Consider the following 230,686-nt stretch of genomic DNA (forward strand, 5'->3'; position numbering starts at 1 on the left):
CGGGACGTGTTTCGGGTTGATGATTGAGAGATGGTTGGCCTGTCCGGGTTTTTGATGATGATACGGAATGTCTTTCATATTGTTTCATGGATGGATAAAGAGAGTGATGAACGTCACTGCATGGCTTTTATCGGTTTGTGGATATGAAGTGGCTGATATGAGTGTATGTGTGACAAGTAAGAGCGAAAAGAGCATTTGGTGGATGCCTTGGCATCAGGAGGCGAAGAAAGACGTAGCACGCTGCGAAAAGCCACGGGGAGTTGCGAGCAAACTTTGATCCGTGGGTATCTGAATGGGGCAACCCCCCTCGCATGAGGGATCATGCACTGAATACATAGGTGCATGAGGCGAACCCGGAGAACTGAAACATCTAAGTATCCGGAGGAAAAGACATCAACCGAGATTCTGCTAGTAGTGGCGAGCGAACGCGGAGCAGGCCAGTGGCTTTGAAAAGGTAAGTAGAATGGCATTGAAAGGCCAGTCAGAGAGGGTGATAACCCCGTATACGTAATATTTTTGAAGTCCTTGAGTAGGGCGGGACACGTGAAATCCTGTCTGAACATGGGGGGACCTCCCTCCAAGCCTAAATACTCCCTGGTGACCGATAGTGAACAAGTACCGTGAGGGAAAGGTGAAAAGCACCCCGACAAGGGGAGTGAAAGAGACCTGAAACCAAATGCTTACAAACAGCTGGAGCCTCTTATGGGGTGACAGCGTACCTTTTGTATAATGGGTCAGCGAGTTTCTGTTAGCAGCAAGCTTAAGCCGATAGGTGTAGGCGCAGCGAAAGCGAGTCTGAACAGGGCGTTAGTTGCTGGCAGAAGACCCGAAACCAAGTGATCTAGCCATGGCCAGGTTGAAGGTGCGGTAACACGCACTGGAGGACCGAACCCACGCCTGTTGAAAAAGTCGGGGATGAGCTGTGGCTAGGGGTGAAAGGCCAATCAAACTTGGAAATAGCTGGTTCTCCGCGAAATCTATTGAGGTAGAGCGTTATGTATTACCTTGGGGGGTAGAGCACTGGATGGGCTCGGGGGTCCCAAAGACCTACCAAACCTAACCAAACTCCGAATACCCAAGAGTATGAGCATAGCAGACAGACAGTGGGTGCTAAGGTCCATTGTCGAGAGGGAAACAGCCCAGACCACCAGCTAAGGCCCCCAAATGATAACTAAGTGGGAAAGGATGTGGGGATTCCAAAACAACCAGGAGGTTGGCTTAGAAGCAGCCATCCTTTAAAGAAAGCGTAATAGCTCACTGGTCTAAACAAGAAACCCTGCGCCGAAGATGTAACGGGGCTCAAGTTATCTGCCGAAGCTGTGGATGTATATCACATGATATATGTGGTAGCGGAGCGTTCTGTAGGTCTGTGAAGGAGACGGGGCGACCCTCTCTGGAGATATCAGAAGTGCGAATGCTGACATGAGTAGCGACAAACAGTGCGAGAAACACTGTCGCCGAAAGTCCAAGGGTTCCTGCGCCAGGTTAATCCACGCAGGGTTAGTCGGCCCCTAAGGCGAGGGCGAAAGCCGTAGTCGATGGAAATCAGGTTAATATTCCTGAACCTGCTAGAAGTGACGAATATGATATGTTGTCAGGTCTTATTGGATTGGCCTGGCTTTTGGAGTATTCCGGGAAATAGCTCTAGCGAATAGACCGTACCCGAAACCGACACAGGTGGACTGGTAGAGAATACCAAGGCGCTTGAGAGAACGATGCTGAAGGAACTAGGCAAAATGCTTGCGTAACTTCGGAAGAAGCAAGACCGGATTTTGGGCAACCATGATCAGGTGGCACAGAGCAGGGGGTAGCGACTGTTTAGTAAAAACACAGGGCTCTGCAAAGTCGAAAGACGACGTATAGGGTCTGACGCCTGCCCGGTGCCGGAAGGTTAAGAGGAGGTGTGCAAGCACTGAATTGAAGCCCCGGTAAACGGCGGCCGTAACTATAACGGTCCTAAGGTAGCGAAATTCCTTGTCGGGTAAGTTCCGACCTGCACGAATGGCGTAACGACTTCCCCGCTGTCTCCAGCATCGGCTCAGCGAAATTGAACTCCCCGTGAAGATGCGGGGTATCCGCGGTCAGACGGAAAGACCCTATGAACCTTTACTGCAACTTTGTAGTGGCATCAGGAAAACGCTGTGTAGGATAGGTGGGAGGCTTTGAAGCATGGGCGCCAGTCTGTGTGGAGCCATCCTTGAAATACCACCCTGAGTTTTTTTGATGTCTAACCAGATCCAGTTAGCCTGGATTGGGACCCTGCATGGTGGGCAGTTTGACTGGGGCGGTCGCCTCCCAAAAAGTAACGGAGGCGCGCGATGGTGGGCTCAAGCCGGTCGGACATCGGCTGTTGAGTGCAATGGCATAAGCCCGCCTGACTGCGAGAGTGACAGCTCGAGCAGAGACGAAAGTCGGCCATAGTGATCCGGTGGTTCCACGTGGAAGGGCCATCGCTCAACGGATAAAAGGTACTCTAGGGATAACAGGCTGATCTCCCCCAAGAGTCCACATCGACGGGGAGGTTTGGCACCTCGATGTCGGCTCATCACATCCTGGGGCTGGAGCAGGTCCCAAGGGTTCGGCTGTTCGCCGATTAAAGTGGTACGTGAGCTGGGTTTAGAACGTCGTGAGACAGTTCGGTCCCTATCTGCCGTGGATGTCGAGACTTGAGAGGATTTGCCCCTAGTACGAGAGGACCGGGGTGAACATACCTCTGGTGTACCAGTTGTTGCGCCAGCAGCACCGCTGGGTAGCTAAGTATGGACAGGATAATCGCTGAAAGCATCTAAGCGAGAAACCCCCCTCAAAACCAGGTCTCATTACGGGCCGTGATAGACCATCACGTCAATAGGTCGGGTGTGGAAGTGCAGAAATGCATGCAGCTAACCGATACTAATAGCCCTTGCACTTACTTGATATAACACACATACACTCATATCGGTCATGTTATGCGATACTGTATGAAACAGGCCGAAATATCCGCTCTTAACCAACCAATCACATACCAATACAACCCTGCAGGGTATATTGGATGACCTGGTGGCAATGGCGGGGTATGAACCACCCGATCCCATCCCGAACTCGGCCGTGAAAAACCCCAGCGCCCATGATACTATGTCTTAAGGCATGGGAAAGTCGGTCGCCGCCAGGTCTTCCAATATACCCCCATGCAATCCCTTGCAATATTCGACAAAAAACTTTCAGTTCCCGCTGAAACATGCACCGCGAGGGAGCGTAGCCTCCAAGTCTGGTCACCACTTGTCATCCTGACATAAGTCCTGGCAGATCACCATACGCCTTGAATACCGTCAGAAAAAGGCATCCTTGTTATACTAGTGCGGGGTGGAGCAGCCCGGTAGCTCGTCAGGCTCATAACCTGAAGGTCAGAGGTTCAAATCCTCTCCCCGCTCCCAATAACTTCCACTCAAAATCGCTATATCATCACTTAAACGAATTTTACTCGTTATATCAGTTTAAAATTTAATTTAATATTTATATATTGCTTGTTGATTGCTTTTAATTTGCAGGTCTGGTTCATTAAAAGAAATATTATTTTTCTGCAATGTCAATTCTATGAAAGGAGATTATGACACAAAAAAAAACTTACAATTCTATTAATCAGACTTGGTTTAAAATTCTTTTTTTGTTTCATTTTAGTTTTTTTTACAGTGTTTACTATTCTAAATGCGTTTTTTCACAGACTTATTCTGATCATGAAATTGATACATTAGACCAAAATGGTAAAAGTGTACCTTACGATTCAGATGGTGAATTATTTTTCCATAAATTAAATGAAAAGTTGGATCCTCATGGTGTGCAGTTTGCTTTAAGCTGGACAGGTGAAACAGCAGGTATTGTAAGGGGAGGACGTAGAAAGGGTGTCGATTATGCACATCAGATTGCTTTTTCAGTTGATATGGATTGGGAGAAAATTGCAGGTTTTAAAGGGTTTTCGACTCATGCGATGATTTTAAATCTAGCTGGGCGTAATGCCAGTTCCGATTATGTTGGGGATTCACAAATTCAGGCCCAGGAAATATATGGGGGTGGATATGACCGATTATTTCATATGAATTATATTTATATTGAACAACAGTTATGGAAAGATCAGGTTAATATTCGTGCAGGACGGTTAAGTGTTGGAAATGAATTTGCATCAAGTCCATTCGCATGTCAGTTTATGTTAATTGCAACTTGTGGTCAACCTAGGAGTATTCAGTCCCAACAAGGTTTCACACCCTGGCCTGGAACTGTTTGGGGGATTAGATTTTTATTTCATTTAACAAAACAAAGTTACTTTCAATTGGGTGCTTATGAAAGTTCTCCATGGGGAACCGGTAAAGGGGGTGTCGCAGGTTTTGACTGGAGTACAAATGCTGCAACAGGTGTTTTTATGCCAATTGAATACAGTTATAACCCTGAATTTGGTAAAGATAAGTTAACGGGATATTATCATATAGGTGCTGGTCTTGATACCAGTCGTTTTCAAACCTGGTCTGCACAGGCTGTAAATGGAAATAAAAAAGATCATCGCAGTCAATTTTGGGTTATGATGGATCAGATGATTTTTCGTAATGACCCCAAGAAAGATCATGGATTATATTTAATTTTGAATTATGGACATGATTCAACAACAACTTCTACATTTAAGGATCTTTATAATGTAGGTTTTATTAATAAGGGATTTTGGAAAAAAAGACCCTATGATCAAATAGGCTTCATGTTTACCTATTATACAGTGCCTAAGAGTTTAAAACATGCACAAAAATATCAAATGACGCAATTGTCTTCCCCTTTTAATGCAAAGGTTTTGTCATTATTGAATGGTGCACCCGCAGCACAGACAAATTCTGCTTTGTTTGAATTGAATTATGGTATTTCTGCTTATCGGGGTGTTATGGTCATGCCAGTTGTCGAATATTTTCATCATGTTGCTGCCACTAAAGCCTACAAAGATGCTTTTGTTATTGGATTAAAAACCAATATTAATTTTTAGAAAATTTATTCAGAGGTTTTTGTTCAATCTATACTTATAAGATGTGAAATCCTTGTATCGTTTCATTATATTGTAAATTAATGAATAAATAGGTAATAATTTGTAGTGCGTATTTTTATTTTCCCTTTTATATAATGTATAATTAATACAGTTTAAAATTTACTGAAAAAAGGTGGTTTTTCTTTAATGAAACAAAAAGGAAATAGATTGATTTTGGGGATAATTGGGGGATTGATGGTAAATTCAATGATTCCGTTCTTATCTTGTTTCGCACGTCACTACCATCATCACCATGTTCCCCCTCCAAAGACGGTTGAAAAAAAAGAAGATGAAAACACGCCGCAACAAACGATTAAAGACGCGGATTCCATTCCTTCAACCATCAGGCAAAAAATGCAGGAGAATCAAAGGGTTGAACATTATCAATCTTTAAAACAGGAAAACAAGCCCGCCTTGTTACTTCCCAATCATTATACAAGGGGTGATAAAGGCCATTTGAATGCTGAACAAGGTTGGGTGAACAGTAAACGTCAACGTGGTCATCATGATATTGGTATTAATGCACCGCTTCCTCAAACAGCGGATCCAACTCAAAATAAAACACGTAACGTTTTTCGTAGAGCAATGCCGATATATGAACCAAATTATTAAACGTTCATGAAACAATATTTAATTTTTCGGCAATTGCTTTTTTAGCCTGATTAATGGTTTCTTCAATGGGTTGTGTATTATTGTCAATATCAATAATGGGGGCACCATTATAGGTTAACTGTTGTAATGTTCCAATTTTTTTGATCATTGATTCAAGGCGATGATCAGGTTTTCTCTGTTGGGCTGTTTCAACGGTTACGTTTAGCCGTATAACCAGATCGGGTGTATGGTTGATCATCCAGTTATAAAGTGATCGTTCAAGCTTTGTGAGCAGGCGTGTTATGGACGACGCTGGGTTTTCTGTTGTCAGATCAGGTCCATCCAGTCCACCAATAACGGCAACTTGGGGAAATCGGTCAGTAAGAATGTAAAAGCCTTGCTTACGCAGTGAAAGCATCCTGTAAAAGCGATAAACGCGACGTAGAGACATTATGAATATTCCCAATGCCAATAATGCGTTCGGCCCTTCTTTTGATTTAGCCTGTTTATTGGTCTTGGTAATATTTTTATCAAGTTTTTTCCCTAGAAACGGAAGTTTAATCAGACGTCTTCTTATATTTCCCGTTTGTCTTCCCAAGTGGCATAATTTTGTAGGATGAATTGAATTCAACCAGCGTTCCAATTCCAGACAGACTGTTGTTTTGCCAGATCCGTCGCACCCAATAATAGCAATAATCGGTGGCGTAGAAGATTGTGTCATAAATTATATATCTCTTGGTTATTTAAATGGGATATCGTAATCTTTCTATATTTCAATAGATTACGGTCAAATTTGATTTGTTAGTCAATGAAAACTGTATTATAAGACAACCTTTCCTAGTCTGTTAGGTTGGAAATTCCTTGGAATTTTTCAGTATAGAATCAGTAACTTAAAGCAAATCAGACTTTGAGTTAAAACTTGTGTTCCAAAGATATCCATAATTATATACATAAATCTGTTATATTTTAGAAGATTATATATGCATAAAAAAAGATCAACTGAAAATCAGGGCCCATTAATTGCATTAGTCGGTTGTGATGGATCAGGAAAATCAACATTAAGTTTTGATCTTGCTGAAGCATTAAATCAAGAGCGATCTGCAAAGTGCTGTTATTTGGGCCAAGGATCAGGAAATATTGGTCGAAAGATCAGTCAATTCAGATTTGGGGGAAAAATACTTGGACGTATAATCGATAAGAAAGCGGGAACGGCCCGTACCAAGGGAAAAAAAATTCCTGGTGTTTTAACGGCCTTGGTTATTTTCTTTTTTTCCTGTGTTCGTTTTCTTAATTTTAAAAAAATGTTGAAATTAAGAAAACAGGGGGTTTTGATTATTGCGGATCGCTATCCTCAGACAGATGTTGTAGGATTTTATGACGGACCCGGTTTGTCAGCTGCACATACGCAAAACCGTTTTATCCAGTTTCTTGTTAAAACAGAATACAGGCTTTATGATTACATGGCTTCCATAAAACCGGACTTGATAATTCGGTTGAACATTGATGTTGATACCGCATATCAACGTAAACAGGATCACGATTACAATTTGTTAAAAATCAAAGTGGAAGCCACTCAAAAATTAAAATTCAGAGGGGCACCAATTGTTGATATTGATGCTTCTTTGCCTTATAAAGAAGTTTATGAAACAGCTATGCGGGCAATTAGGAAAGTAGAAATTGCATATAGCGAAGGGAAAATAAGGAATTAATTATTGTTCAATCATAAAATGCTATTTTTAATAGGTTTTATTTTTCTTTTATTTGCTGTTTTTTTATTCCTTTGCACAGATCTGGATCAGAAACTCAATGGTGTTTTGCTTTCTGATCATGACAGTAGCTTGATTTATTGGAATAGACTTGTATCTAAATCGGGTTCATTTGCGGTTGTTCTTCCCTTAAGCTTAATATTCATATTATGGGTCTGGATTCATCGTTCGCATCGAGACGCGGTTTGGCTGTTTGTAATCTTGATTTCAGCGCGTCTGGTTTTTCTTTTAATGAAAAATATAATTGTTAGAGCAAGGCCCGCTTTTCCATTTTCTCATATTCATGCGACAACCGCCAGTTTTCCAAGTGGACATGCAGTCAATGGACTGATGTTTGTGTTGATTATATTATACTGTTTAAGAAATTATAGTTTGGTTTGTTGGATATCATTGATATGGGTTTTTTTAGTTGGATGGTCGCGTTTGGCATTGGGAGCACATTGGATAAGTGATATACTGGCAGGATGGGGATGTGCGATCATGTGGTTTGCTTTTATGATGGGGATTAGAAATACTGTATTTGTTCAAAAATTGCTAGATTATATTTTATAATCAGGCAGGTTTTTACTGTATTAATTTTATAGCGGAAATATCGTGAATTTTAAATTTTTTACCAAGCCACAGAATATTATACAATTTGAGGGTTTCCATTTTTCTCGTTTTCAATGTGATCAGCTATATGAAATGATTTTGGTGGATGATGAAATTCACCTCAATGTTTCATTACCTGACAAACTTGTATTTGATTATACACAGGATCAACTGATTGACGGTTTTATGATTAGTCGTCAATTATGGGTGGAAGGGGTTATGGAACCCGCATTTATGAATATTTTGCATTCCTTGAGATACTCTTGCCATTTATCCAAGGAAAATAAAGCCGTTTACAAGAAGGTAAGGGCCAAATTCAAACATTTGTGCTATGCATATAGGGCTTTTGATGAACGCCATTGTAGACCGTACTGGCTTGGCAAGATGACGGGTTTATTAGGCAAATTACAGGATGGCTTCAAAAACAGGAAATCTCTCATTGTAAAACCAAGGGCGGTATTTCTGGATTATATTTGGCATGAAAAAGGGTTGTATTTATTAAAACGGGAAGTAAATTGCTTTTTTCCCTGCAACCTGAAAAGCTTTGTAAAATATTTTCGAAAGAGACTGGAAATCATTAAGAAAGAGCTTGAAACACATGTAACTATAACAGCTCATGAGTTTCATAACATGAGAAAAACAATCAGTATGATTGCAGCCACCTATGGTACTTTTGATGTTTTGTTTCCATCAGATTATCATCATCAGACTTTTCAATATTTATCAACAATTAATGGTATGATGGGCGATTACCATGATGAATTGGTGGAAAAAAAATTGAATAAAATTCAAAATTACTATTTTGATCGATTTATGATACCTGAAGAAATTAAGAACAGGTTAAAAACTTTTGCAGGTCGTTTTATAGACGATAGTAATGATTTTTGTTGATCTTGTTTCACTTTATTGAAAGAAAAACCCATTTTAAAATGAACCACCAAGCGTAAATGGATGCTGATGATGATGCTTTATTATCATCTAGTAGTCCATGAGCGGTATTATTACGAAGATTAAAGCCTATTGAATCAATAAATAAACTTTTAAATTCAAAAAGTAAATTTACATCTAAAATTTTTTCTATTTCAGGTGATTTTAAAAGAGTATTCAGGCTATTATATGTTTCAATATTATTTTTATCCAAATTGCTGGTACGAATTTTAATTTTTTTAAGTTGATCTTTTATAATATTTTCGACTTGCGGGCAAAGTAGATAAATAGCAGCTATAAAATCCTTTTGAAAACCTGACCACAGGGCGTTTGCCATGATTTTTTCCCGATTTTTAGGAACAATAGGAGATTTATGACAGATATTTTCAAAAATTTCTTTTGAAAATTTCTCTTCTTTATGAAGTTGGTTCAGTCCTTCATTAATCAATGATATGTTTGTATAAATAATTAATCTATATTTTTCTTGTTTTTTTTCATTTAATTTATTTTTTTCATCGTCAGGTGAGATTTTTGCGATTATACGCCCATCATCACTTCTATAATCTTTTGTAAATAAATTAGAGAAAAAAAATTGATCTGATTCTTTCACAGCATTTTGAACAAGATCTTGATAATTAATACTTAAACCGGTAAAATATTTGAGAGTTTCGATAGGATCTGTTTTGTTTGAAATGTGTTGTACAAATCCTTGAACTGAATTTGTAATATCAATGGGGCCTATATATATTTTACGCATATTTGCTAACACTATTTGGTTAGATTCTTTTAATTTAGCATGAAGGTTGTCTATTTTATTATCTACATCGTAATCGTTTCGATTTTTTTTAGGTATTTTATTATATGTCTGTAAAGCTTCCCCATAAATAGAATAAGCGCTACAATCATTATTTTTATATCTAAAATCTCCATGATATTCATGATATTCGGCTATGTTGAAAAGAGATTTTATTTCATTTTCTCTATCGTGAAACTGTTTATATTTACTATTTAGAAATGTTAAAATAATTATTGCTAAATGAAAATTATTTTCATTTTTAAGTTGAATTGCCCCTTGATATAATTTAGGCATTGCAATTTTTTGTAATACATCCTTATTTTTTGTTTTATCTATTAATTCTGCTAATATTAATATTAGTCCACTGTCATTTTCATTTTTAAAAACATATGTCAATTTAGATAGTATTTTATCTAATTGATTACTATCATTTATCTGTTGACACAAATAAATCGCACGTTCGTAGTATTTGTTCAAATCTTGGAACAGAAAACTTACATTTTTTTTGTTGTCAAAAGTGTAATAAGTGTATGAATCAATTGCGATTTGGGCATATTTATAATTTTTTGGTTCTTGAACAAGCCATAAAATATCGGCTATTCTTGCTTTTAACGATGGTTCAGGAATGTCATTTAATATAAGGCTTAAGAATTCAAGCTCTTCTTTTGTAAGATCTGAAGGTTCTTTAGTACGTCCTAGTATATTTGTAAAAAAAGCCCTAAAAGGTTTATCTTTATTATCAGCATCTAAATACATTAAAGAAATTTCCGCTAACAATTCAAAAATTTCATATTGTTCTTGCTGTCCAATATCTAGTTTTTCTTTTGCAATTTTTTTTAAACTGGAGTGAAGTTTATCGTAAAAAACAGGGTTTTGTTCTGGTTCATATTTCCAATTACATTCAAGAAATGCCTCTCGCGTTAGTTTTGGCGAACCTTTCATTTTTTTAAATTTCTTTCATGATTTTAAATCAAGGTTAAATTCGTTTCGAATAAAATATTACAAACGAAATGAAATTTAATGAAATTAAATTAAAATTGAAAAGAGATCAGTGTTTTGTGGCAAATCACTGCAAACTACTAAATAACATATTTATATATAATTAATTTTTATGGTGCCCAAGGGCGGAATCGAACCACCGACACAGCGATTTTCAGTCGCTTGCTCTACCGACTGAGCTACTTGGGCATCTTGATATTCGCTTTCGGTATTTGACGCGAATCAATGTATACAAAGCATTTACCCTACATTGGGATCAGGATCAAGTCTTTCTTTTATGGAATTTAGCAATTCTTTTTCTTCCTCTTCATTTTGTGGAAGGGATGCAATGCGATAATCCTCGTAAAACCAACGACCTAGATCAATATCGGCGCATCGTTTAGAACAAAATGGTTTGAATTTTTCTTGGGCCGGTTTTTTACAGATAGGACAATGTAACGCAGGTTTATTCATAAGAAAAATCCCATTCTTGAGGTTTAAATGTTAAATCCGCTTTTAGTTGTAGCGATATAGAACATCGTCGTTCAAAATCTTTAATGGCATATTCATCCTTTAGTAATGCCTGATATAAATGGGTGTGAAGTTTCAATTTTAAAAGATGATAACGGTAATGGTGATTGACTGAATTGAATTCCAGCATGACCTTCGCAAGGATCTTAACAGCTTTTCCGTGATCCGAGGTTAATAGTTCATGAAGGGGTGGGCGTTTTCTCATTCGAACGATTTCGGCCAATCCCAGGTGCGTAAATCCCAATAATCGGGGGGATAATGGATCATTGGCCAATGCGTCATTGATGTCCTGTTGTAATAAACGTCTTTTTTTGATTGGCAGACCTATTAGATCAATAAAAATTGCACCTGATAGATTACGCAATTTTATTTGATGCAATAATGGTGGCAAAGCGATACGGTTTGCGTCAAATTGCGCCTTTATTTTTGTTTGATTTTCTTGGCTATGGCTTACACTATCCATATCAATAGCGACGAGAGCCGGGGTCGGGGTAATTGATGCTTGAATTCCTTTTGGTAATTTAACGGATGATTCCATTAATGTCTCAATCTGTTCCGATATAGTGCTTGGACAGGAGGTCTGCGCAATTTGAACACGATTATGCAACGAACTTGGTATGATATGAATAAGGTGCGGATCATCAATTATGATTGGTAAATTTTCCCAAAATCTTGAAAGATCTTCTAAAGGAGACGGTCCTTGTTGGATCAGATGTATTTCAGTGCTTTTTTGGATATTGATGGATAGGTTTTTGGTATCCAAACGGACATTTTTTCCATTCTGGGCACTTCGTGAGACTTTGACAATTATTTTATCGCCATTGTGCAGATTTTTGGCACCTGCATTATCAGGCAAAAAACCGGATATGTTTTTACCCAGAAGAATAAAGGCTCCACCTAATGCAGGTAAATGGGCGGTAACCCGACCATAGTAAATGTCCCCGAAACCATCAGGAAATCCAGGATACCACAAGGCATAATCTAAGAGAGTGTCATGATGGGTAACGGCAATATGTATTAGACCAGGCGCTGAAATAACCCAGATTTGAGGCATCAGGGGATTAATCCTTGACCGCGTATAAGCTGGGCTGTCTCAAATAATGGAAGACCGACAACATTACTGTAGCTCCCATTTATGGATTTGATAAAACTGGCGGCATAACCCTGAATGGCATAGGATCCAGCCTTGTCTTTCCATTCATCGGTTTCTAAATAAGAAAAGAGTTGTTTATCAGTTAATCGTGAAAAATGCACGATAGTACAGACAAGACGTGAGGAGATCCGTTGTGTCTTTGCATTATACAATATAACAGCTGTATAAACTCTATGTCTTCGACCAGACAGTAAACGCAATTGTTTTTCCGCGATTTTTACATCTTTCGTTTTATTTAAAATACGTCGTCCTGCTGCCGCAACCGTATCAGCGGCTAAAATCATGGGTGATTCAAGAGAGAGTTCCCTGCCAGCCGATAGTTTTTCCTGTGCAAGGCGCTGAACATACTGTCTGGGCAATTCTTTTTTTTGGGGCGTTTCATTAATTCGAGGATGAACGATTTTTTCAGGATTAATGCCGATTTGTTCAAGCAGTTGTAAACGTCTTGGTGATGCGGAGGCCAGTGTAATTGGAAAATCAGAATTTTCCATCAAGAAAGAGGAATGATGCATTATTATTTAAAGCGGAACGTGATGCGACCTTTGGTTAAATCATAAGGGGTCATTTCAACGCTTACGCGATCACCCGCCAAAACACGAATACGGTTCTTGCGCATTTTACCGCTGGTGTGGGCCAAAATAACATGTTCATTATCCAATTTTACACGAAACATTGCGTTCGGCAAAAGTTCAGTAACAGTTCCGTTGAATTCGATCATATCTTCTTTAGACATTTTTAGTATATATATCCTTCAAGTTAAAACAATTAATTTTGTTCTTACCATAACGATGAATATTGAAAAATGTCCAGTTTTATTTATGTAAACTGTCCAAACGGGAGGAAATACTTAAGGCATGTGCGGTTAAACCCTCAGTTTTTGCTATCGCCACTGCAGCAGGTCCCACTTTTTCAATACCCTTTTCATCGCTTTTAAGGAAAGTCGTTCGTTTAAGAAAATTAAAAACCGATAATCCGGATGAAAAACGTGCAGTACGACTGGTTGGCAAAACATGATTGGGACCGCCAACATAATCTCCAATTGCCTCAGGACACCATTTTCCAATGAATATTGTGCCGGCATGTTTGATTTTGCTGAATAGGTCATCTGGATTTTCAAGCATGAGCTCCAGATGTTCAGGGGCAATCCGGTTGATAAGGGGAATGGCTTCTTCCCAGGATTTCACAACAAGAATAGCACCATGATTTTTCCAGCTTGTTTCCGCTATTTCTTTTCGTGAAAGACTTTTCAATTGTTCATTGACAGCTAGCGAAACTTGATGGGCAAATTCCTCATTATCAGTAATAAAGATTGATTGTGCCATGGTATCATGTTCCGCTTGTGCCAAAAGATCCAGGGCGATATGCGTTGGATTATTATGCCGGTCAGCAACAACCACAACCTCGGAGGGGCCTGCGACGCTATCAATTCCGACCAAACCGAAAACCTGTCTTTTTGCTTCGGCGACATAGGCGTTGCCAGGACCAACAATATAGTCAACGGACTCAATAGTTTGTGTCCCGAAGGTCAGGGCGGCAATGGCTTGTGCTCCACCAACACGGTAAATTTCGGTAACACCTGCCCTATAAGCCGCAGCCAAGACGAGGGGATTTAAATGGCCATCCGGGGTCGGGACACACATTGCCAACCGTTTGACTCCAGCAACCTTGGCCGGGATAGCATTCATTAAAACGGATGAAGGATAGGCAGCGGTACCTCCTGGAACATATAATCCGGCGGAATCCATGGCATTCCAGCGATACCCAAGATTAAATCCACAATCATCCCGGTAATCAAGATCGGGAGGCAATTGTTTTTCATGGAATTTTTGAATTCGTTGGGCGGCTAGATCAAGTGCATCAAGCAATTCTGGATCAATTTTCTTGCAGGCTTGCTTTATTTCCTGTTCTGTGATCCGTAATTCCGTAGGAGACAGTAACAAACGGTCAAAGCGTTTGGTATATTCACAAAGTGCATCATCGCCATCATTTTTTACAGCCTGTAGAATCTCTGTTACGGGTTTTGTTGCTTGTGAAGTGTCTGCTGTTCGCGCGGCAAGAAGATTACAGAAAAATGTTTTAAAATCCGGTTGATTTGTTGATATGATTTTCATGATATATCTTCATTGTTTGGAAGGGTGACAAGTTGGCGAAACCGTTCAATTAATGCATTAACGTGGGCAGATTGTGTTTTTAAAGCGGTGCGATTGATGATGAGACGGCTGGAGATTTGTGTAATCGTTTTAATTTCCTGTAGACCATTGGCCCTTAGGGTTGATCCTGTATCGACAAGATCCACAATCAAGCTGGATAATTTCAAGACAGGCGCAAGTTCCATGGCACCATGCAAATTAATGATATCTGCTTGCACGCCTTTACTGGCAAAATAACGTTGGGTGATATTCGGATATTTGGTTGCAACACTTATCTGTGACCAGCGCGCGGGGTCTTCCAGATTTTTATTTTTTGTATCCGCTAATTGCGCGATAGATAAACGACAGCGTCCTATATTGAGATCAAGAGGTGCATAAATATCCGAATAATCAAATTCCATCAGGACATCGGAACCACAAACACCCAGAGAAGCAGTGCCAAAAGCTACAAACGTTGCGACATCAAAAGAACGGACGCGGATAATGTCAAGTCCAGGGTCATTTGTCGTAAAGCGAAGAAGGCGGCTGTCTTTATCAAAGAAAGCGGGTTCTGGTATAATATTGGCTGTTTCAAGAAGAGGGAGACAATCCTTTAGTATCCTTCCTTTAGGAAGGGCTAAAATAAGAGGGTTTGATTTCACGCCAGGTACAGACATTTAAAGTGTAAGCAAAAGTGGATCTGATTATAATAAAATTGTTAAATAATTTAAGGTTTAACTATAATCAGATCATTGGTATAAAACAAGTTCTCTTCTATGAGGAATGAAAATATTATTTAGTCTTGATTCTTTCAATTTGAGCACCGCAGGCAGACAGTTTTTGATCAACTGCTTCATAACCGCGGTCTAGATGATAAATCCTGTTCAGGCTTGTTTCTCCGGCTGCGGCCAGACCGGCTAGGATTAACGAAAACGAAGCCCGTAGATCCGTTGCCATAACAGGCGCGCCGGATAGGGAATGAACACCACGAATAATTGCTGAAGAACCATGAACATTGATTCTTGCACCCATACGGTTCAGTTCTGGGACATGCATGAAACGGTTTTCAAAAATTGTTTCCGTAATCATGCTCGCTCCTTCAGAAATTGAAAGAAGGGCCATGAATTGGGCCTGCATATCCGTCGGAAAACCTGGATAGGGTTCTGTCATGATATCAATGCCTCTTAAATCACCCGTGCGCCGGACAAGAATGGCGTTTTTTTCCGGAAACACTTCTACCCCAGCCTCTTCCAACGCATGAATAACAGATCCCATGGCATGAATGTCGGCTCCGATCAGGCGCAGTTCTCCACCTGTAATACCGGCTGCACAGGCATAGGTACCGCATTCAATTCGATCAAACAGGATGGAATGTTCCGCGCCATGTAAATGATCCACGCCATCAATGATCAGATGACTTGTTCCTTTACCCTCTATTTTTGCACCCATCGCGATCAAGCAGTCGATAAGATCGCAGATTTCAGGTTCACGGGCTGCATTCAGCAGTTCCGTTCTGCCTTTGGCAAGGCAGGCAGCCATGATTGTATTTTCTGTAGCGCCAACAGAAACAAATGGAAATACAAAGCGACCACCACGTAATCCCTTGGGTGCAGTTGCAATAACATATCCCTGATCAATTTCGATTTCAGCGCCCAAGGCTTTGAGTGCATCCAGATGAAGATTAACAGGACGGGTTCCGATTGCACATCCTCCCGGCAGGGAGACCTTGGCCTTACCACAACGAGTTAGGATGGGTCCTAGAACAAGGATAGAGGCTCGCATTTTCGAAACGATATTGTAGGGAGCTTCGGTGTTTGCAATATCCCCGTGAAAAGTGATATGATGTGGATCCTTGTCATTATAAGTGATAGTAAGACCATGTTGTTGCAGAAGTGCGCACATGGTACGTATATCAACAATACTTGGAACATTTTGCAGTGATAAAGGTTCAGGGGTAAGCAAGGCGCATGCCATGATTGGCAAAGCTGCGTTTTTTGCGCCCCCAATGACGATATCACCATATAAGGGTCTGCCCCCACGGATTAAAAAGCGATCCATTCTTTTTTTTTCATTTATAAGCGAGGGGTAGCGACACCCATCTGTTTCATGTATTTGCCATTTTTATCGGCATAACTGACTTCACAAGGTTCACTGCCCTTGAGGAAAAGAAGCTGGCAGATTCCTTCATTCGCGTAAATTTTGGCAGGAAGGGGAGTGGTATTACTGATTTCAATCGTAACCTGTCCTTCCCATTCAGGTTCCAGCGGAGTGACATTTACAATTATGCCGCAGCGTGCATATGTTGATTTTCCCAGACAGATGACCAAGATATCTTTTGGAATACGAAAATATTCCACGGTTCTGGCCAGAGCAAAGCTGTTGGGCGGAATCACGCATACATCTGTTTTACGGGTTACAAAGCTGCTTGGCGTAAAATTTTTAGGATCTACAATGGCATTGTCGACATCTGTAAAGATTTTGAATTCATCTGCAACGCGGGCGTCATATCCGTAAGATGATACACCATAAGAAATTATTCCCTGACGATGCTGTTTATCAGCGAAAGGTTCAATCATTCCTTTTTCTTTAGCCATCTCTTTAATCCAGCGATCAGGCATAATTGGCATAAAGCTACTCCCTACCCTTTATATCTTTGCGTTTTAATTAAATAAATTTGAAATGATAAACAAGTATTTTGTAAACAAACCTTTACAAAAATTATTTTACGTCAGTGGTTCTCGCTCTTTTCTTTCACGCTGTTGCTGTTTTCTGCGTTTTAGATTCTCGCGTAACGCCGCGGCTTCCTTGTCGCGACGTTGAGTTATAGAATCTTTCAAAATTATTTTTTTTGGCTCACTATTCATAATGAATCAATTTACCTAATTTTTTGAAAGAATCAACAAAGCTTATTTTAAATGTTGGACTGCAAAAGCCGCAGCTGCTCCTAAAAGCCCTGGTTGTGGATAGGTAAGAATTTCAACAGGGATATCAGCCAGCATTCTTTCAAAGCGACCCTTATCAACAAACCGTTCTGCAAAACCCGAATGGGGAAGATAATCGGCTATAAGAAGACCGATGCCACCACTAATTACAACACGGTTGGCCAATTGTACCAGAGCCATGTCGGAGCAGAAAGTTCCCAAATTCAGACAAAACCGTTCCAGTGCAGCCGTGGCAAGATGGTCGGTACCCTTTAATGCGGCCTCCCATAGATTGCTATCGCTGTGATGGGTAACAGGCAGTCCGGCATTTGCGCCAAGCGCATCATAGATATTACCCAATCCGGGACCAGAAATGATTCGTTCTGCGGAAACCCTGCGATAATGTTGTTTCAGGTATCTTAAAATACTGATTTCGATATTGTCACAAGGGGCATAAGAGGAATGTCCGCCTTCACTTGGAATAACGGTATATTTGTCTGTATCGAATGCAAGAGAAGCAACTCCCAGTCCTGTTCCAGGACCGACAACTGTGGTTATTCCTTGAGGACTTTCTTTTCTTCTTGGTCCACAAACATGTTTAAGATGGTCCTCTTGACAGTTGGCGATCGCATGTCCGATTGCTTCAAAATCATTTATCAGAACAAGCTTTTCCAGATTTAGCTGTTGGGGAATAAGGGCGGGCCGAATGATCCATGGACTGTTTGAAAATTTGAGAATATCACCTCGAATCGGACAGGCAATTGCCATGGAGGCTTGTTTAGGCAAAGGACGGCCAACCTTTTGTCCAAAGGCATCCCATGCAAGTTGCAAAGTTGCATAATCTGCTGTTTTTAAAATGGTTTCGCTGTCAATGGTAACGACCTGTCCATTTTGTATCTTGGCAATTGCAAAACGTGCATTTGTCCCTCCGATATCTGCAACGACAATTTCAATGGGAGCATCAACAGGAGTGGAGTTATTCTTGGAGTTGGACATAATAAAAATCTCCATTTAAGAGGATTAAAACAAATAATATTAACAATATTTTTGTTCACATAAATTTGAATTTAATTTAAGGATTTTTAATATTTTTTTCAACTTTTTGTTAAATTCGTTAAGGCATTTTTTGGGTAAAGATTAAAAACAACCTCTTTAGACTATTGCGAAGCGGTTGTGCTCGGTAAGGTTAAGTTAATCTCTGGATGTGTTGTTATTATAAGCTGCATAGCTTGATTGACTTGTTTCAGGGATAAAGATTGCGATGAAATGGGTGTGATCAGACGAGCCTTACGTACAGTAACAAGATTATTCACAAATTTTTGTCGGTTTTCCAAATCTATTGTCGCGGAAAAATAGCAGTTTTCCTGATCTCTTTTCTGAAGAATGAGATTGATGCCCTGTTTTTCTGTTTTATCATTCAGGTAGAAAATAATTCCCGTATTTGGCCAAAGTGGCGTTACGGCATTGAGTGTGATTTTTTCAGCTGAAAAGGAAATATATAAGATTGGTGCAGCTCGGGACATTCTCTCATTCCACCAAGCAAGTGTCGGTGGATTAGATTGGGGATAATATAACCATTCCCCAAATTTTATGTTTTCGCTGGTTTGCCGGGTTATTTTTCGTGTTTTCAGAGTTTCAGAATATGTTGTCACAGAATAGAATGTTGTAAATAAACTCACACCCAGAACAAATAATTGACATGTTTTTGATAAAGAAATCATGGAATACGTTACCCTTCATAAATTAATTCTAGAGTAAAGGTTTAAAACCGAAGTTTAAAGCAAAAACTATGATTTGTTCTGGTTTACATAAATTAAATTTGATCTTTCATCATGGATTGAGCCTTTTGCAAATCCTCTTGGACCTTTTCTTTCAACTTGGGAACGCTTCCTTTAGGACTCATGATGCATAGTCGCCAATTTTTATTTTTATCATGTTGGTCAGGGTCACCGCTTCCCCAGCACCAGCCTTTATCTTTCATCTTTTTTAAATAATCGTTACGTGTTGTACACAATGATTTTCTGGTGGGACTATTTAATGGTTCTGAGGCATGATCAATACATTTTTTGACATAATAATCAGCCTGTTGAAAAAGAGGCACTAAATCTGGAGACATCCCGTCAGGAGGGGTAACAGGTTCAGGATTTGTTTTTCTTGTGACTAGGGGAGGGGGGGCTTTCAGATTTTTTTCCTTGATTACATTCATGAAAGAATTCAATGCAGATCGTTCACCATTCATGTCAATTGGAATTGAGGTTGAAATCGAAAGATTCAAAATCATTGGTGAACTGTGTTGCAAAGCATTAATGAATTTTGTGATGTTATCTGTGTAGATAGCGGTAGAATAGGTTACCCAGCCATTATGATCCCTTGTCTTGTTTAGGGTCACGGAAACTTCCCTGATGTTCCAGGTTATGTAAGAAAGCTTGAATTCCCGATAAGTATTTTTTTTGGCTGTTACATCAAGGGTTATTCTGTGTTCGGAAGGTGTAATATATAAATTTAAATTGGAAGTTGAATTTCTGTTCCAGTTAAGGGAGGCATGATTTTTACCGACAATCACATTCCAGTCATGAAAATCTTTTTCTTTAATGATGGAATGAATTTCCTCATTTTTTATTGTGGAAGGATAAGTTTTAGGATCAGGGGAGGATGAGGCCGTTGAAATATTGGCAAATGTTGAGAGTGGAAAAAAAGTTAAAAGGTAAAATAATTTACGCATTGGAATACCTGATTGCCTCGAAAAAGAATTAATTGCATTATAATATGAAAGTGGTAAAGCAAAGCAAAGAATATTTTTATTAAATAATGTTTTATAACTTCCATTATTTTATTACAAGTAAGGAACAGTAAGATATAATTCGTATTTTTTCTAAATTGTATTCTGTAAGGATGGTATTGTTAAAGTGAAAGCACAAAGTTTAAAAGATCTGGCGGCACGTTCCCCAGTGACTGAAAATTTATATAATCAGCATGGCTGTAATGATGTCATGACGGCATTTAATATCGCTAATCACTTACATTTATACGGTTTTTTAGAAGAGGCAGCAGCTTTTTATCAAGAGGCGATTAATTATCGTAAATTAGAAGCCGAAGCACATCCACGCGAAGCTATATTATTGCAGGTTAAACTGTTATGTTTGGTAAAGGCCGGTATAGCTCTGGATGAAAAAGATTGCCAAAGGTTGCATGAGCTTTCCCCATCCTTGATGAATTATATTAGGGGTGTTGAAGAATATAGATGCGGAAAAATTGATGCTTTACAGGCGATAAAGAAAATTGATCATACTTTTGAACAATTTCATACAGGTGAAGAAATTGATGCTATTAATGTTGGTTTAATTCATGATGCATTGAAATCTGATATTTTCCCTGAGAGAATGGTTAAGAATAAGATTCCTCAATCTATTTTTTTTTACTGGGATCAGAATTTACCGGAGGATGTTAAGGAAAACATTGAGCATCATCAGAAGTTCCAGCATTTTAAAGTAGAGGTTTTTGACAGGGATAGGGCTTGTGAATGGTTATATGGCTATTACGGGCGTGATGCCAGGGAACTTTTTCTAAAATCCAGACATCCTGCAGAGGCTGCGGATATTTTGCGCGTTCATGTCATTAATCTATTGGGTGGGTTTTGGGTAGATGCGGATTTGAAAATTGTTTCTGAAAATCAGTTTATTGAAATGATTCCGGCAAATTATGATGCGGTTTTTTTTCTGACTGAGGGAAATTTTGTTCATAATGATCTTTTTGGAGCCCAACCGCATAACGTTTTTTTAGAAGATTGTTTGTTGTCTATCTATCACAATTGTTATAAATATGATGGTTTATTTATTTCTTATAAAACAGGTCCGGGTGTTTTTATGAGAGCATTAAATAGAATTTATTCGCGTTGTATAAAAGAAAGAAAATTGAAATATCCTTCTTTGAAAATTATGGATTCTTCATTTTTTTCCAAATTAACTGAACAATATCCAGTTGCATACAAACAAAAAGGGACCTGGAGTTCAGTTTGATAGTCAATAGTGGTCTCATATTTGAAATATTAAGCAATTTTAGAATTGAATATATAATTAAGGTAAAGTTAAAATTATGACTGATGATATGAATTTGGATGTTGGTTATGAGGAGATTTTATCTGTTTGTCCCCAAGCTTTGGATGTTTTCAAACATCATGGGGCAAAAGATTTAAATCCCTTGTTTGATATTGCAAACATTCTCTCGACAAATCATTTTTATTCCGAGGCAGCTTTTTTCTATAAAATAGCGTTTGATACCCATTCCAAAAGTCCAACCCAATATCCATTGGCTCATGTTTTACTTATGGCCCGTCAGGTTGCTTTACTGAAAGCAAGTCTGCCGTTAAAGCAGGAAGAACTTGAACAGTTAAAAAATCTATGTATTCCTTTATATAATTTTGTGGTTGGATGGAAACAATATAGAGAAAACAATGATGCTTTTAATGCCATTCAAATTATGCAAAATTGTTATGAGGAATTTCATACCGGTGAGGAAGCCGATACAATCTATCTTACAATTATGATGAATATCTTTAATCCTGCATCATCGATAGGGATTAAAAATAGAGAAGTGGGTAGGGCCGATTTTAGTGTTATTCCCAATAATTTATTTTTATATTGGGATCAGAATCCTCCGGAGGAAATAAGTAATAATTTTCAATTTCTAAAAGAACTTGGTCATTTTAACCTAAAAATTTTTGATAAGGCGGAAGCAACAGAGTGGTTATATCAAAATTACGGTGTTGAAGCACGGCAAATCTTTCTTTCTGCTCGTCATCCAGCTGAAGCGGCGGATTTTTTAAGAGTTCACGTTATTAACTATTATGGTGGCTGGTGGCTGGATGCTGATATTCAGATTCAATCTGTTGAAAAATTTTACTCAATAACTCCTGCTATTTATGATCATGTATTCTTTTTAACGCATAATAATGTTGTTCATAATGACTTTTTTGGTTCTGTTGCGAAAAGTCCTATTCTAGAAGAATGTATGTTGAGTCTTTACCGGAATAGTTATTTGCATCAGGGTTTATTCATTGCCTACAAGACAGGCCCAGGAGTGTTCGCGCGTGCACTGAACCGTCATTTTTATCGTGCTTTGCGTGGAGAGGCAAAATATCCATCCTGTATATTATTGGATCATCAAAAATTTGCCGAGGTTATAAGGGAGTTTGATACACCTTATAAAGGAACAACTACAAGCTGGATGGCTGTTTGAAGAATAGTTGATTGTTTATTAAAATTCAATGACAATGGGGGCGTGGTCAGAAGGTTGGGTTTTGGCTCGTTCCTCTTTATCAATCCAGCAATTTTTTAATTGTTCAGTTATTTTTGCTGACAATAGAACGTGGTCAATTCGAAGACCTGCATTTCGTTGCCATGCAGCTTTGGTGTAATCCCAAAAACTATATTCGATTGTATCAGGATGGAGAATGCGAAATGCATCCGACAGACCCAACCATAAGAGCGTATAAAAACCTTTTCGGCTTTCCGGACGGATCAATGCGTCATCGGAAGAAAGTATATTGGTGGTTAAATCACTGTTGGTGGGGCAAATGTTGAAATCACCTGCAAAAATACAGTTTTGTTTGTCGTTCAATAAGGATTGGGCATGTTTGATTAATGCATTGATAAAATCCATTTTGAATTGAAATCCCTCTTCGCCGCCGGAATTACCATTTGGCAAATATAGATTGCAGAGATGAATGTCTCGACTCTCAATCTCGAGATATCGAGCATGGTCTTTTGTATTCTGTAGATCAGGTAAATCCGTATGAAGCAATTTATAGGGATGGCGGCTTAAGGTGGCAACCCCGTTATAGGCTTTTTGTCCATGTACGATAACATGATAGCCTAAGGCTTTAAAACTTTCCGATGGAAACTGTGCGTTCTGGCATTTGATTTCCTGTAAAAAGAGCCAGTCAGGTTGTTCTTTTTGAAGCCATTTTTGAACATGGGAAAGTCTTTGGCGAATAGAGTTAACATTCCAGCTAGCAAGCTTCATCAGGATAATCCTTGGTATGAAAAGATACAAATTGAATTCCAGTCAAATTAATCTCATTATATCTTGATGGCAAGAGTGGACAGATTATCCTTTTCGTCTTTAAGCTTTGATTTTTTGTGATTGGAAAAAAGTAAAATTCCGGATGATTGGATTATGTAAAATCGAGAGTGCTGTATTTTAATCTAACATATATATGATTGTAGTCATTGAATTTTGGTCGTATTTTAAAATAAATTGAGAGCTATATACTATTACAATTTTATAATGATATAATTAGAATAATAAATGATCAGGATAATTTAAATTGATTATGTTGGATAAATTTAGGCGTGGCAATCATGAATCTAGCACCTTATGCCGTTCAGGAAAAAACAGCTCGGGGACGATTTTATCCTGAAACGGAGGCACAAGGTCGTAACCCCTGGCAAAGAGATCGGGATCGTGTAATCCATTCTACAGCTTTTCGTGTATTGCAATATAAGACACAGGTTTTTATCAATCACGAGGGTGATTTTTTTCGAACTCGTTTGACGCATTCGTTAGAGGTTGCGCAAATTGCCTGTTCTGTTGCTCGCGCTTTGAAATTAAATGTGGATTTGACAGAATGTTTGGCGCTGGCACATGATTTGGGACATTCACCCTTTGGACATGCTGGAGAAAGGGCTCTGGCAAAGATGATGCAGGATTATAACGGTTTCAGTCATAATGACCAGTCATTAAGACAGGTAACGTTATTGGAGCAACAATATATTGCCTTTAATGGACTCAATTTGACTTGGGAAAGTTTAGAGGGATTAGCCAAACATAATGGGCCGGTTGACAATCCCGACCCTTATTTAGAACGGATTAATCGGTCATATCCCTTGGATTTGTTCAATTATGCATCAGCGGAAGCCCAAATAGCATCAATTTCCGATGATATTGCCTATCATAGCCATGATTTGGATGATGGTTTACGTGCGGGATTGATAGAATTTAAAGATTTGGAAGATCTTCCCGTTGTTGGAGAGGCTTTATATGAAGCAAGAAAACAAATGGAGCAATGTAAATTTAAGGATAGTCTTCAAAAGCGTTTGAGATATGAAGTAATAAGACGGGTTATCGATTGTCTGGTTCGTGATTTGAAAAAACAGACTGCTGATAACTTAAGCGGTTTGAACCCGAAGACGCCAGAGGATATCAGGAATTGTACATATGGGATCGTGCAATTTAGTCCTAAAATTATGGAAGGCAATCAAAAGATTCGTAAATTCTTGTATCAGAATTTATATTCGCATTGGCGTGTCAATCGTATGAGTCGAAAGGGGGAATTGTTGGTTCAGCATTTATTCGAGATTTTATCTGAAAATGTTGATTTGTTACCCAAAAAATGGCAAATACGTGCCTTGGAGGCAGGAAAAAGAAAACAGAAATCAGGTATTTTACGGGTTATTACGGATTATATTGCTGGTATGACAGATCGTTATGCAATAGAAGAGTATCAAAGACTGACCGATTTATCTATTTTGTCGTAAAAATCTAAATAATTTGTTGGATGGTCCAAAGTCTTGTTTAGGGTATGGTCAATTTTATTTTCAGGATTGCTGAATAATTGGGTATGGATAAGGTGTTTATAAAGAAAGATAATTTTTGTATGGCTGAGCAGAATTTATATGTTTCCTTTTATCATTGTGTTATAAAGGCCTTGCGACAAATTTTACCTGATTTGTCAGAAGATTTGATAAAAAGAATTGAATTGACACCTACACGTGATGTTTCACATGGGGATATGGCGACGAATGCAGCCTTGATTACGGCAAAAATTGCCAAGCGTCGGCCACAGGAAATTGCCAAGGAATTGGCTGAACGCCTGCAATCTGTTTCTGGTATTGAAAAGGCTGAACCTGCTGGGCCGGGATTTGTGAATTTGAAATTGGCCCCTTCTGTTTTTCAAAATCTTGTTTCAACGATTTTGCAGATACAGGAAGCGTATGGAAACAGTCAAATTGGAAATAATATCAAAACCAACATTGAATATGTATCTGCCAATCCGACAGGGCCAATGCATGTAGGTCACTGTCGTGGCGCGGTCGTTGGGGATGTGTTAGCCAATTTGATGGCTAAGGCTGGTTTTGACGTTACCAAAGAATATTATATCAATGATGCGGGTAATCAGGTTGTTGCATTAACATGGGCAGCCTATTGGCGTTATGTTCAGGTTCTTGAAGGAGATTGTTCCCCGACTGATTTTGAAGAGCGTTACAAGACGTACATGCCAACTGGTTTACAATACCAAGGAGATTATCTTATTCCAGTTGGACAGGATCTTGCTCAGCAATATGGTAAGACATTATTGAAGGGCATAGAACAAAAACCGTTTCCAGCATGGTTTGAAAAAGTTAAACAGTGCGTTTTGACTCACATGATGCATGATATCCGCCAAGATCTGAAAGCTTTAGGTGTTTTGCAGGAAGAATTCATCTCAGAACGTGCAATTCTTGAATCTGGTATAGCCGATCAGGCAATTCGGATGTTGGAAAAAAAGGGACTGGTGTATACAGGTATACTGGAGCCTCCCAAAGGGAAATTGCCAGATGACTGGGAGGCTCGTCCACAAACACTTTTTAAATCAACGGCTTATGGTGACGACGTGGATCGTCCCTTACGGAAATCTGATGGCAGTGCAACATATTTTGCTAATGATATAGGTTATCATTATGATAAAATAAAAAGAGGTTATCAGATTCTATTGGATGTATGGGGTGCAGATCACGGTGGATATGTTACCCGTATGAATGCGGCAGTAAAAGCTCTAAGTCCAGTGGATGTGTCAACTGATTTTGAAGTTATTTTATGTCAGATCGTTCGAGTTGTTCGTAATGGTGAGGTTGTAAGGATGTCCAAACGGGCAGGCACTTTTGTAACATTACGCGATCTGATCGATGAAGTTGGAAAAGATGCGGTGCGGTTTACCATGTTAACACGTAAATCTGATGCGCAAATGAATTTCGATCTTGAACAGGTTGTTGCTCAAACCCGTGACAATCCTGTTTTTTATGTTCAATATGCGCATGCAAGATGCCGTTCCGTTTTGCGTTCTGCTGAAGAGATTTTTGGTCAAGAGCGATTAACGGCCTCCGATCTGGCAAAAGCGGATCTGTCCAATATCAGAAATGAAGAGGAATTAGCGGTTATGCGGCGACTTGCACAATGGCCCCGTACAGTTGAAAGTGCCGCTTTGATGCGTGAACCACATCGTATTGCCTATTATTTGATGGAGCTTGCATCAGATTTTCATGCATTGTGGAATGCCGGACGGGATGATGCGACTTTACGCTTTATCCAAAAAGGTGATGTTCATGGCACGTTGGCCAGAATGGCGTTGATTGAAGCTATTGCAAGTGTAATTCGTTCTGCTATGCAGGTCTTGGGAATAGAACCAGTTGAGGAAATGAGATGATGGATCAAAATTCACCTGAACCCCCTAGAAAAAGATCATTTTTTGATGATGATTCCATGGACACCTCTCGTTCGGGTCAGGGTAGAGAGAATATGATACGTGGACAAGACCCGCGTATGAATCCTGCCCGTGAAGATGATGGACGATTGTCTCCACGTCAAAATCGTCCTGATCCAAATGGCAGGGAAAGAATGGCATCACGTTATCATGAAGAAGACGATGAAGAAGACGAATATGATGAGGATTATGATCGTCGCGGACAGCCACGTTTCGCATTTATGCAGAATTTATTTCATGGAGATTCCTCGACACGTCGATTAGCCTATGCCGCAGCGGGAATTGGCGGTATTTTATTGCTTTTCATTGGAGGGTGGATGATGTCTCATACGGGACATCAGGGTATTCCCGTTTTTGAACCGCCTCAAATTGCTGCCAAGGAAAAACCTTTACCGGAAAACAACACAGAAACTATTGGTATGGATAAGGCTGAAGGTCAAATGGAAGCGAATGGAAAACCTGTTCTTGCGCCTGGACCTGAACAGGCTGACCCATCAGCATTAGCTGCACAATATGGAACAGGCAATTCAACAGCCTCTAATAATCAGACTCCCGCAGTGACCAATGTGAATGGCAATGTTATGGATAATGGAGTATCGTCTCCCAATAATGTACCTTTGGTTGCAGCTCCATCGACGGCAACGTCATCAATGGGTAATGACTTGCCAGAGAATAAAAACAAAAAGCAGGCACAATCAAAGGAAGATGAGGGTAATGTCTCAGATGAACAATCGGATGAGGCGGAAAAATCTGTTGCGCCTGTTCCTTCAAAAAAACCTATTCGGCATCATCGTCAAGATAACGGTAAAAAAGTCCCTTCTGTAAAATTGGAAGAAAAACGCGTAGGAAATGGTCATTTTATTGTGCAGCTGGCTGCATTAGGGTCAAATGCTGCAGCACAAAAACAATGGCAGGTCATGCGCAAAAAAGCTCCAGAGTTATTGGGGCAATATTCTCCCACCATTCAAAAGGCTAATGTTAAGGGTAATACGATTTATCGAATAAGAATTAAGGGTTTTACCTCCAAGACTCAGGCAAATAGTTTTTGTAGCCAATTGAAAACGAAAAGTCTTTCTTGCACGTTGGCCAATTTTTAATCTGGTTTTCATAAATCTGGTATAATAATGCGGCAATCGGATCTTGTTCATGAGACGGAAATGGAAAATCATTCTTCTTCATGGAATGATGAGACTTTCATTGTTCGGCTTGATGGATTTGAAGGGCCGTTGGATATGTTGTTGCAATTGGCTAAAACCCAAAAAGTTGATTTAACTCAGATATCAATTTTGCCACTGGTTGAGCAATATCTACAAATTATTGAATCTGCAAAAAAAATAAGATTGGAGTTGGCAGCCGACTGGTTGGTTATGGCGAGTTGGTTGGCATGGTTGAAATCATGTCTGTTATTGCCGCAAAAAACTGATCATTTTGGCGATACTGAACAGGCGGTTGATTTACTTCAAGAACGTTTGCAAGGGCTGGAACAAATCAATAAAGCGGCATTGTGGATGCAGGAGCGACCTTTATTGGGGAGCGAGGTTTTTGCCAGGGGATATTATGAAGATCTTACTTCAGTGGATTCCTCTGGATTGATATTGGATAGTGCACGTTTTATTGACGCATATATTCGGATATTCCATCGTAAAAATAAAAAAAGGGAGTGGCGAATTCGATCGTTTCATTTTTGGACGGTCAAAGATGCTCTAAATCGTTTGAAACGTTTACTTAAATCTCATCATGTACCTGGATGGCATGCGTTGGATGCTTTTCTACCCCGTTGGGAGGCAGTTAATAAAAAGGAGCAATCACCTGTCCAACAACAGCAACAATGGAAAGCCGCCTGGTGCGGAATGTTACTGGCTGGATTGGAGCTGGCAAAGCTTGGTGAAATAAAGCTTGATCAGCAAGAGCAGTTTGGTCAAATTCGATTGCAATCACGAAATGAAAATCAATCCTATCATAAAAATTTGGAAGCGGAATGAAGACGGACTTGGAAGATTTAAAAGGGTTGATCGAAGCATATATATTTTCGCAAACGGAACCTGTTTCAGAACAATCAATTGAATCTTTGCTAGAAAAAAATTCAATAAATTTAAATCCTGAGGGAAAGGCAACTGTTAGCATCCTTGACATTATTCATTCACTTCAAGAGGATTATGCGTATCGTGGCATTCGTTTATGTAAAGTTGCCGGTGGATGGCAATTTCGGACAGCTCAGGAATGGACGGCATATCTGGTAAAAATCATTGCCAGGCCAAAGCGTTTATCTCGTGCAACGATGGAAACCTTGGCCGTCGTTGCTTATCATCAGCCTTGCACTCGGACAGATATCGAAAAAATTCGAGGGGTCGGTTTAAGCCAAACTGTTTTGGAAACTTTATTGGGATATGGTCTTATCAAACCTTGTGGACATAAATCTGTACCAGGACGACCAACTTTATGGAAAACATCCAAAGAATTTTTAACTTATTTGGGGTTAAATGATTTAAATGATTTGCCAAAAAAAGAGGAGTTATTTGGAGATATTCCGTACCATTCTTTAAATGACGAATAAATAAGTGGTAATATCTTTGCTAAACAAATCATGATGCATATTATGGAAATAGAGGGGACAATATAAAGCATGTTTGATTTTTCTTGGGCAGAACTGATATTGATAGGGATTGTCAGCATGATATTTATAGGACCAAAAGATTTTCCAAAAATTGTCCATTGGTTTGGTGACGTAGTGAAAAAATGTAGGGGCATGGCACGTGAATTTCATAGTCAGGTGGATGAGATGGTTAAGGATCCAGACCTTAAGGAAGCCAAAGATCAGTTGATGAAATTACGTCGTATGAATATTAAAAGTGCAATATTGGATGTAATCGATCGAGATAGAACACTTCAGGAGAATTTAAATTCCCCCCTAAATCAAACATCTATTCAATCTCCGAAACCTTATGAAATTCCTTTTTCAAATAAAGAGCCTGAGATTATTCCCGAATATTCAGCGTCAACCGATCATAAGGAACCTGATCTGGAAGCTTTGGCAAAAAAAGATCCAGCTCCAATTTTTTTTCCTCCTGCAATTGCTCAGCGTTTACAGGTTAAAAGATCGGCTCCACCTGTTCCAGCGATGATTCCACCACAAATTGTCAATTACAGGGAACAGGGATGATCATGAATATTCCCGAAGAAGAAGAGTTGATCAATGATAAATCAATGTCTCTGATGGAACATTTTATTGAGTTACGTCGCCGAATGATTGTCTGTCTGGCAACTTTTTTGATTGCTTTTGGGTTTTGTTATTACTATTCGGAACAAATCTATATGTTCTTGGCCCACCCCTTGGCGCAAGCCATGCGACAACAGGGAGAACAACCCCATCTTATTTATACGGCCTTATATGAGGCATTTTTCACTTATATCAAGTTGGCATTTTTCGGTGCAATTTTTTGTTCATTTCCTATGTTTGCCATTCAAGCATGGATATATATCGCCCCGGGATTATATCGAAATGAAAAAAGGATATTTGCGCCTTTTTTGGTTGCAACCCCGATTTTGTTTTTACTGGGTGCAGCGCTCGCTTATTTCTTTGTCTTTCCTTTTGCCTGGAAATTCTTTTTATCTTTTCAGGTTGGGGGGGATCATAATATGCATATTGAATTGCAAGCCAAGGTTTCCGAATATCTTTCGTTAGTTATGCGGTTAATCATGGCTTTTGGTATTGCATTTGAGCTTCCTGTCATGTTGACATTGATGGCAAAAATAGGTTTTGTGACTTCATTAAAGTTAAAGAAATTCAGAAGATATGCATATGTTATTGCTTTTGTAATTGCTGCAGTTCTTACACCTCCCGATGTAATTACACAAACTTCCTTGGCTATCCCTTTAATTATTTTATATGAGATTTCAATTTTATCTGCCCGAATGGTGGAACCCAAACCAGAAAAGGAATTATTATAATGCATGATTTTCGTGCTCTGCGTTCTGATCCTGTGGCTTTTGATAACGATTTGGCCCGTCGTGGATTATCTGCAGTTAGTCAGACATTATTATCGTATGATGAGGAACGGCGCTCATATTTGAATGAGCTGCATCAAAAACAAGCTGATCGAAATAACATTTCAAAACAAATTGGTCAGTTAAAACGGAATAAAGAAAACAGTTCCGTTTTGGAAGCTCAAGCCATAAGGTTACGTCAGGAAATAGATTCATTGCAGACGCGTGCGGATAAACTGGATCAACAAATTTTTGAGGTTCTGGCAAGTTTGCCTAATCGTTTGGCTGTGGAGGTTCCGACGGGAAAAGATGAAACTGAAAATGTTGTTGTACATTATTGGGGAAAAATACGTGAATTTGGTTTTACTCCATTGCAGCATTTCGAGTTGGGCGAAAAATCAGGGTTGATGGATTTTAATGCAGCTATCAAATTAGCGGGCGCACGGTTCAGCATTTTACGTGGAGCGTTGGCAAGACTTGATCGTGCCCTCGGACAATTTATGCTGGATTTTCATACAACTGAACATGATTACGAGGAATATGTCGTTCCATTACTAGTTAATGAACAGACCATGTTTAACACGGATAAATTGCCTAAATTCGGGGATCAGTCTTTTTGTACAAAAGATGATCGTTGGCTAATTCCAACAGCAGAGGTCCCTCTGACAGGAATACAGGCAGGTGAAATAATCAATTATGATCAATTACCTGTTCGCAGAACTGCTTTAACCGCCTGCTTCCGAAGTGAAGCAGGAGCTGCTGGTCGTGATACAAGGGGATTAATTCGACAGCATCAATTTTATAAGGTTGAAATGGTCAGTGTGACCGCACCTGAAGAAAGTGAAAAAGAGCATGAACGGATGACCCGTTGTGCCGAAAAGGTTCTTGAAAAATTGGAATTACCCTATCGTCGTGTCTTGTTATGTTCTGGTGATACTGGATTTGGGGCAGCAAAAACCTGGGATCTGGAAGTTTGGCTGCCAGGCCAACAAGCCTGGCGCGAAATCTCATCTTGTTCCAATACACGTGATTTTCAGGCGCGTCGCATGAACGCTCGCTATCGCCCACAACCTGAAGAAGGTAGAAAAACAACTCCGGTATTTCTGCATACTTTAAATGGATCTGGTGTTGCAGTTGGACGGGCTTTGGTTGCTGTTATGGAAAACTATCAAAATGAGGATGGTTCAATATCTATTCCTGAAGTGCTTCGATCTTATATGGGTGGTATTGAAAAAATCGGATAATGAAATATAACAAAAGGGGATAAAATTCACCCCCTTTTGTTTTCGGACTGTCAAACTGTAAAAAAAAAGTGTTATCCACTGGATAATTTGGCCGTTAAATCCTCTATAAATTGCCAGGCAACACGACCATTTCTGGCACCACGAGTAACTGACCATTCGTTGGCCTGTGCTATGAGATCCTCTTTTGAAATGGGTAATTTTCTTGCTTTTGCATATTCTGTTACAATCTGATCAAATAAATCTTTGGAACAATTATGAAATCCGATCCATAATCCAAAACGATCAGAAAGAGATACTTTTTCCTCAATGGCTTCAGAAGGATTAATGGCGGAAGAGGATTCATTTTCAATCATATTCTTTGGCATTAAATGTCTACGATTGCTTGTGGCGTAAAATAACACATTTTCTGGGCGTCCGGCAATTCCACCGTCTAATACAGATTTGAGCGCTTTATAATCACGGTCTTCTGATTCAAAGGAAAGATCATCTGAAAAAATGATGAATTTGTAAGACAGAGGTTTCAATAACCGTAAAAGAATGGGCAGGGAGTAGATATCATCCCTGGGAATTTCAATAATTTTCAAAAGAGGGCAAATGGTTGATAGTTTGCTGTTTACTTCATGATAAACCGATTTGATCAATGAAGATTTTCCTGTTCCCCTTGCCCCCCATAAAAGAACGTTATTGGCGGGAAGATTTTTGGCAAAATGATATGTATTCAGAAAAAGTGTTTCTTTTTGGTTTTCGATACCTTGTAACAGATGAAAGTCGATAAAAGACATGTTCTGAATGGGTGTCAATTCATTATTCTGGGCGGACCAGATAAAACAGTTATATTTATCAATATTTTCAATTTTTGGCTGAGGAGGGGCAAGTCTCTCTAGGGAAATCGCGATACGTTCCAGTAAGGGGATAAGGGATTGAGTCATCTTTTTTCCGGTTTTCATGATCTTGTAGTATGCGAGATACTTTATATAGTGTATGAAGGTGCCTATAATGATAGATGATCAATATACGTAATGTGAATAAGATAGGAAAGCAGTTTGATGATCAATTTTATGGATTTATTTATTACTCCTGCCTATGCGCAAAGTGCAGGCGGTGGTGGAGGTGGTACTGCCACAATCATGAGTTTACTGCCTTTTATTGGAATATTTCTGGTATTTTATTTTATTGTTATTATGCCGCAGCAAAAAAAAGCCAAGCAAGTTCGTGAAAAAATGAAAGCATTGCGACGGGGTGATAAAATTGTAACCGCGGGTGGAATTGTTGGTAAAATTGTACGCAACCAGGAAGATTCAGATCAAATGGAAGTGGAAATTGCGTCAAATGTTCGAGTAATGGTTGTTCGTAGTACTGTTACGACTGTTTTGGAAAGTAAGGCCCAAACAGAAAATACCCAATCCAAGATAAAAAACCAAGGTAAAAAAGAAGCCAAAGAAAATAAGGCTGTTACATTGGATAAAGCTGATGAAACGGTAAAAGCGGAATAAAAAACCGGCGAAATGCCGGTTTCCTTGATACAGTTTATTTTGCGTTTATTTGGGCTTCTGCAAAATCATAATTTGCGAGATTATTAAGGAAATTATCCACAAAATCAGGGCGGCGATTACGGAAATCAATATAATATGCATGTTCCCATACATCAATGGTTAATAAAGGTTTTCCCTGACCCTCGGAAATTGGGTTTTTTCCATTTGGTGTTTTGGTAACGATTAATTTATTGTCAGAAGTCAAAACCAGCCAAGCCCATCCCGAGCCAAATTGCGTGGTAGCGGCCTTTTTGAATTCAGCTTTGAAATTTTCAACTGAACCAAAATTTTTACGGATTAACTCTTCAAATGCAGGAGACATTGAACCACCATCAGGACTTAGGGAATTCCAGAATAAAGAATGGTTGTAATGTTGACCTGCATTATTCAAAACAGGTGTTAAGGATTTATCCTTTGCTGCCGTTACAATTAATTCTTCTAATGATTTCCCTTCAAGTGCAGGGTTTGCTTTGATAAGATCATTCAGGGTATTAACATAAGCTTGATGATGCTTGTCATGGTGAAATTGCATGGTTTCTTCGCTCATTCCTGAACGAGCCAGAGCATTATAGGGAAAGGGAAGTTGTGGTAATTCAAAAGACATTTGGTTCCTCGATATATTACAATAATTTTAAAAAATTATATAAGACCTTTTTGGTTCTTAATTCTCTTATATAGAGATTATGCGGAATTTTACAGAGATTAATTGATAAATTTTTTAGGCACATCTCCTTCATAAATTATATATATCTTTTGAAAATGATTAAAGAAAAATCTAAACCCCTTTCTTTTTGCGGCCAATATATAAGAAAGTCTGATCCAGATCACTTCTTTTGCGCGCTTTTTATGCCTTCTGATTTACGAGAACAATATTTTCGTTTATTGGCATTTTATACCGAGATTACTCGGGCCGTGACCCTATCCTCTTCATGGGATGTGGCAGGGCCAATGGCGGGTTATATCCGTTTGCAATGGTGGCGGGACTTGTTGGCAAACAAACCCGACCGGGATCATGAAATTGCGCCTTATATCAAGGATTCTCTGGATCGAAATTTGTTTTCTGCTGAAGATCTTTTAAAAATCATTTCCGCTCGCGAAGAAGAATTAGAGGGTATAAAAAATTGGAATCATTGGGATTCGATAATGGTGCGGTCTGTTGGACAAATTCAGCGGATTCTTGCAAATCTTTTTAAAATAAGAGAATTACCGTTGGTTGAAGCGGTGATTGCAGCGGGTATTGCCAGTGAAACCGTTCATATTTCAAAAAATTTACCGAATATATTTAGAAAAGGGCGTTGTCCTTTGCCAGCAGAGATAATTCATGATTTCTCGTTACAACGGTCAGAAAACGGAATTAGCGTAACACCATCAGAACTTAATGCAATCCGTGATATTTTAATAGAAAAGGCATATTTTTATTTGCGAAGAAGCGAGAAGGCTTGTTTGTTAGATCGTCAATACAGATCCGTTATTTTACCTCTTATTTTGGCCAAACGGGATCTACACAGGTTTGAACAATGGGATCATTTGTCCCGGAAACGTGGAATTGGAGACAAGTTGTCCGTTATAAAGGCAAATTATTGGGTTAAATTGAAAATAAGCGAGACTTAGAAAGATGATTTTTTATAAAAAAGGTTCATTATAAAATTAATGAACCTTGAAAATAATGGATATTAGAGATTATAAAGCAGAAAATAATAAGATTATCCAGGTTGTCCTGTTCCTCCCACAATTCCCCAGCTTTGCCCTGTTACATAAGATGATTCAGTAGAGGCAAGTGTAACATACAAGGGAGCGATTTCTGCAGGTTGCCCAGGTCGTTTAAACGGACTTTCACCACCAAAGTTGGGAATAGCTGATTGGGGCTGAGCCCCGCAAATTTGTAGGGGGGTCCAGAAAGGTCCTGGATCAACACAGTTGACACGTATTCCTTTGGGAAGAAGCTGTTTGGCCATTGATTTGGTAAAGTTGCTGATACCTGCTTTGGACATGCCATAATCCACCAGAATTTCTGGAGGCATATATGATACGAGTGAAGAGGTGGTGATGATGGAACTGCCAGGTGGCAAATGTGGAATGGCAGCTTTGGTGATCCAGAAAAGTGCATAAAGATTGGTTTTCATTGTCCAATCAAATTCTTCTGTTGTTATATCAGTCAGTTGTTCAGAATATTTTTGTCTTCCAGCCACATGGGCAAGAATATCTATTTGACCCAATTTGGCTACAGCATCTGCAACAAGTTTTTTACAGAAATCCTCATTCCGGATATCACCGGGTAATGCAACAGCCTTACGTCCGGCTTTTTGAATAAGATCAATGACCTCTTTTGCATCAGGTTCTTCTTGTGGTAGATAATTGATGGCAACATCCGCTCCTTCACGTGCAAAGGCTATAGCGGCAGCGCGTCCAATACCGGAATCACCTCCTGTAACTAGTGCGTGCCGTCCTTTTAAACGTCCGCTTCCCTGATATGTTTTTTCTCCGCAATCAGGAGCAGGTTGCATCTTGGACTGTAAACCAGGCCAAGGTTGTGGCTGTTTAGAAAAGGGAGGCGTTGGGTATAGGGACATTGGGTTTTTTAGAGGAGGAACAGATTTATTTTCAACATGTTCAGGCATGGCATGAATACTCCTGTTTGTCGCTAAAGCGGCAGCTCCAACAGCGACACCGGTAAGGACTTGGCGACGAGAGTTGGTATGAAATACGGAAGAATTCGCATTATTCTCAGACTTTTCTTTTTCAGACATATTTATCACCTAAAGAAATTTGAGAAATATAAAATAATAAATTAATAATTAAATTTTATTACTTGGATAAGTTTATTAATTATTATTGGCAAAATTATTTTATATTATATAACTCATTATAATTTCTATTCTATATTTTAAATATTTTAAATTCAATATATTTTAATTTATTACTTAATTATATAGCAAATAATGAAATGCTATGAGATATAGTTATTCTATGAATTTTAATGAAAAAAATTAACTGAAGAAAAGAGAGTTTCTCCAGTTATTAAATGTTATCTTTATTTGCTTAAAGATGCTGGTTTATTGGGTTGATCAGGCTGACTTTCGATTATATCTTTTATATGTTTCAGTTCCCGATATATATCGCTATTTTTGTCTTTGGCCTTTGTTTCTAATTCATTGAGTTTTTTATAAAGGTCACTGTTCTTATCATTAACTTGTGTTTTAAGATATTCAATTTCTTCATTTAAATCTTTCTTTTTATCGTGTGTATAGGTTTTAAGTTGTTCCAGATTTTTGTGTAAATTGCTGTTTTTGTCTTGGATTTGCTTTCCCAGCTTATCTAGATCTTTATCGAAATCTTGGTTTTTTTCATGAGCGTAGGATTTTAGAAAATCAAATTTTTGATGCATCATGTTATCTCCCGTTGGGGAGTGATTAATGGTCGTTTTTGATTCGTCTGTGACTTGGGTAGTTTCAGCCAAGGCTGGACAGGATAAAAGTAATCCCAGAAAAGCGCTATAGGACAGTAAAAGTCTTTTTTTTATAATCCTCATAATTACCATACCCATTTTGATATAAGTTTATCTTTTAATAATATTAATCCCGGTTGTGATGTTTTGGGTCAATCTTACCTAATAAAATGATTATTTTTAATTATATATCTTACCGGAAATATGATCAACCTTACCCAATAAATTGACAATACTTATCAGACCTTATCGAAATCAGAATTAAAGCCATCTATCGTGTTATAATCATTATCGTAAACCTAGCTGTCACCTGCATTGGCATAGGAAAAAGACAAATGGTTTAAAAAATTACTGAAATAAAAATTTAGTTAATTTATAAATGTATGTTGGATTTCCAAAATTTTTTAGGCTTAAATAAAATATTAAATGTTATTAATTGTTATTTGAATATAATTGTTCAAGAAAAGTTTTTTTGTCCGATCACTCGGATGCAAACCATAAAAAGATAATCAAAAAACATTCACCATTTGTCTAAAAAAATATTATAATCTAGGCGATTATTAAGGGATATGAGCGAATTATGAAAAAATACCAACTTTTCTTATTCATGATTGGGATAAGTCTATATGATTCATCAAGTCATTCAATTTATGCCAAGCCTTCTGTGACAACTAAGGAAACCCCGAATGAAGAATGGAATATCCATCAATCGGAGAATAAGTATAATACTGATACTGGCATTTTTCCATCCTATCATAAAAAAAGAGGTTTATACCCTTCCAAACATCAGATGCATAATCCGCTACGTAAAAAAGGTTGGCATACTCATCCAGATCCCTATATCGAGGAGGGGGGTGTCTATACCAATTCTGAACATCCTGCCTTGACAGATGATCAATCGACTATGCGTGAATATACAAGTGGAACACCTAATCATTATGTTTCACCCCCGTCTATTTTGTTAGGGTTAAAACATTCACGCCAGTCTCAGCAAAAGGTCAGGATCACTGACCCGTCAAATGGGTATGCACCACCCATTTCATTACCCCCTTCATAAAAAGAGTCTCTTTAGTTTTGAGGAACAATCAAAGCGTGTTCTTTGATTTTAAACTAATTCATGATACATAGAAAAATTTGATTTGCCGAGTTCAAGTCAACGTTAATTAAATTTTTGACCAAATCTGATTTTGAGATAATATTATGACCCCAAAAAGTTCGTTTATGCAGGAAGCACAGGCACGAGGATTTATTTTTCAGGCGACTGATCTGGAAAGTCTGGATGAGCGTATGGCAAAAGGTTCTATTTCTGGATATATCGGATTTGATCCAACAGCTGACAGTTTGCATGTCGGGTCTTTGGTACAGCTGATGCTGTTGCGTTTATTGCAAAAACATGGACATCAGCCCGTTGCTTTAGTTGGTGGTGGAACAGCCCAAATCGGAGACCCCTCTTTCCGGGAAGAAGCACGCAGCTTGATGAATCAGGGTACAATTGACCGGAATTTAGATGGAATTGTCCAGAATATTCATCAAATTTTACAACCTGGATCAGGGGAAAACAAAACAATTACGGTTGATAATGCAGAATGGCTGAAAAAGCTTTCCTACATTGACTTGCTAAGAGATGTTGGCATTCATTTTTCAGTTAACCGTATGTTATCCTTTGACAGTGTTAAAACACGTTTGGAAAGAGAACAAGGGTTATCATTTCTTGAATTTAACTATTCCATTTTGCAATCATATGATTTTCGCGAATTAAATCGTCGTTATGGAACTGTTTTACAGATGGGTGGTTCAGATCAATGGGGAAATATTGTATCTGGTGTAGAACTTGTACGTCGAATGGAGGGAAAACAGGTATTTGGATTAACAGCCCCCTTATTGACAACAAGTTCAGGGGCCAAGATGGGAAAAACAGCCAAAGGAGCCATTTGGCTTAACAAGGAGAAATGTTCGGTTTTTGATTTCTGGCAATTTTGGCGTAATACGGAAGATCAGGATGTTGGTCGTTTTCTTAAACTTTTCACAGATCTTTCCATTCAGGAATGTGAACGTTTAGCCGCTTTGCAAGGAGCGGAAATAAACGAGGCGAAAAAAATGCTGGCAACAGAAGTGACCGCAATTTGTCATGGTCGTAGCGCAGCAGAAGCCGCACAGAAGGCGGCTAGAGACATATTTGAGCAGGGTAAACTGGCTCAAGACGGATTACCCGAAATAGTCTTGCCCACCGAAATGCTACAACAGGGTGTTCCTGTTTTTCGTTTATTTGTTCTTGGAAAGTTAGTGAATAGTAATGCGGAAGCCAGAAGATTAATTCGAGGGGGTGGAGCAAGAATTAATGATGAAAAAATTAGTGATGAGGGACAAATTATTACTGATGATGCGTTATGTGATGGGGTTATTAAGCTGTCATCAGGTCGTAAAAATCATATATTGATACGTTGTCGATAGTATAAGGATGCTATTTTTAATATTACCGTTTAGAACAATCGTTTTTTGTCTTAACCTTTTAAAAACCAAATATCGGTTTTAAAAGATTTATTTTCATGATTTGGTTTTTATACAATTAAATGAATCATTTTCTATCAATGATTATAAAATAAATATACATCGCTGTATTATTATAGAATTAGATTAAAAAATTGATAATTTTATAGTGATTATCTTTTTTCGTTTACGGTTTTTATGAAATTACAGTTTGATTTTTTAAACTATCCTTACAATTTCGAAAATGTTTTGAGGATTATACAAACACGTCAGTTGGATAAGGTTTTATCCTGTATACAGGAAATAGAGGAATGGGTAGGAAAAGGATATTATGCAGCAGGATTTATAACGTATGAAGCCGCGTCTGCCTTTCGTTCTTATTTGATAACGCATCCTCCTGAAAAAATGCCATTGTTATGGTTTGGTATTTTTGAAAAACCGATAAAAAGAAAATTCAAACCACAATCTAAAAAAATTGATTTTGGATTAATGAATTGGCAACCTGATTGTTCATGGCATGAATATCAACAAGCTATTGCAGCTGTTAAAAATCATATTGCTGACGGTGATACCTATCAGGTGAATTATACACTGAGAATGGGAACGGATTTCCAGGAAGACCCGTATGAGTTCTATCTGCATATGTTGCAGGCCCAACAATCAAGTTATAGTGCATATCTGGATATTGGATTGTTTCAAATTCTTTCGGCATCTCCGGAATTGTTTTTTCAGGTAAAAGAAAGGAAAATTACTGCTAAACCGATGAAAGGAACAGCCCCAAGGGGATTAATCTTAACGGAAGACCTTGAAAACAGGAAAATATTGAATAATGAAAAAAATCGTGCTGAAAATTTGATGATTGTTGACTTGCTGCGTAACGATTTGGGACAAATTGCAGAGCAGGGAAGTGTGAAGGTTTCATCTTTGTTCGATAAAGAAAAATATCCTACAGTTTGGCAACTCACTTCAGAAATAACTGCACGATTAAAGGAAAAAACAACATTATTGGATATTTTTAGGGCGTTATTTCCATGTGGTTCTATAACTGGTGCACCGAAAGCAAATACAATGAAAATTATTCGAAAGCTTGAAAAACAGCCGCGTGAAGTTTATTGTGGTGCTATTGGGATAGTAACCCCTGATCAAGAAGCGATATTTTCCGTTCCTATTCGAACGTTGGTTGTCCAAAATAAAAAAGCTGTATATGGTGTTGGAGGAGGAATAACTTGGGATTCCACTTCCAAGGATGAATATCGTGAGGTTATTCATAAAATACAGGTTTTGTATGATCGCCGGATACCCGATCATTTACTTGAATCAGTCTTGCTAGAGAATGGATGTTATTTTCTTTTATCTTTACATCTGGACCGGCTGAAAAAATCGGCTGAATATTTTGATTTTTTCTTTAACCAGGCAGAATTGTTAAAAAGCCTGCAACATCTCTCTTGTCAATATGAACGAGGATGCTGGAAGGTAAGAATATTGTTAGATCAAAAAGGGTTAATTCAGATAGAAATTAATGCTATTCAGTCTTTACATCACGATTTGATCGCAAGATGGGCGAAAGAACCTGTTTTGTCAGATAATATGTTTCTATACCACAAAACGACAAAAAGGGATTTTTATCCTTCTGTTACATTGGATTGTGAACAATTACTTTTTAATGAGAGAGATGAAGTTACAGAATTTGTCAATGGAAATATTCTTTTGTGTAAAGGGGGGAAATGGGTTACGCCACCTGTCTCTTCTGGCCTCTTGAGAGGAACGATGTGTCAATATCTGTTGGATCAGGGCATGGCGACAGAACAGGTGATTTATAAACAGGATATACAGGTAGGAAGTCAGATCGCTTTTATAAACAGTGTTCGTAAATGGCGTAAAGTGATCTGGAAAAATTCGTTAAACGATTAAAATACTACAGATAAGATATTAAGATATCGAAGATATATTTGGGTTAAAATAACCAGAATTTTTAATGAGATTATTAATGAAAAATTATTTTATCGCACAATTAATCAAGAGGTTAATATGCAACAACATATTATAGATTTTTTACAGCAACATGGTTTTAAATTTAATCAGTTTACTTTGTTTTTAACAGCTGTATCTATTATCATCCTTACGGCGGCCATTGTTCATGTGATTTTACATCGGATTGTGTTGGTCCGATTGGTTCAATTTGCACAAAAAAGCACGCGACTATGGAGCAAGGTCGTTACAGAGAATCAGTTATTTAGCCGTATGGCTTTTACTGTGCAGGGGTTGATTGTCATACTGCAGACCACTTTTTGGGTGCATCAGGGTGTGAAAACGCTAGTTTTTCTTATGATTGCCGCAAAAGTTTGGGTATTGGTCTGTGCACTTCTGTCAATATTTTCATTTCTGGATATTGTTTTAAAATTTGCAAGTAAGCTGGATATAGCGGCACGGCTTCCGCTTGGAGGTATATTTCAGGGATTTAAATTATTGGCCGCACTGCTTTTTGGTATTTTTATTCTTTCCGTACTAATTGACAAATCGCCACTTATCCTGATCAGTGGACTGGGAGCCATGGCAGCTGTCATCATGTTGGTTTTTAAGGATTCCATTCTGGGCTTATCAGCGGGAGTTCAGTTATCTGCAAATAATATGATGCGTGTAAATGACTGGATACAAATGCCCAAATATGGTGCGGATGGAATTGTAATGGATATTGGTTTGACAACTGTCAAGGTTCGCAATTTTGATAATACAATTACGATGATTCCTACCTATGCGCTTGTTTCCGATTCTTTTACCAATTGGCGTGGAATGCAGGAATCTGGCGGTAGACGGATCAAACGTTCTGTGTATATTGATGTTACAACCGTTCATTATATAACACCTGAGGAAAAGGAAAAAATATTAGAAAGCAAGTTGCTTCAACCCTTTGCAAATTCAGAAAAAAATAAGGACAGGGTTGATCATAAAGAATTCATTATGGATTTAGGCAAATATTTATCCAAAGGCCAGTCAATCACAAATCTGGGTCTTTACCGTATCTATTTGGATTTATATTTGAAAAATCATCCTCGTATTCTTAATCAGATGACCTATATGGTGCGACAGATGGCCCCCGATGCAACAGGATTGTTACCGTTGGAGATTTATGGATTTAGCAATACAGTTGTCTGGAAGGATTATGAAGCCATTCAATCGGAAATTTTTGAACATGCCTATGCGGTTATTGAGGAGTTTTCATTAAGTGCATATCAAAATCCATCAGGAAACAGTTCATCTGTGACAGTTTATCAGGGAAATGCTGCATAATGATTGATGTGTAGTAAGACAAGAATTTGTTGAACAGATTAACATTTAGATATTGTTTAACAAATTTCTTTTTATTGTTTTATATGAAATTCTATAGGAATATCCAAATTAATTAGTAAACCTTGGATATCATCGGGTGGAGGAGGAAGTTTTTTAACTCGGTGGGATAAAGTAAGGACTTCTCGATCCAGGATCAAATATCCGGAACTTTTTGCAAGACTGCTTGTTAGGATGATTCCCTGGCGATTTATGGTAATATGCAAAATGGCGGTTCCCTCTAGGTCATCAGCTTGAGCTTCGGGCGGGTAATGTTTGAAACGTTCGAATTTATTTAAAACCATTCCCTGCCAGTTAGCGGATGTTGAAGAAGTGTGTGTGACTTGTGCGTTTTGATCCTTTTCTGGTGGATGATCGGTATTATTATTTTTTGATGTGGATGTTGAATTTGATCCAGATTGAGAAGTATGTTGTGGAATAATATGTTGGGAAGGTTGCTTTATTTTGAGTTTAGAGAATTTTTCTATTCTTGGTATATCAGGTAGAATATTTGAGACAGAAAATTTTGGCAATAATTTTTGAATGGGTGTCAAGGGTTCTGTTTTGGCAAGTGTTGTAGGTTTATTCAATAATGGTGAAGTCGGAGTTTCTGTTCGATTGGGGGATAAGTCAAGTACAAGAGTATTGCTTTCAGTAACAACGGGTTTGTTGGGAACTGAAGAATTATTGTAAAAAAGAAAAAAAGGAAAAATAAGAATTAATAAAGAGACGATAAAGGAAACAATTATTATATAACGGTTTTCTTTAGATCTGAGATCATTTCGATTGGCTTGCCATTCTGTAAAGGAAATTTTGTCAGTAATCGTGGAGGTTTTCATGCCATTATTGTTTGTTTTGTAAATTTACCAAAGAAATTTTATGATAACCCGCGGCACGGAGTTGATCCATTACCATAATGAAAGAGCCGTAATCAATTTTGGTATCCGCATAAAGAAAGATATGTTCTTCCTTATTGCCGTTTGTTGCAGTGTTAATACTGGGATTGATATCTTTTAATAAAATAGTTTTATCATTTAAGGTTAGAGTATGGTCTGTTTTCAGTGTTAGATAAACAGGGTGGTTGGGTTGTTCCATGTTTTTTGAGGAAGAGTAAGGCAAAGTGACCGGAATTTTTACTGTTGTCAAAGGTGCTGTAATCATAAAGATAATTAGGAGAACCAAAACCACGTCAATAAATGGTGTGACATTGATATCGCACATTTCTTTTGAATCGTTATCAGCATGACGCATACGGATCATGATATTTTTTCTCCCATCATTTTTGGTTGAAAGGGTATGATCTGTGTATTCTTGTCTTTTATTTGCAACTTGCTTATGTCACGAGAAACCAGACGCATGAAAATGGTACTTAAGTCTGCAATTTTTGATCTGCAATTAGCGTTTGAACGAAGAATCATATTATAGAATATTACGGCAGGAATAGCGGTAACCAGACCAACAGCCGTGGCAAGTAAGGCTTCTGCAATTCCCGGGGCAACAGCTGTTAGACTTGTTGTTTGGGTGGAAACGATCCCTGTGAACGATGTCATGATTCCCCATACTGTTCCAAATAAACCTATAAACGGTGAAATCGCACCAATGGTTGCCAAAAAACCGGTTCCTTTATTTAAATAATGACCTTCATTGCTTTCAATTCTTTCTAATAACAATACAATCCTTTCCTTCAGCCCTTCCGAATCATGTGTCAAAACATTGGAACACTGATATTCATCCGTGATAGCCAATAACATTGTCCTACCAATTCCTTTTTTGGAAAGATCAATGTCAGGCATCAATTCTTTGGCATTTTGTAAACGGAACTTATCAATCAAAAGGTTATGGTTGAGGCGGAAAATCTCTATATATTTCGCTATAAAAATTGTCCAGCTGATTAAACAGGCAAGTAAAAGCATGATCATGACAAACTGCACAACAGGATTTGCATTTTCAAATAGTTGCCAGGGTGAAAAAGATAAAGTGGTCATTAGTTATCTCCATATAGACGATGAGAGATAAAATATGATCCTATAAATGTATCTGACATGATGTTAATCCAATAAGATCCTGTATATTTAATAAATTTTTTAACAGGCAATTCAACTTAATGAATTTTATCTTATATTAAGTGATATTAATTATCAATATTAAGTGATATTAATTATCATTATCAAATTATAGAGCTGGTATTAAACTGGATGGGAAAGCCTAAGATTAAATATTTTTCTGTATCGTAAAAAATAGAAAATTTTTATGTAAAGATGGCAATAAGGATATTTGTATTTAAAACCGGGTTATTTAATAAATAACCGGTTTTATGTAATTTAAAGTTATGTGGTTACAAATTTAGCATAGGCAAGGATTTGGCTAAATGCGGTGGTGGCACTTTTAATGGTGGTATGAATATCCAATTTTGCCTGGTTAATTGAATTTTGAAATATTCTCCAGGATGCGCCTCTTCCATCTTGATCTGGTGCCATATGTCGTGCCCCATAATTTTCAGATAAACCAATTTTTTCCACACGTTTCAAAAGCGTATTTGCCCCAAGTTTAGATCCTTCGACAACATAAAGAAAACCTACCGCCTCAGAAGCATTCGTTGTGTTTGGTGAAGTCAAGGTAGTGGAAGGGATATCAATTTTTAAATCTTTCAAATCCTCTTTCACTTTTTCAAAGCGGTTGCGATTGATGAGATCGGGGATAATGACTGTTAACGTTTGGTCATGATAATAACTGTTGGCATCACGATGAATATAATATTGAAGTGAGAGAAATTTCTTGTAGAGTTCAATGTTGTTGAATAATCCAAGGCTGGTAAGATAATGATCCAATTTTTCGTGAGTTTCTCGTGTTTGTAGACGTAAAGCTTCTGTTAAAGTAAGGGTTCCTGAATCTGTCATGGTTGTGTTTCCATTATTGCATGAAAATTAATCAGTTAAGTTGGCTAAATTTATTTAACATTATAATTTTTAGACATATACCAATTAATAGTAATTATCAATATCAATTGATATTAAGAATCATTATCAATTTATTGACATTAAAATTCAGTTGTGTCATCAAAAGTTATTAATAATCATTCACAATAACGATTGATGAATTCCATGCAGACTATTCAAAAAAAACATTTTTTTTTTCCATTTTCATATAAATTTCCATGGTTTGTAATGTCCGGTTTTTTAGGTTTGACCAATATATCAGCCTGGGGGCAATCTTCTAATCCCATTAATCAGGATTTATTGCCGGACCTCAAAACGCAACAGAGAGATGAAGAAAAAAGATCGGATCAATTTAATCAGAAAAACAATATTAAAGGGACTTCGCTAAAGCTTTCTCCGATCCAAGTCAAGGGAAAATCAGACCCGATATTGTCTTATACAAAAATTGATCCCGATAAAGATTATAGCTCCCAAGGAAAATCAAGAGTTTTAACGACAACAACAACCTTTAAAACTTTCAGGGATAAACAGCTCGATAGTTTGGAGGATTATTCGCGTCGTGTGGATGCGGCAATTAACTATAATTCAAATAATTATAGTATTAATATGCGGGGTCTTGATCAAAGTCGTTTATTAACAACGATTGATGGTATTCGTATGATGTGGGCAAATGATGGTGCATTTGCAAGTGCATTTACGACTCAACAGGGTGGTTTATCAACCTTTGATTTTAATTCTTTGGGTGGAATGGATGTTATTAAAAGTGCAGATTCCAGCTTTTTTGGAACAGGTTCTTTGGGTGGAGTGGTTGCCTTACGAACTTTTAATCCAGAGGATATTCTAAAATCAGGACAAAAATTTGGCGGGATTACAAAAACTACCTATGATGGCGTCAGTGCAAGCGCGTTGTTAAACCAGATTTTTGCCGCACGTTACAAAAATACACTATTTTTACTGGAAGGAGGCTATTCCAATGGTAGTGAAACCGGAAATATGGGACATACTGGGGGGTATGGAAATACACGTACAAAACGTAATCCTGCCTCTTACGATCAGGGAAGTTTTGTAGGAAAGGTCATTCATTATTTTTCAGGCGGTCATCGGCTAGGAATTACAGGAGAATGGGTCGATCGCAATGTTGATGAACATACATTGACTTCCCAACGGGTAAAAGAGGAATTTTATCGTACACAAAGTGAAAATCAACGATCCCGTTTTTCTGTCCATTATGATTACAAGGCAAAGGACCCAGCCAAGGATTTATTTGGCGAAGGTCAGTTTATTGCGTATTGGCAGGATAATAATGTTATAACGAATATCTCGGATCGTTATGATTTGATGCCGAAGCGTGATTCGTGGCAGAAACTGGACATGGATGTTCAATCTTATGGAGTGGTTGGACATGCAACAATGAACGTGTTTACAGGCTCGATACATCATGCAATTACATATGGGGGTGAAGCTTATCTAACAGATACAAGTCAGTATCAATCAGGATGGAACGCTACCAAGAATCCATTCCTGCATAATAATTTTTCGGATATGCCAAATGTGCACGGGACTGATTTGGGGGCCATTTTACAAGATCGTATTGGCATTGGAAAAAATGAGTGGCTGCATATCACATCAGGTGTAAGGTTTGATTATTTTAAACGGGATCCGCATAACACTTCGAAATATCAAAACAATCCAATTTACAATGGATTGCCCAAAGGGGCCAGTGGCTCTCGTTACTCTCCAAAGATTTTGGTCGAAGCCCGGATTATTCATCAATTGGTTGCTTATGCACAATATTCACAATCCTATCGTGCACCCAGCGCAAATGAAGAGTATTTAAGTTATGGAACGCCTCCCATGTATCAGGTCACTGGTAATCCCGATTTAAAGGCTGAAACAGGTCGTGGTTGGGAAGTTGGACTTAAATATGGCAATTCAAGACGGGGCTTCAATATTGCCTTTTATGATAATTACTATCGCAATTATATTGATATGATTGGTATCAATCCTTGCACCGGAACACAAATGTGTTTTGGCTATGATAACCTGTCTCGTGTTCGTATTTATGGAACAGAGGCCAGTATGAACTGGGAATTCGATCCCAACTGGCATACGTGGGCCTCTTTTGCATATGCCCATGGACGTAATACAGATATAAATTATGCTTTAAGTTCAATAGCGCCTTTCCGGGGAATCATTGGGTTTGGATATAAAACAGATAATTGGGGAACGGATTTATCAAGTACTTTTGCAATAGCCAGGGATAATGCCAAATTTTTGAATAACACGGGTGTTCTTTCCAAACAGTGGAATACGCCAGGTTATGTTGTTTTTGATTTGACCGGATGGTACAGACCTTCTTTTTATCGTCCCTTGCGGTTTCAATTTGGTATGTATAATATGTTTGACAAAAAATATTATAATGCATCTTCTTTGCCGGTTGGACAATCCTCTCGCAGTCTACAGAAGGCATATTTCTCTCAACCAGGACGTTATTTCAAGGTGACTGCACGTATAGATTTCTGATTTGATTTTTTTAAAATTTTGAATTTTTGCATAGTATTCAGGTCTTTATATTTTTGTAAGAGCCTGATTTATTATGCATAAAAGAAAATTAAATAAAATTTTTGAAAATGAATTGACGAATTACACGGAATTATAGTAAAGACATTTCATCACACAATGGCGGATGTAGCTCAGTTGGTAGAGCGCCGGTTTGTGGTACCGGTTGTCGCGGGTTCGATCCCCGTCATTCGCCCCATCCGATAATTTATTGTGACAACAAAATTTTTCCGTAAAACATGGTTTAAATTTGGCATTTAACCCCTTTTATTTGCAGGCAATTAAATTAATTAGGACTGGTTGTACCAATTATTATAATACTTTGATTAATATTCATTATAACAAGAAGATTAAGATACAGAAAAATTTAGCGGAAATAATTTTCCATTATTGTATTGCTTGTCTAATTAATGCTGGATCATTGTAGTATTGTAGTATTGTAGTAAGTAATAAGAATTTATTTGGTTTTTTGTCAAAGAGAAGAGAAAATAATGTGGTATTATAATACCACATATTTAAAGTCGTTGAAAAACAAATAAAAATTAGTAAATATTAAAAAAAAACTTGACGAAAATCATACTTGAGTTAATAAACAAAAATCAAATTACAGTTTTGCTCAATTAACGGAATCTAGAGTTAATGAAAACAACCATTTCGCTTAAACCAGCGGAAGTAACCAAGAATTGGGTTCTGATCGATGCGAAAGACATCGTTTTGGGACGTTTGGCTGCTATCGTTGCTAATCGCCTTCGTGGCAAGCATAAACCACAATATACACCCCATGTCGATTGTGGTGACAATATTATTGTTATCAATGCTGATAAAGTCGCCTTAACAGGCAAAAAAGTAGAACAGAAGATGTTCTATTATCATACAGGTTATCCCGGTGGGATCAAAGAACGTACGATCAGACAACGTTTGACGGGTAAAAATCCGGAACATCTTGTCATTAAGGCAGTTGAACGTATGATTAGCCGTGGTCCATTGCAGCGTAAACAGATGAAACATTTATATGTTTACGCCAGTGATGCTCATCCACATGAAGCACAGCAACCGGTTAAGCTCGATATAGCTGCGTTGAACCGAAAAAATAGTGTTAATAAAACTACAAAAGTTGGAGCCTGAGGAATATGTCAGAGACTCAAGAACGTACAGGCAGTTTGGCTGATCTGAAAGAGGCAGTTGTTGATACTGTTTTGGCACAACAGGAAGTTATCGTTCGTGAACCAAAGCGTGACCAGTTTGGTCGTGCCTACGCAACCGGTCGTCGTAAGGATGCCATTGCACGTGTATGGGTAAAACCTGGTAAGGGCGAGATTATTGTTAACGGACGTCCGGTAACAAGTTATTTCGCTCGTCCAGTTTTGCAGATGTTGTTGAATCAACCTTTTCAGGTAACCAATCGTGAAGGTGAGTTTGATGTTTACTGCACTGTAACAGGGGGAGGTTTGTCAGGACAGGCTGGCGCGGTTCGTCACGGATTAAGTCGTGCTTTATGCAACTATGAACCTGAATTACGTGCCGCATTAAAAGCGGCAGGCTTCTTGACACGTGATGCGCGTGTTGTTGAACGTAAGAAGTATGGTAAGGCAAAAGCCCGCCGTTCCTTCCAGTTCAGTAAACGTTAAGCCTTACAGCTTTATGAAATCAGGGGCGAGGAAAGGCATTATGCTTTTCTTCGCCTTTTTTATTTAAGCATATGTTTAATTATTAAAAACCGATTTATTTGGAATGACAATCATGACAGAAATGCCTAAAATTTTTATTGATGGGGAATATGGAACTACGGGGTTGGGTATACGACAACGTTTGGCGGATTTGCCAATTGAATTATGTTCGGTCCCCATTGAGCATCGTCATGATATTGATAAACGTCTTCAAATGATGGCGGCAGTTGATTTGGCAGTTTTATGTCTTCCGGATGAGGCTTCACGTGAGGCTGTTGCTCTTGTTGAGATGATGGAAAGTAAAAGACCGCGTATTTTGGATGCCAGTACAGCATTTCGAACAGATCCGGAATGGGTTTATGGATTTGCTGAATTGGATCCGGGGCAAGAACGAAAAATTGCAAAAGCCGATAAGGTTGCCAATCCAGGATGTTATTCCAGTGGAGCAATTGCTTTGCTTCATCCTTTGGTAAAGGCGGGTATAATTCCCGTAGACTATCCATTAACCATTAATGCTGTAAGTGGTTATAGTGGAGGAGGGAAAAAGCTGATTGCAGTTTATGAACAGGAAAAGAATGCACCTCCTTTCGAATTATATGCTTTAGATTTGAATCATAAGCATTTACCGGAAATTTGTCATTATTGCGATCTGGTGCAGGAACCTGTATTTGTTCCATCCGTAGGAAATTTTGCACAGGGAATGATTGTTTCGATACCTTTGCATGTTAATTTGTTAAATGGTACGGTCAAACAGCTTAAAACATGTTTGAAGGAACATTATTTTCAACGAAAAAATATTGTTTTTGTTGAGGATGGTTTAACGCGTCTTCCCGCAAACCAGCTGGCCTTTACCGATCGTATGGAGCTGAGGGTTCATTCGAATAATAGAAATGATCAGGTAATATTGACTGCAAGTTTGGATAATCTTGGAAAAGGAGCATCAGGGGCGGCCATCCAGAATATCAGATTGATGTTCGGTATATGAGGTATTTATCAATCAATATCATTGGAACAATAACCATTTGTATATAAAATTTTAATTGAAATGTTGATAAATGCAGATAATGAGAATTTTTCGATGAAATCGAGGATAAGAATTATTCTAGAAAGATGTCTGGTAAATTTTATAGTAAGATCAGGTTATGAAATACAGTATTGAAACGTATTAGATAACCTGATCCTGTAATAATCTGAAGTATGCTGTTCAGTTTCTCAACTGATTTTTATGATCCAACTGGTTTTGTGAGATATACGGTCCAGCGGCGATGACCTTTACGGTAAGGATCTTCCGGCCCTTTTGCAGAACATGCTGGTCCAGGGGCAGGAGAGCATAGCCGTCCGTCCAGCGGCAGGGTATGTTTTCCTGATTATGCCACCCTTCAAGTTTCCTGGTTTCCAGGTGGGCTTTGACATAGTGGTTCTCCCTGTTGTCAAACAGGGTGATGGTTTCGATCAGTACGCCGAGATTGCGCCTGTCATCAACGAATGGACCGATGGCATCGCACGGGCGACTGCTATTTGAAACGATATGGACATGATGAACGGGACTGGGGAGAACAAAGACATAATTTCCATTTCCCGTTACCGGCCATTGTGGATGGATAACCTCGCCTCTGTCAGTAATGATATGAAGATTTGTGGAGTGGGTGATTGTTTCTGGCGCAACCATGTTCTTCATGCCCAGATGCAATGCCCTCTGTTTCAAATGGGCATGGACAGGTTCAACGGCCTCACGGCTTGTTTCCAGAGGGGCTGCGGCATCCTGTGCCCAGTCTTTTGTCTCCTGTCTTAACTGAACCACCTTTTCAGGATTGTGGAAATTTTTATGGTTGTCCGTATTGAGGTAGCTTTCGGACAATACGCCATCCGCCTTGATAACGCCATGTTTCTCCAGCTCGAGATGATAATAGGTATATTCGGTTTTTGAATAATCGTAACGGATGGAGTGATGATTGACCAGCATGCGGGCGGGGATGAACTTTTCATCAATATAGAGACAATGTTCCGGTGTGATGCGCATATCCTTGTATGGGATATTGTCAGCCAGGGCGTCTTTGACGATATGGATTGCATAACCCGCCACATCATCGGGTCTGTTCCTGCGGACACTGTGGTGACCCGATCCGACCCAGGTCACGGGTTTGAGAACCCTCGCGGAGCCTTCGTATGTATAAACCATGTCTCCGGCACGGATCTTTTCTATGGCCTTCAATCCGTCTCTTGTCTCTATCATCGTGCCACAAAGGTAACAGGGTTGGGGATTATCAGTGTTCAGTCCCGGCACATAATCTATGGAATAGTTGTGATTAGTGTTTATTGTTGGATTGATGAATTGTCCTGTAGTCCCGACAGTTACGCGAGTCAATCCGTTGGTTAACCAGATGGATTGATTGGGTGGAGGGTTGTTGTTAGTCTGATTATAGACAGGGGGGTTGTTTCCATTCAAGCAAATATTATTATTATTTGCGATATTTAATTTCCCACTTGCTGACCAGGATGTTTCATAAATCGTATCATTTTGAGACAAACCGTCGATATAATGGCCATTACTTGAAAATTCTGGCGAGAAATAAGTATTGTTTATTGACTTTCCACCTTGTTCAATCCCTATATAACCATCATAAAATTTTGAATTTTTTAGGGTGCCACCTTTTTGTATAAAAACGTTCTGCCAACTATTATTGGCAAAAATTTCAGCACCGTCTACAACCGCTCCATCTTGAATATAGATATTGTTAATGTTGAAAATATTTACTGGATCATTACCTCTGTAAATGATAATTCCGGCTCCATTTTTATAGACATTCTGTCTAATCATATTACCGGCAGGATCTGAAGCGATTTCAGAGCTGATATAAATTGAGGTGGTGCCACCCGTACCGATGATATTGATATGATCGTTGGAAATGTTATAGTTTTTTACATAGTTTTCAATATCATCCCCGGTAATCTGTTCTTGAGAAAATTGGGCGGTTCTGCTGACTGATACGGTCAGCCTGTTTGATGAAGGGTTGTATCTGTAAAGATCCGGTATATTGGGATTTGTTACTTTACTGTTGTTATTGAGGGTAAGATTGGCAGTATTATTATCACTTGATTGAAAATAAGAGTTGGGTTGATTCTTGTAACTATTGCCACTAAAACTTTGACCTCCCAGATTATAACCGCTTCTTGTAGTATTTGGGTTAAGGAATGAGTCATTATCCGAAGTGGAGGAACCGTTCATGATAACAGGGCTGGAAATAAAAGTGTTGTTGGTTGAACTGCCACCATTCATCGTAACATTTTGATTGAATATATTTGAATCCTGGAGCGTTCCACCAGTATTGATTGTAATGGCTGAATTGTTAGAGGGGCTGTTTTTGATCAAAAGGAAATTTGAACCTGAAACGGTTGCACCATTTGTAATGGTTACAGTGCTGTCAACAAAATTGATGGGTCCTGAATAGGCTTGTGATGGATCAGATGTAAGATGATTATTTGTTGATAGGCTGAAATACTGTCCGTTGGTTGAGTTTATTTTGTAGACAGTGCGGCCATCACTTAATTTAACGGCATACCAATTGCCACTATCAATGATCGGATTGTTATTTTGTAATATATAACTGTTCAGGTCTGTATTTTCGACATTTTTTAATTGATTGGAAGTCGCATTCTCTCTTGTAAGGCGATTATTTGAGAAGGTTTGAATAGAATCTTGACTGTTCTTTTCACCATAGGATGGAGGATATTGATATGAATGGACAAATGAATGATTTATTTTGAATGTATCATCATCTTTTTTATCTTTACGCAAGTAATCTTTTTTTTGGTTCGTCATCAGTGATTCTCATATAATTTTTATTATAAGCGTGTCAGAAAGTAAGTATTTGTGACATTTATTATTTAAGTAATACTTTCATGAGCATGCTATTTATTATTTAATCTATTTAATTATTATAATGTTATTAATATATTTAGTAAATTAAATTTGATAATTGAAATGTAATATCTTGAATACATTTATTATTTTTTAATAAATATTAGATTTCTATTAAAAATAGTTAGATAGGGATTCACCCAATTTTGTTTTTCAATAAATGTATGGAAAATGACATTATGAAGTGATGGCCTGGTCGGGATATGGATTAAGTAATAAAATTGCTAGAATCAAATGGGTTTTATAAAAAAGCTGGATCAATTTATCTGATCCAGCCTTATAAGTAATATAAAATGGTATTTGTAATTTTTATTATGATGACATTATTTTTTTATGATCCAACTGGTTTTGTGAGATATACGGTCCAGCGGCGATGACCTTTACGGTAAGGATCTTCCGGCCCTTTTGCAGAACATGCTGGTCCAGGGGCAGGAGAGCATAGCCGTCCGTCCAGCGGCAGGGTATGTTTTCCTGATTATGCCACCCTTCAAGTTTCCTGGTTTCCAGGTGGGCTTTGACATAGTGGTTCTCCCTGTTGTCAAACAGGGTGATGGTTTCGATCAGTACGCCGAGATTGCGCCTGTCATCAACGAATGGACCGATGGCATCGCACGGGCGACTGCTATTTGAAACGATATGGACATGATGAACGGGACTGGGGAGAACAAAGACATAATTTCCATTTCCCGTTACCGGCCATTGTGGATGGATAACCTCGCCTCTGTCAGTAATGATATGAAGATTTGTGGAGTGGGTGATTGTTTCTGGCGCAACCATGTTCTTCATGCCCAGATGCAATGCCCTCTGTTTCAAATGGGCATGGACAGGTTCAACGGCCTCACGGCTTGTTTCCAGAGGGGCTGCGGCATCCTGTGCCCAGTCTTTTGTCTCCTGTCTTAACTGAACCACCTTTTCAGGATTGTGGAAATTTTTATGGTTGTCCGTATTGAGGTAGCTTTCGGACAATACGCCATCCGCCTTGATAACGCCATGTTTCTCCAGCTCGAGATGATAATAGGTATATTCGGTTTTTGAATAATCGTAACGGATGGAGTGATGATTGACCAGCATGCGGGCGGGGATGAACTTTTCATCAATATAGAGACAATGTTCCGGTGTGATGCGCATATCCTTGTATGGGATATTGTCAGCCAGGGCGTCTTTGACGATATGGATTGCATAACCCGCCACATCATCGGGTCTGTTCCTGCGGACACTGTGGTGACCCGATCCGACCCAGGTCACGGGTTTGAGAACCCTCGCGGAGCCTTCGTATGTATAAACCATGTCTCCGGCACGGATCTTTTCTATGGCCTTCAATCCGTCTCTTGTCTCTATCATCGTGCCACAAAGGTAACAGGGTTCTTCCTGAGCATTATCCCTGTAATCCAAAATATATTTACTATTACTTGATATCGTCGGATTAATTAGTTTTCCGTTACCCGCGACATGGATTTGGGTTGTACCACTGGCTACGGTAAATTGTGTATTGTTTGGAGGGTTATAGCTTTTGTCATTATAAACAACATTATTATTGCCATCAATATATCGACATTCATTATTTGCGATATTTACGAGACCTTTTACGGTTCCAGAACTCTCAAAGAATTTGTCGTCCTGTGAAGTGCCTTCCATTCGATGGTCGCCCAGATTGTCCCATTCGGAATACCAGAATTCCGGTGAATAATAAGTATTGTTTATTGACTGTCCACCTTGTTCAATGCCTACATAACCATCATAAAATTTTGAATTTTTTATGGTTCCGCCATTTTGGACAAGGAGTCTCGGGATATTGTTTCCCAAAATTTGCGCGCCGTCAAGAACTGCACCTTTGGTGACAATAACCTTGTATACATTGTAAAAATTAATTTTTTTATTACCACGGTAGATTTCATGTCCGGCACTATCCCGATAGACATTTACTGTTTGGGGTACACCTGATGAATCCAAAACAGGTTTTCCATTTTGGTCCAGAACGTTTTCTGTGTATACATAGACACAATTGTTACTGCTACCGTTATTTGGGCCAATAATGTTCAGGCTGTCATTTTGAATAACGGTACTGGCGAGGTATTTATCAAGTTCTGGACCAGTAGGCACCCCCTTTGTTTCAAATTGTGCTGTATTTACCACATTTATAGTCATGGTATTATTTGAGTTGTTCAATGGAACATTCGGTATATGGGGATTTCTGACAATACTTCTGTCATTTACGTTTACATCAGCAGATCCATTATCACTGGATAGAAAGGTGTTGTCATGTTTGGTATCAAGATAGCTTCTATTTGTATAACTGATTCCCTTTAAATCATAATATCCTGTTTTAGAGGAAAAATTGACGAAAGAATCCCCATCGGATACGGTAGTTCCACTTATGTTGACGGGGCAGGAAATAAAAGTGTTGTTATTGGAATGACTATTGCCAGTAAAAATTACGTTTTGATTGAAAATATTGGAATCTTGCAGTGTTCCACCATTATTGTATAATGTTCTGGAATTGTCACTGGCAAGGAAATTCAATCCAGAGACAACAGCCCCATTTTCAATGTAAAAATCGGAATTTATGATATTAACAGGACCTGAATAGGCTTTATTGGGATCATTGGTTAGGTGATCCTTGTCGTGTAAACTGAAATAGGGGCCATTTGTGCCGGTTCCCCGTTGATAGACCGTTTTACCATTGTCAAGTTTAACGGCATGCCATGGAATGGTTCCATCCAGGATCGGGTTATTGTTACGGACGGTATAATTTGCAAAATCGACATTGTTATCGAATTTCAATGGATTTTTACTGGTATCAGCAGATAGGTCAGGATCCACACCCGGATAATTATAGTTTGGCGAACTGTTTGGATCATTATTTTCCCCCCCGCCAAAATAATCAAGATAATAACTATTGTAGCTTGATATACTTGGATCAATGAATTGCCCTCCATAACCGATATGCAGTTGCATAAATCCATTGACAACCGAAAAGCGTTGGCTTTTGGATGGATTTTTAGTGGGATCGTTTACAGTAAAACCATTTTGATCGAAATAAACGTTGGCATTATCACTAATGTCTAAAAGATTCTGGTAAGAGTGTGCAGATTCATAGAATTTATCATTTTTGGAGATCCCTTCCATGCGGCTGGTGACATTATTTCTGCTGTACCAGAATTCGGGTGAATAATAGGTGTTATTGAGTGATTGACCCCCATTCTGAATCCCGATGTAGCTATCGAAAATATTGGAATTTTGAAGAATGCCTCCGTTTTCAACCAGGATACTGGGAATTGCTCCGCCAAAAATTTGTGCATGATCCAGTACCGCGCCTTTTCTGACAATTATTCTTGAGACATTATAGATATTGACAGGACCGTTTCCCCGATAGAGTACATTATTTTTTGAATCCCGGTATGTTGTTGCTGTTTGTGTCACTCCATTGGCGTCTGTAAATGTCTCGTTGGTGACATATACAACGTTATAATCACTGAAGCTTCCATCACCGATAATGGATTTATAGTCATTTTTGATTATTATGTTGTTCAAATATTCATCAATGTTGTTTCTGGAATAAAAATCCTGTTTTCCGAATCTTGCTCCTTGATCAACATTGATCTGCGTACTTTTCGTGTCGGCTGGAACCTGCGTATCGGCGGTGACAGTGGGATTGGTGACGATAGTATAGTCTTTTATATTGATTGTTGTTGTTCCACCTTTACTAAAGAAAAAATTTCCTGATGAGGGGGTCTGTTGGGAGGCTATACCCGTTAAAGTCCAGCTACCCACTGATAGGATGTAGGCATTGGTAAATGAATCGTTGTCTGACTGAGTGTTGCCGGCCATTGTGGTGGGGCAGCTATAGTAATTGTTATTACTGGAAAAACCATTGTTGATGTAGACATTTTGATTGAAAATATTGGAATTTTGCAATTTACCATTTTGATCAACGGTAAGCGTATATTGATTCCCGTCAGTGGAAAAGTAATTGAGTTCTGATACTACGGCTCCATTCTCGATATGCAAATTGCTGTTGATAATGTTTACAGGGCCAGAATAGGCATAGTTTGGATCAGTGGTTGTGTGATCAGCCGTATACAGGCTAAAGTATGAATTTGTACCGTTCTGATTATATCCGCCCTTACTATATATAGTTTTTCCATTATAGTTAATGGCGTACCAATCACCGGTATTAAGGATGGGATTGTTATTGTGTATGGAATATCCTATCGAATCAAAAGTGCTTATTTGGTCTTCGGTGACGTTATTTTTATTTGCCAAATTAACAGGATAATAAATATAGTTTACAAAATGATTTGTTTTAAATTCATTTTCATCTGTTAAATCTTTGCGTTTGTCGTCTTTTACATGTTTAACCATAAGTAATCTCTTATTTTTACTTTATTTTTTCGTTCCTAAAATATTATTATTAGTATAATACAACATAATATACAAACATGTTATTTATTAATAAGTAATTTTTACTAATATAAAATGAAATTTATAGTAATAATTATTAAATTTATTTAATATCATTTAATGAACTATTGATTTTTATAATTTTTTAAATTTTGCTAAAGCAGTGAATATTTTTGGTTACTTTAAAAGTTTTGCAAGGTTTGTTTTTTATTGGAATTAATTTTTTTATTAAAAAAACTTTAAAAAAACTTAAATGAATATAAGTTAAATAAATGATGTATAAGTAACCAGTTTCATAATTATTTGTATAAAATTTAATTATAATGTGAATATTATGTATTTTAAATGAAAAAATCTTTGAAAAACACTTGCAATTTTTTTAATTTTTTTTAAAAACAAGATTGTCTTTTGGTGGTGTTATCTGCTAAGAGAAAATAAGCAAGCGAGAGTGACGGAACGGTAGACGTAGTCGACTCAAAATCGACCGCCGCAAGGCGTGGGGGTTCAAATCCCCCCTTTCGCACCAATTCACGTTATCTGTTAACGTGCAATGAATGGTTATTAACGCTTATGTCAAGATTGTCCATATCTCCCAAACCCCAAAAAAAACCTGAAAATCCATGTTTTTCATCTGGTCCTTGCGCAAAACGTCCCGGATGGAATATCAATGTTTTGCAAAATGCTCTGGTAGGGCGGTCACATCGTTCCATGGAAGGACGGGCCAGGTTACATGATGTCATTCACCGCTCTGCTGAAATACTTGATGTTCCTGAAGGATGGAAATTGGGTATTGTGCCCGCTTCAGATACCGGGGCTGTTGAAATGGTTTTGTGGGCTTTGCTAGGGTCTCGTCCTGTTGATGTGCTTTCTTATGACAGTTTTTCTGCGGAATGGGTTACCGATGTTGTTGAACAGTTAAAACTGTCCAATATTAATATTATTTATGCAGAGTATGGTGAATTGCCAAATCTGGATGAAATTCAGTGGGATAATGATGTTGTAATGGTGTGGAATGGAACGACTTCGGGTGTTAAAATTCCCAATGGAGATTTCATTCCTGACCATCATGATGGATTGGTTATTTGTGATGCGACCTCGGCTGTTTTTTCGATGGATCTACCATGGTCGAAACTTGATGTGGTAACGTGGTCCTGGCAAAAGGTTTTGGGTGGGGAAGCCGCGCATGGAATGCTTGCTCTATCACCACGTGCAGTGAAACGTCTTGAGGAAACGGAACAGTTAAGACCCTTGCCTAAAATCTTCCGTGTATTGAAACAGGGAAAATTGAACGAAAAAATTTTTGAGGGAGATACGATCAATACCCCGTCAATGCTTTGCGTTGAAGACGCGCTGGATGGTTTGAGATGGGCTCAATCTGTCGGGGGATTGGCAGGATTGAAACGTCTTAGTGAAAATAATCTGAGGATTGTCAGCCAATGGGTTGCTAAAACGGCATGGATTGAATTTCTTGCAAAAGATGAGAAGTATCGCTCACATACCTCTATTTGTTTAAAAATTGTGGACCCTTGGTTTGTTGCGTTGGATAATAAAAGTCAGAAAACGGTTTTATCGAAACTGACTGGTCTTTTGGCTGAGGAACAGGTCGCTTATGATATTGCCAGTTATCGTGATGCTCCTCTGGGATTGAGGTTATGGGGTGGGGCAACGGTGACTGCTGCATCTATGGAGGCCCTGTTACCTTGGCTTGATTGGGCGTTTGCGATGGTAAAGGCGGATGGTTGAATCATACGGGAAGATGATTAAAGGTAAAAAGCAACTATACATATGATTGATGATCTGGAAATAAGTAACGCATTGCTCCCCGTTGGTTTTTGCGATGTTTTGCCCTCTGATGCTGAGACAGAAGCGCGTGGTTTGCAAAAAATGATGAATATTTTTGCTAATTACGGTTATGATAGGGTCAATCCACCTTTATTGGAATTCGAACAGAGTCTTCTTGCGCATGCGGGCAAAGGAATTGCAGAGCAAACTTTTCGGATAATGGATCCAGAAACACGTTATATGATGGGCTTGCGCGCAGACATTACACCTCAGATTGCCAGAATTGCTGCGACACGATTGATCAATTCACCACGTCCTTTGCGGTTGTCGTATGCTGGTCTCTGTATTTGGGTTAAAGGGGCAAGACATTCAGCAGCCCGTCAAATTTTACAGACTGGCATTGAATTAATTGGCATCGATAATGCACAGGCTGATGCCGAGGTGATTCTTGTGACTGCACAGGCATTGCAGGCGCTTGGGATTCAGGCCTTCAGTTTTGATTTAATGATGCCGCAGCTGGTACAGGCAATTATTAGCCCGGAAAATTTTACCTCTGCACAATTGGGTGCGTTAATGCGTGCATTGGATCGTAAAGATGTTGCCGCCGTAAAATATTATGGCGGGGATTATTCGGATATTTTGACAGCTATGTTGCAGGCGGCAGGTCCTGCGGATCAGGCTATTGGCGCATTGCGAAAATTAGATTTCCCAGCAGAGGCCCAACGGTTGTTTGAACGGTTGTTGGCTTCTGTAAAAGCGGTACGAAATCAAGATCCGGATATTGAATTAACTATTGATCCTGTTGAATTTAGAGGCTGGGATTATCATACAGGATTATGTATTTCCGTTTATGCTGATGGTATTAGTGGTGAAGTTGGTCGGGGTGGAAGATATCTTTCCAATAATCAGGAACCTGCTTGTGGTTTAACCCTTCGTCCAGATATTTTGTTGCAAAGAGCGGAAAGACCTTTGAGCAAATCAAGAGTTTTTGTTCCCTATGGTTGTCATAGAATTGAGGAGTTGAGCAAACTGCATGAAGAGGGATATGTGACATTAATGAGTTGTGCGGTTGAAGACGATCCTGCAGAAGAGGCTCATCATTTAAATTGTCAATATATATACAAAAAAGGAAAGTTGTTTCCTTTGTAATTGGTGTAAGCGCTTTAATCATTTAATATTTGTGTAATTTTATAAATAAGGTTGTTTAGATAAGGAAGTCTATATGTCCAGTGTTACCATTGTCGGTTCCCAATGGGGAGATGAGGGAAAAGGAAAGATTGTTGATTGGCTGGCCAGTCAGGCAGATGTTGTAGTAAGATTTCAGGGCGGACATAACGCTGGACATACCTTGGTTATTGATGGAAAAAGTTATAAATTATCATTATTGCCTTCCGGTGTAGTCAGGCAAAAAATTAGTATTATTGGCAATGGGGTTGTTGTTGATCCACAGGCCCTGTTAAATGAGATTGCCAAGTTTAAAGATCAGAATATCGAAATTACTCCAGATATTTTAAAAGTAGCCGAGAATTGCCCTTTGATTTTGCCTTCTCATGTGGCCTTGGATCAGGCTCGTGAAAAAGCACGTGGAGAACATAAAATTGGAACAACCGGTCGAGGTATCGGACCCGCTTATGAAGATAAAGTGGCGCGTCGTGCCATTCGCTTGTGTGATTTGACAGAACCGGAAACGCTAGATTGGCGTTTGGATGAGTTATTGGCTCATCATAATGCCTTATTGGTATCATTGGGTGAAAAAACATTTTCAAAAGATGAAATTCTATCCTATCTCAATACTATTGCTGTAAAGGTTTTACCTTTTATGGCACCCGTTTCAGAATTAATGGCAAGTTATATTAAGGATAATAAATTTGTGCTATTTGAAGGGGCACAGGCCATAATGTTGGATGTAGATCATGGAACCTATCCTTTTGTAACCAGTTCAAATACTGTGCCTGCTCAAACGGGGATTGGTAGCGGTACAGGCCCACGGACAGGCGGATACATACTTGGAATTGCCAAGGCCTATACGACAAGAGTTGGTGCAGGGCCATTTCCAACCGAGCTATTTGATGAAACTGGAAAATATTTAGGTGAAAAAGGTCACGAGTTCGGTACGGTAACAGGACGGCCAAGACGCTGTGGATGGTTCGATGCTGTACTGGTACGTCGTGCAGTTCAAGTTGGTGGATTGGATGGTTTGGCCTTGATGAAACTAGATGTTCTGGACGGCTTAAAAGAGGTCAAAATTTGTGTCGGGTATCAATTGGACGGTCAGAATATAGAGCGTTTTCCATATACTTTGGAAGCGCAAAAAAGATTGAAACCTATTTATGAAACGATGTCAGGATGGAATGAAAAGACCTCTGGTATTCGGTCAAAGGAAGAATTGCCGGCAGCAGCAAGAAATTATATTGAACGTATTGAAGCATTGACAGGGGTTAAGGTTGCTGTCATTTCAACCAGTCCTGAACGTGAAGATACAATATTATCCGAGAATTTTTTGCCAAACTAATTTTAAGATAATTTATTGTCTTTTTGTGACCCCTGACAAGGGGTCTTTTATAATTCTCATTTTATGTTTCTTAATTCGTTCTATAAATATTTATTTGTGAATAAAAGATTCTTATTAAGAAAATTTTAATGAATTTTATTCAAAAAAAATTTGAAAATTAATATTTATATGAAAAAGAAACAAAAACCACCTTTTAATATATGTTCAAGAAATGATTTAAGGATATATTATAGATAATTTTATTTTATTGCTTAAATATAATGATCGAAAAGATAGATTGTAACTAAGAATCATTTGAAACAAATTTATCTGATCGTAAAATTAATAACAGTATGTTTTAAATTTTTTTGTCTTTTGAAATTTGTTGTAGATTTAATATATTCCAAAAGAAAAATTTTTAAAAAACTGTTTTATTAACAGCTTAATAGATAATTATCAAATATTATTTTGACCAATTCAATGTGATGCACATGGTTATCCAAATATTCAATAAAAAAAATAACGGGTTAACATCTGATTCCAATAAAGAAAAACGCGTAGGATCAAATATACGCAGGGAAATTCTGAGAGCTTTAAAGACAGCTTTTCCTTTAATGTTAAGTGTCATTCCTTTTGGTTTGTTATTGGGGGCGCAGGCAAAGATACATGGATTGTCAACGCTTGAGCTCTGGTTAATGTGCAGTTTAAATTTTGCTGGCGGATCTGAATTTGTCGCGATTAATTTATGGCAAAAAACACCGCCATTATTATTGATTGTTGCGATGACTTTACTGGTGAATTGCCGTCATATTTTAATGGGCGCCACCATGATACAGTTTTGCAAGCGTTTTTCATTAAAAAGGATTTTACCATCTTTTTTCTTTTTATGTGATGAATGTTGGGCATTGTCATTGCAGGACTGTTATCACAGGTTAAAAAAAGTCATTAGTCCATCTTTTAGCTATATATTTTATATGACTGTAGGAGTTTCTTTGTATCTTGTCTGGGTTACAAGTGCCGTGATAGGAATTTTATTGGGGCCTTTATTTGGTAATCTTTTGCATTATGGATTTGATATGGCGTTTGCAGCCATATTCATTGTTTTACTTCGTGGTATGTGGCTGGGATGGCGAAAAGGCATTATCTGGGCAAGTAGCCTTATAACAGCCTGTATAGTGTATATGTTTGTGCCTGGGGAATGGTATATTATTGCGGGTACTTTAACCGGAATAATATTTGTCTTTCTGGTTCCCAATCGCATGCTGCAGGCATCAAAAAATGTTTAGTACCTATATTAATGAACACGCTTTTCTGACGATTATATTCATGGGTATGGTAACATATCTGACACGAATTGGTGGATACCTTGTTTTTAGTAAATATGATCATCCCCGATTAAAGAACATATTGGAAATTGTTCCTGGATGCGTAATGATTTCCTTGATCGCACCTTATTTTGTTACAGGACGGATAGCAGATATGATTGCATTAATCTTTACGGTAACGGCGGCTATTCGATGCTCTTTTTTGGTTACACTGATTATCGCGATAGGATCAGCTGGATTATTACGATATCTTCTAGGTTAAATACGACATAATCCAGCTTGTTATGTTTTATATTTTTAGGCAATAGCTACTTGGTTTATTGAGTTTTTAAATCCAATATCTGAACCATGTGCTTTTTGAATAATTTCTTGCAATTTTTCAAAAGCACGGGTTTCAATCTGACGGATACGTTCTCTGGAAATTTTATAGACTTTTGAAAGTTCTTCCAAGGTTGCAGGTTTGTCTTTTAACCTACGCTCCGTTAATATTTCACGTTCTCTGGGTTTTAAGCCTTCCATCGCTTTTTGTAGAATATTATGACGTTGGGATAGTTCTTCACGTTCGGCATAGCTCTCTTCCTGGTTAATGGCGTCATCAACCAGCATATTCTGCCATTCGTTATAATCACTGTCGTTTCCCATAGGGGTATTTAGGCTGTGATCTTGAGCGCTTAGCCGTTGATTCATGCTTTGAATCTCGGATGTAGTTACTCCAAGTTTCTCCGAAATTGTTTCCAATTGTTCCGGGGTTAGGTCAGTGTCACTAAAGGCCTTAATCTGGCTTTTAACGCGACGTAAATTGAAAAAAAGCTTTTTTTGAGCAGCGGTTGTCCCGATTTTAACCAAAGACCAGTTGTGAAGAATATATTCCTGAATAGCCGCTTTAATCCACCAAATTGCATAGGTTGTAAATCGGAACCCACGATCTGGATTAAAACGTTGGATGGCTTGAAGCATACCTATATTTCCCTCACTTATCAATTCATTCAGGGGCAAGGCATAGCGTTTGTATGTTGTGGCTATTTTAACGACTAATCTTAAATGTGCGTTGATCAATTTATGTGCAGCCTGGATATTTCCCTCCTCTTTCCACTGTTTCGCATAGGTGAATTCCTCTTCAGCTGTTAAGAGGGGAAATTTGCGGATATTCTGGATATATTGTGTAATGTTGTTTTCTGGCGTGATATCTAACATTGAAGGAACCATTGATTTGTACCTTTATGATGTTATGGTCTGCGTAAAACAGAACACATGTCTTGTTGATCTTTATTGTATTTTTAATTAATGCAGTTGACCCACATTTATATTTTATGAAGTTTGTTTTGTTTACGAACATTGTTATATCAGACTAATTTAGTCCTGTCAAAAAAAATAACATAAAAATAAAGTATATTTTCATCGATAAATTCGATTATAGGTAATAAAAATTGAACTGGTTAATATTTATAGAGTTTAAAACATGTATTTTACAAAATTTTAACCTTTATAATTAATAATTTATTAATAAATTTTTAACAAGTTATTTTTTTCTTTACAAGAGTGTTTATTTCGAATCGAAAAATAAGGATTTATTATATCTTTATTTTTCCGTAGTTATTTTCTTTATTAAACGTTCCATATCCTGGGGCAATGATGTTTCAAACTCATGATATTTATTGCTTATGGGATGATTAAATCCTAAAAGTGTCGCATGCAGGGCCTGTCTGGGAAAATCAAGAAGTTCATTTCTTTGATCTATGGGTAAGATTTTTGCAATGGCGGGAATCCGCTTAAGATATACGGGATCACCTATTAAGGGGTGACCTTGTTTCGATAAATGCACACGAATCTGGTGAGTGCGTCCTGTATCAAGTTTACACTGAATAAAGCTTACAGCTGGATTTATTATTTTTTGAATTTTATAATTTGTTTTGGCATATTTTCCACCTTTTTTGACAATTGTCATTTTTTTACGATCATAGGGGTCACGACCGATATTTCCTTCAATAGACCCTGGACTTGGGTTTGGTATTCCCCAACAGATGGCATGATATAACCGGTTTATGGTTCGATCTGCAAAATCAGCGGATAGTTTGCTTAAGGCTTGTTCAGATTTTGCGATAACCATTACTCCAGAAGTGTCTTTGTCCAGCCGATGAATGATTCCGGGACGTTTTTCTCCTCCTATTCCTGACAGGCTGTCTCCACAATGCGCCAAAAGAGCATTGACCAAGGTGCCATTTTCATTTCCCGGGGCTGGATGTACAACTAATCCAGCCGGTTTATTGATTACGATAAGATGATTGTCTTCAAATAGAATTTCCAGGGGAATGTCCTGAGGTATCAATGAATACTCTTTTACTTCAGGGATTTGCAATTCAATTTTATCATTTGTTTTAATGGGAGTTGATGGATTTTTAACAGGGACATGATTGCGTTTACAATGTCCTTGTTCAATGAGTGCTTTAATTCTTGATCGTGAATAATTTTGATAGGTTTTGCTTAAAAATCGATCAAGTCTTAAATTATTGTATTTTTCTTGAACTGAAGTTACAAGCAAAGTTGAGTCGATCGTGTTTGAACCATTCATACAGAAAGTACCTTAATGTCAATGAATATATCCCTTGAAAACAAAAATTCTTTATCACGAAAAAATAAAGGATTGTTAGCTTTAGTTGTATTTTTGGGAATTCTGATAATAATAGCCACAACGATACTGGTTTTCGCAATTATCAGTCGTATAACTCATAAGAAAAACGATTCTGTCATGATTTATGAAAATTCACTAAAAATTACACGTCCAATCAGTATATTGCAAGAACCTAAAGGGACACGGATAGAAAAGGTCACACGTCAGTCTGACAGGATGGTATTGATAACATTGAGAGGTGGAGGGCCTGATCGTTTGATTTTCTGGGACATTGATCAACAAAAAAAGGTGGCGGAAGTTAAAATTATCGATTCGGGGATTGATGATAAATAGTTTGTTAATTGAAAAAGAATTTTTATGAAACACCTTGCATATATTCGGATTTATAATATGAATAGTTATTGCAATTATCAAATAAAAAAACAAGAAATAATATATGTATGGATTTTTATACTTTGTTTCACTTTATAAAAAAATGTAATATTTTGATATTTTAATGACAATTGAGAAAAATAGTATATAATTGAATTATAACAATCATTTAAAGGAGAATTGTTATGAGTAAACATGAAGTATCAAAAAAAGAAGCTCATAAAGCTGCCGAAACGCTAAGGGATCCTAAAGCTAGTAAATGTGATAAATCCGAAGCAGGTTCTGAATTATCAAAGAAAAAAAATCAAGGTAAAAAATAGATAACTAGATAATTAATCCAATTTATTTGATTTTTATATGCTAAACTCAAATAACGATTGTAGGTCTGTAAAATGGACTATTTAGCAGTCGTTATTTTTTTTGTGATTAATTTGGATTTTTTGGTGAGTTTTGGTTGCTTTTTAGAGCAGGATGACGTAGATAAAAGAAAAATATGGAAGGTTTCTGGTCCCGTTCGTCTAGAGGCCTAGGACACTGCCCTCTCACGGCAGCAACACGGGTTCAAATCCCGTACGGGACACCAAAAGAGAATATCAATCTAGCAATACGTTAAATAATTATTATCGTAAGATTATATAGATATTTAAAAAAGTACTAGAAGATTTGCTTCAAAAATAATTGAAAATATTTTCAATACGAAATTATCTGTTTTGTTTAAACAAAATCTTTTTTCGCATTATAATATAGACATAGTTTTTTCATATTGTGAAATGGAAAAATATTAGATTACTGAAAATAATTTTTGTAATAGATCCATATAATACTTTGGTAAAATTATGCAAAAAAAAATTATAAAGCCTAAAAGACCTTTTATAATCAAAATGGGGAAAAAACTTCGTCCTTATTTTAATAAAGTGCTTTCCCGTTATTCAGAAATTCCGGATCAACCTGTATATGATATTTCGGTTCTACCATGGATATCTGTAATTGAAGCTAATGCAGATATAATTCGTAAAGAATGGGAACAGCTTGTTCAGAAGTATCAAAATGAATCTGTTAACGCACCCTCACTGCGAGATATATCTCCTGACCATGCTAGAATTGCCGCGGATAAACGTTGGAAATCCTTTTTTTTGCAGGGTTACGGGTTACGGGTGATGGAAAACTGTAAGTTAATGCCTAAAACAGCAGCTTTGATAGATAAGATCCCGAATTTAAATTCAGCGTTTTTTTCTATTCTTGAACCGGGTGCCGTTATCCCCCCGCATTATGGTGTGACCAAAGGTTTGCTTACGTGTCATCTTGGGGTCGCTGTGCCGATAGATCAAAAAAAATGCTGGATTGATGTTGATACGCAACGTTTATACTGGGTCCAGGATAAATGCATTCTTTTCGATGATACCTATAGGCATAGTGTTGAAAATGATACGAATCAAACTCGGGTTGTTTTATTATTTCAGGTTTTAAGACCGGAAAGAGGATTTGGTAAGGTTGTTCAAGATCTGTTTATGATGGCGATCCGTCGTTCTGCCTTTGTTAAAGAAGCCTATGATAATTTTATGAAAATCAATAAACAACAAATATTACATTAGTTATTGATTGAGGTATTTGATTTTTTATTAATGTTCAATGTTTTAATCAATGAATTGGGGTTGCAGAAAGGATTATTGAATAATAAGTGAATTGTTATAATTTTTAATTAGGTTATAAATAATTACTGTAAATATTCTGGAGAAAGTGTAGATTTGTGAGAATCGGTTTTTTAGACTGTTTTGCTGGTATGAGTAGCAGCCGATTTATAGGGGCTTTGGCAAGTGCCGGTGTTCCTGAACAAATTTTACAAGATGCAGTTGACGCCCTTGATATAGGCGCACGCCTAGAATTAATGCATGTCAAGCGAAGCAATATTGCAACGATCAAAGCCTATATTAGTTTTGACATTTCAGAAAATGGCTTGAATTTTTCTCATGATTTCTTGCGTTCTTTTCAAGATGAAAAAGTCAATAATAAACAGTTGCTGGGAACAATTCAGGCCTTGATTTCCAATGCGTCCCTACCTGTAAAAGCGAAAAAGCTTATTTTGGAAACTTTTCAGAATTTGGCTGAAGCACAAGCCAAAATCTCAGGTCTGCCAATCGAAGAAATCAGTTTTCATGAGATTAAAGCGCTGAACACGATTGTTGGAGTAACAGTTTGTTGCGTTGCATGTGTCTGGCTGAAGATAGATCAATGGTATGTTTCTCCCTTGAATGTAGGATCGGGAATCAAAAAAGATTCCAAGGGATTTTTACCTATTCCAACCCCTGTAACGCTTGAGCTTTTGGGAAATGAGGTTCTTATTTATGCCTCGGGTCCACAAAAGGAATTGTTAACCCCAACCTGTGCCGCATTGTTGAAAGCGTTAAAGACCAGTTATCAGCCTTGCCCTCCAATCTTGATTTCTCGTATAGGGTATGGAGGGGGAAGAATGGAATATGATAATCTTCCAAATTTTTTAAGACTATGTGTGGGAACCACAACAAAAGGAAAAAATACACAATCAGTTATTGGGGAAATTGTTATTGTAGAGGCAGAATTTGCCAAATCATCGCAAGATGCATTAATTGAATTACAAACCCATCTTTATGCGAATGGGGCAAAATTTGTCTATACTGTGCCAATTTATTCAGTCTTTAATCAAATGACCGATAAGGTTGTTATTTTCTGTCTCCCGGAACATGCTGATGAGATGCGTCGTTTCTTATTTCAAAGATTAAAAACGGCCTATGTGCATTGGCGTATTGAGAAATATGAAAATTTGATTCATTATGATGAAAACGTTAATACCCCATGGGGAAAAATAAAAGTTATTGTGGGACAACTGTTAAACAATCAAATTGTTTCAGTTGTTCCTGATAAAACAACATGCCGCTCTATTGCCAAAGCACATGATTTATCAACAGTTGAAATTGAGGAAACGGTTAAACGGTTGTTTTTTTCCGGGAAAAGTTGATTGAAATTATGAATAAAGATTTAAAAAACGTATAAAAATCTGTATAAGAAAACCTATTATTATTGTAATATTTCCGTTTTATTGATGTACAAAAGGCAAAATGCGAATAGGAATAAATTCACAAGCTGCCTTAATAATCATTGGAGAGGCTACATGACGAAGAATTTAATTGCTTCATTCTCTTTTTCCCGTTCTTTGGTAATGGTCAGTGCTTTAAGTCTGGGGCTTGTAGCTTGTTCCAGTCATAAAAAAGAACGGGATCTGATTTTGCCCGAAAACCATCTTGTTGGTGTGGATCGTTCAGCCACAGGTGGGGATGATAGTCTGGCAGGTGGTGTTAACGCTTATTTATGGCGTGCGGCATTGGATACGTTGGCTTTTATGCCCATGCTTTCAGCTGATGCTGTGGGGGGAAGCATTATAACGGATTGGTATCAGCCTGTTCCATCTAATCCTGAAAGATTTCAAGTTGTTTGCACTGTACTTGACCGACGGTTGAGATCGGATTCGATCAGTGTTGTTGTTCATCGTCAGATAAAGGAAAACGGACAGTGGGTCGATGCGCCTGTAACCTCTCATACAGCTTCAGATCTTACCAGTAAAATTCAGGTGCGCGCACGTCAGTTGCGTGCTGATAAACTTAAGTAAATTTAATATATTTGATAGACTAACATGAATAATTCCATTCCATCATCGTATGATTTTCAACGTGTAGAATTTTATTGGCAACAGCAATGGGCAAAACGTCATTTGTTTGATGTACCCAATGTACCTAATTCTGAATTGCCAAAATATTATGTCTTGGAAATGTTTCCATATCCATCTGGACAGTTGCATATGGGGCATGTAAGAAATTATACTTTGGGGGATGTTGTCGCTCGATACAAGCGGGCAAGGGGCTATAGTGTATTACATCCTATGGGATGGGATGCTTTTGGTCTTCCAGCTGAAAATGCTGCCAAAAGCCATGGTGTTTCTCCTGTTAAATGGACTATGGAAAATATTGCCGCCATGCGGGAAGAACTCAAAAGATTGGGCTTCTCCCTAAACTGGGACAGAGAATTTGCTACGTGTCAGCCCGAATATTATGGTCAGCAACAAAAATTGTTTTTAAGCTTGCTGGAAGAAGGCTTGGTTGAGCGTCGCGAAAGTTGGGTGAATTGGGATCCTGTTGATCAAACTGTGTTGGCTAACGAACAGGTAATTGATGGCAAGGGATGGCGTTCTGGAGCTCCAATTGTAAAAAAACAGCTTTTCCAGTGGTTTTTGAAAATTACGGATTTTGCACAGCCTTTATTAGATGGATTGAATACACTTAATGACTGGCCTGATCGTGTGAAAGCGATGCAAGAGCGGTGGCTGGGAAGATCCGAAGGGGCAAAAGTGCGTTTTGAGGTTCTGAATTTGCCAGCAGATTTTGAATCTAGTTTGAACGTTTTAGAAATATTTACAACCCGTCCGGATACCCTGTTTGGTATGGCATTCGTTGCTATTTCACCTGATCACCCGATGGCGGCTAAATTGGCAAAGACAAATCGCGAAGTGGCTGATTTCATAGCTGAATGTCATCAGTTGGGCACTTCAGAAGAGGCGATTGAGAAAGCTGAAAAAAGAGGGGTCGATACTGGCCTGAAAATTCGGCACCCTTTTATGCCTGATCAGGAATTTCCAATCTGGATTGCCAATTTCGTATTGATGGACTATGGAACGGGTGCAATATTTGCCTGTCCCTGTGGTGATCAGCGGGATTTGGATTTTGCACGCAAATATAAAATTGATTTCAAGACAGTTGTTGTTCCGAAAGGAGAAACCTCTGAAACTTTTAAGGTTACCGAGACTGCATATACAGATCAGGGAATTGCTGTAAATTCTGAATTCTTGGATGGATTGCCAACAGTCAAAGCCAAGGATGTGGCAATAGCGGAATTGGAAAAATTGGGCATTGGTGAAAAAGTGGTGAACTGGCGTTTAAGGGATTGGGGCATTTCCCGTCAGCGTTATTGGGGCTGTCCAATACCTGTTATTCATTGTCCAAAATGCGGAATAGTCCCTGTTCCAGAAGGCCAGTTGCCGGTTCAGTTACCAGAGGATGTTGATTTCTCTTTATCCGGAAATCCGTTGGATAATCATCCAAGCTGGAAACATGTTGAATGTCCCCATTGTCATGGAGCTGCCCAGAGAGAAACCGATACATGCGATACATTTGTAGATAGTTCCTGGTATTTTGCACGATTTACAGCACCTCATGCCGAAACCCCGACAGAAAAGGAGGCTGTTCATCGTTGGATGCCGGTAGATCAGTATATTGGCGGAATTGAGCATGCGATATTACATTTGCTATATGCGCGTTTCTTTACACGAGCCATGAAACAAATGGGATATGTGAGTGTTGATGAGCCTTTTAAAGCTTTATTTACTCAGGGTATGGTGATGCATGAAAGTTATCAAGATGCACAAGGCGAGTGGATTTTTCCTGACCAAGTAAAAAAAACAGGGAATAAAGCTGTTTTACGTGATACCGGCGAAACTGTTAAGATTGGTCGTGTTGAAAAAATGTCAAAGTCCAAGAAAAACACGATTCCACCATCTGCAATTATTGAACGTTTTGGTGCTGATACGGCACGTTGGTTCATATTGTCAGATAATCCTCCCGAAAGGGACATGGAATGGACAGAGGAAGGGGTAATGGCCACTTCCCGTTACCTGCAACGTTTATACCGTTTGGTTTTAACAGTATCACAACAGGTTCCAGTGCTGGTTGTTTTACCTGATACATTTTCGGAAAATGCGGATCAATTGCGACGCTTGACCCACCGCACCATTGTTGCGGTAACAGAATCATTGGATAATTTTGCAATGAATGTTGCGATTGCAAGATTGCGCGAATTAACCAATGCTTTGGCTGATGCAGAAAAAAAATCGGGTGATCCGGGAATGGATTTTGCTCGTCGTGAAGCTGCCATGATGTTAAGTCGACTTTCCAGTCCGTTAATTCCGCATATGGCGGAAGAAATGATGTCTCATCTTTTTGAGGATCACAAATTGTTGGCTGAAAGTGAATGGCCTAAAGCGGATGAAGCTTTGTTAACCGCGACAAAAGTGGTTATTGCTGTGCAAATAAAGGGCAAGTTACGGGGAACGATTGAGGTTGCTCCGGATATGGAAAAAGAAAAGATAATCCAATTGTCACAGCGGGAGAAAACAGTTTCTAAATTTTTGGAAGGAAAAACGGTTTTAAAGACAATTTATGTGCCTAATAAAATCGTTAATTTTGTGGTAAACTGATGAAATCATTAACTATATTCCTTAAAAAATCCAGTGTTTCCTTGGGGTTTGCAATTTTATTGGCAGGATGTGGTTTTCATCCTGTCTATAAAAAAACGGCTACATTGGATACCAATAAGGAATTGAAAAAAGTTTATATTCCTGTTTTGAATGATCGTTTTGGTCAGCAAATTCGGCAGTTTTTACAACAGAATATGGCAGGGGATGGGCCTGAAGATCCAAAAACATATGAGTTGGATGTAACCCCGTCTTTAAGTGAAGAAGCGATTGATATTCATTATGACAATTCTTCGGGTCGGGCAAGAATGACCGGGAATGCGCATTGGATATTGAAAACCATATCTGTTAATCCAGTCATTTTGGCACAGGGTGATGCGCAGACAATGGATGGTTATAATATTACTTTTGAACAATATTTTGCTCAGACGTTGAATGATGAAACCGCGCAAACTCGTGTTGCTCAGAATTTGGCGAATGAAGTTACGCAACAAGTTGCTGTCTGGTTCAGGCATAATGATTCTTTTCAAGAAACAAGTAAAGTTCCAAATACACCCAAGGCGCAGTATATGTTACCAAGCATGATGCCTGGAACAAGCGGAGCACAGACTCAATCAGCGGGAAGTGATGGAATGCCAGCAATGGCTACCGGTCGAAATACCATGATTCCTGTTGGAATGGATAACATGACAGAAGATGAAATGCCTTCAGATAAGTAATGGATAAAAGATGAAATAAGGGTATCAATATTTCATGAAAATCGATGCACGAAAAATTACAAGTATTTTTCAAGATATCAATCAATTTCGTGTATATCTGATTTATGGAGAAAATACAGGATTGGTACGAGAACGTGCCAGCCGCTTGGTAAAAAAAATTGCCAATAGTTTGAACGATCCTTTTCTTGTTGCTGTTTTGGATAAGGAAAATCATGACCGTTTGGTTGAAGAGGCGACAGCCTTATCTTTGATGGGTGGGCAACGTGCTGTATGGGTAAGAGATGCATCGGATAATTTAGCTAAAAAACTTGAAATTTTTTGTGCTTCTTATTTGAACAAAGAAAATTTATCTCATTTTGATTCAGTGATTGTTATTGAAGCGGGCAGTCTTTCCACTCGTTCTCCCTTGCGGATCTTGGCTGAAAAACATCCATTAATGGCGGCAATTGCGTGTTATGCAGAGACTGGGCGCTCACTGGAAGAAACTGTTCATTCACTATTGGGGAAAAAGAGGATTTCCCCGGATGCATTCCGATATTTATTGGCAATGTTAGGTGGAGATCGAATTCTTATTCGTAATGAGATAGAAAAACTATTACTTTTTGTTGGAGATGAGGCAGAAATTACAATTGAAGCTGTTGAAAAGGTCTTGGGGGATAGTAATGAATATTCTGTAGAGGATATTTTATATGCGGTTATGACAGGGCAAACAATTGTTGCAGATCGTACGTTAAATCGGGGACTTAAGGAAGGGATTACCTTGATTGCGCTTATTCGTGGACTTTTATATTTAAATGATCGTATGATGCAGGTTAGGATCATGATGGAAGAAGATGGATTGCCCCTGAAATCTGCAATGGGAAAATTAAATCCACCAATTTTTTTCAAGCGTGTCAATGATTTTCAAAGGGCAATGACCTATTGGAATAAAGAACGATTATTGGATCTTGCCAGACAAGTTCAGTATCTGGAACTTTTAAGCAAACAAACTGCTGTGCCGGGTGAAACATTATGTCGACAGTTTATGTTGGTGATTGCCCAGATGGTTAAGGATAAAAAAATGGTAATGAATTTAAAGGAACTCTTTTCAAATTTATAAAGACAGGGTAAAAGAGGCATAGTGTCTGCGTAGCTCAGCAGGATAGAGCACAGGATTCCTAAATATTGGGCATCTTATTTGGAAACGGTAAGGTGAATCCACTCTAATTCGGGGAACGCTTCGATCAAGAAGGATCATGCCAATCCCGAGCCAAGTCTGTTTTGAATTTAACAGAAAGGTGTAGAGACTGTACGGGTGGTACCTACGGAAATATTTCTACGGTAAAGAGACAGTCCAGCTTACAAACATTGATTGTCAATTTCACAATCAATGGCGATGAAAATCGTGGTGAGATGAATCCTGGGGCCGTGGGTTCGAATCCCGCCGCGGACACCATTTGAATATGCCAGATGTTGCCAATTCCTGACAAATCCCTTGTTTTTCCCAAAAAAATACATATTTATCTATCATATTCTTGCCAGTTCATGACAGACTATGCGATAGAAAGTGGGTACAAAAGTGGGTACAAATTCAAGGAAAGTGGGTACAAATCGTGTTGACAGATTCAAGGGTTAATTCCGCCAGGAAAAAAGACAAACCATATCGCCTGAATGACGGGAATGGCCTTTATCTGAATGTATCAAGATCAGGGACAAAATCATGGCGGGTTCGTTATAAATTCAACAGTAAAGAATCCATGATCGTAATCGGGCATTATCCATCCATGTCCCTTGCCGATGCAAGATCAGCAGCACTTGATGTGAGGAACGGCATTCGTGAGGGACGAAATCCAAATACAGACAAACTGTTGAAAAAAGAGCTTTCCATATCAAATTATGAAAATACCCTGGAGGTTGTGGCAAGGAAATGGTGGGACACAAAAAAATCGCTTTGGTCAAAAAAACACGCGACGGGTGTCATCCGCAGTCTTGAAAGGGATGTTTTTCCCTATTTGGGTGGCATACCCATTACAGAATTGACTCCGCAAATTATTCTGAAAAATCTGCATGATATCGAGAAAAGGGGGGCTATAGAGACAGCCCACCGCATTCGCCAGAGACTGGACGGGATTTTCGTTCATGCCATTGCGAGCGGAATATGCAAGGACAATCCGGCTTCTATCATTGGGCCGGCCCTATTGCCGATAACCAGGGGGAAACAACCGGCCATTATCAATTTTGATGAAGCGGTGGGCATGATAAACCAGATTGACAAAATACCTGCCTATCCGGTTACGAAACTGGCGATGCGTTTTCTGATACTGACAGCGGTCAGGTCATCGGAATTGAGATTTACACGATGGTATGAATTTGAAAATCTTGAAGGTGAAAATCCTGTATGGCGTATTCCGAAAGAACGCATGAAAGGGGAAAAGTCTAAAAAGCGGGAACATCTTGTTCCATTGTCACGTCAGGCTGTGGAGGTAATCAAACTTGTCAGACAGTTCAGTTGCCATCTTGAATATGTATTCCCCAATTATCGGCATTCTTCAAAGGCAATGAGTGAAAACGCCCTGGGATATCTAATTAACAGGGCAGGCTATTATCAAAGGCATGTACCGCACGGTTTTCGCACCCTGTTTTCCACGATCATGAACGAACGGTTCCCACAGGACAGGTTTGTCATTGATCTCGCACTTGCACATGTCAATCCAAATCAGGTTGAGGGAGCTTATAACAGGACAACACATTTTGACCGTAGAAAAATATTGATGCAGGAATGGGCTGATATAATCACCAGGGATTTGAGGAATGCGGATGAGCTGGTTGCTGTACGGTAAAATTCCATCATATCTTATGGTTGTCTATCCATTGCTGCACGTCATGCAATTTGCAACCCTTGTTTTTATATGACATTTGATAGATTGGCGGGAAATCGCTGTCCTTCGCCCGTCTTCTCACCTCTCTTTCACTGAAGTTGGCCATGAGGGCGATAAGGTCGAAACCGATGATTGGATTGATTACATGACCAAGATTGTATTTTTTTAGAAGTTTGTCATACTCTTTTTGAAATCTGGTTATCTTGTTTTCTTCTCTATCGTTCATTGTATCGGCAGTATATTTTGTCTTGTTTGATCTTTTATGAATTAAAGAAATTTATTTATATGTCGCTCATTTTTTTATCAATTTTATTCATGATAAAATCTATCAGAGCGTCCCTATCATCCTGTATTTCCTTTAATTCTTCTTTTTCTTCAGGAAATTCCTCACAAAGTCCCAAATACAGTTCTTTATTAGAAAAATTTTCCAAAAATTTTGTCAAATTATCTTTGTTTGATTGTTTATCATCATAAAAATAATCAATACAAAAATAAAAATGTCTGTTACATATAGCAACGCAATATGATAAATCTACATTCATAACCATTTTATTAACTTTCCTGTCAAATCATGGGGTTAACCTGTTTTCTGTTTGTGATTTTGTTTGATCTTTTATATTAATGAATGGCACCAATATTTTTCATGTACTGGATACCGGTATCGGTTTTTGTAACCTTTATTTTTCTATCGTCGCATAAATGTTTTTCACGTTTTACAAGATGTATTTCTTCCAGGCGATTGAGTGCCTTGCAAACATCCGCTCTTGATAGATTGAGATCGTTTGCATAGTACCCCGTACTGTCCTCAATTCCATCCATATAGACCATTGTCATTATCGCGAATTGCCTGACAGTTAGACAAAATCTTTTTCTTGCTGATTTTTTCACGATAGATGATAAATTATTATTCATGATTTCATCTCATTTAATCACTGGTGTTTATTTATGTTATTCATAAATTTTGATAATGCGTATCCAAACCATGCGGAACTGGATATCAATATTGTCAGCAACACAATCATATCCATCTGGAAAATCCTTGTGTCAGCGGTTTATTTCCCTTAGTTTTTGCGGTCTCAATCTCCAGCAGCTGATTGATGATGTAAGTATCGCCTCTCTTAGGGAGATACTGTTTTGCAGTTCTTTAACCTGACGTTCATATTTCTCACGCTGGTCACGGTAATGTTTCGCCCTTTCCTGATTGAGACCGGCTATCCTTATTTCACAACGATCCATTTTTTTGATATTGTCTTTCAATGAACAAATCCTGTTTTTCATTTCCAGTATTTCTAATTCATAAAAATGAATGATATTCAAATGATGAATGTCATACCGTTTGTCGATTTCACTGGAAGAATTTTCTGGACAAAATAGTTTTTTTAATGTATTGATAAGATACATTGTATTTTACTCCACTAGGGGTTAGGGAAAAGATCGAGTTGCCGCTCGGTCTTTTTTTGTTTCTTTTATGACTCTATATTAGCTTTAAGTTAATTATAATTTATAATGTTTGTTCATCGAGCATGTGAATAAGATCAGGATGTGGCTTTTAGAGTCATTTCCTTTTTCTTGAGGGGAATCTATGGTGAATTGTGTTTCATTGTTTGTCTTCTTAATGTGTTCAAAGATGTATTAATTATCTTATATGCATAATGTGACATATTATCACTTTTTATGTCAATAAAAAAATGATAATATGTCACAAATTATTTTTAATAATATAAAATTGGTAATAATTAGTTTTATTGGTTTTAAACAATTACAGCAGATTAGAGTAAGATTTATAATAGATCTAATAAATGTTTTATCAAAAATGAGCTTTAAAATGAATATTGAAAATAAAGAAATAGAAGTAGGTGAGGTCCGTGATGATGGATTAAGGTTGTGGTGTGCAAAGCTAGCTTTGGAATATGCAAAGGATGAAGCCAATCGCTTGGATTTGGCTGTCCAAAGACTTAAAAATAGAGCAAATAATTTATTAGGATGGGTTATAACACTGATTATATTGGTAATATCTCTTTTATTTACCCATAGAGAATTTTTTCTTCCCTTAATTATTTTAGCTTTATTATTAATGGCGGTGGGGATTTTGTGTGTTGTAACTCTTTATTCGACACCATGGATTTATACTCATATTACTCCTTATGAAATGGATTTAATTCAAGAACGATTAACGACAGAACTGGAGATAACAGAACAACTTGCTGATTTGTATAAATTAGATAGTATGAAAAATACGATTGAATATAAAAATATTCAAATAGCTATGCAATATGCATGGGTATTTTTTATTAGTGCTCCATTGGTTGCCTTTTTAATTGCGTTATGGATTTTTCCTATCTTTTAGGAATGATATTTTTATCAACAGAGTCGTTAATTGTAATTCCCATCTGTGTTTTTTTAATCTGTAAAATCTTATTTTTTGATTGTTGGGTATTTAAAATAACAGACGTATTTTTAAGAGTATTATTTTGAATATAAATTGGTTTGGGAGGTGGAGGTTGTTTTGCCATTTGTATTAGTCTTTCTTAACATAAAGATTATATTTTATTTCGGTAATTAAAATAATCAGTTCATTTCTTAATATCATTTTCAACACGTTGTAACATTAATTGAAGATGCATTTTTGCTTCATCTTTTGGCATATTTCTGAATGCGTAAAGTAATAAAGCTTCATCATTATTTTTTGGAGTAGAGGTATCGTCGGTATCAGTTATCAACCAGTCCAAAGAAACATTAAATTCCTTTGCTATTTTAATTAATAAATCTCTTCCAGGTTTAATTCGATTTGATTCGATTTTAGATAAATAAGATCTATCAATATCTAATGCGGCTACAAACTCGACTTGTTTTAAGCCGCTTTCACGACGAATTTTTCTAATTTTATCGCCGATAGTTTTTTTCATTTAAAACCTTGTTATACAAATAAGTAATTATAAAAGTTATAGCTCTTTCTTGTGTGTTAAAAATTCACATAAATATTGTTGACAAGAGTGATAATTTATCACATAAATATAATCATGATGCACATAAAAGAAATCATTCATAAAGTTGGCGGTCCTGTAAAATTAGCTAAAGCAATTGGAATTAATCATGCGGCTGTCTGTAGGTGGAAAGTTTTACCTATTCATCGTTTATTAGAGGTTGAAAGAATTACAGGAATCCCTCGTGAAGAATTGCGTCCAGACATATTTTTAAAAGAAAGGATAGAAAGATAAAATGAGTTAGGACTTATTAACCAAATAGCTATATATGTCGTCAATTATTTCTCCAGAATCAGCATTATAAGCTTGCATAATACGTTTGATAATAAAATTGCGTGGCATTTTGCGTTCTAAACAATAAGCATCTAATTTTTGGGGAACTAACTTGTTATTTTTATCATTGCATTCGATAGAATTGACACGAATACGACGATTAGAAAGTTCCCCCTTGCTATTTTTATACTCAATAGCAATTTCAGTTGGTTCAATAGGAATATTAACAATGTATTTGTTAGAAGGAAAAGCTGGAAAAGTAGTGTATTCCTCATCAAAAAAAGAATTAATTGGTTCATTATCATTTTTTTGGATAATAGATAATATTTCCATTTTTTTTGAAAAATTTTTGGATGGTTTGGCATTAATAGCTATACCTGAATTACAATCTGAACAAAAACCTACTAACGAAAAAACTGTAGTTTTATTATTAAGTTTTACTTCTCGAATTCCAATCATTTCAGCAGAATTATTACGTTTGAAACAATGAGGACAATCAACGATCATTATAGACATAACATAACTCCATATCATTATAGTTTCAGAATAAAAACTATGAAGCAAATGCATATATGAGTCAATTTTGTCTATTCATACTTTTCCCTTTCTCCATAATTGTTTGATTTTCATAAGTATTTATGGAGGAAATTGTTGAAAATTTTTAGTCAAAAAAAGTGTAAAATTTTTACCATGGTTACCAATGAATTTTGTGTTGAGATGACACAACGACACATACAGAAAAGATATGGAAAAGTGCGTAACGCTCCTAAGCTTGTCGCTGTTAAGCGTGGTTGGTCAATGGTCACTTTTAAAAACTGGCTATATGGTAAAAACGCACCGAGAATGCAGGACTTAATTACTTTAATGGCTGATTGTCCTGAATTGGAAAAAGAGATCATCAAAACAGTAAAGGAAACCAGAAAGTGTTTACAGGAATTATAACAGCTGCTTGGCGTGGTTTTGGATTTGATCATGGTGATGGCTTTATCGAATTGCGATTGGGTTTTCTGTCTTTTGCATTATGTAAAGGGAAAATATGGTCTCAAGTCATTATCATGAATAATCAGGCCAGAAAATTGCTGGAGGTTAATCGTGATTTGCAGGAAAAGGTAAAACAGGATGGAAAATAGGAAGGGACTGAACAAGCGATATAAAGGAGTGGATAGACAATGGGAAATGAACAGGAATTCAGGAACATTCAATTGTGGGGGTCAAAGTTTCGACGCAGCGACACCCCACAATGCCCACTCTTTTGAAAGTAAGAGCGATGATAAAAGTAATTCATAATATCTCGTGTGTAAAGATTAAAAAATTTGATGGAAATGACCTTTTCGTTGATGGAGGTCATGAATGTCCAGACATGTAAACAAAAGAGAATACACATGGAGCCGGTTTTTCTGGAATGAATGGAGAAACGATGGGCTTCTCCAGTCCTGCTCTCTTGTCACAAAAGGATTCTGGATGGATATCCTGTGTCTCATGTTCAATAGCGAGCGTCGGGGATATCTGCAGGTAAACGGCAGACCGATGACCGTTCTTGAAATATCAAAGATGATCCATTGTGATACACGCACCGTTAAAAGGCAGATTGATATACTGAAAGAGAGAAACGTCTGTTCCGTTGATGAAAACGGTGTCATCTATTCACGAAGAATGGCTCATGAAAATAACGATGAAAATGCAGTCTTGCATCAAACATGTGGTAGGGAAACTGTGGATATACAGCATGCTTACTGTAGGGATACTGTAAGCTTACATAAAAAAAGTGAGGAAAACAGCCAAAAACAAGAACACTCATATAAGAATAGAATAGATAAGAATCATATAGAAGATTCATCCCCCCAAACCCCCCCTGAACCTGATGACCGGTCTGTTGATAAAAATGACAAGGTCGTTCCTATCAATGCTGATACGGAATTATTCACGAAAAGCGTGAGACTTCTCTGTGAAAAAACCAGATTGTCAGAAATCATTTGCTATCAGACAGTCGAGCGATGGTTCAGGCAGACCAACAGAAATGCAGGATTGGTGAACGGGGCAATCATGGATGGGATACATGGAAACAATCCGATCCCATACATCACGGCTATTATAAAAAACAGGATGAAAAACCCATCGCAGTCATATCCATGTCATGAAAAAACCTATGAGCATCAATGGTGCAATGAAGATGATGATGAAATGTTCAAAAGACTTTCATCCGATGACCAGGCAGTAATTCTCAATTTCAAGAAAGAGAAAAATAGGAGTGGTTGGTATATCAAGTTTTTGGAGCATCACAAGCCATCGGCTTACAGATATCTTGTTCAAAACGGTCTGATCAAAAATGATGAAGGCAAGGTGGCATGATGGAAAACAAACAGGTTGCGAAAAACTATAATATCAAAATATCCCCTGAAAACGAGAATAAAATCAGTGAGGTTGTTTTTGATATATACGCGATGTTAAAGAGCAATGAAAAGTTGTCCAGGGCTATTTCAGCCCATCTGACACTTGTTCTTTTACAAATACAGGAAAGATCAACAAATCCTGGCAAGTATTGCAATAATACAAAAGTATCGAAAGAAACATTGGAAAACAGGCTTTTTGCACTCAATAACTTTCTTGTTCCATTAATGAAGGAATATGGAATTCCGGTCATGGAGGATTTGGATGCTTATTTAAAGGATTATGGAAATGGACATAAACGCAATTAACCATGCAAAAACCATGTATGTTTCTTTACATGGATTATGTGATGTTATTTCTGTAGTTGGTGGTATTTTTGTAATATCATTATCAGCTACTATAATTATGATATCTATCATTAGTATAGATTCACCTGAGTATTTTAAAAAAAATTGTTTTAAATGTATTAAACGATTTTCTATAGCTGTCATAATTTTATCAATATTGGTTATTTCTTCATTAATCATCCCATCCTATTACAAAAGCCAGCTTGTCGTTTCAGGAATGAGCTACGAACAGATAAGCAAACTGGTGGGGAAATAAGATGTCCGGTAGCATAAACAAGGTAATCATTGTCGGTCGTCTTGGTCGTGATCCTGAAATGAAGTCAACACAGCAGGGAAACAGGATCGCCTTGTTGTCCGTTGCGACTGGTGAAAGATACAGGGACAAAAATACGGGTGAAACGAAAACGCTGACCGATTGGCACAGGATTGTTGTCTTTAGCGATAATATGGCTGGATATGCGGAAAAATACCTTAAAAAGGGTTACCAGGTCTACATAGAAGGCAGGCTCAAGAACCGCACATGGGACGACAATATGGGAAACAGACGGCATGTTACCGAGATCGTTGTCAGCGATTATAGGGGTAGTCTCATAAATATCGGAAATCATAGACATGACCAGAATTCATCGGTAAACAATGACGGTTTTCCTGATGATGAAATACCTTTCTAGGAATTTGACATGACAGAACGTGAGAAAAATGACTGGTACGTCGAGCCTGTGGAATGTACCAGAGCCCTGATCAGGGCGGAGGAGATATACGGTGGGTTGGGAAACAAAATTCTTGATCCATGCTGTGGTAAGGGAAACATACTCAATACCCTTTATGAACATGGTTACCATAATGTCGAGGGTGGCGATATCGAGGACAGGGGGTACAGAACAACCCGTTTCCAGCAACGTGATTTTCTTGAGTATGAAAATGAAGAGCGGTGGGATTGCATAATATCCAATCCACCATACAAGCATGCTGAAAAGATGGCATGGAAAGCGTTGAGACAGTCAAGACACCGTGTCTACCTGTTTCTCAACATAACATTCTATGCATCAATGGCACGCGAGGATCTGTTCAGTCTTGGCAAGCTTGCACGAGTTCATACATTCGTCGAGAGGATCACGATGTATCCAGGCGATTACCAGAATGTTTCAAGAAACAGTGGAACCCAGACCTATGCATGGTTCGTGTTCGACCATGGATGGAAAAGACCGACCGCAGAACTGGATCGTATATCCATTAAAAACTGATCAGAAAATGGAATATTTAGAGCATGACAAGAAAAAACAGGAATACAAGGTCAATTCCCCCGATTATAAAGTTGCATAATCTTGAAAAACGGTTTGCTTCACGTGAAATTGTCCTGGAAATCGGCGTCAATCCGACAAATCCAAAGCAGAAAGAGACAAGGATACGTCGTCAATGTTCGTATGATAGGCTTCTAAGTCGTTGCGTGATAACTCAGAAACAAAGGGATTGCCTGGACAGGTTCGCGATATTGTGTGAACAGTCTGTTGGAAAGACAAAGAACATATATGTGACAATCAGCGATCTTTTCCATAACAAGCAGATGTATGGACGTGATTTTGAACCAACATTCAGGCAAAGCCGTGCATTTGAAAAGATTTTCGAGATCAAGAATATGCTGGGCGTATTCAACAGCGATATCATTGTCATGCTTTCAATAGGGAATATGGATTGTCAGGAAATAGGGAAACGGTTGAATATCGAGAAAAATAAACTGTACGGGAATATTAATTCAGCCTGTATACGACTTGAGGAAATAATGGAAAATATGTAGAAAAATTTAATTATTTAAAAATAATACTTGCACGAGTTCAACTCGTATGATACATTTTTATCAAAATAGGACAAGTGTCTTTAGAAAAGACTAAAGTTTGTGATAAATAATTAATAAATGGATAAATTAACATTAAGACTGCCCGTCTCGTATTAATTAATTTATCCATTTTATATTTATGGGGACATGGGGTGCGTTGGGTCCTTCCATGGGCCCTCCGAAGCAGGGGTCATTCGCAAGCCCGATATATCTCCAGCTATCAGATTTTTTTTTGGTTCCAGTTACACCTTGTAAATATTTAAAAAACGTTGTTAAACAGTCATTTTTTATGGGTGTAACCTAAAAAAATTCAGGTTCCATTTATTTTTTATAAAATCACGGAAAACCGCAATATTTTATTTTCTGGGTTCCAAGATGGTTCCATATTGATTTCATTGGTTTCAGTCTTTGGTTCCAGGTAAAAACATGAATACCATCAGTATAAGTGAGGCATCAAGAAGAGCCGGAATAAGCAGGCCAGCTATTCGTAAACATCTGAAAGTTGGACGAATAGAATCTGTTGACGGAAAAGTTGTCCTTTCTTCATTTGAACGATGGTTAAAAGATAGAGAATCAGTCAGCGAAGAAAATAATGAAGAATCAGTTCAGGGACCTGTATTCGGGGATCTGAAAGATGCGGAACGACACAAAACAAGTTATGAAGCAAGACTGAAAGAGATTGAATATGATATCAAGTCCAAACAGGTAATTCTCATAGAGGAAGCTGTAGACCTTGTTTCAATGGAATATTCAAGGGTAAGAACCCGTTTATTGGCCATACCGGCAGAATCATCACCACAATTATTCAACTGTAAAACTGTCATGGAAATTCAGGATAAGCTTTCTCGTTTGATAAATCGGGTATTAGAAGAATTATCTGCAGATGTACAATTGCAACAGAAAATATCCGAAGGGGAAGAGCTATCTAGCGCAGGCACTGAATAAAGCCAAAAAGCTCAATCTGTCACCCCCACCAATTCTTACATTGAGTCAGTGGGCAGCAAAATACGCCATATTGTCAAAGGAGACAAGTGCACAGACAGGAAGGTTTGAAGCCTATCCATACCAGATCGGCATGATGGATGCCGTTACGGATCCAAGTGTTGAAAAAGTTTCAGTCATGAAATCAGCCCGTGTTGGATACACGAAAATACTTGATCATGTGGTTGGATATTACTTGCATCAGGATCCAAGTCCTATCCTTATCGTTCAGCCCCGCGTTGAGGATGCCGAGGATTATTCAAAATCGGAAATAGCACCCATGTTGCGTGATACACCGGTATTGGCAGAGATAGCACCCGATCCGAAAACACGCACGGGTGACAATACCCTGTTGAAAAAGACAATGAAAAATGGTGCGTCCATAGCGTTGGTCGGGGCAAATTCTCCAGGAGGATTCAGAAGGATAACGGTAAGGATTGTCCTTTTTGATGAAATAGACGGATATCCAGTAAGCGGCGCAGGATCGGAAGGAGATCAGATAGCACTTGGTACCAAACGATCCGAGACATTCTGGAACAGGAAAATTGTGACGGGATCAACCCCTACAATAAAGGGATTGTCAAGAATTGAAAAATTATATCTTGATGGTGACCAAAGACGCTATCATGTTCCATGTCCACATTGCGGTTCTTTCCAGATACTGGAATGGGGTGGAAAGGATACACCCCATGGAATAAAGTGGGACAAGGACGAAAACGGTGTTTCCTTGCCTGATACCGTTCATTATGTCTGTAAAGAAAATGGCTGTGTCATTGATGAGATAGAAAAATCGTCAATGATAGAAAAAGGTGAATGGAGGGCAACAGAACCATTCAAGGGTCATGCATCCTTTCATATAAATTCCCTGTATTCACTGATGCCAAATGCAAGATGGTCTTTACTTGTATCTGAATTCCTCAGGGTTAAACGTGATCCGATTGAATTGCAGACTTTTGTCAACACGACATTGGGTGAGACATTCGAGGATCGTGGTGATGACGCATTGTCAGAATTCACCCTAGCAAGACGTGCGGAAATATGGTCCGGAGAGGTTCCAGACCGTGTTGTCCTGCTAACAGCCGCTGGGGATGTCCAGGATGACCGTGTAGAACTCGAGATTGTGGGTTGGGGCCGTAATGAAGAGCGTTGGTCAATAGCCCATATTGTCATCAACGGTGATCCAGACAGTCCTGAATTATGGTCGGAAGTTGACGAGATACTGAAAAGACGCTGGTACAAAACCGACGGTACAGGTTTTGCAATAATGGCGGCCTGTATTGATTCCGGAGGGCATTTCACACAAAAGGTATATAATTTCTGCAAGGAAAGGATAGGGCGCAGAATATGGGCTATCAAGGGTGAATCCGCCCGTAACGGGCAACGATCTCCGGTATGGCCAATCAAACAGCCGACAAGAAAACGCAAGGGATATGCACCCTATGTTATCGGTGTCAACGCCGCAAAGGACATTATTCGCACAAGATTGAAACTTGATCAGCCACCGCCTGAAATGGCATGTCCAGGATATATGCATTATCCACAGGATCGTGACATAAATTTTTTTGCACAACTGGTTTCCGAACGGTCAATCCGGAAATATGTGGGTGGACGCTATGTCCGGATCTGGGAACAAACTCCAGGAAGGGCAAACGAGGCACTTGATCTGGCCGTGTATTCCTATGCGGCTTTATGCGGACTGATGAAGTGCGGTGTCAGGCTGAATGCCATGGCGGACAGAATAGAGAATAATCAGAAACCCGTTGATGTGGTCCAGCATCCCTACCAGGTTTCAGGTCTTCCAAAAGAGGAGAAGAAACCTGAACGTAGCAAGGAGGATATCGAGAAAGCAAGAGAAGAGGCGAGAAAGAAGCTATGGGGAAATTCATAGACAAGAGGATTATCGATAATGCGTATGACGATCAAGGTTGATATGGATAAAACATCCAGAATGCTTCAGAGAATTTCGTCAAGGGACATTCCCTATGCACTGGCAAGAGGCGTGAGTATGGCCGCGAGAGAGACAAGGGATAAACTGAAACAGGATATACCAGGGATTTTCAAGCATGCGGGACCATTTACCAGAAATGCCATATCCTTTACATACGCAACGAAACAAAACCAGACAGCAACCGTATTCGTCAAGGATCAACAGGCAAAATACCTTAAATTCGAGGAATATGGTGGAACAAGGACACCGCAGGACAACACGATGAATCCAGGAGCAAGGGCAATCGTTGTTGGTGGCCCATCCGCAAGGAGAAATGCATCGGGAGCCTTGCCAAAGGGTTATGTAAGGAGTCTTGCACAAAAGGCGATGGACGATCTCAAGAAATCCAAAAGGAAAAACCGGAATATCATTGTGAAGCTGCCTGAAAGCAGGCGTGGTCCAGGAGGATTTTTCCAACGTAATGTCCAGGCCAACAGTCTCGTACGGCTGATCAGTTTCATCCATCATGCGACCTACAAACCGAAATTCGGTTTTTTCAAGAGAACATCTGATTTTCTCGATAGGAACCTTAATCCCATTCTTCAAAAAACAATAGACAGCATTTTGGAAAAAGGAAAATAAATGAATTGCACGCACTTACCTGACAGGACTATGTGGTCTACCCTTCCACGGGAAACACTCCAGAAATATCTGAGAGATGCACAACAGGCATATCATGAGGTAATGACAGGATCAAAACCTGTTTCAGTTTCCTATTCCCAGGAAACAGGGGCGAAATCGGTAACTTATAATCAGGCGAATATCCAAAACCTTTTGGGTTATATCAAGGACTTGCAACGTAGCCTTGGAATCAATCGAAGACGGGCGATAGGAATATGCTTCCGGTAAATCAGAAAAAATCATCCATACTCGATCAATATGGAAATCCATATGTAAAACAGAATACATCAAAACCGACGGCATTACATGGTGGATGGAATACAATTCCCTATGACGCTGCCGACTTGACAGGGAACAATGCATTCAACTGGCTACCCTATTTAACATCTCCGGATGTAGAGCTCAATCCATGGCGTGACATCATTGTTGGACGTGTTCGTGATCTTGTCAGGAACGATGGATGGGCATCAGGGATTGTTACACGTATCCTTGACAATGCAATTGGTGGATGTTTTCGTCCGATTAGCAAACCTGATTATCGAACCTTGCAGGCAAAAACAGGATGTTCATTTGATGCACAATGGGCGAAGGAGTGGTCAAGAGAGGTTGATAGCCATTGGCGTTCATGGGCTAATGATGAAGGACGCTACTGTGATGCGGGTCGCCGGTTGACTTTTTCACAAATGATGTGGGCGGCTATGCGTGGACTTCTTATCGATGGGGATGCAATCGCTGTTCTCAACTGGATACCAGATCGTGTTCAAAAAGGTCAGGCCCTGTATGCAACGGCTGTCCAGATGATTGATCCTGATCGCCTGTGCAATCCAAATAATAATATTGACAGCGAGGAATGTCGTGGCGGTGTTCAAATTGACAGTTATGGATCGCCAATAGGATATCATTTCCGTAAATCCCATTTATCCAATTATTTCGATTTAAGTCAAACAATGACGTGGGAGTATATCAAAAAGGAAACGCCATGGGGCCGTCCACAGGTTGTCCATTATTTTGAAACAAATCGTGCGGATGAACATCGGGGTGGTGCAGGTATTCTCACACCTATTGTACAACGTTTACGCATGATCACCAAATATGACAAGACCGAGCTTGATGCCGCAGTCGTGAACGCAACCTTCGCCGCTTTTTTGGAAAGTCCCTATGATCCAGTATCAGGAATGGATGCGCTGGAAACCCAGGAAAGCGAGAATATACTAAATTATATTGATAACCGAAATTGCTATCATAAAAACAATAATCTGGTACTGGGAGGAACAAGAATACCGGTATTATTCCCAGGGGAAAAGATCAGTGCGGTCAGTTCGTCACATCCCCATAGCGGATATAGGGAATTTCTTGGTGCGGCCTTGCGTAATATCGCGGCTGGTACTGGTGTATCCACGCAGCAAATAAGTAATGACTGGTCAGATGTAAATTATTCATCAGCACGTTCCGCCATGCTTGAGGCATGGAAAACATTGACACGGAGAAGGGACAATTTTGGAAACGGTTTTGCCTCTCCAATCCGGTCAGCATGGCTTGAGGAATGTTGCATGAAAGAGGAACTGCCATGGCCATCGGGAGTTGATCTCGACTATTTGATGGATATGGTTTCTTACCTGAAAACACCATTATCGAAATGTAAATGGCTTGGTCCAGGTCGTGGATGGGTTGATCCTGTTGCTGAAAAACAGGGTGCGGTTCTTGGTATGGCTGCAGGGTTATCAACACTCGAAGTGGAGGCGGCTGAGAATTCAGGGGATGATTGGGAGGAAATCATTGATCAACGTGCCCTTGAAATAAAGAAATTCAATGAAAATGGAATTCCATTGCCTGAATGGACAGGAAATCAGATCAATGGAAAGGAAACCTCCATTTCATCGCCACCTGAAAAACCAAGTCCATAATAAATCAACGGATTTCATCATGAAAATTTATAAGTTTCTAAACCGGCCCCTGGCTCTGGAACAGTCATGCGTGTCCTTTTTAACCCAGGAAATCCTTGCGGGAAGGACACAGGATTTACAGTCGATGGCCACTAACCCGCGTGACAGCCCACAGGTCAATGAGAAAATATGCGTCATAGAAATCAAAGGTATCCTTGTTCCAGGAGATATCTATTGGAAAGGATGGGTATGTGGTTATGATGCAATCCAGGAACAATTGATCCAGGCATTGAGTAAAGATTGCATCGAGACAATCGTCCTTCTTATTGACAGCCCTGGAGGGATTGCCTCCGGATGTTTTGATTTGTCAGACTTTATTTACAAGGCCCGTAAAATAAAGAGGATCATGGCGATCTGTGACAGCAATGCATATTCAGCAGCCTATGCGATCGCAAGTGCGGCCCATTTCATCACCGTTCCAAGGGATGGAGGGGTGGGAAGCATCGGTGTAATTGCCATGCATACAGATTATTCCAAATATCTCGATAAAGAGGGGATAAAGGTTACCCAGATCACATACGGAGCATATAAGGGTGAAGGAGATCCATCAATACCTCTCACAGATGGTGCGTTGGGACGAATACAGGCAGATGTCAATTATCTTGGTGAGATGTTTGTTGAAACAGTTGCCCGTAATCGTGACCTGGAATCAAAAAAAATAAGAGAAATGGAGGCTGGAACCTTTCTTGGATCCTTCGGGGTAGAGCAAGGTTTGGCTGATGTTGTGTCCTCGCCTTTTGAGGCGATTATAAAATTAGGAAAATAAAATGGTAGATCTGCAAAATACAAGCAAATTTAGAAAAAGTTTTGCCGCTCTTTTCGGAATGAGTGCGGAAAACGAAGATACTGATGAAAATAATAAATGCGATGATACGCAGGATGAAAACAAGGCAAGCGATGACGGGGAAGACGATACCGAAGAAAACGCTTCCAATGAAAATGATCCTGACAGCAATTGTTCCGACGATGATGACGGTGATGACGAAAGCGATGCTGAGGATGAAAAGGATGACAAAAAGGCTAAGGCACGGGCTCGTGAACGTGGTCGATGCAAGGCCATTCTTTTGTCTCCAGCAGCCAAAAATGATCCGCAACAAGCTTATTATCTAGCTTTTGGAAGCAATCTTTCACGTAAGCAGGCAATAAAAATCCTTTCTATGTCAATGAGAAAATCACCTGGAAAGCAGAATAGTTCAAGAATGTCCATAAGAAACAATTCTAAAAAATTCAACGAGATGATGTCGAACCATCAAAGCCGTGTAAGTCAGCAAGCCCCAGTCGGTAATCAGGGAAATCAGACGAATATATACAAAGAAAGATCACTAAACATCCTGAAAGCCGTTCAAGCAACAGGATTAAGAAAAGTTAAGGAAGGTATTATCTAATGGCCACTATTTATGGTGCGACTGCACAACCGTTTGGAAATGTTGATGTTAGTTACCGTCAGGATAACCTAATTGCAGGCAATCTTCAGCTTGTTACTCAAAGCATTACCTTGTTAAATGGTCAGGGAGTTTTAAGACGTGGAACCATTCTTGGAAAGAATGGTGATGGACTATATGTCATTTCCAAGGCCACTGCAACAGATGGTTCACAGGATCCATGTGCTGTTCTGGTCGATACATTTGATACATCAGGAGGAAATGTTGTTAATGCCGGTGTTTATCAAATGGGTGAGTTCAATGCAAACCATATCATCAAGGATGACAGTTGGACTATTGAAAAATTACGCGATGCAACACGACAACATTCAATTTTTCTAAAAGATGTTGTCACTGCAGATGACCCATCCTAAGGAAAATATTATGCAAGATAATTCACAACAACTTCCACCAGAGATATCCAATAATTTCAATGAGCTTTATAATACCTATACTTTAATAGGTGTCGTTGAAAACCTTTATGAAGCAAATACATTTTTTGTTGATAATTTTTTCAGCTCAACGGTTTTTTCCAATGATGCATATGTGGCCATCGATATTGATGTCGGTTTGCGTCGTATGTCACCTTTTGTTTCACCTTTGCATGAAGGGAAACTGGTTGAAAGTAGAAAAATCAGAACAAGGTCTTTTGCACCTCCATATATCAAGGATAAAAGGGCTCCAGATCTGTTACGCCCTGTTCGTCGTGCACTTGGTGAACGTATCGGTGGAAACCAGTTAACTGCAATACAAAGAATGGATGCAAATATCGGTATTGAACTTGCCGATCAAAAAGACAACCTTAAACGCCGTCTTGAATGGATGGCAACCCAATCAATCGTTAATGGCTATCTACGCATCAAAGGGGATGGATATGAAGAATCAATTATCGATTTCCTACGTGATCCTTCCTTAAATATCGTTTTATCCGGAAAAAGCATGTGGGATGATGAAAATACCATAGCAAATCCATCCGATGATATCCGTAATTGGGCGACAAATATCCTGAAATTGAGCGGAAGCCAGATCACTGATCTTATTTTCACGAATTCAGCCTATAGTGCACTGATCAAGAACAAGGATATATATCAGGCAATCTTCAATTCATCATTAAGGGCGAACAATGATGCAAATTTGTTGATGGGACCAAATACCGGATCGGTTCCATTCCAGGGATACTGGGGTGGATATCGTATATGGTTATATAATGAATGGTATATTGATGAGGACATCCAGCAAAAACCAATGATTGAGGATGGAAATATTATCGGTATTTCTAAGGCTATTTCAGGAACTCTTGCTTATGCTGCAATTAAGGATGGTGCATTAGGTTATATACCTGCAGCATTTGCACCAAGCATGTGGATCCAACCAGATCCAAGCCAGATATTCATGATGTTGCAATCCTCCCCATTGACAATTTTAGGAAGACCAAATGCCTGTTTTACGGCAAGAGTGGCAAAAGGAAAAACAAATGGCTAAAAATGATGATCCCACAAAAACTCAGACTCAAGATGATCCCATAAAAACTCAGACTCAAGATGATTTTAAAGGGACATCAAGTATTTCAGACGGGAAGATAACTGTTACTGTTCTTAATAATTTCAGTGTAACGCATAACGGTATTGTTTATAAAGGAGGATCAACATTTGATGCCGAGAAAAAGGAAGCAGAATTCCTTATCAAGAATAATTATGTTGTTGCAGGATCAATTTTACCATCTGGCGGAATATTTATACCATCTATCAAAAATCCTGCTGTGGGAAGCAGCTTAGATTGATGATAGATTTTGATAAACTGGTTCTTTCACATTGTGTGAAGAATTTCGGAAGGCCGATAAAATATTGTCCACAATCGGGTGATCCTATCGAAATATATGGAATATTTGATAATGTCACCCGATTTCTTGATCCCATGCCTGGCGTGCTTGAAAGTGAAGCTGGGAAAAATGGTGTGGTTGCATCCCGTTTAATGGTTGGGGTAAGATTGTCAGACTTTTCTGCCAAACCGACGATGGGTGACAAAATCATGATTGATGAACGTGTTTACTACGTTCAGGAAGTGGCTGTCGATGGACAGGGGTGTGCACATCTGGTCTTGAATGGTGGTAAAAAAAATGAGGACAGTGAAAATAAGGGAGAGCAATCTTTACAGGAATATCCTGTTGAAGATCGTGGTCAATTTATTAAAGAACACTAATTTCCCATTTCCGGTAAATATTGTCAATACATTGCCGATAAGGGTTCCCCAGGACAGGCTTCCCATCATATTCGTCTCAGCACCTGCTGATCATGCGACCGCCAAAGCTGTTGGACCTGCGAATTATCGGAGGAATGTATATATAGTTCTTCAAATCTTCCTTAATTTTGATGATCCTGTAAAAGGACAACAGGACATAAATGACCTTTGTTCAATTGTTGAGGATGCCATTCAATGTGACCGGTATTTTCAAAGCCGTATCGAGGGTATCATGTCGTTCAAATTTGATCTTGTCTTTCATGCCGATACCGCAGTCCCTATAGCTGAGGCCCGTTATGAGTTTGAATGTCAATATACAGAGGTGTTTTATCCAAGCGGTACAGATTTGCTTCATATTGATGCGACAACTGAAATTTAATTAAGAGAGAAATAAAAATGTTTGTAAAACCAACACCAGGACGAAAAGTCCGTCATCCTGGTGAGGACCGTTTTTTGTCTGAAAAGGGCGAAAATGTCATGGACAGCTTCTATTGGCAACGTCTCAAGAATAACGGGGATATTATCGTTATGGAGATTGATAACATTCAGAATAAAAATATAGTCAAAAAAGGAAAAGAGAATGACTGATACAATCTCGATACCTGGGTTCTCAAGCAATAACCGTGTTCCAGGATTCTATTTTTCCTTGGATGCAAGCAAGGCCAATACCGCCACGGCACAACGTCAGGTTTTGATCATAGGCCAGATGCTTCCAACCAGCAAGGAGACACCGAATATAGCGGTTGAATGTTCTGGGGTTAGCTCTGCCATAGGGTTATATGGTGCCGGCTCTCAAATCGCCCTGATGGTGGAGGCATATCGTAAAATTGACCGGAATGGAAAACTGTGGGTTTTGCCTCTTGCGGATGAAAAGGGTAATCTGCCATCAACTGGATCCATTCAATTTGATGGAACCATGTCAAGGAATGGCAAGATATCCCTGTATATAGGGGATGTCCTGATTGAAAGATCCTTTGTTTCAGGAACATCTGCAGGTACAGTTGCCCAGTCAATTTCAGATCTTGTCAACAGTGTCATAAATGTTCCCGTAACCGCAACGGTAAATCAGTCGACAATAAATCTTACCTCAAAGAACACAGGTTATTACGGAAATTCCATCTCTATCAATCTCAATTTGCTTGGTGAGGTTGCTGGTCAGAAAACACCGGATGGTCTAACCATAAGCATAACCAAAATGACCGGTGGATCGGGAAATCCATCCGTTTTGAAAGAGGCACTTGCCAATTTGGGACAAAGACAGTTCGACCTGTTTATACATCCATACCCAGATGAGGTGTCACTTGGAATTTTCAGTGATTTCCTGGATGACAGATGGCAGGCGACAGTTCAGCTCTATGGTCATGCAATCACTGCAGCGAATGGAACATACGGTGACATAACCTCTATTGGCGTTATGGCCAACAGTGAATACCTCACCATTATTGGAACGGCTGACAGTCCCTCCCATTATATGGTGTGGGCAGCCCAGGTGGGTGCACAGGTCGCAATGAGCATCCGTGACAATCCAGCCATACCGATCACGGGCCTTGCACTTAAGGTCATGCCACCAACAGATGCGGGAACATTTCTGTATGAGCAAAGGAATTCATTATTGTATGACGGTATTTCAACATTTTCTGTCAACAATAATCAGGTGATGATTGAACGTCTGATCACCATGTACAAGAAAAACGTCTATGGCAATGATGACAACAGTTACCTGAACATTGAAACGATGTTGACCGCGGCATTCGCACTGCAGGATATGCGGGCATTTCTGGCTGGACAGTTTTCTCGGTGCATACTGTTGCAGAACGGTTCGAAAATATCTTCAGGCCAGAAGGCGACGACCGCGGAACTTATTGCAAAAAGTTGTGCGGCACATTACCGGACACAATCGACCTATCTATGGGTTCAGAACCCTGACCAGTTTTCAAGGGATATCAAGTCGGAAAATGTAGGAAACGGTATCGTGAAACTCTTGATGCCATACCAGTTTTCAGACCAGCTGTTTACAATTGCAGGAAACTGCCAGTTTACCAAAATTGAGGAGCCTAACTAATGGCATCAACATCAGGAGCAATTGCGGGATATTGCGAAATAACCATTGATGGCGAGGTATGGGACGCTAAAGAGGTTAAATATACATTGCATGGTTATAAACGTGAAACTGCCATTTCCCAGAACGGGGTTGTAGGTTACACGGCAATGCCGGTACAGGGTTCGATTTCCGGAACATTGTTTGATCGGAAAGACAGATCGATCAAGGATATCATGAACAAGTCCGCGGCAACTGTTATCGTTCGGGCCGCCAATGGAAAAGTCATAACTGGAAACAATATGTGGCTTGTGGAACAGCCTGAACTTTCAACACAGGAAGGAACCTATGAATTCAAGTTTGAAGGTAAAGAGGTAACGGAGGACCAGGCATGAATAATGAAAAAACAATCAAATTGACCAATCCGGTAAATTTCAATGATCAGGTTTACGAGGAAATCAGGGTAAGGGAACCGACAATCAATGAATACATGCTTTCACTGAAATCAAAGGGAAACAAAGAATCATTTGAGGCGGATGCCATGGTCCAGATTGAATTGCTGAGCAGGGTTACCGGTTTACCGGTCAATGCGATTGAATCCTTTCCAAGTTCAGTCATGGACGAGGCGACAAATTTCATTGCATCGTTTCAGGAGGATCATGAAAACATTGATTCAAACGAGATCATTATTGATCCTCCCATCTCCATTGCCAACGGTAATGAATATGATCGTCTCACGTTGCTTGAACCAACAGTCGGACAACGCAAAAAGGCGACCCGTATGCTTGACAAATATGGAAATACACCGTTGGGGGCTATGGAGTTTCAGCTATCCTTGTTGAAAGATATAAGCGATTGGCCACTTGCTGCATTATTAAAGCTTCCAATAAGCACTTTCCTGCAGGCATCAAGGTATCTATCCGGTTTTTTTACAGATGGCCAGAAAACTGGAAAGAACTGAACCTGCAACTGATCTATTTCTATAAATGGCCTCCCCAGTGGATTGATGACATGACGGGAACCCAGTTCATTGAGGCTATAGAGGCCGCGAACAATGGGGTTGAGGCTGAAAAAATGGCACAGAATAAATAATCATGGTTTCACCAATATCCATTTCCATCACTGCAGTTGACAAAACAACCCAGGTTTTTCAGAAGCTCAATTCCCGCATTGAAAAAATGCAGGCACCCATTGTCAATCTGCAACGCAGTTTTGCACGGTTTACCCAGGTATCAGGGTTAAGTCGTCTAAGCGAGGGATTTGGACGTGTCCAGGGTTCGGCTCTTGGTGCATTCCGTGTCATGGGACAGATTGCACCGATACTTGGCAGCATTACGGGTGCTGTCACAATAGCCGGTATCAGCCGTCTTGCGACATCATGGGCCAATTTTGGAAGCAATCTGCAAACGTCAGCCCAACGCCTTGGAATGTCCACAGGAAGACTGCAGGTATGGCAGAATGGTGCACGTTTGGCCGGCGTATCCGCGGAAAGTCTGACATCAGGTATGCAAAGCCTGCAGGATACCATGTGGAATGCGGTTGGTGGACGTGATCCCAAAGCGATGGCTACATTCCAGCAATTGCATATCAATTTGCAGAATATGGATGGTTCATTGAGAAATGTATCCGAGGTTATTCCAGAGGTTGCCGATAAAATAGCGTCCATTCGCAATCCATCCGCCCAGGCTGCGGTTGCCACAAATTTTTTCCATGGTGCGGGTGAGGCACTTTTGCCATTCCTGAGAGATGGCTCCGCAGGTCTTGCCAGGTATCAGAGGATGGCAATGAAATACGGGGTCGTGAATGACGATGGTGCTGAAGCGGCCAATCGTTTGAGAATGTCGCAGACGGGATTGACACTGGCCGTAGAGGGGTTCGGCAATTCAATATCCCAGGCACTTGAACCTGTCCTGACACCTGTCATTGATTCAATGGCGAACTGGATAGCCAGAAATCGTGAATGGATTTCACAGGATATAAGCAAATATGTCCGTGATTTTGTCAACTGGCTGAAATCCATCAACTGGCAGGGTTTCAGCAATGGTGTCACGAACGCATGGGGTAAAATCCATGATTTTGCCAACGGGGTTTCCAATACGGTTGAGAGGATGGGTGGACTTAAAACCGTTCTTGAAATCGTCGCCGGAATTATGGGTTTCAAGATTGTCGGGAGTATCCTCGGTATAATCGGTCCATTTGCGTCATTGGCCATGACAGTAGGAAGAATTGTTGTTCCGGCCATGCTTTCACTCGTGACGGCGATGGGGCCTGTCGGATGGGCGATAATGGCGGCCGGCGTTATTATCGGGGCGGCAAGTGTCTATATTTACAAGCATTGGGATACGTTCAGGCCATATTGGGAAAAATTGTGGAGTGCCATCAAGGTTACAACCAAATTTTCAATGGACACTCTCTATTCCCTGATATCCCCTTTCATAAAGCTTGCTGGAAAGATTATTGACAACTGGGATCCAATCAAGAAATTCTTCAGCGACATGTTTGTATTTCTCAGAAAGGAATTTGACAGTTTTGTCGGAAAAATCACATGGATGGCCAACAAGGTATCTGCAGCGGCAAACAAGATCAAGAATGCCGTCGGTTTTGGTGGAAAGAAAAAGACGGAGATCAATTCGTCAATAGATCAGGTCCAGCCCATGGGAATTGAGCAAATGGCGGCCGTTCCAGGTGCGAATGCGGAACAGGCCCTTGCCTCTGCGGACAATCTGAAAAAGATCGCGTCCCAGCCCGTCGCCGCCGCCAATGACAATATTTCATCACGGAAAAAGGGTATTTCCTTTCCATCCGACAATTCGATCGGCAATATTGTCAAGCAGGTCACGGGTGGTGATCCAAGAGATGTGGCAGAGGCAAAAGCCCTGATCATGACAGAAAGTGGTGGCCGCATGATTGGTAACAGCAGGACCTCAGCCTATGGTTATACACAACTTACCGATCCTGCTGCAAAGGATATGGGGGTGAACAAGTATGATCCCTATCAAAATGTCCTGGGGGGCTGGAAATATTTCCAGAAAATGCTTGCCAAAACCAATGGAAACATGATTGCGGCCTATGGTGCCTATCATGATGGCGGTAACAGTATCGGTGTAAGAAAATTCATCAATTCAGGCGGTGTGGATTTTTCAGGATTTTCAAAAGAGGCAAAAAAAGCCATGAAAAATTTTGAAAATTACTACAACCAGGCAAGGGGTGGTGACCTGCCATTCGTGAACATGCCTGTACAGATGCCGAGGATGGGTTCTTCCATCAATATGGGAAACCTGTCATCCATCACGCCAGTCACACAGGATTCAGGATTGGGGAAATTGCCTGGAAGCGGTGTGACATCAATGCCATCCGCACCGTCCATGACCATGTTGCCGGCCAATGCCAGCAACATTCAGGACAACCATCTATATCTCGAGATTGATATCAGGGGTAAAACGGAAAATATGGATATCAAGCCAAAGAGTCGCAGCAATACACTGACAATTCAGTCCGTATCCTATCAGCGTGCAATGGATCCGGGACGCACTGCAGGGGGAATGTGAAATGAGACAGGCCTCATTCAGGGGTGTTCCGTTCTGGGTTATCGGGAATGGCGGTGAAAACGGAAGGGATATCGCCATTCACAACTATCCGTTGAAGGACAGCACGTGGGTTGAGGATCTGGGACGTTCCCAGCGTCGTTACGATTTGCACGGGTTCCTTATGGGAAATGACCAGACAAGTCTGAAAACGATGCTGCAGATAGCCGTTGAACAGGAGGGCCCTGGATTGCTGATACATCCATCACTTGGGATCCTGAATGTATCGGTTGTCAGCTATAAATGGCGTGAACCTGACTATACAAGCAACCGTTCGGACATTGACATAAGCTTTATCGAATACAGCAATCCCGTAGCCGGTCTTGTAAGCAGTCTCACCAATTCATTCATAGGAGAGTTGTCCGATGCGTTTTCCGGATCCGCGGTGGGTGATTTCCTGAATGATACAACGAATATATTCGATAACGGGATGATGAAACAGGCCGTGTCTGTTGCAAGCGACTGGGGGGCGATGGCTCTCACACAGGGAATGGGATCTATACCTCTTGCCGGTCTTGGTACGGTCGCAACGGAATCGATCGGGGAAAAATTGCTGAATCTTGCGGTCAATCGGGATAGCTTGAAAGACACCCTGCAAATGATTGACCCGTCTTTTGACCAGAATTCAATGAGTACGATACAGGAAAAATGACACCGAATGAACTTTCAATCCTGATTATGCAAATACCTGTCCAGCTGATGGAATTCTCGGATGATCCATCCGTACAGATGAAATTGCTTTTTCCATTATGCGATTATCATGTGACCCTTGTCGAGACATCAGCACCCCTTGGGGCTGCTGAAAACACGGCAATGAAGGCGACGGCTGCCCTATGCAGGCGGGCTGCGATCAGCTGTCTTTGCAAGGCGGCATCAACATGGAAGGCGGATAACTGGGACGAGGTTGTCAAGGTAAAGCAGAAAATATCGAATTTGCTGAACAGGGAGATCATGTCAGCCATTGATGACAATAATATCGATACGGCCAATTCATTGAGGGAATTGCGGATCAAGACACTTGAAATACTCACCAATGCGGCCGGTGAATTGCCCCATCTACGGACAATTGAACGGAATACGCCGTTACCCGCACTCTTGATCGCCCAGCAGCTCTATGCGGATGCGAGCCGTACCGAGGAGATCATCAGACGTTCAAATCCAGCCCATTCCGCATTCATGCCCGTTAAAATGGAGGTGTTGAGCTCATGAGTCTATTGTCGTCAATCACCGGTTTTTTCGGTTACAGCAACGCGAGAACCAATCAGGTAACCATCGAGGTTGCGGGCCGCGTAATTTCAGGTTGGACAAGCCTTTCCATAAGGCGTGGCATAGAGATAATGCCCTCCACATTCGAGCTTGAATGCACGGAATATTTTCCAAAATCATCGGAGGTTCTCATTCCCGAGGGTGAGTCGTGCATTATAAGGATAGGCGACCAGAAAATAATCACGGGTTATATAGTGACGGTCAACAGGCGGATTGGATATGGAACCCATGTTGTTTCTGTCCAGGGTAATTCGAAATCCATCGACCTGTGTGAATGTTCGGCAAAATTTGAGACCTACCAGTTCAATAACAGGCCAGTTATCGACCTGATACGCACCATCTGCAGTCCATACGGAATAGATGTAAAAACGGTGGGTGATATTGACAATGTGGTTCTTCCGCAATTCTCGGTTATCCTGACTGAAACCGGATATGAGATCATAGAGCGTATGACCCGTGCGGCCGCATTGCTGTTTTATGATGATGCCGATGGGAATATCATTCTCTCAAAGGTTGGATCGAGAGTGGTGTCATCCGGTTTTGTCGAGGGAAAAAACGTCGAGGAGGCGGTTGTTCGCCGTTCCATGGCTGGAAGATTCAGCAATGTCACCATGATACTGCAGAACACATCATCCCTTTTTTCGGCACCTGGGGACAATTCGCAACTCGCCGCCCAGTTCGAGAATATAACAACGGGGAAACCCGCCACTGATCCAGGGGTGAAACGCTATCGTCCCATGCTGATTTCAGCCGAGATGGGGGATATGGGATATGTCGTGTCACAACAGCGGGCACAGTGGGAGGTCAACAGACGTTTCGGACGCTCGCAATCAATTCAGGTCGTGACTGACAGCTGGAGGGATCAGCAGGGGAAGCTTTGGGAACCGAACACCCTTGTTCCGGTGTCTTTTCCGACATTGAAAGTCAATACAAAAAACCACCTTCTTATTGCGGAAGTGGTTTTCCGTCTGGATATGGGCGGCGGGACTCATGCCGAAATAACATTGATGCCAAAGGAGGCGTTCTCACCGCAACCCATCGTTCTCAATGCTGCAAACAGTGCTGTTGTCCAGGCAATAGCAGGAAGATAATCATAGGGTTTTTCAATGAAATAAGTGTTGTAAATTAAATAATTTAATTAAGGATATTATAAAATTAATTAAGGATATTATTAAAGCGGGTAAACTGATTGAAATAATAGAGTACATCCATAATTTAATGGATTTACTTTCATCAGAAATGGATAATTTCATAAAATCTTTAGTGGGAAATTCATTAAAATTTTTATTTATTTCATCTAATTTATCATCTATTTTATCAAATTTATCATTTATTTTTTTAAATTCATCATCATGTGAACTAAGTTTATCTTTTATAAAATCGATACCAGCTTCTAATTTTGAAAGTCTCTTCTCCATATCGTCACCTCCACCGCCGTTACCGTTATCGCTTGTATTATTTTTTTTATGAAAACCAATATAACTATGATGATCGCTTATTGGTATTACATTATTAGTATTATAGGTTTGGCCGTTCATTTTTAAAAGTCTTTATTACTTTTTATCATCTTCTGTTTGTTCTTTATTGTTGATTTTATAAAAATTATAGATCTGTATTTTAGAAAAAAATGATATATTAAAACATTTTATACAATAAACCCAATAAGCAGGAACGCCTTTTGTTAAATCAATTTCCCTTTTTTCCACATCTACCAATGGAAATGTAATTAGGTTTGAACTTTTATCATAATAAAATTTTTTATTACCACATACAGGGCATTTCCAATTTGGAAATCTATTAATATATTCCATAAAAATATCATGAGCATCCCTAGTCTTAGTCACAGATACTTTAGTCTCGTCATCATCAGCCATATATTTAAATCCTTTAATAACAAATCGTTGAATAAATATAACAAAAAATAGATCGTAACAAATTTAAAAAACAAAAATCACATAATTTTTATACAGTAATGGTATAATATCGGAGTGGTTTATATATGAAGGTGATGCCAAATATGGGATCACCTAATGTCGCAAAGGAAAACATGAACAGTCAAAACATTTGCATATTGAAATGATATTGATGTATGGTTTTTATTTTTAGGAATTATTATCATGTTGAAAAATATTTCTATTTTCTTTTTAGTTTTTGCATTACCTATCACTATTCAAGCTGCAGATAAAAAGAAGGATACGTTCTTATCTGTTAAATACGAAAACGTGCAACAACTTATCAAAAACTATTATTACGCCCAAGAATTTTGCAAAGGATCATTCGAGGAAAACGCCGAAACATATATCATGTGTAACTACAGGGACGCTGCGGATGAAAAACTGAATCAGTTAGGATGGTGTTTTGGACATGACAACCAGCCTGAATCCGATAAAAAATGGATAAAATGCAAGAAGAATCATAAATAACAATATTGATGACAGATTTTTCTGAGTTTTCTCGATTACACTCATTAATAATGAGGGTATTTTTTCATAGTTATCAAAATATGAAATAGACTGACTATAACTATTGGTTAGAGTAATCCTTCATTACTATCATTAATATATATAGTACTATTTTAATATATAGGGTGTACGTTTTACGTACCCCATTTTCGTATAAAATAATAGTACCATATTGTTTGCTCCCCCAAACTGGGGAGCAAAAATTTAACAAATAAAAAAATTGTAATCTTTTAATTAACTTTTTTTATCTATGGATATATTAGCTTTATCAAGTAATTGCTTCATATAGTCAGAAGCTTCTTGTCTATTGTTTGATTTTGTTTCTCTCCATATCTTAATTAACTTATTTATATGGGGCCATATTACATCAATACAATCTCTTCGTAATATATATAAATCTTTATCTTCTGAAAAATATTTCCAATGTATTTTTATAAATTCTAATATTTCTTCCTCATCATAAGTAGGATTTGTATTTGGATCGTTAGCCAGGTTAATAAATCTAACTCCTTCATTAACATCCCAATAATATTTCCAATTGGTGTTGTTCACTTCTTTATAATTATCTGTATAGGTTTTAGAAATATCAGAATATGTTTTTTCTGCTATATCCTTGATTGCACTTTCTACAACTGTTGTGATCGTCTGTTTGGTAATTCTTGATACAAATTCTAATGCGAATCTTGTTTTAGGATCAAGACGTATTGTTAAGCTTTCAGTTCTACTAGTATTACGCTTTCTAGTTGTTTGTGCCATTCTTTATACTTATAAATTTACGTTATTCATAATAAATATATGTAATACAAAAAAATTGCAAATGGCGAAAACATTATGTTCAGAAATAACTTATGTTTAAGGATCAATATTGTTTGCTCCCCCAAACGGGGGAGCAAAAATTGAACAAATAAAAGGATTATTTTAAATCTTTTTTTAATTCTTCAAATGCTTTTTTCATATATGCATCTGCATATTTTTTAACTTCTTTTTTTATATACTCATCTTCAAATTTCTTAAAAATATCAATTTTATTTTTCGATAGTTCTTCTGGTTTAGGGAATGAAAGTGATTGTTCTAATCTTTGAATAATTTCTGATTGTAAAGAACGTTTATTCTTTTTAGCATGCTCAGTTAAAGTAGCATGCAAATCTACAGTCATTTTTAAATTATAACGTAATGTTTCTTCTTTCATGTGTGTATTATGCATAAAAATTACATAAAAGTCTATTGATATTATTTATAAGTTATATTTCGTCTTTAAAAACTTTTCTAAAAAACTGGCCATGATTTCATATTTATCAGAATCTTTTAATTTTGATTTGTTAAATTCATGACGTAATATTTCCATTATTTCGCCATTCATAGCACGATTATTTTCTAATGCTCTTTTTTCGAGCATTTTATGAAAATCATCATTCAAACGTAATGTGTATCTATATATTTTCTTTTTTTCAGACATAAGGTCAAAATGACATACAATTGCAATGTGGATCAGTTCGGATTTTCATGTTGTGAAAATTTTAAACCCTTTTCAACTAACCTTCTTATTGCTTCTGAACGAGAGGGTAAATCAGATTGTTCGCGTCTCCATTCATCAATGGCTACAACTATTTTTTTTGATGCGACAATTTGCAATCGTTGATTAAGTTTTTCTTCTTCTTTCATAAATAATTTAATAGCAAATTACACATATTAAGTCAAGTATGTAAAATGTGTTGCTATTTATGTGTTATATGTGTAAGTTAAGTATTGTAGAGAAGAAAGATAACGACTTTCTTCTCTACGGTAGTTGTAACTTTACATATGAAGGATATTACAACCATGTTAAATAATACTTTAAACGCTAACTGTAATTCAACTTCTTTAATTAATCCTATTCTTATTGAAAAGGAACTTCGTATTCTCGATATTGATCTTGCTCAAAGATTGGGTTTTGAAAGACCTCGTAATATTCGGAAATTAATTAATCGTTATTTAAATGAATTAGATGAAATGGGGACCCGCGCCACGGTGGAGCGGGTTATAAATGGCGGTAAAGCTAAAGAATTTTATCTCAATCGAAAACAAGCCATTTTTATAACAACGAAATCCGAAACAAAAGATGCTATTAACGTTACGATAGAAATTATTAAAAAGTTTGAAGCTTATGAACGCGGAGAAATTACATCTTTTCAAATTCCACAATCTTATCCTGAGGCATTACGTCTTGCTGCAGATCAAGCCGAGCAGATTAAGGAATTGAAACCGAAGGCGGATGGATTTGATCGCATTGCAACGGCGGACGGTTCGTTATGCATCACGGACGCGGCGAAGAATCTTCAGATGGGGCCAAAGGAACTGTTTTTCTATCTCAATTCCCATGAATGGATTTACCGACGGACTGGCAACAGGAACTGGCTTGCCTATCAGGACAAGATCAAGCAGGGATTGCTTGAGCATAAGGTGACGGAGGTTTCATTGAGTGATGGAACAAGCAGGATCAGTGAACAGGTGAGGATAACGCCAAAGGGACTGACCAGATTGTCCGAAATGTTCTCGAATCATGTATAGACGTGATCGGTAACAGTAATAACCGGAATTAATGAAGTGAATTATAATATATACACTTGTTTATCAAGTAAAGATTAATAATTCAAAGAAATAAAAGTTAATTCCATGTCGAAATATTGCCTTGATATCCTGAAGTTACTGATTAATTTAAGTTAACGAATATTAATCGTTTATATAAATAAGCTTCATTATTTGTATCGATAAACATCGATAAAACCATATTGTAGATAGTGACCTTATCTGAACAATCTGTTCACTATCTACGCACCTAGTATGGTTTAAGAATAATAGGCTTCTTTTATCTAGGATTATGTTCGAGGATATCAAGAGATTAAAAAAAATAATATTGTGTCCATATTTTATGGACAACATATTCGTTACGGACGGAAATAATATGTGTAAAGAGAATAATCGTTCAAGTCTTTGCAGGTTCAGTAAAAATATAGATTTGATGAATGCTGATCGGATGATCAGGATCATCAATATTGATTACGACATTTTCAATTCATTGTTCAGGAAACTTACGAAAAATGTCAACTGCAAGGATCCGGTGATCGATGATCTGATATGTACCATCAATGATCATACAAGACGTATGGAGGAGGAGGTTGACCAGCTTCACAACTACATATCAAACGCGAGCCTTTCAAGATAACCATTTTTTATAAACTAGGAAACAGGGCCATCCTTCTGGATGGCTTTTTTATTGGAGTGAACATGCCTGGACCAATGGACAGCATCATGAGACGGATCAACATGACAGTTGGTGCATGCCGTATCCTTAACAGGATTATCGAGGGAACGACACCCACAGTACAGATTGTGGTTTCCGGCGGTGCCCAAATGGATGGGATGACATTCATGCAGCAATACGGTTTTGTCAGCAAACCCTTGCCTGGTGCTGATGCGATTTCCCTATTTTTTGCCGGTGACCACAATCGTGGCACTGTCATAGCATCGAATGACCAGCGATACCGTCCAAAAAATCTTGGCGATGGGGAGGTCGCCATTTATCACAAATCAGGAACAACCGTTATCCTGAAGAATGATGGATCAGTCGAGATAAATCCGTCAGACAGGAAATGTGTTCTGAACGGAAATCTCAAGGTTGACGGGAATGTCGATACAACGGGAGATGTGAGGGCATCTGGCGATGTGACGGCGGGATCGGTAAGTCTGAAAAGCCATAAACATTCAAGGGGATACCAGAACCAGCCAACGGGTGGACCTCTATGAGACCGGTACAGGACATTTCCATAACCTGGAATAACAAGACCGGCAAGGGTGAATGGTCTATCCTAGATAATGATATAAAACTTGACAATGCACTTTTCAGTGCAGTCATGGTTTCACTGTTCACGGACAGGCTCGCCCCTCTGGAACCATCTTTTACGGAAAAAAAGTCAAATATCGGCAAGGTTTCGGGAGACCGTCGCGGATGGTGGGGTGACATTTTCAGGGATGAACCTATGGGATCAAGATTATGGCAGCTGAGACGGGCCGTGAAAACCGATCAGTATTCTGTCACCCTGTCCGCACAGGACATGATCTATGAATCACTGCAGTGGATGGTTAATGATGGACTGGTGGCGAATATCGATGTCAATGTCCAATGGGTGAAAACCGGTCTACTGCAGTTTTCAATCAATCTAACAGAACCACAATCAGACACGCCCCAACAGTTTCTATTCAGTTGGGTATGGGAGGGAATATAATGCCGTTCAAGGTTCCAACCTTAACAGAACTCAACAATCAGGTGCAGCAGGATATAATCAACGCTGGCGTTCCAGGAATTGAGACAGTGCTCAAAAATTCGGTTATTGGCACGATCGGAACTGTCCAGGCTGGACTTTCATGGTCGCATTATTCATTCTTGGGCAATATCGCCAGACAGTCCGTTCCATGGACCGCGACAGATGAATATCTGGCTGGATGGGGAAATCTTAAGAATGTCTATCGAAAGGCCCCCACCAGGGCAACGGGACTGGTTGAATTCACGGTCGTGGATGACAGTGTTATCGTTCCAAAGGGAACGCAAATAAGAAGGAATGATGGCTGGAGCTACGTGACAATGGAGGACAGCATCCGGAACCAGGCTCATATTCAGTCTGTCGAGAATGGTATTGACGGGAATTCTGACCAGACTGCAGTCCTTACGCTTGGACAGGCCCTTGCGGGTGTGAACGTGAATGTCAAGGTTCTGTCACCGATCACCGGAGGTGCAGATCTCGAGGATGAGGATGATTACCGGTCAAGGGTGATCCAGGCATTCAGAACATCAGGTTCCCTCGGACGTGAACAGGAATACATCATGTGGGCAGAATCCGTTCACCAGGTTTCAAGGGCATGGGTTGGCAGGAACAGTTTCGGCAGCGGGACTGTCGTGATATGGATCATGTGTGATGATGCGAATACCTCCAATAACGGTTTTCCGATCGGTGATAATGGAACATCGGACAAGGAGAAAAGGTATAAAACAGCAACGGGTGACCAGCTGGCCGTTGCGAACTATATATGGGACAAGCAACCGGTAACCTCACTTGTCATTGTCTGCTCGCCAATTCCGCAGCCTGTTGATTTTGTCATTTCCGATCTTGACATCAATAACACGCTCGATAACCAGAATGCCATCAGGGCCGCATTGAAAGACCTGTTCCGAAGAGAGGCCGCCCCAGGGAAAAATATGCATCCAAGTGCATGGGACCGTGCCATTGCATCCATAACGACATTAACCCAATACACCATAACATCACCAGTTACGACAATTATAGCGGAAAGTGAGGGTAACCTGCCAATATTGGGAAAGGTTACATTTCAGACATGATACCACGTTTCACCCATGAAAATTTCAGGCAGGCCCTGTTATACCTATTGCCGATGGGACCAATATGGTCAAGGGAGCCAGGAAGCCTATGTCATTACTGGGCTTCCATCATTGGCCAGGTATATGTCAGGAACAGTGACAGGGCGATCGAGCTCTTGCAGGTATCTTTTCCTGGAACCGCGACCGAACTTCTCGATGAGTGGGAAAAAACCGTCGGGTTACCGGATCCATGTGTTGGAGAGGTGACGGATTTGCAGCTGCGTCAGAGGCTTGTTGTTGATCGTCTGGTGTCATCCGTGGATTCCAATATCAATTTCTATATCATGTATGCAAAAAAATATTTCGGTTTTGACATCACCATTGATCAATTCACGCCATTCAGACTTGGAACACCCCTTAACAGGCCACTGGGTGGTGAGGACTGGTCCCATACATGGAGAATAAGATCGGATCAGGACCTGAAATATCTCCCATGCATTTTCAACCGTATTTCACCGACACATACCCTGGTCTATTACGGTCTTTTCCAAAATGAAAAAATAAACTAGAAGGTTATGAAATGGATTTAATTATTGCACCATATTCTGTTCCAATGGAAAATGCTGACAAGGCACCGGTGGATACCATTGCCCAATATGCGACTGACGGAAATCCCGCACAGGGTATTCCTGCGACAATTTTGCCAGCCCATGTTGTAAATGCAACAGTTGCGGAAATAGTGAATGCGATCAGGGCTGGTGGAAAAACTCCAGACAGGAACAACTGGAATCAGCTTGCCGATATAATAGGTTCCATAATGAAAAAAGTCGGTGGCGATGATGACTATTTCCTGAAACTGAAATCTGCAACAGAGCAAAAAGTTGATAGTGAAGTAAAGTTTGTTGGTACATTATCTGTAGACGGACATAATTTAATCATCAACCCAGGAGAGTTGAAATATACGGACGGTATTCTAAACCTTCCATCGGCAATCTGGCAGTTTGATGGAAACAATGCCATGAGCATGTTCGCGACCCATGACCTGAAGGAAGGCAAGAAAATAACCATACAGAGCAAAATCAATGGTGTGGTATACAATGCGATCGTCTTTCGAGAAAACGGAAAAATAGAATGTAATGAACTGCAATCCAAAGATATGTCCGTCACGGACGGAACACTGAATATCAACAGTACAAACAAGGATACGAATGAAAACGGTTTAATCGTTGGAAATTCATCTATTCACTTAAACCTTGTGAACAGGCCTGGGCAAACCAGCGGGATATATATCCAGGAGGATTTCAATAATAACAAGACCGATCTTGTTTTTTATGCGAACAGCAGTGGAGAGCAATATTTTTATACCATGGATAGCAAGGGAACCATTACGGGAAAGTATTTCAATGGTGAGTCCATGTCCGCATTTTGTGCAGACCTTGCGGAATACTATATTGCCGATGAGAGATATGATCCAGGGACGCTTGTGAAAATAGGCGGTGAGAAAGAGATAACAAGAGCCTCCATTGGGGGCTTTTTTTATGGGGTCATTTCAACATCCCCAGCCTATATAATGAATACGGCTATCAGGGATAGAAAGAACGCGTTACCTGTCACGCTGGCAGGCCGTATTCCCGTTCTCGTGACAGGCATGATCGACAAGGGTGATCCGGTAACCATTTCGGAAATATCCGGTGTGGCCAGAAAAGCGAAAAGCGGTGAGAGACATATCGGATTTTCCCTGGAAAACAGTCACGAGACTTCAATCCGTCCTGTCGAGTGCGTTATCAGGCAGAACTAGGGAAGAAGACAATGCATGACTATGATGGAAACACCCTTTTTATCAACGGTATTTTTTATGCGGATGATTACAACGAGGTTGTCAGAAAATACCGTAGGGAGATGGACGGCTTCGACCATTACATGATCAAGAAGGGCGACCTGATAACGGCGGATATCCTGAATGACCTGAGCAACGGGGTGAGAAACTACGCGTCCCAGAACGGATACAGTATCGGAAATACACCGCGTGTGCTGGTGGCCGGCGTTGACCTGATACCGAAGATGGAATGGGGCGAGGCGATATGGAATGATCAGCCTGTCATTGAACTGACAGCCGGTCAGTATAACTACGTCATTCCAAAGGGATGCCGCAAGATGAAAATGGAATGGCTGATCGCCGGAGGCGGCGGTGGCGGTGGCGGTGAAGAGGGTGGCGGTGGCAAGTCTGGCGGTGGCGGCGGTTCTGGAGGTTACCAGCAGAACATCGTTCATGACGTGATGCCGAACCAAAAGGTTTTTTTACAAATCGGGGGCGGTGGAATTGGAAATTATGATGCCGGAGACAATGGAGGTGACAGTTTCGTAAAGATTGATGAAACAGAGATACTCAGGGTGACAGGTGGTGGTGGTGGAAATACACCCTATGCCGGTGGCGGAATATTGGACACGGCTGGTGGCAAGGGTGGAAGTCCGAATGGTACGGACGGGGGACATGGTGTCGATAACGCTACAGAGGATGATCATCTTGGCGGTGCCGGTGGCAGCACGCCACTTGGACAGGGAGGAACACCGGACTGGGCGGACAAGGCGCAATCCGGTTCAGGTTACGGGGCCGGTGGTGCGGGTGGATGCACCAGGGACAGGCAATCACCACATTCATGGCAGGGAGGGGACGGTTCCACAGGTTACATAAAATTCCAGTTCACACGTTAATTAATTATTAGGATATTAAAATGGATTTTAATAAAATAAATACTCGAGCATCACGAAAAGTGAGCGAAAAGGCTTTTCAAGACAATCAGGTAAATAAAGAAACAGAAATTTTACAGACTGATCGTGAAATATTTGAATTGCCTGGAGGATGTCTTGGCAGTACAGAATTAAGGTTGTTATGCAAGGGGCCAACAGAAAAGAAATTCTACAGTTTCTCTGTAAAGAACCGTATGTTGGCTGATGACAAGATCGCATCGGTAAAGGTCGGACCAACCAGTGACAGCAATGTCACGGCTGACAAATACACATTCCATGATCAGACTTTTTCGGTTCGCCTGAGTGGCGGGGAATTGAACCGGAATGTTCCAATTCGTTGTGAAATAACGACAGAACAGGAGGAAACGCTTGATTTTGTCTGTATTCTTCCAATTCGTGCGGAGGGTGTGCTGTATGAGAATAATGACGGTATTGTTGTCATTATGGGGGCTACGGGTCCAAGAGGGGAAAAGGGTGATAATAATCTAAACGATGGGACAACAGACCTGTATGTTAAATCAATCAATCCATCAGCTCTCGTTCCAACAAAAGCCGCCCCTACAGCCTCGCTTTTTTCAATAGTAAACAAGGTGTATGAAACACGTTCATTTAATCTTCCAAACAGACCGATTGAAATTGCGATGCATAGAGGCGGGGTGGCAAGAATTATAGAAAATACAGTATATAACGCTGTAAATTCCTATCGTGCGCATCAAGAGATATCCTTTGAATTTGATATTCAGTCAACAGCTACGGATGGCAAGTTCATTATATGGCATGACAATCAAACAGACAGATTGCTTGATCATAGTTTGGAATTGCGGACATCAACCTATGAAGACTTGAAATCCCTACGTTTTACCGGCCTGAAAAATACACCTTATTATGATGTTGTCAAATTAAGTTCACTGGATGAATGGTGTCAGTTTATAGCGAAAGTCAACCGTCCATTTTATGCAGAGATCAAGAGATTTGAAACCATAGAGCAAGTCACGCAAATTGTAAAAATCATTCAATCTTATGGATTGAGTCATCTGGTCACTTTTGAAAGTGGTACCTATTCAGTATTGGAACATATCCGTTCTTTGGATTCAAAATGTCGTGTAGGGTATTTACAATTTGGAGAAGATAACAATGCCGATTCAGCCATTAAGAAAATGCAGACCTTGGGAAACGGATTCTTGTTATGGCAAATTGACACTGTTTCGCAGGATCCCTCAATTGTACAAAAATGCATCGATGCCGATGTTGGGTTGAGTGTCTGGACTGCTGAAGATGATCGTAAATTTTTAAAGGCGATTAAGGCTGGCGTAACTTCTGTGATCTGCAACAATTATCCTGTCCATGTGTTTTAATTAAGAGGTTGAAAATGAAAGATATTCTAATAGCGGGTCGTGAACTGTCACAATTTCCAATAATAATAAATGGGACATCGACAATTGACAAGAATAGTGATGGAACATGGACATTCAAATCAACAGATACGAACAGTAATGCTTATGGATATTATAATGTTCCAGCGATATTTGGTGAAAAGATTAGCATTACGGTAACGGCAGTATCATTTGAGGAAGCTGATGACAATCAGAAATACCCTTCGATTGCAGTACGTTGGATATCAGCTAACGGAATATGGAAACAGTCATCAGAAAATTATGTAAATTCAACAACTGTTGGAGTATATACGGCTGAGTTGACCATCAATGAACCTGTCGATCCAGGTGATATCATTCAAGTTTCATTTGGTCATTTCCGTCCGTCCATGGCATCCGGAAAAATTTTTGACGCACAAGTCAATATATCAAACAGCATGTATCCAGTTGCAAGAAAAATGTTTGCCTCGACATTGACAATCGAGGCGAGCAAAGCCGGTGAATTGCCCGATTTTTCTTATAAAACCCAATTCCAACAGTTAAATTTGAATACGATAAAGTGGGATGACAACAGTACCTTAATATTTCAGGATGATCAGCTGAAAGTGGCAAATGCAGAAAATAATCTTTGGTACGTTAATCCGAAAATATTGATGTCCTTGCCAGAACTCAGCGATTATTCTACAGTCAATGTTTTTCATGGGATGTATGATTGGACTGGTGGAAGTTTCAAGTTGACTTTTGCAGATACAAAAACTGGAAAATTAATTGATTTTAAAACCGATGCCACAAAAAAATTGATCATACAATATGAAATAAACATATGATGGTGCACTTGATTATCAATCAAAATGGATAAAGGATGCATTGGATATTTAAGAAATGATCAATGTATCATCCTAAACGCTGACAAGTGCGGATTTGGCTTATCGTATTCGACAGCTTGGATTGTTATCAGAATGGCATTACCATAATATGGGCAATGAAATGCAGGTAATGAATTATGGAAAGAGGGAACCCAATCCTGTAAAGCGTGAATATTCTTTATTGTGGGAAAAAATCTTTACCATGCTTTGGAGAGATAAAATAACAAGGGAAGAATTATCCAAGAAACTTAATATTCCCTATCATGATTTTAATGATCTTACATTTGGCCTGTTGAATATCAAGAAATACATGATTAAAGAAAATGAAGCCAACATAATTTCTCAATGTTAATTCTAGATAGTTATTAAAACGTTTATTTTTTACCAAACCACCTTAACGGGTGGTTTTTTTATGTCTGGAAAAGGAAAGACAGATGGCAAATATCATACTCATTATCAAGTCCGTATGCTCTTTTTTATGGAAAGGGAAAGGGTGGATCATGGCAGGACTTCTTTACCTGACAGGACGAAGGGCCGCGAATAGAAACAACCTGATCAGGACACAGGATGAAGTCATCAAAAATGACCTGCAGACCCTTCAGACTGTTCAGGCAATGCAGCAGGCAGCCAATCATTCACCTGGAAACATGGAGGAATTGGAAGATGTGCTGGAGAAAGGGCAATTCTGATGAAACCTATTTTTTTACTCGCGGCGGTTTTTCTTGCGGCATGCTCGGCATCGCCACGCGTTGTCTACCGGATTGAATGCCCTCCGTTGAGGGATTACACGCCCCAGTCACAGGAAAAGCTGTCCAGCGAGATCAAGGCGTTAAAACCTGACAGTGAGATCGGCCGTTACCTGCTGGATTACAAAAGCCTGCGTGACATGATCATGGCCTGCCAGAACACCAGAGATACCAGCCACCGCTAGGGTGGTTTTTTTATGTCTATATTCAAGGAAAGAACAAATGGATTTTTTTACCGAGCTTCTACAATATATCATCAATGTCCTGCCCAGCAATACGGCTGGTGATGTTGTCGCGGTTGTCACTTTCATCGTGACCCTGTGCACCCTTGTCATAAGGTTCTGGAAAGAGCCTGATTCAAAAAGCGGATTGCACGGGCTGTGGTCTCTCATTCATCTGCTCGCCTCTTTCAGGCTGCCAGACAGGCAGGCTGGAAAAGATGGAAAGAACGGGGATGGCACCAATGGAAAACAGGCGACACCAAAAACACCGTAACCATTGCCTGGGTGAGTGGTGGAGCTCGATACTGCTGGTCATGACGGGAATGTATGCACTTGCATATTTCATGGCCGGCAACATCTTTCACTGTTCATTCGTCAATGGGTTCAGGGCTATCCTTCCGGCCTGTATTTGGGAAGGATCATTCATACTTACAGGGACACTGCAGCTTGTTTCATTGATGTGCGGAAGTTTCAGGTGGAGGGGGGTGGCCTCTTTTCTGGCGGCATCCCTTTTCATATGGGGGGTGCTGAACATGCTTGTCTACGAGAGGCACTGGCATTTTGGCATTGTTGCCTGGGGAACATTCGCGCTGGTGAACCTTTACACCCTGGCAAGGATACTGGCGGGGGTGATAAGGGATTATGAATACAGTCTATGAGTTTTGCAAATGGTGGTGGCTGAACAATTGTGAGTGGATCAAGATTCATGATCCATGGGTAATTCCGATCATAGCGATCTGCATACCGTTAAGCATGGTCATTCATGCCATCTGTGCCATTATCAGGATTTGGCGGGGGAAGTGAGAAAATTAATTAATTATTTTACAACATCCCATCGCTTTTATATGCATTTGCTTATTGTAACATCTTGTACTTTATAGATAAAAATGTTAATATAATGTAACAAGTAAAAGGTATGATAATGAATAATCATTTAGTTAAAAAAAACATTCCCTCTGTTTTGCCTGTTGATGATGATTTGGGAATTCCTTTACTGGATATTATTACTGTACAAAGATCATTGGAAGAAATTGTTTTATCAAAAGATACGCGTGATAGTTTAGAAAATTTTTTAGAGGAACATAGGCGGGCGGATATCTTGTATAGTTATAATAGAAAGCCGTCTTACAAAGTTCTTTTTAATGGGGATGTTGGTTGTGGTAAAACAATGGCAGCTGAAGCAATTGCATATGAATTAAATTTGCCTTTGGCGATTGTTAGACTAGATTCCTTAATTTCTTCTTCATTGAGAAAAACGGTGGTTAATTTTCATAAAATTTTTGATTTTATTAAAAATAATGAAATGATTATTTTGTTTAATGAATTTGACGCTATTGCAAAAGAAAGATTTTCTTTTCATGATATGGGTGAATTAGGGCGTACTGTTAGTGTTTTTTCACAGATGCTTTCTTTTTATCAAGGAAAAAGTATTATTTTGGCAGAAACTAATTATAATATTATAATTGACAGAACAATATTAAAACGTTTTGATTATAAAATAAGATTCCCATTACCTGATTATAAACAAATTTTAAAAATTTTAAAATTAAAATTGCGGGGAGTTAAACTACAATTTAAGTTGGATGATAAAAAGTTATCAGAGTTATTTGATGATTATAGCGGTGCAAGAATTGAACGTGTTGTACGAAAAGCCATAAATAAAATGGTATTAAATCAAAATGAATCATTAACCATCCAAGATTTGGAATATTCTATCAAGCATTAATTAAATTATAATGTTTTTTATAAAAAGTATCAGTTAATTCATTGTACTTATTGTCTTATTAAGATATATTGAAAACTGAAATGTACAAACGTTAATAAACAATGGTATCAACGTTTATTTTTTATCCATAATAATTTTCACCAAGTCTTTTGACAATAATCGAATTTCTGGAAAAATCATGTTGAAAAACAAGATAGCCATTGCGGGAAATGGGCAATGCAAATTCAGGTTCATTGATCTGTTTGCGGGCATAGGGGGGTTGAGACGTGGATTTGACCGGATTGGCGGTCAATGTGTGTTTACAAGCGAATGGAATATGTATTCGCAAAAAACCTATAGGGCCAATTACGCATGCAATCATGAAATTGCGGGTGACATAACCAGGATAAGTGAGCGGGATATACCTCATCACGATATCCTGCTGGCGGGTTTTCCATGTCAGCCATTTTCAATTGCCGGCGTGTCAAAAAAAATATCCCTGGGATTGAAGCACGGGTTTGCATGTGAGACACAGGGCAACCTGTTTTTCGATGTCGCGCGTATTATCAGATATCATCGTCCCAGATGTTTCCTGTTGGAGAATGTGAAAAATCTTGTCAGTCATGACAGGGGAAGAACCTTTTCAATCATTCGCAATGTGTTGGAACATGAGCTTGGGTATTGCCTGCACTGGCGTATCATTGATGGAAAAGGGTTTGTTCCCCAGCATCGTGAGCGTATTTTTATCGTCGGGTTTCTGGATAAAAACGATTTCAGTTTTGATACATTATCCTTGCCCGATCCGTTGTCAGGGCCCCGCCTCTCGGCAATCCTGCACCCTGAAAACGGTAGTGAAAAACCGGAAAGCCACTATACCGTGGGGAAAAAAGCCTCTGTTTCCGAAAAATACACGTTATCCGACAAATTATGGAAATATCTGCAAAACTATGCTGACAAGCACAAAAAGGCGGGAAACGGTTTTGGTTTTGGACTGTGCGATCATGACAGTGTGGCCAGAACATTGTCGGCACGCTATTACAAGGACGGATCTGAAATCCTTGTCTCACAGGGATGCGATAAAAACCCGAGACGGTTGACCCCGAGAGAATGTGCGCGGCTGATGGGGTTTGACAGGCCCGGGCAATCAGATTTTAAAATTCCCGTTTCGGATACCCAGGCATACAGGCAATTCGGAAATGCGGTCGTGGTTCCTGTTGTTGAGGCTATTGCCAGTCATATACTTCCCCATTTGCAAAATTGATTGGTGTTAAAATAGAAATGGAAATAGATCATATTCAACAAAAATGTTCTTGTACTTCCTTATAAAAAGGAATATAGTAATTTTATACGGTGCTAATAAGGATTCTTAAATTTTTTCGTTTTATCCTTACTAGACTATCCCCGATCAGGTCGTTAACCTTTAACCTGACGGTTCATTTAGCCTCAATTGATTACCGATTAGTGTTGGTGCACCTGGTAATCTTTTGAGGTTAAAACTCTTTTGAAATATTTATTTGCAATAACATTTTCTTCAACAGTTCTTTATCATGTTAATTCCAGACCGACAAACAAATCCAGATTGTACAGTGTTAAACACGGCTTTATTGTTATTGAAACTATTATGGAAAAAACATACGGTCGATGTATGTGAGGTTTATATCCATGTCAAAAATAAACTGCCAAAATGCGAACCGTTGATTTTATCTGCATTGGGATTTTTATATCTTTTTGACAAAATTGAATATAATCAAAAAACGAAAAAAATTGTATATAAGGTATGATGATGAAATCATCTGAAGATAATGATCGTCTTAATAAATTAAATAATGATTGTTATTATTTGCAGCTTGAAAAAAACAAAATAGAACAATCTCTGGCTAAAAAAGATTTTGATTTTAATCCTGATAAAGCAGCACAGCTTTTTAGGGAAGCGAATATATTTTTTGAAGGACAGATTAAAAAATCGTATGAGGATTTAATTGATTTTAATAAGTCCATTACGAAAGATCGTCATAAATATTACAAGAAACGATTAAAAGAAATTAAAGATGATTTGGATATGATTGAAATTGAGAAAAAGCAATTAAGTTCTTGTACTTCCTTATAAAAAGGAATATAGTAATTTTATACTATGCTAATAAAGATTATGTTTTTTCATGGATAGATATCTTTATTAGGCTATCCATATTCAGATTATTAACCTTTGATCTGATGTTCATCTACTTACGAATGATTATTTAAATACGCCAATATTTAATAATCAGTTTGAAAATATATAGGATTACCTTTTCTCCATTATATTTATTGAGTTACCCACCCATTGCGGTGGGTTTTTTATTATCCACTTCTCATTCTAAAAAGGAAAAATCATCATGACAAAAACCACAGGTGGAATTTATCTGAACCATTTGAAACATGAGGTGATAACACCAGCCCTTAACTATATAAATCTGGGTGGACAGAGGGCGATCAATCAGGTAACGGGAACTTTTCTGGTTGAGGGATATGCAAGCAACTATACATATCTCAGACAGCTAGGCAAGGGGCCGGCGTTGGGGCCATGTCAGATGGAGCCCGTTACCTATCATGATATCTGGGACAATTATCTCAACAATGCCAGAAGGCAACCTCTAAGAAGTCTTTTAATGCATATAGCGGGTGATTTTAACCTGGACAACAGGGGGATACCGAAACCCGAGACATTGACAGGAAACCTTTTCTTTGCCGCGGCCATGTGCCGCGTTTTCTATATCCTGATCAGGGAGATACTGCCAGATTCCAGGAATGCAACGGCAATGGCCCAGTATCACAAGAAGTACTACAATACGGCGTTGGGAAAGGCGGATTGGCAAAAGAATATCGACCGTTTCCAGCAGGCCATTGATTGTTAGATGAAAGGGATTTGTATGAATGATATCAGGGCTATTGAACCATTGGCTGGATATGTTGGAGGAAAAAGAAGACTTGCAAAAACAATAGTTAATTTGATCAATCAAATACCTCATGAACGGTATGTTGAACCTTTTCTGGGTATGGGCGGTATTTTTCTAAGAAGAAATAAAATTGTTGGTGAAGAGGTGATAAATGATATTAATAAAGATATCATTAATTTATTTAGGGTAGTGCAACGCCATAAAGATGCCTTGATTGAATTATGCCAATGGCAATTATCATCAAGAGATGAGTTTTATAGATTGAGAACATTTCCAAGGGAGAGCTTGACAGATATTGAACGGGCCTTTTGTTTCTTATATCTTCAAAAACATGCATTTGGAGGTAAAGCTAATTATAGCGGTATGAAAATATCTAGATCAAATTTCAATATTTATCTATTAGAAAAAAAAATACGGTTATTGCATGAAAGATTGTCTAAAGTGTTTATTGAGTGTTCTCCATATGATGAATTTATTATAAGACAAGATAAAACTAATACGCTTCATTATCTAGACCCACCGTATTTAGGTACAGAACGTTATTATGGAAATCAATTTTCTAAGGATGATTTTTATAAAATTGCCGATATGTTAAAAAATGTAAAAGGTAGTTTTATTCTTTCAATCAATAATACAAATGAGACAAGGGATATATTTAAAGATTTCCATCATCATATTGTTCCAATTAAATATTCGTGCAATTCCAGATCAACAAAGATAAATGAAGAATTGATTGTGAGTAATCATGCGTTCGAATCGTCATGATTTTTTCTGTTTTATAAGGTATTTGGGCAGTTTGTAGAAAGTGGGTACAAAAGTGGGTACAAATCATTATTTGTGATATAGGTTTTGTGTTTAATCAATAGGATAAATAACGAATATGATTCCCGCCGCGGACACCATTTGAATATGCCAGATGTTGCCAATTCCTGACAAATCCCTTGTTTTTCCTAAAAAAATACATATTTATCTATCATATTCTTGCCAGTTCATGACAGATTATGCGATAAAAAGTGGGTACAAATTCAAGGAAAGTGGGTACAAATTATCTTAACTGATTCAGAACGTTCAGTTGGATAGAATGGGAATTTATATCTTTGAATATTTTTTGGTTAAATAAAATTGGCAAGATTAGTTTGATGATAATAATTATTTGATTGCCTAATGACAGCTAGTTATTATATTTTAAAGGAATCTGTTCTTATCTGGATCAAAAAAGATTTTCTTAATATTTAAATGGAATTAACGTATAATGTAATAGTTTGAAATCAATAAATTTATATTATGCTGCTAAATTACAGAACGTTTTTAATAATCTTATTTTTTTACATAACTATAATAATAGCTATTGTTTTTTTGGGTAGTCGCAAAAAGATTGACAATGCTGATTTACTTGTGGTTTTTGGTACCAAAATTAATGAGGATGGTACTCCAAGTGCTGGATTGAAAGCACGTTTAGATGAGACGGTGTTTGTATATCGTAAACATGTGGCCTCTTTAATTTTTGTTAGCGGGGGATTGGGAAAAGAAGGATATAATGAGGCTAAGGTTATGGCCGATTACTTACTTACCCAGAATATACCCCGTGAAGCGGTTATTCTTGATGAAAAAGGGGTTAATACAAGAGCAACTGTCAGAAATGTGGTTGAATTATGCACCAAGCAACATTTTAAATCAGTTATTGCAATATCTCAGTATTATCATCTACCCAGAATACAACTGGCTTTTAAACAGGCTGGCATGCCATTGAAAGGTCAATCTGCTCCGCGTTATAATTCATGGCGGGATATTTTTTCTTTGAATAGAGAGATAGTAGCCTATTTGTTTTACTGGTTAAAATTAAAATAATTTTTGAAAATTGCGGGTATGCAATAATGATCATCTGAAAATTTTTATAATAATTGCATTACATTTCTTCCAAACCGTTTTCGGAAGAGAAAAATTACAATAGAGCTTGTATTGTCTTACCGTCCATGATAGCGCATCCTCGTGAATTAACTCTCCAATAGTGTAAATCATTAATCCATTTTCATAGCCAATAAAAATACAGACATCATGTTCTTTTACTGTTTTCCGTGGATGAACAACAATTACATCGCCAACACGGAATAGGGGATACATAGCATGATTGCCGATTATAATTCCAAATGCATCTTTTTCAAGGTTAACCAGATGGGGTCGTGGAATATATTCTACAGGTGTATTTGTAATTAAGAAATAATTGTCAAGTTCCTTGATGGTGGCGAATATAGGAATGTCACTGTTTATTTTTTTCAAATAATTTGATGTCGATTTATGTTCATTTATGACATCATGAATATTTACCGTATTTATATCGCTATTGATATTTTCCTTGTGATTGTTGGAATGGGTCAATTCAAAGGCTCTTTTATTTTGATCTTTGTTAAGATCAGGATCCAGGTCAGCTATATTTACGCCCAATGCGCTGGCGATATATGGCAGATATTTGCTGCGTTTAATTCTGCCTTTTTCAATACTGTTAATTGTTTGCTGTTTACATCCTACAATATCAGCTAGGTTTTCTTGTGTATAGCTGTTTTTCAAACGATACCGTTCTACATTTTTACCTATAATATTTTTGTACCGTTTTTCATTATAATTGATCATAAAGATCAATTTATTTATTTTTCTCTAAAAATCTCTACTTTTTTTATTGTAAAAAACAATTTTATTTGTATTAATTACTATGTTTACTATTTAATGTTTTGTAATAATGATAATTATAAATATGTTAATAATTTAAAAGAAATATAATTATAAAAGGATATAAAATGACTGAAAAATTATTTTTAAAAAAAGTATGTATTGATTTTGACCCTTTCCAAAAAAATAACCGTTTGGCAATTGTTCCGTATATTGATGAGGATATTAACGAATTGCAAAAAGAGCTATGGATTGAATTAATGTTAGGATCCTCACCATTATATATTCATTTTAAAAATATATCTTTTTGTAATAATCAGGCTATTTATGAGGCTGATGCTTATACAAATAATCGTCCTAAAACACAGGTTTATTGTGCCTCAACGATTGGTGAATAAATTATAATATTCAAATAAACATTATTTGTATGTATAGCTGTTTTATATCAAAATCTTATACCATTCGTTGGTTGAAATAGTATATATAAAGGGTTATTGAAAATTTATATATACTATTATTTTAATATAGTAATCTATTCTTTTTATTAAAGAATTATTAATTATAATAAACAAATAATTTATATTTTAATTTTTTTTTATTATTGATAATAATTATATTGAATATAATTTATTATTTATGTATTTCACTCTTATAATTATTGCCTCAATTAGTTTATTTACTTTTGTTAAATAATAATTAAATGTCTGAAATTATTGAGTGAATATTTTAATGAATAGACGATCGTTAGTTTTTAACGCTATATTGATCTATTGCTTAAGCTTTTTATGTTTACATAACAAGGCTTACGGTTTTGGTAATAACCAGTATTATAATTCATTGCAATATCAAGGATATCGTCAAAGGCAGGAATTAATGGATATGGAATTGCCTTTATCCAACGATATTTCTGTTAATCAGGGCGAGAAATTCAAGCCTCAGATCAAGGATTGTGTAAAAATCAATAATATTGATATTGAAAATCCGTACAGTCTTTCAAAAGAAAAAATAGACCATATCATTAAAAAATGGAATCATCGTTGTTTAACTGTTTCGGATATAAATACAATCCTAAATATTTTAAATCAGGCTTATCTTAAAACTAATTTTTTGACGACAAGGGCATACCTGCCACAACAAGATTTATCTTCTGGTCATTTGCGTATTGTTATTATTGAAGGCAGGATTGAAAATTTCAATTTTACAGGAACTCCTGAACGATTTCATGAAATGACGGCTTTTCCATGGATTGCTGGTAATGTTTTGGATCTGAATGATTTGAAACAGGGACTGGATAACATGAATCGTTTACCTAATTGGAAAACCTCATTAAAAATCAATAAAGGTCATCAGGATAATACTTCTATTGTTGAGGTGAAAACTCCAAAAGCGGGTTTAATTCATGGCAAGGTGAGTACGGATAACAATGGGCAAAGCATTTCAGCCAGAACAATAGGTCGATCGAATTTTATTGTTACTGATCTTTTTGGTGTATTAGATATGTGGTCATTTGAATATGATCATTCGTTGAATAATCGACAGAGGTTGGGACATAATTCGTTTTTTTCCATGGAGGGTTCCGTTCCAATGGGTCCGTGGTTATTATGGTGTGGATGGTGGCGTTCAGATGATATGTATCATGATGGACCAAAAATCGCGCTGCATCGTGAAGATGTAACACAGAAGGATTTTCATGTCGGAATTTCCAGGGTTTTAACCAGGGATTTAATTGGTGTAACTTCTTTAATTATTTCCTATCAAACGAAATCTTTCATTAATTATAGAAATCATATTCGTGAAAATTATAAAAGCGCACGTTTGTCAATGCTAAATATAACTTTAAGTGAATATACCAAATTGTGGGATCGGGTATGGTATATTAACTTGGGAACTAAAATTGGATTAAATGGATTAATGACCAAAACCTGGATAAATAATTCAGGAAAATATGCACCACATACGCGATTTGTTAAATTTATCCTGGATATACAGGGAGATCAGCCTATAACAAAATCGCTGACTTGGCACACTTTTGTGCATGGTGAATATAGCGACAAAAGTCAATATGATAACGAGCAGATGCAGATTGGGGGACCATATACAGTAAGGGGATTTATACGTCAGAATTTGGCTGGTAATGCCGGTGTTTATATTCGGAACGATCTTTCTTGGACTTTACCAACGGATGATATGCATTGTGGAGATTATCAGGCTTTTTGCGATTTTTTTCTGGATAAGTCAGAGCTTTACGGTTCTTTGGATGCAGGAATGACACGAGCCGTCTATGCTACCCCTTATCATGTTGACAAGCCAAAAGTCGGCAATATCGGGAGTGGAGGAATAGGGCTAAGAAAAAAAGATGGAATTTTTATGTGGGATGCATCGGTGACGCATGCCTTTACCCCGTCTATTCTTGCCCCAGAAGGATGGATTGCTGGTTTTGCGTTTGGTATAAGCCTTTAAATTTTTTATAGATTAAGAATTTTCTTTAAAATATCATTGTTAAAGATGAATTTAACAAGATAAATGGATAAAGGAAATATATGTCTGCAGCCTTGACCCAGACCGAATTGATTGCTGTGTTGGTATCAATTATAGATTATATGCCTTATGTTATGACAATTCATAAGGGATCAACGCTTCCATCTGGTTCTTTTGAGCCGGGACATCAAAGTTTACAAGCTGGATTGCGCGCTTGGATTCATCAACAAACACGTTATCCCGTCGGTTTTTTGGAACAACTTTATACTTTTGCAGATCAAGACCGCATATACAATCAACCTCAAGTTCGAACCATTTCGATTAGCTATCTTGGACTTGTGCGTCATCAAGATTTCAGTCTAAACGAAACGGAATGGCATGGTTGGTATGAATATTTTCCATGGGAAAATGAATTAAAACCAGCTGTAAAAAATATACGAGAAACAATAATCGGGGCTTTATATGAATGGCAGAGCCGGAAAACGGAAGATACGGAACAAACAAAACGTCGTATTGAATTTTTATTTGGTCTCAATGGATATGTCTGGAATGAAGATCTTATTTTACAGCGCTATGAATTGTTATATGAGGCAGGCATGGTTCCGGAAGCAGGGAATAGATATCTAGAAAGGAAAGATTTTGCTGGTCAGGGTATGTTTGCTGATCATCGACGGATTTTAGCTACAGCAATTGCGCGGTTAAGGGCACAAATAAAATACAAGGCCTTGGTATTTGAACTAATGCCGACAGAATTCACTTTGTTGCAATTGCAAAAAACCATTGAACGTATCATAGGGCGTTCTTTGCACAAGTCTAATTTTAGGCGAATGATTGAACAACAGAATTTGATTGAGGAGACTGGTCATATTACTGACCAGTATCGTGGCAGACCTGCAAAACTTTTTAGGTACCAAAAGTCAATTGTTGATGCCAGAGCAATGTCCGGATCAAAATTGCCATTGGTAAGGAATTGACATTCTTTATATTTTAAGGATAAAATGGCATATATATACTCAAATTGAGTATAAAAGGAGAGTGACATGCGGCAGGGACTACCTGATTATTTAGAAAATAAACTGGGCAGAATTGCTGCTGCCCCGGAACGAATGAGTTTAACAAAAAAAATTCAACGTGTTAACCAGCTAAAAAAAGAACGTAATGCGGTTATTCTGGCGCATAATTATCAAATTCCAAAAATTTTCCATACGGTTGCTGATATCGTTGGGGATAGTCTTGCTTTGGCACGGGAGGCTGAAAAAATTGACGCGGATGTCATTGTTGTAGCAGGCGTACATTTTATGGCAGAAACGACAAAATTACTCAACCCTGATAAAACAGTTCTTATTCCCGACTTGAAGGCTGGTTGTTCTTTGGCTGAATCTATTACGGCAGAGGATGTAATGGGATTACGTAAGAAATATCCAGGTATTCCTATTATTACGTATGTGAACACTTCAGCGGCGGTTAAAGCGGCTTCGGATATTTGTTGTACATCGGGGAACGCCAAAAAGGTTGTTGAAGCGCTTGGAGTTCCGAGGGTTATCATGATTCCTGATGAGTATCTGGCACAAAATGTTGCAAAACAAACCAACGTCGAGATTCTGACATGGAAGGGGCATTGTGAAGTTCATGAAAGATTTACATCAAAGGAAATCAAACAGTTGAAAGCTGAATATTCAGAAGCTGCAATTCTGGTGCATCCTGAATCCCCTCCTGAGGTGATTGAAGCGGCTGATTTTTCTGGATCTACGGCTGAAATGTCAGATTTCATCAAGCAAAAGAGATCTGATGAAGTGATTCTGCTGACTGAATGTTCAATGAGTGACAATCTGGCAGTAGTACATCCAGATATCAAATTTATTCGTGTATGTAATCTATGTCCTCATATGCAGCGTATCACATTGGATAATATTTTGACTTCGTTGGAAGAAAATAAATATGAAATTACGATTGATTCATCTATTGCTGATAAGGCACGCCTTTCCATCAAAAGGATGTTAGAAATATGAAAAACATTATGCAGTCACCTGTTGTTGTGATTGGCAGTGGATTGGCTGGATTAATGACGGCATTACAACTTGCGTCATTGCCGGTTTTGCTTTTGACGCAGGGAAAGATAGGACATGAGACATCCAGTATTTATGCGCAAGGTGGAATTGCGGCTGCCAGTCATGAAGAGAAAGACAGCTCCGCACATATAGAGGATACTTTAAGGGCTGGAGCGGGATTATGTGATCAAAAAGCTGTCGCCACCATATTGGATGATGGAAGAAAGGCAATTGAAGTATTGGAGAAATATGGTGTTATTTTTGATCATGATCGCCATGGCAGGCCTAGGCTCGGATTAGAGGGTGCACATAGTCATCGGAGAATTTTTCATATTGATGGAGACGCTTCCGGGCGGGGTATTATCAAAGCGTTGACAGAGGCGGTCTTGCGAACCCCCTCAATAACTGTAATGGAAAACACCATTGCGGTTCGTCTTCTAAAGGATAAAAATAAAATAAGGGGAGTAATAGCCCAAATAGAAGGTCAATTCAGGTCAATCGTGACATCCACTATTGTGTTGGCCACCGGTGGTATTGGCGGGTTATTTGAGGAAAGTACAAATCCTCTGCAAAATTATGGTCAAGGTCTGATTTTGGCGGCTGATATTGGTGCTGTATTAGCTGATCTGGAATTTATTCAGTTTCATCCAACCGCACTTGATGCAAATATTTTTCCAAAGACTTTAATCAGCGAGGCGGTTCGTGGGGAAGGGGCTGTTTTGGTTAATAGTGATAACCAACGGTTTCTGGCCAATACAGAAGGACAGGAATTGGCACCCCGTGATGTTGTGGCAAGAGCAATTTATCATCAGACTATTCAGGGTAAAAAAGTTTATCTTGATGCCAGAAAGGCTTTAGGAAAAGGTTTCAAGACACGTTTTCCAACCATTGCACAGTTATGTCATCAAGTCGGTATTGACCCTTCAATGGATTTGATTCCTGTCAAACCCGTTGAACATTTTCATATGGGGGGCATTATGACAAATTTGAATGGAGAAACAACGGTAAAAGGTTTGTGGGCAGTGGGTGAGGTTGCTTCTACGGGTTTACATGGAGCAAATCGTTTGGCCAGTAATTCACTGCTGGAAGCTACAGTTATGGCCATGCGGGCAGCCAAGGCAATTTTGGATAATCATCCTTCCATTCAAAGTAATGATAATGAGATAGATGAAACTGGGATTGTGATTTCTGACCGTTTACCTTTTGTAAAAAAGATAATGCAGAAAGATTTAAATATCATTCGGGATGAGGATACTTTGAGATCGGCAATTCGGCAGTTTCTTACCCTGGTTAATGAACATGATGATCAATATGTCCTTAATCCAGAACAAATTGCCATGATGATAGCAGTGAGTGCGTTCTTGCGGAAAGAATCTCGTGGGGCACATTATCGACAGGATTATCCCGCTACGCTTGAAAAAGCCAATCGATCTTTCATCAGTTTTGATCAGGCATATCAGTATGCCAAGACATTATGATGTTATTATATGAAATTAGTTTGTATATTATAGATTTATCAGAATATAGAGGTGACTATGTCGATTCCAGCTTTGCCCCATATCCTAATTGAACCCATTATTCGCAATGCGTTATTGGAAGATCTAGGATTGGCTGGGGATATAACCACTAATGCAGTTATTGATGAAAATCACCACTCCAAAGTGGCGATGGTTTCAAGAGAGACTGGTATATTGTCAGGAATGGATATCGCTTCAATGGCTTTTACCTTAATTGATCCATTAGTTAATGTAGATTTAAAGAAAAAGGATGGAGATATATTGAAGCCGGGAGATGTGATAGCAATTATTGAAGGGTCATCCCGTGCAATTCTGACAGGTGAGAGAACAGCCTTGAATTTCATGAGCCATCTATCTGGAATTGCCTCGGTAACTCATAAGATTGTCAAATCTATTGAAGGAACCAAAACACAGGTTGTTTGTACGAGAAAAACAACACCAGGCTTACGCATGATGGAAAAATATGCCGTGCGGTGTGGTGGTGGAATGAACCATCGTTTTGCCTTATATGATGCAGTTTTGATTAAAGATAATCATATTGCAATCGCGGGTGGAATACGTAAGACGCTTGAACAGGCTAAAAAAAATGCAGGGCATATGGTTAAAATTGAAATAGAAGTGGATACGCTGGATCAATTAAAAGAAGTCATGGCATTGGGTGTTGATGCCGTTTTGCTAGATAATATGGATCCTGAAACTTTAAAAGAGGCGGTTGCGATTGTTAATCAACGTGCCATCACAGAAGCTTCGGGGCGTATCAATCCCGATACGGCTCGGACAATTGCTGAAAGCGGTGTTGACTTGATTTCTGTAGGTTGGATAACCCATAGTGCGCCTATTCTCGATATAGGACTTGATTTTATATCGTGATAGATGAACAAACAAAAGGTTTCCAGTAATGGAAAAGGATCATTTTATGCAAATGGAGGAATTCATTACATACTGTCAGGCTGGACATTCCATTTCCACTAATGAGAAAGAATTGATGCAGCTGTTATACCAATGTGCCTTTGAAGCGCAAAAAATAATAATGGAATTAAACAAATAGTTTTCATACGCAAAAAGAAATCGTTGATATATTCAATAGTCTGACAGGAAAAACTGTAGATTCATCTTTTGTTTGATTTCCTCCTTTTTATACTGATTTCGGTAAAAACATTCATATTGGTAAAAATATATTTTTTAATACAAATTGTTCTTTTCAGGATAGGGGAGGAATCCTTATTGGTGATCACAGTGCTATAGGCATGAATGTTATGATTGCTGCATTAAATCATGGTTTGTGGATATAAGAGATCGTGGTACGATATATCCATCTCCTGTTAAGATTGGAAAACATGTTTGGATAGGCTCCAATGTCACAATTTTGTCTGGTGTTACTATTCATGATTTTTCAATAATCGGTGCCGGTGCTGTTGTAACTAAAAATGTACCCTCTCTAAAAGTGTTTATGCAGGTGGGCCGGCAAAATGGATAAAAAATATATAGAAAGATATATATGATGCATCTACCGCCATTGACCACAAAATTATTGAACAAATTCAAAATAACTGAAAATTACAATTTTGTATTATTGAACAGGAACACAATTCATTCTTTTTACTTTTAGCAAATTACAAGCCTGTAAGGCTGTTGCATAGCTTAATCCTCCTAATTTGGCTCGGTATAATGTTTTTCCGTTTTTCTGAACGGTTTCAATATTTGGATACGCCAGGACCAGTAAACTGGCGGCTTTTTGTTTTGCGATTGCAATTGCGTGATTAGCTAAATCTGGGGATGTAAAAGCTCCAACCTGAATATTCCAGTTACCTTTTGTTGATATATAATAATGTCTACTGCTAGGAGAGGTTCGAATAATAGAAGGGGCTTTGGGTTTTGTTGAATAATAAGCATTGGATGAAGTTGAATTGTTATGGACATTTGCATCATATGCAGGATGATAATTGGATGGAACAATCATGATTGGAGGTTCATTGGCATTGTCTGATGCAATTGCATGTTCATTATCTTTGACAATGAATTTTTTAAGTTCGTTTTTACTTTCAGAAGGCATAACCTGTGCTGTTGTAACCATTTGAACGGGGCTATAGGTTTTCGGTGAATAATAAGCCTCGAGTGGTAATGGGGTACGAGTATTTTTTTTGGCGTAAGGTCCGCCAAAAATTGCAAAAGGTCCACTCATAGGTACTGAATTCCCCAGATTGGGAGTGACGGAAATCATGTAGTTTTTGGTTGCCTTTGGCAATGCGGTTCCTCTTTTTAGATAGGCATCCAAAGTTCCAGGTCCACCATGGTAAGCTGCAACAAAGCCGGGAGCACCGTATTTATTATACAAGGTGCGGATATATCCCGTACCAGCCATGATATTATCATGCGGATCATATACGTCATTTCCCAAATTATAGCGTTTTGCTAAATCTTTATAAGTTGTTGACTTGATTTGCATCAATCCCTTTGCTCCATGAGGTGAAGTGACTGGCCGTTTGTTATAATATTGATATCCTCTCGTTTCCTGTAAAATGATGGCCCGTATCCATTGATCAGGAACATTGAAACGTTGTGAGGATTGATTGATATATGGACCCCACGGATCAAGAGGGGGACCCGGAGGGTTCCATTTTTTAGGATAGCCAGGCATGTAATTGCTATATCGTGAAGAAATGCCTCCTTTTCCATTATAAGAATGCTTTTCTCCACCACAGGCAGAGAGGCAAAGCAGGGAAAACAAAAGCAAAAATTGCATTGGAACATAAAAATTTTTGCAAATTGTTTCCTGCATGGTTTTTTGATTTCTTTGAAAAATACCGACTATAAAATTTAAGTTTCAGATGGTAACAGATATAATCATTTTTGTTAAAAACTATTCTATGATATTTGGTCAGAAATTGGAGATTATACAGTTTATTTTGAGTATTTCAGGTCGACATTGGAAAGGATATTTGTTTGGATAGCTGAATAAAAGCATCGAGATAATTAGTTAATTGGTCGGCCTTGCGTATTCCAATAAATAACTGTTTTGGAATCCCTTTTTTTCCTAGTTTGACAGGAAAGATTTCAAAGCGTTCTTTGTTTTCCTGTACCAACCAATGTGGTAGAGCCGTTACGCCTCGATTATTTTCAACCATTTGTAAAATTATATCCGTTGTTTCAATTGTTTTATGACGACGTGGCATTATACCCTTTGGTGCCATAAAGAGACTATATATGTCCAGTCGAGTTGGTTCTACAGGATAAGTTAAAAGAGTTTCTGAGGACATTTGTTCTGGAGTGATATACGGTAAATTTCGGAAGGGATGTGAAGGTCCAACAATTAAGATCTGTTCATAATTAAAGACAGGTTCAAAATGGAGGTCAGACTTAATAATCGGGTCAGGGGTTATTAAGATGTCTATTTCATAATTCAGTAGCGCCCCTAAACCACCGAATTTAAATTTTTGTTTGACATCGAGTTCAACCTGAGGCCACTGTTTTAAGTAGGGTGAGGTTACTTTAAGCAGCCATTGATAACAGGGATGACATTCCATGCCAATCTTTAGACTGCCAATACTCCCCTGCGCATATTGTTTCAATTTTGATTCATTATGTTCGATCTGAGGTAATATGCGATGGGCCAGCGTCAATAATTCCTGTCCCGCCTGAGTTAGCTGCATGTATTTTCCCTCCCGTCGCCATAGGCTGACCTGCAAATTTTGTTCGAGTTTCCGGATGGCGTGGCTTAAGGCGGATTGTGTCAAACATAAATTGACAGCCGCGGCAGTCATTGATTTTTGCGTTTCGATTTCCTGAATGATTTTTAAATGAATGATCTCAATCATGAATGCAAGATTATATCCTATGAATAAAGTTAATGGATCGATGAAATAATATCATTTTATTTTATGCTGTTATCTGAATAGGGTGTTTAGAGCAAAATCCGATGTTGAATAGGCAAGTAAAGGAATAAAAAATGGTAACAGTACATAATCTAGGATTTCCTCGAATTGGTGTAAAGCGAGAATTGAAATTTGCGCTTGAAGCGTACTGGCAAGGAAATATTTCCTCAGGTGAATTGGAACAAACAGCCCAAAATTTACGGCAGTGTCATTGGCTGAATCAAAGTAAACTCGATCTTGTTCCTGTTGGGGATTTTTCCTATTATGACCATGTTCTGGATACAAGTTTTCTTTTTGGTAATATTCCATCACGTATTCAACAACAGCAAGGGGAGAAATTAGATCATTATTTTCAGGTTGCACGTGGACGTTCCGGCGGAAAAAATTCTTGCCTTTGTCACGTTGCGGCAGGTGAGATGACTAAATGGTTTGATACAAATTATCATTACATTGTACCGGAATTCACCAAGGATACACGGTTTGTTTTAAATAGCCAGATTTTACTAGATCAATTGAAGGAAGCGAAAAAGAAAGATTTAAAAACAAAAATTGTATTGTTAGGGCCAGTAACCTATTTATGGCTGGGAAAAGAACAGGATAAAAGCGACAAACTAGCTTTGTTGCCTGCACTTTTGGAACAATATCAAGCATTATTGCAAGAGTTGGCAGAACAGGGGGAAAGCTGGGTTCAACTTGATGAACCAATTTTGGTGACAGAGCTTGCAGAAGAGTGGAAAAAGGCACTTGTTTCTGCCTACAGGGTTTTGAAACAGGCACCAATCTATATTTTGTTGGCAACCTATTTTGGAAAGTTAAAAGAAAATATAGTTTTATTGCCAGAATTGGGGGTGCAGGGGTTTCATATTGATGCCATAAATGCGTGTGATGAAATTCCTGCCATAATTAAACAGCTAAAAGATAAACAAGTCCTTTCATTGGGAGTTGTTAATGGGCGTAATATCTGGAAGACGGATTTGAATGCTACGCTTGAATGGCTAGAGCCTATCTATGCTATATTAAAAAAACGATTGTGGCTGGCCCCCTCATGTTCATTATTACATGTTCCTGTTGATCTGGAACGTGAAAGTAAAATGGATGCGGAAATTCGTTCATGGCTTTCTTTTGCGATACAAAAGCTTGATGAAATTACTGTTTTGGCTAAAGCTCTAAATGAAGGAAGAGAGTCAGTAAAAGAGGCATTATCTAGTAACCAGGCTTGTCTGGATAACAGACGTCAGTCAAATAGAGTTCATAATGATAAAATTAAAAAACTATGTCAGTCGATAACATCGGAATTGGGAAACCGGAAAGGTGCCTATGCCGATCGTATGGAATTACAGCAAAAAATCTTGAATTTGCCATTGTTGCCAACAACCACAATTGGTTCATTCCCACAAACTCAGAATATACGCCAGATCAGAAGTCAATTTCGTAAGGGTGAACTTTCCTTGAATGAATATGGCAATCGTATGAAAGAGGCGATTGCTTATTGTGTCGAACAGCAGGAATCACTGGGATTGGATGTTTTGGTTCATGGCGAGCCAGAACGGAATGATATGGTGGAATATTTTGGTGAATTGTTACAAGGATATGTTTTTAGCCAACAAGGTTGGGTTCAATCTTACGGTTCCAGATGTGTAAAACCCCCGATTATCTTTGGAGACATTAGTCGTCCTGAACCAATGACGGTTGAATGGATTACTTACGCCCAATCTTTAACGGCACAACCGATGAAGGGCATGTTGACGGGACCTGTAACCATGTTGAACTGGTCATTTGTAAGAGATGACCAGCCACGTTCGGAAACCTGTTATCAATTGGCTATGGCGATACGTCAAGAAGTGTTGGATTTGGAAAAGGCAGGTATTCGCATTATTCAAATTGATGAGGCGGCTTTACGGGAAGGATTACCCCTGCGTCGTTCAGAATGGCAAAAATATCTGGACTGGGCAATTCGGTCTTTCAGAATAACAGCGAATGGAGTAAAGGATCAAACGCAGATTCATACCCATATGTGTTACTCGGAATTCAATGATATTATTGCTGCTATTGCCCAGATGGATGCTGATGTCATTACAATTGAAACCTCACGTTCTCACATGGAGCTGTTAAAAGCGTTTGAGGAATTTGAATATCCAAACAGCATCGGCCCAGGTGTTTATGATATTCATTCTCCCAATATTCCAACAGTAGAATCAATTGTTCATTTAATTCATCAGGCTGAAAAATATATCCCTGTTCAAAGGTTATGGATTAATCCAGATTGTGGCTTGAAAACACGTCAATGGTCAGAGGTTATTCCTTCATTGAAAAATATGGTACAGGCAGCGCAGATCTTGAGAGAGGAATATAAAAAAAAACACATTAAATAGTATCGAAAAGGACTGATTAATAAAAGATCAGTCCTTGATTGTTATTTAATATATTTCTAAAGTATATATCGGAAGGATTGAAAGTAATTTTTTTGGCGAATTGAATAATAATAGATTTTGTTTTATGATTAACTATATTTAATGGTTCAATGTTATTTTCCTTTTTCAAGGAGGGGAGTAATTATGACTAAATTAACATCAAAACAACGTAAATCTTTACCAGATCAGGAATTTGCATTGCCTGATGAGCGTAAATATCCCTTGGATACAAAAAACAGAGCAAGGAACGCCAAAGCAAGGGCGTCTGAGGAATATCATAAAGGTAATTTAACAAAAGAACAGGAAGAAACCGTTGATCGTAAAGCTGATCATGTTTTGAAAGAGAAATAATATACGGAAGAATAAACCATATAGGGTTATAGATATTGGTTAATTATCGATTTCCTATCCAATAGGATCAATCAATCCTAGAGTTTCCAACTCTTTTCTCAGCTTTTTAGGTAATTCTGCTGATATATTTGTATGGCTTAATGGCAAATCCTTAGGCGCATCAGTGTTTTTAAGATATCGCCATCCCTGGAAAGGGCGAATTGGAATGGAAAAGGTACGAATTATTTCTGAATCAAGAATAATTTGAATGCAGGGATTTCCGTTTTCCCGTTGACCTGGCAGAAAATCAACAATTTTCTGTCGGCAACATAAAGTTCCGTTAATAACCCGGTATAGGGAACCATTTTTTAAGATTTCATCGGCCTGCTTCGGCATAAAACGTGTTAAAGTGTATGAATTTCCATTGTTATTCACGGCCATTTGTTCATTAATAATTTTCAAATGCGCAATATCTTGGATACCAACTGCAACTTTCATCATGTGTAACAAAATAATATTCCTATTTTACCAAGATGTCTAAAATAGCATTTAATCGCATGCTTCCTGTCGGAGTTGTTTTCAACCGTTTTTGGTCCCACAAGATATAATCTTCTTCTACAAGCGCTTCTAAGATTTTCATATCGATTGCATTGGTTAAAGTCATATTGCATTTTTTTTGAAAGGCAATAGAATCAACACCCTCTTTCAAACGTAATCCCATTAATATCATTTCACGAGCTTTGTCGATTGAATTCAAGGCTTCCTTGATAATTAGGGCGTTACCATTTTTTTGCACTAATTCAAGCCAAATTTTAGGATTTTTCTTACGTTCTGTAGCATATAAAACAGCATTTTCCGTAATTCTGCCGTGTGCTCCCGGCCCAATACCAATATAATCCTGATAACGCCAATAGGCAAGATTGTGCCTGCTTTCCGCACCAATTTTAGCATAATTAGAAATTTCGTAATTATACATACCATATTGATGTGTCATTTCTTCCGTGGCAATTAATAATTCACTACTTAATTTTTCATCAGGGAGAGATAATTTCCCCTGTTTTTCATATTTGGCAAAAACTGTTCCTGGTTCTATTGTCAACTGGTAGAGTGATAAATGATCATGAGCCAAATCCAGTGCCATTTTTAATTCTTTCTGCCATTCGGAAAGGGTTTGTTCCTCACGTGCATAGATAAGATCAAAGGAAATTCTCGGAAATAGGCGTTTGGCAAGTGTTAAGGCGTCAATTGCCTGCTTTGCATCATGTTGACGACCTAACTTTTGTAGTGCTTGTTGGTTAAGACTTTGGATACCAAGGGAAATACGGTTAACACCTGCCTGTTGAAAATCTTTTAACTTTTGGATTTCAACACTGGTTGGATTGGCTTCAAGGGTGATTTCAAGGTCCTCAGTAACAGGTAAATGCTTGATGGCATAATCAATCAATTTATGCACTGTTATAGGATCCATTAAAGAGGGGGTGCCACCACCAAAAAAAATTGAGGTTAACTTATAATTTTCAATTTTTGAAATAGCATGACGTAATTCCTTAAGCAAAGCATGTGCATAGGTTTCCTGTGGAATGATTGGGGCAACATGGCTATTGAAATCGCAATAGGGACATTTGGACAGGCAAAAAGGCCAATGGATATAAAGAGCCAAGGGATCAGGCTTATGTTTTCTTGTCTTTTTTTCCAAATTTAATAATTTTATTTCATTCATCAAACAGCAATACGGACTGAAAGTTCAACAACCCGATCCACGGGAATTCTTAAGAAATCGGTAATCGGGCTGGCATTACGTAACATGAACATGAATATATTCATTCGCCATTTACTCATTTTAGAAATAGGGGCTCTTACAATTTGTTCCCTTGTTGTAAAATATGAAGCTTGTAAAGTATCAAAGAATTTCAGGTTGGGTTGAGTTTTCATCAGTTCAAGAGCACGGGGCAAATTAGGCATTTCCATAAATCCGTATCGAATTATCACTTGATAAATATTGGGTGCGAGTTGCCGCATTGCAATACGGTGCCCACGTTCCGCCTCTGGTTGTTTCAGATTTTCAATAGTTACAAAAAATACATGTTCATGTAAAACTTTGTTGTGCCGAATGTTATGTAATAGGGAACTTGGAACAGAAAGAGGGTCTGGTGTCATGAAAATGGCAATACCAGGAACTCTTGTTAAATGGGATTGAGGTAGGCGGTTTAAAAATGAGGCGATTGGTAAAGCACTTTGTGCCCGTTTATTATAAACCAGGGTGCGTCCTTTATTCCATGTTGTCATGAGGATGGTCAAACAAATTCCCAATAATAATGGGACCCACCCGCCTTGTGGAATCTTCAGGGCATTTGCCGAAAAGAAAGTGATATCAATGATAAAGAAAATTCCAAATGTACATGCGACTTTGTATATCGACCATTTGTAAGAACGGTTAAAAACCACAGAGGAAAGAATAGAGGTACAAGTAAAGGTTCCCGTAACTGCAATTCCGTATGCAGCGGCCAATGCATCAGAGGATTGGAAACTTAAAATCAATAAGAGGGATCCAATCATTAAGGCATTATTGACTTCAGGAATATAAATTTGTCCCTCTTCTCGTGCATTGGTATGTCGAATACGCAGCCTTGGAAAATATCCAAGTTGGGTTAATTGGCGTGCAAGTGAAAATCCTCCTGAAATTCCGGCCTGACTGGCGATAACAGTTGCAAATGTGGAAAGGATAACCAGAGGGATATTAAACCAATGAGGAGCCAAATAGAAAAACGGGTTTTCCAGAAATTTGGCATTGGAAAGAATGAGGGCACCTTGTCCAAGGTAATTTAAAGTCAGACAAGGAAGGACAAAACAGATCCAGCTGTAACGAATTGGACTTCTTCCAAAATGTCCCATATCAGCATATAAAGCTTCAGCACCTGTTACTGCCAAAACGACGGATCCAAGGGCAATAAACGCCATCCAACCGTGATGGATGATAAATAAAATCGCATGATGCGGAGAAAGAGCCAAAAGGATATAGGGATATTTCAGAACCTCATAGGCACCCAGAAAACCTATAGTCGCAAACCATATAAGCATGATTGGACCGAAAATTTTACCTATATGTTCAGTTCCCTTGCTTTGAAAACTGAATAATGCAACCAGGATTATAAGGGCAAGGGGGATGATGAAATTTTTTGTCTCTGGAAGAGAAACTTCCAGACCTTCAATTGCTGACAAAACTGAAATTGCCGGGGTAATCATTCCATCTCCAAAAAAAAGACAGGTTCCTGCAATACCGACAATTCCCAGAAATATTTTTCCTCTGGTTGTTTTTGATACACGTTGAGCCAAGGACATCAAGGCGAGGATTCCACCCTCTCCATTATGATCAGCGCGCATAACCAGCGTTACATATTTAATTGTAACGATTAATATTAATGCCCAGAAAATTAAGCTGACAACACCGAAAACCTCCCAGGACTTAATATTGCTGTGATGATTGGATACAACTAAAATTGTGGAACGTAGGGCGTAAATAGGGCTTGTCCCGATATCACCATAGACAACGCCCAGAACAGTCAACAAAATAGCCAAACTTAATGGTCTGATTTTATGTTCTGGTTGATCGGTTCCGAATTCTGTAACTTGGTTTTCCTGATCCAGAGATGGTAATACCGCAATCGTGTCTTGTTTATAAAGTGTATCTGATGGAGTTTCATCCTCATTTTCTATTTTTGAAGGGGTTTTTCCCTCGATGATATTGATATCATCCGTACTTACACTATCATTCTCTTCTTGGTTTGCTTCATTATCAGGGTTGATGTTTTCCTCATGAGAAGAAAGCATGATATATTACTCCACCTAGGTTGCGATTGCGGTAAATATTAAATTTGCAGCTGTTCATTATTGGAATGAATTATTTTTAGGATTTAAAGGGCGTGTTCCAAATACTCCAGTTCCCACCCTAACATACGTTGCTCCACATGCAATGGCTGTTTCAAAATCATTTGACATTCCCATTGATATTTCATTCAGACCAAATTTTCTGGCAAGATTGGCAAGTTTTCTAAAATGAGGAACAGGGTCTTCATGAACGGGGGGAATACCCATTACACCCTGAATTGAGGATCCAAACCGTTTCCTGCATAATGAAATAAAATGATCCGCATCTTCGGGATAAATTCCTGCCTTTTGCGGTTCTCTTCCTGTATTGATTTGGATGAAAAGGGTGGGGGACCGTCCTGTTTTCTGAATGGCTTTTTCAAGCGGGTCGAGAATTGACAGGCGGTCAACAGTTTCAATTGTATCCGCGATTTTAACGGCATCCAATAATTTATTGCTCTGGATGGGACCTATAATGTGCAGCTTAATATCTGGCTGTTCCGAAAAAATGGGTGCAAATTTCTTTTTTGCCTCTTGAATACGGTTTTCACCAAATATCAACTGTTTATCATTGAAAGCTGCATATATTGATTCCACGGGATGAAATTTTGAAACGGCAACAAGTCGAATATCATTTGGTTTACGTCCAGCTTTACAAGCAGCCTGTTGAATTTTATCCCGTATAGAATTTAAATTTCGGCTTATAATTTTTTGGATTGAATCATGCATTTAATAAATTATATAAAATTAGAAACACATTTTATCATACAGTATCGGTAAGTTATTTCAAATAGGATTATTTTCACTGAAGTATTCAAATTAATCCTCACGAATTGGATTTTATTCCCATTCCCGTTGTCTAAGCTGAAGAATGGAAGTGTTTTTCTTAATATACCTGTTTTTTAAGAAAGAATAAAAGTACCAATCCTTGAGAAAAAAAGGGGTGTATTCATATAGAAACTTTTCCATGCGGCTCCAGCGAATATTTTTATGTTTTGTGCGTCTTTCCGATGGAATACACCAATGTTTTGGAGAGTAATAAACTTTACCAATTTTTAAAAGTCTATGAATAACCTCATGATCTTCAAAGACATAAGGCCATAATTTTTGATCAAATCCCCCAATTTGCTTTAAACTTTTAGTACGAAAAGTCTGTGCATATCCTCCAGCATGACATTGCTTGGGCATTAATTTTGATTTTAAATATATTTTCCGACATCGTTTTTGACTTTTGCGATTTTTAAAGGGCTGATAAATATCACAAGCCATCACGGCAGAATATTCTGGGTGACTTTCAAAGATCTGATTACAAAATTCCAAATAATGTTGAGGATAGTAAGTATCAGCATCCATGGTTGCCACAAAAGGGGTGGTGACATGATTTAATCCAGTATGTAAGGCATTTGTTTTTCCAGGAAGTTTTTCATTGATAAACTGCACCTCAATTGCAGGATAAAAATCCATAAATTTTCTGGCTATCTTTTCAGAATTATCTGTGGAATGATTATTGATTAGAATAAGTTTAAATTTTTGATAATTTTGTAATGCTATACTTTCAAGAGTACCTGGAAGAAAAGTTGCTTCATTATAATACGGTAAAAGAATAGTCCAATTTTTCATTTAAATATAATTTCTGGGTTTATGTTGATAAAGTTTTTAAATATGAATTTAAATTCATTCGGGATTAAATTCTTTTATATTGGATTTATTTTTTTGGATAATTTATAATATTTTACTGTTAGAGTCTAAAGATAAATAATTAGTTAAGGTGAAATCTCGCAATTCTGGTAAAAATTGATTATCAGAAAAATGGAGCAGAGAATGTAGTAATTTTATTTATTGAAAGTGAATATATTTACTATTTAATTCATTTAAAACTATAATGATTTTAAGTAAGAAAAGTTATAATTTTTTGAAAAAAGATATATCAATTAAGAATCATCTGTCATCGAAAGAAAATATCCGATCTGACAGAAATAATGATCCTACTCGACAAATTGCTTTTGATACTGTTTGTCAGATATTTGACTGGAAACATCTTCCGTTAGAAACAGCATTAAAAAATGCTTTACCTGTTGATGTTGATCAAAGGGATAAGGCAGCAGCATATCGATTAATTGTCTGTATCTTGAGAAAAAAAGGAACATTAGAGGCGCTTGTAGAACCTTTTCTGAAACGATCGCCACCACAGCAGGTATTATGGATTATTTTGCTAGGGGTGGCTCAAATTCTTTTTTTGGAAACACCTGTACATGCCGCTATCTATACATCTGTAGAACTTGCGCGTCATAATGGATTTGCGAAGTTTACGGGTCTAGTCAATGCTGTTCTCAGGAGGATTTCTGAAAATGGACCAAGCATACTGAAGGATCTTGATCAAAATCGCTTGAATATCCCTGCATGGCTATGGAAGTCATGGAATCAGGCAGGATTTAATCCTCGTCAGTTGGCAACCCTGTTGGATAGTGAACCCCCTTTGGATATGCATTTTAAAACGAATGCTACTGTTCCAGAAGGAGGTGTGCAATTAATGAATAATCATTGGCGTTATTCTTGTCATGTAAAGGTTGAACAGCTTGACGGTTATCAGGAGGGGCAGTTCTGGATTCAGGATATAGCGGCATCTCTACCTGCCTATCTTTTGAATGTGAAGGAAAATGAAAAAGTTGCTGATTTATGTGCGGCACCCGGTGGTAAGACAGCACAATTAATTCAAGCAGGGGGAAATGTTGTTGCGGTTGAAAAAAAATCAATACGGTTAAAACGGTTGAAAGAAAATCTGAACCGGTTACAGATGGATGCAGTGTTGGTTCTTGGTGATGCTGGAAGTTTAAATTATCAAAATGAATTTGATGCGATATTACTGGATGCCCCCTGTTCTGCCACGGGTATTTTTAGACGACATCCAGATGTTTTGCATTTAAAAAAAGAAAATGAAATTCAAAGTCTTGTTAAGATTCAACGAAAGTTGATTGGTGCAGCGATCGGTTATCTAAAAAAAGGAGGACGATTAGTTTACAGTGTTTGCTCCCTACAGCGCTCCGAGGCAGAAGAGCAGGCAGAATTTTTTAGAAATTTACCTGGTGTTAGGGCTCTACCATTTACACAAAAAGAAATTCCATTTTTAACTGAAGCATTAACAGAAGAGGGATGGATTAGGACGCTTCCTTCTATGTGGCAAGAAAAAGGCGGAATGGATGGTTTTTTTATCGCACGTTTTGTAAAAGAAGACTAATTAAACATTATTTCAAGTGAAATATATCTTTGTATTGGTGGACACGATAAAATCAAATCGTGTTTTTTCTGTTCAATTCATAAATTTTATCATAAACTGCAGTTAATAGTTTGACATAGTATTTGAAAATTTTAGAAAGGCTGTAAATTGGATATAAGGGTTCCCTTGATTGCCCCCAGTGTTCTTTCGGCAGATTTCGCATGTTTGGGAGAGGAAATTAGGGCGGTTGACAAACATGGTGCTGACTGGATACATCTTGATGTTATGGATGGTCATTTTGTTCCCAATATGACTTTTGGCCCAGTAGTTCTCAAATCTTTGCGATCTTATAGCAAGTTGTTTTTTGATGTGCATTTTATGATTGAACCTGTCGATCCTTTTATCGAACCGTTTGTTCAGGCGGGTGCCGATCAAATTTCTTTTCATATCGAGGCGGGGCCTCATGCGCATCGTTCCTTGCAACATATCAAATCGTTTGGAATAAAAGCCGGGATTGTATTATGTCCGGCCACACCTGCCAATGCAATTTCCGAGGTTATAGACCTTGTAGATAATATTCTAATTATGACTGTAAATCCTGGTTTTGGTGGACAGAAATTTTTATCCAGTCAATTGGCGAAAATTCGTGCAATACATGAAATGGTTCAAAAGTCGGGTCGTTCCATTCATATCAGTGTTGATGGCGGGATTAATGTTCAAACTGCACCCCTGGTGATAGAAGCGGGAGCCAATGTTTTGATAGCTGGAACTTCAATTTATGGTCAACCTGATTATGGTCAGGCAATAGATGCATTGCGGGGAACTAAAAAGTAAAAAATTTGCTAAATTATGACTTTCACCCATTAGGAGAAATGATTCAGAGAAATAGGGAGGCTTAGGATGGCTTTTCAAGAAATGGTAAAAAAAATCCGACTTTCTCTGGTACGATTACCTGCCATTGGTTATGGACAGATTCCCGAAGTTCCAGTATATATTTTGCGAGATTTATGGACCGGAAATTCTGTTTATGGTATGCATCTTGTAAAAGGGGAATTTATTTACCAGGATTATGTTATTTCCCTATATCCCGGTCAATGGGGTGATAAAAACCTCTCCTGTGAAATTATTGGCAAACTGCATGGTTTTTCGTGGTTACGGGATATGCGAGAGCTAGGGACAGAAAATGCGCGTCTTGCAGCAAGAAATTTGGTGACGGATTGGATTGGCAATTCACCTTCATCTTATGATTCTGTTGTTTACAGACCGATTACCCTTGCAGATCGTATAGTGAATTGGTTGGGGTTCTATGATTTTTTTGCGGCATCAGCAGAAAAATATTTTCATCAACAATTTATGCGTCGAATTATGAAAGAAGGAAGATATGTTGTTGCCATGCTTCCTTTGGACAATCATACACATGAAAATTTTACGTTATTAAAGGCCGCTCTGGCTCTTGCATTATGTATGCCGGAACAATTTGATTTAATACCAAAAATCAGTAAATTCCTGCAAAGTGAACTGGCTGAACAGATTCTTGAAGATGGAATACATATTGAACGAAACCCTGAAATACAACTGTATGTATTGAGAGATCTGACCGAAATTCGTTTGATGTACCAGTTGATCAATATGCGTCCCCCTTCCGAACTTATTCTAGTGCTTGATAATGTCAGTCGTGCTTTAAGGGCATTGAGACATGGTGATGGCAGGCTTGCACTATTTAATGGTTCCAGTGAGAATGAGGCACATTTTATTGATCGTGTTCTGAGTAATTCCACACAAAAACGTGTCGCCATGACGGATATGAAAGCGGGTGGATATATTCGTTGTTTTGCCAATCGTTCAACTCTGTTAATTGACAGTGGTGTTCCACCGAAAAAGGTAGATATAAAATATCTTGGTGCTTTATCCTTTGAATTTTCTGCTGGTAAACAGAGATTAATTGTTAATTGTGGCGCTGGAGGATCATCAGCCTGGCGATCTGCATTGGCGGGAACCGCGGCTCATTCTGTTCTAAAATTATCCAATACAGAAAGTGTTTTACTGGAGGATAATCAATTAAAAGATTTAAATTTTAAAGTTGAATCAATTCATGAAATGACTGAGGGTGCCCATTGGGTGGAATTAAGTCATAATGGCTGGCAAAAAGCATATGGTGCAATTTATCATCGTAAATTTTATCTTTCAGCGGATGGTCAGGATTTAAGAGGGGAGGAAACGCTCGATTTTGATCAGTCTTACCCTTTTACTATTCGTTTTCATCTACATCCTTCGGTTAAAGTTGAAGAAAAATTGGTTGAAATTCGGAAAAATGAGAAGGAAAAAATTTTTGTTTTATCGTTTCAACATCCTCAAGAAGGTAAACAAATTTGGTGGTTCCGTTTTTCCGATGCAGAGGGAAAAGTTGAAAATAGCGTCTACTTTGGTGAAAAAGTTCGACTTGCGACTAAACAGATTGTTTTATATAATCTGCATCAATCAAAAAAAAATGATGTTGAAGAGAATAAAGCTTCTATAACTACTAAATTTGAGAAACAAGACAAACAATCGGTTTTAAACGAAGAGCAAAAAGAAGAAGGGTCTGATTATGTGGCTATTTTCCATAATCAAAACGATGATGCAAAAATATGGCAAAGAAACACTGCGGATCATGTTTCTGTTGGAATGCCTGAAGATTTGCCGGAAAAAACTTCAGAAATTCAGAGGCAATCAGAAATAAATAGTTCTCTAAATCATTCAAATATTAAGAATATTCAAAATGATAAAGAAAAAATAACTAAAATTCGATGGGCTCTGCGTCGTAAGGCATAAATGAATTTATGAAAATTTTGGAAATTGCACATGTTGATTTTGCCTTATATCAATTTCTACTTCCCTTAATGCGTAGGTTGCGTTCCTGTCACCATCAAGTCATTGGTGTTTGTGCAGAAGGAAGGTTATTGGAGAAAGTGAGACAAGAGGGATTTCAGATCCGAACCGTTCCTTTTGTCCGTTCTTTTTCGATCATAGGTCAGTTAAAAGCTTTTTGGATCCTTTACCGTATAATCAAGCTTGAAAAACCAGACATCGTTCATGCCCATATGTCCATAAGTGGCGTATTGGCACGTATAGCCGCTTTTTTATGTGGAACGCCTGTAATTATTTATACTTGTCACGGATATCTTTTTAATCAACCCGGGAAAGGTATAAAATCATGGATAAGACGTCTGTTATCCTTTGTTCTTGAATGGTGTTGTGGAAAAATTACGAATTTTTACATGACTGTCTCTCAGGAAGAGGCTCGAGATGCTAAAAGGTTGGGCATTCATTCCAATCCTATTTTTATAGGTAACGGTCGGGATCCAGCAAAATTCTTTTCTGATATTGCCCTGAAACAGAAATTTAGACAGGCAAACAAGATTCCACAGAATCATATAGTTTTTATGATAGTTTCCCGTCTTGTTCAACATAAAGGTTATCCAGAGTTAATCGTCGCTTTTTCTGCAATTGCAGAAAAGCTTCCAGAAGTTGAATTATGGATTGTAGGCGAAAGATTGCCTTCTGATTATGGTTTGGTATTGGATAAACTTTTTAATAAAGCACAAAAAAAATTGGGTAATCAAATACGTTTTTGGGGATATCGTCAAGACATAGATCAGTTGATGAAAGCTGCTGATGTTTTTGTTTTACCCAGTCATTTTGAAGGGTTACCAATGTCCATTATCGAGGCAATGTTAAGTGGTTTACCTGTTATAGGCACTTCAATACGGGGTCCCCGAGAACAAGTGCAGCATTCAGAAACAGGGCTATTGATCCCGCCAGGTTCTATATCTTTGCTATCCAGGGCAATGGCCTGGCTTGCCTTTCATCCAGAACAAAGAAAAAAAATGGGAGAAAATGGGCGGGCCAGGGCTTTATCAATGTATACCGAAGCTATCTGTCTGGATCGTGTTATGAATGTTTTTTCACAGATTGATGAGTTTGATAATCCCTTTTTATCCAAGCCTTGATCAAATCGAGGATAAAATCTTTTTCTGTCTGTGTTAAGGCCTGCCCCTTTTGAATATTATACCATTTTTCAAGGCAGCTGCGACAACAAGTTGCTGTGGCATGTTGGGCGATAAAAACAGGATGTCCTTTCCATGGCGTTTGTTTTCTATCATTTTTTGGAAAAGCAGGAGCCAGACGTTGATTGATGAAATCTGTAGCATGTTCAATTATTTTATCAAGGCCTTTATCGATTAGATATTTTCGTTCTTTTTCATGTAATGTAAATCTAGACCGGAATTTTGAATGATTAAGCCGATCCAAGATTAATTCTGTGGAAGAAGGAACCATTCTTGTGACTTTTTAATAAATAATTATTTCTGTGATTATCATAAATCAAACAAAATGTATATTATAATATTTGACAAAACTGTAAAATACGCATGATGTCATGACAATTAAAAAAAATACACGCAAAAAACGTGAACTCTTGTAAATAACCAAGGATGCACCAATCTGTCCGCCTATAAAAGAACCAACACCCATTATAAATGCACTAAAATAGTTGATTTGTCCGCCTGATATGAAGATACTGAGCGCGGTAATATTTCCAGCGATATTTAATGGTTTTGTAATTATTGTCGCAGTGTTAATACGTAATTTGTAAATCTGCATTAATGAAATTGTCCAGATAGCTCCTGTTCCAGGTCCAAAAAAGCCATTATAAAATCCAATTACAGTCCCCATCCATGGCAGTATTTTCGGTTTTATGGGCAACTGTCTTTTTTCAAGATTGAAATGTAGGTTTGGAAATAAATAATAATAAAGCAATATTGCCAATAAAAGCCATGGGACTATTTTGTTGAGGGCCTGATCAGCGCTGTATTGTAATGTAATTGTACCTATGGCAGATCCGATTACAGTGAAAAACAGAGGGATGGCAAGCCCATGAAAACTTAGTTGTCCGCTTTTCCAAAATCGTAATGTGGCTGATAATTCACCAATTGCTGATTGCAATTTATTTGTACCTAATGCAGGAATTATATTAATACCGGTAAAAAGTAGAGCGGGTACGGTTATTAAACCTCCACCACCTGCAAGGGTATCAATTGTCCCGGCTATTAAACCGATGAAAAATAGAAAACAATCATAAAAATAAAAATGCATTTAGAGATGTCTGTTTAATTGATTATAAAAAATCAATAAACTCATGGGGAATATCAAGATAGAGTGAATCAGCGTTATCAGGATCAGGATTAGTGATCAAATAGTCATCCAAGGTTCCTGTGCCAATTTTTGATCTCTGCGATTTTAGAAACCTGATTAGAACATTGTCGGATATTAAATGTGAGGTTCCCAATCCATTTTTAATATCTTCTGGGTTTCTTGGAATTCTGCGTCTGAGTTTTGAACGTTCTAGGAGGTGGTTCTGATCAGCATATTTCAAATGAAACAGCCATAAATCGTGCGCAAAAAGGGTTTCATTTTGACATCGATGAAAACCGGGTTCCCATCGTGTCGGAACTGATGAAACTGAGGGTTTGCATGACCAACTTTTAATGGTGCCCTTGGAACGTTGTTTTAAAATGGGTCTTGACCAATCAACAGGTTTTCCAATCAAAGGATCAATGATTTCCACACCTACACATCGACATGTTTTGGCAGAACATTGTGCAAGATATTCATGTAAGGAAGTCCAACGAGATGGACGGGGGATTATAAATTCATCTGTGTCAATACAAAGAACCCAGTCATAAAGTTTTAAAAGTTTATGCTGCCATTCGCTCATTATATTGACGCTATCTTGTTCATCCAAATACTTGCGACGTGGAATGTGCTCAACATAAATGTATTGTTCAGCTTTGACAGGCGGATCGCTGCCATCATCAAGTATGAACAAGTTATCTTTTCCTACTAGTCTGGCATAATGCCTGATCCATATGGGAAGCATGGTTGTTTCTTGATAGCATTTTGTAATGGCGGCAATGCGAAGAGGTGATGGAAAATTCATAATAAAATCATATTTAAAAAAACTATTTTTTTAAAATATCATTTTTCTTTTGAATTGGACAGAATTGAATGTTTGCGTCCGTAATAATAATAGCCAAAGACACCGATTACACTATAAATAAACATTAAGAGCAGTGGAAGTGGATTATGATTAATTAGGGAATAAATCATGTCAATGATCAAGGGAAAAATCATGGTCAGGCAACATAGGATGCCGCAAACGGGAATATAACCAATCCAGATATTTCTAATCTTGAATCCACCAAAGGGTACTTGAAATGGTCGATGAATATTGGGATGAACATTCCGCTGCCATATAACCGTGAAACAGACAATACCAAATGCCAGAGAGGTTCCAAGGCTGATTAGGTCACTTATGATATCAATAGGTAAAAAAGCTGTTGTAATGGCGATGCTGAGGCTGAGGATAATGGTTCCTATCCAAGGTGTACAATGTTTAGGATGAAGTTTGCTAAAAATTGGTGGAAGCAATCCGTCCTGTGCCATGATGTAGAAAATGCGGCTTTGAGCATATAGCAAAACGAGCATTACTGAGCAAAGTCCGATAACTGCGCTAGATTTCAAAATCCAGGCCAGATTTGGCATGTTCATATAATCAATTGCCAGGGCCAGTGGATCAGAAATGTTTAATTTTCTATAAGGAACAACCCCGACTAAAATTAGCGCTACACCAATATAGATCATGGTTGAAACAAACAAGGAAGCTATGATTCCAAAGGGGACGTCCTTTTTAGGATTTTTGGCTTCTGATGCGGCTGTGGAAACAGCTTCAAAGCCTATATAGGCAAAAAAAATTGTTGAGGCTGCCCGAAAAATGCCCCTGATTCCAAAATTCATCGGACCTGTTGAGGAGGGGATAAAAGGTGTCAGGTTTTCCAGTTTAATATAGTGAAATCCCAAAATTATAAAAAGAATTAATACTCCGATTTTTAAACTGACGATTATTGCATTAATTGTTGTTGATTCGGAAACCCCATATAAGAGGAAGATGGCTGCGATCAGAACAGATCCTGCTCCAATAAGGTCAAGGGACTTAACAAATACAATTCCTTTTCCATATCCACCAATTGCAGGTTGAATCATGGGATTATGTAGCCATGAAGCGATATGAATATGAAAATCTTTTAGAAGGGATACACTATAACTCGAAAATCCTGAGGCAACTGATACAGCCGATATTCCATATTCCAACAACAGTAACCATCCAACAATCCAAGCGAATTTTTCACCAAGTGATGTATAGGCATAACTGTAGGCCGATCCTGCAGTCGGCATAGTGGATGCCAGTTCACCATAGGAAAGGGCGGTAAATAAACATGCTATTGAAGCAATAATGAAGGATAAAAGAATTGCTGGTCCAGCAAAATTAGCCGCAGCTGTTCCTGTCATGACAAAAATGCCTGCGCCAATGGTAGAGCCGACCCCAATCATTGTTAAACGCCATGGACCCAAACATTGTTTTAGACCATGTTTTTTTGAATCAAGTGTAAGTTGTTCCAGTGATTTGCGTTTAGAGAAAAAGGCCATATTTTTTGTGTAAAGGGTTAGGTAATAAACCAAAAGAAAGACAACATTTTATGATAAAATAAAATTTAGATATTTTACCTAACATAAAATGTATCTAATTCGGGAAAATTAAAGAGATATAAAAGAACAACGTTAATCTAAGGTTGATCAGATCTGTTCTTTAAAATTTTCTTAACGTAATTGGTAATTGTTTTTTCGATCTGCTCAGTTTGATCGGCAAAAATATGATCGGCATTAGGGATTGTATTATAGGCAACTTTGATGCCTTTTTGAGTGTTAAGTTTTTCAACAAGTTTGTCAATTTCCTGCAATGGGACAATGCTGTCGGATTCTCCTGCGATCATCAAACCGCTGCATGGACAAGGTGCAAGAAAATTAAAATCATAGTGGTTTGCCAATGGCGCGATGCTGATCCATCCTTGTATTTCAGGACGACGCATCAAGAGCTGCATTCCAATAAAGGCTCCAAACGAATACCCCGCGATCCATAATTCCCTGGAATTTGTATTCGCCATCTGTAACCAGTCCAGGGCCGCTGCCGCATCGGATATTTCACCAATACCACCATCATATTGTCCCTGAGACCGTCCAACACCACGAGAATTATAACGTAGTACAGAAAAATTCATTTTTTGGAATGCACAATACATTGTATAGGCAATTCGGTTATTCATTGTCCCACCTTGCAGAGGATGGGGATGTAGGATTAAGGCAAGGGGGGCGTTAGGTTGACTGGAATGGTGATAGCGTCCTTCAAGACGACCTGCTGGGCCTGCAAACATTACCTCTGGCATAGAACGATCCGTTTATCTATTAAAACTGGCACAATTTGTAAGATTTAACAATAATATAAGTGAGTGTAGGAAAACAATAAAAACAGTTTATCTCTATAAAGATATTTCTTATAAAGTGAAAGTGTTTTTGTCTTATCTATAAAATATAAATGAAAAATCAATAGCGATATGGTGATCGGACAAGGTTAACATATCCTTTATCTTTGCTTATTTACCAGTAAATCTGTGAAAATATTTCTATTATAAGGTAACAGGGTTCATATTTGTATTTATATATTGTAAATTAAATACAGATTTAATTAAATTATTGTTGTAATGCAATAAATTATGCAGGTTATATTTGGAATTCATGGTTTAATATAATAAATTGGATTATAAATGAAATGATACGACAATCTATATATCTAGATGCGAATGCCAGTGAGCCCATGCGCTCTTCAGTTATATCTGCAATGGTGGATATCATGCAGCAGACTGGTAATCCAACGTCTGTTCATCAAATGGGACGCAAGATTTATAATCAAATGGAAGATGCAAGAGAAACCTTGGTCGAATTATTCGGGGGGAGCGTTCAAAATTGTATTTTTACCTCTGGTGGGACAGAGGCAGATGTACTGGCTGTACATGGTCAGATTGGTGAAGGCAATCAACAACGTCCTCTTTGGGTGGGAGCTACGGAACATCCTGCAATCATGCAGATTGACCTTTCAAAAAAAATTTTACCTGTAACACGGCAGGGCATTGTCGATCTTAACTTTTTAGAAGATGCCCTAAAAAAAACGTCAATACCTCCATTAGTGTGTTTAATGCTGGCCAATAATGAGACAGGTGTATTACATCCCATTCAACAGGCAGCAAAAATTTGTCATGATTATGGTGCAATTCTTCATGTAGACGCAGCTCAGGCTGCTGGACGTATAATGTTCAATTTGGAAGATATCGGAGCAGACAGCCTGATTCTTTCAGCTCACAAAATGGGAGGTCCAAAAGGGGTAGGCGCATTGTTATTGGCTGGTCATGAAAGAAATGCGAAAAAGATAAATCCTCTTTTTAGTGGAGGAGGACAGGAACAGGGAAGAAGGGGAGGAACTCTGGCTGTTCCGGCAATTATAGGGTTGATGACTGCCGCAAAAGAGGCCTGTAAAGAAGATCGTTCCAATATTTTAAAATTACGTAATTATTTGGAAAAAGAAGTGAAAAAATATGGAGCCGTCATTTGTGGCGAGGAAGCTGAACGTTTAGATAATACATCCTCTATAGCTTATGCTGGAGTTTCAGCGCAAAAATTATTTATGGCTTTGGATATGGCTGGTTTCTGTGTCTCAACGGGATCGGCATGTTTTTCAGGAAAATTATCGCGTTCACCTGTTTTATCAGCAATGGGGTTGGAAGAATTGGCTGATTGTACGATCCGTGTATCTTTACCATGGAATATCCAGCAAAAAGATGTTGAAACTTTTATTCATGTTTATGGCCAGTTGATTCAAAAGTTAAAGGATTCATAATCTATAGAAAATGGATTTTTCAGGAAAAAACAAGATAAAAGAAAAGGTGATTTACCTTGATTATCAATCGACCACACCGTGTGACGAACGTGTTGTTGAAGCGATGCTACCCTATTTTGTGCATAATTTTGCAAATGCTAATTCAGAGCATATATTGGGTAAATATGTTGCTAAAACCATTGATAAGATTCGTGCCGACATTGCCGAAATGCTCGGGGTGGTTTCTCAAGAAATTATTTTTACCTCTGGTGCGACTGAATCCAATAATATTGCCTTGCAGGGTAGTGTGCGTTATCTAATTGATCATTATCCCAAGACCAAACGGGTTATCACGATTGCGACTGAACATAAATCTGTTCTTGAAACAGTCCAGAATTTACAGTCCATTGGTGCTGATCCTTTTATTTTGCCAGTTCAATCCGATGGATTGATTGATCCTGATAGTTTGAAAGCGGCATTGCAGGTTCCAACAATATTAGTCAGTGTCATGGCCGCTAATAATGAAACAGGAGTTATCCAGAACATTCCTTATTTGTCGGCATTGTCTCATGAATATGGCGCTCTTTTTCATTGTGATTTGTCTCAGGCTTGTGGAAAAGTATCTGAAAAAATCCAGTTGCGTTCCTGGGGAATTGATCTTGCCTCAATTTCCGGGCATAAAATTTATGGGCCCAAAGGAATTGGCATTTTATATGTAAAACGTAAACCTCGGGTAAGGGTGGAACCTTTATTTTATGGAGGATATCAGGAACGAGGAATTCGATCAGGAACTTTGCCAGTTCCCTTGATTGTTGGTTTGGGTAAGGCATTTTCGCTATTCCAGAATGAGGGAAATGAAGAGATCAGGCGTTTAGCGTCTTATAAACGTTTTTTGATAAATGAATTGCAGGCAAGAATTCCACAAGTTAAAATTAATGGATCAATCGAATATGCCTTGTCAAATTGTGTTAATCTACAATTTCCAGAGGTTAAGGCCCTTGATCTTTTGGCAAGAATTCCACATTTATGTTTATCAACAGGTTCAGCGTGCAATCATGTTTCTATGCCATCCTATGTTTTACAATCCATGGGATTGTCAGAACAAGAAGTTTTATCTAGTATCCGTCTTTCTTTTGGTCGGATGACAACAAAACAAGAAGTTGTTGAAACCGTTCATGACCTTTATTCAGCATGGTATGATGTAAGAAAAGGGACATGAGTTAAAATCAGAATATTAATTGGTTTTTAAATAAGGAATTCTATAAAATGCCACACATAGTTTTTATTGAACAAGATGGAACACGTCGTGAGGTGGATGCTCCTGTAGGGCTTTCAGTATTGGAAATAGCGCATAAGCATGGAATTGATCTTGAAGGTGCTTGTGAGGGATCATTGGCTTGTGCGACCTGTCATGTAATTGTTGATGAATCATGGTGGGATAAATTAAAGCCTGCTGCAGAAGAAGAGGAGGAGATGCTGGATATGGCTTTTGGGTTGGAAAGGACCTCTCGATTGGGTTGTCAGATTATTATGACAGAAGAATTAGATGGTTTAGTTGTTCGCTTGCCAAAGTTATCCTGAACCAATGCGTATTATGATTGCAATGTCGGGCGGAGTGGACAGTTCCGTTACGGCTGCTCTTCTAAAAGAACAAGGCCATGAGGTTTTTGGTGCCACCTTGCAGCTTTATGATGCGCGAGGTGTGGTTAAAAAAGGTGCCTGTTGTGCAGGTCAGGACATCAGGGATGCACGTAGGGTATCAGAAAAGCTGGGTATCCCGCATTACGTTATCGATGCAGAAGACCGTTTTCAAACAACGGTAATTGAACGTTTCGCACAATCTTACCAAAAGGGAGAAACGCCTGTTCCATGTATTGCCTGTAATCAGGGAGTCAAATTTACGGATTTATTGACAATGGCGCGAGAGCTTGGGGCAGAAGCGATGGCAACAGGTCATTATGTGCGTCGAATTGTGGGAAAAAATGGTCCAGAGTTGCACCGTCCAGTTGATTTAAGTCGAGACCAATCATGGTTTTTATTCGCCACCACCCTCGAACAGCTTGAATATTTGCGTTTTCCTTTAGGGGACATGCCAAATAAAGATAAAGTTCGAGAAGAAGCCGAACGTTTTCATTTGGCTGTTGCTCAGAAGTCGGATAGCCAGGACATATGTTTCGTTACAGATAATTCTTATATAAAAATTGTTGAGAAATTGGCACCAGAAGGTGTTATGCCAGGCGAGATAGTTGACGAGCAGGGCGTTGTGATTGGTCATCATGAAGGTATTGCTAAATATACCATTGGTCAAACAAAACGGTTGGGTAATCTTGCCATGCGGGATGGGCAGCGACAAATGGTGTTACGAATTGAATCCGAAAAAAGAAGAATCGTTATTGGTCCAAAACAAAACAATATTTGTCAAACATTCTATTTACGCGATTTGAACTGGCTTATTCCTGTGCCTACTGAATTTTTATATTGTAATGTTCAGATTCGTGCGCGGGATCAGGAACGACCTGCTAAAGTTATAATTGAAAAAAAGGATAAGGTAAGAGTAGAATTGGAAACGGCTGCTAACCCAGCACCTGGTCAGGCATGTGTTTTTTATCAAGGGACACGTGTTTTAGGAGGTGGATTTATTCTGTAAAAATTTAATTTGATATTACTTTAGGTTAAACTTTACTTTTAAAGTGAATTTCAGTTATTAAATCAAATATTATTTTAGTAAGTTAATAAATTATTTAACGTAGCGAGATTTTCCGTTGATGCACTGTTTTTATGTAGGTTCCAAACGATTTTCTTTCATTGTATGGCTGATTGCAATTTTTGCTTTGATATGTTTTTTCAACTTACGAAGTGCTAATGCGGAATTTCGAATTGGATGGAAAAATCAAGCTGATATCGCTAATTTTATTCAATTGGATGAAAAACATCAAAAAGTTGCCAGGGAAACAATAGCCTGGAAAAAATATGACGATGATTTTAAAGCCTTACATAATTTGTCTATTGGTCAGGTTGATGCCGTTCCAGTAGATATGGTTACTTTTTTGTCAGTTATAACGGTTGGTTTGCAGGGACGTGTAATCGCGATTGATCGGCAATATGGTAAAGAAAGCGCCTTAATCGTAAAAAGCCAGAAACATATAGATACTCCTCAAGATCTGGTTGGTAAAAATATTGCGGTACCTTTCATGACAAGCAGTTATTATAGTCTGTTACGTTATTTGCAGCATAATGATATTCCTGTTGAAAAAATTCATCTAGTAAATATGAATTATAATGAAATTACACAAGCTTGGCAGAAAAATGAAATTGATGGGGCCTACGCTGACGGAACTACAGTTTTACCGTTCGTCAAGGATGGACATGTATTAGTAGATTCATCACAGTTGGCAAAATGGGGGTATCCAACATATCAGGTATGGGTTGTGATGGATGAGATTATTTCAGATCAACCTTTTTGGATGGAAAGTTTTGTAAAAAAAATATTGAAAAATATCGATGATAATAGGCGAAATATAGCCTATTTCACTCCTCAGTCTCCGGAGGTTGGCCAGCTTGCCCAATTATTAGATAAATCACCGGAAGTAGTTTGCAGCTTGTTAAAACAGCAGACTTATCTTGATAAAACTCAGCAATCTTTAATATTGTCACGTTATTTGTCGAAGGAGTTTGATGAAATAGGTTTGTTTATGAAAGCTCAGAAAATTATGCCTGATATTTTACCTGATTACCTGATTTATGTTTATGACAGTTTTATAAAAAATAACAAAAATAATTAATTGATTTTATATTTTTTTTTACATTAAATTGAAAAATATAAAGAAATTAATGTAGGATTAAAAAATTTATTAACTGTTCCAAGTGTAATATTTTAATAATAATTATCTTATTTTTGTTTTTTATCTGAATAAAATTAATAGATTACTAATTTGAATTTCATGTTTAAAAAAAGAATATGTTGAGATTTAATGTTTTAAATAATATGAAATCTTTTATTATTGATGTATTTGATTTACGTTGTGATTTCCAGACTGTTATTTCATTGCGTAATGTTTTCTAATTAATTCCTGTTCTTAAACCGGAGAGCCTTTGGGTTATGGAATCTGTCCGTAAGTTTCTCAATAAGTCGACACTGTTCGCTGTTTTAATTTTGCCTGTTTTTTTAACGCACTTACGGGGTATAGCGGATGGGTTAATCAGTTATATAGCAATATGTTTTGTAATTTACTCTTTTATCAACAAACAATGGGACTGGGGAAAACAAAATTGGGTGATTATTGCATTTCTCTGGTGGGGGTGGATTTTATTGTGTACTATTCCCTTTGGATTGTTTCAATATAACATAATGATGATCCAGGCTTTAGTGTTAATTCGTTTTATTTTTTTTGCTGCGGCACTTCAGGTCTGGGTTTTAACTGATGAGAAATACAGGCGATGGCTATCTTATGTTTTGATTGCCTGTGCGATTTATATTATTTTGAATATGCTTTGCCAGCTTATTACAGGATATAATATTTTAGGAGCGCCACGTTATTTCGATGGTACACTGACAGGTCCATATCATCATCCTAGAGCGGCAGGGCCATTGGCCAGGTTACTGTTGCCAATTATTTTAAGTTTGAGTATTTATTGCATTTATCGTTTAAAAGGATGGCGGGGAAATCTGGTCGCTTTATTCATTATCTTATTTGCTACACTGATGATGGCTTTTGCCGGTCAAAGAATGCCATTTATTCTTTTTGTTTTCGGAATAGTTGTATCCTTGTATTGGTTACGTCCCTTACGGACAATCGTTTTGTCAATGTTAATTTGTATTCCATTGATACTGGGTGCAACATCAATTTTATCGCCTAAGAGCTATCATCATTTGGTGACTTTATTTATCCATCAAATGGCACATTTTTCCTCTGATAATTATGGATTGATCTATACACGGGCGATGATTATGGGATTGTCAAATCCCTGGACGGGTTTGGGATATGATGCCTATCGTCATTTTTGTGCCAATCCGATTTATTTTCATGGATTATCCTTTTGGGGAATTGCAATTGGACATGGGGATGGGAAAGGGGCAGAGATTTGTTTGCCCCATCCTCATAATCATTATATTGAAATGTTTGTAAATGCAGGAATTCCCGGATTAATCTTGTTTTGTTACATGGTATTTTTATGGTGGGTTAATTTGGTAAAGGGATTAACGTCCAAATTGCTATCATTGAAAGATGCGGTTAAAAATTCCTGGCGTGTTGGATTATTTGCTGCGGTTTTAGTTCACGAATGGCCATTTGCGGCTGGAGGAAGTTTCGGGAATTTACCCTTGGGAGGATGGTTTTTTCTACTTTTGGGACTAGGTTTATCTTATAGTTGGGATTATGGTAATCATAAGGCAGCATTGAAGGTTTATAATGGAATTGGATCATAAAGAAAAAAATAAAATACCTGTAACTGTTCTGACGGGTTATTTAGGAGCGGGGAAGACAACTTTACTAAACCGTATTCTAACGGAACAGCAAGATAAAAAATATGCCGTTATTGTTAATGAATATGGTGAATTAGGTATTGATAATGATTTAATAGTCGATGCGGATGAAGAAATATTTGAGATGAGCAACGGATGTGTCTGTTGTACAATTCGAGGCGATTTGGTTCGTATTCTTAACAAGCTTATTCAAAGACAAAGAAGTTTCGATGGAATAATTATTGAAACCACAGGGTTAGCTGATCCTGCGCCCGTAGCACAGACTTTTTTTGTTGATGAGGATATTCGTAACAAAACTCGTCTTGACGCGGTGATTGCTGTAATTGATGCGTTTCATGTAATGAAGACATTGGATGAAAGTAAGGAGGCAGTTAATCAAATTGCTTTTGCGGATGTAATCTTGTTGAATAAAGTTGATCTGGTTGATAGGGGATCATTAATTGCTATAAAAAAAAGAATTCGTACAATCAATCCGATGGTTGCTTTATATGAAATGGAAAAAGGGAATATTTCCCTTATGAAAATTCTGGATCTTGGGGGGTTTGATTTAAATAGAGCCTTGACGTTAGAGCCCAAATTCTTATCATCCCATGACCATGACCATGACCATGACCATGACCATGACCATGACCATGACCATGTACAACATTCTCATGGTGATGGTGTGACGAGTATTTCACTTATGGAAGATAAACCATTAGATGGAAAACGTTTTAATTTATGGATGTCCATGGTTCTTCAGAAATTTGGAAAGGATATATTGAGAACCAAAGGAATTATGAATTTTAAGCATGACGATCGATGTTTTGCATTTCAAGCTGTTCATATGATGGCAGAGGGAAATTTCATCCGTTCTTGGAAGACAAATGAGGATCGTTGTTCCAGATTGGTTTTTATTGGCCGGAATTTAGATGAGAAATCTCTACGTGAGGGATTTTTTAAATGTATAGATTAACAAATCTGTGACTGGAAAGTATGGAATGAATCAGCCGTTACAATTAATCGAAAGTCGGGGTTCTTTTAAAAAAGTGGAAGGCACGATTATCGCTTGTGCTACATCTTGGGATGAACAGTATAGTGCTTTTGCAACGGCAGATGGAGATTTGTGGATTATTCCTTTGATTCACAATAATGATCCAGATTATTGGTATAAAGTTCAACCTCATGATGGAGGGATTTTATCTTTATCACAAGATTTGACCTTTTCAGGTTTTGTTACTTCTGGTGATGATAATAAACTAATAAGAATCATTCCCGGGAAGGAACCTCAACAATTATTAAAATCCAGACGTTGGATTGATAAAATCGTTTCTTGGACTGATAAGGAAAGGGAACAAAATAAAATCGCTTTTATTACAGGAAAAGAAATTCATTTATATAAAGATAATTTTACAGAGCCATATAGAATTTTTGAACATTCTTCTGGAGTTAGTGATTTGGTTTTCAGTTTGGATGGTGCAAAAATAGCCAGTTCTTATTATAATGGTGCCACTTTATGGTCTGCTGATTATAAAAATCCTGTAAAAATTAAGGATTTTACATGGAAAGGTAGTCATACAGGGATCACTTTACATCCTAAAGAAGAGGCGTTGGTAACATCAATGCAAGATCATGATTTACATGGTTGGCGTATTTCAGACGGACACAATATGCGAATGAGTGGATACCCAACCAAAGTAAAATCTCTAAATTTTTCATCTGATGGAAAATGGTTGGCAACCAGTGGAGCTGAACCGGTGGTTTTATGGCAGTTTTTTGGAGGCGGTCCAATGGGAAAACCTCCTGTGGAATTGCCTGGTATTCCTGGAAGTTGTTGTATGGTAGTGGCATGTCATCCGACCTATGATATGGTTGCTGCTGGATTTTTGGATGGTAGTATATTATTAATCGGAATCAGCGACGAGAAAGTTATTCCGGTAAATTTAGGATCTAAAAAATCTATTGGAGAAATTACGGCTTTACAATTTAATAAAGAAGGCAGTTTATTAAATATTGGCACTGATGATGGCTATATTATTCTAATTGATTTATCTGAAAAAAAATAGTTGTAAAAAATAATCAGCCATATCCTTTTTTCTGTCCAAGATTTATTTATATGGATGAGATATCATTTTATATGGATGAGATATCATGTTTCAGAACAAGTAGTTGATCAGAATTTAAAAAAATTATTCTGGTTCCACATGAATGTTTATTGAAACATTTCCAATTACTTTTTGTAAAGCGTGTTCAATACGATCACATATTTTATGGGCTTCTTTCACTCTCATTTCTCCAGACACAACCAAATGAAAATCAATAAAAATCAAATTGCCAACCTGACGAAAACGGACCATATGGAATTCTTTTGCTTCAGGGGCATTTGCCTGAATTATTTTATAAATACTGGAAATGGTTTGAGGGTCAGGAGCTTTATCCATCAAGCCATTAATAGAATTTTTTATGATGCTAAAGCCTATACGTAAAATATTAATAGCAATGAAAAAGCCCATCAGGGCATCAAGTGCAGTCCATTGAAACATTGGAATAAGTGTAAAACCTACAATTAATCCGATAGTTGTCCATACATCGGAAAGAACATGCTGTCCACCTGCTATAAGGACTGCAGAAAAATATTTTTTACCTACACGAATAAGTGTTATTGCCCAGAATAGATTAACAAGTCCAGCTGTTCCATTTAGAATAATTCCTTTTAAAGGCGCCATGGGAAATTGGGGATTTTTCCATCCTTGCCAGGCTTCGTAAAAAATTAAAATTGATGTTACTATTACTAATAAACCTTCGGCGGCGGCAGAAATATATTCGGCTTTATAGTGTCCATAAGTATGGTTTTTATCAGCTGGTTGGGTCGAAATGGTGATTGCGAATATTTCAAAAATAGCGGCTAACACATTGATTGTTGTTTCAAGCATGTCAGAATAAAAAGCAACGCTGAGTGTTGTTTTCCATGCCAGATATTTAAGAAAAAAAACTACAATACTAACCAGAAAACTCCCAAGACTAAATAGGATTTTCTTATTCTTTATTATTTTAAAGATCATAAAGTAATTATAAGTTTAAGGTTAAACAGTATTAATGTCCGCCAGATTGCAAAAACTGGCTTCATTTTTTTGTTCGATCTGGAAAGTTGAATGATTAATTCTAAATTTTTCCTTGAGGCGTTGTGCAACCATATTCAGAAACTGGTCAGAATGTTGATTGGTATTACTGACCAAATGAACAGTTAGGGCGGTTTCTGTTGTACTTAAAGCCCAGATGTGTAGATCATGTAAATCAATGATATTGGGAAGGGAGCGTAAATAGGTTTCCACGGCGAAAGCGTCAACATTGCTTGGGACACCGTCCATGGCAAGTGTAACTGAATCTTTCAATAAAGACCAAGTTCCCCAAATAATTATTGCAGCGACAATCAAGCTGGTAATGGGATCAAGCATATTCCAATGGGTGAAAAAAATAATAATCCCTGCCCCGGCAACACTCAACGATAAAAGGGCGTCATAGGCCATGTGCAAAAAGGCGCCCTTAATATTAAGATCCTTTTTTTGTCCGGAATGGAACATTAATGCGGTTATTCCATTTATAACAACACCGAGTAAGGCGACTAAAATTACTGTTTTACCTGTAACAGTTGCAGGTTTGTAAAAGCGTTCAATTGATTCCCAGATAATTCCTCCCGTAACAATAAGCAATAAAATTGCATTACTTAAAGAAGCCAAGATAGAGGTTCGACGATACCCGTAGGTAAAATTGGGAGAGGGTTTTTTTTTGCTTAAATATGAGGCCCCCCAAGCGGTGGCCAAGGCAAAAACATCTGATAGATTATGACCGGCATCAGCAATTAAGGCTAGGGAATTGGCAAAAATGCCCCATATGGTTTCGGCACAAATATAAATTAAGTTAAGGCTAATTCCTAGAGCAAAGGCCTTGCCAAAAGATTGTGGAACATGATGGTGATGATCGTGGATATGTTCATGTGCATGATCATGCAAGTGGGAATGATTGAATTGATGCATGTCATGCGTGGAATGATCCAAATTGCTCAAGATTAAATCCCTATAATTTTTTAGTTATAAAATAAGATTAACCATATTGTTAAACGCTTATTATAAAAAATTTAATTTGATTAGCCTAATTTTATTTTTAAAAATTTATCTAAATTATATCAAATCTGACAATCAAGTTTTAAATTGGTTTTATATGTAAATACTGTGTTTTGTTTATTATAAAAAAAATCCAAATATTAATCGGGAATGAATGTTAAGAAAATTTGTGCTTCTTCGTTAACGTAACCACGATGATAGTATTCCTTATCACTATTATTTATAAAAGATTGAACAACGCAATTACCCGCCTCGATGTGAACAGGTAGTTGATTATTATCAGAAATTTGTTGAATGGCAGAATCTTTTCCATGAGCGGTCATCAAGGTCTGGGCTATTACTTGTGAGGTTGGTCATAAGGAACTTTATTAGGAATCTTGTCATTAAAAAATTTGACCATTATGATTAGGAAAAGCTATTGTACGTCATTGTTGTTTATAAACTGCGATTATACTTCTCATAGACCAGTTTTTCATTTCAGGGAAAGAAAGATTTACAGTTGCAATATTTCCATAAACAGAAATTATCTTTCTCTTTGGTAGAATTATATAACTGTTACCATCAGGAAAATTGGTTTGGTACAAAAAATGATAATAATATTTATAGGCTTAGATGCTCTCTTTGGATTTATTTTTGTGATTTTCAAATGGATGGGAAATATCTGAAAATCAGTGGAAGCATGGGTAGGTAAAGAAATTAGACTATAAGCGCCAAATAAAAAAAGAGTATAAAAATTATAAATAATTATTGAGGGAAGGTATATCTAGAATAATGTTATTAACGTTTTTGAAAGAAAGATATAAGATATGGTTTCAGCTTAAGAAAATGTTACTTGTAATAGGTTGCTTTTGAAATTATATGATGTTTTATCATTTAAGTTTTTGATACCTCTCCTTAAATGTTGTAAACTTCCTGAAAGACTAACTTTATTAAAGACTGAAAATAATTTATTTTCAGTCTTTTTTTAATAGTTTTATATTGAATAAATCATGTATATCAATTTTTTAGTGCCAATAATGGTTTATATTAGCGAGGATAATTAAATAAAATAAAATTCTTTATGTTATAATATTGAGCCTCACGAAAAGTTTTATAAAAATAACAAAATCACTGATTTTATATGGTTTACCAATTCATTAATTTGATTTAAAAAATATAGTTTGGTTTGTTTTTTCTAAATTAAAGACTTCGACAACGTTAATAATATGCAAGTTTAGAAAAAACAAACCGAAACAATATGAAAATAAATTAAAGAATGTTACTTTTCAGGCTTCCTTATTTCTAAAAATGCAGAAGCAAATTATAATTGATTAATATAAAATATTTTTTCTATTCTCCTTTTAAACTAAAATGTAAAACTGGACAGTCAAAATAAAATATTTAAATTGAAGCTAATAAAATATTTTACTATATAGAAGATTTATGTTGAATCAATTAAAAGATAAATGTTTTATATTACATTTTATTATCATGGTTATATCACTACATTTACGAATTAACTGCCAAATAGCATTCAACAGATAAATGTTTCCACCCTTTGTACAAGTAATCATTACCAAAACAAAGCTGACTTTTTTCCACATGGTAATAAAAACCATAGTCTTATCATATAAAATATGATAAATATCACAGACAGTCATTGCAGAAATTCCTCTTCTGTTATGATTAGGTCGGGTCAGTATGTTGCAGCATCTGATCCGGCCGCTTCGACACTATCTGTCGAATGCTGATTACAAATATACAAAGAAAATTGGATTTATGAAACTTATTTTTTTTGTCCATGTAAAAATAAGATCATTAAATTTATTCAATGTTATTAACAATTTCGTATATAAAATATTATATTTGAACAATATTCATTAAAATCAAGGTTTTTTAAAGTTGGTTTTTCCCAAGTTTATTATTCCTTTATTGAAATGTAATTTTTGCATAAAGAATTGGTAAAATAATATTCGATTCGAGATTTTGGTTTTATCTTATTTTTTTCTAACCTATATGCATAATTATTTATTATTTACATATATGTTACTTGATGATAGCGAATTTATTCTAGGTTATATTAAAAAAATGTACAAGAAATTTTAAATAATAGGAATGATAACGTGATTTTTATAAAAACTTCATGATTAATTTTCATAAAACAATAACTACATATTATGTATACTCAATTAAAGTCAAGAAATATTGCGAATTTTATTCCATAAATAAAATGGAAGTCTTTTTTATAAATAGATAAGAATTTTATTCTTTCATTTATCTATTTTATAGAAAAATTATAATTAAACTATAGTGATAATAAGATTTATTATTTGTAAAAATAAAGCATTACTATAATTTTTATTTTGTGTATTTGGTATGGAGAATTAACGGGGATTATAAAATTTCATTTTTAAAAATTTTTTTATTATTATGTTTATATAGCTATTGACTTAATTACAATTTAATTAAGTCAATTAATCATTATTTATATGACAAGATTGTTGATATGTATAATGAATTATTATTATGGACAGCATAAATATTTCGATACATTATGACATAATGTTTGATGTAAAGTGTGGATGGAGGACTTTGTGTCTTTGATTGGTCATTTCCCTGTTTTGTCAATCTATGGAAATTGTATTGAATATGGGTATCTGAATCCTATTTTAATGATTGTCTTTTAGGGATTGTTCAGGATATAAACAGCGACATCCTGCAATCAGGGATTTAAGAGGATAAGAACAATTAGGATGAAAAGAAAATCTGGTTTTAAAGATGATTAGAGTTACAGAAGTGAAACTGCCCTTGGATCATGATGAAGCAGATTTGAAACAGGCCTTGTATAATCGTCTAAAACAATTTCCCAGCGAGTATCAGGTAATAAGGCGGGGATATGATGCACGCCGACGGGGGGACATTCAACTGGTGTATACCATTGACTGTTCCATTGATAATGAAGAGGAATTTTTACGCAATCATTCCCTGGATCGCAATTTATCAAAAACACCAGAGGTTCGGTATCAGTTCGTGATGTCCCGGCAGACTGGTGAAAAAATTGCTAGTCAGGCCGGCTATGTTCGTCCTATCGTTATTGGTGCGGGGCCTTGCGGGTTTATGGCGGGATTGTTACTGGCACAGATGGGTTTGTGTCCTTTGATTCTTGAACGTGGGAAAGCGGTCAGGGAAAGGACAGTCGATACTTTTGCATTTTGGCGTCAGTCAAAATTCAATCCTGACAGCAATGTCCAATATGGAGAGGGAGGTGCGGGAACCTTTTCTGATGGCAAACTTCATACGCAGATCAGTGATCCGTATCATTATGGTCACAAGGTCTTGACAGAATTTGTCAGGGCAGGTGCGCCAGAGGAAATTCTTTACGTATCCAAACCTCATATTGGTACGTTTCGGTTGGTCAGTATGGTTGAGAAAATTCGTCAGGAAATAGAATCTTTTGGTGGTCAGTACCGGTTTAATACTTATGTGCAAAAGATTTTGATGAATAAAAATCGCCAGATTGTCGGGGTTCGATTGGTGGATGGGCAGGAAATACAGACAAATCACATTATTCTTGCGACTGGACACAGTGCGCGGGAGATGATGTATACTCTTTATGAGGATGGCGTGGAGATTCAGGCAAAACCTTTTTCTGTTGGTGTCAGAATTGAGCATCCGCAAACCCTGATTGATAAGGTCCGTTTTGGTTCACAGGCGGGACATCAGCTGTTGGGGGCGGCCGATTATAAATTGGTGTATCATGATGCAGACAAACGGGGGGTTTATTCTTTTTGTATGTGTCCGGGGGGAACGGTGATTGCGGCGGCCTCGGAAGAGGGGGGGATAGTGACAAACGGAATGAGCCAGTATTCTAGGGCGGAAAGAAATGCCAATGCTGCAATCGTGGTGGGTGTTAAGCCGGAACGGGATTATGCAGGCCATCCCTTGGCGGGTATCGCTTTCCAGAGAGATCTGGAGCGGAAAGCCTTTCAGCTGGGGGGTGCGAGTTACAAAGCGCCGGTTCAGCGGGTGGAGGATTTTTTGCTTGGAAGGGCAACCCGGATATTGGGTTCGGTTGTTCCCTCTTATAAACCGGGGGTGGAACCCGATGATCTTGCGGAGATATTGCCTTCATTTGTTATCAATGGACTACGGGAGGCATTACCTGCATTTAATCGTAAATTGTCCGGATTCAATTTTGCTGATGCTGTAATGACTGGTGTGGAAACGCGAACATCCTCGCCAGTTCGTATTCCAAGAATGGATGATGGGCAAAGTGTCAATACTTCCGGACTTTATCCTGCGGGAGAAGGGGCTGGATATGCGGGCGGTATCATGTCTGCGGCCATTGACGGGATAAAGATTGCTGAAAAAGTTGCCCAGAATATCCACGACAATCATCAGTAGATCCGGGGATTACATCCCTACAGATAAACTGTTGGTTGGGGATGTGATCCGGATTCATCTTTGCAACCTTCATAATTAATGTTTCAATGTTCACTTTGATGATTTTTGAATATTGGATTAAAGTCGGACGATGGAAATGATAAGACAATAAAGGAAAGAAATCTGCATAATGAAAATTCATGCCGCTCAATTGGCTGATCTTGATCAGATAATGGCCATTCAAATGTTATGTTATTATGCGATTGAGCCTGAATCACGGCTTTCTATGGCTTCAAAAATCATTGCCAGTCCTGATACCTGTTTTGTGGTGAAAGAGCGAGATATGGTCAGGGGGTATTTGCTGGCCATTCCTGTCATGTCGGGTGAAGCTCCCGCCCTGGATAGCGAAGCTTGCGATTTGGCAGGAGGGGCGAATTGCCTTTATCTGCATGATTTGGCCGTTCATCCAGAATCAAGAGGGCTGGGAGTTGGATGTATTTTGGTGCGGCAATTCATGAATATTGCTCATAAGAAAAAATTCCGTCATGCATCCCTTGTTTCCATTCAGGATTCCTTCCGTTTTTGGCAGAAACAGGGATTTGAGGCAATTGTTCCCCCCGAAAAGTTGCAGAGTAAATTGATGACCTATGGTCAGGATGCAGTTTATATGGAAAAACTTCTGATTGGCATTCCTCAGGAGTAGGATAATTTTATGAAATCCCTGTTTTTTTATTGTATTGCGGCCTTTGCCGAGATTGCCGGTTGCTTTTCTTTTTGGGTATGGGCACGGTTGGGGAAGTCGCCCTTGTGGCTCGTACCGGGAGTAGCCAGTTTGGCATTTTTCGCCCTGATGCTGACGTTGGTGGAGGTTGATCTGGCGGGGCGTGCCTATGCTGTATATGGTGGAATTTATATTTTATGTTCCCTGTTCTGGTTATGGATTGTTGAAAATACACGACCGGATCGGTGGGATATTCTGGGAATGCTGATTTGTTTGGCTGGAGTATTCATTATCTTGTTCATGCCCAGGGGGTGATCAACTGCAGAGATCAATGGAATGTGGTTTTGGGACAAAGCGGGTTGAATATCAAAACTTAAAAAAATCCCAGGCAAATAATAATAAAATGCCTGGGTAAAAAAGTGCTTAAAATAAATATCAACGTAATAAAAGATATTTCACAAAAGGTTATTAATGAATTCAGTTATAAGAAATTTCTCGATGAAAAAATCAGCCTATAAATTTGAACTCAAACAATGAAATACCAACTACTATGAGCTAATATATGAAATCACATGGCTTTTATACAATTTATGACCGGTTGCGTCAATATTGATACCCACGATTTTCCTATAAAAGATAGTAAAATAAAAGAGATAATGCTTGGAAAACAAAGGTTTTTTTTATAAAATGGCAAAATTTCAAAAAAAATTGATCGTTTTTGAAACAATAATAAATATTTCGGAATCGAAAAATAACAGGGTCTTTTATACCATAAGATTTTATTGAAAAATGATGGGAACTGATATCCAGATTTTCAATTTTATCCAGTGAAAGGATCATGTCGGATTTATCAAAATAAATTCCTTGAAAAAAAGATTTTATGAAATGAAAAAGGAAAATCTGGAGACAAAATTCTGGTCAATACAACATTTGCATGAATGAAAATAACACTGTTTATAAAAATACGGAAATAACCTGAAAATTATTGAAATATTTCATATATTCCCCCGGTAGAAAATGGCTTCTTCAGGGTCATGAAACCGGGGGAAATAAAATTTTTGTATTTTAAAAACAATTAAGCAAGGGAACGGCCATTTACGTGAATCCTGATGGAAATGGTAAATATACAAGTAAATTCATTCGTTGGTTCTCCTTAACAATTTAATGGAAATTAAATAAATGCGGCATCCAGCGAACAAATGGCCCTGTTCCCCAAATGTGCAGTAAACCGCAGAATGAGAGGGTTGGTTTCTGAATAAAATTTATTTTTGGTGATAGCGAAAGGGCTAACAGTGTGATATAAATTCAAATCAGTCATTGCAGATTCCGTTCAAAACTTGGTCTGTGATGATTAGGTTGGGTAAGATGTTGTCGCATCTTATTCAACCGCATCAAGGCGTTATTTGCCGGATGCTCCTGTTACTATACGTGTAAAATTCCCTTTTGCAAATAATTTTTTAAACGAATTAAAATTTGTCCCGTTCCCTTTATTGCGGATAAAAAGGTTATTCGTGTTGGAATAGATTCTATATCTGAAATTCGAATTAATGAATTATTTCAAATATATATTAAAATCTGTTTAATTATTGTCCATTCAGTTTAATGGCGCAAATGTTATTTCTCCTAACAAAAATTTGATAATTTCGTGATTTGATCGTTTCATGTAGTTAATATATTGTTAAAGATCGTTATATTTATGGAGTATTTTATGATGAATAAATGGGTGGATTACGTAATTACCGAAGTAAGATACAATAATGAACGTTCACATATCGTTGCATTCAAGTGCTGGCGACATATCGGGGCCGAACTGATTGGCCCGGATATACGGTCAAGGGCTGATATCATTAATGCCATTGACAATGAGAACCTGGTTTTTATCACCGAATACAAAGGTGAGGATGGGAAATGGGAAAAGGGCGGTGATGTCGGTATTGTAACGGTTGGAAATGAAAAATTTCTGCGAACCGATGCCAATCCGGAAACCCGTGACAATTTGGGAAATTTGCCCGAATTGTAATGTTCACGTAAATATGTCCAATACATCCAGTTTATCCATTTATCGGTTATTTTCATTTAAGCAAATTTTATTAATTTTACCTAGTTATAATGTTAAACAGTTGTGATTAGATCGTTGCGGTTAAATAATGTATTATTTAATATCATTAATTTTAAGGAGTATTTATCATGAGTAAATGCACAAACTAAATTTTTACAGCATTAAGTTACAATATTGATCATTCTCATATTGTCAAATTACAAATCTGGGAATGTGATAAAAACTTTGTAACTAAAAGATAATTTAGGTAATTTACCTGAATTTTGATTTGATTTTAATGTAATTGTAATTTATTACTTTAATTTCTTAGGTTATTTAACGTTAATTTTATATTTATAGATTCAATATTATCATTGATACAAGGGATTTGTACCTAGCATTAATGGAAATATTTTTATCAATAAATTTCAGGCTGGATGATTTTGCTTATTAGGTATTCTTGAATCAGATTCTGGAATATCGAGTGAAAAAATCATTCAGTTTTTTTTATTCTTTTTGCACGGTCTGGTTTTCGCAAACCGTTATTCTTTTGCCCCTTTTAATATTGTAATCCCATCCGGCCAATTTAAATAACTAATATGAATATTTGGGAAAAAGGTTTGTTTTGATCTTTTGATATAGATGGATTAAAATTGATTTTTTCATTTTGAAATTTTATTACTATTGTGAGGGAAGAATTGACTGATAAGCAAAAGGATGATTCCTTGGACATGAAGATTGTCCAACGGGTCGCTAAATTATCTGCACTTGCCGTCGAGGAAAAAGAACTGGCAACCTATGCCCGAGATTTGGGGGGTATAATACACTGGGTTGAGCAGTTGAACGAGCTGGATGTTTCTGCGGTTGAACCAATGGTTGGGGCAGAAAACGCACAATTGAGAATGCGTGATGATGAGGTTACCGATGGCAATTGCCGTGAGGCTGTTTTATCCAATGCTCCAGAACGTATCGCCGATTTTTATGCTGTTCCGAAAGTTGTTGAATAATGCTGACAGAAATGACGATTACAGACGCGGTCGAGGGCCTGCGTCAAAAGAAATTCAGCGCGGAGGAATTGACACGGGATCATCTGAAGGCGGTTGGTCAGTTAAACAGTCGGATCAATGCCTATATCACGGTAACGGAAGAGGTCGCCCTTGGTCAGGCCAGGGCGGCAGATGAAAAACTGGCTTCGGGGGATGCGCCGGTACTGACCGGTATTCCTTTGGCGATCAAGGATCTTTTTTGTACAAGGGACATTCCAACAACCGCCGCCAGCCGTATCTTGGAAAATTTTGTTCCACCCTATGAAAGTACGGTGACCTCGAATTTATTGAGGAATGGAGCCGTTTTTTTGGGCAAGACCAATCTTGATGAATTCGCGATGGGATCTGGCAACCTGAATTCGGCATTCGGTGCCGTTGAAAATCCATGGAAACGCAAAAATGATGATGCGTTTCTGGTTCCCGGCGGCTCTTCTGGTGGTTCCGCGGCTGCCGTGGCGGCGCGGATGGCTCTGGGGGCAACTGGAACGGATACGGGTGGCTCCATTCGTCAGCCGGCAGCATATTGCGGTATCACTGGAATCAAGCCAACCTATGGGCGGTGCAGTCGTTGGGGCATTATTGCCTTTGCCAGCTCGCTTGATCAGGCTGGACCCATGGCAAAAACCGTTGAGGATTGTGCAATCTTGTTGCAATCAATGGCCGGTTTTGATCCAAAAGACAGCACAAGCGTGGACAAAGCGGTTCCGGATTATCGTGCGGCCTGTAACCGTTCATTGAAGGGGTTGCGTGTGGGTATTCCAGAAGAATATCGCGCTCCTGGCATGTCATCTGAAATAGAGGCAATCTGGCAGCAGGGAATTGACTGGTTGAAAGAGGCCGGTTGCGAGATCGTGGATGTTTCCCTGCCTCATACTAAATACGGATTGGCCACCTATTATATCATTGCCCCTGCTGAAGCCTCATCCAATCTGGCCCGTTATGACGGGGTGCGCTATGGTCGTCGTGTCAGTGGAAAAAGTCTTGAGGAACTCTATGCGAATACACGCGGAGAGGGTTTTGGTACAGAGGTGAAACGCCGTATTTTGATGGGTACTTATGTGTTGTCGGCCGGTTATTACGATGCCTATTATCTCCGGGCGCAGAAGGTTCGCAAACTTATCTATCAGGATTTCATGAATGCCTATGAAAAGGTGGATGTTCTCTTGACACCAACGGCACCATCAGCCGCTTTTGCCAAAGGTGAACATCAGGATGATCCCGTACAAATGTATCTGAATGATATTTTCACCGTTCCCGCCAGTATGGCCGGAGTGCCTGGTCTGGCCTTGCCGGCCGGGTTAAATGACCAGGGTCTTCCCCTGGGTTTGCAGTTGCTGGGTCGTCCATTTGATGAGGAGACCCTGATTGCTGTTGGGTCAGCAATGGAAAAAGCTGCCAATTTCACATATAAACCCGCCATTCGTTCTGGAGTTTCCCTATGAGTTATGTGATTGAAGGGTCAACAGGATCCTGGGAAGTTGTTATTGGTCTTGAAGTCCATGCCCAGGTTATCAGTAAGGCCAAATTGTTTTCAGGTGCCTCCACGCATTTTGGTGGTGAACCCAATACGCAGGTCAGTCTTGTTGATGCCGCTTTTCCCGGTATGTTGCCCGTCATCAATCGTGAATGTGTTGATCAGGCCATTCGTACAGGATTTGGGTTAAATGCCCAGATTAATCTGGTAAGCCGTTTTGACCGCAAGAATTATTTTTATGCCGATTTGCCACAGGGATACCAGATTTCTCAATTTACGCATCCTATTGTTGGCAAGGGTGAAATCGAGATCGAACTGGATGACGGTACGGTCAAGAAGATTGGTATTACCCGTTTGCATCTTGAACAGGATGCGGGAAAATCCATTCATGACCTTGCCCCAAAAGAGACCTGTATTGATTTAAATCGTTCTGGTGTGGCTTTGATGGAGATTGTCAGTGAGCCGGATATGCGCTCACCGGAAGAGGCAGGTGCCTACTTACGCAAAATCCGTGCGATTGTGCGCTATTTGGGTACTTGTGATGGAAATATGGAGGAGGGATCAATGCGTGCGGATGTGAATGTGTCTGTCCGTAAGCCCGGTGAGGAATATCGTACGCGTTGCGAATTGAAAAATATCAACTCCATTCGGTATGTCATGCAGGCAATTGAAACTGAAGCCAAAAGACATGTGGAAATTTATGAAAATGGGGGAGAGGTGGATCAGGAAACTCGTTTATTCGATGTTGCCAGAGGGGAAACCCGTACGATGCGCAGCAAGGAAGACGCCCATGATTACCGTTATTTCCCAGATCCGGACTTGCTGCCTCTGGTCGTTGAGCAATCTCATGTTGACCATCTCAAGGCAACCCTGACTGAATTGCCGGATGCAAAACGAGACCGTTTCCAGAATGAGTATGGATTGCCCCGTTATGATGCCAATGTTCTGGTAGCTGAAAAAGACATTGCCGATTTTTTTGAAATTGTTGCAAAGGGTCGGGATGGGCGTTTGGCCGCTAATTGGGTCACAGGCGAACTGTTTGCCGTACTGAATAAAAAGGGTCTGTCAATCCAAGAAAGTCCTGTAAAGGCTGAGGCAATTGGTGTTTTGCTGGACTTGATCGCTGATAAAACCATCAATGGTAAGATTGCCAAGGAGGTTTTTGAGGATATGGTTGAAACAGGTGATATGCCTGCGGATATCGTGGAACGCAAAGGTTTGAGACAGGTAACGGATACTACGGCAATTGACAAAGTGATTGCGGATATCCTGTCAGCCAATGCAGATAAGGTTGAACAATATAAATCAGGTAAAGACAAGCTTTTTGGTTTCTTTGTCGGACAGGTTATGAAGGAAATGAAGGGTAAAGCCAATCCCGCAATAGTCAATGAGCTTTTAAAAAAGCATTTATATTGATAAAAATTAAAAAAGGAAATTGACAGTCCTCGAATAAATGATTAGAAACGGTAAAAGCAAACGTCGTGTTATAGGCAGGCTCTTCTTGCGGAGGGGTGGCCGAGTGGCTGAAGGCGACGGTTTGCTAAACCGTTGTACGGTGTAAGCCGTACCGTGGGTTCGAATCCCATCCCCTCCGCCAGTTACATATGTTGAATATTGCCAATTACTGACAAATACCTTGTTTTTCCTAAAAAATCCATATTTACCTATCATATTCTTGCCAGTTCATGACAGATTATGTGATAAAAAGTGGGTACAAAAGTGGGTACAAATTCAAGGAAAGTGGGTACAAATCGTGTTGACAGATTCAAAGGTTAATTCTGACAGTTAAAAAACATTATCCCACATTATAAAACATTTGAACGCATTTAATATTGGGGTATATGATTTTTCATCTTGGGGTATATCGATGTTAACGGATAAAGCTATAAAAACAGCCAAATATCAGGAAAAGGGTAAAAACAAGCTTTATGAACGCGGTTTATACCTGGTTATCACAAAAACCAATTCTTAAATATGGTGTTTAAAATATAATTTAATAAAAAAGATAAACTCTTTTGTTTGAAGATGTGAAAATCTTTTATTCATTACCCATAATAATTAAACATTTGAATGCATTTAATATTAAGGTATATTTTTTCTATCTTGGGGTATATCAATTTTAATGGATAAAGTTAAAAATATAGCTAGATATTGAGAAAAGTCTATATTTGAAATAAATCATTAAAAACACTTATGTGTTTTGGCGTTAAGAAGAAAGTAGCAAAAATTTCTTTAGAGGTTTTTCTATGAGATTATTTTAGAAAACTTGATCGTTAAATAAAAAAAAGTGTCAAATACAATAACAACATCTTATTAAGTTGCTCAATCACTCGTGTTTTTATCTAAAGAAAAAGTTTAAATAAAGAACCTGATCTCATTTTATATAGTTGTATTTTAAGATACTTGATATGAACTGTAGTCATCCTGTGGGTAATGATGGTGGATATGACGTCAAGATTGCGACAGAAGACAGTTATTTGAGAAGCGCTGACGGTAAGAATTAATTTAAAAACAGTAGCTTGTTGTGAATCTGTAATTTATTGATCAAAATTTAATTTAATAGGATATTTGAATGGTTAATTATTCTCCAAAGGATCTGGATCTCTCCGCATGTACTGTTTGTACTGATGGAAAGAACACATCACAAAAGTTATCAACTTTGGCTAAATCTCTTGATGAAATAACTAGCCAGATTGTTGGAATTTCCAAAACATCTGTTGATACCAAGCATTCAGTTGAAAAGGTTGCCGAAAAAATAAAAGATATTGACACAGAAGTTTATTTTAATAAAAAAGATGCGTTTACGGCGGGTAATCCTACAATATTGGATAAAAATAAATCAAATATATTTGGTATTCAGGATGATGGTATCGTTAATCTGTTTTTTAGTCATAAAATTGACGAGAACGGCAATACATTTGTTGCACCAGTCAATTCAATTTATTTTAATTATGTTCTGAATAATACGATTGTTGGGAGAGAAGCCATATGGACCACTGAAAATAAATTTTATAAAGCCTTTATGGGGCATGCATTTCATGCGGATAGTGATGGAAGTAGTGATCTTGGCATGAATGACCATGCTTGGAACAACATTTATTCAAAAACCGCGGTAAGTGTCACATCTGATGCGAGTGAAAAGAAGGTTCTTGCCAACCTTGGCGATGACAGGTATGCAGACAATCAAAAATTGCTGGATGCAATCTATAATCTGAATATCCATACCTACAAACTGAATGATTCCATCAATGAGAAAGGTGAGGATAATGCACGTCTGCATAGCGGTTTTATTGCTCAGGATGTCGAAAGGGTTCTGACAGATGCGGGGCTGAACCCATCTGATTACGGTATGTGGATTCAGGACAGGGTTTTCAGTAATATTGAGGTCGATACCGGAAAAAAGGATGCCAGCGGGAAAGCTGTAACCAGAAGCGAGTACCAACCTGTCCTGGATGAGAATGGGAAACAGGCATATCGTCAATCCTTGCGATATGAAGAAGTACTTTGCGTATTGATACAATCCATGAAACAGAAGATCGACAGACTGGAAAAACAGGTCGCATCATTACAGGTAAAGAACGGTAAATAATAACAACCATCTACAATATTTTCGGTAGGGAACCAGACATCAGTTTGGATTATCCCGATTAGGATGATATTGCCTATCATGTCCAGGTGTAGAACATATACGTGATTTCTTTTGCAAGTCAGCAAACAAGCCAGATGCAGCGTATGACTATCGTGTTGCTACAATTCGGTGACGGAAATTGTGTTGTTGAATTTGATACACCCATTTACTGGCAGGACAGGCAACCTTTTATCGACACAAGGGCATCAATAATGACCATCATGGAAATTATGTTCGATGCTACATCTCAATTTTATGGAAGACTGATTTATGGCTGATCTAGCTAAACAACCCACAACAGGATTTGTCAATAACGGCAGCCTTGTCCAGTATGGAAATGACAATACGGCGGGTGACTGGGATTATATCGTGATATCGAAACCGAACAAAACATGGAGGGTTTCTATCAGGGGAGATATTCCAACAAGCAAAGACGGTGTGGACATGAGTGTTTCCATTTTCGAGGGAACAATACCCCTGTTTTCCTCCACAGGAACATGGAAACTGCAGGGACAGACAAGCCTGAACGCCACCAAGAAAAACTTCAAGATAAAGTTCAGGAATGCGGAGACAGGTAAAAAACTAAAGGTGAAAATAGGGGACTGGACACCCTTGAATGGTTTGGTTCTGAAGGGTTATGCGGCAGACAGAACCCTGTTGAGAGACACAATCACCACGGAAATATGGAGAAATCTTCATAGGGATGAAAAAGGCTGCCTTGCCCCTGAATCCGCCTATTCCTATTATGACAGGGACAATCTTGGAATGAGAACCTCCGTTCTGTTTTCAACGGCCGGTTTTCCCTGTGAACTGTATCATGACGGGGAATTCCTTGGGATGTATATAATAAGGTCTGACAATGACAATGACCAGTACCTGATTGATTCATCAAACCCAGGGCATTTTCTTGCCCAGCCCGATCATGCCAACACGTTCTGGACAGACGGAAACTACAATCCATCCGAATGGGAGATATACTCGCCCGATCCGAATACGGATGACAGTGTCAGTTTCCTGAAAAGATTCCTGCGATGGTCTTCGGACTGTATCGCGGACAGGGTGAACATGAAAGAGACATATCGGGAATATATCGATCTTGAATGTTTCATTGACTATATCCTGCTCTGCGAGGTCTGTTTTTCCCCTGACAGTCTGGTGAACAATTTCATGCTATGCAGCTGGAATGCCACGTCGGTATCGGGTGTCATGTATATATATCCCTACGATGAGGATCAGACATTCGGTATTGTCGATCGATATCTGAGTGCTAGGGATACTGATCCTTTCAAGATGGGCTGGGTGACGAAACGGGACAGGATGTTTGACCGGCAGGATCCGATATTCTTTGAAACCATCCATAACAGTTTCACACCGGAAATACGGGCGAGATGGCGTTATCTGAGAGACACGGGAAAGATATCGGCTGAAACCTTCAACAGGATCATAAAGGATACAACCGATCTCATCAATCCTGACATGATGAGGAAAGACCTTGAATTATGGGCAATGGATGCAGATGTCGGAATAGGAAATGGCAAGGTTATTTCAGATGATGGAAAGAAATGGTCGGTCAGTTTCATCATGAATTTTGCCAAACGCCGTATCCAATGGCTGGATCAGCAATTCAAGTACTATAATTGATTATTCTTATTGAGAAGCCACCTCAACAGGTGGTTTTTTTTATGTCTGAAAAAGGAAAGACAGATGGAAAATATCATACTCATTATCAAGTCCGTATGCTCTTTTTTATGGAAAGGGAAAGGGTGGATCATGGCGGGACTGCTTTACCTGACAGGTCGAAGGGCCGCGAATAGGAACAACCTGATCAGGACACAGGATGAAGTCATCAAAAATGACCGGCAGACCCTTCAGACTGTTCAGGCAATGCAGCAGGCAGCCAATCATTCACCTGAAAACATGGATGAATTGGAAGATGTGCTGGAGAAAGGGCAATTCTGATGAAACCCATTATTTTACTCGCGGCGGTTTTTCTTGCGGCATGCTCGTCATCGCCACGCGTTGTCTACCGGATTGAATGCCCGCCGTTGAGGGATTACACGCCCAAGTCACAGGAAAAGCTGTCCAGCGAGATCAAGGCGTTAAAACCTGACAGCGAGATCGGCCGTTACCTGCTGGATTACAAAAGCCTGCGTGACATGATCATGGCCTGCCAGAACACCAGAGATACCAGCCACCGTTAGGGTGGTTTTTTTATGTCTATATTCAAGGAAAGAACAAATGGATTTTTTTACCGAGCTTCTACAATATATCATCAATGTCCTGCCCAGCAATACGGCGGGTGATGTTGTCGCGGTTGTCACTTTCATCGTGACCCTGTGCACCCTTGTCATACGGTTCTGGAAAGAGCCAGATCCAAAAAGCGGATTGCACGGGCTGTGGTCTCTCATTCATCTTCTGGCCTCTTTCAGGCTGCCAGACAGGCAGGCTGGAAAAGATGGAAAGAACGGGGATGGCACCAATGGAAAACAGGCGACACCAAAAACACCGTAACCATTGCCTTGGCGAGTGGTGGAGCTCGATACTGCTGGTCATGACGGGAATGTATGCACTTGCATATTTCATGGCCGGCAACATCTTTCACTGTTCATTCGTCAATGGGTTCAGGGCTATCCTTCCGGCCTGTATTTGGGAAGGATCATTCATACTTACAGGGACACTGCAGCTTGTTTCATTGATGTGCGGAAGTTTCAGGTGGAGGGGGGTGGCCTCTTTTCTGGCGGTATCCCTTTTCATATGGGGGGTGCTGAACATGCTTGTCTACGAGAGGCACTGGCATTTTGGCATTGTTGCCTGGGGAACATTCGCTCTGGTGAACCTTTACACCCTGGCAAGGATACTGGCGGGGGTGATAAGGGATTATGAATACAGTCTATGAGTTTTGCAAATGGTGGTGGCTGAACAATTGTGAGTGGATCAGGATCCATGATCCCTGGGTCATTCCGATCATAGCGATCTGCATACCGTTAAGCATGGTCATTCACGCCATCTGTGCCATTGTCAGGATATGGCGGGGGAAGTGAGATAAGGGAATCAGATACAGAATTAAATTATTAGTTAATGATATTGTTTTTCTATTAATTTATTTATAATATTAATTATTATTTGTTGGATAATTTTATTGAAATTATAAGGTTATTATCATGTCTGATAAATCAGAAACAAAGCCATTGGCGAAAAACGCTTCTACAATGAAAAGAAAAGAAAATGTACCAACAACTTTCCAATCTAAAAGTGGAAAAATATCTTTCAGTTTAAGTAATGTTTTAATTTTAAAAAAAGATGGAAGCCTATCTTCCTACAATAAACCTAAATCATGATAGATAATCAAAGTAATAATATTGTAATAGCATGGGACTTTGATGGTACATTAACGCCACAGGACTCAACAACAGAGGTTATTTCTTTTTTAAAAGAAGAAGAGAAAGATGCCGCAGAAAAATTTTGGAAACATGTGAAATCTTTTTCAAAAGAGCAGGAAGATTTTAAAGAATATCTTCCTGCCGTAGATGCTCCTATCTGGATGTATTCTTTATCAAAAATTGCTAATGATCTTAATATTCCATTAAATGAAGATTTCTTTCAAGAATACATTTCACAAAAAATTAAATTATTCGATAATGTAATTCCGTTTTTACAGGAAATTAAAAAACTTGAAAATGAAAAAAGATTTAAAGATTGTAACATAAAAATACATCATTTTATTGTGTCTGCTGGTTTGAGGGATCTTATAAAATTAATTTTTCCAGAAGGACTGATTAGATATATTTTTGGATGTAGATACCAGAGTGTTTCATATGAAGAAAATGTTGTAAAAATTGAAAATATACCTGTATTTTGTATAGATGAAACAGTAAAAACCAGGGCCCTTTTTGAAATATCTAAAGGTGCTTTTTGTACAAAAAATATAAAAGTTAATACAAAAATTTCTGATGATAAATATTGGGCACCATTTAATAATTTTATTTATATCGGAGATGGTGATACCGATATACCAGCTCTATCTTTGACAAGAACTAAGGGCGGTTTAGGCATAGTTGTTTATAATAAAAAGAAACCATTAACAGATATAAAAGAAAAACTTCTTACAATGAGTGCGGATAAAAGAGCTGATCTAATTACACCAGCTGATTTTAAAATTAATGGAGAACTTTATACTTACATAACAAATCGCTGTTATCAAATTCTTCAAAGGTATGAAGTTGAATATATATTTAAAAAAAATCTAAATAGTAGATTATAGATTGTAGGCGATTGGAAGTTCATTCCAGACAGAACCTTTGTATTCCCGTCCATTGGCTTTTTTAGAGCGTTTCTTATTATCCTTTCCCCATCGTCCCCATTGCTTGAAGAAAAAGGCGGTATTATAAATGCGACAAGCATCGTAAATATCATCGATCCATTCCTCTTTTATTGGGCGGGCAGAAGAGCCGCTTTCTCCTCCAACAATGGCCCAGTGAATATTATTGAGATTGATATTTCCAACAGAACCTATCAGGGGTTCAAAAGAGATGAATCTAACAATTGCGGGAGCACCACGAAGATGTTCAATGCGATCAGTGACCTCTTGGTTCTCTACACTTGTTCCTAGCCATACATTAGGTAATACTCTATTTAGTTTGGTAACGAAATCAGCCATTCTCTGAGGACGTTTTGTCAGAATTTGATAGAAATGACGTGGTGTATCCTCCATGACTTTCCAAATTTGATGAATAAAATTGTCACTAACACCGGAATGGAATAAATCACTCATGGAATTAACAAATATTTTACGAGGTTTTTTCCATTTATATGGAAGAGAAAGAGTTTGTTTGTCTTCCCTGATTATACCGTTCCATATCATTTTATGATTTGTTTTTTTTAACAGTCCACGGTATTTTTCAACACCCATCGCTTCAAGTCGCCTTGACATTTCCATGGCATAACAATTCAGACATCCAGATTTTATTATTGAGCAACCTGCTACAGGATTCCAGGTGGTATCTGTCCATTCAATTTGAGAGTTGGCCATGGTTCAAATCCGTGGTAGTTATAATTTTTAAAGGATTTTTTTTGATATAAATTTGTTTGAAGTATGATAAATATCCAACTTATAATCTTATTTTTTTATTAATTTAACAATTAAAAAAACATATTATTAAGGAATAAAATAATTTGTTTTTGATCAATTTTAAATACAAATAAAGGGAATAAAACAAGATGACTTTATTTGTATTTAATCAAATCTATTTATTTTTTTTGTTGATTTTGTCAACCAAAGGTTTATCAGGAATCAGCTTATCATTTTTATTATTATTGGGCATGTTGTCGGTTTTTTTTGAGGGGGCAAATTTATCTACTTTAGAAGTTTTATTTTTGGTCATGATTTGAACTTTCCCAACGAATTAATAGATCAAGAGTTTATTTCTGAACTAATGGATGTGTTTTAAAATCAATATCAAAGGACCAGCCATTCTCCTTTTGTGACAATGTAATTGTGGCCTTGCCCAGTCGGTAAACCAATAGAACAAATAAAGTAAATAAAATAAGTTTTTCCAGTTTTCTTAGCATAATTGAATTCCTTATATTATGATACAGTTACATTATAATGCTATTTCGTTAAATTAATAAGTGTTTTATCATTTATATCAAATGAATTACGGTTTTTAATGTGACCAATCAGATTTCTGGATTTGTCAGTTTGTTGAATGAAAAATTAACATATAGCTCAAGAAAAACATAAGCAATGCAATAAATCCTTCAAGCAATTTCCAGGTCAGTGGATTTTGAAAAAAGGGTTGTAAAAACTTTGCGCCATATCCAAGTAATGTAAACCAGGTGATACTTGCCATACAGGCCCCCATGCCAAAGAACCATTTGCCAATACCTGCAAAATGTGTTGAAATGCTGCCGATCAGAATCATTGTATCTAAATAAACATGCGGATTTAAAAAGGTAAACGCCAAACAGGTCAATATTATTTTATTTCTGCTTGCCGTTTTTTCTTTTGTCGGATTTAGGTTTTCAACGGTTGACAGAGCTCTTTTGGCCGCCATTAAACCATAGGCAGCCAAAAACAATGCCCCTCCATAACGGAAGAATTGAAGCAGTTGAGGGCAGGTTTGAACAATCTTGCCAATTCCTGCAATGCCTGATGAAATCAGTAAAATATCGGACAGGGAACAGATAATGATGATTAAGCCAACAAAATTCTGTTGCAATCCCTGTCGCAGTATAAAGGCATTTTGCGCGCCAATTGCCATAATCAGACTGGCGGTTGTAAGGAAACCAGATATGACAGCTGATAAATTCATGAACGGTCTCTTAAGGATAATAATCAATAGATATAATGATGTATAAAATGAGGTTGGATCTGGCCAGGATTATATATATTTGGAAAATTTTATCCATGTGTCTAGGTCAAATGAATGAATAAATTTTCAATATTTAGTCGCTCTGGCAGAGATTTCAAATAGATCAGATGGATAGGATAAAATGAAATTCAACAGTCAAGCAAAAATAGATAATTTAATAAAAAATATCTATAAATAGTTCTTTAAAAATTTTTACATACAATATATAGTATTAAAGGAAGGTTTCGAAAATATTTATATAAAAGGGTTCAATTGTTTTTTGAGTTATTTTTCTGGTGAATTCGGTAGACTTGAATATACAAAGTAAGCCTGTTTGAATTTTTAGTTTCGATCCCACAAAATAGGAATTGATTATCTGTAGAGTAAAATAAATACTGGGAGTTGTTTGGAATATGTTAACGCGTGATGAAGATGTCAAAATTGCGATGAAGCCTGTTCTAAGCACTCAGAAACCTGATCCGGTGTTCTCAAATGAAACTGGATTGATGGATATTTACAAGAAATTGACTTTTACAGCGGCCCAGGATGAAGATATTAAGCGGGAAAATGCGAATATTGATGGGGATACCGCCATGGGCACAATGTTGAAATACGGTTCCGAAGGATCAAAATTCTTTATAGATCAATACATATTGCCTGAAAAAATTGCACATGCCCATCAGAATGGTGACATTCATATTCATGACAAGGATTTTTACATGTTGACCGAAACATGTTGTCAGATTGATTTGATTAAATTGTTCAAAAAAGGCTTTTCAACGGGGCATGGTTATTTAAGAGAACCTAATTCAATCGAGAGTTATTCAGCGCTTGCCTGTATTGCCATTCAGGCCAATCAAAATGAAATGCATGGAGGGCAAAGTGTTCCCAACTTTGATTATGCAATGGCGGATGGAGTTAAAAAAACATTCAGACAAGAATTTTGGAAGGTTTTTTCAATTTTTTTGCAAATCGAAACACAATTGGGAAATGTGGAAATTGATGTTTTTCAAGATCAGGTTGAGCATCGGATAGGTGTTATTGGTCTTCAATTTTTAGAATCTTATGGAGAAAAATTATATCAATTTGAGAATTTGGGTGTTGATTTAGAAATAATAAAGAAAGCTTATAACTTTGCATGTAAAAAAGCGCTCGGTACAACAGAGAGACGCACTTATCAGGCGATGGAAGCGTTTATACATAATCTGAACACAATGAATTCACGTGCTGGGGCACAGGTTCCCTTTAGTTCAATTAATTATGGAACGGATACTTCTGAAGAAGGTCGCATGGCTATTCGAAATCTTCTGCTGGCAACAAAAGCGGGGCTCGGTAATGGTGAGACACCTATTTTCCCTGTCCAGATTTTTAAAGTAAAGGAAGGAATCAATTTTAATCCGATAGATAAAAACTATGATCTATTCAAATTGGCGATGGAAACGTCCGCTTTACGTCTTTTTCCAAATTTCAGTTTTATCGATGCTCCCTTTAATAAAGTGTTTTATAAACAGGGTGATTATAAAACGGAAGTTGCATATATGGGATGTCGTACACGTGTTTTGGGAAATGTTTATGATCCGGACAGACAAACAATATGTGGCCGTGGAAATTTAAGCTTTACGTCAATTAATTTGCCACGGTTAGCCCTGAAGGCAAAAGGTAATACAGATTTATTTTTTCAGTTGCTTGATGAAATGATTCATCTATCTTTTCGTCAACTTATACATCGGTTTCAAATTCAGTGTCGTAAGAAAGTGAAAAATTACCCTTTTTTAATGGGACAAGGGATATGGATCGATTCAGAAAATTTATCAGAAAATGATGAAGTTGCTGAAGTTCTAAAGCATGGCACTTTAACGGTTGGTTTTATTGGTTTGGCTGAAACCCTGAAAGCTTTGGTGGGTTTTCATCACGGGGAAAGCGAGGTTGCGCAGGAGTTAGGGCTAAAAATTGTCAGTCATATGCGTAAAAAAACAGATGAGGCGGCAAAAAGAACAAAACTTAATTTTTCATTGATTGCCACGCCTGCCGAGGGTCTAAGTGGTCGATTTGTCCTTATGGATCGTGAAAAATATGGTGTCATATCTGGGGTTACAGATCGGGATTATTATACGAATTCTTTTCATATTCCTGTTTATTATCCAGTAAAAGCGCATGAAAAAATTCAACTTGAAGCACCCTATCATGAATTAACCAATGGTGGTCACATAACCTATATCGAACTTGATGGTGATATAGGTAAAAATTTGGATGCGTTTGAAATAATTATCCGTTACATGAAACAATCTGGAATTGGTTATGGGGCGATTAATCATCCTTTAGATAGAGATCCTGTCTGTGGGTATGTTGGTGTTATTGATAATGAATGTCCACGTTGCGGGCGTAAAGATGGTGAGGCGGTCAGTATCGCTAAACTGAACGAATTAAGACAGATTTATTCGAATGTTCCAGATTATAATTAGAAAGGGTTAATAATGGGCAAATGCAATATGGTTAAACCTATAGAACATGTTCAAAAAAAATTCAAAATGGTGGGAAAAGATATAAGTTTTGCCAGGACACGCCGTATAACGGGATATTTGGTTGGTACATTGGACCGTTTTAATAATGCCAAACGTGCAGAAGAAAAAGATCGTGTCAAGCATGGCTGTAGCTAAACTGCGTATCAGTGGTATAGAAGCAGAATCTATCGTGGATGGGCCTGGGTTGAGGTATGTTGTTTTCACCCAGGGTTGCCCTCATCAATGTTTCGGATGTCATAATCCTGAAACACATGCACTAAACAGTGGTTATGAAATTTCTATTCAAGAAATTATCAATGACTTTTTGAATAATCCACTTTTATCAGGCATGACGTTTTCGGGTGGGGAACCGTTTTTGCAGGCGGAAAGTCTTGTTTTACTTGCCAATATTGTAAAGAAAACAGGAAAAACGCTGGTTACTTATACGGGTTATATGTATGAACGATTATTGGAACTGGGAAAATGCAATCCTTCAATTATCCATCTATTGGAATTGATTGATATTTTGATTGACGGTCCATTTCAGATCAGTCAACGGGATTTGCAATTGTCTTTTCGAGGCAGTGCCAATCAAAGAATTCTATATAGAATGGATCGGCAACGAATAAAAGATCAATTAAAATATTGATTTAAATTAATGAAAAATGATCCTCGATAGATGGATAAAGGATCATTTATAGTACAATACTGATATTTTTGAAAAATCTAGTATTTTTTATAAGGTAAGAATTTACCGCTAAGTTGAATATTAACACGATCTCCATTGGGATTAGGTTCTCTGGTTATATTCATTGAAAAATCAATGGCGCTCATTATACCATCTCCAAATTCTTCGTGAATAAGTTCCTTGATGGCTGATCCATATACATTAATTAGTTCATAAAAACGATATATTGTTGGATCAGAAGGAATGGCAGTTGGAAGACTTCCTCTATTAGGTGGAACGGTTAACCAATTGGTTTCCTCCTCTGTCAAATCAAAAATAGAAGCGATCAGAACGGCCTGTTCTTTATTTAAAGGCATTTGGCCGAGACAAGCGGCTGTAACATATTCCTTACTTAATCCTAAGGTTTCGGCAACAAAAGACCATTTGATATCTTTACTAATTTTGGTTTGAATTATTTTTTCTGTGATTTGTAGACGGTTCATGATAATTTCCAAATAAAAAATGTTACATTGAGTTGAATATTCTTAAATTTGATAATTTAATGACATGTGATATTTGGATATTTTAATTTTACTATCAATAGTTTTAAAGTATATATTTTATTTTTTGTTATAATTATGTGTTATAATTTTCAATCTATAATTATATAATTAATATTATTATTTTATAAAAATTTAATAATATTAAGTTTTATTTATTGTTCATATTCACTTTCTTGTTTCTTTTCTATTTATCCGTTTCATATGATAATCAGTTGAATATTGATTATGAGATCAATTTATATAAGGTAGGATAAATGGCTTATTGGTCTATTCTTGGTAGTGGTGTTACAGGATTGTGTATTGCAACAGCTTTATATGAAAAGGGTGAAAAAATAGAGGTTGTTGAAAATCCAAATATTCAAGCCGCATCATATTTTGCCGGCGGTATGTTGGCACCATTTTGTGAAGGGGAAAGTGCACCAGATATTGTCGTAAAAAATGGACAATTATCTGTTGAGTGGTGGGATAATCATGTCAGCAATGTAAAAAAAACCGGAACTATTGTCATTGCGCCGCCTCGAGATATGTCTGAATTAAGACGGTTTGCCAATATGACTATTTGTCATGAATGGGTTGATCCAGGTAAGATAGAAAAAGATTTGAAGGGTCGTTTTTCTGAGGGGCTGTTTTTTCCTTCTGAGGCCTTTATCGATCCTCGCTTGGCCTTGCAGGAACTAAAAGAAAATTTAAAAAATAAGGGCGTTAGTTTTCATACGGGTTCGCCCAAAGGAAAGATCATTGATTGTACTGGTATGGCGGCAACCAGTTCGTTAAAAAATTTACGGGCTGTTCGTGGTGAAATGCTGATTTTTGAATGCCACGAAGTTAATTTTTTACGTCCAATTCGTTTATTGCATCCGCGATTTCCCTGTTATCTTGTACCTCGTGCAAATGGCCGATTTATGGTAGGGGCAACAATGGTGGAAAGCAATGATGATAGTCCCATAAGTGCTAGGGCCCTGATAGAAATGCTGAGTTCAGTATATGCAATTCATCCTGCCTTTGCTGAAGCAAGAATTGTAGAAACAGGAACAGGATGCAGACCTTCCTTTCCTGATAATATTCCACAAATTATTGAACAGGATGGTAAATTTTATATCAATGGCATGTATCGACATGGCTTTTTACTTGCTCCGGTTCTGGCATTAGATTTCGTGAAGAAAATTTTGGGATAATGAAAATGAAGTTATATTTAAATGGCGAATTCATTACAACACAGGTAAAGACTTTGGCAGATTTGCTGAAGGAAAAAAATATAGATGTATCTTGTGTTGCCAGTGCGATCGATGGAAATTTTATTCCTCGGGTACGTTATGAGAGGACTCAGCTTCAGGAAAATATGAAAATCGAAGTTGTATCACCAATGCAGGGAGGTTAGTTGTGCAATTTTATAACCAAAATCTTCATTCAAGATTGTTATTGGGTACTGCCGGTTACCCTTCGCCAGATATCTTGATACAAGCCATTCATGCTTCCGAGGCAGAAATTATAACTGTCAGTTTACGCAGGGAAGGAGTGGGAGGTTCTGAATTTCGTCAGTTAATAGCAAAAACAAAAAAAAGGTTTTTGCCAAACACGGCAGGATGCCATACCGTGAAAGAGGCCGTGACAACAGCGCAGATGGCACGTGAAGTTTTTGAAACAAACTGGATTAAGCTGGAAATTATCGGTCATGCGGATACTTTACAACCAGATCCTTTTGCAACAGTTGAAGCTGCCAGGATTTTGTCAAAGGAAGGGTTTGAGGTTTTTCCTTATACGACCGAGGATTTAATTGTTGGTGAAAAGTTATTAGAGGCAGGTTGTCAACTTTTGATGCCATGGGGGGCACCGATTGGATCTGGACAAGGTTTGCGTAATATTGAAGGATTAAAAACAATGCGTCAATATTTTAAAAATATTCCTCTTATTATTGATGCGGGGATTGGAGCGCCAAGTCAAGCAATCCAAGCGATGGAAATAGGTTTTGATGCAATTTTACTAAATACGGCAATTGCGAAATCAAAAAATCCTATTCTAATGGCGGATGCTTTTAACAAAGCTATTTTAGCGGGACGGATAGCATATAAAGCGGGATTAATGGAAAAGCGTAATATGGCCTATGCCTCAACACCAGCATATGGATTGGCGGATCTATCACTATAATGGAAAAATTTTATTTAGTCACAGAATCTGTCTCATTGATTAAAAAATTATTGCCTGTTGGGGTTAAATTGATTCAATTACGAATTAAAAACATGTCTCAACCGGATTTGAGGCAAAATATTATGGAAGCAAAAATCTGTTGTGAACGTTATGGTGCGCGATTGATTTTGAACGATTACTGGGAATTGGCTTTAGAATTGGGTATAAATTTTGTTCATTTAGGACAAGAAGATTTATTAAAAACAGATTTTAACAGGATACGAAATGCAGGAATTCAATATGGGATTTCCACACATGATAGATCTGAGTTGGAAATTGCGTTGAAGCTTTACCCTGACTATATTGCATTGGGACCAATTTATCCGACTGTATTGAAGAAAATGAAATGGCACCCGCAAGGGTTATCAAAACTGAACAGATGGAAACAGAGAATAAGAAATATTCCTTTGGTTGCTATCGGGGGATTAACAGTTGAACGGATTCCATATGTTCTGAAAGCGGGTGCAGATAGTTTGGCAGTAGTAACAGATATTAAGACTGCGTCAGATCCAATCAATCGTTATAATGCTTGGCAAAGACAGATTAAAAAGGTTATCAATTAATGGAAAAACGGTTTAAAAAACAGATAATGTTATCTGAGGTTGGTATCGAAGGTCAGGAGAGATTAAGAAAGGCCCGTCTATTAGTTGTAGGATGTGGTGGATTGGGTAATACGGTTTTACCATTACTTAGTGCAGCGGGGATAGGTTTTATAAGGGTTTATGACCATGATATTGTAGAAGAATCTAATTTACATCGACAATATATGTACTCTAAATCTGATCTTGGCAAACATAAAGTTTTGGTAATGCAGAATATTTTATATCGTCAAAATCCAGAGTGTCATATCGAGGCTTATGCTCAAAAATTAAGTTTTTCATATATTTCTGATGCAATGCGTGGAATTGATCTGGTTATAGATGCGGCTGATAATTTTATGGTGACATATCTTCTTTCTGACAAATGTTATGAAATGAATATTCCCTTTATAAGTGCTTCTGTTCTGGAATTTCAGGGATATGTAGGGGCTTTTTGTGGTGGTGGGCCAAGCTATCGCTCGGTTTTTCCAAAACCTTCGTTTTCGAATAATAATTGTAATAATATTGGAGTAATGGGACCTGTTGTTGCGATTATGGGATCTATTCAGGCAGAAATGGCTATAAATATAATAATAAAGCTTTCCAAACCGACATTAGGAAACTTGTTTCATATAGATTGCATTAACTGGAGAGTTGGTCAGATTTGTTTTGATGATGCGGAAGAACCTGAACAAAAAACAATTATTTCATTATTAGATAGGGACAGTCTCAAAGTTGATGATTATTTGGTTGAATTACGGGATGAAATTGAAGCTCCAATCAGTGTTAATTCTCATGTTGTTCGGATGAAACCTGAAAATATAGAAAATAGTAATTTTCCGATCGATCGACGAATAGTATTTATTTGTAAGACTGGGATAAGAGCTATTAAAGCAGCATATCAGTTACAATTTAAGGGTTATACAAATTTAGGCATCATAGCGGATTAACTTTTTTAAAATATTATTTATATTAAATTCTAATAAATTGTAATTTAATAATACAAAAAACGTTATATTCTAATTCAATTAACAAAAATTTTCAGCAAATTTAACGATTATTGTTTGTAAATATAATTGTAATGATATTCTTGAATATATCGAATGTTTTTAATAATAATAAATAATAATATATCATTTTCAGTTAAATATAAGATTTGATTAATTAAATATTAAGATTTAAATATGCGTTTTTAAAATATTTTATTTAAGTATAAAGGGGAAATATTTTACGGTAATGTATTTTTTTATAAAAGATAAAGAAGATGCGTTTAAGATTATATAGTTAAATGTTTAAGGACTAACAGGCATGATACATAGAATAGGGTATAGTTTGAATTTGTTGAATATAATTCTGACCAATTAATGTTGATGAAACGATTACTTTACGTCCATCTTGTGTATCTGGTTTACGTTTAACGAGTTTTAATTCTTCTAAACGATTAATTGCCTTGGTTACAGCAGGTTTAGAAAGATTTAATGTTTTAGAATAATAATCGACACTCGCTTCAATCGCTTCGTTATAAACCAAGGATAAAATTGCAAGTTGACGAACGGTAAGTGCAAAATGACTACTGGCAGAATTTTTAATAATTTGAAAAGAAAGATTCATTTTAATTAATATCCTTTTAGAAAATAAATAAATAAATAAATAAATAAATAAATAAGGTTTTTCAATTAAGTATTGATATAACAATGATTTTTTGTGTTATGCTTTTATTTTATAGGGAAAAAAACCGTCGTCAACAATTTTTGGTAAAAATCCCGCAAATGCAATGAAACGAATCGTTAACAAAAATAAATCTTTTAATTCTGTAATTTTATTCTTTGTATAGTGTTATGATAACAACCAATGACAAGACTTTGAATTGTTACAGATGGTGTAACATTATTTTTTGAGTGAAAAGAATTTGAGCGTGGTAAAATTATAGGGTGTGTAAAATTAGGATTGTTACTATAAGGCCAGAGAAAAATTTTACCATTTTCTTTTATTTCAACTATTTTAAGGGTTTGCTCATAACAATTTGTTAATTTATCATAACGAATGGTAACAACACATTCACCATCTTTAGGGGCTCTTTCTAAATCAGAAAAATTGACAGCAATGATGATAGAGCCTTTAGGATATAACAAATTCATTGATTCATCCCTGATATTCAAGGCAAAGCTTTTTGCATTTTTAAATTCCGGATTCTCAGGAATGGGAAAAATAATCCATTCGGATTGTGGCCATTCTACTTTCTGAATCCATTGAGAGGCTTCTATATTTCCTTTGATATAGATTATTTTCAAAGAAATAAAAGGGTTTTTTAAAGTCAAAGAGGGAGGGGAAGATTTTGGATTTAGAGCGTTCAGAAAATAGTCAATACTGATATTTAATGAATTTGCTAACTTGATTAACTTGTCAACTTTGGGAAAATTACCATTTCTCCGCATATCTCTAATGAAATCTGGACTTATACCAGCATTAATACATGCCTTGCGTTCACTAATATTTTTTTCTTTTATGATGTTTTCAATGTTAAATAACAGCTTTTTTATGTTCATTTTTAAAGAATAATACCATACTAATTAATTAATTATATGTGGTATTTTAACCGGAATATAAATTATAAAGGTTAAAATACCGTACGTTTATTCATTATTGCAATTTAAATTGATGAAGGATAGCAATTTTTTATAGAGAGATTTTAATTATTCAAATTATAGGATATGATCTACATAACTTATTGATATTAAATATTTTTAATGAATGAATCAAATAGAATCTAAATTATGATTTTTCATGATATTAATATAATTTATTTTATATCTAATATTTTTGAAGTTGAGCAAAAATTTCTATCATAATAAACGAGATTATCGTTTTTATCGTTTTTATTATTGATATTAATTATATTAATATTTGTGAAAAAAAGCGAATGTGTACCGTATTCTTTAATTTCATTTATTTGACCTTTCAAATAAACCAATGCATTTTTAAGATATGGTGGGTTTTTGTTAGTTTTTTGCCATTCATCTTGTAAAAATCTTTCTTCCATATTAATTTTTGTAATTCCGGCGAAATGTTTTGCTGCATCCAGATGTTTGGAAGAAAGAATATTGATACAAATATTTTGATTATTTTTAAATATTTGATTTACTTTACTTTTTTTATTGATACAGACTAATATTGTTGGAGGGGTGTCGGTTATGGAACAAACTGATGTTGCGGTAATCCCGTGTGGACCAGTATTTCCATTAGTAGTTATAATGCAAACACCTGCAGCTAATTGCGACATAGCATCACGGAAATTTTTCTGTTCTTGATTTAAAATAGATAAGTTCATTTAATATCCTTTATATAAAACAATAATTAATTATTTCATTTATAAAAAATTAATTAAATATCTATTTAAAGGCAAATTAAATTATATATGCATTTAAAATTTTAGTTAGTGTAAGGAATATAATTGCATAAAAAAATTTAAAAAATAGATTGTTAATAGATTAAAAAATTAATAATTTATCAAAATATTATTTTTGCTTGATTTTTTTTTAAACAGTGTTAATTGATTGAAAAGATAAGGAAGGTGCTGTTTTAAATAATGAATATTAATAAAAATTTATGAATATGGAAAAGCAGTTATTTCTTAAAAGATGGTTTAGTATTATATATCTAAAATAATTTTAATATATAATAACAATTAACATTTTATTTGAATTAGTTATTATTAGAATAAAGGAACAGTAGTAGAATTAATAAAAGGTTTAATTACAATATATAGCCATTCATCAATTTAAATAAAATTTATGAGAATATGTCATTAATGGCAGAATTAATATGAATAGGAACTGAAATGAGTGGCTTTATAAATAAAGTTGTTTTGATTGGTATTTTAGCCAAAGATCCAGAAATAAAAATGATCCAATCTGGTGATAATATAGCGACTTTAGTCCTAATGGTAAATGATAGCTGGGAAAATCGACGTACAGCTCAACAAATCAACAAAGTTGAGTATTTTAAAGTTGTCGTTTTTAGTAAAAATTTGATTAAACAAATTGAAACTGTCATTAAAAAAGGGGATCAGCTATACATTGAAGGACAATTAAGAGTTCGGAAATGGTACGATGAACAGAAAAATAATCATTATAGCGCAGAAATTGTTCTTTTCTCTCACAACGGAATATTAGTATTGTTGAATGATAATAATATAAAAGAGGAATTATTAATTAATCAAGAGGCTTCATTATAATTAAAGAAGGCCTTTTATGAAAAAAAGTATAAAAAAACGGATTAATAAAAAAAAATTACCCTTTATTGTACGTAAACATCATCTGGAAGCACAATATAATTCAGGAAAACTAATAATTGATGTTGGTATTGATCCTCAAAATATAAATGAAAAAGTTACACGATTACGACGTAAATGTGTTTATGATGAGATGATGAATCGTGGTAGTATAAGTGTTACCCAACGTAATTGTGCTGAACGATATGCCATTTTGTGTGAAAAAGCTTTCGGACAGAGCAGTTCAATTTACGCACGTATAAGTCATTGGTTGAAAGAAGGAAAAATAAGTAGTGGAAATTGGGAACCAATACCTTCACAACATGATGCATACAGTAAATTATTATCTATATGGCAAGAAATTGGGAGTTATCATCTTGATATTTTGAATATGATTATTTTGGGAAATATGAAATGTAAAGAAATATCCCAATTACTTAAATTGAATTTGAACTATACTATGGGTCAGGTTCTATCAGCTTTTATTTTATTAGAAGAAGCTTTGGAAAAAAAATAATATTACGATAAAATTATAACGTATATAATTTGTAGTTTAATCAGATGGAAAAGTTTTAATAATTTTTTATTGGGCAGCCTTTAGGCTGCTTTTTTATGCCCAGGTATAATGATATGTGTCACAAGTTATATAATTATCATACGTGGAATAAGCTCTAATTCAATTTCTTGTCAAGGTGTATTTTTATATATTTTCGAAATGATATTGAGCTCATCTTGATTGTGTAGGAAAAACATCTGGTGTTTATAAATTGTCCAGGATGAATGTAACCTTCATGGAAAGGATGGGCTGAAATAAAATGTTCTTTTCAAATTGATGGCTGGACATCAACTGGATCTGATAGTTAGTAATGATAGTTTGTATCCGGATGGAAGAAATTCTTGTTTAAGTCAGGATATTAATACGGAAGATGCCTTTAATTAAAATTTAAAAAAAACTATTCGTAAAAATTTCATTTTATTTATTTTGTAAAGAAATTTTGAATGAAATTATGATATCATACAAGTAATCTTAAAATTTCTGTTACGGAATTATCGATTTATGGATGGATCTTGTTAGATCGTCTACTTAACTAAATAATATTGGCATTCATATTTTGAATGGAAATCATTATGAGATCTTTAAGTTCAGCTGATAATTTTGTTAAAGAAGCGATGAAGAAAAGGGGTGATAATTATTACCCAAAATTTCATATTGCCGCTCAATATGGTTGGATTAATGATCCAAATGGTTTAATTTATATTAACGGGAAATATCATTTTTTCTTTCAACATTATCCTTATAAACCTATATGGGGGCCTATGCATTGGGGGCACGTTGTCAGTGATGATATGGTTCATTGGGAGCATATGCCAATTGCTCTATATCCTGATCAGGAATATGATCGGGATGGTTGTTATTCAGGTTCAGCTGTAAATAATAATGGTATACTAACCTTATTTTATACAGGTCATAGATTTTTTGAGAAAACCGGTGAAGATTCACGAATTTGTCAAGTTCAATGCATGGCGACCAGTATAGATGGAATTCATTTTACCAAACATGGACCTGTTTTATATCCTCCAGAAGGAATAGTTGATTTTCGGGATCCCAAAGTATGGCGAGCTCGGGAAAAATGGTGGATGGTTGTGGGGGCAAAAGTAAATGATTTGGGTCAAGTGAGGTTATATCAATCGGATAATTTAAAAGAATGGCAATTTAGATGTATCCTACATCAGGCAAAAGATAGCGTAGATGGTTATATGTGGGAATGTCCTGATTTTTTTAGTGTTAATAATAAAGATGTGTTAATTACTTCACCTCAAGGTATGCCTGCTCAGGAATATGATTACCGTAATTTACATCAAAGTGGTTATTGTATAGGTCAATGGGAAAAGAATGGAACTTTTTCTATTGAAACTTCATTTAGAGAAATTGATCATGGTCATGATTTTTATGCCCCCCAGACATTTGAAGCTGCTGATGGGCGTAGAATTATGGTCGGATGGATGGAGATGTGGGATGCGCCTCTTCCTAATCAATCCGAGGGTTGGAGCGGCGCGTTAACCTTGCCTAGAGAAGTTTCATGTAATGAGATTGGTAAATTATATTGTAAACCAATTGTAGAATTGGAATTACTTAGAACAGATTACAAAAAATTCGAATTGATTGCTTTAAATAATGAGGTTTATTCATTAGATGAAACATATCAAGAGCTGAAGCTATCGATTGATTTGACTGCTAGTTCAGGTAGGTGTTATGGTTTAAATATTGAAAGTGCTGGAAGAATTAGTGTTGATTCAGCTTTGAAGCGGTTAATATTTGAGCGACATAGTTCTGATTATGAATTACAATCCTGTCGAAGTATTTCTTTAAAGGGAATGTTACGAATAGACTTACATATTTTTATTGATGCCTCTTCTATAGAAATTTTTGTTAATGAAGGTGAATATAGTTTAACTAGCAAGATTTATCCGGTTTCTGACCAAAAAAAGTTAACGTTATTTGCTGAGAAAGGGACCGCAATTTTTAAAAATATAGAAGAATGGAAATTGGATTCAATTTTTAAATAATCTGAAAGTTATGATTTTGATGATGAGAATAATTTTTCAAACTATCCTCTCATCATCATGTTAAATAAAATTTATCAAAAAACTATTATCTAATATTTTAATTTGGGTCCTGCTTGATAGATAGTTTCAGAGACGTTAAATTTTTTGAAATTATCAATAAATTGTTGCGCTAAATTTTGTGCGGCTTGATCATAGGCTTGTGGATCTTTCCAACAGTTGCGTGGATTTAGAATTTTATTTTCAACATTAGGTATTGCAGTGGGAATATCCAGATTCATAATTTCAAGATGCTCTGTTTTTGTTTCGTTAATAAGGCCATTTTGTATCGCATGGATAATTGCTCTCGTTGTTGGAATTTTGAACCTTTTACCTACACCATAACCACCTCCTGTCCATCCTGTATTAACCAAATAAACATGCGAATGAAAATTCTTAATTCGTTTGATTAAAAGTTCTGCATAAACTTGTGGTGGACGTGGAAAAAAAGGTGCACCAAAACATGTTGAGAATGTGGATTTGATTCCTGAACCGGATCCTATTTCCGTTGATCCAACCAATGCGGTGTATCCAGAAAGAAAATGGTATGCAGCTTGTTCATGATTTAGAATGGCAACAGGTGGCAAGACGCCGGTTAAATCACAAGTCAAAAAGATAATTGCATTAGGTTCGCCCCCTTTGTTATTTTTTGCCCGTTTCACAATGAAATCACGAGGGTAGCAAGCTCTTGTATTCTGAGTGAATTGTTCATCATTGTAATCAGGCTCACGTGTCGCTTTATCTAATACGACATTTTCAAGAACACTTCCAAAACGGATGGCTCGCCAGATAACGGGCTCATTTTTTTCACTAAGATGAATACATTTTGCATAGCATCCTCCTTCAATATTAAAAACTGTTCCTGCACCCCAACCATGTTCATCATCTCCAATCAGGTAACGGTGTTCATCGGCTGAAAGTGTTGTTTTACCTGTTCCTGACAATCCAAAAAACAAGGTTACATCATCTTTTTCGCCAACATTTGCTGCACAATGCATGGGTAAAACGTCTTGTTCAGGCAAAAGAAAATTTTGCACAGAGAACATGGCTTTTTTCATTTCCCCGGCATAAGGCATTCCTGCAAGTAAAACTTTTTTTTGAGAAATGTTAATGATGACAGTTCCCTCAGAATTGGTACCGTCTCGTTCAGGATTGCACTTGAAACCGGGAGCGTTGATAATTTGCCATTCAGAAAGTTGTTTTGGATTATAAATATCAGGATTGATGAAAAGGCATCTTCCAAACACGTTATGCCAGGCGGTTTCGGTAATCATTTTGACGGGTAGATAATAATTTTGGTCAGACCCGACATGAACATGAGAAATGAAACATGCTTGTCGATTGATATAATCCTCGACATGTTTCCATAAGGTGTCAAATTTATTTTCGGAATAAGGTTGGTTAATTTTACCCCAATTAATCGCATTTTCTGTTATGGCTTCTTTAACGATAAAACGATCAGCTGGGGACCGTCCGGTTCGTTTGCCCGTTTTTACTGTTAACGCACCATTAGCGGCCAATTTTCCTTCATTGCGTTGAATGGCTAACTCAACAAGTTCTGCGATGCTAATATCTGTATAATGTTTAACGTGATTCATTCAATATTTCCAACGGCATTATCAGGTTTAAAGATAAAATTATGAATTATATGCAGTCGGTTGTTTAATCACATATATGCTATTGTTTATCTATTTAAATTATCAAAAAGGGTTTGTCATGATTATAATTGTTAAAATTCTTGATCAGGATCGTTATTTTTGGAAAAAGCATATGAATGTATTCAAGGGTTATTGAAGAACGATACAAATAGATCCTTTTATCTGTTTAAATCAATATTTATTTAAAAAAATATTATTCTGATTTTACTATCACTTAAATTTGAATATAATTACGAAATTATATCGATTTTTTTTAAAAAAATTTTCGATTATTCGATTCGATATTTAATAATGATTGTTGATATTTTTGAATTGTATTACATTTATTTCGTAATTTTCGATAAACAGATAATTTAACGAAAAACAAATCATCATAAATGATGATTTGGCATCATTTTTCATTTTTATATCGGATCATAAATAATGAGTAAAAACACCAATTTTGAAACCTTGGCTATTCATGCGGGGGCAACACCTGATCCAGTAACAGGGGCAAGAATAACACCGATTTATCAGACTACAGCTTATGTTTTTAAAGATGTTGATCAGGCAGCCAATCGCTTTGCCTTGACAGATGCGGGAAATATTTATGGTCGGATTACGAACCCAACCCAGTCTGTATTGGAAGAACGGGTGACAGCACTGGAGGGAGGAAGTGCAGCATTGGCAACTGCTTCTGGACATGCTGCAGAGTTTTTAACCTTTCATACCCTGATGGAGGCAGGGGATAATTTCATCGCCGCCCGTCAATTATATGGTGGTTCAATTAACCAGTTTACCCAGTCTTTCAAATCATTTGACTGGCATGTTCGTTTTGCCGATATTGACGATTTATCCACTTTTGAAAAAGCAATTGATGGTCGGACAAAGGCGATTTTTATTGAAAGCTTTGCAAACCCTGGTGGTATAATTGTTGATATAGAGGCCATTGCAAAAATTGCTTATGCCAATCATATCCCTTTGATTGTGGATAACACCATGGCGACGCCTTATCTGGTTCGCCCTTTTGCATATGGTGCCGATATCGTGATTCATTCCCTGACTAAATTTATGGGGGGACATGGAAATTCGATGGGCGGCATTATTGTTGATGGTGGTAAATTTGATTGGAAAAAAGATAACAAATATAAAAAAATTACAGAGCCACGACATGATTATGCAGAGTTGGTTATTGCGGATGCGGCAGGTTCATCGGCTTTTGCAATTGCTGCGCGTGTATTGGGTATGCGTGATTTTGGTCCAACAATTTCTCCTTTTAATGCATTTTTGATCTTAACGGGAATTGAAACCTTACCTTTGCGTATGCAGCGTCATTGTGACAATGCAAATGTGGTAGCTCATTATCTGGCTAATCATGAAAAGGTTGCGTGGGTTTCGTATGCTGGATTGCCTGATAATAAATATAATGATTTGCAGAAGAAATATGCGCCTAAAGGGGCTGGATCAGTATTTACCTTTGGAATAAAAGGAGGATATGATTCAGCTGTCCGGTTTGTCTCTTCGTTAAAAATGTTTTCTTTATTGGCTAATATTGGAGACACGCGTTCCTTAGTCATTCATCCTGCATCGACTACACATCGTCAATTAAGTTATGAACAAAAAATTGCTGCAGGAGCGGGACCCGATGTGATTCGTCTATCGATTGGTATCGAAAATGTAAATGATATTATTCAGGATCTTGAACAGGCCTTGGCACCAAGTTAAGATAAAATATAGAATAAGAGTTATTGATTTTTAAAAATACCCCTTGTTTGATTCAGGGGTTTTCAATATATCGTGCAATCTCGATTAAATTCAGATCAGGGTCACGTAGATAAATGGATTTAATGGATCCCTGTGCCCCTGTTCGGTTGACAGGACCCTCAAGCGGTTTAATTCAATATTTTTGTAAATGAGCTAGAATTGTTGATGGTTTTTCTTGAGTAACAAAACAGATATCTAAAGAGCCTGGTACGGGTAAATGTGCCTTTGGTTCAATTTCCTTACCATATTCATGAACATTGATTTTTTGATTGCCGAATTTAAAAGCTATTCGATCTTGTCCAAAATGTTGCAGGGAAAATTGTAAAACCTGAGTGTAAAAATGGATACACGCATCAAGCCTGTATGTTGTCAGCACAATATGATCAATGGAATTAATCATAGTTTACATTGCTTTCGAAATATAACGAAAATGAAACCGAGATTATTTGAATATGGATTGTTTTGCAAGTAAAAATTGTTTTTCGTTATGGTTTTGCAGACGCTTATTATTATTTTTTGTTTTTTGGTGGATTAACTTTATAAAACTACAAAAAAGATTTGACGATGAATTGATTTTTTTAAAATAAATAAAAGATGAGAATTCAATTATTTAATATGGTGGAGGGGGTTGGATTCGAACCAACGTAGACGCACGTCAGCGGATTTACAGTCCGCCCCCTTTAGCCACTCGGGCACCCCTCCATCGGAAGATGGAAAACAAATAACAGGTTCTTTTGATAGATGTCAACAGAGTTTTTAACTTTTCTTTGTAGATTTTTTTGATTTTCTTTATAATCATTTGATTTTTAAATATATAGAAAAGATTGAATTATATATGAGTAAAAAACCTGTTTCTAATTCTCATCAAAAAGAGGGTGGATATTGGTTGTATGGTTTGCATGCTGTGCAAGCGGCTTTGAAAAATCCATTACGTCAAAAAAATCGTTTGTTGGCTACACAAGAGATATTTGACACTTTAATGACCAAATTGGAACGGCCTTTAAATATATCTTATGAAATTGCTGATCGTATGATGTTGGATAGGTTTTGTGGTCGGGATGCTGTACATCAGGGCGTTGCATTACAGGTTATGCCACTTCCCGACCCAGATTTAGAGGATATAGTGAAACGGCATGGACCCGTGCTCATCCTTGATCAAGTTACAGATCCTCGCAATGTTGGTGCTATTTTACGTTCGGCAATGGCATTTGGGGCAGCTGGAATTATTATGCAGGATCGTCATTCCCCAGAAGAAAGCGGGGTTTTGGCCAAGGCGGCGTCGGGTGCCCTTGATTCTGTATTGGTAATGAAAGTGGTTAATCTTTCACGTATCATGAAGCAGTTAAAGGAAAAAGGTTTTTGGGTTCTTGGAATGGATGCGCAGGGTGAGGTTCTAAATGGTCAAAATTATAAGCAAAGAAAAGTGGCATTGGTGTTGGGTGCCGAAGGTAAGGGACTGCGACAGCTTGTCCGTCAAAATTGTGATGAAATTGTTTCATTATATATGGCCGGAGATATTGACAGTTTAAACGTATCAGTTGCGGGTGCCATTGCCTTGTACGAAATAATCCATTCTAATTTAATCTAGAAATTTTATGTTAGTTTATTTAAAATCGTTCTTTTTATGCAATATTAAAGGTAAAGATCAGCTTGTTTAGATTGTCTGTATCAACGCGTGAAAAAATAAAAGACTTAGTTTTTCATCAGCAAAATCGTATAAATCACCATTCTATTGAAACTGTTAAGATTGAAAAAACGATTGGATGTTATGGCAGCCCGCGATGGAAGAATATTCAGGAATTTGCAAACAATCAATCATATCCTTTTTTGCACTGGAAACATCCAGCAGAGACAATTTACCGTTATCATCTGAAAGATATAACCCTCGATGTTTATCATATGGTATATTTCAAACAAAACCGGGTAATCACCAACAGCAATTATTACTTATCGGAAAATTTGCTCAATTCCATCCACATTCAATCGGATAAACTGATTGATGCGCGAGATCAGGGAGCTGTATTCTGTTGTTCTGATCATTGGGAAAACAATTATTTTCATTGGATGATGCATGCCATTCCAGCTTATTATGCGGCAATGCAATCAGGAATAAAAGCCAAATTTCTTTTGCCTTACCCATTGATGTTATGGCGTAAACGCAGTTTGGAATTGCTGGGACTTGACTTATCCATGTGTTATCCCATTGAAAAGGAAAAACAATATAGATTTTCAGAATTTTATTATTTTGATTATCTCTCACAAAAATTTGGCTATTCCTGTTCAAAGCTTTCTGAGCAGGCATATGTCAAAATGAAACAGAATGCTGTTGTATCTATTCAGTCAATAGCGAAATATGACAAGATATATATTAGTCGCGTAAATAAGAATAATCGGCATTTACCTAATGAGGAAAAGCTTGTTGAAGCATTGGAGAAAAGAGGATATTTTATTTTAAATCCTGAATTATACAGTCTAGATGAACAAATCATGCTTTTTCATTATGCAAAAATTGTGGTTGGCTTGTTGGGTGCAGGTTTATCAAATATCGTTTTCTGTCAAAAAGACACATTGATTTATGAATTGATTCCAAGTCATCATATCAATCCATGTTTTCTGGTCTTGTCTTTACAAAGCGGATTGCGTTATTGGGCCGATCAATTTGACAGTGGTGTTGATCATGGAGCGCCAGATCATCTTAGTGCCTGGGAAAAACCAATTGATGTAGCATTTGTCATGAAGAGACTTGATGAACTTGAACCTTATATGCGTTCTGTTGATAATGCAGTTGTTAAATAACGTAATCAATAGGGGGAAGACTTAAATCCATTGATACTCCAGGTAAATCTTTATGACGTACCCCGATTTGTCGGGCAGGATTGCCAACTACGGTTGTGTAAGGTTTGACTGCTTCTAAAACAATTGACCCTGCACCAATCTTGGCTCCCTCTCCAATTTCCACATTTCCCAATACTTTTGCACCTGCACCGATTAAGACTCCCCGACGGATTTTGGGATGACGGTCTTTTTCATCTTTGCCCGTTCCCCCAAGGGTAACTTCTTGTAAAATTGAAACGTCATCTTCTACAACAGCGGTTTCCCCAATAATAACAGAAGTGGCGTGATCTATCATGATTCGCTGTCCCAGACGGGCGGCAGGATGTATATCAACCCCAAACACTTCCGAAATACGGCTTTGTAAATGAAGTGCCAGATAGCGTCTTTGATTATGCCATAGCCAATGGGAAATGCGATGGGCCTGAATGGAGTGGAATCCCTTGAAAAATAGAAATGGTGTAATTAAATCGGAGCATGCTGCGTCTCTCATCATAACCGCGATCAAATCGGCTGCAGCTATGGAAATGAGAGGCGGATTGGTTCTGTACACCTGTTTGATCAAATCAGTTAATGCCTGATAGGGGATGGAGGCATCCTCTAATTTGCGTCCTATCATACAAGTCAGGGCGGTTTTGAAGTCATGATGGCTGTGAATGCATGTATCAAAAAAACTGGATAACAAAGGATCGCAACATCCATTGCTTTCTTGAACCATTTTTTCCCACAAGGCTTGAAGGTTTATTTCGTGGCTGTCGGGGCCGCTCGCTAATAGGTTATTTGGATCATTCATTGCGTTTTGAGCAGGTGCAATTGGATGAAGAGATTGACCGGATTTTTTTTTCATCATGCCCTCATGCAAATTTATAAATATCCTTAGGGAGAAATGTGACTTAGGTTAACAAGATATATAAGGAAACTATATTTTTATTCAAATGACCAGATTTTTTTTACATGTGGAAAAATTTACATAATTTTTTTGCAAAGGATTGTGCTTTGTCTAACAATGTTTAATAGTTGAATAAGGACTAATACAATAATATTTCATTCTATGTATCATAAGCATAAATTATTGATTTGATAGAATAAAGTGGGTTTTACTTGGATTGTACGGGAATAGTTTCCAATGAAATGTAAAAATAAAAATTTTCTGAATATTCAAAAAATTTTTCTGTATCTGATGTGTATAGTTGGATTAATTCCGGGCTCCGCATTAGGGGCTTTGCCAGTGATGCCTGTTTTGGATAGTGGTGATACGGCATGGATGTTAATCAGCAGTGCGTTGGTTTTATTAATGACAATCCCAGGATTGGCCTTATTTTATGCAGGGATGGTTCGCAAGAAAAATGTTCTTGCAACAATGATGCAATCCTTTGCTATATGTTGTCTTGTTACTTTAATATGGATAACAGTGGGATACAGTCTTGTATTTACGACAGGGAATTCTTTCATTGGTAATTTATCACAATTTATGTTGAATGGAATTCTTGGCAACTATCACATGGGTGTTGATAAGGGGTTCATATTAGGAGCCAATGGAAACAATCCTGTCATTATGACTATCCCACAAAGTGTTTATGTTATGTTTCAAATGACATTTATCATTATTTCTGTGGCAATTTTGGTTGGATCGGTTGCAGAACGTATAAAATTTTCTGCCCTATGTATATTTTGCATATTATGGGCGTTATTTTCCTATGTTCCTGTTGCATATTGGGTTTGGAATCCGACGGGCTGGTTGGCCAATCTAGGAGCAATTGATTTTGCAGGTGGAACGGTTGTTCATATTAATGCCGGTATTGCTGGTTTAATATGTGCTCTGGTTGTAGGAAAACGGTTAGGGTATGGTCGAAGTGATTTGGCACCGCATAATGTAGGTTATGCTGTTATGGGCGCTTCCCTATTATGGATTGGGTGGTTTGGTTTTAATGGAGGATCAGCCTTGGGAGCAAATGGTCGTGCAGCCATGGCGGTACTTGTAACACAGATTGCTGCCGCTGCTGGTGGTATTGGCTGGATGTCGATCGAATGGACTATTCGAAAAAAACCAACAGTACTTGGTATTGTTTCTGGAGCAGTGGCTGGCTTGGTAGTCATTACCCCAGCAGCTGGTTTTGTAATGCCTGGCCCGGCCTTATTGATGGGGTTTCTAGGCGGGTTGATTTGTTTTTGGAGTTGTTCTTATTTAAAACGAAAATTGGGATATGATGATTCTCTTGATGCTTTTGGTATTCATGGAATGGGGGGAATTATCGGGGCAATTTTAACCGGTGTTTTTGCTTTTGGTCCATTGTCCGCTACAGAGACAGATCCAGTAGGTATTAGTGCATCTTTGCATCTTGTTATTGCCCAGATTGAGGCAGTTGCTGTCACAATTATTTGGAGCAGTCTTGTTTCATTTGTTTTATTGAAAATTATTGATTGTTTGATCGGATTGCGTGTGGATACAGATTCAGAAAGGCAAGGATTGGATATGGTTTTACATAATGAACAGATAAATTGAATATTAGCAATTATTTTTGTTTACAATTTTTAACAAAAAGCGCTTTAATACTATTGGTTTAAGAATATTAAACCTTTTATTTATGTAAGGGTATTATAAATGATAAAATCCATAGTTGCGCGCTTTCCTGTTATAGGTGCCGGTTTAGCCATTACCTCTTTTGTCGGAACCTCTTTGCTGGTAAATAATGCTGTCCATGCTGTTACATCCAAAGAATGTCATCAGCAGTTTACGGCAGCTAAAAAAGCTGGAACCGTCAAAGAAAAAACGTTTAGAGAATTCAAGGCAGCTAATTGTAAAGATGAAAGATCTGTCAAAGATGAAATGCATCAGCAAGATGTGAAAAAATCTGATACATTCCAGAATAATGCTTCTTCTAAATCTCCAGCTAAACAAGATGCTACAGCATCAAGTATAGCAGCAGGTGATGCAGTTTTTCCAAACGCGGTTGATAGTAAATATTCAAATGAGAAAGAAGGTACTGCTCGGATGCATACCTGTTTGGATCAATATAAAGCGAACAAAGCCGATAATAAGAATGGCAATTTGAAATGGATTCAAAAAGGCGGCGGTTATTATAGTGATTGTATGAAACATTTTAAATCTGGTTCAGCACAATAATTTTTCCACAGTTTATAAAAGCCTGTTTTTTTAATTAGAACAGGCTTTTTATATTTAAATAAAAAATATTCCTACTGATAAATTGAAACTTTGGGTTATCTGGTAATATTTAAATTATTGAAATAAATTGTAACAGGGTTAATTTCCTGGTTTTCTGATTGTATTATAACCAAACTGATTAATATATAAAATTATGTTCTTTTAAAAAACCGTATCCGGAATTATCTTTTGAATTGAAGGTTTATGATGTTTTATGCTGTTGGTGTCTGTGAATAAGCTCTTGTCTTTCAACAATTTCAATTTTTCCAGATTGTGCATTTTCAACATCCATTACAATAACATAATCACAATGCGCAACTGTTGCAGGCCGGTGTGCCACAATAATGCGTGTTATATTCATTTCATCTAGTATTGTCGCAATATGGGCTTCTGTTGGTTCATCCAGACTGCTGGTTGCTTCATCTAAAAATAGGATTGCTGGTTGGCGATATAAAGCTCTGGCTAAAATAACCCTTTGTTTTTGTCCTCCTGACAAGGAACTTCCCATATCACCAACAAATGTTTCAAATTTCATGGGCATTGCCATTATATCTTGTAAAATTGCAGCTTTCTGTGCACATTCAATAATTTTTTCCTGATCAGGTTTATCATCAAACCCGCAAATATTATCTGCAATTGAACCAGAAAACAGTCCATCATCCTGTAAAACACCAGCAATTTCTTGTCGGTAATTGTCTAGAGATTCTTTTAATATATTTCGACCGTTAAAGTAGATATCACCTTCCTCTGGATGGGTTAAACCCATCATTGTTTTTAAAATTGTTGACTTTCCACATCCTGATGCGCCTACAATAGCAATACTTTTACCCTTTGGAATTTTCAGGTTTATATTACGAAATACCCAAGGTTCAGCAGGAGAGTATCTAAAACCCAAATTTTTACACACAAGATGGTTTTGATCATTAATATGAAGTTGTTCCGTCAATCTGTTATTATTCGATATAGATATTATAGCATTTTCTTCACTTTCTATAGGTGTTAAGACTATATCTGAAATACGATCGCTCTGGATAGAAAGCATTTTTAGTTTGAAGGCGGCACCGATAAGATTGCCTATGCGTCCGGTGAATTGGTCTTTGTAAGATAGAAAGGCAACCAGCATTCCAACTGTCATTTTATTATCCATGACGTAATGTGCCCCGATTACCAACATTATTAACCTGTCAATAGCGAAGATGGAATCATTTATACGTCCAAAAATAAGGTCATAACGTTGTGTTTTTAATCCGACATTGATTGCATCAACCAATAAATTTAACCAGCGTGCACGTCTTCGCTCCCGCAATCCAAGTAACTTGATACTTGCCATACCTCTCAAAGTTTCAATAAGATGTGAATCCTTTTTAGCATTATAGACAATACCCTCTTCAGAGGCTTGCTTGTAAGGGCGATAAGCCATAAGACGGCTTATACCGTCAAGGATTACAGCAATTAATGTTACAAGTGCCAGCCATTTACCATAGATGATTAGCATTACAAACATACCAATTGCCATTAAACCATCCATGATTGCTTGTACCATATCAGTTGTAATGGTTTGTTGAATAATACCTAATGAACCGAAACGGGATAATATATCTCCAACATGTCTTTTCAAGAAATAATCCAGCGGTAATTTGGATAAATGTTCAAAAAGGCTGGCATTCCATTGAACAGATACACGGGTGCTGAAAAGCATGACCATCCATGTTCGGGCTGTGGAAATAAGCATTTGCAGCAAAATAAGAATGGCAATTCCAACTGTGATTGTTGTTAGCAAGCCGTTATCCAAAGTCACAATGACTTCATCAATAATGACTTGCGAGGCCATAGGCATGACAATTGAAATAGCTTCCAACCCAAGGGATGTTAATAAAAGATAAAACAGGGTTGTTTTAAGACCGTCTGTTTTTCTGAAAAGATCACGTAAATGAAGATTGTTGCGCTCATCTTTTCGGGTAAAATTTTGGTCGGGAGCAATCTCAAGCGCCACTCCTGTAAATTCATTATTGATTTCACCCCAAAGTACCTTACGTTTTCCACGGGCGGGATCATTAATCATAATTCCATTGGTTTTTACATCTGTTAACACGACAAAATGGTTTAAACTCCAATGAAGAATGCAAGGTAAGCGTAATTTGTTTAGTTCTTCCATTTCCAAACGCAAAGGACGTGTTGTCAAGTTATTCCGTTGCGCAATATCAATAATATTCTGTAGAGTAATTCCTTTGATAGAAATAGATTCTCTTTGTCTAAATGTTGTTAGATCAATATAATTTCCATAATAACTCATAATCATGGCAAGGCATGCCAAGCCACATTCGGAAGCTTCCACTTGCAAAATTACGGGAACAGTTTGGCGAAAAGCAAAATTTAGTCTTTTCAAGGTATTAATCATGAGTTCGGTTTCGTTAATCTTGTTTTAATAGTATCGTTAACCTCAATAATGGGTTGGAACATCCATTGATAAAGGCGACGATAATCAACGGCAATATCAGCTTCAACTTGCATTCCGGGCTGCAAAAAATATTTTTTATTGGAATAAGCCGCAATGAAGTTTTTTTCAGGTTTTACCCGAATTCTATAAAAGTTACGATCAATCTTACTGTTGGGACCAATTATTTCATTTTTTAAATTTGGATTGCTGTCTTTACCCATTATATCCGATGTAACTGGTGTATAAGTAATTTCGGTAACAGTCCCGTTGTATAGACCAAATTTTTGATATGGAAATGCTGCATAACGTAAGATAACATTGCTATTTTTCTTTAAAAGTCCCACGGCTGAACTAGGAATATAAAGTTCGGCTTCGATTGTTTGACCTTCTGGAACTATACTTGTTAAGGCGGAATCTTGTGAAACTTGCTGACCGATATATCCCCGAAGCGCTGTTATTGTTCCATTTATGGGGGCTGTAACGAAAATAGTTTGATTACGTTCTCCCAGTATGATTTTCTGATCAATATCATTTATGCTTTTTTTAATTTCATTGAGATCACGTTGATAATTGTTATCGTACAGTTGATATTTTGATGCATTTTCTAATATTTGGCCTTCAATCGAAGTTTGATTTTGTAAGAACTGTGCATGAGTACCTAAAATTTGGGCATATGTGTATAATTGATTCTGATATTCCTGATTTGTTGCCAAAGACATTTTCTTGGCTTTTTCAATCATCAGTAACGATTGTTGGACCAAGGGGATTATTTGATTGTCATTTTCGATTTGCTGGGTAACTTTGTCATGCTGTTTGTAAAGATTAGAGAGTGTTTCCTTAATATTGTTTTTTTCAATGGGAGCGGCCTTTTCTTTGAGTGCAAGCTGTTTTTCAAGAATATTTTTTTGTTTTTTCAACAAGTTATTAGTTAATTGTTGTGTGGGTCCATTGATAGAGGTGTTTTCGAGACTTATCGTGAATAATTTATCGCCTTTATGAACAAATTGGCCCTCTATAACGTTTTTTTCAATAACAATGCCATTTGTTCTTGATCCTATAGTGATTAACCCTTCTGTAGGCATAATGCTGCCGGAAGCATGTATACGACGCGTATAACCACCAAAAATAGTGTATAATATGATAATAACGACACAAATGAATGAGATAACCGCGATGATTTTTATAGGAATAGGTTGTACATCCTGTACGCGACCTAACCATGTATCTCGTTTTGCTTCTAAAACTTCATGCCTGAAAAGAGAATTCATGGATAATAATTTTGATAGATTAAATAAATTTTATAAGAAAATTGAGAAATAATATTTCAATCATAAATGTTTATGATTGAAATATTATATATTCTCTAAAGATTTTTTATATTTATATTAATTATTAAGTGAACCAATTTAAACGATAAAAACAACTTATTTTAAATAATATAATGAATAGTTGTAGGAAAATTTCATTATGTATCTTGAAACTAATGGAAGAGATTAGCAATTCCCTGCGATATTCCATTAATAATTCCAACTGTACCTAATCCTATCCCGGAAATTGCATTGTTAACATTGCTACTTATATCGGCGGCATTTTTTGATTTGGCTGCGTCAACAATAGATCCAATACCACTTCCAAGTTTACTTCCGGCATTTGCTTCATTGTTGGTTTTAATTCCTGTTAAGCTACCATAAAGATTATCGACAATTCCTCCAATTGAAGCGCCTATGAAAGAGCCTATTAAAGCGGAAGAAACGGGAAGTGTAATATTGCCCCCGATAATATCACCCAAAAAAGATCCACCTGATACGCTATTGATTTCATGTGATGTAATTTCTCGCATTTTAACATTCCTGAATAGAAAGGGTTATAATTTATTTCAATAACCTATCATCAAATTATTAACATATCAAATCAAATATACAATTGTAATTTATTAATAATACTTAATCATTAAAAATGTTAAACGATAATTGCATTTTTATTAGAAGTTTGTTAATTTTTATTAAAATGGATTTTCCGTGACTTTTTGAGGAGTTCCTGTTTAACTTGTTTAAGTTTTTTTCTGAATTCTTGATTTGCATGTAAACGAGCGACGACTTCAGCTCCGATCAAGCGGCCTGCGTCTACATCGCTTTGCCAGTGTGCACCACAAATAACACGACTTTGTCCGAATTCATAACCTTCTTTCAATATCTGGTCTTGTTTATCTGGAAAAATTTCGGATAGAAATAAGGCAGCAGACCATCCAAAAGCTGCGTGACCTGAAGGGTATGAACCATCCTTACGCATTAGGCTCTCATCCTCTGGAGTACAGCTGTGTGTGTGATAATACATAAAAGGACGAATTCTTTGATAGTGTTTTTTCGCTTTATCAGTTCCAAAATTACCGCTCATGATTAACAGATCCTCTAAAAAATCTTGAGTGATAGGGGTATTTTTCTTGGATATTTCAATACCGATGGTTTTAGAAAAGTTCTTTCCGATTGTTCCGTTAAAAATAGCGGCTTCTTCAATGGCTTGGTTCCATCGAGATGTGTTTATAAGTTTGCGTGTATTGAGATATATTTCTTTATCAATTGTGAATAGTTGACTATTTTTATCTGGTGGGGGCGGTAAAAGTTTCAAACTATTTGCGAATTGATCAGTATGCAAGGGTAATTTTTTTGATTTAATAAATAGTCTTTTAATTTCATTTTTTTGTAAATTGCTGGATTGTCCAGTTAAGGGGAATATTAGGATATTTATTAATAATGTAAAAATAATTGTTTTTTTATAATTCATTGGTCTCTATTTATTTGTTATAAAAAAATTAAAGATAATATATTAAGTAAATTTATCATATGTTTTATGTTTTTATTATATTTATTATTCATGATAGTTTTGATGAATATGTATGGTATTTAAAATTATGGATTGCTTTGTTATAAAAATTAAATATTATTAATATTTTTGTTTTGAAATGATTATAAGGAAAACGTTTTTTTAAAATAAATATTCGCAGAGTTGAATGTCGTTACTTATTTTTATAAATAATATATTTTTATTTTAGTCAGTATAATTTTTAAGGAATAGTTAATATAAAAAATTATCAGAGTTCACCATAATCAATTAGTTTATGATGTTTAATTTAAATTAATAAATTTAAGACTTTAAATACATTTTACGTAAAAAATTTTAAACAGTTTTTATCGCTTGCTTCTGTAATAAAAACAGTATGGATAATGATATATGAAAAAAATAGATCTTATTAATATTGGTCTTTTAATGTACCCTAATGTTCAACAAGGAGCCATTTTCGGTTTAATTGATTTTTTTTCTGTGGCAAATCAGTTGGTCAAGGAGAATTGGAATTCTAACCTTCCCATACCTCAAATTAAAATTGTAAAAATTGATAAGCCAACAGTGAATTTTAACCTGCCTTCATTTATTGTTAAGAAAAATGACTTGAATTTTTCTGTGATCATTGTCCCTCCTTGTACAGAAGAATTTCCATCTGGAAGTAAATATAATACGCATATTAATTTTTTAAAACATTCCTTTAAACAACCTTGTACAATTGCCTCTATTGGCAATGGCATTTTTTTATTGGCAGAGACTGGACTATTGGATGGTTATACAGTTACGACTCATTGGCAGTTAAAACATCGATTTAGAAACCAGTTTCCAAATATCTATACTGATTTTGATTCTATGGTCATTGAGGAAAGAAATATTATTACTACGGCAGGTTCATTATCTTGGATAGATCTTGGGTTGGAATTGGTTAAAAAATTTTTCGGTTCCATAGTGATGGCTGAAGTTGCACGATTTTTTTTGGTCCAACCTGCAAGACGTGCACAAAGTTATTTTAATATTTTTTCACCTAATTTAACGCATGGAGATATTCCAATAATTAAGGGACAAAAATGGATATCTAATCAAAAGAATATGAATATTTCATTGAAACAGTTATCGAAAGTAACAGGATTGGAAATACGGACATTGCAGAGGCGTTTTATTAAAGCCACGGGAATGACTGTTACAGAATATATTCAACATCATCGAATTTGCCGTGCTCAATTTTTATTACAATTTTCAAAAAAATTGATTGATGAGATAGGAATTGAATGTGGCTATAAAGATTTAAATGCGTTTCGGAAGATATTTACAAAAATAGTAGGATTATCTCCCAGTCTTTATCGTCGGAATTTTACTGTTTAAAAATTTTTAATATTATGTTGAAAGTAAAATTGTTTTAAGTACAACAACAATTAATTTTATTAAATATAAATAAAAGTCAAGTAGATGTATAACAATAGGTAACATTTTAATGAGGTGATGAAATAATCATTGAAATAACTTAAAAAAAATTATAAATATATTTTATTAGAAAATTAATAAGCACATTCTTTTTTTAGTTAATATATTTTTACAATAATTTTTAATAATACTTTTAATTACTGGTTTTCCCTTAATTATGTAAATTCATAATTAAGGGAATATAAAAAAGAATTAATAATATTAAATTAATGGTTAATTTGGAAAAACTATTTCATAATTTTGTAATTTTTTACTTCTATTACATAGTTTAATATTATTAATCATTATTTTAAAATAATGATTTTTTTATTCTATAAAAATTTAATTAATATTATTAGATAATATTTTAAGCAAATAATTATGGAAAATCCTCGAGCTAGAAAAATTAAATTTTTAAAAAAACATAAGTTGCCATTGGAAATAATGATTTTAATAATGAACAAAGCTTTGGAGGAAAAAAAATATGAAACAGCTTTGGAAATTGCCTATAAGACAGCACCGTATTGCCATCCAAAATTGAATGATGCAAAAGTAGAAATGACACAAATCAAAACATTAGAAGATATGTCTGAAGAAGAACTAAAAAACTTTATTGGCGAGGTCGCGTTAAAATAGCTTTATTATAAAATTAATAATGATGTAACCTTGATGAAGCAATTCTATCAAGGTTACATAAAGGCTCTTATCTGCCAAAATGATCAACAAAACTATATTTCTCAGCAAAATAGTTGTGAATATTTTTTCCGATTGTGGCCCAATTATTACCGTTTTCTAGTCCGGTTTTAATGATATTAAGTTTTGCCAAGCCATCAGCTTTACCATTATGAGGAGGATTAATAACTCTATCATGATGATTATTATGCTGTTGATTATTGTTATGATGTTGATGATTATTATTGTGACCATGACCACCAGCAACTTTTGACAATTCGTTTGTTTGTAAAATTTTCATTTGTCTATACCTTTATAAAAAATTAATAACTTCAAAACCTTAAGGTAATTTTTAATATAATACTTTTTTCTGAATGAATCAAATTTCGGTTAGATAATAATTACGATTATATGATAAAATTTTTGTTAGGTGTAAAAATATAATTTATGATTTTGCTACAAAAAGCAAAAAAATTAGCCATTGAAGAACTAAAAAAACGTCATGATGCGCGTCATTATCTTTCGGCATTTACAATTTATACAAAACCGGATTATCGTGCCGGTCTTCATCTGAATTTATTATGTAAAAAACTTGAAGCAGTTGAACGTGGTGAAGTTAAAAGACTGATGGTTTTTATGCCACCGCGCCATGGAAAAAGTGAATTAATTTCAAAACGTTTTCCTGCCTGGTTTTTAGGGCGCAATCCTACAAAACAAGTCATTACAGCCAGCTATTCAGCTAAACTTGCTGATAAATTTGGTCGTGATGTTCGTAATTTAGTGACATCAAAATATTATCGAAATATTTTTTCTGATGTTGCTCTTTCAATTGATAGCAAAGCAAAGGATTTATGGGAAACCAATCATGGGGGTGTGTTTTTAACAGCCGGTATTGGTGGAAGCATGACAGGTTATGGAGGACATCTTGCTATCATTGATGATCCTGTAAAAGATAGACATGAAGCTGAAAGTCAAATAATGCGTGATAATGTCTGGGATTGGTATAAGTCTGTATTGAGAACACGAATTATGCCCGGTGGGGCCATTATTATTGTTCAGACTCGTTGGCATGTTGATGATTTGTCGGGAAGGTTATTATCACAGATGAAAAATGATACAGGTGAAAAATGGGAGGTTATTAATTTACCAGCTATTGCAAATGAAAATGATGTTTTAGGACGGAAAAAAGGTGAGCCTTTATGGCCTGAAGCGTATGATAGAAATGAGCTTGAACAGATTCGAAAGGCAGTGGGTGAACGAGACTGGTATGCTTTGTATCAAGGTGAACCAACGCTATCAACTGGATCAATTTTCAAAGTCAATATGCTAAATATTATTGATGCAGCACCAAAACCAGTCCAGGTTGTCAGACGTTGGGATTTTGCTGCTTCCAGAGATATTGGCAAATATGATCCTGATTGGACCGTGGGGGTAAAGATGCAACGGAATGTAGATAGTGGATATACAGTGCTTGATGTTGTGCGACTTCGTGGTTTGCCAGATGAAGTTATTAAGACTGTCAAGGCTGTCGCCAGTCAGGATGGTTTTGATGTTAAAATTGTAATTCCACAGGATCCTGGACAGGCGGGTGTGGCTCAGGTGCAATATTACCTCAAAATGCTTGCCGGGTATAAAATAAAAGCAATACGGGAAACGGGGAATAAGATTGCCAGAGCTGACCCATTTGCATCACAGGTTAACATAGGAAATGTATCTTTATTAAGAGCTAATTGGAACAGATCATATTTAGATGAACTTTCTGACTTTCCTAATGGTTCACATGATGATCAGGTTGATGCTTCTTCTGGCGCTTTTGAAGCTATTTCATTACAAAGAAAATTACCGAAAATGCCGAATTGGCAAGGAATTATGAATATTTAATTAAATTTCGTATTGATAATTAAATAAAACAGCGGAATAGCCTATAAAGCTATTCCGCTTTGATGAACTTAAATATTTAAATGATTTAAATAACTATGATTAATAAAATTATAAAATAATCTTAATTGAAATAGTCAATGATTTTAATAACATACAATTAAACATTACGTATTACAAATTATTTTAATATCTTAAGAAATCACAATTTTGTTATAAGCGGTAATATAATGTTAAATTTTTAAAACCAATTTAGCGTGGTTACATTTTAAATAAATTAGATTTAAATTTTTAAAAACAACAAAACCGATAGTTGAACAGCGTATTAAACTTTCAATCGAGATATTTAATAATGAAAGATAAATTCGGTTATGGTGAAAAAAACCAAATTAAGGGATATTAATATTCCTAGACAAAATCCAGAATTTTTTGGAAACAAACAGGATATATATATACCATATCAAGCTCCAGAGGGAGTGGTTGGCGATTCTTATAATTCTGTAACTGTTAACGACAGCTTGTTTTTTAATCAATTTCATAATTTCAATGTTGGAAATTGTCCGACGACGACATTATTTGAAGAGGGAATTGGATTTCCCGGATATCCATATCTGGCACAATTATCCTTACGTGGTGAATATAGAATAATTATTGAAACGAGAGCAGAAGAGGCTACAAGAGAATGGATAAGGTTTAAACATATCAAAAAGGAAGGGTATGATTCGTCCATTATAAATAAAATAAAAGCGGAATTTAAGCGTTTAAATATTCAAGATTTAATTAAAAAATCATTATGTACGGAAGGTTATTTTGGGCTGGTACATCTTTATATTGATTTAGAAACGGCTAATCATGATGATGAGGAAAAACAGGCTCCTTTATACCTAACGTCAAAAAAAATTAGAAAAGGTGAGCTGCGTGGATTCAAGCTTATTGACCCGACCTGGGCAACCCCTGTTTCATATGATACAATAGATCCTTTTACAGAAGATTTTTATAAGCCTTCAATGTGGTGGGTATTGGGAAAAAAAATTCATGCCAGCAGGTTGATTACAATCATTTCTCAACCAGTTCCTGATATTTTGAAACCAGCTTATAATTTTGGTGGGGTTCCATTTGCTTTTATGGCCAAACCTTATGTTGATAACTGGTTAAGGACGCGACAATCAGTATCGGATTTAATCAAGTCTTTTTCAACTATGGTTTTGAAAACGGATTTATCTCAGTTATTAAGTCCTGGTTGCGAAGAATTGACGCAAAGAGCTGCCTTAATGGCGGCTTACCGTGACAATCGTGGTTTGCAGATTGTGGATAAAGAAACAGAAGAACTTACAAATGTTGCTACACCCTTGACTGGATTGGCACAATTACAAGCTCAGGCTCAGGAACACATGGCCGCAATTTCAGGTATTCCTTTGGTAAAATTATTAGGTATAACACCATCAGGTTTGAATGCATCTTCCGATGGAGAAATACGTTGTTTTTACGATAGAATTGCCGCTTTTCAGGAAACGGTTTTACGTCAACCATTGCAGAAAATTCTTGAAATTATTCAACTGCATTTATTTGGAAAAATAGATCCAGATATCACTTTTGATTTTAATTCCTTGTGGCAATTGGACGAATTGCAGCAATCACAAGTTAATATGAACATAGCAAAAACGATGTGTGATTATGTTTCCAATAATATTTTAAGCCTTTCTCAAATAAAAGACTTATTAGAAAATGAAGATCAATCTGCTTTGTTTTCATTTATAAATTTAAAAAAATAGGTTTTATACAAAAAATATTAGGTGCAGTAAAATGTTTATGAATATCAAAATTTGTATAAATCTACATTTTTTTATAAGTTTTTAACCAAAAAACCCTTTTGATATCAAATATATAGGTAAAATTATGGGTAATTTATGGAACCGAACCTTGACTTTTGATGCAAAAACAATGCGTTTTGAGGACTGGAACGGACATTTACGTGTAAAAAAAACAAATTTAACCAAGGCTAATATATGTGAGTATTATGGATTCGAGATAAAAAATCATATGAAATATGGTTTGGAACCAGAACGTAAATATCGTTTTCTTCGATCACCAGATGCTTTAAAAAAAGCGGTCTTTTCTTTTAAAGAACGTCCCATTCTTTACGTGCATAAAGCTGCAGATGCGGGTCAGCTTGATAATTCAAAAGTCATTGGAACGACGGGTTCAGACCCGTCTTTTTCTTATCCTTATATTCAGGCTTCAATTACGATTTGGGACGGGGATTATATACAGGCAATTAAAAACAATACACAGGCTGAATTATCTGCTTCCTACGCTTTTACACCTGTAATGGAGACCGGAATGTTTGAAAATGAGCCTTATGACGGAATAATGACGGATATTAATGTGGATCATATTGCTTTGGTTGAACAAGGTCGTGCAGGACATGATGTTAGAGTTGCAGATGAAAGGTTGAACATACAAATGTCAAAACTTAATAATTTAGGGCAGAAATTAGCTTTAGTCCTTGCTGATTTTTTAAATCAGTCAAAATCTGATAGAGCCAATTATACACAAATTACAGATGCGGTTGCTTCTGTTAGTGGTGCACGTCGCAAATATATTGGAAAGTTATTGAGAGCGGTCCTTTCTGATTGTTCTATGGCAAAAGATTGTAAAGATGGGCAACAGGCAGAAAAAATTGTTGGTCTTGTTCATAAGGTATTATCTGAAAATGATCAGAATGATCAGGTAAATGATGATGATTCAATTGATACTATATCGACCTTAGATGATGATATGAATGCATCAGGTGGTTTTGATGTTGAGGATAGCTTAATTAAAAAAACAGGACTTAAAACCCAAGCTTATGATGCAGTTTCCCTAGAACGATTAATAGAACGTCGGATCATGACAAAAGCTAAACAGGCCCAAGAAGCCAGAATTCTGGTAAAACCTCTGGTTGGTGAATGGGCTGGTACAGAAGATAGCGGGGAGGTTATTCTACGAACGGTGTTAAGTGAAGTTACAGGAAAAAATCCTCCAGAAAACATGGGATACGACCAGTTAAAATATACTGTTGATATGATGCTTGCACATAAACAACAAATCAGGGCCAATGATGCTGGATATATTCGTTCCAAAGAACAGCATCGTTTTGGTGTTACACGATTACGGAGTATTTAATTATGTCTTTTCAAAATAAAGTTAACTTGAACCCTGCCCAAGGTTGGCATGGTGATTTTTCGTCTGTAAATCCACGGGTCAGTTTATTGGGTAAAGACGGGGCGTTTCAGGTTGGAGAAACAGCAATTGAGGCTGGTTCCTTTGTATGGACTGATGAACGGGAAGGATTGATTAACAATAAAGGAAATGCAAGTCCAATTGGTTTTGTCGGGCGCGAATGGGCAGGAATCAATCTTCCAGATGCACGAGAGGGGAATATGGAAATTTCTCCGGGAACAATGGTGACTGTTTTCAGTAAGGGGGAATTTATTATTGAATTACCTGAAATGATGTCCCAAGTTCAACAAGGTGAAATGGTCTATGCGTCGAAGGAAACAGGTAAAGTTGTTGTATCAGATGACAAAAATGCTGTCGCAACAAATTATAAATATGCTGAAAATGCAAAGGGCGGGGATATTGTCAAAATCTCTGCATGGATTTAAGAGGAACAATTATGACCATTCAAATGAAATCATGGGTACGTGATCGAGCAATTTTGGAAAACCAATTTGGAATTCACTTACCCAATGTTGTTGATTATACAGACAATATAAGGGTAGGGGATAGTTCGATTTCACCTGTAACAAAGGCAAATAATTCCATTCCGGGTCAATTTACGACTTATATAGATCCAAATATTATTGATGTCTTAACGGCCCCATGTAAGGCAGCTTCTATATACGGGGAAGCGAAAAAGGGGGATTGGCTACATGATACAATGATGTTTACAGTCGTTGAACCAGCTGGTGATGTTGCCGCTTATGGAGATTTTAATCAAGCAGGATATAGTGTCCTTAATACCTCATTTCCCCAGCGTCAACAATTTCTGGTCCAAACTTTTGCAGAATGGGGAGATCGTGAAGAGGGTCGGGCTGCTTTATCTAATATTGATATTGCATCACGCAAAAGAATGGCGGCCGCTTTATTATTAAATCATTGGCAGAACCAGTCTTATTTTTTTGGAGTTTCCAACCTGCAAAATTATGGTGCCTTGAATGATCCCGCTTTACTACCCCCGATTGCGCCCACAATAAAAGGTTCTGGCGGTACGGTTTGGGAGAAGGCTTCAGCTAATGAAATTTATGAAGATATTCAGAAACTGTACAGACAATTACAGGCGCAAACAAAAGGGATGATTAATCTGGACAATGCCGTCAATATGGATAGTCCATTAAAATTGGTCGTATCTAATGAGATTCAACCCTATCTGTTAAAAACAAATGAACATGGGGTAGGGGTTATGGATTTGTTGAAGAAAAATTTTCCTAATCTTACACAAGTCAGTGCACCTCAATTATCGTTAGAAGGTGGTGAATTGATTCAGCTTTTTGTAGAGAATTATCAAGGTATCGACACTATAACCTGTGCTTTTTCTGAAAAATTAAGAAGTCATGGTATTGTTCGTAAAACTTCTTCTATGGAAGAAAAATTGACACAGGGATCATGGGGGGCAATCATAACACGCCCTATCCTGATTGCGCAAATGATTGGGGTTTAAAATGGCGGAAACAGTCATGGTAGCTTGTAAATTACCTCATGGGATTATTTTAGAAGTAGGAAAAGAAAAAGTTGAGTTAAAAGGCAGCATGCACTTGGGGCGTCCACAGACTCCTTTTTATATGGCATCCCAAATTGTAGGGTTAACAAAAGTTTCAAGAGATTTCTGGGAGGCATGGGTCAAACAACATGAAAATTTTGCGCCCTACCAAAAAGGCTTCATATTTGCTGCAGATAAAAAGAAAAAAGTTTTAGATGAAGCTAAAGAAAAAGAAACATTGATGCATGGTCTTGAACCGATTGATTCTGCTAAAATGCCAAAGTCGCTGGAACAGGTGAAAGCAGGATAGGCAATATGAATTTACAATCTGATCTGAAACATCAGGAATGTGTGTTTGAATGGTCAGATTGGGCGGCAAGCTTTCCGGAATTGGAGAGTTTTTTTCGCCCTGAAACCATTTATAAAATCGCTGAACGAGCTGCCATTTATTTCAATCCAGGAAAACATAGCGTGGTTTGTTGTTTAAAGGAAAAGCGTATTTTAATGAATTTGCTGGTTTCTCATCTGGTTTGTTTGCAAAAAAAAACTGAAAATGGGGATCAGCTTATAGGGTCAATTTCATCGGTGACAGAAGGAAGTGTTTCTCTTCATGTAGATACCAAATCTCATGCAAAAAATAAAATTGATCCTTGGTTGGCACAAACACGTTATGGATATGAATTTTGGGCTTTAACAAAAAAATATCGTAGTACTTTTTATACTAAACCCATTCCTGATCCTCGTCTGCGTATCTTTCCATAAGAGGGAATTATGACAAGGGCTAAAAATAACAATTTTGACAACAAGGAAATAAAATCCAGTTTAAAATATTATTTGCCATTATTAGACTTTAATCATTCAGAATATGAAAAGGAAAATCTTCAATTTTATTCTCTAGATCAAGACAATGCTGAAATTGATGAATCGATAGATTTAAGCAAATTTAAATTCAATGATTGCAATGCTGCTGATGATTATATGGATAAATTCTTGGACGATGCCATAGATATTAATGCTCAATCTATAATCGCTTATGATAATACTAAAGAACATAATCTAGATTATATTATTATTGGCTGTAGAATACCCAATGGTTTAGTTATTAAGGTTGATGGTCAAAACATCCTGTTACGAGGTATTCGGGACATGCCAGGTAAAGATAGCAGACGTTTTTTTGGAAATATTGGCTTTACACGTTTGCCAAGGGATTTATGGAATGAATTTCTAAAATGTCATTCTAAATGGTCTCCATTAGTAAATGGGTCTGTTTTTATTGCCAGTTGTCAGGATAATTGTTCAGATGCATAGTTTCTAAGTAATTTTAATTGTATTTTGCAATAAAATTAAGATTGATCATCAATTTTATATAAAAATATAATTATTTATAGATAAAATCTATAATTTAATAAGTATATAATTTTTAAATCATAAACATTAGTCTATATAAATCTAAAGGAATAAGATTCTATGAAGCTTCATGATATGGTGCGAAGTATGATTGGAATTGTAAATCCCTCTATTACAGGATCGTTATTTCGTTCAAAAGGTTATATTCTAAAAGGAACTCGACAAGAGGCTGTTTATGAAGATCCTGAATCCATTGAATTGCAAGTTCAATCCTTAAAAGGAGATAAGTTGATTCATGGTCATTATGCCAGTGAACAAAATGAAAAACGTGTGGTTTATGCTAATGGACAACTTTACGGCATAGATCGTGTAAGAGGTGTCGGTGGTGATCTTTTGGAATTTCTGGGGCGACGCTGGTTGGTTGTTCAAAGATTAGAAGAGTGGGAAATGTCTGGCTGGTGTAAGGTTTTGGTCGTAGCTCAACTTGATCAACCTGAAAACGATCAAGGAGAACTGGTTATCTATGCTGATGAATAAAATTAATTTTTTTTCAATACCATATACTTATAATTGCTTTCTAAAATAAAGTTTAATAACCTTGATTATAAAACAATTTAAGCAAGGGGCAATAACATGGATGTAATTGCATTATTTAAAGCGGTTATGGTCGGTTTTTTTAGTTTTATGATAGCTGTCGGTGCTGTTTTATCTGTGGTCTCGGCGATTACGAAACAATCTATTACAATGCCTAAGCATGTAAGAAAATTACCGGCTTTTTTAATGTTTGCTGTTATTTTATTGGGAGGTTGGATATTTATTTATTTGGGATTTGTCTCCCTGCCGGCAGATAATAGTGTAACGACACAACAAATGATGATGATTTATGCCTATTTGTTTGCCTTAATTCCTTCTGTTGCCTTGATGCTTGCATCTTTCGTTTATTATCTTGATGTAAGAAGTGCGGCAAAAAAAGAAGGAAAATCTTAAAATAATAACAAGTTTTCCAATCTTCATGCAAACAATTGAACCACCTTTTTAGGTGGTTTTTTTTATTCTTAAACACATTCCAAATTAAAAATTAATTATTTTTCATAAATCATTCAAACATTCGAAATCCAGGCATGCTTGAACCAAGCCTAAATTGCCTGAAACAGGGAATACTAAAATTGGTGTTCGATAATTTTATAAACCAATCCACTATGATAAGGATTACAAATTAATGTCTATACCATTAAATAATATTGTAAGAATTAATCCAAAGGTTTTATCCGTAGGGAACAAGGGAAATGACTTATTTGGTTTAATGCTTACAAGAAAAGAGAATGTTATTCCTGCGGGGATTACATCCATATTTGAAAATGCTGAAGAAATTGGAAAATTATTTGGTTATGATTCAATGGAATATAACCTGGCAACAGTTTATTTTGCTGGATTTACAGATTCTGATCGTGTTGCAACTCAGCTTTATATGGCTTTATACGCTGAAAACAATACAAGCGCTGGTTTGATTGGCGCAACAATGTCGGCTGTCACTTTGGAAGAGTTAAGATCTTTTAAGGGTGATTTACAGATTGTGATTGATAATAATGAAAAAAATATAGTTGATCCAGATTTTAGCTTTATCAATAGCTTTAGTGAAGCGGCAACAATTTTGGAAAATTTGTTGGGAGTTTCTGTTGTTTATTCATCTGGAAATCAATCCTTTATTATCACATCCGGATTAACCGGACACAATTCTTATGTTAGTTTTGCAACAGGGCAATTGGCTGATCTATTGAGACTTTCAGAAAATCAAGGGGCCAGTTTATCACCTGCAATTGAATCTCCCACACCATCAAGTGTTATTAATACTTTGAGAAAAGAAAACCTAACTTTTTGTTCCGTTTTTCTGACTTGGGAACCTGATGAAGCAGAAGCTCTAACTTTTGCAAAATGGGCTGATTCTATGAAGGATGATGTATGTGTCATTCTTTCTGATAGTTCAAATAAAGCGATAACGGCCAATACCGGAACTTCATTTGCCGAAAAGGTATACTCAGCAAATTACGAGGGTGTTGTATGTGTTTATAACAGTCTTGAACTTTGTGCTTTTATCGCAGGTTATCCTGCGGCATGGGATCTTGAAAAAACCGATGGACGATATAATGCCGCTTTTCGTCGTAGCAGCTTATTAAAAGCCAATGTAACGAATGAAGACATTGCCTTGGCACTTAAAGCGAATGGTTATAATTTCTATGGCGTGTGGGCATCAGCGTCAAATGATTTTGTCTTTATGATGGAAGGTAAAATTTCAGGACAGTATTTATGGTTGGATAGCTGGTATTGTCAGGTATGGATGCGTCGTTATTTTCAAAATTGTTTTATAAAAACCCTATTAGCCAAAGGACAGATTCCATATAATAATGAAGGTAAGGGAATTTTAAGTGCGGCAATCAAACCCGCAATTGATGATTTTATTAAGTTTGGTGCAATACGTTCTGGTATTTATTTATCTGAAGATCAAACACAAAGTCTTAAACAGGCTGGTCTTAATTTATCTCAAATCAATAATATAACGGCTGTGGGTTATTATCTGAAAATTGATATGGGTAATGTAACACCACAAACCCGCGTTCGTCGTGGTTCGCCTCCCATTAATTTTTGGTATACCGATGGTCAATCCGTTCAACAAATCAACATGAACAGCATAGAGTTACAATAAAATGGCAATAAATAGAACAATTACATCAATCAATACAAAATTAACGCTCATTGCAAGTAATCCATGGGTAAATAATAATATAGCGGATAAAGTTGGTTTGGGATCAACAGCATCAGGTTTTGTTTCACCCTTGATAGGCGTACCATTAAGCTTGGAGGGGTTGACGTCAGATTCACCGTTCAAATTTTCCTCGAAAAGTTTAGTTGAAACAGTAACATCTTTTGAAGGTACTGTTTATGGAGGTTATTTGCCTGATGCGCATCAAGTTGAGCTGGAAATTAATTTTGTCGCAGCTTCCAGTTCTTTGGCAATTTTGCAATCACTGGCAAAAGTAATGCAGGTTCAAAGGGAAGCCTTGAAATTTAATGGAACAATGATTATTCCTTCTTTAGGTAAAAATTATAATTTGAATAATGGCTATCTGACTCAGTGGCAGGCTATACCCAACCATCAAAAAACATTAAGTGCCGTTCCTTGTAAATTTATTTTTGAATCTGTTGATGAAACCGTAGAGGTCTAAGTTTATGGCACGTCGCTCAGTTGAATTAAAAATCCAAGAACCTGGTCGTGATCAAGGTAAATTATTTAAAATCACCGAAATGTCTGCTTTTGATACAGAAGAATGGGCTGAACGCTCGATTAATGCGATTTTAAGAAATGCTAATAAAGAGGATATATCGTTTTTAATACCTTTAGTTTACACTTATGTGCAAGAAGCAACAATAGAATCAAGTTATGAAGAGTTAATGGAGAAAAATGATGAAGGAATGGTAAAAATTCAACAAGCTACTGAAAAATTAGCTGTATATTTGTCTTCATTGTTTTTCAGTTTGCCTTATGATGATTTAAAAATTGTAGTTAAACCCTTGTTTGATTGTTGTAGTATTTATTTGAATCCTGGTCAAAATGATTTGGTAGAGCCAATTTTGAATAATCCTAATCATTATATTGAAGAAGTTTCTACTATTATCGCTTTAAAACGGGAGGCATTTAAGTTACATACGGATTTTTTTACGAGAGACGCCAAGCGGTACTTAGACCTTTTCATAGTTTCGATGGAGCAATTACAGAGCAAAAAGGATATCGATACTACCCAAACATCCCTCAATCAATCGGAGAGGTGATTACTTCAGGTTTTGCTACGCTAAAAGAATTGCAATCTGTTTATAGCGTGCGAGATTTGTACCAATTTTTAGAAATAATTTTAATTAATCAATATAATGAAATGATAGCTTCCGAATACATTAAACGGAAGAGTGAACTTGATGAAGTTCTATAGCCATTGCTATAATTTAAGGAAAAATAGGTATGGATAATTCTAATCAACCAGATAATCAGGTACAACAATCCTTGTTGGATTCAGTTGCAAAGATGGATCAGGCATTAGAAAAATTTTCTTTAGCTTTTTCTACACATTCATCAGATAATCCGGAATCTTCATCAATCCTTTCAACAAATTTACAAATCATAATTGATAATCAAAATTCTGCGAATGAAAAACTTGATAACTTAAATCAGTTGAATAATTTGTCTAAATTAGGAAAGCTCGATAAACTTGATGATTTAGATATTTTGAAAAATTCATTATATGAAAAGTCTGATCATGATGGAAAGGGAGAATCATTTCTTGCTGCGGTAAGCAAATTAGAAAATTCTTTTGATAGTTTTAAGGGGGCAATTTCCGAACTGGCAGATCGTTTCTTGACGATAAGGGACATAAGTAATATTACAGATGATAATAGTGCAATGCAACAAATGGCTAGCATGACAAATTCATCTGTATCGGATGTTTATCAAGCTGTGAATGTTGGTAATCGTTATGGGGCGAATAAATCTGAAAGTTTGATGTTTTATAAAGAAATGGCGAATATAAATTCTGCCATTTCCACCAATAAAACAAATAGTTTACTTAATTATCCAGAATTACAAGAATTAGATAAGGTAGCTCCCAGTCAGCGAGTTTTACAAAGGGGTGATGACAAGGGGCATAATTTTACTGCACTTGAGCGCTTGGAAAATATTCGTAAGGCTTTAGCCGCTTTACAAAAAGTTAATCCGGATCGTGCAAATATTATTGCTAGAAAATTGGCTCATGACAATGTTCATATTTATGATCAATTGACTGCGCCTGAACATGATATTATTGATGCCAAATCAAAAAGAGTTCAAACCCATGGATATCAAAATATATTTTTAGAAGAACAAAAAAATTCTAATTTAGAAGGAAATAACGAAACCAATCAAATTTTATCAGAAGCGTCAAACGCTAGTGCAAAATTAGATAATATTAAAAATCAAAATAACTTATTAGCAGCTGAAAAATCCGCCGGTTACGTTATAAATAAATCGAATTTGGAAAGTGATTTATTAAAAAGGCATGGAGATACAATCGCTTCTGCAAAATCAAAGATAGCTATTACAAATGATGTTAATGATAAGATTGATCTATTAAAAACTGTTTTTACCGCGGTTATAAGTTTTGTAGCAACAATTGCGACATTTAAAGGAGTTTTAGGAAAGGGTGGTTCAGGATTGGCAAATATTGCCAAATCCTTACTGAAGAATGGTAGTAAAGTTGACAAATTTATTTCTAAAATACCTGAAATTGGTGCTATAGGTAAAAAAACTAGTGGATTAGGTAAAATATGGAATAAAGTTTCTGGTATAAGTGCTGTCAAAAAGGGAACTGGTTCCGTTAAAGGGAGTATTGGTCATACAGCTTTGAAAATTCCGGGAATATTCGGATTAACTGGAGGAGTAAAGGCTGTTGGGGATGAGTTAGATCATGTTGTAACTAAGATTCCTCATTTTGGTAATGCTGGTCGCATGATGGGAAAAGTTGCAGCTTTTGGTGCACGTCATATATTACCTAAAATAGCAGGTTTATTTGCTGGGCCTGCTGGGTGGGCTTTTGATGCGGTGTCATTAGGTTATGATTTGTATAGTTTGTATAACTACATGACAAGTAAAGATAGTAAGGCTGCATCTCCTTCTTTGAAAAAACCAATACTCGCTTCTTCTAAGGTTAATCAGTCAGGCAATACCATCGCGGCGGGTGTGGGTGGTACAGCTGTTGGAATCGAAGCATATAAAGCCTATCAAGGTACGATTGGTAATTCACAAAAACATTCTTTATCATCAGGTAATGATAATGTTCAAATGAGTAAACTACTGGCAAATGATGGACAAATAAATAAGGTTAATCCTTCTTTTAATAAGATAATGAATTGCATGACTAATAATAATCAACAATATCGAATTAACATTATTGTACAACCCTCAAGTGCTGATCCCATGATGATAGCACAACAGGTAAAACAGCAATTGAGCCTTAGTTTTCCATTTTCTAACGCGGTACAATCTTACAAAGCTATTAATTGTTGAAAATTTACTTATTAAAAAACGAAAAAATATAATCTTAATTTTTATTTATCCAAGATAATTTTATAATATTTATAAATATTCTTTTAAATTTAAATAATTTATTTGTTGGTTCTAATTTAAAAGGGCCTCGATATTGGAGGATGTTATGGCTATAAAAATAGGGGCTGATAATATTTTGTCCTCTTATGCCCAGAGTGCTGGGTGGAAGCTATTAAATCAATTGGTTAATACAGATTCCAAATTCGGTTTTTTCGATAAAAATGGAAATCCATTTTATGAAACCGGATTAAAAAAAAATGAAATAAAAATCTTAAATAAAACATTAAGTTTTTCTATGGGCAATAATGTAGCCGAGGCAGGGGTTATTTATTTAAAGTATAAAAAAGAATATAAAACTTCAACTGCACCTGTCGAAGGTGGAAAAGTTGTCGCATATAATCTGGTAGAGCAACCCAGAACGGGACAAGTCACTTATGTTTCAACAGGAACTCAAAAACAACGGAAATTATTTGAGGATGCTTTGGAACATGCTGAAAATTCCACAAATGTATATATTTTGCATACAGCGGAACGTTTGATTAACAATGTTAAAATAACTGCTCATTCTGTTGAACGAAATTCATCAAAAGGTTTTCAACTTGTACGATACTTAATTGATTTTCAGGAAATTATATCCACACCAAAGAATATTACCATTAAAAATGCGCTAGCCTATTCTAACGACAGTGTGAGTCAGGGAACAACTCAACCTCATGCTTTAAATGGTAATCAGAAACAAGCGGCTAACAAAAGCCAAAAACCTTATTAGTAAGATTGATAGGTAATAATACGAAATGCAACTTATACAGATTTCACCTATTGAGGCTCAGCAGTTTATTCTTACTCTTGAGGGAATGGATTATCGTTTTCGCCTGTTGGATAGAGGAAATGTTGGTGTGTTCCTTGATGTTTATTATGGTGCAGTACCATTATTAACAGGAATTTTATGTTTGGATCGGGTTCGATTAATTCGTTCTGCTTATCTTGAATTTCCTGGAGATTTAATGTTTGTTGATCAGCAAGGATTTAATCATCCATCTTATAAAGATTTTGGTAATCGTTATTTGCTTTATTATCTCGAAAGTGGAATTGATGATGGGATAGGTATATAATGCTATCATCCTATGAAGAGAAAATTACTGTTATTGGTCATCGTCCTACTTTTACTACCTTTCATAAACGTTATTTAAAATTTGAATTTGTAATGGGAGTGGATGAAAATAAACGACAAAAAACATTTGCAGATGGAAAATTAATCCTTTCGGTTGAACATCTTAAAGCGAAAGTTTCTATTAATTATCAGGGAGGGGAGAGTCTTCCAGAATGTCAATGCACGATTTATAATATGGATGAGCATTGGATCAATCAATTATCAACATTGGGTCAATATAAAAAAGAGTCAAATGGGTTTGGCAATTATTTGATCATATATGCAAGTCTGGAAAACAGTTCCGATAAAAAAATTATATATAATAAAATATTTGAAGGCGGTATAACAGTTGCTTATGCAGATTATGGCAGTGCACCTGATCTTGCTTTCCATGTGAATGCAATGGTTGCAGCAGGATTAAATCTGACTCCAGCTAAATCCATTTCATTCAAAAATAAAACACCTGTCGCAACTGTTGTGCAAACAATTATTGATAAATATAATGCATCTCTACCCTATTCTAATGGGATAGGAAGATTGAGTTTTAAAAATTATGGTGTTAATGCCGTTTTAAACAATCCCAATTATCATGATGATTTAATTGAACAAATTCGATTATGTACAAGAGATACGAAAACCCGTTTTACATTTCAGGATCAGATTTGCAAAATCTTTCCTGAAAATATGACATTAAATGATTATGAACGTAGACTAGAAACTAATGATAGTAATAATGATAAGATAGAAGCTGTAGAAATTTCTTCCAGGAATATTTCTGTCAATAATGGAATGATCGGTTATCCTGCCTATTCAGATAGAGGTATCATTGTTCGAAGTATATTTAATCATTCAATTCGATTTGGAGAGGAAATAGCTCTTAAATCAGAATATATTAAAAATGTTAATGGAGTATGGCGATATATGGTTTCATTAAAACATGAATTATCCTGTTATACACCTGATGGGCCATGGTTTACAAATATTGAATTGCAAAAAGATTTTTCTAAAAAAGATAAAAAAGGACATATTGGCTAATGATGAATCCCAACAAAGGAAATAGCGTTCTTAATACGTTATGGACTATGATGGATAATGCAATCAGTCGTGTTTTTACTGCTATGCCGGTACAAGTATTATCTGTTGATACCGAAAAACGGCTTCTTGATGTAATTCCGATGCTCGCAATGTTGGATAATGAAGGAAAGGCAGTAGATCATGCGCAAATCAGTAATATTCCTTATGCAAGACAACAGGCTGGAGATTATGGAATCATTATTGATCCTCAAATAGGTGATAAGGGCATTGTTGTTTTTGCTGCTAGGGATATTTCAAATGTTGTTTCTAGTCGTAAAAAACATATTCCGGCAAGTTATCGTAAACATTCTATATCAGATGCCATTTATATAGGATCCCTTTTAAATGAAGAACCAAGAACATGGTTAAAAATCACTGATGGTAATCTGGAGATGGCCATTGCGCCTGCGTCAAAACAATCCCCCACTACTTTCGTGAATATAAGGGATCAGGACGTAGAAATATTTTTATCTAATGGTACTGATGTAAAAATAAAAGATGATAAACTTCATATCAAAGCTTCGGATATTAATATAGAAGGTAATGTCAATATAAATGGTCAGGTCAATATTTTGGGAGAAACATCCATTATTGGTGAGACTTCAATTATAGGGAACACTTTAATTACAGGTGCCGCTCAAACGACAGGAGATACTGTTATTGATGGAATTTCTTTTCTTGAACATGTTCATGGAAATGGTAATAAGGGCCAAGATACTACCCAACCTAAAAATTAGATTTAAAATTTTTAATATATTCAAAAGGTTATTTTTTATTATTAATTATCATAAATCATATTCTATTAAAAAATTAATTTGAAATATCAATAACTTTATTAACCACTCTTTTGAGTGGTTTTTTTTGAGGTTGAAAATGGAATTATTATTAACTGAGGATTGGGATTTGCTGGTTGATAGAAATGGAAATATAGCAACTGTAAATGATGGGTTTGCCATTGCTCAACAGGTTGCTAACGAAATAAAATTGGAAGAGGGTGAGGGATGGTATGATGTGAACCAGGGAACACCATATTTTGCTAAAATATTGGGGGTTAATCCAAATTGGGGATTAATTAAGAATATTTTATTGGATCGTGCTGAAAATGTTGATGGTGTTATCCGTGCTGACATGGATTTGTATGTTGATAAACAAAGGGCCTTGCATGGAAACATTTATTTAATCATTGATACAAAGAGCGGGGAACAATTAAATGTCGTTTTCTGACGATGACAATATTAATGCAAGAAATATCTCACCAGTTCAGCTGAGAAATTTACCGATTGTTAAAGATGTCGACACGAACATCCCTTCATTAAAATGGGGGGGACAATCCACATCAGACCATGACAAAGAATGGGGTAATACAGGTATCATATTGCCTGAAGAGCAGGATATTCTTGCAGGCGTTATTGAAGATTTTCAGAATGCCTTTAATAATCAATTAAAGTTCTTCAATAATCAAAATGAATTTTTATTATCAACCCCACAGGGCCAACTTGCAACCTCTATGGCCGCGATAATTTCAGATCGTAACCGTTTATTGGCATATTATGTAAATCAGGTTGATCCATCTTATGCTACGGGTCGAATGCAAGATGGTATTGGTCGGATTTATTTTATTGAACGTATAAAAGCCAAAGCGACTACTGTTACCGGTATCTGTCGAGGTCAAAAAGATGTCATGATTTCGGCAGGAACTAAAGTGCAGGATGGTGATGGAAATTTATATGAAGCGGATCAAAATTATATAATTGGTGAAGATGGCACAGTAGCTGTAAATTTTGTTTGTTTGCAAAAAGGTCCAATCAATTGTCCAGCGCATAGTTTACAAATGTATCAGCTTATTCCCGGGTGGGATAATGTTGATAATCCTACAGAAGGTATCATTGGTAATAATGTTGAAAGCCAAGCACAGTTTGAACAAAGGCGGCGACAGTCCGTCGCCTTAAATTCTGTAAATAGTGTGGATAGTATTATGGCAGCTTTACTGAATTTAAAAAATGGCAATGGTAGCAGTGTTTGTGAAGATGTTTATGTTATTGATAATGATTCGGGAGGAGGTGTTAATAAAAACGGTGTTTTTTTAAAACCGCATAGTCTTTTTGTTTGTGTCTCTGCACCAGATGATGATTGGAGTAAACAATTAATTGCACAAACTATATGGAAGAAAAAACCACCGGGTTGTGATATGAATGGTGATCAAATAGTCGTCATTCAGGACCAGAGTGGGTTATATTCAACACCTCCGACATATACTATTTGTTACGCTAATGCAAAAAGAATTCCGATCAGGTTAAAAATTACTTTAGCAAGACCACAGTTCTTACCAAAAAATGCGGTTGATCAAATAAAAACGGCAATTATAAAAGCTTTTACAGGTAATGATGGATCGAAAAAACCTAGAATTGGAAGTGAAATTCTAGCATCCAGTTTTTATGCACCTGTGCAGAGATTGGGGAGTTGGATCAGCATCATAACCTTATTTATTGGACGAGAAATTGCCAGTTTTTCGTTGGTTCAAATGAATATTGATGAAATGCCTACATTGAATAAAGATGATGTAGAGGTAGTGTTTAATGGATGAATCGGTATTTTTTGATGAAAATAACCCCCCTTTATGTCTTGATTATCATGAAACAGTTATTGCGCAATATGCTAATTCACCCCGTTTACTTGCGTTAATAAGATCCTTTAGTGAGGCGATGAAAATCTGTGTTTTTTTTAGGGATTTTTATGAAAATATTTGGGATTTGAATACTGCCACAGGTAAAGGACTAGATATTTGGGGTCAGGTGGTTGGTGTTAATCGTACTGTAAAAACCCTTACGGGTTTCTTTTGGGGATTTAATGAGGAAACTTTATTATTGGCACGTCCGTATCACGATTTAACAGGTTTTAATGACTCCTTATCTTCAATAGAAGATCGTCGTACGGCTTGGGGTATGTTTCGTGATTACCAAGAGTTAGAGGGTGAAATCACATTTACAGATAAAAACTTTAAAAAGTTAATTTTCGCAAAAGCTCATGCGAACGTGAGTAATTACAATACGTCAGATCTCAATTTTATTTTGATGTATATTTTTGGATACAATGAAAATGGGAAAAAAAATAATCATGAAATATATGTTCGAGATAATTTTGATATGTCGATAACTCTTATTTTAAATTGGCTGCCTAGTACTGATGAAGTGGCTATTATCATGAATGCAGGTTTATTGTTCAAACCGGCTGGGGTCTCGTTGAAGGTTGATATTCAGCCTAAATAATTAACAAATAAATATTAAAGGACAAAAAATGTCTATTCAAAGACCTGGAAAGCTTTTCTCCTCTAAATGGGCAGAATATGGTGATCGCTTTAATATCGAAGATACTGGGGCTGATTATCAAAATGGACGTGCTGATATAGAAACGGGTTTCCCACCACAAACAATGAAATCAGTCTTACAGGGAGGAGTTCCGCCCTGGGGACAGGATCATAATGGAATTTTATATAAAATTACAGAAGCTATACAATGGACACAAGGAGGGGGATTAGCCTTTTTCAATCAGGAATGGTCGAATAAAGTAGGAGGATATGCCCTTGGATCAGTTTTGAGATCGCAACGTTTTATTTATGTATTTTATATAAA

245 protein-coding genes, 7 tRNA genes, 2 rRNA genes and 1 pseudogene (2 of these 255 running past the window's edge) are annotated in these 230,686 nt (G+C 37.3%); 180 read left to right on the forward strand and 75 right to left on the reverse strand.

The features are described from left to right. Positions 1–78: the 5' end (the start) of an HU family DNA-binding protein gene (locus D9V35_RS09240; protein WP_155566137.1), read on the reverse strand. 135 nt of this gene lie to the left of the window's left edge; only the first 78 of its 213 coding nucleotides appear in the window; it begins with the start codon at positions 76–78; its stop codon lies off the left edge, out of view. Positions 79–175: 97 nt separating this feature from the next. Here D9V35_RS09240 and D9V35_RS01140 point away from each other — a divergent pair. The 5 genes from D9V35_RS01140 (at position 176) to D9V35_RS01160 (ending at position 5,647) form a co-directional block, all read left to right on the forward strand. Further along, a 23S ribosomal RNA gene (locus tag D9V35_RS01140) occupies positions 176–2,915 on the forward strand. Positions 2,916–3,035: 120 nt separating this feature from the next. Continuing rightward, positions 3,036–3,151, forward strand: a 5S ribosomal RNA gene (gene rrf / locus D9V35_RS01145). Positions 3,152–3,336: 185 nt separating this feature from the next. Further along, positions 3,337–3,413 (forward strand) — tRNA-Met (locus D9V35_RS01150). A 173-nt stretch (positions 3,414–3,586) separates the two neighbouring features. Beyond that, complete coding sequence (locus D9V35_RS01155; RefSeq protein ID WP_122122953.1) at positions 3,587–4,996, forward strand: carbohydrate porin; 1,410 nt, start codon at positions 3,587–3,589, stop codon at positions 4,994–4,996. 186 nt (positions 4,997–5,182) lie between these two features. Then, entirely contained in the window at positions 5,183–5,647 is a 465-nt protein-coding gene (locus D9V35_RS01160) for a hypothetical protein (RefSeq protein WP_122122954.1), read from the forward strand. 4 nt (positions 5,648–5,651) lie between these two features. On the opposite strand, the gene D9V35_RS01165 is transcribed toward D9V35_RS01160, so the two are convergent. Further along, the gene (locus D9V35_RS01165; protein WP_122122955.1) at positions 5,652–6,347 is read right to left on the reverse strand and encodes a nucleoside/nucleotide kinase family protein; all 696 of its coding nucleotides are present in this window, start codon (positions 6,345–6,347) and stop codon (positions 5,652–5,654) included. A 259-nt stretch (positions 6,348–6,606) separates the two neighbouring features. On the opposite strand from D9V35_RS01165, the gene D9V35_RS01170 reads away from it, so the two are divergent. Genes D9V35_RS01170 through D9V35_RS01180 form a run of 3 tightly spaced genes read left to right on the forward strand, consistent with a single transcriptional unit; the run spans position 6,607 to position 8,874 of the window. Then, complete coding sequence (locus tag D9V35_RS01170; RefSeq protein ID WP_198210485.1) at positions 6,607–7,335, forward strand: nucleoside/nucleotide kinase family protein; 729 nt, start codon at positions 6,607–6,609, stop codon at positions 7,333–7,335. A gap of 3 nt (positions 7,336–7,338) precedes the next feature. Further along, positions 7,339–7,944 (forward strand): phosphatase PAP2 family protein, encoded by a 606-nt coding sequence (locus tag D9V35_RS01175; protein WP_110439340.1) that lies wholly within the window; start codon positions 7,339–7,341, stop codon positions 7,942–7,944. Between the two features lie 42 nt (positions 7,945–7,986). Then, a complete protein-coding gene (locus tag D9V35_RS01180) occupies positions 7,987–8,874 on the forward strand; it encodes a hypothetical protein (RefSeq protein WP_122122957.1) in 888 nt (295 codons plus the stop codon). 7 nt (positions 8,875–8,881) lie between these two features. Here the strand turns inward: D9V35_RS01180 and D9V35_RS01185 are convergent, their stop codons facing one another. From D9V35_RS01185 to D9V35_RS01245, 14 genes are all read right to left on the reverse strand, one after another. Continuing rightward, positions 8,882–10,648 (reverse strand): DUF4209 domain-containing protein, encoded by a 1,767-nt coding sequence (locus D9V35_RS01185; RefSeq protein WP_122122958.1) that lies wholly within the window; start codon positions 10,646–10,648, stop codon positions 8,882–8,884. A gap of 170 nt (positions 10,649–10,818) precedes the next feature. Further along, positions 10,819–10,894, reverse strand: a tRNA-Phe gene (locus tag D9V35_RS01190). A 51-nt stretch (positions 10,895–10,945) separates the two neighbouring features. Further along, on the reverse strand, positions 10,946–11,158 hold the full coding sequence (locus D9V35_RS01195; protein WP_122122959.1) for a DNA gyrase inhibitor YacG: 213 nt from the start codon (positions 11,156–11,158) through the stop codon (positions 10,946–10,948). Then, positions 11,151–12,269 (reverse strand): ribonuclease E/G, encoded by a 1,119-nt coding sequence (locus D9V35_RS01200; RefSeq protein WP_122122960.1) that lies wholly within the window; start codon positions 12,267–12,269, stop codon positions 11,151–11,153. The genes D9V35_RS01195 and D9V35_RS01200 overlap by 8 nt, the downstream gene beginning before the upstream one ends. Beyond that, positions 12,269–12,880, reverse strand: a complete 612-nt coding sequence (locus D9V35_RS01205) for a Maf family protein (RefSeq protein ID WP_122122961.1) — start codon at positions 12,878–12,880, stop codon at positions 12,269–12,271. The genes D9V35_RS01200 and D9V35_RS01205 overlap by 1 nt, the downstream gene beginning before the upstream one ends. Before the next feature lie 2 nt (positions 12,881–12,882). After that, positions 12,883–13,101: a translation initiation factor IF-1 gene (gene infA, locus D9V35_RS01210; protein WP_110439346.1), complete on the reverse strand. Its 219-nt coding sequence runs from the start codon at positions 13,099–13,101 to the stop codon at positions 12,883–12,885. Positions 13,102–13,180: 79 nt separating this feature from the next. Further along, positions 13,181–14,479 (reverse strand): histidinol dehydrogenase, encoded by a 1,299-nt coding sequence (gene hisD / locus D9V35_RS01215; RefSeq protein ID WP_122122962.1) that lies wholly within the window; start codon positions 14,477–14,479, stop codon positions 13,181–13,183. Beyond that, positions 14,476–15,174, reverse strand: coding sequence for an ATP phosphoribosyltransferase (gene hisG, locus D9V35_RS01220; protein ID WP_122122963.1), 699 nt, complete (start codon positions 15,172–15,174; stop codon positions 14,476–14,478). The genes hisD and hisG overlap by 4 nt, the downstream gene beginning before the upstream one ends. Positions 15,175–15,289: 115 nt before the next feature. Continuing rightward, positions 15,290–16,555: a UDP-N-acetylglucosamine 1-carboxyvinyltransferase gene (gene murA, locus D9V35_RS01225; protein WP_122122964.1), complete on the reverse strand. Its 1,266-nt coding sequence runs from the start codon at positions 16,553–16,555 to the stop codon at positions 15,290–15,292. A 14-nt stretch (positions 16,556–16,569) separates the two neighbouring features. After that, positions 16,570–17,124 carry a dCTP deaminase gene (gene dcd / locus D9V35_RS01230; RefSeq protein WP_110439350.1) on the reverse strand — a complete coding sequence of 185 codons (555 nt, stop codon included), beginning with the start codon at positions 17,122–17,124 and terminating at the stop codon, positions 16,570–16,572. Between the two features lie 96 nt (positions 17,125–17,220). Continuing rightward, positions 17,221–17,361 carry a hypothetical protein gene (locus D9V35_RS09245; RefSeq protein WP_162988518.1) on the reverse strand — a complete coding sequence of 47 codons (141 nt, stop codon included), beginning with the start codon at positions 17,359–17,361 and terminating at the stop codon, positions 17,221–17,223. A gap of 42 nt (positions 17,362–17,403) precedes the next feature. Continuing rightward, the gene (gene glk / locus D9V35_RS01235) at positions 17,404–18,414 is read right to left on the reverse strand and encodes a glucokinase (RefSeq protein WP_122122965.1); all 1,011 of its coding nucleotides are present in this window, start codon (positions 18,412–18,414) and stop codon (positions 17,404–17,406) included. 161 nt (positions 18,415–18,575) lie between these two features. After that, positions 18,576–19,139, reverse strand: coding sequence for a hypothetical protein (locus tag D9V35_RS01240; RefSeq protein WP_122122966.1), 564 nt, complete (start codon positions 19,137–19,139; stop codon positions 18,576–18,578). A 92-nt stretch (positions 19,140–19,231) separates the two neighbouring features. After that, positions 19,232–20,140 carry a hypothetical protein gene (locus tag D9V35_RS01245; RefSeq protein WP_122122967.1) on the reverse strand — a complete coding sequence of 303 codons (909 nt, stop codon included), beginning with the start codon at positions 20,138–20,140 and terminating at the stop codon, positions 19,232–19,234. Between the two features lie 184 nt (positions 20,141–20,324). Between D9V35_RS01245 and D9V35_RS01250 the strand changes: the two genes are divergently transcribed. Together D9V35_RS01250 and D9V35_RS01255 are read left to right on the forward strand one after the other, a co-directional pair. Beyond that, entirely contained in the window at positions 20,325–21,434 is a 1,110-nt protein-coding gene (locus D9V35_RS01250) for a glycosyltransferase family 32 protein (protein WP_122122968.1), read from the forward strand. 76 nt (positions 21,435–21,510) lie between these two features. Beyond that, entirely contained in the window at positions 21,511–22,653 is a 1,143-nt protein-coding gene (locus tag D9V35_RS01255) for a glycosyltransferase family 32 protein (protein ID WP_122122969.1), read from the forward strand. Positions 22,654–22,671: 18 nt separating this feature from the next. On the opposite strand, the gene xth is transcribed toward D9V35_RS01255, so the two are convergent. Further along, complete coding sequence (gene xth, locus D9V35_RS01260) at positions 22,672–23,439, reverse strand: exodeoxyribonuclease III (protein ID WP_122122970.1); 768 nt, start codon at positions 23,437–23,439, stop codon at positions 22,672–22,674. Between the two features lie 338 nt (positions 23,440–23,777). Between xth and D9V35_RS01265 the strand changes: the two genes are divergently transcribed. From D9V35_RS01265 to serS, 8 genes are all read left to right on the forward strand, one after another. Then, positions 23,778–24,953, forward strand: a complete 1,176-nt coding sequence (locus D9V35_RS01265; protein ID WP_110439357.1) for a deoxyguanosinetriphosphate triphosphohydrolase — start codon at positions 23,778–23,780, stop codon at positions 24,951–24,953. A 119-nt stretch (positions 24,954–25,072) separates the two neighbouring features. Continuing rightward, positions 25,073–26,878 carry an arginine--tRNA ligase gene (argS, locus tag D9V35_RS01270; protein ID WP_122122971.1) on the forward strand — a complete coding sequence of 602 codons (1,806 nt, stop codon included), beginning with the start codon at positions 25,073–25,075 and terminating at the stop codon, positions 26,876–26,878. Continuing rightward, positions 26,875–28,032, forward strand: a complete 1,158-nt coding sequence (locus tag D9V35_RS01275) for an SPOR domain-containing protein (protein WP_122122972.1) — start codon at positions 26,875–26,877, stop codon at positions 28,030–28,032. The genes argS and D9V35_RS01275 overlap by 4 nt, the downstream gene beginning before the upstream one ends. 27 nt (positions 28,033–28,059) lie before the next feature. Further along, on the forward strand, positions 28,060–28,917 hold the full coding sequence (locus tag D9V35_RS01280; protein ID WP_240993386.1) for a segregation and condensation protein A: 858 nt from the start codon (positions 28,060–28,062) through the stop codon (positions 28,915–28,917). Continuing rightward, entirely contained in the window at positions 28,914–29,489 is a 576-nt protein-coding gene (gene scpB, locus D9V35_RS01285) for an SMC-Scp complex subunit ScpB (RefSeq protein ID WP_122122973.1), read from the forward strand. The genes D9V35_RS01280 and scpB overlap by 4 nt, the downstream gene beginning before the upstream one ends. 69 nt (positions 29,490–29,558) lie before the next feature. Further along, positions 29,559–30,095, forward strand: a complete 537-nt coding sequence (gene tatB, locus D9V35_RS01290) for a Sec-independent protein translocase protein TatB (protein ID WP_122122974.1) — start codon at positions 29,559–29,561, stop codon at positions 30,093–30,095. Further along, positions 30,092–30,883, forward strand: a complete 792-nt coding sequence (gene tatC, locus D9V35_RS01295; RefSeq protein ID WP_456304894.1) for a twin-arginine translocase subunit TatC — start codon at positions 30,092–30,094, stop codon at positions 30,881–30,883. Before tatB ends, tatC begins: the two co-directional genes overlap by 4 nt. Continuing rightward, on the forward strand, positions 30,883–32,163 hold the full coding sequence (gene serS, locus D9V35_RS01300; protein WP_122122975.1) for a serine--tRNA ligase: 1,281 nt from the start codon (positions 30,883–30,885) through the stop codon (positions 32,161–32,163). The genes tatC and serS overlap by 1 nt, the downstream gene beginning before the upstream one ends. A gap of 71 nt (positions 32,164–32,234) precedes the next feature. Here the strand turns inward: serS and D9V35_RS01305 are convergent, their stop codons facing one another. Next, a complete protein-coding gene (locus D9V35_RS01305; protein WP_122124233.1) occupies positions 32,235–33,092 on the reverse strand; it encodes an ATP-binding protein in 858 nt (285 codons plus the stop codon). Between the two features lie 117 nt (positions 33,093–33,209). On the opposite strand from D9V35_RS01305, the gene yajC reads away from it, so the two are divergent. Then, complete coding sequence (gene yajC, locus D9V35_RS01310) at positions 33,210–33,656, forward strand: preprotein translocase subunit YajC (RefSeq protein WP_110439364.1); 447 nt, start codon at positions 33,210–33,212, stop codon at positions 33,654–33,656. Positions 33,657–33,690: 34 nt separating this feature from the next. Here yajC and D9V35_RS01315 read toward each other — a convergent pair whose 3' ends face one another. Continuing rightward, complete coding sequence (locus D9V35_RS01315; protein WP_122122976.1) at positions 33,691–34,299, reverse strand: superoxide dismutase; 609 nt, start codon at positions 34,297–34,299, stop codon at positions 33,691–33,693. A 242-nt stretch (positions 34,300–34,541) separates the two neighbouring features. Between D9V35_RS01315 and D9V35_RS01320 the strand changes: the two genes are divergently transcribed. Beyond that, on the forward strand, positions 34,542–35,306 hold the full coding sequence (locus D9V35_RS01320; protein ID WP_162988519.1) for a squalene/phytoene synthase family protein: 765 nt from the start codon (positions 34,542–34,544) through the stop codon (positions 35,304–35,306). Positions 35,307–35,398: 92 nt separating this feature from the next. Here D9V35_RS01320 and D9V35_RS01325 read toward each other — a convergent pair whose 3' ends face one another. Beyond that, a complete protein-coding gene (locus D9V35_RS01325) occupies positions 35,399–36,442 on the reverse strand; it encodes an SDR family oxidoreductase (RefSeq protein WP_122122978.1) in 1,044 nt (347 codons plus the stop codon). A 284-nt stretch (positions 36,443–36,726) separates the two neighbouring features. Continuing rightward, on the reverse strand, positions 36,727–37,224 hold the full coding sequence (locus D9V35_RS01330; protein WP_122122979.1) for a hypothetical protein: 498 nt from the start codon (positions 37,222–37,224) through the stop codon (positions 36,727–36,729). A 496-nt stretch (positions 37,225–37,720) separates the two neighbouring features. Between D9V35_RS01330 and D9V35_RS01335 the strand changes: the two genes are divergently transcribed. The 4 genes from D9V35_RS01335 (at position 37,721) to D9V35_RS01350 (ending at position 42,915) form a co-directional block, all read left to right on the forward strand. Then, entirely contained in the window at positions 37,721–38,197 is a 477-nt protein-coding gene (locus tag D9V35_RS01335) for a hypothetical protein (RefSeq protein WP_122122980.1), read from the forward strand. 143 nt (positions 38,198–38,340) lie between these two features. Next, complete coding sequence (tyrS, locus tag D9V35_RS01340; protein ID WP_240993387.1) at positions 38,341–39,591, forward strand: tyrosine--tRNA ligase; 1,251 nt, start codon at positions 38,341–38,343, stop codon at positions 39,589–39,591. Positions 39,592–39,876: 285 nt separating this feature from the next. Continuing rightward, the gene (gene pabB / locus D9V35_RS01345) at positions 39,877–41,538 is read left to right on the forward strand and encodes an aminodeoxychorismate synthase component I (RefSeq protein WP_205910313.1); all 1,662 of its coding nucleotides are present in this window, start codon (positions 39,877–39,879) and stop codon (positions 41,536–41,538) included. Between the two features lie 117 nt (positions 41,539–41,655). After that, positions 41,656–42,915, forward strand: coding sequence for a mechanosensitive ion channel family protein (locus D9V35_RS01350; protein ID WP_122122982.1), 1,260 nt, complete (start codon positions 41,656–41,658; stop codon positions 42,913–42,915). Between the two features lie 71 nt (positions 42,916–42,986). Here the strand turns inward: D9V35_RS01350 and D9V35_RS01355 are convergent, their stop codons facing one another. The 4 genes from D9V35_RS01355 to D9V35_RS01370 form a co-directional block, all read right to left on the reverse strand. Further along, positions 42,987–43,790, reverse strand: a complete 804-nt coding sequence (locus D9V35_RS01355) for an energy transducer TonB family protein (protein ID WP_122122983.1) — start codon at positions 43,788–43,790, stop codon at positions 42,987–42,989. Between the two features lie 4 nt (positions 43,791–43,794). After that, positions 43,795–44,211 (reverse strand): biopolymer transporter ExbD, encoded by a 417-nt coding sequence (locus tag D9V35_RS01360; protein WP_122122984.1) that lies wholly within the window; start codon positions 44,209–44,211, stop codon positions 43,795–43,797. Further along, complete coding sequence (exbB, locus tag D9V35_RS01365) at positions 44,208–44,936, reverse strand: tonB-system energizer ExbB (protein WP_110439375.1); 729 nt, start codon at positions 44,934–44,936, stop codon at positions 44,208–44,210. Before exbB ends, D9V35_RS01360 begins: the two co-directional genes overlap by 4 nt. 342 nt (positions 44,937–45,278) lie before the next feature. Continuing rightward, entirely contained in the window at positions 45,279–45,848 is a 570-nt protein-coding gene (locus D9V35_RS01370; RefSeq protein ID WP_122122985.1) for a biliverdin-producing heme oxygenase, read from the reverse strand. A 267-nt stretch (positions 45,849–46,115) separates the two neighbouring features. On the opposite strand from D9V35_RS01370, the gene D9V35_RS01375 reads away from it, so the two are divergent. The 5 genes from D9V35_RS01375 to argC all read left to right on the forward strand — a co-directional run bounded on the left by D9V35_RS01375 (position 46,116) and on the right by argC (position 51,098). Beyond that, positions 46,116–48,410 (forward strand): TonB-dependent hemoglobin/transferrin/lactoferrin family receptor, encoded by a 2,295-nt coding sequence (locus D9V35_RS01375; protein WP_122124235.1) that lies wholly within the window; start codon positions 46,116–46,118, stop codon positions 48,408–48,410. A gap of 159 nt (positions 48,411–48,569) precedes the next feature. After that, positions 48,570–48,645: transfer RNA gene (locus tag D9V35_RS01380), tRNA-His, on the forward strand. 440 nt (positions 48,646–49,085) lie between these two features. After that, a complete protein-coding gene (gene rplM, locus D9V35_RS01385; RefSeq protein WP_110439377.1) occupies positions 49,086–49,571 on the forward strand; it encodes a 50S ribosomal protein L13 in 486 nt (161 codons plus the stop codon). 5 nt (positions 49,572–49,576) lie between these two features. Continuing rightward, a complete protein-coding gene (gene rpsI, locus D9V35_RS01390; protein WP_110439378.1) occupies positions 49,577–50,074 on the forward strand; it encodes a 30S ribosomal protein S9 in 498 nt (165 codons plus the stop codon). Between the two features lie 112 nt (positions 50,075–50,186). Beyond that, complete coding sequence (gene argC, locus D9V35_RS01395) at positions 50,187–51,098, forward strand: N-acetyl-gamma-glutamyl-phosphate reductase (RefSeq protein WP_122122986.1); 912 nt, start codon at positions 50,187–50,189, stop codon at positions 51,096–51,098. 219 nt (positions 51,099–51,317) lie between these two features. Here the strand turns inward: argC and D9V35_RS01400 are convergent, their stop codons facing one another. Together D9V35_RS01400 and D9V35_RS01405 are read right to left on the reverse strand one after the other, a co-directional pair. Beyond that, positions 51,318–53,933 (reverse strand): Hint domain-containing protein, encoded by a 2,616-nt coding sequence (locus tag D9V35_RS01400; protein WP_122122987.1) that lies wholly within the window; start codon positions 53,931–53,933, stop codon positions 51,318–51,320. A 411-nt stretch (positions 53,934–54,344) separates the two neighbouring features. Next, positions 54,345–58,394 (reverse strand): Hint domain-containing protein, encoded by a 4,050-nt coding sequence (locus D9V35_RS01405; RefSeq protein ID WP_122122988.1) that lies wholly within the window; start codon positions 58,392–58,394, stop codon positions 54,345–54,347. A gap of 481 nt (positions 58,395–58,875) precedes the next feature. Here D9V35_RS01405 and D9V35_RS01410 point away from each other — a divergent pair. The 6 genes from D9V35_RS01410 to D9V35_RS01435 all read left to right on the forward strand — a co-directional run bounded on the left by D9V35_RS01410 (position 58,876) and on the right by D9V35_RS01435 (position 64,293). After that, positions 58,876–58,959 (forward strand) — tRNA-Leu (locus tag D9V35_RS01410). Between the two features lie 44 nt (positions 58,960–59,003). Further along, the gene (locus D9V35_RS01415) at positions 59,004–60,176 is read left to right on the forward strand and encodes a phosphoserine transaminase (RefSeq protein ID WP_122122989.1); all 1,173 of its coding nucleotides are present in this window, start codon (positions 59,004–59,006) and stop codon (positions 60,174–60,176) included. A 42-nt stretch (positions 60,177–60,218) separates the two neighbouring features. Continuing rightward, positions 60,219–61,364, forward strand: coding sequence for an ATP phosphoribosyltransferase regulatory subunit (locus tag D9V35_RS01420; RefSeq protein ID WP_122122990.1), 1,146 nt, complete (start codon positions 60,219–60,221; stop codon positions 61,362–61,364). Between the two features lie 73 nt (positions 61,365–61,437). Beyond that, the gene (locus D9V35_RS01425; protein WP_122122991.1) at positions 61,438–62,727 is read left to right on the forward strand and encodes an adenylosuccinate synthase; all 1,290 of its coding nucleotides are present in this window, start codon (positions 61,438–61,440) and stop codon (positions 62,725–62,727) included. Between the two features lie 470 nt (positions 62,728–63,197). After that, positions 63,198–63,992 carry an AzlC family ABC transporter permease gene (locus tag D9V35_RS01430; RefSeq protein ID WP_122122992.1) on the forward strand — a complete coding sequence of 265 codons (795 nt, stop codon included), beginning with the start codon at positions 63,198–63,200 and terminating at the stop codon, positions 63,990–63,992. Then, positions 63,985–64,293, forward strand: coding sequence for an AzlD family protein (locus D9V35_RS01435; RefSeq protein WP_122122993.1), 309 nt, complete (start codon positions 63,985–63,987; stop codon positions 64,291–64,293). Before D9V35_RS01430 ends, D9V35_RS01435 begins: the two co-directional genes overlap by 8 nt. A gap of 35 nt (positions 64,294–64,328) precedes the next feature. Here the strand turns inward: D9V35_RS01435 and rpoH are convergent, their stop codons facing one another. Further along, on the reverse strand, positions 64,329–65,237 hold the full coding sequence (gene rpoH, locus D9V35_RS01440) for an RNA polymerase sigma factor RpoH (protein ID WP_122122994.1): 909 nt from the start codon (positions 65,235–65,237) through the stop codon (positions 64,329–64,331). 373 nt (positions 65,238–65,610) lie between these two features. Beyond that, positions 65,611–66,600: an RluA family pseudouridine synthase gene (locus D9V35_RS01445; RefSeq protein WP_122122995.1), complete on the reverse strand. Its 990-nt coding sequence runs from the start codon at positions 66,598–66,600 to the stop codon at positions 65,611–65,613. A gap of 21 nt (positions 66,601–66,621) precedes the next feature. On the opposite strand from D9V35_RS01445, the gene D9V35_RS01450 reads away from it, so the two are divergent. The 11 genes from D9V35_RS01450 (at position 66,622) to D9V35_RS01490 (ending at position 76,844) form a co-directional block, all read left to right on the forward strand. Next, positions 66,622–66,993: a hypothetical protein gene (locus tag D9V35_RS01450; RefSeq protein WP_162988520.1), complete on the forward strand. Its 372-nt coding sequence runs from the start codon at positions 66,622–66,624 to the stop codon at positions 66,991–66,993. A 224-nt stretch (positions 66,994–67,217) separates the two neighbouring features. After that, positions 67,218–67,352, forward strand: coding sequence for a hypothetical protein (locus D9V35_RS09480; protein WP_255412382.1), 135 nt, complete (start codon positions 67,218–67,220; stop codon positions 67,350–67,352). 187 nt (positions 67,353–67,539) lie between these two features. Further along, positions 67,540–67,615 (forward strand) — tRNA-Glu (locus tag D9V35_RS01455). Positions 67,616–67,868: 253 nt separating this feature from the next. Next, positions 67,869–68,624 carry an aspartyl/asparaginyl beta-hydroxylase domain-containing protein gene (locus D9V35_RS01460; RefSeq protein ID WP_110439389.1) on the forward strand — a complete coding sequence of 252 codons (756 nt, stop codon included), beginning with the start codon at positions 67,869–67,871 and terminating at the stop codon, positions 68,622–68,624. A 155-nt stretch (positions 68,625–68,779) separates the two neighbouring features. Then, positions 68,780–70,024, forward strand: coding sequence for a nickel pincer cofactor biosynthesis protein LarC (gene larC, locus D9V35_RS01465; protein ID WP_110439390.1), 1,245 nt, complete (start codon positions 68,780–68,782; stop codon positions 70,022–70,024). Positions 70,025–70,177: 153 nt separating this feature from the next. Further along, complete coding sequence (locus tag D9V35_RS01470) at positions 70,178–70,672, forward strand: DUF3576 domain-containing protein (protein ID WP_110439391.1); 495 nt, start codon at positions 70,178–70,180, stop codon at positions 70,670–70,672. A gap of 24 nt (positions 70,673–70,696) precedes the next feature. Then, entirely contained in the window at positions 70,697–73,309 is a 2,613-nt protein-coding gene (gene leuS / locus D9V35_RS01475) for a leucine--tRNA ligase (protein ID WP_122122997.1), read from the forward strand. Then, positions 73,309–74,025: a hypothetical protein gene (locus D9V35_RS01480; RefSeq protein ID WP_122122998.1), complete on the forward strand. Its 717-nt coding sequence runs from the start codon at positions 73,309–73,311 to the stop codon at positions 74,023–74,025. The genes leuS and D9V35_RS01480 overlap by 1 nt, the downstream gene beginning before the upstream one ends. Before the next feature lie 34 nt (positions 74,026–74,059). Beyond that, a complete protein-coding gene (holA, locus tag D9V35_RS01485; RefSeq protein ID WP_122122999.1) occupies positions 74,060–75,124 on the forward strand; it encodes a DNA polymerase III subunit delta in 1,065 nt (354 codons plus the stop codon). A gap of 161 nt (positions 75,125–75,285) precedes the next feature. After that, a complete protein-coding gene (locus tag D9V35_RS09250; RefSeq protein WP_155564986.1) occupies positions 75,286–75,465 on the forward strand; it encodes a hypothetical protein in 180 nt (59 codons plus the stop codon). 152 nt (positions 75,466–75,617) lie between these two features. Continuing rightward, positions 75,618–76,844, forward strand: a complete 1,227-nt coding sequence (locus tag D9V35_RS01490) for a tyrosine-type recombinase/integrase (protein ID WP_122123000.1) — start codon at positions 75,618–75,620, stop codon at positions 76,842–76,844. 7 nt (positions 76,845–76,851) lie between these two features. On the opposite strand, the gene D9V35_RS01495 is transcribed toward D9V35_RS01490, so the two are convergent. The 4 genes from D9V35_RS01495 to D9V35_RS01510 form a co-directional block, all read right to left on the reverse strand. Continuing rightward, complete coding sequence (locus D9V35_RS01495) at positions 76,852–77,109, reverse strand: hypothetical protein (RefSeq protein ID WP_122123001.1); 258 nt, start codon at positions 77,107–77,109, stop codon at positions 76,852–76,854. 55 nt (positions 77,110–77,164) lie between these two features. After that, positions 77,165–77,431, reverse strand: a complete 267-nt coding sequence (locus tag D9V35_RS01500) for a hypothetical protein (protein WP_122123002.1) — start codon at positions 77,429–77,431, stop codon at positions 77,165–77,167. A gap of 70 nt (positions 77,432–77,501) precedes the next feature. Beyond that, a complete protein-coding gene (locus D9V35_RS01505; RefSeq protein ID WP_122123003.1) occupies positions 77,502–77,795 on the reverse strand; it encodes a MarR family winged helix-turn-helix transcriptional regulator in 294 nt (97 codons plus the stop codon). Between the two features lie 132 nt (positions 77,796–77,927). Continuing rightward, on the reverse strand, positions 77,928–78,284 hold the full coding sequence (locus tag D9V35_RS01510) for a hypothetical protein (protein ID WP_122123004.1): 357 nt from the start codon (positions 78,282–78,284) through the stop codon (positions 77,928–77,930). A 295-nt stretch (positions 78,285–78,579) separates the two neighbouring features. Between D9V35_RS01510 and D9V35_RS01515 the strand changes: the two genes are divergently transcribed. After that, on the forward strand, positions 78,580–79,230 hold the full coding sequence (locus D9V35_RS01515) for a hypothetical protein (RefSeq protein WP_122123005.1): 651 nt from the start codon (positions 78,580–78,582) through the stop codon (positions 79,228–79,230). Positions 79,231–79,456: 226 nt separating this feature from the next. Here D9V35_RS01515 and D9V35_RS01520 read toward each other — a convergent pair whose 3' ends face one another. Beyond that, complete coding sequence (locus tag D9V35_RS01520; RefSeq protein WP_122123006.1) at positions 79,457–79,789, reverse strand: helix-turn-helix domain-containing protein; 333 nt, start codon at positions 79,787–79,789, stop codon at positions 79,457–79,459. Between the two features lie 114 nt (positions 79,790–79,903). Here D9V35_RS01520 and D9V35_RS01525 point away from each other — a divergent pair, with 114 nt between their 5' ends. Continuing rightward, a complete protein-coding gene (locus tag D9V35_RS01525) occupies positions 79,904–80,101 on the forward strand; it encodes a transcriptional regulator (protein WP_122123007.1) in 198 nt (65 codons plus the stop codon). Between the two features lie 6 nt (positions 80,102–80,107). Here the strand turns inward: D9V35_RS01525 and D9V35_RS01530 are convergent, their stop codons facing one another. Beyond that, the gene (locus D9V35_RS01530) at positions 80,108–80,656 is read right to left on the reverse strand and encodes a hypothetical protein (protein WP_122123008.1); all 549 of its coding nucleotides are present in this window, start codon (positions 80,654–80,656) and stop codon (positions 80,108–80,110) included. A gap of 174 nt (positions 80,657–80,830) precedes the next feature. On the opposite strand from D9V35_RS01530, the gene D9V35_RS01535 reads away from it, so the two are divergent. The 28 genes and pseudogenes from D9V35_RS01535 to D9V35_RS09535 all read left to right on the forward strand — a co-directional run. Then, complete coding sequence (locus D9V35_RS01535; protein WP_122124236.1) at positions 80,831–81,082, forward strand: hypothetical protein; 252 nt, start codon at positions 80,831–80,833, stop codon at positions 81,080–81,082. Then, on the forward strand, positions 81,064–81,270 hold the full coding sequence (locus tag D9V35_RS01540; protein WP_122123009.1) for a hypothetical protein: 207 nt from the start codon (positions 81,064–81,066) through the stop codon (positions 81,268–81,270). Before D9V35_RS01535 ends, D9V35_RS01540 begins: the two co-directional genes overlap by 19 nt. Next, positions 81,260–81,427 (forward strand): hypothetical protein, encoded by a 168-nt coding sequence (locus D9V35_RS09255; protein WP_162988521.1) that lies wholly within the window; start codon positions 81,260–81,262, stop codon positions 81,425–81,427. The genes D9V35_RS01540 and D9V35_RS09255 overlap by 11 nt, the downstream gene beginning before the upstream one ends. A gap of 63 nt (positions 81,428–81,490) precedes the next feature. After that, positions 81,491–82,489 carry a helix-turn-helix domain-containing protein gene (locus D9V35_RS01545; protein ID WP_162988522.1) on the forward strand — a complete coding sequence of 333 codons (999 nt, stop codon included), beginning with the start codon at positions 81,491–81,493 and terminating at the stop codon, positions 82,487–82,489. After that, a complete protein-coding gene (locus tag D9V35_RS01550; RefSeq protein ID WP_122123011.1) occupies positions 82,486–82,836 on the forward strand; it encodes a hypothetical protein in 351 nt (116 codons plus the stop codon). The genes D9V35_RS01545 and D9V35_RS01550 overlap by 4 nt, the downstream gene beginning before the upstream one ends. Positions 82,837–83,132: 296 nt before the next feature. After that, positions 83,133–83,546: a single-stranded DNA-binding protein gene (gene ssb, locus D9V35_RS01560; RefSeq protein WP_122123013.1), complete on the forward strand. Its 414-nt coding sequence runs from the start codon at positions 83,133–83,135 to the stop codon at positions 83,544–83,546. Positions 83,547–83,555: 9 nt separating this feature from the next. Then, positions 83,556–84,119, forward strand: a complete 564-nt coding sequence (locus tag D9V35_RS01565) for a DNA methyltransferase family protein (RefSeq protein WP_122123014.1) — start codon at positions 83,556–83,558, stop codon at positions 84,117–84,119. Between the two features lie 23 nt (positions 84,120–84,142). Next, a complete protein-coding gene (locus D9V35_RS01570; RefSeq protein ID WP_122123015.1) occupies positions 84,143–84,670 on the forward strand; it encodes a hypothetical protein in 528 nt (175 codons plus the stop codon). Positions 84,671–85,135: 465 nt separating this feature from the next. Continuing rightward, positions 85,136–85,654 (forward strand): hypothetical protein, encoded by a 519-nt coding sequence (locus D9V35_RS01575; RefSeq protein WP_122123016.1) that lies wholly within the window; start codon positions 85,136–85,138, stop codon positions 85,652–85,654. After that, positions 85,593–87,578: a phage terminase large subunit family protein gene (locus tag D9V35_RS01580; RefSeq protein WP_122123017.1), complete on the forward strand. Its 1,986-nt coding sequence runs from the start codon at positions 85,593–85,595 to the stop codon at positions 87,576–87,578. The genes D9V35_RS01575 and D9V35_RS01580 overlap by 62 nt, the downstream gene beginning before the upstream one ends. A gap of 18 nt (positions 87,579–87,596) precedes the next feature. After that, positions 87,597–88,259 (forward strand): hypothetical protein, encoded by a 663-nt coding sequence (locus D9V35_RS01585; protein ID WP_122123018.1) that lies wholly within the window; start codon positions 87,597–87,599, stop codon positions 88,257–88,259. Continuing rightward, a complete protein-coding gene (gpW, locus tag D9V35_RS01590) occupies positions 88,260–88,526 on the forward strand; it encodes a gpW family head-tail joining protein (protein ID WP_122123019.1) in 267 nt (88 codons plus the stop codon). Next, positions 88,514–90,202, forward strand: coding sequence for a phage portal protein (locus tag D9V35_RS01595; RefSeq protein ID WP_122123020.1), 1,689 nt, complete (start codon positions 88,514–88,516; stop codon positions 90,200–90,202). The genes gpW and D9V35_RS01595 overlap by 13 nt, the downstream gene beginning before the upstream one ends. Positions 90,203–90,221: 19 nt before the next feature. Then, positions 90,222–91,007: a S49 family peptidase gene (locus tag D9V35_RS01600; protein WP_162988523.1), complete on the forward strand. Its 786-nt coding sequence runs from the start codon at positions 90,222–90,224 to the stop codon at positions 91,005–91,007. 1 nt (position 91,008) lies between these two features. Continuing rightward, complete coding sequence (locus tag D9V35_RS01605) at positions 91,009–91,626, forward strand: hypothetical protein (protein ID WP_122123022.1); 618 nt, start codon at positions 91,009–91,011, stop codon at positions 91,624–91,626. Further along, positions 91,626–92,036 (forward strand): head decoration protein, encoded by a 411-nt coding sequence (locus D9V35_RS01610; RefSeq protein ID WP_122123023.1) that lies wholly within the window; start codon positions 91,626–91,628, stop codon positions 92,034–92,036. The genes D9V35_RS01605 and D9V35_RS01610 overlap by 1 nt, the downstream gene beginning before the upstream one ends. A 10-nt stretch (positions 92,037–92,046) precedes the next feature. Continuing rightward, complete coding sequence (locus tag D9V35_RS01615) at positions 92,047–93,144, forward strand: major capsid protein (RefSeq protein ID WP_122123024.1); 1,098 nt, start codon at positions 92,047–92,049, stop codon at positions 93,142–93,144. After that, positions 93,137–93,442 (forward strand): hypothetical protein, encoded by a 306-nt coding sequence (locus D9V35_RS01620; RefSeq protein WP_122123025.1) that lies wholly within the window; start codon positions 93,137–93,139, stop codon positions 93,440–93,442. The genes D9V35_RS01615 and D9V35_RS01620 overlap by 8 nt, the downstream gene beginning before the upstream one ends. Then, entirely contained in the window at positions 93,442–93,861 is a 420-nt protein-coding gene (locus D9V35_RS01625) for a head-tail joining protein (RefSeq protein WP_122123026.1), read from the forward strand. The genes D9V35_RS01620 and D9V35_RS01625 overlap by 1 nt, the downstream gene beginning before the upstream one ends. Then, entirely contained in the window at positions 93,827–94,279 is a 453-nt protein-coding gene (locus tag D9V35_RS01630; protein ID WP_162988525.1) for a hypothetical protein, read from the forward strand. The genes D9V35_RS01625 and D9V35_RS01630 overlap by 35 nt, the downstream gene beginning before the upstream one ends. Positions 94,280–94,296: 17 nt before the next feature. Further along, entirely contained in the window at positions 94,297–94,488 is a 192-nt protein-coding gene (locus D9V35_RS01635; protein ID WP_122123028.1) for a DUF2635 domain-containing protein, read from the forward strand. Further along, positions 94,481–95,962, forward strand: a complete 1,482-nt coding sequence (locus tag D9V35_RS01640) for a phage tail sheath subtilisin-like domain-containing protein (RefSeq protein ID WP_122123029.1) — start codon at positions 94,481–94,483, stop codon at positions 95,960–95,962. The genes D9V35_RS01635 and D9V35_RS01640 overlap by 8 nt, the downstream gene beginning before the upstream one ends. Further along, the gene (locus D9V35_RS01645; protein ID WP_122123030.1) at positions 95,962–96,333 is read left to right on the forward strand and encodes a phage tail tube protein; all 372 of its coding nucleotides are present in this window, start codon (positions 95,962–95,964) and stop codon (positions 96,331–96,333) included. The genes D9V35_RS01640 and D9V35_RS01645 overlap by 1 nt, the downstream gene beginning before the upstream one ends. Further along, the gene (locus D9V35_RS01650; protein ID WP_122123031.1) at positions 96,330–96,899 is read left to right on the forward strand and encodes a phage tail assembly protein; all 570 of its coding nucleotides are present in this window, start codon (positions 96,330–96,332) and stop codon (positions 96,897–96,899) included. The genes D9V35_RS01645 and D9V35_RS01650 overlap by 4 nt, the downstream gene beginning before the upstream one ends. Before the next feature lie 133 nt (positions 96,900–97,032). After that, entirely contained in the window at positions 97,033–99,486 is a 2,454-nt protein-coding gene (locus tag D9V35_RS01655; RefSeq protein ID WP_122123032.1) for a lytic transglycosylase domain-containing protein, read from the forward strand. A 1-nt stretch (position 99,487) separates the two neighbouring features. Beyond that, complete coding sequence (locus D9V35_RS01660) at positions 99,488–100,174, forward strand: DNA circularization N-terminal domain-containing protein (RefSeq protein WP_122123033.1); 687 nt, start codon at positions 99,488–99,490, stop codon at positions 100,172–100,174. Further along, a complete protein-coding gene (locus D9V35_RS01665) occupies positions 100,171–100,731 on the forward strand; it encodes a hypothetical protein (protein WP_122123034.1) in 561 nt (186 codons plus the stop codon). The genes D9V35_RS01660 and D9V35_RS01665 overlap by 4 nt, the downstream gene beginning before the upstream one ends. 107 nt (positions 100,732–100,838) lie before the next feature. Continuing rightward, positions 100,839–101,237: pseudogene (locus tag D9V35_RS09535) on the forward strand (phage baseplate assembly protein); the annotation flags it as partial. Positions 101,238–101,263: 26 nt separating this feature from the next. On the opposite strand, the gene D9V35_RS09265 reads toward D9V35_RS09535, so the two are convergent. Next, positions 101,264–101,497, reverse strand: a complete 234-nt coding sequence (locus D9V35_RS09265; RefSeq protein WP_162988527.1) for a hypothetical protein — start codon at positions 101,495–101,497, stop codon at positions 101,264–101,266. A 67-nt stretch (positions 101,498–101,564) separates the two neighbouring features. Here D9V35_RS09265 and D9V35_RS09270 point away from each other — a divergent pair, with 67 nt between their 5' ends. Further along, positions 101,565–101,879 carry a phage baseplate assembly protein gene (locus tag D9V35_RS09270; RefSeq protein WP_162988528.1) on the forward strand — a complete coding sequence of 105 codons (315 nt, stop codon included), beginning with the start codon at positions 101,565–101,567 and terminating at the stop codon, positions 101,877–101,879. A 12-nt stretch (positions 101,880–101,891) separates the two neighbouring features. Here D9V35_RS09270 and D9V35_RS01675 read toward each other — a convergent pair whose 3' ends face one another. Further along, positions 101,892–102,326, reverse strand: a complete 435-nt coding sequence (locus tag D9V35_RS01675; protein WP_122123036.1) for a hypothetical protein — start codon at positions 102,324–102,326, stop codon at positions 101,892–101,894. A gap of 15 nt (positions 102,327–102,341) precedes the next feature. After that, positions 102,342–102,662 (reverse strand): RING finger protein, encoded by a 321-nt coding sequence (locus D9V35_RS01680; RefSeq protein ID WP_122123037.1) that lies wholly within the window; start codon positions 102,660–102,662, stop codon positions 102,342–102,344. A 243-nt stretch (positions 102,663–102,905) separates the two neighbouring features. Here D9V35_RS01680 and D9V35_RS01685 point away from each other — a divergent pair, with 243 nt between their 5' ends. Next, positions 102,906–103,211, forward strand: a complete 306-nt coding sequence (locus D9V35_RS01685; RefSeq protein WP_122123038.1) for a hypothetical protein — start codon at positions 102,906–102,908, stop codon at positions 103,209–103,211. 273 nt (positions 103,212–103,484) lie between these two features. Here D9V35_RS01685 and D9V35_RS01690 read toward each other — a convergent pair whose 3' ends face one another. The 4 genes from D9V35_RS01690 to D9V35_RS09275 form a co-directional block, all read right to left on the reverse strand. Then, the gene (locus D9V35_RS01690; protein ID WP_122123039.1) at positions 103,485–104,006 is read right to left on the reverse strand and encodes a hypothetical protein; all 522 of its coding nucleotides are present in this window, start codon (positions 104,004–104,006) and stop codon (positions 103,485–103,487) included. Between the two features lie 157 nt (positions 104,007–104,163). Then, positions 104,164–104,439, reverse strand: coding sequence for an Arc family DNA-binding protein (locus tag D9V35_RS01695; RefSeq protein ID WP_122123040.1), 276 nt, complete (start codon positions 104,437–104,439; stop codon positions 104,164–104,166). Positions 104,440–104,484: 45 nt separating this feature from the next. After that, entirely contained in the window at positions 104,485–104,706 is a 222-nt protein-coding gene (locus tag D9V35_RS01700) for an Arc family DNA-binding protein (protein WP_122123041.1), read from the reverse strand. A gap of 32 nt (positions 104,707–104,738) precedes the next feature. Further along, positions 104,739–104,912 (reverse strand): hypothetical protein, encoded by a 174-nt coding sequence (locus D9V35_RS09275; protein WP_162988529.1) that lies wholly within the window; start codon positions 104,910–104,912, stop codon positions 104,739–104,741. Between the two features lie 156 nt (positions 104,913–105,068). Here D9V35_RS09275 and D9V35_RS01705 point away from each other — a divergent pair, with 156 nt between their 5' ends. The 22 genes from D9V35_RS01705 to D9V35_RS01810 all read left to right on the forward strand — a co-directional run bounded on the left by D9V35_RS01705 (position 105,069) and on the right by D9V35_RS01810 (position 121,040). Beyond that, positions 105,069–105,797, forward strand: coding sequence for a phage antirepressor KilAC domain-containing protein (locus D9V35_RS01705; protein ID WP_240993388.1), 729 nt, complete (start codon positions 105,069–105,071; stop codon positions 105,795–105,797). A gap of 361 nt (positions 105,798–106,158) precedes the next feature. Further along, positions 106,159–106,452 (forward strand): hypothetical protein, encoded by a 294-nt coding sequence (locus D9V35_RS01710; RefSeq protein WP_162988530.1) that lies wholly within the window; start codon positions 106,159–106,161, stop codon positions 106,450–106,452. A gap of 62 nt (positions 106,453–106,514) precedes the next feature. Beyond that, on the forward strand, positions 106,515–107,033 hold the full coding sequence (locus tag D9V35_RS01715; RefSeq protein ID WP_122123043.1) for a phage baseplate assembly protein domain-containing protein: 519 nt from the start codon (positions 106,515–106,517) through the stop codon (positions 107,031–107,033). Then, positions 107,030–107,512, forward strand: coding sequence for a phage GP46 family protein (locus D9V35_RS01720; RefSeq protein ID WP_122123044.1), 483 nt, complete (start codon positions 107,030–107,032; stop codon positions 107,510–107,512). The genes D9V35_RS01715 and D9V35_RS01720 overlap by 4 nt, the downstream gene beginning before the upstream one ends. After that, a complete protein-coding gene (locus D9V35_RS01725; RefSeq protein ID WP_162988531.1) occupies positions 107,512–108,621 on the forward strand; it encodes a baseplate J/gp47 family protein in 1,110 nt (369 codons plus the stop codon). Before D9V35_RS01720 ends, D9V35_RS01725 begins: the two co-directional genes overlap by 1 nt. After that, positions 108,618–109,169, forward strand: a complete 552-nt coding sequence (locus tag D9V35_RS01730; RefSeq protein WP_122123046.1) for a putative phage tail protein — start codon at positions 108,618–108,620, stop codon at positions 109,167–109,169. The genes D9V35_RS01725 and D9V35_RS01730 overlap by 4 nt, the downstream gene beginning before the upstream one ends. A gap of 11 nt (positions 109,170–109,180) precedes the next feature. Continuing rightward, a complete protein-coding gene (locus D9V35_RS01735; RefSeq protein ID WP_122123047.1) occupies positions 109,181–110,398 on the forward strand; it encodes a hypothetical protein in 1,218 nt (405 codons plus the stop codon). An 11-nt stretch (positions 110,399–110,409) separates the two neighbouring features. Then, positions 110,410–111,312 carry a glycine-rich domain-containing protein gene (locus D9V35_RS09395; RefSeq protein WP_205910315.1) on the forward strand — a complete coding sequence of 301 codons (903 nt, stop codon included), beginning with the start codon at positions 110,410–110,412 and terminating at the stop codon, positions 111,310–111,312. 20 nt (positions 111,313–111,332) lie between these two features. Then, positions 111,333–112,703: a glycerophosphodiester phosphodiesterase gene (locus D9V35_RS01745; RefSeq protein ID WP_122123049.1), complete on the forward strand. Its 1,371-nt coding sequence runs from the start codon at positions 111,333–111,335 to the stop codon at positions 112,701–112,703. Between the two features lie 14 nt (positions 112,704–112,717). Then, positions 112,718–113,548: a hypothetical protein gene (locus D9V35_RS01750; protein ID WP_122123050.1), complete on the forward strand. Its 831-nt coding sequence runs from the start codon at positions 112,718–112,720 to the stop codon at positions 113,546–113,548. A gap of 94 nt (positions 113,549–113,642) precedes the next feature. Then, positions 113,643–113,939 (forward strand): hypothetical protein, encoded by a 297-nt coding sequence (locus tag D9V35_RS01755; RefSeq protein ID WP_162988532.1) that lies wholly within the window; start codon positions 113,643–113,645, stop codon positions 113,937–113,939. A gap of 82 nt (positions 113,940–114,021) precedes the next feature. Beyond that, positions 114,022–114,276, forward strand: coding sequence for a hypothetical protein (locus tag D9V35_RS01760; RefSeq protein ID WP_122123052.1), 255 nt, complete (start codon positions 114,022–114,024; stop codon positions 114,274–114,276). Further along, the gene (locus D9V35_RS01765; RefSeq protein WP_122123053.1) at positions 114,276–114,518 is read left to right on the forward strand and encodes a hypothetical protein; all 243 of its coding nucleotides are present in this window, start codon (positions 114,276–114,278) and stop codon (positions 114,516–114,518) included. Before D9V35_RS01760 ends, D9V35_RS01765 begins: the two co-directional genes overlap by 1 nt. A 37-nt stretch (positions 114,519–114,555) precedes the next feature. Continuing rightward, positions 114,556–114,828, forward strand: coding sequence for a hypothetical protein (locus D9V35_RS01770; protein ID WP_122123054.1), 273 nt, complete (start codon positions 114,556–114,558; stop codon positions 114,826–114,828). An 18-nt stretch (positions 114,829–114,846) separates the two neighbouring features. Beyond that, the gene (locus tag D9V35_RS01775; protein WP_162988533.1) at positions 114,847–115,200 is read left to right on the forward strand and encodes a hypothetical protein; all 354 of its coding nucleotides are present in this window, start codon (positions 114,847–114,849) and stop codon (positions 115,198–115,200) included. Beyond that, positions 115,197–115,358: a hypothetical protein gene (locus D9V35_RS09285; protein WP_162988534.1), complete on the forward strand. Its 162-nt coding sequence runs from the start codon at positions 115,197–115,199 to the stop codon at positions 115,356–115,358. Before D9V35_RS01775 ends, D9V35_RS09285 begins: the two co-directional genes overlap by 4 nt. A 118-nt stretch (positions 115,359–115,476) precedes the next feature. After that, a complete protein-coding gene (locus tag D9V35_RS01780; RefSeq protein WP_162988535.1) occupies positions 115,477–116,280 on the forward strand; it encodes an AAA family ATPase in 804 nt (267 codons plus the stop codon). Positions 116,281–116,458: 178 nt separating this feature from the next. Then, a complete protein-coding gene (gene dcm / locus D9V35_RS01785) occupies positions 116,459–117,520 on the forward strand; it encodes a DNA (cytosine-5-)-methyltransferase (RefSeq protein WP_122123057.1) in 1,062 nt (353 codons plus the stop codon). A 522-nt stretch (positions 117,521–118,042) separates the two neighbouring features. Continuing rightward, a complete protein-coding gene (locus D9V35_RS01795) occupies positions 118,043–118,366 on the forward strand; it encodes a hypothetical protein (RefSeq protein WP_122123059.1) in 324 nt (107 codons plus the stop codon). A gap of 265 nt (positions 118,367–118,631) precedes the next feature. Further along, positions 118,632–119,150 (forward strand): hypothetical protein, encoded by a 519-nt coding sequence (locus tag D9V35_RS01800; protein ID WP_122123060.1) that lies wholly within the window; start codon positions 118,632–118,634, stop codon positions 119,148–119,150. A gap of 15 nt (positions 119,151–119,165) precedes the next feature. Then, positions 119,166–119,957 (forward strand): DNA adenine methylase, encoded by a 792-nt coding sequence (locus tag D9V35_RS01805; protein WP_162988536.1) that lies wholly within the window; start codon positions 119,166–119,168, stop codon positions 119,955–119,957. Positions 119,958–120,548: 591 nt separating this feature from the next. Beyond that, the gene (locus D9V35_RS01810) at positions 120,549–121,040 is read left to right on the forward strand and encodes a YdcF family protein (protein ID WP_162988537.1); all 492 of its coding nucleotides are present in this window, start codon (positions 120,549–120,551) and stop codon (positions 121,038–121,040) included. 30 nt (positions 121,041–121,070) lie between these two features. Here the strand turns inward: D9V35_RS01810 and D9V35_RS01815 are convergent, their stop codons facing one another. Next, positions 121,071–121,820, reverse strand: a complete 750-nt coding sequence (locus D9V35_RS01815; protein WP_122123063.1) for a helix-turn-helix domain-containing protein — start codon at positions 121,818–121,820, stop codon at positions 121,071–121,073. 164 nt (positions 121,821–121,984) lie between these two features. On the opposite strand from D9V35_RS01815, the gene D9V35_RS01820 reads away from it, so the two are divergent. The 8 genes from D9V35_RS01820 (at position 121,985) to D9V35_RS09405 (ending at position 129,376) form a co-directional block, all read left to right on the forward strand. Next, positions 121,985–122,254: a hypothetical protein gene (locus D9V35_RS01820; protein WP_110439398.1), complete on the forward strand. Its 270-nt coding sequence runs from the start codon at positions 121,985–121,987 to the stop codon at positions 122,252–122,254. Positions 122,255–122,585: 331 nt separating this feature from the next. Beyond that, the gene (locus tag D9V35_RS01825; RefSeq protein ID WP_122123064.1) at positions 122,586–124,316 is read left to right on the forward strand and encodes a ShlB/FhaC/HecB family hemolysin secretion/activation protein; all 1,731 of its coding nucleotides are present in this window, start codon (positions 122,586–122,588) and stop codon (positions 124,314–124,316) included. Positions 124,317–124,396: 80 nt separating this feature from the next. Continuing rightward, complete coding sequence (locus tag D9V35_RS01830) at positions 124,397–125,308, forward strand: NUDIX hydrolase (RefSeq protein WP_122123065.1); 912 nt, start codon at positions 124,397–124,399, stop codon at positions 125,306–125,308. A gap of 66 nt (positions 125,309–125,374) precedes the next feature. After that, a complete protein-coding gene (gene nadA, locus D9V35_RS01835) occupies positions 125,375–126,343 on the forward strand; it encodes a quinolinate synthase NadA (RefSeq protein ID WP_122123066.1) in 969 nt (322 codons plus the stop codon). Beyond that, the gene (locus tag D9V35_RS01840; protein ID WP_122123067.1) at positions 126,340–127,860 is read left to right on the forward strand and encodes an L-aspartate oxidase; all 1,521 of its coding nucleotides are present in this window, start codon (positions 126,340–126,342) and stop codon (positions 127,858–127,860) included. Before nadA ends, D9V35_RS01840 begins: the two co-directional genes overlap by 4 nt. 57 nt (positions 127,861–127,917) lie before the next feature. Continuing rightward, positions 127,918–128,769, forward strand: a complete 852-nt coding sequence (gene nadC, locus D9V35_RS01845) for a carboxylating nicotinate-nucleotide diphosphorylase (protein ID WP_122123068.1) — start codon at positions 127,918–127,920, stop codon at positions 128,767–128,769. A gap of 28 nt (positions 128,770–128,797) precedes the next feature. After that, positions 128,798–128,947, forward strand: coding sequence for a hypothetical protein (locus D9V35_RS09400; RefSeq protein WP_205910316.1), 150 nt, complete (start codon positions 128,798–128,800; stop codon positions 128,945–128,947). A 234-nt stretch (positions 128,948–129,181) separates the two neighbouring features. After that, positions 129,182–129,376 carry a DapH/DapD/GlmU-related protein gene (locus tag D9V35_RS09405; RefSeq protein WP_198196797.1) on the forward strand — a complete coding sequence of 65 codons (195 nt, stop codon included), beginning with the start codon at positions 129,182–129,184 and terminating at the stop codon, positions 129,374–129,376. Positions 129,377–129,469: 93 nt separating this feature from the next. On the opposite strand, the gene D9V35_RS01855 is transcribed toward D9V35_RS09405, so the two are convergent. Then, positions 129,470–130,678: a lytic transglycosylase domain-containing protein gene (locus D9V35_RS01855; RefSeq protein ID WP_122123069.1), complete on the reverse strand. Its 1,209-nt coding sequence runs from the start codon at positions 130,676–130,678 to the stop codon at positions 129,470–129,472. 136 nt (positions 130,679–130,814) lie between these two features. Continuing rightward, positions 130,815–131,714 carry a LysR family transcriptional regulator gene (locus tag D9V35_RS01860; RefSeq protein WP_122123070.1) on the reverse strand — a complete coding sequence of 300 codons (900 nt, stop codon included), beginning with the start codon at positions 131,712–131,714 and terminating at the stop codon, positions 130,815–130,817. A gap of 131 nt (positions 131,715–131,845) precedes the next feature. Between D9V35_RS01860 and metE the strand changes: the two genes are divergently transcribed. Both metE and D9V35_RS01870 read left to right on the forward strand, forming a co-directional pair. Next, positions 131,846–134,143, forward strand: a complete 2,298-nt coding sequence (gene metE, locus D9V35_RS01865; RefSeq protein WP_122123071.1) for a 5-methyltetrahydropteroyltriglutamate--homocysteine S-methyltransferase — start codon at positions 131,846–131,848, stop codon at positions 134,141–134,143. A gap of 183 nt (positions 134,144–134,326) precedes the next feature. Continuing rightward, positions 134,327–134,533, forward strand: coding sequence for a hypothetical protein (locus D9V35_RS01870; RefSeq protein WP_122123072.1), 207 nt, complete (start codon positions 134,327–134,329; stop codon positions 134,531–134,533). A gap of 54 nt (positions 134,534–134,587) precedes the next feature. Here the strand turns inward: D9V35_RS01870 and D9V35_RS01875 are convergent, their stop codons facing one another. From D9V35_RS01875 to D9V35_RS01895, 5 genes are all read right to left on the reverse strand, one after another. Further along, the gene (locus D9V35_RS01875) at positions 134,588–135,013 is read right to left on the reverse strand and encodes a DUF1489 family protein (protein WP_122123073.1); all 426 of its coding nucleotides are present in this window, start codon (positions 135,011–135,013) and stop codon (positions 134,588–134,590) included. Between the two features lie 19 nt (positions 135,014–135,032). Continuing rightward, on the reverse strand, positions 135,033–136,232 hold the full coding sequence (hemW, locus tag D9V35_RS01880) for a radical SAM family heme chaperone HemW (RefSeq protein ID WP_122123074.1): 1,200 nt from the start codon (positions 136,230–136,232) through the stop codon (positions 135,033–135,035). Further along, a complete protein-coding gene (locus D9V35_RS01885) occupies positions 136,232–138,340 on the reverse strand; it encodes a potassium transporter Kup (RefSeq protein WP_122123075.1) in 2,109 nt (702 codons plus the stop codon). The genes hemW and D9V35_RS01885 overlap by 1 nt, the downstream gene beginning before the upstream one ends. Positions 138,341–138,397: 57 nt before the next feature. After that, entirely contained in the window at positions 138,398–139,105 is a 708-nt protein-coding gene (locus tag D9V35_RS01890; protein WP_122123076.1) for a YggS family pyridoxal phosphate-dependent enzyme, read from the reverse strand. A gap of 111 nt (positions 139,106–139,216) precedes the next feature. After that, positions 139,217–139,996 (reverse strand): glycosyltransferase family 2 protein, encoded by a 780-nt coding sequence (locus D9V35_RS01895; protein ID WP_122123077.1) that lies wholly within the window; start codon positions 139,994–139,996, stop codon positions 139,217–139,219. A 292-nt stretch (positions 139,997–140,288) separates the two neighbouring features. On the opposite strand from D9V35_RS01895, the gene D9V35_RS01900 reads away from it, so the two are divergent. The 4 genes from D9V35_RS01900 (at position 140,289) to D9V35_RS01915 (ending at position 145,579) form a co-directional block, all read left to right on the forward strand. Next, the gene (locus D9V35_RS01900; RefSeq protein ID WP_240993389.1) at positions 140,289–141,611 is read left to right on the forward strand and encodes an RsmB/NOP family class I SAM-dependent RNA methyltransferase; all 1,323 of its coding nucleotides are present in this window, start codon (positions 140,289–140,291) and stop codon (positions 141,609–141,611) included. A gap of 147 nt (positions 141,612–141,758) precedes the next feature. Continuing rightward, positions 141,759–142,424 (forward strand): ribulose-phosphate 3-epimerase, encoded by a 666-nt coding sequence (gene rpe / locus D9V35_RS01905; protein WP_110439414.1) that lies wholly within the window; start codon positions 141,759–141,761, stop codon positions 142,422–142,424. Between the two features lie 66 nt (positions 142,425–142,490). Next, a complete protein-coding gene (locus tag D9V35_RS01910) occupies positions 142,491–144,401 on the forward strand; it encodes a heparinase II/III family protein (protein ID WP_122123079.1) in 1,911 nt (636 codons plus the stop codon). Positions 144,402–144,409: 8 nt separating this feature from the next. Further along, positions 144,410–145,579, forward strand: a complete 1,170-nt coding sequence (locus D9V35_RS01915) for a glycosyltransferase family 4 protein (RefSeq protein WP_122123080.1) — start codon at positions 144,410–144,412, stop codon at positions 145,577–145,579. Here D9V35_RS01915 and D9V35_RS01920 read toward each other — a convergent pair. The 5 genes from D9V35_RS01920 to D9V35_RS01940 all read right to left on the reverse strand — a co-directional run bounded on the left by D9V35_RS01920 (position 145,521) and on the right by D9V35_RS01940 (position 149,908). After that, on the reverse strand, positions 145,521–145,907 hold the full coding sequence (locus D9V35_RS01920; RefSeq protein WP_110439417.1) for a DUF4186 domain-containing protein: 387 nt from the start codon (positions 145,905–145,907) through the stop codon (positions 145,521–145,523). The genes D9V35_RS01915 and D9V35_RS01920 overlap by 59 nt on opposite strands. Positions 145,908–145,952: 45 nt before the next feature. Next, positions 145,953–146,723: a sulfite exporter TauE/SafE family protein gene (locus D9V35_RS01925; RefSeq protein ID WP_110439418.1), complete on the reverse strand. Its 771-nt coding sequence runs from the start codon at positions 146,721–146,723 to the stop codon at positions 145,953–145,955. Between the two features lie 22 nt (positions 146,724–146,745). Further along, positions 146,746–147,567: a glycosyltransferase family 2 protein gene (locus D9V35_RS01930; protein WP_122123081.1), complete on the reverse strand. Its 822-nt coding sequence runs from the start codon at positions 147,565–147,567 to the stop codon at positions 146,746–146,748. Between the two features lie 38 nt (positions 147,568–147,605). Continuing rightward, on the reverse strand, positions 147,606–149,114 hold the full coding sequence (locus D9V35_RS01935; RefSeq protein WP_110439420.1) for an APC family permease: 1,509 nt from the start codon (positions 149,112–149,114) through the stop codon (positions 147,606–147,608). 137 nt (positions 149,115–149,251) lie between these two features. Beyond that, the gene (locus tag D9V35_RS01940; protein ID WP_110439421.1) at positions 149,252–149,908 is read right to left on the reverse strand and encodes an alpha/beta hydrolase; all 657 of its coding nucleotides are present in this window, start codon (positions 149,906–149,908) and stop codon (positions 149,252–149,254) included. A 383-nt stretch (positions 149,909–150,291) separates the two neighbouring features. Here D9V35_RS01940 and D9V35_RS01945 point away from each other — a divergent pair, with 383 nt between their 5' ends. The 8 genes from D9V35_RS01945 (at position 150,292) to D9V35_RS01980 (ending at position 158,919) form a co-directional block, all read left to right on the forward strand. After that, complete coding sequence (locus D9V35_RS01945) at positions 150,292–151,413, forward strand: cysteine desulfurase family protein (protein WP_110439422.1); 1,122 nt, start codon at positions 150,292–150,294, stop codon at positions 151,411–151,413. 10 nt (positions 151,414–151,423) lie between these two features. Further along, positions 151,424–152,611, forward strand: coding sequence for a cysteine desulfurase family protein (locus tag D9V35_RS01950; protein WP_122123083.1), 1,188 nt, complete (start codon positions 151,424–151,426; stop codon positions 152,609–152,611). 47 nt (positions 152,612–152,658) lie between these two features. Continuing rightward, a complete protein-coding gene (locus tag D9V35_RS01955) occupies positions 152,659–152,973 on the forward strand; it encodes a ferredoxin family 2Fe-2S iron-sulfur cluster binding protein (protein ID WP_110439424.1) in 315 nt (104 codons plus the stop codon). Positions 152,974–152,977: 4 nt separating this feature from the next. After that, the gene (gene mnmA, locus D9V35_RS01960) at positions 152,978–154,039 is read left to right on the forward strand and encodes a tRNA 2-thiouridine(34) synthase MnmA (RefSeq protein WP_110439425.1); all 1,062 of its coding nucleotides are present in this window, start codon (positions 152,978–152,980) and stop codon (positions 154,037–154,039) included. Between the two features lie 118 nt (positions 154,040–154,157). Then, positions 154,158–155,174, forward strand: a complete 1,017-nt coding sequence (locus D9V35_RS01965) for a taurine ABC transporter substrate-binding protein (protein WP_122123084.1) — start codon at positions 154,158–154,160, stop codon at positions 155,172–155,174. A gap of 317 nt (positions 155,175–155,491) precedes the next feature. Further along, positions 155,492–156,817, forward strand: a complete 1,326-nt coding sequence (locus tag D9V35_RS01970; protein WP_122123086.1) for an O-antigen ligase family protein — start codon at positions 155,492–155,494, stop codon at positions 156,815–156,817. Further along, positions 156,801–157,829, forward strand: coding sequence for a CobW family GTP-binding protein (locus D9V35_RS01975; protein ID WP_122123087.1), 1,029 nt, complete (start codon positions 156,801–156,803; stop codon positions 157,827–157,829). The genes D9V35_RS01970 and D9V35_RS01975 overlap by 17 nt, the downstream gene beginning before the upstream one ends. Before the next feature lie 25 nt (positions 157,830–157,854). Beyond that, complete coding sequence (locus D9V35_RS01980) at positions 157,855–158,919, forward strand: WD40 repeat domain-containing protein (RefSeq protein ID WP_122123089.1); 1,065 nt, start codon at positions 157,855–157,857, stop codon at positions 158,917–158,919. 123 nt (positions 158,920–159,042) lie between these two features. On the opposite strand, the gene D9V35_RS01985 is transcribed toward D9V35_RS01980, so the two are convergent. From D9V35_RS01985 to D9V35_RS01995, 3 genes are all read right to left on the reverse strand, one after another. Continuing rightward, positions 159,043–159,915, reverse strand: a complete 873-nt coding sequence (locus tag D9V35_RS01985; RefSeq protein ID WP_122123091.1) for a cation diffusion facilitator family transporter — start codon at positions 159,913–159,915, stop codon at positions 159,043–159,045. Between the two features lie 21 nt (positions 159,916–159,936). After that, positions 159,937–160,917: a cation diffusion facilitator family transporter gene (locus D9V35_RS01990; RefSeq protein WP_240993390.1), complete on the reverse strand. Its 981-nt coding sequence runs from the start codon at positions 160,915–160,917 to the stop codon at positions 159,937–159,939. 197 nt (positions 160,918–161,114) lie between these two features. Then, positions 161,115–161,297, reverse strand: a complete 183-nt coding sequence (locus tag D9V35_RS01995) for a hypothetical protein (protein ID WP_122123092.1) — start codon at positions 161,295–161,297, stop codon at positions 161,115–161,117. Positions 161,298–163,731: 2,434 nt separating this feature from the next. Here D9V35_RS01995 and D9V35_RS02005 point away from each other — a divergent pair. The 18 genes from D9V35_RS02005 to D9V35_RS02085 all read left to right on the forward strand — a co-directional run bounded on the left by D9V35_RS02005 (position 163,732) and on the right by D9V35_RS02085 (position 178,504). Further along, positions 163,732–165,357: an NAD(P)/FAD-dependent oxidoreductase gene (locus tag D9V35_RS02005; RefSeq protein WP_122123096.1), complete on the forward strand. Its 1,626-nt coding sequence runs from the start codon at positions 163,732–163,734 to the stop codon at positions 165,355–165,357. Positions 165,358–165,526: 169 nt separating this feature from the next. Continuing rightward, the gene (locus tag D9V35_RS02010; protein ID WP_122123098.1) at positions 165,527–166,039 is read left to right on the forward strand and encodes a GNAT family N-acetyltransferase; all 513 of its coding nucleotides are present in this window, start codon (positions 165,527–165,529) and stop codon (positions 166,037–166,039) included. Between the two features lie 9 nt (positions 166,040–166,048). After that, positions 166,049–166,372: a YnfA family protein gene (locus D9V35_RS02015; RefSeq protein ID WP_122123099.1), complete on the forward strand. Its 324-nt coding sequence runs from the start codon at positions 166,049–166,051 to the stop codon at positions 166,370–166,372. A gap of 1,393 nt (positions 166,373–167,765) precedes the next feature. Beyond that, on the forward strand, positions 167,766–168,077 hold the full coding sequence (locus tag D9V35_RS02025; RefSeq protein WP_162988538.1) for a DUF3892 domain-containing protein: 312 nt from the start codon (positions 167,766–167,768) through the stop codon (positions 168,075–168,077). Between the two features lie 749 nt (positions 168,078–168,826). Next, on the forward strand, positions 168,827–169,102 hold the full coding sequence (gene gatC, locus D9V35_RS02030) for an Asp-tRNA(Asn)/Glu-tRNA(Gln) amidotransferase subunit GatC (protein WP_122124239.1): 276 nt from the start codon (positions 168,827–168,829) through the stop codon (positions 169,100–169,102). Then, positions 169,102–170,583, forward strand: coding sequence for an Asp-tRNA(Asn)/Glu-tRNA(Gln) amidotransferase subunit GatA (gene gatA, locus D9V35_RS02035; protein WP_122123101.1), 1,482 nt, complete (start codon positions 169,102–169,104; stop codon positions 170,581–170,583). Before gatC ends, gatA begins: the two co-directional genes overlap by 1 nt. After that, positions 170,580–172,031: an Asp-tRNA(Asn)/Glu-tRNA(Gln) amidotransferase subunit GatB gene (gene gatB, locus D9V35_RS02040; protein ID WP_122123102.1), complete on the forward strand. Its 1,452-nt coding sequence runs from the start codon at positions 170,580–170,582 to the stop codon at positions 172,029–172,031. Before gatA ends, gatB begins: the two co-directional genes overlap by 4 nt. A gap of 89 nt (positions 172,032–172,120) precedes the next feature. Next, a tRNA-Ser gene (locus D9V35_RS02045) sits at positions 172,121–172,212 on the forward strand. A gap of 975 nt (positions 172,213–173,187) precedes the next feature. Further along, entirely contained in the window at positions 173,188–174,204 is a 1,017-nt protein-coding gene (locus tag D9V35_RS02055) for a tail fiber domain-containing protein (RefSeq protein ID WP_122123105.1), read from the forward strand. A gap of 101 nt (positions 174,205–174,305) precedes the next feature. Further along, positions 174,306–174,521 (forward strand): hypothetical protein, encoded by a 216-nt coding sequence (locus D9V35_RS02060; RefSeq protein WP_122123107.1) that lies wholly within the window; start codon positions 174,306–174,308, stop codon positions 174,519–174,521. Next, on the forward strand, positions 174,514–175,884 hold the full coding sequence (locus D9V35_RS02065; RefSeq protein ID WP_122123109.1) for a CotH kinase family protein: 1,371 nt from the start codon (positions 174,514–174,516) through the stop codon (positions 175,882–175,884). The genes D9V35_RS02060 and D9V35_RS02065 overlap by 8 nt, the downstream gene beginning before the upstream one ends. A gap of 63 nt (positions 175,885–175,947) precedes the next feature. Continuing rightward, entirely contained in the window at positions 175,948–176,202 is a 255-nt protein-coding gene (locus tag D9V35_RS02070; RefSeq protein WP_122123111.1) for a hypothetical protein, read from the forward strand. Then, the gene (locus D9V35_RS09290; protein ID WP_162988539.1) at positions 176,202–176,444 is read left to right on the forward strand and encodes a hypothetical protein; all 243 of its coding nucleotides are present in this window, start codon (positions 176,202–176,204) and stop codon (positions 176,442–176,444) included. Before D9V35_RS02070 ends, D9V35_RS09290 begins: the two co-directional genes overlap by 1 nt. 37 nt (positions 176,445–176,481) lie before the next feature. Next, positions 176,482–176,754 carry a hypothetical protein gene (locus D9V35_RS02075; protein ID WP_122123113.1) on the forward strand — a complete coding sequence of 91 codons (273 nt, stop codon included), beginning with the start codon at positions 176,482–176,484 and terminating at the stop codon, positions 176,752–176,754. 18 nt (positions 176,755–176,772) lie between these two features. Next, positions 176,773–177,126 carry a hypothetical protein gene (locus tag D9V35_RS02080; protein ID WP_162988540.1) on the forward strand — a complete coding sequence of 118 codons (354 nt, stop codon included), beginning with the start codon at positions 176,773–176,775 and terminating at the stop codon, positions 177,124–177,126. Continuing rightward, on the forward strand, positions 177,123–177,284 hold the full coding sequence (locus D9V35_RS09295; protein WP_162988541.1) for a hypothetical protein: 162 nt from the start codon (positions 177,123–177,125) through the stop codon (positions 177,282–177,284). Before D9V35_RS02080 ends, D9V35_RS09295 begins: the two co-directional genes overlap by 4 nt. A gap of 120 nt (positions 177,285–177,404) precedes the next feature. Then, positions 177,405–177,581, forward strand: a complete 177-nt coding sequence (locus tag D9V35_RS09300; RefSeq protein WP_162988542.1) for a hypothetical protein — start codon at positions 177,405–177,407, stop codon at positions 177,579–177,581. Next, positions 177,578–178,504, forward strand: coding sequence for an HAD family hydrolase (locus tag D9V35_RS02085; RefSeq protein WP_122123116.1), 927 nt, complete (start codon positions 177,578–177,580; stop codon positions 178,502–178,504). Before D9V35_RS09300 ends, D9V35_RS02085 begins: the two co-directional genes overlap by 4 nt. Here the strand turns inward: D9V35_RS02085 and D9V35_RS02090 are convergent. The 4 genes from D9V35_RS02090 to D9V35_RS02095 form a co-directional block, all read right to left on the reverse strand. Continuing rightward, positions 178,499–179,272 carry a DUF5131 family protein gene (locus D9V35_RS02090; RefSeq protein WP_122123117.1) on the reverse strand — a complete coding sequence of 258 codons (774 nt, stop codon included), beginning with the start codon at positions 179,270–179,272 and terminating at the stop codon, positions 178,499–178,501. The genes D9V35_RS02085 and D9V35_RS02090 overlap by 6 nt on opposite strands. A gap of 214 nt (positions 179,273–179,486) precedes the next feature. Then, positions 179,487–179,624, reverse strand: coding sequence for a hypothetical protein (locus D9V35_RS09305; RefSeq protein WP_162988543.1), 138 nt, complete (start codon positions 179,622–179,624; stop codon positions 179,487–179,489). A 37-nt stretch (positions 179,625–179,661) separates the two neighbouring features. Then, a complete protein-coding gene (locus D9V35_RS09310; protein ID WP_155566442.1) occupies positions 179,662–179,811 on the reverse strand; it encodes a hypothetical protein in 150 nt (49 codons plus the stop codon). A 125-nt stretch (positions 179,812–179,936) separates the two neighbouring features. Next, entirely contained in the window at positions 179,937–180,554 is a 618-nt protein-coding gene (locus D9V35_RS02095; protein ID WP_122123118.1) for a LysE/ArgO family amino acid transporter, read from the reverse strand. A gap of 452 nt (positions 180,555–181,006) precedes the next feature. Between D9V35_RS02095 and D9V35_RS02100 the strand changes: the two genes are divergently transcribed. From D9V35_RS02100 to nrdG, 3 genes are read left to right on the forward strand one after another with little or no spacing between them, the layout of a single operon-like run. After that, entirely contained in the window at positions 181,007–183,055 is a 2,049-nt protein-coding gene (locus D9V35_RS02100; protein ID WP_122123119.1) for an anaerobic ribonucleoside triphosphate reductase, read from the forward strand. 27 nt (positions 183,056–183,082) lie between these two features. Further along, entirely contained in the window at positions 183,083–183,250 is a 168-nt protein-coding gene (gene nrdD / locus D9V35_RS02105) for an anaerobic ribonucleoside-triphosphate reductase (protein ID WP_122124240.1), read from the forward strand. Beyond that, positions 183,237–183,743 carry an anaerobic ribonucleoside-triphosphate reductase activating protein gene (nrdG, locus tag D9V35_RS02110; RefSeq protein ID WP_122123121.1) on the forward strand — a complete coding sequence of 169 codons (507 nt, stop codon included), beginning with the start codon at positions 183,237–183,239 and terminating at the stop codon, positions 183,741–183,743. Before nrdD ends, nrdG begins: the two co-directional genes overlap by 14 nt. A gap of 77 nt (positions 183,744–183,820) precedes the next feature. On the opposite strand, the gene cynS is transcribed toward nrdG, so the two are convergent. Then, positions 183,821–184,264, reverse strand: coding sequence for a cyanase (gene cynS, locus D9V35_RS02115; protein WP_110439450.1), 444 nt, complete (start codon positions 184,262–184,264; stop codon positions 183,821–183,823). Between the two features lie 314 nt (positions 184,265–184,578). On the opposite strand from cynS, the gene D9V35_RS02120 reads away from it, so the two are divergent. From D9V35_RS02120 to D9V35_RS02140, 5 genes are read left to right on the forward strand one after another with little or no spacing between them, the layout of a single operon-like run. Then, positions 184,579–185,499, forward strand: a complete 921-nt coding sequence (locus tag D9V35_RS02120; protein ID WP_122123123.1) for an FAD-dependent oxidoreductase — start codon at positions 184,579–184,581, stop codon at positions 185,497–185,499. A gap of 5 nt (positions 185,500–185,504) precedes the next feature. Next, positions 185,505–185,702: a sulfur carrier protein ThiS gene (gene thiS / locus D9V35_RS02125; RefSeq protein ID WP_122124241.1), complete on the forward strand. Its 198-nt coding sequence runs from the start codon at positions 185,505–185,507 to the stop codon at positions 185,700–185,702. A 2-nt stretch (positions 185,703–185,704) separates the two neighbouring features. Then, a complete protein-coding gene (locus D9V35_RS02130; protein ID WP_110439452.1) occupies positions 185,705–186,469 on the forward strand; it encodes a thiazole synthase in 765 nt (254 codons plus the stop codon). After that, on the forward strand, positions 186,469–187,071 hold the full coding sequence (locus D9V35_RS02135; RefSeq protein ID WP_122123125.1) for a thiamine phosphate synthase: 603 nt from the start codon (positions 186,469–186,471) through the stop codon (positions 187,069–187,071). The genes D9V35_RS02130 and D9V35_RS02135 overlap by 1 nt, the downstream gene beginning before the upstream one ends. Beyond that, positions 187,071–188,036 (forward strand): HesA/MoeB/ThiF family protein, encoded by a 966-nt coding sequence (locus tag D9V35_RS02140; RefSeq protein WP_122123127.1) that lies wholly within the window; start codon positions 187,071–187,073, stop codon positions 188,034–188,036. Before D9V35_RS02135 ends, D9V35_RS02140 begins: the two co-directional genes overlap by 1 nt. Positions 188,037–188,385: 349 nt before the next feature. On the opposite strand, the gene D9V35_RS02145 is transcribed toward D9V35_RS02140, so the two are convergent. The 3 genes from D9V35_RS02145 to D9V35_RS02155 all read right to left on the reverse strand — a co-directional run bounded on the left by D9V35_RS02145 (position 188,386) and on the right by D9V35_RS02155 (position 190,414). Next, positions 188,386–188,697: a MarR family winged helix-turn-helix transcriptional regulator gene (locus D9V35_RS02145; protein ID WP_110439455.1), complete on the reverse strand. Its 312-nt coding sequence runs from the start codon at positions 188,695–188,697 to the stop codon at positions 188,386–188,388. 194 nt (positions 188,698–188,891) lie between these two features. Then, positions 188,892–189,632: a LexA family protein gene (locus tag D9V35_RS02150; protein WP_122123129.1), complete on the reverse strand. Its 741-nt coding sequence runs from the start codon at positions 189,630–189,632 to the stop codon at positions 188,892–188,894. A 254-nt stretch (positions 189,633–189,886) separates the two neighbouring features. Continuing rightward, a complete protein-coding gene (locus D9V35_RS02155) occupies positions 189,887–190,414 on the reverse strand; it encodes a flavin reductase (protein WP_122123131.1) in 528 nt (175 codons plus the stop codon). Positions 190,415–190,924: 510 nt separating this feature from the next. On the opposite strand from D9V35_RS02155, the gene ssb (D9V35_RS02160) reads away from it, so the two are divergent. The 3 genes from ssb (D9V35_RS02160) to D9V35_RS02170 all read left to right on the forward strand — a co-directional run bounded on the left by ssb (D9V35_RS02160) (position 190,925) and on the right by D9V35_RS02170 (position 193,924). Continuing rightward, the gene (gene ssb, locus D9V35_RS02160; RefSeq protein WP_122123133.1) at positions 190,925–191,320 is read left to right on the forward strand and encodes a single-stranded DNA-binding protein; all 396 of its coding nucleotides are present in this window, start codon (positions 190,925–190,927) and stop codon (positions 191,318–191,320) included. A gap of 16 nt (positions 191,321–191,336) precedes the next feature. Further along, positions 191,337–191,873, forward strand: a complete 537-nt coding sequence (locus tag D9V35_RS02165; protein WP_122123134.1) for a hypothetical protein — start codon at positions 191,337–191,339, stop codon at positions 191,871–191,873. A gap of 611 nt (positions 191,874–192,484) precedes the next feature. Next, positions 192,485–193,924, forward strand: coding sequence for a glycoside hydrolase family 32 protein (locus D9V35_RS02170; protein ID WP_198196837.1), 1,440 nt, complete (start codon positions 192,485–192,487; stop codon positions 193,922–193,924). A gap of 89 nt (positions 193,925–194,013) precedes the next feature. Here D9V35_RS02170 and D9V35_RS02175 read toward each other — a convergent pair whose 3' ends face one another. Beyond that, positions 194,014–195,558, reverse strand: coding sequence for a phosphoenolpyruvate carboxykinase (locus D9V35_RS02175; protein WP_122123136.1), 1,545 nt, complete (start codon positions 195,556–195,558; stop codon positions 194,014–194,016). A gap of 483 nt (positions 195,559–196,041) precedes the next feature. Here D9V35_RS02175 and D9V35_RS02180 point away from each other — a divergent pair, with 483 nt between their 5' ends. Beyond that, on the forward strand, positions 196,042–197,322 hold the full coding sequence (locus tag D9V35_RS02180) for an O-acetylhomoserine aminocarboxypropyltransferase (RefSeq protein ID WP_122123137.1): 1,281 nt from the start codon (positions 196,042–196,044) through the stop codon (positions 197,320–197,322). A 172-nt stretch (positions 197,323–197,494) separates the two neighbouring features. Here D9V35_RS02180 and D9V35_RS02185 read toward each other — a convergent pair whose 3' ends face one another. Together D9V35_RS02185 and D9V35_RS02190 are read right to left on the reverse strand one after the other, a co-directional pair. Continuing rightward, on the reverse strand, positions 197,495–197,761 hold the full coding sequence (locus D9V35_RS02185) for a VOC family protein (RefSeq protein WP_205910317.1): 267 nt from the start codon (positions 197,759–197,761) through the stop codon (positions 197,495–197,497). A gap of 216 nt (positions 197,762–197,977) precedes the next feature. Then, a tRNA-Tyr gene (locus tag D9V35_RS02190) sits at positions 197,978–198,063 on the reverse strand. Between the two features lie 133 nt (positions 198,064–198,196). On the opposite strand from D9V35_RS02190, the gene rlmB reads away from it, so the two are divergent. Both rlmB and D9V35_RS02200 read left to right on the forward strand, forming a co-directional pair. Next, the gene (gene rlmB, locus D9V35_RS02195) at positions 198,197–198,949 is read left to right on the forward strand and encodes a 23S rRNA (guanosine(2251)-2'-O)-methyltransferase RlmB (protein WP_122123138.1); all 753 of its coding nucleotides are present in this window, start codon (positions 198,197–198,199) and stop codon (positions 198,947–198,949) included. Between the two features lie 62 nt (positions 198,950–199,011). Continuing rightward, the gene (locus tag D9V35_RS02200; protein ID WP_155567771.1) at positions 199,012–200,157 is read left to right on the forward strand and encodes a glycosyltransferase family 61 protein; all 1,146 of its coding nucleotides are present in this window, start codon (positions 199,012–199,014) and stop codon (positions 200,155–200,157) included. Here D9V35_RS02200 and cysE read toward each other — a convergent pair. Beyond that, positions 200,150–200,986: a serine O-acetyltransferase gene (cysE, locus tag D9V35_RS02205; protein WP_110439502.1), complete on the reverse strand. Its 837-nt coding sequence runs from the start codon at positions 200,984–200,986 to the stop codon at positions 200,150–200,152. The two genes, D9V35_RS02200 and cysE, sit on opposite strands and share 8 nt — an antisense overlap. A 387-nt stretch (positions 200,987–201,373) precedes the next feature. Between cysE and D9V35_RS02210 the strand changes: the two genes are divergently transcribed. Both D9V35_RS02210 and D9V35_RS02215 read left to right on the forward strand, forming a co-directional pair. Beyond that, a complete protein-coding gene (locus D9V35_RS02210; protein ID WP_122124243.1) occupies positions 201,374–202,696 on the forward strand; it encodes an ammonium transporter in 1,323 nt (440 codons plus the stop codon). 99 nt (positions 202,697–202,795) lie between these two features. Beyond that, entirely contained in the window at positions 202,796–203,317 is a 522-nt protein-coding gene (locus D9V35_RS02215) for a hypothetical protein (protein WP_122123142.1), read from the forward strand. 241 nt (positions 203,318–203,558) lie between these two features. Here the strand turns inward: D9V35_RS02215 and D9V35_RS02220 are convergent, their stop codons facing one another. The 4 genes from D9V35_RS02220 to D9V35_RS02235 form a co-directional block, all read right to left on the reverse strand. Continuing rightward, positions 203,559–205,754 carry a peptidase domain-containing ABC transporter gene (locus D9V35_RS02220; protein WP_122123144.1) on the reverse strand — a complete coding sequence of 732 codons (2,196 nt, stop codon included), beginning with the start codon at positions 205,752–205,754 and terminating at the stop codon, positions 203,559–203,561. After that, on the reverse strand, positions 205,751–207,061 hold the full coding sequence (locus D9V35_RS02225; protein ID WP_122123146.1) for an HlyD family efflux transporter periplasmic adaptor subunit: 1,311 nt from the start codon (positions 207,059–207,061) through the stop codon (positions 205,751–205,753). The genes D9V35_RS02220 and D9V35_RS02225 overlap by 4 nt, the downstream gene beginning before the upstream one ends. A 212-nt stretch (positions 207,062–207,273) precedes the next feature. Then, positions 207,274–207,633 (reverse strand): hypothetical protein, encoded by a 360-nt coding sequence (locus D9V35_RS02230; RefSeq protein ID WP_122123148.1) that lies wholly within the window; start codon positions 207,631–207,633, stop codon positions 207,274–207,276. Between the two features lie 152 nt (positions 207,634–207,785). Further along, a complete protein-coding gene (locus tag D9V35_RS02235; protein WP_122123150.1) occupies positions 207,786–208,574 on the reverse strand; it encodes an acid phosphatase in 789 nt (262 codons plus the stop codon). A gap of 447 nt (positions 208,575–209,021) precedes the next feature. On the opposite strand from D9V35_RS02235, the gene D9V35_RS02245 reads away from it, so the two are divergent. Together D9V35_RS02245 and D9V35_RS02250 are read left to right on the forward strand one after the other, a co-directional pair. After that, a complete protein-coding gene (locus D9V35_RS02245) occupies positions 209,022–209,993 on the forward strand; it encodes a GlxA family transcriptional regulator (RefSeq protein WP_122123152.1) in 972 nt (323 codons plus the stop codon). Positions 209,994–210,527: 534 nt separating this feature from the next. Next, on the forward strand, positions 210,528–210,707 hold the full coding sequence (locus D9V35_RS02250) for a hypothetical protein (protein ID WP_162988544.1): 180 nt from the start codon (positions 210,528–210,530) through the stop codon (positions 210,705–210,707). Positions 210,708–210,774: 67 nt separating this feature from the next. On the opposite strand, the gene D9V35_RS02255 is transcribed toward D9V35_RS02250, so the two are convergent. Then, positions 210,775–211,044, reverse strand: coding sequence for a hypothetical protein (locus tag D9V35_RS02255; protein WP_122123156.1), 270 nt, complete (start codon positions 211,042–211,044; stop codon positions 210,775–210,777). Between the two features lie 146 nt (positions 211,045–211,190). Between D9V35_RS02255 and terL the strand changes: the two genes are divergently transcribed. The 22 genes from terL to D9V35_RS02365 all read left to right on the forward strand — a co-directional run. After that, positions 211,191–212,624, forward strand: a complete 1,434-nt coding sequence (terL, locus tag D9V35_RS02260; RefSeq protein WP_122123158.1) for a phage terminase large subunit — start codon at positions 211,191–211,193, stop codon at positions 212,622–212,624. A 368-nt stretch (positions 212,625–212,992) separates the two neighbouring features. Then, positions 212,993–214,393: a DUF1073 domain-containing protein gene (locus D9V35_RS02265; protein WP_122123160.1), complete on the forward strand. Its 1,401-nt coding sequence runs from the start codon at positions 212,993–212,995 to the stop codon at positions 214,391–214,393. Positions 214,394–214,517: 124 nt separating this feature from the next. Continuing rightward, positions 214,518–215,786, forward strand: a complete 1,269-nt coding sequence (locus tag D9V35_RS02270; RefSeq protein ID WP_122123162.1) for a DUF2213 domain-containing protein — start codon at positions 214,518–214,520, stop codon at positions 215,784–215,786. A gap of 2 nt (positions 215,787–215,788) precedes the next feature. Continuing rightward, positions 215,789–216,268: a structural cement protein Gp24 gene (locus D9V35_RS02275; RefSeq protein WP_122123164.1), complete on the forward strand. Its 480-nt coding sequence runs from the start codon at positions 215,789–215,791 to the stop codon at positions 216,266–216,268. A gap of 11 nt (positions 216,269–216,279) precedes the next feature. Next, a complete protein-coding gene (locus tag D9V35_RS02280) occupies positions 216,280–217,323 on the forward strand; it encodes a major capsid family protein (protein WP_162988545.1) in 1,044 nt (347 codons plus the stop codon). 1 nt (position 217,324) lies between these two features. Then, on the forward strand, positions 217,325–217,672 hold the full coding sequence (locus D9V35_RS02285; protein WP_122123169.1) for a hypothetical protein: 348 nt from the start codon (positions 217,325–217,327) through the stop codon (positions 217,670–217,672). 5 nt (positions 217,673–217,677) lie between these two features. Continuing rightward, the gene (locus tag D9V35_RS02290; protein WP_122123171.1) at positions 217,678–218,124 is read left to right on the forward strand and encodes a DUF4054 domain-containing protein; all 447 of its coding nucleotides are present in this window, start codon (positions 217,678–217,680) and stop codon (positions 218,122–218,124) included. 9 nt (positions 218,125–218,133) lie between these two features. Next, positions 218,134–218,670 carry a hypothetical protein gene (locus tag D9V35_RS02295; protein ID WP_122123173.1) on the forward strand — a complete coding sequence of 179 codons (537 nt, stop codon included), beginning with the start codon at positions 218,134–218,136 and terminating at the stop codon, positions 218,668–218,670. A 159-nt stretch (positions 218,671–218,829) separates the two neighbouring features. Further along, complete coding sequence (locus D9V35_RS02300; protein WP_122123175.1) at positions 218,830–219,246, forward strand: hypothetical protein; 417 nt, start codon at positions 218,830–218,832, stop codon at positions 219,244–219,246. Between the two features lie 96 nt (positions 219,247–219,342). Then, on the forward strand, positions 219,343–219,696 hold the full coding sequence (locus tag D9V35_RS02305) for a hypothetical protein (RefSeq protein ID WP_110439481.1): 354 nt from the start codon (positions 219,343–219,345) through the stop codon (positions 219,694–219,696). A gap of 232 nt (positions 219,697–219,928) precedes the next feature. Then, positions 219,929–221,410: a DUF3383 family protein gene (locus D9V35_RS02310; RefSeq protein ID WP_122123177.1), complete on the forward strand. Its 1,482-nt coding sequence runs from the start codon at positions 219,929–219,931 to the stop codon at positions 221,408–221,410. A gap of 1 nt (position 221,411) precedes the next feature. Then, entirely contained in the window at positions 221,412–221,930 is a 519-nt protein-coding gene (locus D9V35_RS02315; protein WP_110439483.1) for a phage tail fiber protein, read from the forward strand. Between the two features lie 4 nt (positions 221,931–221,934). Continuing rightward, positions 221,935–222,534 (forward strand): hypothetical protein, encoded by a 600-nt coding sequence (locus tag D9V35_RS02320; RefSeq protein WP_122123179.1) that lies wholly within the window; start codon positions 221,935–221,937, stop codon positions 222,532–222,534. Positions 222,535–222,718: 184 nt separating this feature from the next. Next, the gene (locus tag D9V35_RS02325) at positions 222,719–224,794 is read left to right on the forward strand and encodes a hypothetical protein (RefSeq protein ID WP_122123181.1); all 2,076 of its coding nucleotides are present in this window, start codon (positions 222,719–222,721) and stop codon (positions 224,792–224,794) included. Between the two features lie 145 nt (positions 224,795–224,939). Then, positions 224,940–225,602: a phage baseplate protein gene (locus tag D9V35_RS02330; RefSeq protein ID WP_122123183.1), complete on the forward strand. Its 663-nt coding sequence runs from the start codon at positions 224,940–224,942 to the stop codon at positions 225,600–225,602. Positions 225,603–225,627: 25 nt separating this feature from the next. Next, entirely contained in the window at positions 225,628–225,945 is a 318-nt protein-coding gene (locus D9V35_RS02335) for a phage baseplate plug family protein (RefSeq protein WP_110439487.1), read from the forward strand. Further along, positions 225,945–227,018 carry a hypothetical protein gene (locus D9V35_RS02340; protein WP_122123185.1) on the forward strand — a complete coding sequence of 358 codons (1,074 nt, stop codon included), beginning with the start codon at positions 225,945–225,947 and terminating at the stop codon, positions 227,016–227,018. Before D9V35_RS02335 ends, D9V35_RS02340 begins: the two co-directional genes overlap by 1 nt. After that, the gene (locus D9V35_RS02345) at positions 227,018–227,794 is read left to right on the forward strand and encodes a Gp138 family membrane-puncturing spike protein (protein ID WP_122123187.1); all 777 of its coding nucleotides are present in this window, start codon (positions 227,018–227,020) and stop codon (positions 227,792–227,794) included. The genes D9V35_RS02340 and D9V35_RS02345 overlap by 1 nt, the downstream gene beginning before the upstream one ends. Positions 227,795–227,930: 136 nt before the next feature. Beyond that, positions 227,931–228,281: a hypothetical protein gene (locus D9V35_RS02350; RefSeq protein ID WP_110439490.1), complete on the forward strand. Its 351-nt coding sequence runs from the start codon at positions 227,931–227,933 to the stop codon at positions 228,279–228,281. Continuing rightward, complete coding sequence (locus D9V35_RS02355) at positions 228,268–229,641, forward strand: baseplate J/gp47 family protein (RefSeq protein WP_122123189.1); 1,374 nt, start codon at positions 228,268–228,270, stop codon at positions 229,639–229,641. Before D9V35_RS02350 ends, D9V35_RS02355 begins: the two co-directional genes overlap by 14 nt. Continuing rightward, positions 229,634–230,323 (forward strand): DUF2612 domain-containing protein, encoded by a 690-nt coding sequence (locus D9V35_RS02360; protein WP_122123191.1) that lies wholly within the window; start codon positions 229,634–229,636, stop codon positions 230,321–230,323. Before D9V35_RS02355 ends, D9V35_RS02360 begins: the two co-directional genes overlap by 8 nt. Before the next feature lie 28 nt (positions 230,324–230,351). Beyond that, positions 230,352–230,686: the beginning of a hypothetical protein gene (locus D9V35_RS02365; RefSeq protein ID WP_122122865.1), read on the forward strand. It continues 1,111 nt past the right edge of the window; only the first 335 of its 1,446 coding nucleotides appear in the window; it begins with the start codon at positions 230,352–230,354; its stop codon lies off the right edge, out of view.

This window comes from Commensalibacter melissae, from assembly GCF_003691365.1.
Taxonomy (GTDB): Bacteria; Pseudomonadota; Alphaproteobacteria; order Acetobacterales; family Acetobacteraceae; genus Commensalibacter; species Commensalibacter melissae.

What these genes read in the sequence shown, in the direction of transcription:
- D9V35_RS01155 (WP_122122953.1), top strand. Translation starts at nt 3,587, where the DNA reads ATGACACAAAAAAAAACTTACAATTCTATTAATCAGACTTGGTTTAAA.
- D9V35_RS01160 (WP_122122954.1), top strand. Translation starts at nt 5,183, where the DNA reads ATGAAACAAAAAGGAAATAGATTGATTTTGGGGATAATTGGGGGATTG.
- D9V35_RS01165 (WP_122122955.1), bottom strand. Translation starts at nt 6,347, where the DNA reads ATGACACAATCTTCTACGCCACCGATTATTGCTATTATTGGGTGCGAC.
- D9V35_RS01170 (WP_198210485.1), top strand. Translation starts at nt 6,607, where the DNA reads ATGCATAAAAAAAGATCAACTGAAAATCAGGGCCCATTAATTGCATTA.
- D9V35_RS01185 (WP_122122958.1), bottom strand. Translation starts at nt 10,648, where the DNA reads ATGAAAGGTTCGCCAAAACTAACGCGAGAGGCATTTCTTGAATGTAAT.
- D9V35_RS01195 (WP_122122959.1), bottom strand. Translation starts at nt 11,158, where the DNA reads ATGAATAAACCTGCGTTACATTGTCCTATCTGTAAAAAACCGGCCCAA.
- D9V35_RS01200 (WP_122122960.1), bottom strand. Translation starts at nt 12,269, where the DNA reads ATGCCTCAAATCTGGGTTATTTCAGCGCCTGGTCTAATACATATTGCC.
- D9V35_RS01205 (WP_122122961.1), bottom strand. Translation starts at nt 12,880, where the DNA reads ATGCATCATTCCTCTTTCTTGATGGAAAATTCTGATTTTCCAATTACA.
- infA (WP_110439346.1), bottom strand. Translation starts at nt 13,101, where the DNA reads ATGTCTAAAGAAGATATGATCGAATTCAACGGAACTGTTACTGAACTT.
- hisD (WP_122122962.1), bottom strand. Translation starts at nt 14,479, where the DNA reads ATGAAAATCATATCAACAAATCAACCGGATTTTAAAACATTTTTCTGT.
- hisG (WP_122122963.1), bottom strand. Translation starts at nt 15,174, where the DNA reads ATGTCTGTACCTGGCGTGAAATCAAACCCTCTTATTTTAGCCCTTCCT.
- murA (WP_122122964.1), bottom strand. Translation starts at nt 16,555, where the DNA reads ATGGATCGCTTTTTAATCCGTGGGGGCAGACCCTTATATGGTGATATC.
- dcd (WP_110439350.1), bottom strand. Translation starts at nt 17,124, where the DNA reads ATGCCAATTATGCCTGATCGCTGGATTAAAGAGATGGCTAAAGAAAAA.
- D9V35_RS09245 (WP_162988518.1), bottom strand. Translation starts at nt 17,361, where the DNA reads ATGAATAGTGAGCCAAAAAAAATAATTTTGAAAGATTCTATAACTCAA.
- glk (WP_122122965.1), bottom strand. Translation starts at nt 18,414, where the DNA reads ATGTCCAACTCCAAGAATAACTCCACTCCTGTTGATGCTCCCATTGAA.
- D9V35_RS01240 (WP_122122966.1), bottom strand. Translation starts at nt 19,139, where the DNA reads ATGATTTCTTTATCAAAAACATGTCAATTATTTGTTCTGGGTGTGAGT.
- D9V35_RS01245 (WP_122122967.1), bottom strand. Translation starts at nt 20,140, where the DNA reads ATGCGTAAATTATTTTACCTTTTAACTTTTTTTCCACTCTCAACATTT.
- D9V35_RS01255 (WP_122122969.1), top strand. Translation starts at nt 21,511, where the DNA reads ATGACTGATGATATGAATTTGGATGTTGGTTATGAGGAGATTTTATCT.
- xth (WP_122122970.1), bottom strand. Translation starts at nt 23,439, where the DNA reads ATGAAGCTTGCTAGCTGGAATGTTAACTCTATTCGCCAAAGACTTTCC.
- D9V35_RS01265 (WP_110439357.1), top strand. Translation starts at nt 23,778, where the DNA reads ATGAATCTAGCACCTTATGCCGTTCAGGAAAAAACAGCTCGGGGACGA.
- argS (WP_122122971.1), top strand. Translation starts at nt 25,073, where the DNA reads ATGGCTGAGCAGAATTTATATGTTTCCTTTTATCATTGTGTTATAAAG.
- D9V35_RS01275 (WP_122122972.1), top strand. Translation starts at nt 26,875, where the DNA reads ATGATGGATCAAAATTCACCTGAACCCCCTAGAAAAAGATCATTTTTT.
- D9V35_RS01280 (WP_240993386.1), top strand. Translation starts at nt 28,060, where the DNA reads ATGCGGCAATCGGATCTTGTTCATGAGACGGAAATGGAAAATCATTCT.
- scpB (WP_122122973.1), top strand. Translation starts at nt 28,914, where the DNA reads ATGAAGACGGACTTGGAAGATTTAAAAGGGTTGATCGAAGCATATATA.
- tatB (WP_122122974.1), top strand. Translation starts at nt 29,559, where the DNA reads ATGTTTGATTTTTCTTGGGCAGAACTGATATTGATAGGGATTGTCAGC.
- tatC (WP_456304894.1), top strand. Translation starts at nt 30,092, where the DNA reads ATGATCATGAATATTCCCGAAGAAGAAGAGTTGATCAATGATAAATCA.
- serS (WP_122122975.1), top strand. Translation starts at nt 30,883, where the DNA reads ATGCATGATTTTCGTGCTCTGCGTTCTGATCCTGTGGCTTTTGATAAC.
- D9V35_RS01305 (WP_122124233.1), bottom strand. Translation starts at nt 33,092, where the DNA reads ATGACTCAATCCCTTATCCCCTTACTGGAACGTATCGCGATTTCCCTA.
- yajC (WP_110439364.1), top strand. Translation starts at nt 33,210, where the DNA reads ATGATCAATTTTATGGATTTATTTATTACTCCTGCCTATGCGCAAAGT.
- D9V35_RS01315 (WP_122122976.1), bottom strand. Translation starts at nt 34,299, where the DNA reads ATGTCTTTTGAATTACCACAACTTCCCTTTCCCTATAATGCTCTGGCT.
- D9V35_RS01320 (WP_162988519.1), top strand. Translation starts at nt 34,542, where the DNA reads ATGCCTTCTGATTTACGAGAACAATATTTTCGTTTATTGGCATTTTAT.
- D9V35_RS01325 (WP_122122978.1), bottom strand. Translation starts at nt 36,442, where the DNA reads ATGTCTGAAAAAGAAAAGTCTGAGAATAATGCGAATTCTTCCGTATTT.
- D9V35_RS01330 (WP_122122979.1), bottom strand. Translation starts at nt 37,224, where the DNA reads ATGAGGATTATAAAAAAAAGACTTTTACTGTCCTATAGCGCTTTTCTG.
- D9V35_RS01335 (WP_122122980.1), top strand. Translation starts at nt 37,721, where the DNA reads ATGAAAAAATACCAACTTTTCTTATTCATGATTGGGATAAGTCTATAT.
- tyrS (WP_240993387.1), top strand. Translation starts at nt 38,341, where the DNA reads ATGACCCCAAAAAGTTCGTTTATGCAGGAAGCACAGGCACGAGGATTT.
- D9V35_RS01350 (WP_122122982.1), top strand. Translation starts at nt 41,656, where the DNA reads ATGCAACAACATATTATAGATTTTTTACAGCAACATGGTTTTAAATTT.
- D9V35_RS01355 (WP_122122983.1), bottom strand. Translation starts at nt 43,790, where the DNA reads ATGAAAACCTCCACGATTACTGACAAAATTTCCTTTACAGAATGGCAA.
- D9V35_RS01360 (WP_122122984.1), bottom strand. Translation starts at nt 44,211, where the DNA reads ATGATCCGTATGCGTCATGCTGATAACGATTCAAAAGAAATGTGCGAT.
- exbB (WP_110439375.1), bottom strand. Translation starts at nt 44,936, where the DNA reads ATGACCACTTTATCTTTTTCACCCTGGCAACTATTTGAAAATGCAAAT.
- D9V35_RS01370 (WP_122122985.1), bottom strand. Translation starts at nt 45,848, where the DNA reads ATGACAGATTCAGGAACCCTTACTTTAACAGAAGCTTTACGTCTACAA.
- D9V35_RS01375 (WP_122124235.1), top strand. Translation starts at nt 46,116, where the DNA reads ATGTCCGGTTTTTTAGGTTTGACCAATATATCAGCCTGGGGGCAATCT.
- rplM (WP_110439377.1), top strand. Translation starts at nt 49,086, where the DNA reads ATGAAAACAACCATTTCGCTTAAACCAGCGGAAGTAACCAAGAATTGG.
- rpsI (WP_110439378.1), top strand. Translation starts at nt 49,577, where the DNA reads ATGTCAGAGACTCAAGAACGTACAGGCAGTTTGGCTGATCTGAAAGAG.
- argC (WP_122122986.1), top strand. Translation starts at nt 50,187, where the DNA reads ATGACAGAAATGCCTAAAATTTTTATTGATGGGGAATATGGAACTACG.
- D9V35_RS01400 (WP_122122987.1), bottom strand. Translation starts at nt 53,933, where the DNA reads ATGACGAACCAAAAAAAAGATTACTTGCGTAAAGATAAAAAAGATGAT.
- D9V35_RS01405 (WP_122122988.1), bottom strand. Translation starts at nt 58,394, where the DNA reads ATGGTTAAACATGTAAAAGACGACAAACGCAAAGATTTAACAGATGAA.
- D9V35_RS01415 (WP_122122989.1), top strand. Translation starts at nt 59,004, where the DNA reads ATGTCAAGATTGTCCATATCTCCCAAACCCCAAAAAAAACCTGAAAAT.
- D9V35_RS01420 (WP_122122990.1), top strand. Translation starts at nt 60,219, where the DNA reads ATGATTGATGATCTGGAAATAAGTAACGCATTGCTCCCCGTTGGTTTT.
- D9V35_RS01425 (WP_122122991.1), top strand. Translation starts at nt 61,438, where the DNA reads ATGTCCAGTGTTACCATTGTCGGTTCCCAATGGGGAGATGAGGGAAAA.
- D9V35_RS01430 (WP_122122992.1), top strand. Translation starts at nt 63,198, where the DNA reads ATGGTTATCCAAATATTCAATAAAAAAAATAACGGGTTAACATCTGAT.
- D9V35_RS01435 (WP_122122993.1), top strand. Translation starts at nt 63,985, where the DNA reads ATGTTTAGTACCTATATTAATGAACACGCTTTTCTGACGATTATATTC.
- rpoH (WP_122122994.1), bottom strand. Translation starts at nt 65,237, where the DNA reads ATGGTTCCTTCAATGTTAGATATCACGCCAGAAAACAACATTACACAA.
- D9V35_RS01445 (WP_122122995.1), bottom strand. Translation starts at nt 66,600, where the DNA reads ATGAATGGTTCAAACACGATCGACTCAACTTTGCTTGTAACTTCAGTT.
- D9V35_RS01450 (WP_162988520.1), top strand. Translation starts at nt 66,622, where the DNA reads ATGAATATATCCCTTGAAAACAAAAATTCTTTATCACGAAAAAATAAA.
- D9V35_RS09480 (WP_255412382.1), top strand. Translation starts at nt 67,218, where the DNA reads ATGAGTAAACATGAAGTATCAAAAAAAGAAGCTCATAAAGCTGCCGAA.
- D9V35_RS01460 (WP_110439389.1), top strand. Translation starts at nt 67,869, where the DNA reads ATGCAAAAAAAAATTATAAAGCCTAAAAGACCTTTTATAATCAAAATG.
- D9V35_RS01470 (WP_110439391.1), top strand. Translation starts at nt 70,178, where the DNA reads ATGACGAAGAATTTAATTGCTTCATTCTCTTTTTCCCGTTCTTTGGTA.
- leuS (WP_122122997.1), top strand. Translation starts at nt 70,697, where the DNA reads ATGAATAATTCCATTCCATCATCGTATGATTTTCAACGTGTAGAATTT.
- D9V35_RS01480 (WP_122122998.1), top strand. Translation starts at nt 73,309, where the DNA reads ATGAAATCATTAACTATATTCCTTAAAAAATCCAGTGTTTCCTTGGGG.
- holA (WP_122122999.1), top strand. Translation starts at nt 74,060, where the DNA reads ATGAAAATCGATGCACGAAAAATTACAAGTATTTTTCAAGATATCAAT.
- D9V35_RS01495 (WP_122123001.1), bottom strand. Translation starts at nt 77,109, where the DNA reads ATGAACGATAGAGAAGAAAACAAGATAACCAGATTTCAAAAAGAGTAT.
- D9V35_RS01500 (WP_122123002.1), bottom strand. Translation starts at nt 77,431, where the DNA reads ATGGTTATGAATGTAGATTTATCATATTGCGTTGCTATATGTAACAGA.
- D9V35_RS01505 (WP_122123003.1), bottom strand. Translation starts at nt 77,795, where the DNA reads ATGAATAATAATTTATCATCTATCGTGAAAAAATCAGCAAGAAAAAGA.
- D9V35_RS01510 (WP_122123004.1), bottom strand. Translation starts at nt 78,284, where the DNA reads ATGTATCTTATCAATACATTAAAAAAACTATTTTGTCCAGAAAATTCT.
- D9V35_RS01515 (WP_122123005.1), top strand. Translation starts at nt 78,580, where the DNA reads ATGTCACAAATTATTTTTAATAATATAAAATTGGTAATAATTAGTTTT.
- D9V35_RS01520 (WP_122123006.1), bottom strand. Translation starts at nt 79,789, where the DNA reads ATGAAAAAAACTATCGGCGATAAAATTAGAAAAATTCGTCGTGAAAGC.
- D9V35_RS01525 (WP_122123007.1), top strand. Translation starts at nt 79,904, where the DNA reads ATGATGCACATAAAAGAAATCATTCATAAAGTTGGCGGTCCTGTAAAA.
- D9V35_RS01530 (WP_122123008.1), bottom strand. Translation starts at nt 80,656, where the DNA reads ATGTCTATAATGATCGTTGATTGTCCTCATTGTTTCAAACGTAATAAT.
- D9V35_RS01535 (WP_122124236.1), top strand. Translation starts at nt 80,831, where the DNA reads ATGGTTACCAATGAATTTTGTGTTGAGATGACACAACGACACATACAG.
- D9V35_RS09255 (WP_162988521.1), top strand. Translation starts at nt 81,260, where the DNA reads ATGGAAAATAGGAAGGGACTGAACAAGCGATATAAAGGAGTGGATAGA.
- D9V35_RS01545 (WP_162988522.1), top strand. Translation starts at nt 81,491, where the DNA reads ATGTCCAGACATGTAAACAAAAGAGAATACACATGGAGCCGGTTTTTC.
- D9V35_RS01550 (WP_122123011.1), top strand. Translation starts at nt 82,486, where the DNA reads ATGATGGAAAACAAACAGGTTGCGAAAAACTATAATATCAAAATATCC.
- ssb (WP_122123013.1), top strand. Translation starts at nt 83,133, where the DNA reads ATGTCCGGTAGCATAAACAAGGTAATCATTGTCGGTCGTCTTGGTCGT.
- D9V35_RS01565 (WP_122123014.1), top strand. Translation starts at nt 83,556, where the DNA reads ATGACAGAACGTGAGAAAAATGACTGGTACGTCGAGCCTGTGGAATGT.
- D9V35_RS01570 (WP_122123015.1), top strand. Translation starts at nt 84,143, where the DNA reads ATGACAAGAAAAAACAGGAATACAAGGTCAATTCCCCCGATTATAAAG.
- D9V35_RS01575 (WP_122123016.1), top strand. Translation starts at nt 85,136, where the DNA reads ATGAATACCATCAGTATAAGTGAGGCATCAAGAAGAGCCGGAATAAGC.
- D9V35_RS01580 (WP_122123017.1), top strand. Translation starts at nt 85,593, where the DNA reads ATGTACAATTGCAACAGAAAATATCCGAAGGGGAAGAGCTATCTAGCG.
- D9V35_RS01585 (WP_122123018.1), top strand. Translation starts at nt 87,597, where the DNA reads ATGCGTATGACGATCAAGGTTGATATGGATAAAACATCCAGAATGCTT.
- gpW (WP_122123019.1), top strand. Translation starts at nt 88,260, where the DNA reads ATGAATTGCACGCACTTACCTGACAGGACTATGTGGTCTACCCTTCCA.
- D9V35_RS01595 (WP_122123020.1), top strand. Translation starts at nt 88,514, where the DNA reads ATGCTTCCGGTAAATCAGAAAAAATCATCCATACTCGATCAATATGGA.
- D9V35_RS01600 (WP_162988523.1), top strand. Translation starts at nt 90,222, where the DNA reads ATGAAAATTTATAAGTTTCTAAACCGGCCCCTGGCTCTGGAACAGTCA.
- D9V35_RS01605 (WP_122123022.1), top strand. Translation starts at nt 91,009, where the DNA reads ATGGTAGATCTGCAAAATACAAGCAAATTTAGAAAAAGTTTTGCCGCT.
- D9V35_RS01610 (WP_122123023.1), top strand. Translation starts at nt 91,626, where the DNA reads ATGGCCACTATTTATGGTGCGACTGCACAACCGTTTGGAAATGTTGAT.
- D9V35_RS01615 (WP_122123024.1), top strand. Translation starts at nt 92,047, where the DNA reads ATGCAAGATAATTCACAACAACTTCCACCAGAGATATCCAATAATTTC.
- D9V35_RS01620 (WP_122123025.1), top strand. Translation starts at nt 93,137, where the DNA reads ATGGCTAAAAATGATGATCCCACAAAAACTCAGACTCAAGATGATCCC.
- D9V35_RS01625 (WP_122123026.1), top strand. Translation starts at nt 93,442, where the DNA reads ATGATAGATTTTGATAAACTGGTTCTTTCACATTGTGTGAAGAATTTC.
- D9V35_RS01635 (WP_122123028.1), top strand. Translation starts at nt 94,297, where the DNA reads ATGTTTGTAAAACCAACACCAGGACGAAAAGTCCGTCATCCTGGTGAG.
- D9V35_RS01640 (WP_122123029.1), top strand. Translation starts at nt 94,481, where the DNA reads ATGACTGATACAATCTCGATACCTGGGTTCTCAAGCAATAACCGTGTT.
- D9V35_RS01645 (WP_122123030.1), top strand. Translation starts at nt 95,962, where the DNA reads ATGGCATCAACATCAGGAGCAATTGCGGGATATTGCGAAATAACCATT.
- D9V35_RS01650 (WP_122123031.1), top strand. Translation starts at nt 96,330, where the DNA reads ATGAATAATGAAAAAACAATCAAATTGACCAATCCGGTAAATTTCAAT.
- D9V35_RS01655 (WP_122123032.1), top strand. Translation starts at nt 97,033, where the DNA reads ATGGTTTCACCAATATCCATTTCCATCACTGCAGTTGACAAAACAACC.
- D9V35_RS01660 (WP_122123033.1), top strand. Translation starts at nt 99,488, where the DNA reads ATGAGACAGGCCTCATTCAGGGGTGTTCCGTTCTGGGTTATCGGGAAT.
- D9V35_RS01665 (WP_122123034.1), top strand. Translation starts at nt 100,171, where the DNA reads ATGACACCGAATGAACTTTCAATCCTGATTATGCAAATACCTGTCCAG.
- D9V35_RS01675 (WP_122123036.1), bottom strand. Translation starts at nt 102,326, where the DNA reads ATGAACGGCCAAACCTATAATACTAATAATGTAATACCAATAAGCGAT.
- D9V35_RS01680 (WP_122123037.1), bottom strand. Translation starts at nt 102,662, where the DNA reads ATGGCTGATGATGACGAGACTAAAGTATCTGTGACTAAGACTAGGGAT.
- D9V35_RS01685 (WP_122123038.1), top strand. Translation starts at nt 102,906, where the DNA reads ATGTTGAAAAATATTTCTATTTTCTTTTTAGTTTTTGCATTACCTATC.
- D9V35_RS01690 (WP_122123039.1), bottom strand. Translation starts at nt 104,006, where the DNA reads ATGGCACAAACAACTAGAAAGCGTAATACTAGTAGAACTGAAAGCTTA.
- D9V35_RS01695 (WP_122123040.1), bottom strand. Translation starts at nt 104,439, where the DNA reads ATGAAAGAAGAAACATTACGTTATAATTTAAAAATGACTGTAGATTTG.
- D9V35_RS01700 (WP_122123041.1), bottom strand. Translation starts at nt 104,706, where the DNA reads ATGTCTGAAAAAAAGAAAATATATAGATACACATTACGTTTGAATGAT.
- D9V35_RS09275 (WP_162988529.1), bottom strand. Translation starts at nt 104,912, where the DNA reads ATGAAAGAAGAAGAAAAACTTAATCAACGATTGCAAATTGTCGCATCA.
- D9V35_RS01705 (WP_240993388.1), top strand. Translation starts at nt 105,069, where the DNA reads ATGTTAAATAATACTTTAAACGCTAACTGTAATTCAACTTCTTTAATT.
- D9V35_RS01710 (WP_162988530.1), top strand. Translation starts at nt 106,159, where the DNA reads ATGGACAACATATTCGTTACGGACGGAAATAATATGTGTAAAGAGAAT.
- D9V35_RS01715 (WP_122123043.1), top strand. Translation starts at nt 106,515, where the DNA reads ATGCCTGGACCAATGGACAGCATCATGAGACGGATCAACATGACAGTT.
- D9V35_RS01720 (WP_122123044.1), top strand. Translation starts at nt 107,030, where the DNA reads ATGAGACCGGTACAGGACATTTCCATAACCTGGAATAACAAGACCGGC.
- D9V35_RS01725 (WP_162988531.1), top strand. Translation starts at nt 107,512, where the DNA reads ATGCCGTTCAAGGTTCCAACCTTAACAGAACTCAACAATCAGGTGCAG.
- D9V35_RS01730 (WP_122123046.1), top strand. Translation starts at nt 108,618, where the DNA reads ATGATACCACGTTTCACCCATGAAAATTTCAGGCAGGCCCTGTTATAC.
- D9V35_RS01735 (WP_122123047.1), top strand. Translation starts at nt 109,181, where the DNA reads ATGGATTTAATTATTGCACCATATTCTGTTCCAATGGAAAATGCTGAC.
- D9V35_RS09395 (WP_205910315.1), top strand. Translation starts at nt 110,410, where the DNA reads ATGCATGACTATGATGGAAACACCCTTTTTATCAACGGTATTTTTTAT.
- D9V35_RS01745 (WP_122123049.1), top strand. Translation starts at nt 111,333, where the DNA reads ATGGATTTTAATAAAATAAATACTCGAGCATCACGAAAAGTGAGCGAA.
- D9V35_RS01750 (WP_122123050.1), top strand. Translation starts at nt 112,718, where the DNA reads ATGAAAGATATTCTAATAGCGGGTCGTGAACTGTCACAATTTCCAATA.
- D9V35_RS01760 (WP_122123052.1), top strand. Translation starts at nt 114,022, where the DNA reads ATGGCAAATATCATACTCATTATCAAGTCCGTATGCTCTTTTTTATGG.
- D9V35_RS01765 (WP_122123053.1), top strand. Translation starts at nt 114,276, where the DNA reads ATGAAACCTATTTTTTTACTCGCGGCGGTTTTTCTTGCGGCATGCTCG.
- D9V35_RS01770 (WP_122123054.1), top strand. Translation starts at nt 114,556, where the DNA reads ATGGATTTTTTTACCGAGCTTCTACAATATATCATCAATGTCCTGCCC.
- D9V35_RS09285 (WP_162988534.1), top strand. Translation starts at nt 115,197, where the DNA reads ATGAATACAGTCTATGAGTTTTGCAAATGGTGGTGGCTGAACAATTGT.
- D9V35_RS01780 (WP_162988535.1), top strand. Translation starts at nt 115,477, where the DNA reads ATGAATAATCATTTAGTTAAAAAAAACATTCCCTCTGTTTTGCCTGTT.
- dcm (WP_122123057.1), top strand. Translation starts at nt 116,459, where the DNA reads ATGTTGAAAAACAAGATAGCCATTGCGGGAAATGGGCAATGCAAATTC.
- D9V35_RS01795 (WP_122123059.1), top strand. Translation starts at nt 118,043, where the DNA reads ATGAAATCATCTGAAGATAATGATCGTCTTAATAAATTAAATAATGAT.
- D9V35_RS01800 (WP_122123060.1), top strand. Translation starts at nt 118,632, where the DNA reads ATGACAAAAACCACAGGTGGAATTTATCTGAACCATTTGAAACATGAG.
- D9V35_RS01805 (WP_162988536.1), top strand. Translation starts at nt 119,166, where the DNA reads ATGAATGATATCAGGGCTATTGAACCATTGGCTGGATATGTTGGAGGA.
- D9V35_RS01815 (WP_122123063.1), bottom strand. Translation starts at nt 121,820, where the DNA reads ATGATCAATTATAATGAAAAACGGTACAAAAATATTATAGGTAAAAAT.
- D9V35_RS01820 (WP_110439398.1), top strand. Translation starts at nt 121,985, where the DNA reads ATGACTGAAAAATTATTTTTAAAAAAAGTATGTATTGATTTTGACCCT.
- D9V35_RS01825 (WP_122123064.1), top strand. Translation starts at nt 122,586, where the DNA reads ATGAATAGACGATCGTTAGTTTTTAACGCTATATTGATCTATTGCTTA.
- D9V35_RS01830 (WP_122123065.1), top strand. Translation starts at nt 124,397, where the DNA reads ATGTCTGCAGCCTTGACCCAGACCGAATTGATTGCTGTGTTGGTATCA.
- nadA (WP_122123066.1), top strand. Translation starts at nt 125,375, where the DNA reads ATGCGGCAGGGACTACCTGATTATTTAGAAAATAAACTGGGCAGAATT.
- D9V35_RS01840 (WP_122123067.1), top strand. Translation starts at nt 126,340, where the DNA reads ATGAAAAACATTATGCAGTCACCTGTTGTTGTGATTGGCAGTGGATTG.
- nadC (WP_122123068.1), top strand. Translation starts at nt 127,918, where the DNA reads ATGTCGATTCCAGCTTTGCCCCATATCCTAATTGAACCCATTATTCGC.
- D9V35_RS09400 (WP_205910316.1), top strand. Translation starts at nt 128,798, where the DNA reads ATGGAAAAGGATCATTTTATGCAAATGGAGGAATTCATTACATACTGT.
- D9V35_RS01855 (WP_122123069.1), bottom strand. Translation starts at nt 130,678, where the DNA reads ATGCAGGAAACAATTTGCAAAAATTTTTATGTTCCAATGCAATTTTTG.
- D9V35_RS01860 (WP_122123070.1), bottom strand. Translation starts at nt 131,714, where the DNA reads ATGATTGAGATCATTCATTTAAAAATCATTCAGGAAATCGAAACGCAA.
- metE (WP_122123071.1), top strand. Translation starts at nt 131,846, where the DNA reads ATGGTAACAGTACATAATCTAGGATTTCCTCGAATTGGTGTAAAGCGA.
- D9V35_RS01870 (WP_122123072.1), top strand. Translation starts at nt 134,327, where the DNA reads ATGACTAAATTAACATCAAAACAACGTAAATCTTTACCAGATCAGGAA.
- D9V35_RS01875 (WP_122123073.1), bottom strand. Translation starts at nt 135,013, where the DNA reads ATGATGAAAGTTGCAGTTGGTATCCAAGATATTGCGCATTTGAAAATT.
- hemW (WP_122123074.1), bottom strand. Translation starts at nt 136,232, where the DNA reads ATGAATGAAATAAAATTATTAAATTTGGAAAAAAAGACAAGAAAACAT.
- D9V35_RS01885 (WP_122123075.1), bottom strand. Translation starts at nt 138,340, where the DNA reads ATGCTTTCTTCTCATGAGGAAAACATCAACCCTGATAATGAAGCAAAC.
- D9V35_RS01890 (WP_122123076.1), bottom strand. Translation starts at nt 139,105, where the DNA reads ATGCATGATTCAATCCAAAAAATTATAAGCCGAAATTTAAATTCTATA.
- D9V35_RS01895 (WP_122123077.1), bottom strand. Translation starts at nt 139,996, where the DNA reads ATGAAAAATTGGACTATTCTTTTACCGTATTATAATGAAGCAACTTTT.
- D9V35_RS01910 (WP_122123079.1), top strand. Translation starts at nt 142,491, where the DNA reads ATGGCTTTTCAAGAAATGGTAAAAAAAATCCGACTTTCTCTGGTACGA.
- D9V35_RS01915 (WP_122123080.1), top strand. Translation starts at nt 144,410, where the DNA reads ATGAAAATTTTGGAAATTGCACATGTTGATTTTGCCTTATATCAATTT.
- D9V35_RS01920 (WP_110439417.1), bottom strand. Translation starts at nt 145,907, where the DNA reads ATGGTTCCTTCTTCCACAGAATTAATCTTGGATCGGCTTAATCATTCA.
- D9V35_RS01925 (WP_110439418.1), bottom strand. Translation starts at nt 146,723, where the DNA reads ATGCATTTTTATTTTTATGATTGTTTTCTATTTTTCATCGGTTTAATA.
- D9V35_RS01930 (WP_122123081.1), bottom strand. Translation starts at nt 147,567, where the DNA reads ATGAATTTTCCATCACCTCTTCGCATTGCCGCCATTACAAAATGCTAT.
- D9V35_RS01935 (WP_110439420.1), bottom strand. Translation starts at nt 149,114, where the DNA reads ATGGCCTTTTTCTCTAAACGCAAATCACTGGAACAACTTACACTTGAT.
- D9V35_RS01940 (WP_110439421.1), bottom strand. Translation starts at nt 149,908, where the DNA reads ATGCCAGAGGTAATGTTTGCAGGCCCAGCAGGTCGTCTTGAAGGACGC.
- D9V35_RS01945 (WP_110439422.1), top strand. Translation starts at nt 150,292, where the DNA reads ATGATACGACAATCTATATATCTAGATGCGAATGCCAGTGAGCCCATG.
- D9V35_RS01950 (WP_122123083.1), top strand. Translation starts at nt 151,424, where the DNA reads ATGGATTTTTCAGGAAAAAACAAGATAAAAGAAAAGGTGATTTACCTT.
- D9V35_RS01955 (WP_110439424.1), top strand. Translation starts at nt 152,659, where the DNA reads ATGCCACACATAGTTTTTATTGAACAAGATGGAACACGTCGTGAGGTG.
- mnmA (WP_110439425.1), top strand. Translation starts at nt 152,978, where the DNA reads ATGCGTATTATGATTGCAATGTCGGGCGGAGTGGACAGTTCCGTTACG.
- D9V35_RS01965 (WP_122123084.1), top strand. Translation starts at nt 154,158, where the DNA reads ATGCACTGTTTTTATGTAGGTTCCAAACGATTTTCTTTCATTGTATGG.
- D9V35_RS01970 (WP_122123086.1), top strand. Translation starts at nt 155,492, where the DNA reads ATGGAATCTGTCCGTAAGTTTCTCAATAAGTCGACACTGTTCGCTGTT.
- D9V35_RS01975 (WP_122123087.1), top strand. Translation starts at nt 156,801, where the DNA reads ATGGAATTGGATCATAAAGAAAAAAATAAAATACCTGTAACTGTTCTG.
- D9V35_RS01980 (WP_122123089.1), top strand. Translation starts at nt 157,855, where the DNA reads ATGAATCAGCCGTTACAATTAATCGAAAGTCGGGGTTCTTTTAAAAAA.
- D9V35_RS01985 (WP_122123091.1), bottom strand. Translation starts at nt 159,915, where the DNA reads ATGATCTTTAAAATAATAAAGAATAAGAAAATCCTATTTAGTCTTGGG.
- D9V35_RS01995 (WP_122123092.1), bottom strand. Translation starts at nt 161,297, where the DNA reads ATGACCGCTCATGGAAAAGATTCTGCCATTCAACAAATTTCTGATAAT.
- D9V35_RS02005 (WP_122123096.1), top strand. Translation starts at nt 163,732, where the DNA reads ATGATTAGAGTTACAGAAGTGAAACTGCCCTTGGATCATGATGAAGCA.
- D9V35_RS02010 (WP_122123098.1), top strand. Translation starts at nt 165,527, where the DNA reads ATGAAAATTCATGCCGCTCAATTGGCTGATCTTGATCAGATAATGGCC.
- D9V35_RS02015 (WP_122123099.1), top strand. Translation starts at nt 166,049, where the DNA reads ATGAAATCCCTGTTTTTTTATTGTATTGCGGCCTTTGCCGAGATTGCC.
- D9V35_RS02025 (WP_162988538.1), top strand. Translation starts at nt 167,766, where the DNA reads ATGATGAATAAATGGGTGGATTACGTAATTACCGAAGTAAGATACAAT.
- gatC (WP_122124239.1), top strand. Translation starts at nt 168,827, where the DNA reads ATGAAGATTGTCCAACGGGTCGCTAAATTATCTGCACTTGCCGTCGAG.
- gatA (WP_122123101.1), top strand. Translation starts at nt 169,102, where the DNA reads ATGCTGACAGAAATGACGATTACAGACGCGGTCGAGGGCCTGCGTCAA.
- gatB (WP_122123102.1), top strand. Translation starts at nt 170,580, where the DNA reads ATGAGTTATGTGATTGAAGGGTCAACAGGATCCTGGGAAGTTGTTATT.
- D9V35_RS02055 (WP_122123105.1), top strand. Translation starts at nt 173,188, where the DNA reads ATGGTTAATTATTCTCCAAAGGATCTGGATCTCTCCGCATGTACTGTT.
- D9V35_RS02065 (WP_122123109.1), top strand. Translation starts at nt 174,514, where the DNA reads ATGGCTGATCTAGCTAAACAACCCACAACAGGATTTGTCAATAACGGC.
- D9V35_RS02070 (WP_122123111.1), top strand. Translation starts at nt 175,948, where the DNA reads ATGGAAAATATCATACTCATTATCAAGTCCGTATGCTCTTTTTTATGG.
- D9V35_RS09290 (WP_162988539.1), top strand. Translation starts at nt 176,202, where the DNA reads ATGAAACCCATTATTTTACTCGCGGCGGTTTTTCTTGCGGCATGCTCG.
- D9V35_RS02075 (WP_122123113.1), top strand. Translation starts at nt 176,482, where the DNA reads ATGGATTTTTTTACCGAGCTTCTACAATATATCATCAATGTCCTGCCC.
- D9V35_RS09295 (WP_162988541.1), top strand. Translation starts at nt 177,123, where the DNA reads ATGAATACAGTCTATGAGTTTTGCAAATGGTGGTGGCTGAACAATTGT.
- D9V35_RS09300 (WP_162988542.1), top strand. Translation starts at nt 177,405, where the DNA reads ATGTCTGATAAATCAGAAACAAAGCCATTGGCGAAAAACGCTTCTACA.
- D9V35_RS02085 (WP_122123116.1), top strand. Translation starts at nt 177,578, where the DNA reads ATGATAGATAATCAAAGTAATAATATTGTAATAGCATGGGACTTTGAT.
- D9V35_RS02090 (WP_122123117.1), bottom strand. Translation starts at nt 179,272, where the DNA reads ATGGCCAACTCTCAAATTGAATGGACAGATACCACCTGGAATCCTGTA.
- D9V35_RS09305 (WP_162988543.1), bottom strand. Translation starts at nt 179,624, where the DNA reads ATGACCAAAAATAAAACTTCTAAAGTAGATAAATTTGCCCCCTCAAAA.
- D9V35_RS09310 (WP_155566442.1), bottom strand. Translation starts at nt 179,811, where the DNA reads ATGCTAAGAAAACTGGAAAAACTTATTTTATTTACTTTATTTGTTCTA.
- D9V35_RS02095 (WP_122123118.1), bottom strand. Translation starts at nt 180,554, where the DNA reads ATGAATTTATCAGCTGTCATATCTGGTTTCCTTACAACCGCCAGTCTG.
- D9V35_RS02100 (WP_122123119.1), top strand. Translation starts at nt 181,007, where the DNA reads ATGTTAACGCGTGATGAAGATGTCAAAATTGCGATGAAGCCTGTTCTA.
- nrdD (WP_122124240.1), top strand. Translation starts at nt 183,083, where the DNA reads ATGGTTAAACCTATAGAACATGTTCAAAAAAAATTCAAAATGGTGGGA.
- nrdG (WP_122123121.1), top strand. Translation starts at nt 183,237, where the DNA reads ATGGCTGTAGCTAAACTGCGTATCAGTGGTATAGAAGCAGAATCTATC.
- cynS (WP_110439450.1), bottom strand. Translation starts at nt 184,264, where the DNA reads ATGAACCGTCTACAAATCACAGAAAAAATAATTCAAACCAAAATTAGT.
- D9V35_RS02120 (WP_122123123.1), top strand. Translation starts at nt 184,579, where the DNA reads ATGGCTTATTGGTCTATTCTTGGTAGTGGTGTTACAGGATTGTGTATT.
- thiS (WP_122124241.1), top strand. Translation starts at nt 185,505, where the DNA reads ATGAAGTTATATTTAAATGGCGAATTCATTACAACACAGGTAAAGACT.
- D9V35_RS02135 (WP_122123125.1), top strand. Translation starts at nt 186,469, where the DNA reads ATGGAAAAATTTTATTTAGTCACAGAATCTGTCTCATTGATTAAAAAA.
- D9V35_RS02140 (WP_122123127.1), top strand. Translation starts at nt 187,071, where the DNA reads ATGGAAAAACGGTTTAAAAAACAGATAATGTTATCTGAGGTTGGTATC.
- D9V35_RS02145 (WP_110439455.1), bottom strand. Translation starts at nt 188,697, where the DNA reads ATGAATCTTTCTTTTCAAATTATTAAAAATTCTGCCAGTAGTCATTTT.
- D9V35_RS02150 (WP_122123129.1), bottom strand. Translation starts at nt 189,632, where the DNA reads ATGAACATAAAAAAGCTGTTATTTAACATTGAAAACATCATAAAAGAA.
- D9V35_RS02155 (WP_122123131.1), bottom strand. Translation starts at nt 190,414, where the DNA reads ATGAACTTATCTATTTTAAATCAAGAACAGAAAAATTTCCGTGATGCT.
- ssb (WP_122123133.1), top strand. Translation starts at nt 190,925, where the DNA reads ATGAGTGGCTTTATAAATAAAGTTGTTTTGATTGGTATTTTAGCCAAA.
- D9V35_RS02165 (WP_122123134.1), top strand. Translation starts at nt 191,337, where the DNA reads ATGAAAAAAAGTATAAAAAAACGGATTAATAAAAAAAAATTACCCTTT.
- D9V35_RS02170 (WP_198196837.1), top strand. Translation starts at nt 192,485, where the DNA reads ATGAGATCTTTAAGTTCAGCTGATAATTTTGTTAAAGAAGCGATGAAG.
- D9V35_RS02175 (WP_122123136.1), bottom strand. Translation starts at nt 195,558, where the DNA reads ATGAATCACGTTAAACATTATACAGATATTAGCATCGCAGAACTTGTT.
- D9V35_RS02180 (WP_122123137.1), top strand. Translation starts at nt 196,042, where the DNA reads ATGAGTAAAAACACCAATTTTGAAACCTTGGCTATTCATGCGGGGGCA.
- D9V35_RS02185 (WP_205910317.1), bottom strand. Translation starts at nt 197,761, where the DNA reads ATGATTAATTCCATTGATCATATTGTGCTGACAACATACAGGCTTGAT.
- rlmB (WP_122123138.1), top strand. Translation starts at nt 198,197, where the DNA reads ATGAGTAAAAAACCTGTTTCTAATTCTCATCAAAAAGAGGGTGGATAT.
- cysE (WP_110439502.1), bottom strand. Translation starts at nt 200,986, where the DNA reads ATGAATGATCCAAATAACCTATTAGCGAGCGGCCCCGACAGCCACGAA.
- D9V35_RS02210 (WP_122124243.1), top strand. Translation starts at nt 201,374, where the DNA reads ATGTGTATAGTTGGATTAATTCCGGGCTCCGCATTAGGGGCTTTGCCA.
- D9V35_RS02215 (WP_122123142.1), top strand. Translation starts at nt 202,796, where the DNA reads ATGATAAAATCCATAGTTGCGCGCTTTCCTGTTATAGGTGCCGGTTTA.
- D9V35_RS02220 (WP_122123144.1), bottom strand. Translation starts at nt 205,754, where the DNA reads ATGATTAATACCTTGAAAAGACTAAATTTTGCTTTTCGCCAAACTGTT.
- D9V35_RS02225 (WP_122123146.1), bottom strand. Translation starts at nt 207,061, where the DNA reads ATGAATTCTCTTTTCAGGCATGAAGTTTTAGAAGCAAAACGAGATACA.
- D9V35_RS02230 (WP_122123148.1), bottom strand. Translation starts at nt 207,633, where the DNA reads ATGCGAGAAATTACATCACATGAAATCAATAGCGTATCAGGTGGATCT.
- D9V35_RS02235 (WP_122123150.1), bottom strand. Translation starts at nt 208,574, where the DNA reads ATGAATTATAAAAAAACAATTATTTTTACATTATTAATAAATATCCTA.
- D9V35_RS02245 (WP_122123152.1), top strand. Translation starts at nt 209,022, where the DNA reads ATGAAAAAAATAGATCTTATTAATATTGGTCTTTTAATGTACCCTAAT.
- D9V35_RS02250 (WP_162988544.1), top strand. Translation starts at nt 210,528, where the DNA reads ATGAACAAAGCTTTGGAGGAAAAAAAATATGAAACAGCTTTGGAAATT.
- D9V35_RS02255 (WP_122123156.1), bottom strand. Translation starts at nt 211,044, where the DNA reads ATGAAAATTTTACAAACAAACGAATTGTCAAAAGTTGCTGGTGGTCAT.
- terL (WP_122123158.1), top strand. Translation starts at nt 211,191, where the DNA reads ATGATTTTGCTACAAAAAGCAAAAAAATTAGCCATTGAAGAACTAAAA.
- D9V35_RS02265 (WP_122123160.1), top strand. Translation starts at nt 212,993, where the DNA reads ATGGTGAAAAAAACCAAATTAAGGGATATTAATATTCCTAGACAAAAT.
- D9V35_RS02270 (WP_122123162.1), top strand. Translation starts at nt 214,518, where the DNA reads ATGGGTAATTTATGGAACCGAACCTTGACTTTTGATGCAAAAACAATG.
- D9V35_RS02275 (WP_122123164.1), top strand. Translation starts at nt 215,789, where the DNA reads ATGTCTTTTCAAAATAAAGTTAACTTGAACCCTGCCCAAGGTTGGCAT.
- D9V35_RS02280 (WP_162988545.1), top strand. Translation starts at nt 216,280, where the DNA reads ATGACCATTCAAATGAAATCATGGGTACGTGATCGAGCAATTTTGGAA.
- D9V35_RS02285 (WP_122123169.1), top strand. Translation starts at nt 217,325, where the DNA reads ATGGCGGAAACAGTCATGGTAGCTTGTAAATTACCTCATGGGATTATT.
- D9V35_RS02290 (WP_122123171.1), top strand. Translation starts at nt 217,678, where the DNA reads ATGAATTTACAATCTGATCTGAAACATCAGGAATGTGTGTTTGAATGG.
- D9V35_RS02295 (WP_122123173.1), top strand. Translation starts at nt 218,134, where the DNA reads ATGACAAGGGCTAAAAATAACAATTTTGACAACAAGGAAATAAAATCC.
- D9V35_RS02300 (WP_122123175.1), top strand. Translation starts at nt 218,830, where the DNA reads ATGAAGCTTCATGATATGGTGCGAAGTATGATTGGAATTGTAAATCCC.
- D9V35_RS02305 (WP_110439481.1), top strand. Translation starts at nt 219,343, where the DNA reads ATGGATGTAATTGCATTATTTAAAGCGGTTATGGTCGGTTTTTTTAGT.
- D9V35_RS02310 (WP_122123177.1), top strand. Translation starts at nt 219,929, where the DNA reads ATGTCTATACCATTAAATAATATTGTAAGAATTAATCCAAAGGTTTTA.
- D9V35_RS02315 (WP_110439483.1), top strand. Translation starts at nt 221,412, where the DNA reads ATGGCAATAAATAGAACAATTACATCAATCAATACAAAATTAACGCTC.
- D9V35_RS02320 (WP_122123179.1), top strand. Translation starts at nt 221,935, where the DNA reads ATGGCACGTCGCTCAGTTGAATTAAAAATCCAAGAACCTGGTCGTGAT.
- D9V35_RS02325 (WP_122123181.1), top strand. Translation starts at nt 222,719, where the DNA reads ATGGATAATTCTAATCAACCAGATAATCAGGTACAACAATCCTTGTTG.
- D9V35_RS02330 (WP_122123183.1), top strand. Translation starts at nt 224,940, where the DNA reads ATGGCTATAAAAATAGGGGCTGATAATATTTTGTCCTCTTATGCCCAG.
- D9V35_RS02335 (WP_110439487.1), top strand. Translation starts at nt 225,628, where the DNA reads ATGCAACTTATACAGATTTCACCTATTGAGGCTCAGCAGTTTATTCTT.
- D9V35_RS02340 (WP_122123185.1), top strand. Translation starts at nt 225,945, where the DNA reads ATGCTATCATCCTATGAAGAGAAAATTACTGTTATTGGTCATCGTCCT.
- D9V35_RS02345 (WP_122123187.1), top strand. Translation starts at nt 227,018, where the DNA reads ATGATGAATCCCAACAAAGGAAATAGCGTTCTTAATACGTTATGGACT.
- D9V35_RS02350 (WP_110439490.1), top strand. Translation starts at nt 227,931, where the DNA reads ATGGAATTATTATTAACTGAGGATTGGGATTTGCTGGTTGATAGAAAT.
- D9V35_RS02355 (WP_122123189.1), top strand. Translation starts at nt 228,268, where the DNA reads ATGTCGTTTTCTGACGATGACAATATTAATGCAAGAAATATCTCACCA.
- D9V35_RS02360 (WP_122123191.1), top strand. Translation starts at nt 229,634, where the DNA reads ATGGATGAATCGGTATTTTTTGATGAAAATAACCCCCCTTTATGTCTT.